General features: G+C 45.3%; 231 protein-coding genes, 2 tRNA genes and 1 riboswitch (1 of these 234 cut by a window edge). Of the genes, 155 read left to right on the top strand and 78 right to left on the bottom strand.

The annotated features are described in order from the left end of the window. Positions 1-540 carry the 3' portion of a DUF2066 domain-containing protein gene (locus B7360_RS05625; RefSeq protein WP_085342903.1) on the top strand. 669 nt of this gene lie to the left of the window's left edge, so 540 of the gene's 1,209 nt are visible here — the last part of the coding sequence; the start codon falls outside the window, past its left edge; its stop codon occupies positions 538-540. A gap of 140 nt (positions 541-680) precedes the next feature. On the opposite strand, the gene B7360_RS05620 is transcribed toward B7360_RS05625, so the two are convergent. The 4 genes from B7360_RS05620 to B7360_RS05605 are packed head-to-tail and all read right to left on the bottom strand — an operon-like array spanning position 681 to position 3,532. Further along, the gene (locus tag B7360_RS05620; protein WP_012841511.1) at positions 681-1,121 is read right to left on the bottom strand and encodes a DUF2069 domain-containing protein; all 441 of its coding nucleotides are present in this window, start codon (positions 1,119-1,121) and stop codon (positions 681-683) included. 22 nt (positions 1,122-1,143) lie between these two features. Further along, positions 1,144-1,713 (bottom strand): NAD(P)H:quinone oxidoreductase, encoded by a 570-nt coding sequence (gene wrbA / locus B7360_RS05615; RefSeq protein ID WP_085342901.1) that lies wholly within the window; start codon positions 1,711-1,713, stop codon positions 1,144-1,146. Continuing rightward, complete coding sequence (gene arsC, locus B7360_RS05610; RefSeq protein ID WP_005380410.1) at positions 1,714-2,064, bottom strand: arsenate reductase (glutaredoxin); 351 nt, start codon at positions 2,062-2,064, stop codon at positions 1,714-1,716. Positions 2,065-2,080: 16 nt separating this feature from the next. Further along, positions 2,081-3,532 (bottom strand): M48 family metallopeptidase, encoded by a 1,452-nt coding sequence (locus B7360_RS05605; protein ID WP_012841513.1) that lies wholly within the window; start codon positions 3,530-3,532, stop codon positions 2,081-2,083. Between the two features lie 257 nt (positions 3,533-3,789). On the opposite strand from B7360_RS05605, the gene B7360_RS05600 reads away from it, so the two are divergent. Together B7360_RS05600 and B7360_RS05595 are read left to right on the top strand one after the other, a co-directional pair. Continuing rightward, positions 3,790-4,026: a sulfurtransferase TusA family protein gene (locus B7360_RS05600; protein WP_085342900.1), complete on the top strand. Its 237-nt coding sequence runs from the start codon at positions 3,790-3,792 to the stop codon at positions 4,024-4,026. A gap of 1 nt (position 4,027) precedes the next feature. Then, entirely contained in the window at positions 4,028-5,101 is a 1,074-nt protein-coding gene (locus tag B7360_RS05595) for an AI-2E family transporter (RefSeq protein ID WP_006741685.1), read from the top strand. A gap of 77 nt (positions 5,102-5,178) precedes the next feature. Here B7360_RS05595 and bcp read toward each other — a convergent pair whose 3' ends face one another. Beyond that, the gene (bcp, locus tag B7360_RS05590; RefSeq protein ID WP_005380418.1) at positions 5,179-5,649 is read right to left on the bottom strand and encodes a thioredoxin-dependent thiol peroxidase; all 471 of its coding nucleotides are present in this window, start codon (positions 5,647-5,649) and stop codon (positions 5,179-5,181) included. A gap of 16 nt (positions 5,650-5,665) precedes the next feature. Next, on the bottom strand, positions 5,666-6,208 hold the full coding sequence (locus B7360_RS05585; protein WP_085342898.1) for a glycine cleavage system protein R: 543 nt from the start codon (positions 6,206-6,208) through the stop codon (positions 5,666-5,668). Between the two features lie 476 nt (positions 6,209-6,684). On the opposite strand from B7360_RS05585, the gene dapA reads away from it, so the two are divergent. Next, positions 6,685-7,563, top strand: a complete 879-nt coding sequence (dapA, locus tag B7360_RS05580) for a 4-hydroxy-tetrahydrodipicolinate synthase (RefSeq protein ID WP_012841516.1) — start codon at positions 6,685-6,687, stop codon at positions 7,561-7,563. A gap of 80 nt (positions 7,564-7,643) precedes the next feature. Next, positions 7,644-8,663, top strand: a complete 1,020-nt coding sequence (gene bamC, locus B7360_RS05575; RefSeq protein ID WP_085342897.1) for an outer membrane protein assembly factor BamC — start codon at positions 7,644-7,646, stop codon at positions 8,661-8,663. Between the two features lie 106 nt (positions 8,664-8,769). Here the strand turns inward: bamC and B7360_RS05570 are convergent, their stop codons facing one another. From B7360_RS05570 to B7360_RS05555, 4 genes are read right to left on the bottom strand one after another with little or no spacing between them, the layout of a single operon-like run. After that, complete coding sequence (locus B7360_RS05570; protein WP_012841517.1) at positions 8,770-8,973, bottom strand: DUF2897 family protein; 204 nt, start codon at positions 8,971-8,973, stop codon at positions 8,770-8,772. After that, complete coding sequence (locus B7360_RS05565) at positions 8,970-9,668, bottom strand: M15 family metallopeptidase (RefSeq protein WP_085342895.1); 699 nt, start codon at positions 9,666-9,668, stop codon at positions 8,970-8,972. Before B7360_RS05565 ends, B7360_RS05570 begins: the two co-directional genes overlap by 4 nt. Before the next feature lie 14 nt (positions 9,669-9,682). Then, positions 9,683-10,819, bottom strand: coding sequence for a succinyl-diaminopimelate desuccinylase (gene dapE / locus B7360_RS05560; RefSeq protein ID WP_085342893.1), 1,137 nt, complete (start codon positions 10,817-10,819; stop codon positions 9,683-9,685). 18 nt (positions 10,820-10,837) lie between these two features. Further along, positions 10,838-11,188, bottom strand: coding sequence for an ArsC family reductase (locus B7360_RS05555; protein ID WP_047008853.1), 351 nt, complete (start codon positions 11,186-11,188; stop codon positions 10,838-10,840). 292 nt (positions 11,189-11,480) lie between these two features. Between B7360_RS05555 and B7360_RS05545 the strand changes: the two genes are divergently transcribed. Then, the gene (locus tag B7360_RS05545; protein WP_005380433.1) at positions 11,481-11,768 is read left to right on the top strand and encodes a helix-turn-helix domain-containing protein; all 288 of its coding nucleotides are present in this window, start codon (positions 11,481-11,483) and stop codon (positions 11,766-11,768) included. Between the two features lie 34 nt (positions 11,769-11,802). Here the strand turns inward: B7360_RS05545 and B7360_RS05540 are convergent, their stop codons facing one another. Further along, positions 11,803-12,135, bottom strand: coding sequence for a DUF4156 domain-containing protein (locus B7360_RS05540; protein ID WP_085342891.1), 333 nt, complete (start codon positions 12,133-12,135; stop codon positions 11,803-11,805). 3 nt (positions 12,136-12,138) lie between these two features. Further along, on the bottom strand, positions 12,139-12,492 hold the full coding sequence (locus B7360_RS05535) for a DUF2956 domain-containing protein (protein ID WP_085342924.1): 354 nt from the start codon (positions 12,490-12,492) through the stop codon (positions 12,139-12,141). 143 nt (positions 12,493-12,635) lie between these two features. On the opposite strand from B7360_RS05535, the gene B7360_RS05530 reads away from it, so the two are divergent. The 49 genes from B7360_RS05530 to B7360_RS05290 all read left to right on the top strand — a co-directional run bounded on the left by B7360_RS05530 (position 12,636) and on the right by B7360_RS05290 (position 60,773). Further along, positions 12,636-13,121, top strand: a complete 486-nt coding sequence (locus B7360_RS05530) for a DUF2919 domain-containing protein (protein WP_012841521.1) — start codon at positions 12,636-12,638, stop codon at positions 13,119-13,121. 45 nt (positions 13,122-13,166) lie between these two features. Further along, a complete protein-coding gene (locus B7360_RS05525) occupies positions 13,167-14,069 on the top strand; it encodes a Dyp-type peroxidase (RefSeq protein ID WP_085342889.1) in 903 nt (300 codons plus the stop codon). 149 nt (positions 14,070-14,218) lie between these two features. After that, positions 14,219-15,352: a flagellin gene (locus B7360_RS05520; protein WP_085342888.1), complete on the top strand. Its 1,134-nt coding sequence runs from the start codon at positions 14,219-14,221 to the stop codon at positions 15,350-15,352. Positions 15,353-15,615: 263 nt separating this feature from the next. Further along, on the top strand, positions 15,616-16,749 hold the full coding sequence (locus tag B7360_RS05515; RefSeq protein ID WP_005393103.1) for a flagellin: 1,134 nt from the start codon (positions 15,616-15,618) through the stop codon (positions 16,747-16,749). Between the two features lie 288 nt (positions 16,750-17,037). Then, positions 17,038-18,168 (top strand): flagellin, encoded by a 1,131-nt coding sequence (locus B7360_RS05510; RefSeq protein ID WP_006741693.1) that lies wholly within the window; start codon positions 17,038-17,040, stop codon positions 18,166-18,168. 92 nt (positions 18,169-18,260) lie between these two features. Next, positions 18,261-18,695: a flagellar protein FlaG gene (gene flaG / locus B7360_RS05505; protein WP_047008849.1), complete on the top strand. Its 435-nt coding sequence runs from the start codon at positions 18,261-18,263 to the stop codon at positions 18,693-18,695. Between the two features lie 21 nt (positions 18,696-18,716). Beyond that, a complete protein-coding gene (gene fliD, locus B7360_RS05500; protein WP_085342887.1) occupies positions 18,717-20,708 on the top strand; it encodes a flagellar filament capping protein FliD in 1,992 nt (663 codons plus the stop codon). Positions 20,709-20,711: 3 nt separating this feature from the next. Then, the gene (locus B7360_RS05495; protein WP_012841523.1) at positions 20,712-21,017 is read left to right on the top strand and encodes a flagellar protein FliT; all 306 of its coding nucleotides are present in this window, start codon (positions 20,712-20,714) and stop codon (positions 21,015-21,017) included. Positions 21,018-21,029: 12 nt separating this feature from the next. Next, positions 21,030-21,440: a flagellar export chaperone FliS gene (gene fliS / locus B7360_RS05490; RefSeq protein ID WP_012841524.1), complete on the top strand. Its 411-nt coding sequence runs from the start codon at positions 21,030-21,032 to the stop codon at positions 21,438-21,440. Positions 21,441-21,729: 289 nt separating this feature from the next. Continuing rightward, entirely contained in the window at positions 21,730-23,196 is a 1,467-nt protein-coding gene (locus tag B7360_RS05485; protein ID WP_006741695.1) for a sigma-54 dependent transcriptional regulator, read from the top strand. A 196-nt stretch (positions 23,197-23,392) separates the two neighbouring features. Then, on the top strand, positions 23,393-24,424 hold the full coding sequence (locus tag B7360_RS05480) for a PAS domain-containing sensor histidine kinase (protein ID WP_046875535.1): 1,032 nt from the start codon (positions 23,393-23,395) through the stop codon (positions 24,422-24,424). A 36-nt stretch (positions 24,425-24,460) separates the two neighbouring features. Further along, positions 24,461-25,870 carry a sigma-54 dependent transcriptional regulator gene (locus B7360_RS05475; RefSeq protein ID WP_085342886.1) on the top strand — a complete coding sequence of 470 codons (1,410 nt, stop codon included), beginning with the start codon at positions 24,461-24,463 and terminating at the stop codon, positions 25,868-25,870. A gap of 122 nt (positions 25,871-25,992) precedes the next feature. Beyond that, positions 25,993-26,304 carry a flagellar hook-basal body complex protein FliE gene (fliE, locus tag B7360_RS05470; protein WP_085342923.1) on the top strand — a complete coding sequence of 104 codons (312 nt, stop codon included), beginning with the start codon at positions 25,993-25,995 and terminating at the stop codon, positions 26,302-26,304. A 14-nt stretch (positions 26,305-26,318) separates the two neighbouring features. Next, on the top strand, positions 26,319-28,061 hold the full coding sequence (fliF, locus tag B7360_RS05465; protein ID WP_006741698.1) for a flagellar basal-body MS-ring/collar protein FliF: 1,743 nt from the start codon (positions 26,319-26,321) through the stop codon (positions 28,059-28,061). Beyond that, complete coding sequence (fliG, locus tag B7360_RS05460; protein WP_012841526.1) at positions 28,054-29,109, top strand: flagellar motor switch protein FliG; 1,056 nt, start codon at positions 28,054-28,056, stop codon at positions 29,107-29,109. The genes fliF and fliG overlap by 8 nt, the downstream gene beginning before the upstream one ends. Before the next feature lie 71 nt (positions 29,110-29,180). Beyond that, complete coding sequence (gene fliH, locus B7360_RS05455) at positions 29,181-29,981, top strand: flagellar assembly protein FliH (RefSeq protein WP_006741700.1); 801 nt, start codon at positions 29,181-29,183, stop codon at positions 29,979-29,981. A gap of 3 nt (positions 29,982-29,984) precedes the next feature. Beyond that, positions 29,985-31,304, top strand: a complete 1,320-nt coding sequence (gene fliI, locus B7360_RS05450) for a flagellar protein export ATPase FliI (protein WP_006741701.1) — start codon at positions 29,985-29,987, stop codon at positions 31,302-31,304. 6 nt (positions 31,305-31,310) lie between these two features. Further along, positions 31,311-31,754 (top strand): flagellar export protein FliJ, encoded by a 444-nt coding sequence (gene fliJ, locus B7360_RS05445; RefSeq protein ID WP_085342885.1) that lies wholly within the window; start codon positions 31,311-31,313, stop codon positions 31,752-31,754. 183 nt (positions 31,755-31,937) lie between these two features. Continuing rightward, positions 31,938-33,809 (top strand): flagellar hook-length control protein FliK, encoded by a 1,872-nt coding sequence (locus B7360_RS05440; protein WP_085342884.1) that lies wholly within the window; start codon positions 31,938-31,940, stop codon positions 33,807-33,809. Positions 33,810-33,894: 85 nt separating this feature from the next. Beyond that, positions 33,895-34,398 carry a flagellar basal body-associated protein FliL gene (fliL, locus tag B7360_RS05435; RefSeq protein ID WP_012841529.1) on the top strand — a complete coding sequence of 168 codons (504 nt, stop codon included), beginning with the start codon at positions 33,895-33,897 and terminating at the stop codon, positions 34,396-34,398. Positions 34,399-34,405: 7 nt separating this feature from the next. Further along, a complete protein-coding gene (fliM, locus tag B7360_RS05430) occupies positions 34,406-35,452 on the top strand; it encodes a flagellar motor switch protein FliM (protein ID WP_006741703.1) in 1,047 nt (348 codons plus the stop codon). Positions 35,453-35,511: 59 nt separating this feature from the next. Further along, the gene (fliN, locus tag B7360_RS05425; RefSeq protein ID WP_012841530.1) at positions 35,512-35,922 is read left to right on the top strand and encodes a flagellar motor switch protein FliN; all 411 of its coding nucleotides are present in this window, start codon (positions 35,512-35,514) and stop codon (positions 35,920-35,922) included. A gap of 1 nt (position 35,923) precedes the next feature. Beyond that, a complete protein-coding gene (gene fliO, locus B7360_RS05420; protein WP_046875540.1) occupies positions 35,924-36,337 on the top strand; it encodes a flagellar biosynthetic protein FliO in 414 nt (137 codons plus the stop codon). Then, positions 36,324-37,193 carry a flagellar type III secretion system pore protein FliP gene (gene fliP / locus B7360_RS05415; RefSeq protein WP_006741704.1) on the top strand — a complete coding sequence of 290 codons (870 nt, stop codon included), beginning with the start codon at positions 36,324-36,326 and terminating at the stop codon, positions 37,191-37,193. Before fliO ends, fliP begins: the two co-directional genes overlap by 14 nt. A 24-nt stretch (positions 37,194-37,217) precedes the next feature. Then, positions 37,218-37,487: a flagellar biosynthesis protein FliQ gene (gene fliQ / locus B7360_RS05410; protein WP_012841532.1), complete on the top strand. Its 270-nt coding sequence runs from the start codon at positions 37,218-37,220 to the stop codon at positions 37,485-37,487. 8 nt (positions 37,488-37,495) lie between these two features. Next, complete coding sequence (gene fliR / locus B7360_RS05405) at positions 37,496-38,278, top strand: flagellar biosynthetic protein FliR (RefSeq protein WP_005384463.1); 783 nt, start codon at positions 37,496-37,498, stop codon at positions 38,276-38,278. A 3-nt stretch (positions 38,279-38,281) separates the two neighbouring features. Next, positions 38,282-39,412 (top strand): flagellar biosynthesis protein FlhB, encoded by a 1,131-nt coding sequence (flhB, locus tag B7360_RS05400; RefSeq protein ID WP_005380490.1) that lies wholly within the window; start codon positions 38,282-38,284, stop codon positions 39,410-39,412. Positions 39,413-39,622: 210 nt separating this feature from the next. After that, a complete protein-coding gene (gene flhA, locus B7360_RS05395) occupies positions 39,623-41,722 on the top strand; it encodes a flagellar biosynthesis protein FlhA (protein WP_053808936.1) in 2,100 nt (699 codons plus the stop codon). A gap of 28 nt (positions 41,723-41,750) precedes the next feature. Continuing rightward, positions 41,751-43,268: a flagellar biosynthesis protein FlhF gene (gene flhF, locus B7360_RS05390; RefSeq protein WP_012841533.1), complete on the top strand. Its 1,518-nt coding sequence runs from the start codon at positions 41,751-41,753 to the stop codon at positions 43,266-43,268. A 14-nt stretch (positions 43,269-43,282) separates the two neighbouring features. After that, positions 43,283-44,170, top strand: coding sequence for a MinD/ParA family protein (locus B7360_RS05385; protein ID WP_085342883.1), 888 nt, complete (start codon positions 43,283-43,285; stop codon positions 44,168-44,170). Further along, positions 44,163-44,897, top strand: a complete 735-nt coding sequence (locus tag B7360_RS05380) for an RNA polymerase sigma factor FliA (protein WP_048625854.1) — start codon at positions 44,163-44,165, stop codon at positions 44,895-44,897. The genes B7360_RS05385 and B7360_RS05380 overlap by 8 nt, the downstream gene beginning before the upstream one ends. Positions 44,898-44,942: 45 nt before the next feature. After that, entirely contained in the window at positions 44,943-45,311 is a 369-nt protein-coding gene (cheY, locus tag B7360_RS05375) for a chemotaxis response regulator CheY (RefSeq protein ID WP_017635949.1), read from the top strand. 120 nt (positions 45,312-45,431) lie between these two features. Continuing rightward, on the top strand, positions 45,432-46,172 hold the full coding sequence (locus B7360_RS05370; protein ID WP_006741709.1) for a protein phosphatase CheZ: 741 nt from the start codon (positions 45,432-45,434) through the stop codon (positions 46,170-46,172). A gap of 9 nt (positions 46,173-46,181) precedes the next feature. Then, positions 46,182-48,422, top strand: coding sequence for a chemotaxis protein CheA (locus tag B7360_RS05365; protein ID WP_085342882.1), 2,241 nt, complete (start codon positions 46,182-46,184; stop codon positions 48,420-48,422). Positions 48,423-48,451: 29 nt separating this feature from the next. Continuing rightward, positions 48,452-49,564 (top strand): chemotaxis response regulator protein-glutamate methylesterase, encoded by a 1,113-nt coding sequence (locus B7360_RS05360; RefSeq protein WP_047008842.1) that lies wholly within the window; start codon positions 48,452-48,454, stop codon positions 49,562-49,564. 8 nt (positions 49,565-49,572) lie between these two features. Further along, positions 49,573-50,352 (top strand): ParA family protein, encoded by a 780-nt coding sequence (locus B7360_RS05355; RefSeq protein ID WP_006741712.1) that lies wholly within the window; start codon positions 49,573-49,575, stop codon positions 50,350-50,352. Beyond that, positions 50,342-51,394, top strand: coding sequence for a chemotaxis protein CheW (locus B7360_RS05350; RefSeq protein WP_085342881.1), 1,053 nt, complete (start codon positions 50,342-50,344; stop codon positions 51,392-51,394). Before B7360_RS05355 ends, B7360_RS05350 begins: the two co-directional genes overlap by 11 nt. Positions 51,395-51,429: 35 nt before the next feature. After that, positions 51,430-51,924 carry a chemotaxis protein CheW gene (locus B7360_RS05345; protein ID WP_005380507.1) on the top strand — a complete coding sequence of 165 codons (495 nt, stop codon included), beginning with the start codon at positions 51,430-51,432 and terminating at the stop codon, positions 51,922-51,924. A gap of 14 nt (positions 51,925-51,938) precedes the next feature. Next, positions 51,939-52,433, top strand: a complete 495-nt coding sequence (locus B7360_RS05340) for a DUF2802 domain-containing protein (RefSeq protein WP_041853027.1) — start codon at positions 51,939-51,941, stop codon at positions 52,431-52,433. A 285-nt stretch (positions 52,434-52,718) separates the two neighbouring features. Beyond that, positions 52,719-53,336, top strand: coding sequence for a cytochrome c biogenesis heme-transporting ATPase CcmA (gene ccmA, locus B7360_RS05335; RefSeq protein ID WP_012841536.1), 618 nt, complete (start codon positions 52,719-52,721; stop codon positions 53,334-53,336). A 1-nt stretch (position 53,337) separates the two neighbouring features. Beyond that, complete coding sequence (gene ccmB / locus B7360_RS05330) at positions 53,338-54,006, top strand: heme exporter protein CcmB (RefSeq protein ID WP_006741714.1); 669 nt, start codon at positions 53,338-53,340, stop codon at positions 54,004-54,006. A 109-nt stretch (positions 54,007-54,115) separates the two neighbouring features. Continuing rightward, entirely contained in the window at positions 54,116-54,859 is a 744-nt protein-coding gene (locus tag B7360_RS05325) for a heme ABC transporter permease (RefSeq protein ID WP_005394301.1), read from the top strand. A gap of 11 nt (positions 54,860-54,870) precedes the next feature. Then, positions 54,871-55,077 (top strand): heme exporter protein CcmD, encoded by a 207-nt coding sequence (gene ccmD, locus B7360_RS05320; RefSeq protein ID WP_005380515.1) that lies wholly within the window; start codon positions 54,871-54,873, stop codon positions 55,075-55,077. After that, a complete protein-coding gene (gene ccmE, locus B7360_RS05315) occupies positions 55,074-55,559 on the top strand; it encodes a cytochrome c maturation protein CcmE (RefSeq protein WP_005380516.1) in 486 nt (161 codons plus the stop codon). Before ccmD ends, ccmE begins: the two co-directional genes overlap by 4 nt. Continuing rightward, complete coding sequence (locus tag B7360_RS05310; RefSeq protein WP_085342880.1) at positions 55,556-57,532, top strand: heme lyase CcmF/NrfE family subunit; 1,977 nt, start codon at positions 55,556-55,558, stop codon at positions 57,530-57,532. The genes ccmE and B7360_RS05310 overlap by 4 nt, the downstream gene beginning before the upstream one ends. A 1-nt stretch (position 57,533) precedes the next feature. Further along, positions 57,534-58,088, top strand: a complete 555-nt coding sequence (locus B7360_RS05305; RefSeq protein ID WP_012841537.1) for a DsbE family thiol:disulfide interchange protein — start codon at positions 57,534-57,536, stop codon at positions 58,086-58,088. Continuing rightward, entirely contained in the window at positions 58,085-58,570 is a 486-nt protein-coding gene (locus tag B7360_RS05300; protein ID WP_085342879.1) for a cytochrome c-type biogenesis protein, read from the top strand. The genes B7360_RS05305 and B7360_RS05300 overlap by 4 nt, the downstream gene beginning before the upstream one ends. Then, positions 58,570-59,784, top strand: coding sequence for a c-type cytochrome biogenesis protein CcmI (gene ccmI, locus B7360_RS05295; protein ID WP_085342878.1), 1,215 nt, complete (start codon positions 58,570-58,572; stop codon positions 59,782-59,784). The genes B7360_RS05300 and ccmI overlap by 1 nt, the downstream gene beginning before the upstream one ends. 215 nt (positions 59,785-59,999) lie before the next feature. Then, a complete protein-coding gene (locus tag B7360_RS05290) occupies positions 60,000-60,773 on the top strand; it encodes a VacJ family lipoprotein (RefSeq protein WP_005394290.1) in 774 nt (257 codons plus the stop codon). 74 nt (positions 60,774-60,847) lie between these two features. Here the strand turns inward: B7360_RS05290 and B7360_RS05285 are convergent, their stop codons facing one another. The 4 genes from B7360_RS05285 to B7360_RS05270 all read right to left on the bottom strand — a co-directional run bounded on the left by B7360_RS05285 (position 60,848) and on the right by B7360_RS05270 (position 65,360). Then, the gene (locus B7360_RS05285; RefSeq protein WP_085342877.1) at positions 60,848-62,176 is read right to left on the bottom strand and encodes an outer membrane protein transport protein; all 1,329 of its coding nucleotides are present in this window, start codon (positions 62,174-62,176) and stop codon (positions 60,848-60,850) included. Between the two features lie 309 nt (positions 62,177-62,485). After that, complete coding sequence (locus tag B7360_RS05280) at positions 62,486-63,763, bottom strand: outer membrane protein transport protein (RefSeq protein ID WP_085342876.1); 1,278 nt, start codon at positions 63,761-63,763, stop codon at positions 62,486-62,488. 297 nt (positions 63,764-64,060) lie between these two features. Next, positions 64,061-64,792: a DUF3379 domain-containing protein gene (locus tag B7360_RS05275; protein ID WP_085342875.1), complete on the bottom strand. Its 732-nt coding sequence runs from the start codon at positions 64,790-64,792 to the stop codon at positions 64,061-64,063. Then, positions 64,785-65,360 (bottom strand): sigma-70 family RNA polymerase sigma factor, encoded by a 576-nt coding sequence (locus tag B7360_RS05270; RefSeq protein WP_029836529.1) that lies wholly within the window; start codon positions 65,358-65,360, stop codon positions 64,785-64,787. Before B7360_RS05270 ends, B7360_RS05275 begins: the two co-directional genes overlap by 8 nt. A 735-nt stretch (positions 65,361-66,095) precedes the next feature. Here B7360_RS05270 and fadI point away from each other — a divergent pair. Beyond that, entirely contained in the window at positions 66,096-67,403 is a 1,308-nt protein-coding gene (gene fadI / locus B7360_RS05265; RefSeq protein ID WP_005394284.1) for an acetyl-CoA C-acyltransferase FadI, read from the top strand. After that, positions 67,403-69,514 carry a fatty acid oxidation complex subunit alpha FadJ gene (gene fadJ / locus B7360_RS05260; RefSeq protein ID WP_085342874.1) on the top strand — a complete coding sequence of 704 codons (2,112 nt, stop codon included), beginning with the start codon at positions 67,403-67,405 and terminating at the stop codon, positions 69,512-69,514. Before fadI ends, fadJ begins: the two co-directional genes overlap by 1 nt. A gap of 62 nt (positions 69,515-69,576) precedes the next feature. Here the strand turns inward: fadJ and B7360_RS05255 are convergent, their stop codons facing one another. After that, on the bottom strand, positions 69,577-69,831 hold the full coding sequence (locus B7360_RS05255; protein ID WP_005397900.1) for a hypothetical protein: 255 nt from the start codon (positions 69,829-69,831) through the stop codon (positions 69,577-69,579). A gap of 168 nt (positions 69,832-69,999) precedes the next feature. After that, complete coding sequence (locus B7360_RS05250) at positions 70,000-72,777, bottom strand: insulinase family protein (protein ID WP_085342873.1); 2,778 nt, start codon at positions 72,775-72,777, stop codon at positions 70,000-70,002. Between the two features lie 375 nt (positions 72,778-73,152). Here B7360_RS05250 and sixA point away from each other — a divergent pair, with 375 nt between their 5' ends. Next, on the top strand, positions 73,153-73,617 hold the full coding sequence (sixA, locus tag B7360_RS05245; protein ID WP_005397904.1) for a phosphohistidine phosphatase SixA: 465 nt from the start codon (positions 73,153-73,155) through the stop codon (positions 73,615-73,617). Positions 73,618-73,714: 97 nt separating this feature from the next. On the opposite strand, the gene smrB is transcribed toward sixA, so the two are convergent. After that, positions 73,715-74,245 carry an endonuclease SmrB gene (smrB, locus tag B7360_RS05240; RefSeq protein WP_012841540.1) on the bottom strand — a complete coding sequence of 177 codons (531 nt, stop codon included), beginning with the start codon at positions 74,243-74,245 and terminating at the stop codon, positions 73,715-73,717. A gap of 63 nt (positions 74,246-74,308) precedes the next feature. Here smrB and prmB point away from each other — a divergent pair, with 63 nt between their 5' ends. Next, positions 74,309-75,241 (top strand): 50S ribosomal protein L3 N(5)-glutamine methyltransferase, encoded by a 933-nt coding sequence (prmB, locus tag B7360_RS05235; protein WP_005380541.1) that lies wholly within the window; start codon positions 74,309-74,311, stop codon positions 75,239-75,241. A gap of 179 nt (positions 75,242-75,420) precedes the next feature. Further along, on the top strand, positions 75,421-76,506 hold the full coding sequence (gene aroC / locus B7360_RS05230) for a chorismate synthase (protein WP_005397911.1): 1,086 nt from the start codon (positions 75,421-75,423) through the stop codon (positions 76,504-76,506). 84 nt (positions 76,507-76,590) lie between these two features. Here the strand turns inward: aroC and B7360_RS05225 are convergent, their stop codons facing one another. Further along, a complete protein-coding gene (locus B7360_RS05225; RefSeq protein WP_005397913.1) occupies positions 76,591-77,214 on the bottom strand; it encodes a trimeric intracellular cation channel family protein in 624 nt (207 codons plus the stop codon). Positions 77,215-77,547: 333 nt separating this feature from the next. Here B7360_RS05225 and B7360_RS05220 point away from each other — a divergent pair, with 333 nt between their 5' ends. The 3 genes from B7360_RS05220 (at position 77,548) to B7360_RS05210 (ending at position 79,037) form a co-directional block, all read left to right on the top strand. Beyond that, entirely contained in the window at positions 77,548-78,078 is a 531-nt protein-coding gene (locus B7360_RS05220) for an elongation factor P hydroxylase (RefSeq protein WP_085342872.1), read from the top strand. A gap of 25 nt (positions 78,079-78,103) precedes the next feature. Continuing rightward, positions 78,104-78,367 carry a YfcL family protein gene (locus B7360_RS05215; RefSeq protein ID WP_005397926.1) on the top strand — a complete coding sequence of 88 codons (264 nt, stop codon included), beginning with the start codon at positions 78,104-78,106 and terminating at the stop codon, positions 78,365-78,367. A gap of 145 nt (positions 78,368-78,512) precedes the next feature. Beyond that, entirely contained in the window at positions 78,513-79,037 is a 525-nt protein-coding gene (locus tag B7360_RS05210) for an NADPH-dependent FMN reductase (protein ID WP_053808780.1), read from the top strand. 76 nt (positions 79,038-79,113) lie between these two features. On the opposite strand, the gene mnmC is transcribed toward B7360_RS05210, so the two are convergent. Then, on the bottom strand, positions 79,114-81,132 hold the full coding sequence (mnmC, locus tag B7360_RS05205) for a bifunctional tRNA (5-methylaminomethyl-2-thiouridine)(34)-methyltransferase MnmD/FAD-dependent 5-carboxymethylaminomethyl-2-thiouridine(34) oxidoreductase MnmC (protein WP_085342871.1): 2,019 nt from the start codon (positions 81,130-81,132) through the stop codon (positions 79,114-79,116). Positions 81,133-81,260: 128 nt separating this feature from the next. Between mnmC and fabB the strand changes: the two genes are divergently transcribed. The 10 genes from fabB (at position 81,261) to purF (ending at position 95,471) form a co-directional block, all read left to right on the top strand. Further along, positions 81,261-82,472, top strand: coding sequence for a beta-ketoacyl-ACP synthase I (fabB, locus tag B7360_RS05200; protein WP_006741726.1), 1,212 nt, complete (start codon positions 81,261-81,263; stop codon positions 82,470-82,472). A gap of 341 nt (positions 82,473-82,813) precedes the next feature. After that, positions 82,814-83,947: a 4-phosphoerythronate dehydrogenase gene (locus tag B7360_RS05190; protein ID WP_085342870.1), complete on the top strand. Its 1,134-nt coding sequence runs from the start codon at positions 82,814-82,816 to the stop codon at positions 83,945-83,947. Then, positions 83,944-84,957 carry an aspartate-semialdehyde dehydrogenase gene (locus B7360_RS05185; RefSeq protein WP_005397941.1) on the top strand — a complete coding sequence of 338 codons (1,014 nt, stop codon included), beginning with the start codon at positions 83,944-83,946 and terminating at the stop codon, positions 84,955-84,957. Before B7360_RS05190 ends, B7360_RS05185 begins: the two co-directional genes overlap by 4 nt. 197 nt (positions 84,958-85,154) lie before the next feature. Then, a complete protein-coding gene (locus B7360_RS05180) occupies positions 85,155-89,393 on the top strand; it encodes a FimV/HubP family polar landmark protein (RefSeq protein WP_085342869.1) in 4,239 nt (1,412 codons plus the stop codon). A gap of 138 nt (positions 89,394-89,531) precedes the next feature. Further along, positions 89,532-90,326, top strand: a complete 795-nt coding sequence (gene truA / locus B7360_RS05175) for a tRNA pseudouridine(38-40) synthase TruA (protein ID WP_005397196.1) — start codon at positions 89,532-89,534, stop codon at positions 90,324-90,326. A gap of 197 nt (positions 90,327-90,523) precedes the next feature. Continuing rightward, on the top strand, positions 90,524-91,450 hold the full coding sequence (accD, locus tag B7360_RS05165) for an acetyl-CoA carboxylase, carboxyltransferase subunit beta (RefSeq protein WP_005397203.1): 927 nt from the start codon (positions 90,524-90,526) through the stop codon (positions 91,448-91,450). Between the two features lie 46 nt (positions 91,451-91,496). Next, the gene (folC, locus tag B7360_RS05160) at positions 91,497-92,759 is read left to right on the top strand and encodes a bifunctional tetrahydrofolate synthase/dihydrofolate synthase (protein ID WP_085342868.1); all 1,263 of its coding nucleotides are present in this window, start codon (positions 91,497-91,499) and stop codon (positions 92,757-92,759) included. A gap of 14 nt (positions 92,760-92,773) precedes the next feature. Then, positions 92,774-93,367 carry an SPOR domain-containing protein gene (locus B7360_RS05155; RefSeq protein WP_085342867.1) on the top strand — a complete coding sequence of 198 codons (594 nt, stop codon included), beginning with the start codon at positions 92,774-92,776 and terminating at the stop codon, positions 93,365-93,367. A gap of 61 nt (positions 93,368-93,428) precedes the next feature. Next, the gene (locus B7360_RS05150) at positions 93,429-93,920 is read left to right on the top strand and encodes a CvpA family protein (RefSeq protein WP_005380590.1); all 492 of its coding nucleotides are present in this window, start codon (positions 93,429-93,431) and stop codon (positions 93,918-93,920) included. A gap of 36 nt (positions 93,921-93,956) precedes the next feature. Then, a complete protein-coding gene (gene purF, locus B7360_RS05145) occupies positions 93,957-95,471 on the top strand; it encodes an amidophosphoribosyltransferase (protein WP_005397209.1) in 1,515 nt (504 codons plus the stop codon). 66 nt (positions 95,472-95,537) lie between these two features. On the opposite strand, the gene B7360_RS05140 is transcribed toward purF, so the two are convergent. After that, positions 95,538-96,413, bottom strand: a complete 876-nt coding sequence (locus B7360_RS05140) for a LysR family transcriptional regulator (RefSeq protein WP_005397211.1) — start codon at positions 96,411-96,413, stop codon at positions 95,538-95,540. Positions 96,414-96,701: 288 nt separating this feature from the next. Between B7360_RS05140 and B7360_RS05135 the strand changes: the two genes are divergently transcribed. From B7360_RS05135 to recR, 7 genes are all read left to right on the top strand, one after another. Beyond that, a complete protein-coding gene (locus B7360_RS05135; protein ID WP_005397213.1) occupies positions 96,702-97,808 on the top strand; it encodes a response regulator in 1,107 nt (368 codons plus the stop codon). Between the two features lie 224 nt (positions 97,809-98,032). After that, on the top strand, positions 98,033-98,164 hold the full coding sequence (locus tag B7360_RS25325; RefSeq protein WP_005380608.1) for a hypothetical protein: 132 nt from the start codon (positions 98,033-98,035) through the stop codon (positions 98,162-98,164). A gap of 33 nt (positions 98,165-98,197) precedes the next feature. Further along, on the top strand, positions 98,198-98,584 hold the full coding sequence (locus tag B7360_RS05130; RefSeq protein WP_371343603.1) for a YbaN family protein: 387 nt from the start codon (positions 98,198-98,200) through the stop codon (positions 98,582-98,584). A gap of 162 nt (positions 98,585-98,746) precedes the next feature. Next, on the top strand, positions 98,747-99,292 hold the full coding sequence (apt, locus tag B7360_RS05125) for an adenine phosphoribosyltransferase (RefSeq protein ID WP_005380615.1): 546 nt from the start codon (positions 98,747-98,749) through the stop codon (positions 99,290-99,292). A gap of 8 nt (positions 99,293-99,300) precedes the next feature. After that, a complete protein-coding gene (dnaX, locus tag B7360_RS05120; protein WP_085342865.1) occupies positions 99,301-101,406 on the top strand; it encodes a DNA polymerase III subunit gamma/tau in 2,106 nt (701 codons plus the stop codon). Between the two features lie 82 nt (positions 101,407-101,488). After that, complete coding sequence (locus B7360_RS05115; protein WP_005380618.1) at positions 101,489-101,818, top strand: YbaB/EbfC family nucleoid-associated protein; 330 nt, start codon at positions 101,489-101,491, stop codon at positions 101,816-101,818. Positions 101,819-101,848: 30 nt separating this feature from the next. After that, complete coding sequence (recR, locus tag B7360_RS05110) at positions 101,849-102,448, top strand: recombination mediator RecR (RefSeq protein WP_031780610.1); 600 nt, start codon at positions 101,849-101,851, stop codon at positions 102,446-102,448. Positions 102,449-102,499: 51 nt separating this feature from the next. Here recR and aqpZ read toward each other — a convergent pair whose 3' ends face one another. Then, positions 102,500-103,198, bottom strand: a complete 699-nt coding sequence (gene aqpZ / locus B7360_RS05105; protein WP_085342864.1) for an aquaporin Z — start codon at positions 103,196-103,198, stop codon at positions 102,500-102,502. Positions 103,199-103,404: 206 nt separating this feature from the next. Beyond that, a complete protein-coding gene (locus B7360_RS05100; RefSeq protein ID WP_048625843.1) occupies positions 103,405-104,664 on the bottom strand; it encodes an amino acid permease in 1,260 nt (419 codons plus the stop codon). Positions 104,665-104,981: 317 nt separating this feature from the next. Here B7360_RS05100 and B7360_RS05095 point away from each other — a divergent pair, with 317 nt between their 5' ends. From B7360_RS05095 to B7360_RS05085, 3 genes are read left to right on the top strand one after another with little or no spacing between them, the layout of a single operon-like run. Then, positions 104,982-105,362 carry a RidA family protein gene (locus B7360_RS05095; protein ID WP_005397224.1) on the top strand — a complete coding sequence of 127 codons (381 nt, stop codon included), beginning with the start codon at positions 104,982-104,984 and terminating at the stop codon, positions 105,360-105,362. Positions 105,363-105,377: 15 nt separating this feature from the next. Further along, positions 105,378-106,655, top strand: coding sequence for a serine dehydratase subunit alpha family protein (locus B7360_RS05090; protein WP_085342863.1), 1,278 nt, complete (start codon positions 105,378-105,380; stop codon positions 106,653-106,655). Between the two features lie 28 nt (positions 106,656-106,683). Continuing rightward, positions 106,684-107,343: a transcriptional regulator gene (locus tag B7360_RS05085; RefSeq protein WP_005397228.1), complete on the top strand. Its 660-nt coding sequence runs from the start codon at positions 106,684-106,686 to the stop codon at positions 107,341-107,343. Positions 107,344-107,361: 18 nt separating this feature from the next. Here the strand turns inward: B7360_RS05085 and B7360_RS05080 are convergent, their stop codons facing one another. Then, positions 107,362-107,610, bottom strand: a complete 249-nt coding sequence (locus tag B7360_RS05080; protein WP_017447809.1) for a YkgJ family cysteine cluster protein — start codon at positions 107,608-107,610, stop codon at positions 107,362-107,364. Between the two features lie 127 nt (positions 107,611-107,737). Then, positions 107,738-107,986, bottom strand: coding sequence for a GlsB/YeaQ/YmgE family stress response membrane protein (locus B7360_RS05075; protein ID WP_005397239.1), 249 nt, complete (start codon positions 107,984-107,986; stop codon positions 107,738-107,740). A gap of 188 nt (positions 107,987-108,174) precedes the next feature. On the opposite strand from B7360_RS05075, the gene B7360_RS05070 reads away from it, so the two are divergent. After that, positions 108,175-108,615: a YcgN family cysteine cluster protein gene (locus B7360_RS05070; protein WP_065645037.1), complete on the top strand. Its 441-nt coding sequence runs from the start codon at positions 108,175-108,177 to the stop codon at positions 108,613-108,615. 271 nt (positions 108,616-108,886) lie between these two features. After that, entirely contained in the window at positions 108,887-110,485 is a 1,599-nt protein-coding gene (locus B7360_RS05065) for a mechanosensitive ion channel domain-containing protein (RefSeq protein WP_371343602.1), read from the top strand. A 69-nt stretch (positions 110,486-110,554) separates the two neighbouring features. Here B7360_RS05065 and B7360_RS05060 read toward each other — a convergent pair whose 3' ends face one another. From B7360_RS05060 to gap, 10 genes are all read right to left on the bottom strand, one after another. Beyond that, on the bottom strand, positions 110,555-110,839 hold the full coding sequence (locus B7360_RS05060; protein WP_065645039.1) for a putative quinol monooxygenase: 285 nt from the start codon (positions 110,837-110,839) through the stop codon (positions 110,555-110,557). Between the two features lie 17 nt (positions 110,840-110,856). Next, positions 110,857-111,252, bottom strand: a complete 396-nt coding sequence (locus tag B7360_RS05055; RefSeq protein WP_054868006.1) for a VOC family protein — start codon at positions 111,250-111,252, stop codon at positions 110,857-110,859. Between the two features lie 151 nt (positions 111,253-111,403). Next, positions 111,404-111,703, bottom strand: coding sequence for a ribbon-helix-helix domain-containing protein (locus tag B7360_RS05050; protein ID WP_031780613.1), 300 nt, complete (start codon positions 111,701-111,703; stop codon positions 111,404-111,406). Positions 111,704-111,839: 136 nt separating this feature from the next. Then, positions 111,840-113,417 carry an alkaline phosphatase gene (locus B7360_RS05045; protein WP_085342861.1) on the bottom strand — a complete coding sequence of 526 codons (1,578 nt, stop codon included), beginning with the start codon at positions 113,415-113,417 and terminating at the stop codon, positions 111,840-111,842. A gap of 397 nt (positions 113,418-113,814) precedes the next feature. Beyond that, positions 113,815-114,174, bottom strand: a complete 360-nt coding sequence (locus tag B7360_RS05040; protein ID WP_046874507.1) for a hypothetical protein — start codon at positions 114,172-114,174, stop codon at positions 113,815-113,817. 251 nt (positions 114,175-114,425) lie between these two features. After that, on the bottom strand, positions 114,426-115,373 hold the full coding sequence (locus B7360_RS05035) for a ChaN family lipoprotein (RefSeq protein WP_085342860.1): 948 nt from the start codon (positions 115,371-115,373) through the stop codon (positions 114,426-114,428). Between the two features lie 97 nt (positions 115,374-115,470). After that, positions 115,471-116,298 carry a 23S rRNA (guanine(745)-N(1))-methyltransferase gene (gene rlmA / locus B7360_RS05030; protein ID WP_074191650.1) on the bottom strand — a complete coding sequence of 276 codons (828 nt, stop codon included), beginning with the start codon at positions 116,296-116,298 and terminating at the stop codon, positions 115,471-115,473. Positions 116,299-116,394: 96 nt separating this feature from the next. Next, complete coding sequence (locus B7360_RS05025; RefSeq protein ID WP_085342859.1) at positions 116,395-118,293, bottom strand: methyl-accepting chemotaxis protein; 1,899 nt, start codon at positions 118,291-118,293, stop codon at positions 116,395-116,397. Positions 118,294-118,492: 199 nt separating this feature from the next. Further along, entirely contained in the window at positions 118,493-119,377 is an 885-nt protein-coding gene (locus B7360_RS05020; RefSeq protein WP_085342858.1) for a D-hexose-6-phosphate mutarotase, read from the bottom strand. A gap of 158 nt (positions 119,378-119,535) precedes the next feature. Then, positions 119,536-120,531 carry a type I glyceraldehyde-3-phosphate dehydrogenase gene (gap, locus tag B7360_RS05015; protein ID WP_012841556.1) on the bottom strand — a complete coding sequence of 332 codons (996 nt, stop codon included), beginning with the start codon at positions 120,529-120,531 and terminating at the stop codon, positions 119,536-119,538. A gap of 337 nt (positions 120,532-120,868) precedes the next feature. Between gap and msrB the strand changes: the two genes are divergently transcribed. Further along, positions 120,869-121,279, top strand: a complete 411-nt coding sequence (gene msrB, locus B7360_RS05010; RefSeq protein ID WP_047010128.1) for a peptide-methionine (R)-S-oxide reductase MsrB — start codon at positions 120,869-120,871, stop codon at positions 121,277-121,279. 114 nt (positions 121,280-121,393) lie between these two features. On the opposite strand, the gene B7360_RS05005 is transcribed toward msrB, so the two are convergent. Beyond that, entirely contained in the window at positions 121,394-122,215 is an 822-nt protein-coding gene (locus B7360_RS05005) for a DUF2989 domain-containing protein (protein ID WP_085342857.1), read from the bottom strand. 101 nt (positions 122,216-122,316) lie between these two features. On the opposite strand from B7360_RS05005, the gene B7360_RS05000 reads away from it, so the two are divergent. Continuing rightward, on the top strand, positions 122,317-122,601 hold the full coding sequence (locus B7360_RS05000; protein WP_005380700.1) for a YeaC family protein: 285 nt from the start codon (positions 122,317-122,319) through the stop codon (positions 122,599-122,601). 105 nt (positions 122,602-122,706) lie between these two features. Here the strand turns inward: B7360_RS05000 and ansA are convergent, their stop codons facing one another. After that, entirely contained in the window at positions 122,707-123,720 is a 1,014-nt protein-coding gene (gene ansA / locus B7360_RS04995; protein ID WP_046874512.1) for an asparaginase, read from the bottom strand. A 164-nt stretch (positions 123,721-123,884) separates the two neighbouring features. Then, positions 123,885-125,735, bottom strand: coding sequence for a signal peptide peptidase SppA (gene sppA / locus B7360_RS04990; RefSeq protein WP_085342856.1), 1,851 nt, complete (start codon positions 125,733-125,735; stop codon positions 123,885-123,887). A 224-nt stretch (positions 125,736-125,959) separates the two neighbouring features. On the opposite strand from sppA, the gene B7360_RS04985 reads away from it, so the two are divergent. Further along, on the top strand, positions 125,960-127,972 hold the full coding sequence (locus B7360_RS04985) for an NADPH-dependent 2,4-dienoyl-CoA reductase (RefSeq protein WP_085342855.1): 2,013 nt from the start codon (positions 125,960-125,962) through the stop codon (positions 127,970-127,972). Between the two features lie 60 nt (positions 127,973-128,032). On the opposite strand, the gene B7360_RS04980 is transcribed toward B7360_RS04985, so the two are convergent. Further along, a complete protein-coding gene (locus tag B7360_RS04980; RefSeq protein ID WP_085342854.1) occupies positions 128,033-129,349 on the bottom strand; it encodes an MFS transporter in 1,317 nt (438 codons plus the stop codon). A 173-nt stretch (positions 129,350-129,522) separates the two neighbouring features. Between B7360_RS04980 and B7360_RS04975 the strand changes: the two genes are divergently transcribed. After that, the gene (locus tag B7360_RS04975; protein ID WP_005396515.1) at positions 129,523-130,071 is read left to right on the top strand and encodes an NAD(P)H nitroreductase; all 549 of its coding nucleotides are present in this window, start codon (positions 129,523-129,525) and stop codon (positions 130,069-130,071) included. A 104-nt stretch (positions 130,072-130,175) separates the two neighbouring features. Further along, positions 130,176-132,143, top strand: coding sequence for a DNA topoisomerase III (locus tag B7360_RS04970; protein ID WP_085342853.1), 1,968 nt, complete (start codon positions 130,176-130,178; stop codon positions 132,141-132,143). Between the two features lie 44 nt (positions 132,144-132,187). On the opposite strand, the gene B7360_RS04965 is transcribed toward B7360_RS04970, so the two are convergent. Together B7360_RS04965 and B7360_RS04960 are read right to left on the bottom strand one after the other, a co-directional pair. After that, positions 132,188-132,394, bottom strand: a complete 207-nt coding sequence (locus B7360_RS04965; protein ID WP_085342852.1) for a hypothetical protein — start codon at positions 132,392-132,394, stop codon at positions 132,188-132,190. A gap of 183 nt (positions 132,395-132,577) precedes the next feature. Next, positions 132,578-133,267, bottom strand: coding sequence for an SDR family oxidoreductase (locus B7360_RS04960; RefSeq protein WP_085342851.1), 690 nt, complete (start codon positions 133,265-133,267; stop codon positions 132,578-132,580). A gap of 270 nt (positions 133,268-133,537) precedes the next feature. On the opposite strand from B7360_RS04960, the gene B7360_RS04955 reads away from it, so the two are divergent. Next, positions 133,538-134,461, top strand: a complete 924-nt coding sequence (locus B7360_RS04955; protein WP_085342850.1) for a histone deacetylase — start codon at positions 133,538-133,540, stop codon at positions 134,459-134,461. Between the two features lie 191 nt (positions 134,462-134,652). Here the strand turns inward: B7360_RS04955 and B7360_RS04950 are convergent. From B7360_RS04950 to B7360_RS04940, 3 genes are all read right to left on the bottom strand, one after another. Beyond that, positions 134,653-134,743: transfer RNA gene (locus tag B7360_RS04950), tRNA-Ser, on the bottom strand. A 154-nt stretch (positions 134,744-134,897) separates the two neighbouring features. Further along, complete coding sequence (locus B7360_RS04945; RefSeq protein ID WP_046874519.1) at positions 134,898-136,706, bottom strand: DUF3413 domain-containing protein; 1,809 nt, start codon at positions 136,704-136,706, stop codon at positions 134,898-134,900. Positions 136,707-136,728: 22 nt separating this feature from the next. Continuing rightward, positions 136,729-136,956 carry a YejL family protein gene (locus B7360_RS04940; protein ID WP_005380722.1) on the bottom strand — a complete coding sequence of 76 codons (228 nt, stop codon included), beginning with the start codon at positions 136,954-136,956 and terminating at the stop codon, positions 136,729-136,731. 85 nt (positions 136,957-137,041) lie between these two features. Here B7360_RS04940 and yejK point away from each other — a divergent pair, with 85 nt between their 5' ends. From yejK to B7360_RS04925, 3 genes are all read left to right on the top strand, one after another. Further along, on the top strand, positions 137,042-138,040 hold the full coding sequence (gene yejK / locus B7360_RS04935; RefSeq protein ID WP_005396521.1) for a nucleoid-associated protein YejK: 999 nt from the start codon (positions 137,042-137,044) through the stop codon (positions 138,038-138,040). 82 nt (positions 138,041-138,122) lie between these two features. Next, a complete protein-coding gene (locus B7360_RS04930; RefSeq protein ID WP_085342849.1) occupies positions 138,123-139,439 on the top strand; it encodes an Hpt domain-containing protein in 1,317 nt (438 codons plus the stop codon). 104 nt (positions 139,440-139,543) lie between these two features. After that, positions 139,544-140,707, top strand: coding sequence for a chemotaxis protein (locus B7360_RS04925; RefSeq protein ID WP_085342848.1), 1,164 nt, complete (start codon positions 139,544-139,546; stop codon positions 140,705-140,707). An 88-nt stretch (positions 140,708-140,795) separates the two neighbouring features. Here the strand turns inward: B7360_RS04925 and nhaC are convergent, their stop codons facing one another. After that, a complete protein-coding gene (gene nhaC / locus B7360_RS04920) occupies positions 140,796-142,229 on the bottom strand; it encodes a Na+/H+ antiporter NhaC (RefSeq protein WP_005396525.1) in 1,434 nt (477 codons plus the stop codon). Between the two features lie 430 nt (positions 142,230-142,659). Here nhaC and asd point away from each other — a divergent pair, with 430 nt between their 5' ends. After that, a complete protein-coding gene (asd, locus tag B7360_RS04915; RefSeq protein ID WP_005396526.1) occupies positions 142,660-143,775 on the top strand; it encodes an aspartate-semialdehyde dehydrogenase in 1,116 nt (371 codons plus the stop codon). A 55-nt stretch (positions 143,776-143,830) separates the two neighbouring features. Here asd and B7360_RS04910 read toward each other — a convergent pair whose 3' ends face one another. Further along, positions 143,831-144,694: an ion transporter gene (locus B7360_RS04910; RefSeq protein WP_101911794.1), complete on the bottom strand. Its 864-nt coding sequence runs from the start codon at positions 144,692-144,694 to the stop codon at positions 143,831-143,833. Positions 144,695-144,729: 35 nt separating this feature from the next. Continuing rightward, on the bottom strand, positions 144,730-145,368 hold the full coding sequence (locus B7360_RS04905) for a YchE family NAAT transporter (RefSeq protein ID WP_005396528.1): 639 nt from the start codon (positions 145,366-145,368) through the stop codon (positions 144,730-144,732). 650 nt (positions 145,369-146,018) lie between these two features. Here B7360_RS04905 and adhE point away from each other — a divergent pair. Next, the gene (gene adhE, locus B7360_RS04900; RefSeq protein WP_046874521.1) at positions 146,019-148,721 is read left to right on the top strand and encodes a bifunctional acetaldehyde-CoA/alcohol dehydrogenase; all 2,703 of its coding nucleotides are present in this window, start codon (positions 146,019-146,021) and stop codon (positions 148,719-148,721) included. 142 nt (positions 148,722-148,863) lie between these two features. Here adhE and B7360_RS04895 read toward each other — a convergent pair whose 3' ends face one another. From B7360_RS04895 to sodB, 3 genes are all read right to left on the bottom strand, one after another. Further along, entirely contained in the window at positions 148,864-149,547 is a 684-nt protein-coding gene (locus B7360_RS04895; RefSeq protein WP_012841565.1) for an SDR family oxidoreductase, read from the bottom strand. 191 nt (positions 149,548-149,738) lie between these two features. Next, positions 149,739-150,242 carry a VC2046/SO_2500 family protein gene (locus B7360_RS04890; protein ID WP_005396531.1) on the bottom strand — a complete coding sequence of 168 codons (504 nt, stop codon included), beginning with the start codon at positions 150,240-150,242 and terminating at the stop codon, positions 149,739-149,741. Between the two features lie 156 nt (positions 150,243-150,398). Then, complete coding sequence (gene sodB / locus B7360_RS04885; RefSeq protein WP_005396533.1) at positions 150,399-150,983, bottom strand: superoxide dismutase [Fe]; 585 nt, start codon at positions 150,981-150,983, stop codon at positions 150,399-150,401. 285 nt (positions 150,984-151,268) lie between these two features. On the opposite strand from sodB, the gene B7360_RS04880 reads away from it, so the two are divergent. Together B7360_RS04880 and B7360_RS04875 are read left to right on the top strand one after the other, a co-directional pair. Beyond that, the gene (locus tag B7360_RS04880; protein WP_017635833.1) at positions 151,269-151,604 is read left to right on the top strand and encodes a Grx4 family monothiol glutaredoxin; all 336 of its coding nucleotides are present in this window, start codon (positions 151,269-151,271) and stop codon (positions 151,602-151,604) included. Positions 151,605-151,996: 392 nt separating this feature from the next. Next, a complete protein-coding gene (locus B7360_RS04875) occupies positions 151,997-153,049 on the top strand; it encodes a hypothetical protein (RefSeq protein WP_085342847.1) in 1,053 nt (350 codons plus the stop codon). 106 nt (positions 153,050-153,155) lie between these two features. Here the strand turns inward: B7360_RS04875 and B7360_RS04870 are convergent, their stop codons facing one another. Then, positions 153,156-154,184, bottom strand: a complete 1,029-nt coding sequence (locus B7360_RS04870) for a tyrosine-type recombinase/integrase (protein ID WP_085342846.1) — start codon at positions 154,182-154,184, stop codon at positions 153,156-153,158. 234 nt (positions 154,185-154,418) lie between these two features. Between B7360_RS04870 and B7360_RS04865 the strand changes: the two genes are divergently transcribed. Then, complete coding sequence (locus B7360_RS04865; protein WP_228010053.1) at positions 154,419-155,261, top strand: hypothetical protein; 843 nt, start codon at positions 154,419-154,421, stop codon at positions 155,259-155,261. 57 nt (positions 155,262-155,318) lie between these two features. On the opposite strand, the gene B7360_RS04860 is transcribed toward B7360_RS04865, so the two are convergent. From B7360_RS04860 to B7360_RS04845, 4 genes are all read right to left on the bottom strand, one after another. Continuing rightward, entirely contained in the window at positions 155,319-156,737 is a 1,419-nt protein-coding gene (locus tag B7360_RS04860; RefSeq protein WP_085342844.1) for a P-loop NTPase fold protein, read from the bottom strand. A 90-nt stretch (positions 156,738-156,827) separates the two neighbouring features. Then, positions 156,828-157,595: a hypothetical protein gene (locus B7360_RS04855; RefSeq protein ID WP_085342843.1), complete on the bottom strand. Its 768-nt coding sequence runs from the start codon at positions 157,593-157,595 to the stop codon at positions 156,828-156,830. Positions 157,596-157,609: 14 nt separating this feature from the next. After that, positions 157,610-159,016, bottom strand: a complete 1,407-nt coding sequence (locus tag B7360_RS04850; protein ID WP_254048116.1) for a DUF4041 domain-containing protein — start codon at positions 159,014-159,016, stop codon at positions 157,610-157,612. A gap of 210 nt (positions 159,017-159,226) precedes the next feature. Then, complete coding sequence (locus B7360_RS04845) at positions 159,227-159,889, bottom strand: helix-turn-helix domain-containing protein (RefSeq protein WP_085342841.1); 663 nt, start codon at positions 159,887-159,889, stop codon at positions 159,227-159,229. 153 nt (positions 159,890-160,042) lie between these two features. Here B7360_RS04845 and B7360_RS04840 point away from each other — a divergent pair, with 153 nt between their 5' ends. The 8 genes from B7360_RS04840 (at position 160,043) to B7360_RS04805 (ending at position 164,872) form a co-directional block, all read left to right on the top strand. Then, complete coding sequence (locus B7360_RS04840) at positions 160,043-160,255, top strand: hypothetical protein (RefSeq protein ID WP_017821157.1); 213 nt, start codon at positions 160,043-160,045, stop codon at positions 160,253-160,255. A 110-nt stretch (positions 160,256-160,365) separates the two neighbouring features. Then, complete coding sequence (locus tag B7360_RS04835; RefSeq protein WP_085342840.1) at positions 160,366-160,905, top strand: phage regulatory CII family protein; 540 nt, start codon at positions 160,366-160,368, stop codon at positions 160,903-160,905. A gap of 9 nt (positions 160,906-160,914) precedes the next feature. After that, the gene (locus tag B7360_RS04830) at positions 160,915-161,250 is read left to right on the top strand and encodes a hypothetical protein (RefSeq protein WP_085342839.1); all 336 of its coding nucleotides are present in this window, start codon (positions 160,915-160,917) and stop codon (positions 161,248-161,250) included. Positions 161,251-161,312: 62 nt separating this feature from the next. After that, the gene (locus B7360_RS04825) at positions 161,313-161,600 is read left to right on the top strand and encodes a hypothetical protein (RefSeq protein ID WP_085342838.1); all 288 of its coding nucleotides are present in this window, start codon (positions 161,313-161,315) and stop codon (positions 161,598-161,600) included. Continuing rightward, positions 161,597-161,818, top strand: a complete 222-nt coding sequence (locus tag B7360_RS04820; RefSeq protein ID WP_216819530.1) for a hypothetical protein — start codon at positions 161,597-161,599, stop codon at positions 161,816-161,818. Before B7360_RS04825 ends, B7360_RS04820 begins: the two co-directional genes overlap by 4 nt. After that, complete coding sequence (locus B7360_RS04815; protein WP_085342837.1) at positions 161,800-162,027, top strand: hypothetical protein; 228 nt, start codon at positions 161,800-161,802, stop codon at positions 162,025-162,027. Before B7360_RS04820 ends, B7360_RS04815 begins: the two co-directional genes overlap by 19 nt. Continuing rightward, the gene (locus B7360_RS04810; protein WP_085342836.1) at positions 162,024-162,284 is read left to right on the top strand and encodes a hypothetical protein; all 261 of its coding nucleotides are present in this window, start codon (positions 162,024-162,026) and stop codon (positions 162,282-162,284) included. The genes B7360_RS04815 and B7360_RS04810 overlap by 4 nt, the downstream gene beginning before the upstream one ends. Positions 162,285-162,304: 20 nt before the next feature. Next, a complete protein-coding gene (locus B7360_RS04805) occupies positions 162,305-164,872 on the top strand; it encodes a replication endonuclease (RefSeq protein WP_173669997.1) in 2,568 nt (855 codons plus the stop codon). 160 nt (positions 164,873-165,032) lie between these two features. On the opposite strand, the gene B7360_RS04800 is transcribed toward B7360_RS04805, so the two are convergent. Both B7360_RS04800 and B7360_RS24980 read right to left on the bottom strand, forming a co-directional pair. Then, positions 165,033-165,611 carry a GNAT family N-acetyltransferase gene (locus B7360_RS04800; RefSeq protein ID WP_085342835.1) on the bottom strand — a complete coding sequence of 193 codons (579 nt, stop codon included), beginning with the start codon at positions 165,609-165,611 and terminating at the stop codon, positions 165,033-165,035. A gap of 20 nt (positions 165,612-165,631) precedes the next feature. Continuing rightward, a complete protein-coding gene (locus B7360_RS24980; RefSeq protein WP_164673214.1) occupies positions 165,632-165,802 on the bottom strand; it encodes a hypothetical protein in 171 nt (56 codons plus the stop codon). A gap of 306 nt (positions 165,803-166,108) precedes the next feature. On the opposite strand from B7360_RS24980, the gene B7360_RS04795 reads away from it, so the two are divergent. Beyond that, positions 166,109-166,336: a hypothetical protein gene (locus B7360_RS04795; protein WP_371343601.1), complete on the top strand. Its 228-nt coding sequence runs from the start codon at positions 166,109-166,111 to the stop codon at positions 166,334-166,336. Between the two features lies 1 nt (position 166,337). Here B7360_RS04795 and B7360_RS04790 read toward each other — a convergent pair whose 3' ends face one another. The 3 genes from B7360_RS04790 to B7360_RS04780 form a co-directional block, all read right to left on the bottom strand. Beyond that, positions 166,338-166,589, bottom strand: a complete 252-nt coding sequence (locus B7360_RS04790; RefSeq protein WP_079765352.1) for an ogr/Delta-like zinc finger family protein — start codon at positions 166,587-166,589, stop codon at positions 166,338-166,340. 78 nt (positions 166,590-166,667) lie between these two features. Then, positions 166,668-167,696: a phage portal protein gene (locus B7360_RS04785; protein WP_085342834.1), complete on the bottom strand. Its 1,029-nt coding sequence runs from the start codon at positions 167,694-167,696 to the stop codon at positions 166,668-166,670. Beyond that, positions 167,693-169,468, bottom strand: a complete 1,776-nt coding sequence (locus B7360_RS04780) for a terminase large subunit domain-containing protein (RefSeq protein WP_085342833.1) — start codon at positions 169,466-169,468, stop codon at positions 167,693-167,695. Before B7360_RS04780 ends, B7360_RS04785 begins: the two co-directional genes overlap by 4 nt. A 166-nt stretch (positions 169,469-169,634) precedes the next feature. On the opposite strand from B7360_RS04780, the gene B7360_RS04775 reads away from it, so the two are divergent. The 24 genes from B7360_RS04775 to B7360_RS04665 all read left to right on the top strand — a co-directional run bounded on the left by B7360_RS04775 (position 169,635) and on the right by B7360_RS04665 (position 187,745). Beyond that, complete coding sequence (locus B7360_RS04775) at positions 169,635-170,492, top strand: GPO family capsid scaffolding protein (protein ID WP_085342916.1); 858 nt, start codon at positions 169,635-169,637, stop codon at positions 170,490-170,492. Continuing rightward, on the top strand, positions 170,492-171,496 hold the full coding sequence (locus tag B7360_RS04770; protein ID WP_085342832.1) for a phage major capsid protein, P2 family: 1,005 nt from the start codon (positions 170,492-170,494) through the stop codon (positions 171,494-171,496). The genes B7360_RS04775 and B7360_RS04770 overlap by 1 nt, the downstream gene beginning before the upstream one ends. A 10-nt stretch (positions 171,497-171,506) precedes the next feature. Beyond that, positions 171,507-172,223 carry a phage terminase small subunit gene (gene gpM, locus B7360_RS04765; protein ID WP_085342831.1) on the top strand — a complete coding sequence of 239 codons (717 nt, stop codon included), beginning with the start codon at positions 171,507-171,509 and terminating at the stop codon, positions 172,221-172,223. Positions 172,224-172,337: 114 nt separating this feature from the next. Beyond that, positions 172,338-172,757 (top strand): head completion/stabilization protein, encoded by a 420-nt coding sequence (locus tag B7360_RS04760; protein ID WP_025517552.1) that lies wholly within the window; start codon positions 172,338-172,340, stop codon positions 172,755-172,757. Continuing rightward, complete coding sequence (locus B7360_RS04755) at positions 172,754-173,245, top strand: phage tail protein (RefSeq protein ID WP_025589358.1); 492 nt, start codon at positions 172,754-172,756, stop codon at positions 173,243-173,245. The genes B7360_RS04760 and B7360_RS04755 overlap by 4 nt, the downstream gene beginning before the upstream one ends. After that, positions 173,229-173,885 carry a virion morphogenesis protein gene (locus tag B7360_RS04750; protein WP_085342830.1) on the top strand — a complete coding sequence of 219 codons (657 nt, stop codon included), beginning with the start codon at positions 173,229-173,231 and terminating at the stop codon, positions 173,883-173,885. The genes B7360_RS04755 and B7360_RS04750 overlap by 17 nt, the downstream gene beginning before the upstream one ends. Before the next feature lie 3 nt (positions 173,886-173,888). Beyond that, positions 173,889-175,019, top strand: a complete 1,131-nt coding sequence (locus tag B7360_RS04745) for a DUF2586 domain-containing protein (RefSeq protein ID WP_085342829.1) — start codon at positions 173,889-173,891, stop codon at positions 175,017-175,019. Between the two features lie 3 nt (positions 175,020-175,022). Next, positions 175,023-175,472, top strand: coding sequence for a phage protein (locus tag B7360_RS04740; RefSeq protein ID WP_025605246.1), 450 nt, complete (start codon positions 175,023-175,025; stop codon positions 175,470-175,472). 12 nt (positions 175,473-175,484) lie between these two features. Beyond that, entirely contained in the window at positions 175,485-175,703 is a 219-nt protein-coding gene (locus B7360_RS04735) for a TraR/DksA C4-type zinc finger protein (protein WP_085342828.1), read from the top strand. After that, positions 175,700-176,197, top strand: a complete 498-nt coding sequence (locus B7360_RS04730) for a hypothetical protein (RefSeq protein ID WP_065302674.1) — start codon at positions 175,700-175,702, stop codon at positions 176,195-176,197. The genes B7360_RS04735 and B7360_RS04730 overlap by 4 nt, the downstream gene beginning before the upstream one ends. Continuing rightward, positions 176,194-176,424, top strand: coding sequence for a hypothetical protein (locus B7360_RS04725; RefSeq protein WP_031856782.1), 231 nt, complete (start codon positions 176,194-176,196; stop codon positions 176,422-176,424). Before B7360_RS04730 ends, B7360_RS04725 begins: the two co-directional genes overlap by 4 nt. Before the next feature lie 2 nt (positions 176,425-176,426). Continuing rightward, positions 176,427-176,711 carry a hypothetical protein gene (locus tag B7360_RS04720; RefSeq protein ID WP_025517570.1) on the top strand — a complete coding sequence of 95 codons (285 nt, stop codon included), beginning with the start codon at positions 176,427-176,429 and terminating at the stop codon, positions 176,709-176,711. Beyond that, positions 176,708-176,971, top strand: a complete 264-nt coding sequence (locus tag B7360_RS04715) for a putative phage tail assembly chaperone (RefSeq protein ID WP_085342827.1) — start codon at positions 176,708-176,710, stop codon at positions 176,969-176,971. The genes B7360_RS04720 and B7360_RS04715 overlap by 4 nt, the downstream gene beginning before the upstream one ends. Before the next feature lie 41 nt (positions 176,972-177,012). After that, positions 177,013-177,153: a hypothetical protein gene (locus tag B7360_RS24975; protein WP_164673212.1), complete on the top strand. Its 141-nt coding sequence runs from the start codon at positions 177,013-177,015 to the stop codon at positions 177,151-177,153. Positions 177,154-177,164: 11 nt separating this feature from the next. After that, positions 177,165-179,051 (top strand): phage tail tape measure protein, encoded by a 1,887-nt coding sequence (locus B7360_RS04710; RefSeq protein ID WP_085342826.1) that lies wholly within the window; start codon positions 177,165-177,167, stop codon positions 179,049-179,051. Continuing rightward, positions 179,051-179,392, top strand: coding sequence for a DUF2590 family protein (locus tag B7360_RS04705; RefSeq protein WP_065302671.1), 342 nt, complete (start codon positions 179,051-179,053; stop codon positions 179,390-179,392). The genes B7360_RS04710 and B7360_RS04705 overlap by 1 nt, the downstream gene beginning before the upstream one ends. After that, the gene (locus B7360_RS04700; RefSeq protein WP_085342825.1) at positions 179,392-180,579 is read left to right on the top strand and encodes a baseplate J/gp47 family protein; all 1,188 of its coding nucleotides are present in this window, start codon (positions 179,392-179,394) and stop codon (positions 180,577-180,579) included. Before B7360_RS04705 ends, B7360_RS04700 begins: the two co-directional genes overlap by 1 nt. Beyond that, positions 180,566-181,168 carry a phage tail protein gene (locus B7360_RS04695; protein ID WP_085342824.1) on the top strand — a complete coding sequence of 201 codons (603 nt, stop codon included), beginning with the start codon at positions 180,566-180,568 and terminating at the stop codon, positions 181,166-181,168. The genes B7360_RS04700 and B7360_RS04695 overlap by 14 nt, the downstream gene beginning before the upstream one ends. A 13-nt stretch (positions 181,169-181,181) precedes the next feature. Further along, a complete protein-coding gene (locus B7360_RS25215; RefSeq protein WP_254048115.1) occupies positions 181,182-184,232 on the top strand; it encodes a phage tail protein in 3,051 nt (1,016 codons plus the stop codon). Positions 184,233-184,246: 14 nt separating this feature from the next. Beyond that, complete coding sequence (locus tag B7360_RS04685; RefSeq protein ID WP_045607489.1) at positions 184,247-184,783, top strand: hypothetical protein; 537 nt, start codon at positions 184,247-184,249, stop codon at positions 184,781-184,783. 9 nt (positions 184,784-184,792) lie between these two features. Continuing rightward, the gene (locus tag B7360_RS04680) at positions 184,793-185,482 is read left to right on the top strand and encodes a hypothetical protein (protein ID WP_085342823.1); all 690 of its coding nucleotides are present in this window, start codon (positions 184,793-184,795) and stop codon (positions 185,480-185,482) included. Continuing rightward, the gene (locus B7360_RS04675) at positions 185,473-186,144 is read left to right on the top strand and encodes a hypothetical protein (RefSeq protein ID WP_085342822.1); all 672 of its coding nucleotides are present in this window, start codon (positions 185,473-185,475) and stop codon (positions 186,142-186,144) included. Before B7360_RS04680 ends, B7360_RS04675 begins: the two co-directional genes overlap by 10 nt. Before the next feature lie 2 nt (positions 186,145-186,146). Beyond that, positions 186,147-186,344 carry a hypothetical protein gene (locus tag B7360_RS04670; RefSeq protein ID WP_085342821.1) on the top strand — a complete coding sequence of 66 codons (198 nt, stop codon included), beginning with the start codon at positions 186,147-186,149 and terminating at the stop codon, positions 186,342-186,344. Positions 186,345-187,115: 771 nt separating this feature from the next. Further along, a complete protein-coding gene (locus tag B7360_RS04665) occupies positions 187,116-187,745 on the top strand; it encodes a DsbA family protein (RefSeq protein WP_085342820.1) in 630 nt (209 codons plus the stop codon). 75 nt (positions 187,746-187,820) lie between these two features. On the opposite strand, the gene B7360_RS04660 is transcribed toward B7360_RS04665, so the two are convergent. Both B7360_RS04660 and rnt read right to left on the bottom strand, forming a co-directional pair. Then, on the bottom strand, positions 187,821-189,146 hold the full coding sequence (locus tag B7360_RS04660) for a Na+/H+ antiporter family protein (protein WP_005396535.1): 1,326 nt from the start codon (positions 189,144-189,146) through the stop codon (positions 187,821-187,823). A gap of 28 nt (positions 189,147-189,174) precedes the next feature. After that, the gene (rnt, locus tag B7360_RS04655) at positions 189,175-189,819 is read right to left on the bottom strand and encodes a ribonuclease T (protein WP_012841569.1); all 645 of its coding nucleotides are present in this window, start codon (positions 189,817-189,819) and stop codon (positions 189,175-189,177) included. A 263-nt stretch (positions 189,820-190,082) separates the two neighbouring features. On the opposite strand from rnt, the gene B7360_RS04650 reads away from it, so the two are divergent. Further along, a complete protein-coding gene (locus B7360_RS04650) occupies positions 190,083-190,964 on the top strand; it encodes an OmpA family protein (protein WP_012841571.1) in 882 nt (293 codons plus the stop codon). Positions 190,965-191,084: 120 nt separating this feature from the next. On the opposite strand, the gene B7360_RS04645 is transcribed toward B7360_RS04650, so the two are convergent. From B7360_RS04645 to B7360_RS04600, 10 genes are all read right to left on the bottom strand, one after another. Further along, on the bottom strand, positions 191,085-191,519 hold the full coding sequence (locus B7360_RS04645; protein ID WP_005384886.1) for a DUF2753 domain-containing protein: 435 nt from the start codon (positions 191,517-191,519) through the stop codon (positions 191,085-191,087). 150 nt (positions 191,520-191,669) lie between these two features. Continuing rightward, entirely contained in the window at positions 191,670-192,086 is a 417-nt protein-coding gene (gene gloA, locus B7360_RS04640) for a lactoylglutathione lyase (RefSeq protein ID WP_005380739.1), read from the bottom strand. A gap of 32 nt (positions 192,087-192,118) precedes the next feature. After that, positions 192,119-192,760 carry an endonuclease III gene (gene nth / locus B7360_RS04635; RefSeq protein ID WP_005396542.1) on the bottom strand — a complete coding sequence of 214 codons (642 nt, stop codon included), beginning with the start codon at positions 192,758-192,760 and terminating at the stop codon, positions 192,119-192,121. A 64-nt stretch (positions 192,761-192,824) separates the two neighbouring features. Continuing rightward, positions 192,825-193,517 carry an electron transport complex subunit E gene (locus B7360_RS04630; protein WP_005396543.1) on the bottom strand — a complete coding sequence of 231 codons (693 nt, stop codon included), beginning with the start codon at positions 193,515-193,517 and terminating at the stop codon, positions 192,825-192,827. Continuing rightward, on the bottom strand, positions 193,517-194,149 hold the full coding sequence (gene rsxG, locus B7360_RS04625; RefSeq protein ID WP_006743364.1) for an electron transport complex subunit RsxG: 633 nt from the start codon (positions 194,147-194,149) through the stop codon (positions 193,517-193,519). The genes B7360_RS04630 and rsxG overlap by 1 nt, the downstream gene beginning before the upstream one ends. A gap of 7 nt (positions 194,150-194,156) precedes the next feature. Then, complete coding sequence (gene rsxD, locus B7360_RS04620) at positions 194,157-195,203, bottom strand: electron transport complex subunit RsxD (RefSeq protein WP_012841573.1); 1,047 nt, start codon at positions 195,201-195,203, stop codon at positions 194,157-194,159. Next, positions 195,203-197,839 carry an electron transport complex subunit RsxC gene (gene rsxC, locus B7360_RS04615; RefSeq protein WP_085342819.1) on the bottom strand — a complete coding sequence of 879 codons (2,637 nt, stop codon included), beginning with the start codon at positions 197,837-197,839 and terminating at the stop codon, positions 195,203-195,205. The genes rsxD and rsxC overlap by 1 nt, the downstream gene beginning before the upstream one ends. A gap of 8 nt (positions 197,840-197,847) precedes the next feature. After that, entirely contained in the window at positions 197,848-198,444 is a 597-nt protein-coding gene (rsxB, locus tag B7360_RS04610; protein WP_012841575.1) for an electron transport complex subunit RsxB, read from the bottom strand. 3 nt (positions 198,445-198,447) lie between these two features. Continuing rightward, a complete protein-coding gene (rsxA, locus tag B7360_RS04605) occupies positions 198,448-199,026 on the bottom strand; it encodes an electron transport complex subunit RsxA (RefSeq protein WP_085342818.1) in 579 nt (192 codons plus the stop codon). 328 nt (positions 199,027-199,354) lie between these two features. Further along, positions 199,355-199,430 (bottom strand) — tRNA-Asn (locus B7360_RS04600). Positions 199,431-199,989: 559 nt separating this feature from the next. Between B7360_RS04600 and uvrB the strand changes: the two genes are divergently transcribed. From uvrB to luxU, 3 genes are all read left to right on the top strand, one after another. Then, positions 199,990-202,020, top strand: coding sequence for an excinuclease ABC subunit UvrB (gene uvrB / locus B7360_RS04590; protein WP_085342817.1), 2,031 nt, complete (start codon positions 199,990-199,992; stop codon positions 202,018-202,020). A 294-nt stretch (positions 202,021-202,314) separates the two neighbouring features. After that, positions 202,315-203,721 (top strand): quorum-sensing sigma-54 dependent transcriptional regulator LuxO, encoded by a 1,407-nt coding sequence (gene luxO / locus B7360_RS04585; protein ID WP_005396653.1) that lies wholly within the window; start codon positions 202,315-202,317, stop codon positions 203,719-203,721. Next, positions 203,718-204,062, top strand: a complete 345-nt coding sequence (gene luxU, locus B7360_RS04580) for a quorum-sensing phosphorelay protein LuxU (protein ID WP_012841577.1) — start codon at positions 203,718-203,720, stop codon at positions 204,060-204,062. Before luxO ends, luxU begins: the two co-directional genes overlap by 4 nt. A gap of 112 nt (positions 204,063-204,174) precedes the next feature. Here luxU and B7360_RS04575 read toward each other — a convergent pair whose 3' ends face one another. Continuing rightward, complete coding sequence (locus B7360_RS04575; protein ID WP_074191595.1) at positions 204,175-205,071, bottom strand: YvcK family protein; 897 nt, start codon at positions 205,069-205,071, stop codon at positions 204,175-204,177. A gap of 175 nt (positions 205,072-205,246) precedes the next feature. Further along, positions 205,247-205,381, top strand: a riboswitch (molybdenum cofactor riboswitch). On the opposite strand from B7360_RS04575, the gene moaA reads away from it, so the two are divergent. The 11 genes from moaA to B7360_RS04520 all read left to right on the top strand — a co-directional run bounded on the left by moaA (position 205,370) and on the right by B7360_RS04520 (position 215,476). Then, a complete protein-coding gene (gene moaA, locus B7360_RS04570; RefSeq protein ID WP_085342816.1) occupies positions 205,370-206,359 on the top strand; it encodes a GTP 3',8-cyclase MoaA in 990 nt (329 codons plus the stop codon). Its footprint overlaps the riboswitch before it by 12 nt. A gap of 105 nt (positions 206,360-206,464) precedes the next feature. Beyond that, the gene (gene moaB, locus B7360_RS04565) at positions 206,465-206,977 is read left to right on the top strand and encodes a molybdenum cofactor biosynthesis protein B (RefSeq protein WP_005396648.1); all 513 of its coding nucleotides are present in this window, start codon (positions 206,465-206,467) and stop codon (positions 206,975-206,977) included. A 26-nt stretch (positions 206,978-207,003) separates the two neighbouring features. Then, positions 207,004-207,483 (top strand): cyclic pyranopterin monophosphate synthase MoaC, encoded by a 480-nt coding sequence (moaC, locus tag B7360_RS04560; RefSeq protein ID WP_085342815.1) that lies wholly within the window; start codon positions 207,004-207,006, stop codon positions 207,481-207,483. Then, positions 207,480-207,737, top strand: coding sequence for a molybdopterin synthase sulfur carrier subunit (gene moaD, locus B7360_RS04555; RefSeq protein ID WP_005396646.1), 258 nt, complete (start codon positions 207,480-207,482; stop codon positions 207,735-207,737). The genes moaC and moaD overlap by 4 nt, the downstream gene beginning before the upstream one ends. 1 nt (position 207,738) lies before the next feature. After that, the gene (gene moaE, locus B7360_RS04550) at positions 207,739-208,194 is read left to right on the top strand and encodes a molybdopterin synthase catalytic subunit MoaE (protein WP_085342814.1); all 456 of its coding nucleotides are present in this window, start codon (positions 207,739-207,741) and stop codon (positions 208,192-208,194) included. A 532-nt stretch (positions 208,195-208,726) separates the two neighbouring features. Next, positions 208,727-210,403: an ABC transporter substrate-binding protein gene (locus B7360_RS04545; RefSeq protein WP_005396644.1), complete on the top strand. Its 1,677-nt coding sequence runs from the start codon at positions 208,727-208,729 to the stop codon at positions 210,401-210,403. A gap of 128 nt (positions 210,404-210,531) precedes the next feature. After that, positions 210,532-211,452, top strand: a complete 921-nt coding sequence (gene oppB / locus B7360_RS04540; protein WP_006742810.1) for an oligopeptide ABC transporter permease OppB — start codon at positions 210,532-210,534, stop codon at positions 211,450-211,452. A 15-nt stretch (positions 211,453-211,467) separates the two neighbouring features. After that, positions 211,468-212,370: an oligopeptide ABC transporter permease OppC gene (gene oppC / locus B7360_RS04535; protein WP_005396642.1), complete on the top strand. Its 903-nt coding sequence runs from the start codon at positions 211,468-211,470 to the stop codon at positions 212,368-212,370. Positions 212,371-212,397: 27 nt separating this feature from the next. After that, positions 212,398-213,369: an ABC transporter ATP-binding protein gene (locus tag B7360_RS04530; RefSeq protein ID WP_005396641.1), complete on the top strand. Its 972-nt coding sequence runs from the start codon at positions 212,398-212,400 to the stop codon at positions 213,367-213,369. Then, positions 213,348-214,361, top strand: a complete 1,014-nt coding sequence (oppF, locus tag B7360_RS04525; protein ID WP_006742812.1) for a murein tripeptide/oligopeptide ABC transporter ATP binding protein OppF — start codon at positions 213,348-213,350, stop codon at positions 214,359-214,361. The genes B7360_RS04530 and oppF overlap by 22 nt, the downstream gene beginning before the upstream one ends. Positions 214,362-214,528: 167 nt before the next feature. Next, the gene (locus B7360_RS04520) at positions 214,529-215,476 is read left to right on the top strand and encodes a glutathione S-transferase family protein (RefSeq protein ID WP_074191594.1); all 948 of its coding nucleotides are present in this window, start codon (positions 214,529-214,531) and stop codon (positions 215,474-215,476) included. Between the two features lie 114 nt (positions 215,477-215,590). Here the strand turns inward: B7360_RS04520 and B7360_RS04515 are convergent, their stop codons facing one another. Beyond that, on the bottom strand, positions 215,591-216,013 hold the full coding sequence (locus B7360_RS04515) for a hypothetical protein (RefSeq protein ID WP_085342813.1): 423 nt from the start codon (positions 216,011-216,013) through the stop codon (positions 215,591-215,593). Between the two features lie 286 nt (positions 216,014-216,299). On the opposite strand from B7360_RS04515, the gene B7360_RS04510 reads away from it, so the two are divergent. Beyond that, positions 216,300-217,577 carry a DUF4010 domain-containing protein gene (locus B7360_RS04510; RefSeq protein ID WP_046874406.1) on the top strand — a complete coding sequence of 426 codons (1,278 nt, stop codon included), beginning with the start codon at positions 216,300-216,302 and terminating at the stop codon, positions 217,575-217,577. A gap of 111 nt (positions 217,578-217,688) precedes the next feature. Here B7360_RS04510 and pta read toward each other — a convergent pair whose 3' ends face one another. Both pta and B7360_RS04500 read right to left on the bottom strand, forming a co-directional pair. Beyond that, the gene (gene pta / locus B7360_RS04505) at positions 217,689-219,833 is read right to left on the bottom strand and encodes a phosphate acetyltransferase (protein ID WP_005396636.1); all 2,145 of its coding nucleotides are present in this window, start codon (positions 219,831-219,833) and stop codon (positions 217,689-217,691) included. A gap of 136 nt (positions 219,834-219,969) precedes the next feature. Continuing rightward, the gene (locus B7360_RS04500) at positions 219,970-221,166 is read right to left on the bottom strand and encodes an acetate kinase (RefSeq protein ID WP_005396635.1); all 1,197 of its coding nucleotides are present in this window, start codon (positions 221,164-221,166) and stop codon (positions 219,970-219,972) included. Positions 221,167-221,512: 346 nt separating this feature from the next. On the opposite strand from B7360_RS04500, the gene yfbV reads away from it, so the two are divergent. The 6 genes from yfbV to B7360_RS04470 all read left to right on the top strand — a co-directional run bounded on the left by yfbV (position 221,513) and on the right by B7360_RS04470 (position 228,766). After that, positions 221,513-221,965, top strand: coding sequence for a terminus macrodomain insulation protein YfbV (gene yfbV, locus B7360_RS04495; RefSeq protein ID WP_005380809.1), 453 nt, complete (start codon positions 221,513-221,515; stop codon positions 221,963-221,965). Between the two features lie 329 nt (positions 221,966-222,294). Further along, positions 222,295-223,260, top strand: a complete 966-nt coding sequence (locus tag B7360_RS04490) for an ABC transporter substrate-binding protein (protein WP_085342812.1) — start codon at positions 222,295-222,297, stop codon at positions 223,258-223,260. 174 nt (positions 223,261-223,434) lie between these two features. Next, positions 223,435-224,370, top strand: coding sequence for an ABC transporter permease (locus B7360_RS04485; protein WP_012841584.1), 936 nt, complete (start codon positions 223,435-223,437; stop codon positions 224,368-224,370). Continuing rightward, positions 224,367-225,161, top strand: a complete 795-nt coding sequence (locus tag B7360_RS04480; protein WP_005396631.1) for an ABC transporter ATP-binding protein — start codon at positions 224,367-224,369, stop codon at positions 225,159-225,161. The genes B7360_RS04485 and B7360_RS04480 overlap by 4 nt, the downstream gene beginning before the upstream one ends. 141 nt (positions 225,162-225,302) lie before the next feature. Then, complete coding sequence (gene malZ / locus B7360_RS04475; protein ID WP_085342811.1) at positions 225,303-227,129, top strand: maltodextrin glucosidase; 1,827 nt, start codon at positions 225,303-225,305, stop codon at positions 227,127-227,129. A gap of 176 nt (positions 227,130-227,305) precedes the next feature. Then, on the top strand, positions 227,306-228,766 hold the full coding sequence (locus B7360_RS04470) for a sensor domain-containing diguanylate cyclase (protein ID WP_085342810.1): 1,461 nt from the start codon (positions 227,306-227,308) through the stop codon (positions 228,764-228,766). 50 nt (positions 228,767-228,816) lie between these two features. On the opposite strand, the gene dusC is transcribed toward B7360_RS04470, so the two are convergent. Then, positions 228,817-229,776: a tRNA dihydrouridine(16) synthase DusC gene (dusC, locus tag B7360_RS04465; protein WP_085342809.1), complete on the bottom strand. Its 960-nt coding sequence runs from the start codon at positions 229,774-229,776 to the stop codon at positions 228,817-228,819. A 170-nt stretch (positions 229,777-229,946) separates the two neighbouring features. Between dusC and B7360_RS04460 the strand changes: the two genes are divergently transcribed. Next, positions 229,947-230,564 carry a YecA family protein gene (locus tag B7360_RS04460; protein ID WP_005396626.1) on the top strand — a complete coding sequence of 206 codons (618 nt, stop codon included), beginning with the start codon at positions 229,947-229,949 and terminating at the stop codon, positions 230,562-230,564. The last annotated feature ends 122 nt before the right edge of the window (positions 230,565-230,686 follow it).

Here is a 230,686-nt window from a genome sequence, read left to right as displayed (position 1 = left end):
CCGCGTAACGGTTCCGCATCAGGCGCCAATGCCATTGCTGAGATGGTTGATGGCATCGCTGACTACTACGCGAGTAAGAGCGCAGTGGTAGTATCTGGAAAATCTTCAAAAGCGTTGGCGGTGAAAGTCCTTAATGTAACGTCTGCCACGGACTTCTTCCGTTTAGAGAATGCGTTAAAACAACTTAATTCGGTTGCGGGTACGGAAATTAAGCGTGTCCAAGGTGATGAGCTGACGCTCAACATCCATCTTTTGGCATCTCAACAAGCTTTTGAGAAAGAAGCTTCTTCTATTTCTCAATTAATGGTTTTTGAAGATCCTTTAGGTGAAGTTGATGCCCCAGCTTTAACTCAAGAAGCAGAGCCAATTGCTCCGATGAATGAAGCTAAAGATACAGCTATGGTAGAAAAAGTGCAGTCTGAAGTGCCTGCGGATATCGCGGCGGAAGCAAAGGACGAAACGCACCCAACTCAGCCGATGATTGTGGAGCCTGCCCGAGAACAGTATGACTTGATCTACGAGTGGCGCTCGGCATCGTAATTGCGTTGATAGCGTTCCAGGCGTCAAGCGCAAGGATCAAACACCAATGTGGTAAGCGTAAAAAAGAGTCGCAATAGCGACTCTTTTTGTTTTCTAAATTCGTATTCGAACCAATGCTCAGTGATTGAATGAGATTGGCGTTATTTATTGAATTTCGCTTTTTCTTCTTTTTCTACTTGAGAGAGGCGCTTCAACTTAAGACCTAGCTCTTTGCCTCTCGCTCTAGCAAACAAAATATTGCCAGCGAAACCGAGTGAAGTCAGGAGCAACTCTACTGCCGCAAGCCAACGTTCTCCACCATCCACATAAAGGATGGTCAGCGCATGCAAGAAATACAGCATAAGAACAAAGTTAGCCCAAGCATGAGTGTAAGGCTTACCAGCCAAAATACCAGGCAACGGAAGTAATAGCGGAATACACCAAGCAATAGCAAGTGTTGTGCTGCTGAGGTGAGGGTGAGGGGACAACGCAAGCTGCCAAATTGCGACCCAGGCTAATAAGGCTAAGTTGCCAAATAAAGCTAGGTAACGATAGGTTTTAGCCTGTGTACCGAGTGGTGTTTGGTCTAAAGAGTCAGACATCGATTAACTATCCTTGATTTTACTAACAGACTTTTAGTTTTAACGCTGCAGTTGCCAGCCTTTTGCCTAATTGTTGTGCCAGACGAATCTCTTCACTGCTGAGGGTTGCCTCATGGCCTACACTGCTGGCGCCATACGGAGTGCCTCCGGACTGCGTAGTGTGTAACTCTGGTTCGGCATAAGGAATGCCCAAAAACATCATCCCGTGATGCAACAAAGGGGTCATCATGCTTTGTAACGTTGTTTCTTGACCACCATGCATCGAAGAGGAAGAGGTAAAGACACAAGCTGGCTTATCGATTAAGTCACCACTGACCCATAAAGATGTAGTCTGATCCCAGAAGTGCTTTAAAGGCGCAGCCATGTTGCCAAACCAGACGGGACTGCCAAACGCTAGACCGTCGCACGTTTTCAGTTCCTCTAGAGTAACAATTGGATCAGAAGGGGAGTGTGAGTGAGGTGACAATTCTTCAACTGTACGCAAAATTGCTTGGCATTGAGGAGTCGATTCGACTCCTCTTGCTATCTGTCTTGCCAGTTGTTTTGTCGAGCCGTGACGGCTGAAATACAAAATAAGGATCTGGCAATCCATTTATAGAATATCCAACACTTGCTCTGGTGGTCGACCAATTTTCGCTTTGCCGTTGGCAACTACCACCGGACGCTCAAATAATTTTGGATTTTTCGCCATTGCTTCGAACAATTGCTCATCGCTAACAGAGTCTTCGCCTAGGCCAAGTTCTTTGTATTCGCTTTCTTTGGTGCGCATCATTTCACGTACAGATGAAAAGCCAAGTTGTGCGTACAGCGCTTTTAGCTCATCTACGTTAAGTGGTGTGTCTAGGTATTTGACGACTTCCGGTGTAACACCATTTTGCTCAAGCAGTTCAAGTGTTTGACGGCTCTTTGAGCAACGAGGGTTGTGATAAATCACGACTGACATGGTTTTCTCCATTTCGTTATTGTAATGCCATGAATCGATCTCTTTGGATCATGAGTTGGTCAATACGGGCATCGTATCGAGCTTGCTCTAAGCTGCCCAACTTGGCCATTTTACTTGCTTCACTATAATATTGAATCGCTTTATTCCAGTTTGCTCGCAACGCCAAAATTTCCGCTCGCGCAGCCAACTCTTCATCACTACGTCCTAGCGCGTGGTAGCTCTTCGATATTAGGTGCCAGCCATTTGTATCTTCAGGATAATCATGAGTGTATCTTTGAAGAACTCGCGTGGCTTGATCGTTTTTATTGTCCTCAAGTAGCGCATTGGCATAGTTAATGGTCAATACTTTATTTTGAGGGTTCCGAGATAACGCTTTACGGAGCATCTCGGTTGCTTTTTCTGGCTGCTTCTTCTCGATATATAAATCCGTCATAGCATCCAGGTAGAACGGGTTACTTGGGTCCTGCTCCAGCAACTTTTTCAAAATAGGTTCCGCTTGAGACAAGCGTTTGCTGTCTAAATGTACGAGTGCTCGCCCATAGTCAAAAGCAGGTGTAATGTCCGCAGAGGCTTTCTTTTGAGTTCGCTCAAACCAGCCTAAAGCAGCTTGTCCGTCAATGCCGGCGTACCGCGCTACAATGCGCGCACGCGCTAGGTGATAGTCTATTGAAGGCACTACTCGCATTGGTGGATAGGTCCTTGCTCGCGCACGGCTATCGGTAATTCGATCTTCAGGTAGTGGGTGAGTCAGTAGCATTGGCGGCGGTTTACTCGCATAACGATATTCATCTGCAAGACGGCCAAAAAAACGTGGCATTGCTTGAACATCAAAACCAGCTTTTGCCAGTGTTGAAATACCAAAGCGATCCGCTTCTTTTTCATTCGCGCGAGTGTAGTTGATTTGGCTTTGCATGTTACCTGCGGTTGCCGCCGTAATTGCAGCCATCCCCGCTTCTGGTGAGGCAATCGAAAGCAGTAATGCGCCAGCGAGTGCAGCTAATGTGGCCGGAGAGCGACGTGCTTGCTCTTCCATGCTGCGCGCAAGGTGGCGTTGTGTGACGTGCGCAATCTCGTGAGCAACAACAGAGGCTAACTCGCTTTCTGAACGTGCATGAAGAAACAACCCAGAGTGCAACGCTACGTAACCACCAAAAAACGCGAACGCGTTAATATTGCGGTCGCGAATCATAAAGAAGTGAAACGGCGTTTTTACATCGTTCGCATTGGCTACTAATCTGTGCCCGAGAGCATCAATATACTCATTGATAACAGGATCATTAACGATAGGTTTACTGGCTCTGAGCATACGCATATAGGCGTCGCCGTAAATCAACTCTTGGTCTATTGAGAGCGTGCCACCAGCAGCCGTACCAATGTCTGGCAAGTCAATGCTATTGGCATAAGTTGTCGGCGAACTGATTGCAGCTGCAAGACATAAGCAAACTAGCGAGCGAGTGCGTTTTAACATACGTTTAAAAGGTTCTCCAAAATACATAAGCATGTGGTTAGAGGCTGAGAACCTCTCAACAGCGCCACATGCGTTTTGGTTATCCGCGAGGATATAAGCTAGCAATAAGACCGGAAATAAATGAATTGGTTTCGTAAATTATTTTATATCCGAGTCATTTCAGCATGTGGTTAAATCATGTCAGAAGTGCTAGCACCAGCTCAAAAAGCCGTTACAATACAACCCTATCATAAGTGCAGAGCAATACAATGGAATCCATGTTACTTGATTTGCGTGAACAACGTTGCCCTATGGCACTGTTACTTGCAAAGCGTCACGCTGCTGAAGTCTTTCAAGGAGAAACGCAGCAGTATCATCAACTTGTTATTCAAGTGGTGGATAACAGCTCTAAACGAGACATTGTGAACTATCTCAGTGCCCAAGGGTACTTAGTGGATTGCCAATCTACATCAGAGCACTACACATTGACTGTATTCAATAAGGAATCCGCATAAGATGTTTGAAATGGTTAGTCGTTGGTATAAACGACGTTTCTCAGACCCTCATGCAGTAAGTCTCGTCGCGATCTTGCTGTTTGGTTTTATCACCATTTACTTCTTTGGGCATTTGATTGCGCCATTGCTTGTCGCGATCGTTTTGGCTTATTTACTTGAATGGCCAGTCGTAAAAATGTGTCGCATGGGCGTGCCGCGCACTTTGTCGGTCATCATCGTGATCTTAATGTTCGTCGGATTGATGTTGATCGCTTTGTTTGGTTTGGTTCCGACGATTTGGACTCAGGTCGGCAATCTAATTAACGATATTCCAAATATGTACAACGGGTTACAAAAGTTTATTGTCACGCTACCAGAACGTCACCCTGAGTTAGCAAACTTAGAAATTGTAGAAACTGTGGTGACAAATGCCAAAAACCAAGCGTTGGGACTTGGTGAGAGTGTAGTAAAAGGCTCACTTGCGTCATTAGTCAGTATTGCGACGCTAGCGGTATACTTGATTTTAGTGCCACTACTTATCTTCTTCTTACTGAAGGACAAAGAAGAGATGCTAAGAATCGCGAGTGGTGTTTTGCCGAAAAACCGTAAATTGGCGAATAAAGTTTGGCATGAAATGAACGAGCAGATCTCCAATTACATTCGCGGTAAAGTGCTCGAGATTTTAATAGTGGGTGGCGTGAGTTACGTGACTTTTGCCATTTTAGATCTTCGCTATTCGGCGCTGCTTGCCGTAGCTGTCGGTCTATCTGTGTTAATTCCTTATATCGGCGCGGCAGCTGTAACTGTGCCTGTCGCCATCGTTGGTCTGTTCCAATGGGGTCTTGCGCCTCCGTTTTATTGGTTGCTGCTTGCCTACGGTATTATCCAAGCGCTGGATGGTAATGTGTTGGTTCCTGTTCTGTTTTCTGAGGCGGTAAATCTACACCCAGTTGCCATCATTGTGGCAGTGTTAGTCTTCGGTGGCTTGTGGGGTTTTTGGGGCGTATTCTTCGCCATTCCGTTGGCGACACTAGTTAAAGCCGTATGGCATGCTTTACCAAGTACGGAAGAAAACGAACCAGTCGAACAAGAGTAGGCGTTACCAAAGTACAATGCTCAAAAGAAAGCCCAGCAGTTTGCTGGGCTTTTTGTTATTTGAAGAACGGATCGCGCTTATGCGTTTTCGTTGAGGTAATTTAATACGACTTCGTGGTGATCTTTGGTTTTGAACTTGTTGAACACGTGTTCGATCACGCCTTCTTCATTGATCAGGAAGCTAATGCGGTGAAGACCATCGTATACTTTACCCATGAATTTCTTTTCGCCCCAAACGCCAAATTGGTCTGCAACGGCATGATCTTCGTCAGAAAGCAGGGTGAAGTTTAAATCATCACGCTCGATGAATTTGCCTAGGCGTTTTACAGGGTCGATGCTTACGCCAAGTACCACCACGTTGTGTGCATCGAGTTCAGCTTTGATGTCACGAAGACCTTTTGCTTGTGTAGTACAACCCGGAGTCATCGCCTTAGGGTAAAAGTAGAAAAGTACTTTCTTGCCTTTAAAGTCTTCAAGAGAAACGGTATTTCCGTCTTGGTCGAGCAAAGAGAAGGCTGGCGCTGGCGAGCCTGCTGTCAGCGTATTCATGGTGATTTCCTTTACTTTATAGTGTGTTTTTAATGAAATTCAGAGAACCTTGTACGTTGAGCGACTGACAAAGTTCATCGAAATCTTCTTGTAATTGCATTAAGTTACAATCCGCACTTACTGATGCGGTAATCGCAATGTGGAATTGGTCGGCATCAAGTTGAATTTTCGACTTACTGATAGTTTGGGCGCTAAGAGAGTCCAAACCAATCTGTTGATCCGCGAAGAACTTAGTAAATTTTTCAGTCAGACCTGGGCGGTCTTCAGACTCAATAAACACTTCCATTGTGTAGCTGTTGTCGAGCAATTCGTGCGCCGCCGTACGCTTCATAATCGTAATCAGATCATGCTCTTGGCCAAGTAGGGGCAATTGCGTCTCTACTCGAGTCACACTGCTGGCGTTCCCAGTTAGGAGCATGATCAGGGTAAATTCACTTCCAAAGATAGCGATACGGCTATCGACTATGTTACAACCGGCTTGAGTAACGAGGTGTACGACTTGGTTACAAATGCCTGGACGGTCCGTTCCAACTGCTGTAAGTACCAGATGTTGCTTCATAAATGAGCTTCTTGTCCTTTCTTCAATAGAGAGATGTTAGCACAGATATTGCGGAGAAATATCGAGTCAGTTCTTTTTTAGTTTACAAAAAAGCAGGTTGGCTCTTGAGGTGAACGATTGGAGGCAAGCAGTAAACGAGGGAGTTGGGGGAATAAAACGTTTGCATGATGTGCTTGCGTGTTGTTTGGTCTTTTTATTCACTCAGGTCTGACTTGGTGAGCACGACCAAAGAGTATATTTTCCTGGCTTGTGCACTTCAGTATTTTCCAAATCACTGATAGATTCTAAAGCCACTCGAAAGCCCAACACGATTATCAATATTGCCGCTAATCAAACCAAATAGAGCAATTAAGTTGCTAGACCTCTAACAACTGATAATTATTCATTCATTTGTACTTTGTAAGCGAGTTTACGCTCTTGTGTTTTTCAATCGCATTACAGTACCATGCAGAAAGAGTTAAATGAGGGAGATAAACATGTTTTCAGGAAGTATCGTAGCGCTGATTACGCCATTCAAAGCAGATGGCGAAGTAGACTTTGACAGTCTGCAAAAGCTAGTAGAGTACCACGTTGAAGCGGGTACAGACGGTATTGTGGCAGTAGGCACAACAGGTGAGTCAGCGACACTGACCATTGAAGAGCATGTAAAGGTCGTTAATAAAACTGTTGAGTTTGCCGACGGTCGCATCCCTGTGATTGCTGGCACGGGTGCAAATGCAACCCACGAGGCAGTAACATTTAGCAAATTACTGGCTGATTCTGGTATTGCTGGCTTCCTGAGTGTGACACCGTATTACAACAAACCAACTCAAGAAGGTTTGTTCTTGCACTACAAGGCAATTGCTGAAGCGAGTGATGTGCCTCTAATTTTATACAACGTACCAGGCCGTACTGCTGTTGATATGCAGCCAGAAACAGTGGCACGCTTGTCAAAGCTTGATAATATCGTGGCTTTAAAAGATGCAACGGGCGATTTGGACCGAATTGCAATTCATCGTGAACTTTGTGGCGAAGATTTTATCTTACTAAGTGGCGATGATGCGACGGGGCTCGATTTTGTGAAACTTGGCGGCAATGGTGTTATCTCGGTAACGAACAATATTGCAGCTAAAGACATGGCAGACATGTTCCATTTGGCAAGTGAAGGTAAGTACGAAGAAGCAGAAGCGATTAACCAACGCTTGATGACTCTACACAAAAACCTTTTCATTGAAGCAAGCCCTATCCCAGTAAAATGGGCAGCGCAAAAGCTTGGTTTAATTGAAGAAGGTGGTTTGCGTCTTCCTTTAACCACACTTTCTGAAAAATCGCAGCCGATCGTTGAACAGGCGTTAACCGACGCCGGTATTTATTAAAATTGAGCTATTAAGATTGAGTTACTAGGATTGAAGTTCATACTGGGGGCCAAAGCGCCCTCGGTGTTTTAGGAGTATAGATGAAGCTTTCAAGCCAGTTAGTGTTAAGTTCATTAGCTGTATTCGTATTGACTGCCTGTTCAGGTGGTGCCAATCAACGTCGTCAAGCAAAAGATGACTTCGAGTATTTGAACTCCCCCAATTTGGGTGAGTGGAATGTCCCACAGGGTGCACAGCCTCAGTTTTACCCTAACTATGAGATCCCTCAGGGTAACTATGCTGGTGGTGTAGGTAAAGATGTCGACATTCGTCCACCTCAACAAGTCCTAGAGCTTATTCCTGGTGCACGTCTGGACCGCAGTAGTGATGGTGAAGTGACACTTTGGCTACTTCGTAAAGATGAACTAGACAAGGTTTGGCAAACCGTACAAAACATGGTTTCTGCCAACGAAATACCAGTTGAAAGCCAAACAGATTCTCGCATCGAGACGGGTTGGGTGACGTGGGATTCGCCAGACGAAGAGCTGGAAATTGGCAGCCGATATGAGATCGTGCGTGCTGAAGCAAATGGTCGACACGGCTTTAAAGTGAGTCTTATTGACTGGCGTGAAGGCAATCAAGTGAAAGAAGTAACGGCGACCAACCGTGAGCGCTACAATGTGTTCATGACGAACTTGGTAACCGCTCGCTACGATCAAGAAGTACGTGAAGAAGCACAACGTAAAGCGCAAGAGTTGGTTAAACAGATCCCAATTACAATGGGTAAAGACCGCAGCGGGCTTCCTGTGATTGTCGCGCGTGCGCAATACAACATGCTTTGGCAACGTCTGCCTAATATTCTACCTAAGATGGGCTTTAAGATTGAAGAGCGTAGCCAGTCTCAGGGCACAATCACTGCGAAATATGCGTCCCCGGATGATGAATTCTGGAACGATATCGGCGTTAAACCAGTGGCGTTAGACGCTGGTAAGTACACATTCTTACTTGGTGATTTAGGCAACCGTACGTCTATCAATATTACGGATTCCTCTGGTAAGCCAGTAGAAGAAGAGTTTTTGAAATCACTAGCGCCTGTATTGGCTGCGACGGTGAAGCAGTAACCAAAGCGAACTTAACGCGATACGTTTACACAATAATTGAAAAGGGACCCAGTGGTCCCTTTTTTGATGCTTATATTTTGCGTGTCGAGATAAAGTAGGTGTGTAACTAACGAGGCTCGTCTTTGTTGCTCTCCTCGTCAGCGGAGCGCTGTTTATCCAACGTGTTCAGCTTATCTAAATCGTTCTTACGGCTTTTATCCATCTGACCAAACTTCATTTTTGCGGTGTATTTGAGTGCGGCAATGTTACCAATGACCACGCTCAGCACTACAATGATAATAACCCAAGGATTGGTGAGTATTTCTATCATAGAGCCTCCGGCGGCGTGATATTGTGAATAAATTTGGCAACGACGTTATCCAAATTATTCAGTATGACGTCAATCCCTGCAATGTTGTCGGTCTGATTTTGCTGAATCAGCTGGTTTCTGAGCACATTAGGCGTCAATTGCGCGAGGCACTGTTGCCCGACAGTGCGGTGGCTGATGTGCCAAGGCTCAATCGAAACGCCACCTAAATCTTGCTGATAAGGGAAGAAGAAGCCGAATCGACCAAGGTTGGCTTTTAACCATTGGTAGAACGCTTGCTGGTGGCCTTCAAGGTACTCCCAAGGCTCCAGCTTGAGTTTGGTGTCAGTAGGCAATAAATTGCGCGCATAGACATCAAAATCGCAACCCCAATGATGACGACTTCCTCCAGGCAGTGCCGACCAGCGCAAAATGGCCATCAACTTCTCTTCGTCATTTAACTCTGCTTTGTTTAAAGGGCGGGAGTTGACGTCGAGAATTGGCAACTCACCAGAAAACTTCCCGTTCCAGATCGCTTTTTGGCGGTTGAAGTCACGAAAACCACTGGCGATTTCCATTTTAAAACCTGCTTCTGTTGCCGCTTCAGTCATCTTTAGCAGATCGTCAGCTACTTCAGGGTGGAGTAGAAACGCTTTTTGACCCACTAAAGTGGATTGCAGATGAGAATCTGTGGTGCCGGTGAGTTGCTCTGGTGTCATGGTGTTCTCGCTGATTACTTCGCTAACAGGTGTTTCAACGTGTTCTCGTACATGTCAGTCAACTTTTCTAGATCGTCCACTTTCACGCATTCGTTCACTTTATGAATCGTAGCATTAACAGGGCCTAACTCTACGACTTGACCTCCCATTCGAGCGATAAAGCGACCATCAGACGTACCGCCAGTTGTAAGTAGTGCTGGCTTCGTATCATTCACTTCGGCAACAGCAGCAACAACTGCATCTAGCAGCGCGCCTGTATCGGTCAGGAATGGGTCGCCGTTGAATGTCCATTTTAGGTCGTAGTCCAGCTCATGCTTGTCTAGTGTTTCGGTAACACGCTGAACAATTGCGTCATTGTTAAGCTCAGTACTAAAACGCAGGTTGAACTGAACATGGAACTCGCCAGGAATGACGTTAGACGCACCAGTGCCAGCCGATACGTTCGGGATCTGGAAGCTGGTTGGTGGGAAATAATCATTTCCTTTGTCCCACTCGGTTGTTGCGAGTTCATGAATGGCGAGTAGAGACTCGTGCACTGGGTTATTGGCTAGGTGAGGATAGGCCACGTGGCCTTGTGTTCCTTTTACCGTTAAATCGCCCGTGATAGAACCGCGACGTCCATTTTTCACCACATCGCCAACTACTTCGGTACTGGATGGTTCCCCGACGATACACATGTCGATATTTTCGCCACGTGCCATCAACGTTTCTACAACACGAACGGTACCATTGATAAATGGTCCTTCTTCATCCGACGTAATTAGAAAGCCGATTGAACCTTTGTGGTCTGGGTTTTCTTCAATGAAGCGTTCGACAGCAACGACCATAGCAGCTAGCGACCCTTTCATGTCCGCTGCACCGCGACCGTGTAGGTAACCATCAATAATAGTTGGTTCAAACGGATGTGTATCCCAGTGCTCCAGTTTGCCAGCAGGTACCACATCGGTGTGGCCTGCGAACGCAAATAGTGGCGCTTCTGAACCTCGGCGAGCCCAGAAGTTCGTGGTGTCTTCAAACACCATTACTTCAATTTCAAACCCGAGTGCTTTTAAGCGCTCGATCATCAAATCCTGACAACCTGCGTCTTCCGGCGTTACAGATTGTCTACTGATCAGATCTTTAGCAAGTGCCAATACTGGACTGTCTGTCATCCTTGAGTATTCCTTTATTTAAGAGTTGAAAATGGTAGCGTATTGATCAGCTTTAAAACCGATATGAAGTTGATCATTCACTTTTAAAATTGGGCGCTTGATCATCGCCGGATTTTCTACCAAAAGAGCGATCGCGTTTTCTTCGTTAAGCGTGTCTTTCTGTTCTTGTGTCAGTTGGCGGTAGGTCGTGCCACGTTTGTTGAGCACCTGTTCCCAACCTAAAGCGCGACAAAATTCGCTTACCATAGCTACATCAACGCCTTGCTTACGGTAGTCATGGAAGTCGTAAGCAATATCCTCAGCTTCTAACCATTTTTTGGCTTTTTTGATCGTATCGCAGTTGGGAATACCAAACATGGTAATCGACATAGTGTTTCCTTTTTTCTTTGTTCTATTTTTCACTGGCGCGGTTAAGACGCACTTAAGTGATTTGGGCTGCTATAGCATCCTATCAAGAAGCAATCAAACTGACAAAATGCGGTGGAAAATATTTTCAGATAGATTGAGATAACTGATGTTACGTAACTTATTTACGATGAATTCACTATAAATCGAATAAAAAATCGTCTAAATCAAATGGAAAAGTCGAGTTATTGATCAAACGCAACATCTCGCTGAGCAAAAACGAAATAATGAATCAGCACAATTTTAGGAGGTGTCAATGGAATTGAGTCCTGTTTTTGCAAGGCGGCTATATTTGGCCTTGTTGGTGGAAAACCTAGAAAGGCCGAATGTGCCAAAGTTGATCGAAAAAACGGGGTGGCCTCGTCGTACAATTCAAGATGTACTCAAGGCGTTACCTGGGATCGGCATTGAACTCATATTCGTTCAAGATGGCCGACGTCATAATGACGGCTATTATCAACTTTCAGATTGGGGACCTTTTGATAGCCAATGGGTTCTAGAGCGGGAGAGAGATATCGCTAGCAGTCTTGGATTTCGTGCATAAGCCAGCAATTGCTGGCTTTTTTCATATTCAGGCGTCATCCATTGCAGCGGTAAGCGGAGCCCAGCACGCTAAATGAGGTGATAAAATCTTGTGGGGAGACCATAAAAACGGTGTCCGCATCGATAGCCGCGGCATTGTTTTTTAAATCATTCATTGCGCCTTGCATCATCGCGTCATTGGTCATGAAAATGTAGTTATACCAATGACCCTCGCTTCCGGTGACTTCGCCTTTGTATTCGCATAGATCAGGGTTGAACTGAGCGTCAATGCGAATATGAACATCTTGGCTTTGAGCATGAGTAAGGTGAGAAGGCATCGTGCAACCAGAGAGAAGTACGACAAAAAGTCCAAGTAACAGGCGTCTCATCAGCTATTTCCCCAATACTATGTAAGCAGCAAAGCCAATCCAGCTCAGAGCGAGCAGTATCCAAGGCAGTTTTCTTGATACATGGTTTGGCGCATCGTCGGTGATGTTGTCTTGTTCGATAGTCTCTTCATGCTGACGTTGTTTTTCACGTTGCTGTTTTTTCTTCGCTTTATCGGCTTGACGATTGCGCTCTTTTTGCTGCTTCTTATATTGAGCGATGCCTTTTTCGATACCTTGAGCGATAAGCTTGGTTTGCTCTTTGGTTTGCCCCGGTTTCTGCGTGGATTTGGCAATTCTCATCGCTTCGGCTTGAGTTTCTTGAGAAGGCGCTGGGGTAGCTGGAGTTCTTTTTTTCATGTTTCTCATCAACGTCATTGTAAATCTTTGTTTAGTTTACCTGTGTAAGATGATGAAATGAACTTTAGTTCTCATCTTTGCTGGCTTGCAACTCTGAAATGATAGGTTAAAGTGGCGTTTTATCACATTAAGAAGAAGATGTTGTGCGCTACTCGTTTGACCAATATGACGCCCATGGATTTTTAAAAGCGCCGATTATTTTATGGTTTGGATGGATGTTTCTTGTGCGTTCATGGGTTGTGTTTGCGATGGCAGGCGTAAGTCGTGATAGTGGCAGTAAGCTACTCGCTATTGTTTACCCAGACTCAAGTACGCTGTATTTGGGTTTGGCTATGGGCATTCCAAGCCTGCTTCTCATGTGGTTGATGGGGCTCCGTCACCCCGATAGAGGATGGGTAAACAGAATTACTCGCTATGGTCGAGAGATCACTTTGATCTTGTGCGGTATCCAACTGGCTCAGACCATGTATCATGTGTATCTGGAACATGGTGTATTCAACTGGGCAAACGCCCTTACCATTACCTTATTAGCTTGGTTTATGATCTATCTTCTAAATGGAAGATGGGTAAAAGACTGTTTTCATGTGCCACAATTGGAGCGCAATGAAGAACAGCCTTCGAAGAATTAAAAACAATAACTTCCCACACCGGGGCAAAGTATAGAGGAAACCTCAATGTCACAAGCTCAAACGGCGATCGTGCCAGAAGCAGGGCCATTTGCACTGTACACTCAACTTAAAGTGAACCAAAACCGTGAAAACGTATTGGATAAGCTGAAAGCACTACCAAAGTTAGTGGAAGAGTTAAATATTACCCAGCCAGGCGCGGCGCTGACCCTTTCTATCGCATTCACAAAATCGTTTTGGCAACACCTCAATGTAGACGCGCCAGAAGAGCTTATTGATTTTACTCAACTTGGCGAAGGAGACATCGTAGCGCCTGCAACGGATGTTGATGTGCTGATTCACTGTCACTCTACTCGTCACGACTTGCACTTTTATGTTCTGCGTAAGTTTCTAGAAGAGACGGCGCAAGATGTCACCATTGTGGACGAAACGTATGGGTACCGTTACCTTGATGCTCGTGATATGACAGACTTTATTGATGGGACAGAAAACCCGAAAGGGGAGGCTCGCGCTGATGTGGCTCTAGTAAAAGAGGGCCCATTTGCTGGAGGTAGTTATGTCATGGCTCAACGCTTTGAACATAACCTTGCCGCTTGGAATCGCTTGAATGTCAAAGCGCAAGAAAAAGTGATTGGTCGTACCAAACCAGACTCTATCGAGCTAGAAGACGTACCGGCAGCATCTCACGTTGGTCGAGTTGATATTAAAGAAGAAGGTAAAGGTCTCAAGATTGTTCGTCATAGCTTGCCATACGGCACTGTGACTGGTGCGCACGGTCTGCTGTTCATCTCTTACTGCAATACCCTTCACAATATCAAAGTGATGCTAGAGAGCATGTACGGTGTAACCGACGGTAAAACAGACCAACTGCTTCGCTTCACTAAAGCGGTAACTGGTGCGTACTTCTTCGCTCCTTCACAAGAAATGCTAGCAGAACTGGCCATTAAGTGATTAATAGTTAAAAGTTTCCAAAGCCCTCCACTCGGAGGGTTTTTTGTTTTCTATTCTCTCATTCCAATCTCTTTTCAAAAAACACTAAATCTTTCTGTTTCTTGGTCGATAAGTATCCAAAGCCTTAATTTATTTGGAGTCTGTGTCTCTTGGCTATCACCGTTAATACCAATGTTGCAGCACTTGTCGCACAACGTCATTTGACCAGTGCAACGGATATGCTGAATCAATCCATGGAGCGTTTGTCTTCAGGGAAGCGTATTAACAGCGCAAAAGATGACGCGGCAGGCCTGCAAATCTCCAATCGTCTGCAATCACAAATGCGTGGTTTGGATGTGGCGGTTCGTAACGCGAATGACGGCATTTCTATCATGCAAACCGCAGAAGGCGCGATGAATGAGGTGACCAACATCATGCAACGTATGCGTGATTTGTCGTTACAGTCAGCCAATGGTTCAAACAGCAAAGCGGAACGCACTGCACTGCAAGAAGAAGTGACGGCACTTAACGATGAGCTAAACCGCATTGCCGAAACGACCTCCTTTGGTGGGCGTAAACTGCTCAATGGCAGCTTTGGTAAGTCGGCATTTCAAATCGGTGCAGCGTCAGGTGAAGCCGTACAGATTGAGTTGAAATCGATGCGCACTGATGGGTTGGAAATGGGCGGCTTTAGTTATGTCGCTCAAGGGCGTGCTGATTCTGATTGGCAGGTAAAAGAGAACGCCAATGATCTGACGATGTCTTTCACCAACCGTTCTGGCGAGACGGAAAAAATCCAAATCAATGCCAAAGCCGGTGATGATATTGAAGAACTCGCGACTTATATCAATGGTCAAACCGACAAAGTGACGGCATCGGTGAATGAAAAAGGTCAGTTACAGATCTTTATGGCAGGAGAAGAAACCGCCGGAACGATTTCATTCTCAGGAGATCTTGCGAGTGAGCTTGGGATGTCGTTGAAAGGTTATGATGCGGTCAATAACCTGAACATCACAACCGTTGGTGGGGCGCAGCAAGCTGTCGCTGTACTAGACACGGCGATGAAATTTGTCGATAGCCAACGTGCGGAGTTAGGCGCGTATCAAAACCGCTTTAATCACGCGATCAATAATCTGGATAACATCCACGAAAACTTAGCCGCTTCCAACAGTCGTATCCAAGACACTGACTACGCGAAAGAAACCACGCAAATGGTGAAGCAGCAGATTTTGCAGCAGGTCAGTACTTCTATTCTTGCGCAAGCAAAACAAGCGCCCAACCTAGCATTAACCTTACTTGGCTAATGATCGAACTCGCTCGAATTTAACGTAAAACCTGCCTGTATCGACAACTCGAAAAGAAGCTTTAGCGAAAATTTGACGTTTTTTTGCTTTTTTATCTGCTTCATCACGATTCCTTCTCCAAATGAACTTTTTCCAAAAAAATCCAAAAAATTCCCTAAAGAAATCAGTTTGAGCGCCGTTAATAAAAGTAACTTTGAGAGAACTACTTGGTTTTCCGAGACGTCGGAAACCGCTATACCGGAAAATCAATTGGAGAAATCACCATGGCAGTGAATGTAAACACTAACGTATCAGCGATGACCGCTCAGCGTTACCTAAACAACGCAAACTCAGCTCAACAAACTTCTATGGAGCGTTTGTCTTCGGGTTTCAAAATCAACAGCGCAAAAGATGACGCTGCGGGTCTGCAAATCTCGAACCGTTTGAACGTACAAAGCCGTGGTTTGGATGTGGCGGTTCGCAACGCGAACGATGGTATCTCAATTGCACAAACCGCTGAAGGTGCAATGAACGAGACCACTAACATTCTTCAACGTATGCGTGATTTGTCTCTACAATCAGCAAACGGCTCAAACTCGAAATCAGAGCGTGTGGCGATTCAAGAAGAAGTGACCGCGCTAAACGACGAACTAAACCGTATCGCAGAAACCACGTCTTTCGGTGGTAACAAGCTACTAAACGGCACACACGGCGCGAAATCGTTCCAAATCGGTGCGGATAATGGTGAAGCCGTGATGCTTGAGCTAAAAGACATGCGTTCAGACAACAAAATGATGGGCGGTGTGAGCTACCAAGCTGAAAGTGGTAAAGGTAAAGATTGGAACGTTGCTGAAGGTAAGAACGACCTAAAAATCAACCTAACGGACAGCTACGGTCAAGAGCAAGAAATCAACATCAGCGCAAAAGCAGGTGACGATATCGAAGAGCTTGCGACTTACATTAACGGTCAAACTGACCTAGTGAAAGCCTCAGTAGACCAAGACGGTAAACTGCAAATCTTTGCTGGTAACAACAAAGTCGAAGGTGAAGTCGAATTTTCAGGCGGCCTATCTGGCGAGCTAGGTTTGGGCGAAGGTAAAAAAGTAACGGTAGATACTATCGACGTAACCTCAGTTGGTGGCGCACAAGAATCTGTTGCTATCATCGATGCGGCACTGAAATACGTAGACAGTCACCGCGCAGAGCTGGGTGCATTCCAGAACCGTTTCAACCATGCAATCAGCAACTTGGACAACATTAACGAGAACGTGAACGCGTCGAAGAGCCGTATCAAAGATACTGACTTCGCGAAAGAAACGACTCAAATGACCAAATCACAAATTCTATCGCAAGCGTCAAGCTCAATCCTTGCGCAAGCGAAACAAGCGCCAAACTCAGCGCTAAGTCTGCTAGGTTAATTTCAAACCTAAGACGAGAACCTCATTGGCTCGTGGTGAGAGATGAGCGAGTAAACCCAGCTTCGGCTGGGTTTTTTTCTGTTTGTTTGGGACTCAGGATTTCTGCGAATCACGACATTAGAGCTTCATCACATTTCAGTAAGCCAAAGAAAATAATCGCAAAAAATTGAAAATTTCTTCTAAAGGATATTCATCGGTCGCCGTTAAAGGGACTGAGAGAAATGAGATGTACCTAAGTGAGGTGAGAGACACGACGGTACATTCACTAAAGCCTTAAGGAGATCAATTATGGCGATTAACGTTAATACTAACGTTTCTGCGATGACTGCACAGCGTTACCTAAACCAGGCAGCTGACGGTCAACAAAAATCAATGGAGCGTTTGTCTTCGGGTTATAAAATCAATAGCGCGAAAGACGATGCTGCAGGTCTACAGATTTCAAACCGCTTGAATGCACAAAGCCGTGGCCTAGACATGGCGGTGAAAAACGCAAACGACGGTATTTCTATTGCACAGGTTGCTGAAGGTGCAATGAATGAATCTACCAACATCCTACAACGTATGCGTGACCTATCGCTTCAATCTGCGAACGGTTCTAACTCAAAAGCAGAACGTGTTGCGATCCAAGAAGAAGTAACAGCGCTAAATGACGAGCTAAACCGTATTGCTGAAACTACCTCTTTCGGTGGTAACAAGTTGCTGAACGGTACATACGGTACGCAATCTTTCCAAATTGGTGCAGACTCAGGTGAAGCAGTTATGCTTTCTATGGGTAGCTTGCGCTCAGACACTTCTGCAATGGGTGGCAAGAGCTACGCAGCAGAAGAGGGTAAAGATGCATCTTGGACTGTTGGTGAGAAAACTGAGTTCAAAATGAGCTACACCAACAAACAAGGTGAAGAGAAAGAGCTATCGATTAGCGCAAAACAAGGCGACGACATTGAGCAGCTAGCAACGTACATCAACGGTCAAAACGATGATGTAAAAGCGTCTGTTGGTGAAGATGGTAAACTACAAGTATTTGCTTCTTCTCAAAAAGTTCAAGGTGATGTTGAGTTCTCTGGCAACCTAGCGGACGAGATCGGCTTTGGCGGCCCGAAAGACGTAACAGTGAAAGACATCGACGTAACAACAGTAGCAGGCTCTCAAGAAGCCGTGGCTGTTATCGACGGTGCGCTTAAGTCAGTAGACAGCCAACGTGCGTCACTTGGTGCTTTCCAAAACCGCTTCAACCACGCAATCAGCAACCTAGACAACATTAACGAGAACGTTAATGCGTCTAACAGCCGTATTAAAGATACTGATTACGCGAAAGAAACCACTGCGATGACTAAGTCGCAAATTCTTCAGCAAGCAAGTACTTCAATCCTGGCTCAAGCGAAGCAGTCTCCATCTGCAGCGCTAAGCTTGTTGGGCTAAGTGGTTGACCCAGCCTGAGGTAAATACCTTAGTGCTGGGGCACCAAAGCGATAGGTTCTATCGTTAGCCCATAAGGTGGAAGGGAGATTGTAATGGATATATCCTCCTACGCATCGAACATCCAGCCTTACGGCACGCCAAGTGGCACAAAGTTTGCAAATAAAAATGGCAATGATATAGGCACGTCTAGCCCAGCAAATTCAAATGGTGAGGTTTCGCCGCAAAAAGCGAAAGACACCGAATACGACTTCTCTGTTCAAGCTGCGATCGAGATGGCGGAAAGCCGTCAAGAGCTGAACAAAGAAGAACGTGAAAAATTGGTCGCGCAAATGAATGAGTTTGTGACGTCCATAAACAAAGGAGTCGCGTTTCGAGTGGATGAGGAATCCGGGAGAGATGTGGTGACGATTTACGAAGCCAAAACGGGCGACGTGATTCGTCAAATTCCTGATGAAGAGATGCTAGTGGTATTGCGTCGCCTAGCTGAGCACACAGCCAACAGCGGGTTGTTGACTGAAAAAGTGTAAGTCGTTTTTAGAGGTGATTTGATGAGTTTAGGCCCTTTGGGGATGTCTGGCGGCATGGATATCAATTCCATGGTCAGCAAAATTGTGGATGCCGAACGCGTACCAAAGCAGCAACGCATTGACAACGAGCGCACGACAATTAATGCCAGTATCAGTGCCTATGGGCGACTCAGAGAATCACTGGATACGATGAAAAATCTCATGGCGAACTTTCGTCAAGAGAAAGCGTTTGCCGTTCGTACTGTTGAAACGACAGACGACAATATCGTATCTGCTACTGCAACTACAGATGCTATCGCTGGCAAATATGCTATCGATGTGTTGCAGCTTGCCCAGAGCCACAAAGTCGCTTCTGACGTACTGCCAGAAGACGCAAAGTTTGGCCCTGGTAAGCTGCAGATTTCGCTTGGTGATGACACCTTCAACGTGAACGTTCGTTCGAGCTCCAAGCTCGCAGATGTCGTACGCGGCATCAACGGCTCAAAAGACAATCCCGGTGTTCGAGCATCTCTCATTAACGACGTTGAAGGACCACGCCTTATCCTTGCCTCAAATCTCTCTGGTAAGGATCATCAAATCAGAGTCAGTGTGGAGGCCGACAAAGGCAACCCTCTAAAGTATTTCGAATATCAAACACTTGAAGACCGTGTTAACGCGCTTGAAGAAGCTCGTTCAGCGGCGGAAGAAGTGTTAGGTCCTCTTCAATTCCCCGAGCAACCAGTAGAACTGGATGCAAACGGCAATCCTCTACCTCCAGAAGAGCAAAAAGCGGCAGAAAATGGACAAGATGATGGCTCCCAAGAGTCAATCTCTGCTGCGGGTGCAGAAGCTGCTAAAGCTGGGCAGGAAGCGATTGATGAAGCCAACCGACGCGCGAGTTTGCGCCCTGAAGACCGAATTCCAGGGTGGACAGAAACTGCGTCAGGCACTTTGCTGGATTCTTATGAAGAACCAGAGCTTGAACTCGACGAGAAAGCAATAGATAAGGCACCAGATGTACCGGGTTGGAGCAATGCGGCATCAGGCACATTAACCGACTCTTACGTTACGACGAAAGAGGCCAAGCAGCTTCTTGAGCAAGAAAAAGCTGAAATTGAGCAAAAAATTGCGAGTGAAAAACAAGCGCTAGACGCAAAAGTTGAACGTGGTGAATTGACCGAAGAGCAAGCGAAACAAATTCATCGCGCTAAGCTGGATCCTCAAGAGCGTGAACGTTTAGAAAAAATTGATGAAGCAGAAGCGAAAATCGCAAAAGCGCAATCTGCTTTTGAAGAATACCTTGGTATGACAGAGGTACAAGCAGGGCAAGATTCAGAAGTTCTGCTTGATGGAGTAGCAAAGCTATCTAGTCACAACAATGTGATTGAAGATGCCATAGAAGGTGTTGATTTAACACTTAAAGGCAAATCAGAACCGAACAAGCCACCTGCTGAAATTGGCGTCGAATACGACCGTCAGAGTGTGCGTAACGACATCGAAAACTTTGTTGCGGCGTACAACTCGTTTTATCAAACGTCTCAAGCGTTGGCGAGTGTGGATCCGGTCACTGGTCAAAAAGGACCGTTGTCGGGTGACAGTACCGTACGCAGCGCAGACTCACGATTAAAATCGGTATTTTCCACTCAAATTGATAAAGCGCCTGAAAACCTAAAGTCATTAACTGAATTTGGCATTACTACCACGCGTCAAGGTACCTTAGAAATCAACTATGACATGTTAGATCGTCAGTTGAACAACAACTTCAACGAGCTAGAAAAGTTCTTCGGTGGCAACACAGGTTTTGCTAAACGAGTCGAAGATGCGATTCATGGTATTACAGGCATTACAGGCAGCATTCGTACTCGAGAAAAAAGTCTCACAGAACAAAATTATCGTTTGAGTGATGATCAAGCGGCATTAGATCGCCGCATGGAAAGCCTAGAAAAACGCACTCACGCGAAGTTTACCGCCATGCAAGATGCGACTGGCAAAATGCAAGGTCAGTTAGGTGCCTTAATGAGTGCGTTGGGTTAATAAATGCAAAAAGAACTCATAGATATTAGTGATATAGATCAACTAATTACGCAAGAATTGGAAAAAGTCGACTTTAGTACTGAAGAAATTCTTCGCTTGGTCGATATCAGGGAACGGTTATTGCAAAACCTGTTACCAATTATTCATCAAAATCCTTTGGTTAAGCAGGATGCAGAGTGGCAAGCGTTGCTTACTCGTACCAAAAGAATTGTCGAGCTGATGCAATCGGAAACGTCAAAGGTCGGAAAAGAACTTCATAAGTTTCGTTATGGCCAGCGTTCGCTTCAGCAGTACAAAAAATTTATTTAAAAGAGGATTACTATGCGCGGTTCTTTGCAAGCATACAAAAAGGTATCAGTCGACAGCCAGCTAAGCGCGGCTTCTCCGCACAAAGTCATTCAAATGCTTATGGCTGGTGCGATTGAGCGCCTTATTCAAGGTAAAGCGGCCATGCAAGCAGGCAATATTCCAGCAAAAGGTGAGCGTTTAGGTAAAGCGCTAGACATCATCATTGCGCTACGTAGCTGTCTATCGATGGATGACGGTGGTGATATTGCTTCAAACTTAGATTCACTCTATGAGTTTATGATCACGCAAATTTCAGCTGCTAACCATCAAAATGATCCTCAACTGATCGACGACGTTATCGACATTATCCGTGAGATCAAATCCGCTTGGGACCAAATCCCTACAGAGTTTCATAATCTTACAGCAGCTGAAGTCGGTATTTAATAACCAAAACAACGCGTTAAGATATTAGAGGAATATATTTGTCAATTGCGCAACGAGTTGTGTAGCAAAGTTTCTATCAAGCTCACACCTCTTTATTGCTTGGTTGCCTTATTTTTATATTCAAATAAAATAGAAGCCATTAGTAGCCCTAATGGCTTTTTTTGTTGCTGATTTTCCTATTTTGTCTATCGTAAATTGAGTGTGGTGGTTCTGCCTTCTTTTAGCACCCAATTGCGCAAATCAAGGTTTGGCCGCAACGCACCTAAAATAAAGGCAATCATTCTTACTTATGCAAGGTTTGGCAAAGCTGCTTGTAATTGATGATGACGCATCAAGTCGTTTAAATTTAAGCAATATATTGGAATTTGTTGGAGAAAATTGCGAAGCGGTCAGTTCTGATCAGCTCAGCGATGTTGATTGGTCTAGCGTATGGTCGTGCTGTATTGTTGGTAACATTCCAGCAGGTCAAGCGGCGAATACGGTTATCTCTCATTTAAACAGCGCCTACCACATCCCACTTTTAGTCATGGGCCGATTTCCGTTGCCCGTGGATGATCTTCCAAATTTTGTAGGTGAGCTAGAACTACCTCTTAATTACCCACAGCTTAGTGAGGCGTTACGCCACTGCAAAGATTTTCTGGGTCGAAAAGGGGTCAATGTCGTTGCCAGTGCACGAAAAAACACGCTTTTTCGCAGCTTAGTTGGTCAAAGCAGAGGTATTCAAGAAGTTCGTCACCTGATCGAGCAAGTCTCAGACACTGAGGCAAACGTGTTGATCTTGGGTGAATCTGGTACCGGTAAAGAAGTCGTTGCGCGTAACATTCACTATCATTCGTCGTACAGCAGTGGTGCCTTTGTGCCCATTAACTGTGGTGCCATTCCACCGGAGCTTCTAGAAAGTGAATTGTTTGGCCACGAAAAAGGCGCGTTTACTGGTGCGTTAACGGCACGTAAAGGTCGATTTGAGCTTGCAGACGGTGGCACGATCTTTCTTGATGAGATTGGCGATATGCCGATGTCGATGCAAGTGAAGCTACTTCGCGTATTACAAGAGCGCTGTTTCGAACGTGTAGGTGGCAATAGCACCATCAAGGTCAATGTTCGAGTTGTCGCGGCCACACACCGTAATCTAGAAAGTATGATTGAAGAAGGCACGTTCCGAGAAGACTTGTTCTATCGTTTGAACGTGTTTCCAATCGAGATGCCTGCGCTGAAAGAGCGCAAACAAGATATTCCATTGCTGCTGCAAGAGTTGATGACGCGTCTGGAGGCGGAGGGTGGCCAGCCTATCTGTTTTACCCCTCGTGCGATCAATTCACTGATGGAGCACAACTGGCCGGGTAACGTGCGTGAGTTAGCCAACCTTGTTGAGCGAATGATCATTCTGTACCCAAATAGCTTGGTCGATGTAAACCACTTACCAACCAAATATCGCTACAGTGATATCCCGGAGTTCCAACCAGAAAGTAATCCGTTTATTTCGGTTGAAGAACAAGAGCGTGATGTGTTCCAAGACATCTTCTCAGAAGACTTTAGTTTTGATGATCAAGACGATCTTGACCACAGCATGAACGCTCCGCAAGCGCTGCCGCCTGAAGGTGTAAATCTGAAAGAGCTGTTGGCTGATTTAGAAGTTAATATGATCAGCCAAGCGTTAGAAGCACAAGGTGGGGTCGTGGCACGAGCCGCTGATATGCTGGGTATGCGACGCACAACGTTGGTGGAAAAAATGCGTAAGTACAACTTACAACGCTAGGTAACGTTGAGATTTAAGACGATATCTAAATCATTTGGGCTATTTAGCATCGTTTTTCTGACACCAAAAACCGTTATCTGAGGGTGTCAACTTATTGTCGATGACTTAACGTCATGATAAATATAAAAAATAGCTTGGTACGCTAATTGCTTACCAAGCTATTTTAGTTTTAGCGGCGATATTTCGACAGGCAGTAATGGATAACAACACCAACCAATCCCATTTAGATTCCGTAGAAAATCAGGTTGAGCGCTATAAGCAGGTGCTTGATGTGATGCCTGCCGGAGTGATTCTGCTCGACACGTACGGCATAGTGCGTGAAGCAAACCCAGAGGCGCACCGAATTCTTGAGATTCCACTGGTTAATGAAAAATGGTTCAACATTATTCAGGCGGTGTTTGATCCTCGTGAGGATGATGGTCACGAAGTTTCCCTGCGGAATGGTCGTAAAGTTCGATTAGCCATTTCGGCTTCTACGACAGGTCAATTGATCCTGATTACCGATTTAACCGAAACTCGCTTACTTCAAGCTCGTGTGAGTGATTTACAACGCTTGTCTTCGTTAGGGCGTATGGTAGCGTCGCTTGCTCATCAGGTAAGAACGCCGCTATCGAGCGCTATGCTATATGCATCCAATTTGGGAGCGCCAAACCTTCCACCAGCGACAAGGGATCGCTTTCAAACCAAATTAATGGATCGACTGCACGATTTGGAAAAGCAGGTTAATGATATGCTGCTTTTTGCTAAAGGTGGTGATAATAAAGTCATTAAGCCATTTACGATTGCTCAGTTGGTGGCGGAATATCAGCCGATGGTCGAAACCGCGCTAAAAAATAATGGTATTGATTACTGCCTAGAAGTGGAAGAAGAACAAACTGAGTTGCTAGGCAATGCGAATGCGATTGCATCCGCGTTGAGCAACCTTGTCATGAATGCGATTCAGATGTCTGGTAAAGAGTCGCAAGTCGATATTTTTTTCCGCCCGGTAAATGGCGAGTTGCGCATTTCAGTGCAAGACAGCGGACCGGGTGTACCTGAAGAACTACAAGCCAAAATTATGGAGCCATTTTTTACCACGCGTTCTCAAGGAACCGGGTTAGGGCTGGCTGTCGTTCAAATGGTTTGCCGTGCCCATGACGGTCGATTGGAACTTATTTCAGAGCAGGGTGATGGAGCCTGCTTTACCATGTGCATTCCGCTAGAGCGAGTGCAACCAGAAGCGCAGTAAGCTGCTTCTGGTAATAACAATTACTGGAGAATCAGAATGGCGCAAAGCAAAGTGCTGATCGTAGAAGACGATGAAGGTCTTCGTGAAGCCCTAGTGGATACTCTGGCTCTGGCAGGGTATGAGTGGTTAGAAGCTGACTGTGCGGAAGACGCACTACTAAAACTCAAATCGAATACTGTCGATATCGTCGTTTCTGACGTGCAAATGGCAGGTATGGGCGGATTGGCTCTGCTCAAAAACATCAAGCAGAATTGGCCTAACTTACCAGTACTGTTAATGACGGCGTACGCCAACATTGAAGATGCCGTGTCGGCAATGAAAGACGGCGCGATTGACTACATGGCGAAACCATTTGCACCAGAAGTATTGCTGAACATGGTCAGTCGATATGCACCGATCAAAAGCGATGACAATGGTGACGCGGTCGTTGCAGATGAAAAAAGTCTGCGCCTACTTGCATTGGCCGATAAAGTGGCACGTACAGATGCGAATGTTATGGTGCTAGGTCCGAGTGGCTCAGGTAAAGAAGTGATGTCGCGTTATATTCACAACGCATCAAACCGTAAAGATGGTCCATTTGTTGCTATCAACTGTGCGGCGATTCCAGACAACATGCTGGAAGCGACACTATTTGGTTATGAGAAAGGCGCGTTCACTGGCGCGGTTCAAGCGTGTCCGGGTAAGTTTGAACAAGCGCAAGGCGGCACAATCTTGCTGGATGAAATCAGCGAAATGGACTTAAACCTGCAAGCGAAACTATTACGTGTTTTGCAAGAGCGTGAAGTGGAGCGCCTTGGCAGTCGTAAGAGCATCAAGCTGGATGTACGCGTGCTTGCGACCAGTAACCGTGATCTCAAGCAGTACGTCTCAGAAGGCAACTTCCGTGAAGATTTATACTACCGCCTGAATGTGTTCCCAATTGCGTGGCCAGCACTGAACGAACGCAAAGGCGATATTGCGCCACTTGCCAAGCATCTTGCTGAGCGTCATTGCAGCAAGATGGGGGTGCCAGTGCCTCAATTTTCAGCCGTTGCGGTAGAAAAACTGCTGCAATACCCTTGGCCAGGTAACGTTCGTGAGCTGGATAACGTGGTGCAACGAGCTCTTATCTTAAGTGAGAATGGTGATATCGACGCTGAGCACATCTTACTAGAAGGGGTGGATTGGCAAGATGCCAACAGCTTGCAGCATGTGGTTCAAAATGCAGAGATGGTTGTACCTAATGTTAAGCCAGTCGCTCAACCTGAGAGTGTGAACCGTCCGGTATCTGGCGGGGAGGGCTTGGGCAGCGAGCTGCGTGACCAAGAATACGCCATTATTTTGGAAACCTTGGTGGAGTGTAACGGCCGACGCAAAGAAATGGCGGAGAAACTGGGCATAAGCCCACGAACCTTGCGCTACAAACTTGCCAAAATGCGTGATGCTGGTATAGATATCCCAAATTAACATGTGCAATCGCCATAAGACAAAAAGTGTAAGCAAACCGCTAACTAATGTCTTATGGCACGTTAATTGCTGTGTTAATAATCAGTTTTGTTAATAGTCAATCTTTTGGCTTAGAGGTGCTAATGAAAGTTGATGGTATTCAGGCAGAAATGCGCGCCATGATGGTAGAAGCAACCAATACTGCTCCTACTGCAAGTGGGGCGAAAGTTGGAGCAGATTTTAATGATCTCCTAACTAAAGCCATCAATAACGTGAACACACTTCAAAAAGCATCCGGTGACTTACAAACCCGTTTTGATCGTGGTGATGCCGATGTTTCCCTTTCTGACGTTATGATTGCTCGTAACAAGTCTAGTGTCGCTTTTGATGCGACGGTTCAAACTCGCAATAAACTCGTTGAGGCGTATAAAGACCTCATGAACATGCCAGTGTAATTTAGGTAATAAGTGTGGCAGACAAGTCTACAGATTTAACCGTCACTGAAGGCGGCTCAGATGGTGCACTGGTAGCAAGTTCCGACGTAGATGTGGAGAGTCAAAATCCAGATCTAGAGGAGCGCAGTGCGTCAAAATTTGATATGGCAGTGGGTGACCTTGATTTACTTCGTCAAGTTGTACTTGTGCTGTCAATCTCCATCTGTGTTGCATTGATCGTGATGCTGTTCTTTTGGGTCAAAGAGCCGGAGATGCGCCCGCTTGGAGCGTATGAGACCGAAGAGTTGATCCCCGTTTTGGATTATCTGGACCAGCAAAAAATCAATTACAAGCTTGATGGTAATACCATTTCTGTTGAATCGAGCGAATACAACTCGATCAAACTTGGCATGGTTCGCTCGGGCGTAAACCAAGCCACAGAGGCGGGCGATGATATTTTGCTGCAAGATATGGGCTTTGGCGTATCACAACGTTTAGAGCAAGAGCGCCTTAAACTCAGTCGAGAACGTCAGTTGGCTCAAGCGATTGAGGAAATGAAGCAAGTTCGTAAAGCGCGAGTCTTATTGGCGCTACCAAAGCACAGTGTTTTTGTGCGTCATAACCAAGAAGCATCAGCGTCCGTATTTTTGACACTGTCGACTGGTACGAACCTCAAACAGCAAGAAGTTGATTCTATCGTCGACATGGTGGCGAGTGCCGTTCCGGGAATGAAAACCTCCCGAATTACCGTCACAGATCAGCATGGCCGTTTGCTCAGTTCAGGCTCTCAAGACCCTGCTTCTGCTGCGCGACGCAAAGAGCAAGAATTAGAGCGTAGCCAGGAACAAGCGCTGCGTGAAAAAATTGATTCAGTGCTATTACCTATTTTAGGTTATGGCAACTACACGGCGCAGGTCGATATCCAAATGGATTTCAGCGCGGTTGAACAAACTCGCAAACGCTTTGATCCCAATACCCCTGCAACCCGCAGTGAGTACGCATTAGAAGATTACAATAACGGCAATATGGTAGCGGGTATTCCGGGGGCGTTAAGTAATCAGCCTCCAGCGGATGCCTCTATTCCGCAAGATGTGGCTCAGATGAAAGACGGTTCTGTCATGGGACAGGGTTCGGTGCGTAAAGAATCCACGCGTAACTTTGAGCTTGATACCACCATCAGCCATGAGCGTAAGCAGACGGGGACGGTTGCTCGTCAGACGGTTTCTGTTGCGATTAAGGACCGTCGTCAGGTCAACCCAGATACGGGAGAAGTGACCTATACCCCGATGTCCGAATCGGAAATTAATGCTATTCGCCAAGTCTTAATTGGTACGGTCGGTTTTGACCAAGGCCGTGGTGATTTGTTGAATGTACTGAGTGTGAAGTTTGCAGAGCCTGAGGCTGAACAGCTGGAAGAACCACCAATTTGGGAGCACCCTAACTTCAGTGACTGGGTTCGTTGGTTCGCAAGTGCATTAGTGATCATCGTTGTTGTGTTGGTTCTGGTTCGCCCAGCAATGAAGAAATTGCTTAACCCTACCAGTGATGACGAAGACGAAATGTACGGACCAGACGGCTTGCCGATTGGTGCAGATGGTGAAACTAGCCTGATTGGCAGCGACATTGAAAGCAGCGAACTGTTTGAGTTTGGTTCAAGTATTGATTTGCCAAACCTTCATAAAGATGAAGATGTATTGAAAGCGGTTCGCGCTCTGGTTGCGAATGAACCTGAACTTGCTGCTCAAGTAGTGAAAAACTGGATGAATGACAATGGCTAACGATATCGTACCTCAAGATGACAACGCCGCGGGAATGCCAGTTGAGCTGGATGTCTCAACCATTACTGGCGAAGAAAAAGCAGCAATTTTGCTACTGAGCCTCAATGAACAAGATGCCGCCGGCATTATTCGTCACCTAGAGCCAAAACAGGTCCAGCGTGTGGGTAGTGCGATGGCTAAGGCGAAAGACCTCAGCCAAGACAAGGTGTCAGCCGTTCACCGTGCGTTTTTGGAGGACATCCAGAAATACACCAACATCGGCATGGGCAGCGAAGACTTCATGCGTAATGCGCTGGTGGCGGCTCTTGGTGAAGACAAGGCCAACAACTTGGTTGACCAGATCCTACTTGGTACGGGTTCAAAAGGCTTGGATTCGCTGAAATGGATGGACCCACGACAAGTGGCGAGCATCATTGTCAACGAACACCCGCAGATCCAAACCATCGTATTGTCTTATTTAGAAGCAGACCAATCCGCGGAGATTTTGTCTCAGTTCCCTGAGCGCGTGCGTTTGGATCTGATGATGCGTATTGCCAACCTTGAAGAAGTTCAGCCATCGGCACTGGCAGAGCTGAACGAAATCATGGAGAAACAGTTCGCGGGTCAAGCGGGTGCACAAGCAGCCAAAATTGGCGGCCTGAAAGCAGCCGCGGAGATCATGAACTATCTAGACAACAACGTCGAAGGTTTGTTGATGGAACAGATTCGCGATCAAGACGAAGACATGGCGACGCAAATTCAAGACTTGATGTTTGTCTTCGAAAACTTAGTTGAAGTGGACGATCAAGGTATTCAGAAATTGTTGCGTGATGTACCACAAGACGTGTTGCAAAAAGCACTTAAAGGTGCCGACGATTCTCTGCGTGAGAAGGTATTTAAGAACATGTCGAAACGAGCGGCTGAGATGATGCGTGATGACATCGAAGCGATGCCGCCAGTTCGCGTGGCGGATGTCGAAGCGGCACAGAAAGAAATCCTGGCGATCGCTCGTCGCATGGCCGATGCAGGCGAACTCATGTTGTCTGGCGGTGCGGACGAGTTCTTATAATCTCTATTGCTCCGCGATTATCCTATTGCGGAGCACCCTCACTTCTTAATCGAATACATAATAGGTAACCCATGGCTGGCGAAAGAAAACGTGGATTTATCCGTCCTGATGAAGATGATTCGATGATCGAACCACAACGTTGGGGGTTGCCTGATTACGGCGAGCCCAAAGCCAAGCAAGCAAAACAAACCGCGTTTAACTATGACCCGGGTTGGGTACCGAATCTTGAAGAGCCGGAAGAAGAGCAAGCACTTGAGCTAACCGAAGAGCAGATAGAGCTGATCAAGCAAGGCGCTTATCAGGAAGGTTTGTATCAAGGTCAAGAAGCCGGCTTTAAGCAAGGTTACGACAAAGGCAAAGAAGAAGGCCTGCAAGCGGGCCATGCTGAAGGGCTGGAGCTTGGAAAAGCCGAAGGCGTGACCGCAGGTCAAGAATATATTCAACAGCAAGTCGAAACCTTTATGAACTTAGCGAACCAGTTTGCTCAGCCGTTAGAGCTAATGAATGCTCAGGTTGAAAAGCAGCTGGTAGACATGGTGCTCTGTTTAGTAAAAGAAGTCGTGCATGTCGAAGTACAAACCAACCCTCAAATTATTTTGGACACGGTTAAGCAGTCGGTTGAAGCGCTGCCAATATCAGGTCATCCCATTACCTTGCACCTGAATCCAGAAGACGTTGCGATTATTCGCTCAGCTTACGGCGAAGAAGACCTTGATTGCCGCAACTGGACGTTGGTTGCTGAGCCATCACTCAATCGAGGCGACGTCCAGATTGAAGCGGGTGAATCAAGCATTAACTACCGTATGGAAGAGCGCGTCAAAAGCGTGTTGCACAGTTTTTGTGGTGCAAACCGTCATCAAGAGGGTGAATAATCCATGCAAGCATTGGCTGACCGTTTAAGAAACTACAAAGTTGAAGGCTTAACGACGCGCCCAGTTGCCTCTGGCAAACTGGTTCGAGTGGTTGGGTTAACGTTGGAAGCGACAGGCTGTCGCGCGCCAATTGGCAGTTTATGCTTAGTGGAAACCATGTCCGGTCAGATGGAAGCCGAGGTCGTCGGTTTTTCAGGTGATAACCTATTTTTGATGCCAAGCGAGCAAATTACGGGCATTTTGCCTGGCGCTAGAGTGACGCCATTAACCAGTGACGCTGGCTTGCCTGTTGGCATGGAGTTGCTTGGTCGAGTGATTGACGGGGTTGGTAATCCGCTTGATGGACTTGGCCCGTTGTATACCGATCATCGCGCCTCTTTTAATGCTGAGCCAATCAACCCGCTGGCTCGAAAGCCAATTTCAGAGCCACTTGATGTGGGCTTGAAAGCGATTAACGGATTATTGACGGTAGGTAAAGGTCAGCGTATCGGTCTGTTTGCCGGCTCTGGTGTGGGTAAATCGGTCACGCTTGGTATGATGACGCGAGGTACAACCGCACAAGTTGTTGTGGTCGGTCTGATAGGTGAGCGTGGACGCGAAGTTAAAGAGTTTATCGAAGAGATTTTAGGTGAGGATGGACGACGTCGCTCTGTCGTGGTGGCTGCGCCTGCCGATGCTTCACCATTGATGCGTTTGAAAGGCTGTCAAACCGCCTTAACCATTGCCGAGTACTTTCGCGATCAAGGTTTGGACGTTCTGTTATTGATGGATTCCTTGACGCGTTTTGCGCAAGCGCAGCGTGAAATCGCCCTTTCTGTTGGTGAGCCGCCTGCGACAAAAGGCTATCCGCCATCTGTGTTCGCCAAGCTACCTGCTTTGGTTGAGCGTGCGGGTAACGGAAGCGCCGAACAAGGCTCAATTACGGCGTTCTTTACCGTGTTGACCGAGGGCGATGATTTACAAGACCCAATTGCGGATGCATCGCGGGCAATTCTTGATGGTCACATTGTGCTGTCCCGTGAAATGGCGGATGCAGGCCATTATCCTGCGATTGACGTCGAAAAGTCGGTTAGCCGTGTTATGCCGCAAATCACCACTGAAGAACATGTTCTGATGTCGAAAGCGGTACGTCAGGTCTTGTCGATTTGCCGCAAGAACCAAGATTTGGTCTCGATTGGGGCGTACAAGCCGGGCACCGATCCTGCTATCGATGGTGCGTTTACATTGAAGCCAAAGTTAGACGAATACTTACAGCAGAGCATGAAAGAATCGGTGCCATACGATATGTGCGTCAACATGCTTAGAAACATTTTGGGCGGGTGATAGCGCATGAACAATGCGATGGAGTTCCTACTTGAGCAGACTAAAGAGCGTGAAGATCAAGCCGTACTTGCGCTGAACAAAGCGCGCTCTGAACTTGAAGATTATTACCGTCAGGTTGAGCAAATCGAAAAGTATCGCCTTGATTATTGCCAACAGCTTATCGACCGTGGGCAGGCTGGCTTAACGGCAAGCGAATATGGGCATTTAAATCGCTTTCTCACTCAGCTAGACGAAACGTTATCTAAGCAGAAACAAGCAGAAAGTCATTTCAAAGAACAGGTAGAAAACTGTCAAGAATACTGGTTAACAGTACGCAAAGAACGCAAATCCTATGAGTGGATGATCGAAAAGCGTGAGAAAGAGAAACAGCTTTCGGAAGCCAAACGAGAACAAAAGCAAATGGACGAGTTTTCAACGTTGCTTTACAGCCGTCGAGCGAAGCCTTTTTAATGTTTAAAAGTTGATGTTGCTTCCACTTATAACGCTCGTTTTGTCACTGCAGCAATGAGCTTGTTATTGGCGTAATTTTTGCAGATATCTTTGTAGATGAGCATCCCAATAACCTAAACTTGCCACCGTGTGCAATTTAGCAGCGGCCTAGCGCTCGAAGCTGCTGATAATGAGAATTTCTATATGAATGTGAATTTGTCCAATGTTTCTGCGACGAGCAAGACGTCAGTGTCTGACTCTGCCGCACAAGCACCTACAGAAAACGCGGAGAACAAGGGATTTTTAGAAACCTTGACGGATGCGTTTTCAGGTTCACAAAAGTCAGAAAAAGTAGCAACGAAATCACTAAACGGTGAAGACCAAAACAGTGCCGAGATTAACAAGCTTTCGTCTGGCGACGCTGATAGCCAAGATACGGTCACAGACGTGGCTCAAGAGAGCAGTAACGACGCCGAAGAGTTTCTGGCGCAAGAAAGCCATCAAGAGCAAAACCGCTCTGGCGACATGCTGACAGAGCATGCGAACACCATTCAAAGTGATGAAGCAAGCCTACTGGAAGCCAAACTAGGCGAGCACTCGCAAAATGATGCTGATGTCACTGAGAAAGTCGGTTCACTCTCGAACGCCCCTTCAGCTGCTAATGGCGCAAAAAGCGCGATGGGTGAAGGACAACAGCTGCTTGGTCGTATTGAACAAGCGAATCAAACCTTGAAAGCGAATAATGCATCCATCGATAGTGGCAAAGTTTTGCCTCAACGAGCGGGTTTAGAGCACTCGTTCAACGGGCAAACAACAGACATTGATGAACTTGCTTTGAATGACATGCCATCAGCTCAATCGCTTGAACAAGTGCAGGCAATGGCTGGGCAAGGCTTAGAGCCAATTTTAGATAAGAATGGTCAACCTATCGATGTCGATAAGCTCTCGTCTGAGTTTGCTACTTGGCAAGGTCTGGCTAAACAAGTCAGTCACCTAACCGAGAAGGGCATGGTCAGTGGTGACGTTGCCAATGAACTATCGCCACTGGAGGTGGGTTTGGATGGCTCTAAAATTGATGCGCTTCAGCGTGTTTCTTTGGATGAACTCGAACTCATAGATACCAAACTGGCGCAGGGAAAACCACTGACTCAGCAAGAAGCTGAGATCATAAAAGGGTTGAAAAAAGGGACGGTCATTGCCGATATTCCAGAGCAAGATCTTGCCCAGTTTGTTGCGCTTCCTACTGACGTTAAACAGGTTCTCGCCGAGCAGCAAGTACAACATCATTTGGCTCGCCAGGCTGCGCCTATGGGGATGTCTCAGCAAGCCCTTAATTTTACGCCTCAATCAGCTCAGCCACAAGCTGTTCAGAGTACAGATAAAGTCGCATTATCTCCGATGCCAGATGCGTTGGCCGCAGCTCATTTGCCGACGGCGCTTCAAGGCGTAAAGGACGGAGAGGTTAACCAGAAAGTTGTGAATGCCGCATTGACTGCTGGTGCACTTAAAGCGACAGCGGATAAGCAAGATAAACCAGAACTTCAACATGGTTTAGCAGGGCAGCTTCAGGCGATGGCGGGTCAACAAGGAACAAACGTGCAGCAACAAGCGCGTATTGATGCCGCGCAGCAAGCTCAGCTTCCGTTGCAACTGACCAAAGAGCTAGCCAATGAGCAAGTGGCGGAAAAAGTGCAAATGATGATGTCGAAGAACCTAAAAAACCTCGATATTCGTCTTGATCCACCAGAATTAGGTCGTATGCAAATTCGTATGACGATGAACAACGATGTAGCTAATGTGCATTTTACGGTGAACAACCCGCAAGCGCGTGACATCATTGAACAGACGCTTCCTCGCTTGAGAGAGATGTTGGCGCAGCAGGGCATGCAATTGGCTGATTCTTCTGTTCAGCAACAAAACAGCGGGCAGCAGCAAGGTAGGTATACTGCTGAGCAACATGGTCAAAGCGCTCAAGGCAGCGGTTTTTCTGGACAATCAGAAGAGAGCTTTGATGCTGACGTCAATCTGGATTTGAATGTGGCTTCAAAGCGTGATGGAATTAGCTTTTACGCATAACAGGCCGTTTAAAGGCAATAATACAAGGTTACCAAACGACTTCCTTAAGCATCTCGGTAACCTAAAAGAACAATAAGAGACAACAATGGCAGAAGAACAGTTACAAGGGGCCGATGCGCCGAAAGGAAAAGGTAAGTTACTTATCATCATAATCGCTGTTGTGGTATTGCTACTTGGCGGTGGTGCAGCAGCATTCTTTCTCATGGGCTCTGATGAACCAGCTCAAGCTGAAGCGTCTCAACAGGTTCAAGCGAAGGCATCAGATGCCTCGCCCATTGCCTACGTGAATCTTCCTCAGGCATTTGTATTTAACGTTACTGGGGACCGTCGCGACAGACTGGTACAAATTAAAGCGCAGTTAATGGTTCGCGGCGCAGAGAATGAAGAGTTGGCGCGGTACCATTCGCCACTGATTGAGAGCTCTTTGTTATCAACGTTTGCTTCGGCGACGGTTGATCAATTGCGTTCTCCAACGGGACGAGTGGAATTGCGCGATCGTGCTTCCGAAGATATCAAAGCAGCGCTAAACGCTGCGGTCGGTAAGCCAGTGATTGAAAAAGTACTGTTTACAGATTTTGTTATTCAATAGGTAAAACGTGACCGATCTATTAAGCCAAGACGAAATTGATGCGCTATTGCACGGGGTTGACGATGTTGATGACGTCGATGAACCGATAGAAAACGACAACGAAGGTGCCGTCAATTTTGATTTCTCGTCGCAAGACAGGATTGTACGTGGTCGAATGCCGACGCTCGAACTTATCAACGAGCGCTTTGCACGACACATGCGTATTAGTCTGTTTAATATGCTGCGTAAAACGGCAGAAGTGTCGATCAATGGCGTGCAGATGATGAAGTTTGGCGAATACCAAAACACATTGTACGTGCCAACCAGTTTGAACATGGTGCGTTTTCGTCCGTTAAAAGGTACAGCGTTGATCACCATGGAGGCTCGCTTAGTCTTTATTCTGGTAGAAAACTTCTTTGGTGGGGATGGTCGATTCCATGCCAAAATCGAAGGGCGCGAATTTACCCCAACGGAACGCCGCATCATTCAGCTGCTGCTGAAGATTGTATTTGAAGACTACAAAGAAGCGTGGTCGCCAGTGATGGGGGTGGAGTTCGAATATCTCGACTCTGAAGTAAACCCAAGTATGGCTAACATTGTCAGCCCGACAGAAGTGATTGTCGTGAGTTCTTTCCACATTGAGGTCGATGGTGGCGGCGGCGATTTTCATGTCGTTATGCCTTACTCCATGGTTGAGCCGATCCGTGAACTGTTGGATGCAGGTGTTCAGTCCGACAAGATGGAGACAGACGTCCGTTGGAGCTCAGCATTACGTGAAGAGATCATGGATTGTCCGGTTAACTTCCGCGTTAACTTGCTTGAAAAAGACATCTCTTTGCGTGACCTCATGGAATTGCAACCGGGTGACATCATCCCGATTGAAATGCCAGAACATGCGACAATGTTTGTGGAAGACCTGCCGACCTATCGCGTAAAAATGGGCCGTTCGGAAGACAAATTAGCGGTGCAAATTTCTGAGGAAATTGAGCGCCCACATGTAGTCAAAACAGATTTAGCTTTCTTAGGTAAAGACATCATGTCTGAGCTTGAGAATGAAGACGATATAGACGATTAAGATACCTTATTGAACAGACATGCTTTGGCATTAAATAAGGCTTAACACAGGATAGAAAAATGGAACCAAGTGACGATCAAAAGCTAGCAGATGAATGGGCAGCCGCTCTTGGCGAAGACCCTTCTGCACCTTCTGTTGACGTAGATGAAGTATTGGCCGCGCCACTGGAAGAGCTAAAAGACACTTCAAGCCCAATTACCGAAGATGAGCGCCGTAAACTCGACACCATCATGGATATTCCGGTGACGATTTCGATGGAAGTCGGTCGTTCACAAATCAGCATTCGGAACTTGTTGCAATTGAACCAAGGATCGGTTGTTGAGTTGGATCGTCTAGCGGGCGAGTCATTGGACGTATTAGTCAACGGTACACTGATTGCGCATGGCGAAGTCGTGGTCGTGAACGATAAGTTTGGTATCCGTTTGACGGATGTGATCAGCCAAACTGAACGAATTAAGAAGCTACGTTAAGATGAGCCGCTCAATCAAAACGCGATTGACGCAAATCACTGGAGCACTGAGCTTAATGCTGAGTGCTCCTTATGCATTTGCTGCCGCACCAAATAATCTGGATCTTGCGACGACACTTGGCTCGCTTGTGCTTGTGATCGGCGTGATTCTTTTGTTGGCTTGGCTACTTAAACGTATGCAAGTGCCGGCGATGGGACAACAAAAAGGCTTGCGTATTGTGAGTCAGTTGCCAGTGGGCACCAAAGAAAGAATCGCCGTAGTTCAAGTGGGTGAAGAGCAGTTTTTGGTTGGAATTACCAGCCAATCAATCCAAACGTTAGCCAAGTTAGATAAGCCACTGAAAGAGGAAGAGTTGGCGACCAATGCTTTTGCGACTCAATTTAGCCAACTGATCAAAAAACATGACAAAGGGTAACCCGATTCGTTTGCTCCTGAGCACGTTGTTGCTTTTCGTCGGCGTGCTGTTTTCTTCATTTTCGTTTGCTGAGGCAGAGGAGTCTGCTCTGCCTGACAACTTGGCTGATGGAAGTAGCGTCACTGTTCAGGCGATGCAAAGTGATACTGGCGCCAGTCGTGCTATGTCCGTTTCTAGTGGTGGTGGCATCCCTGCGTTTACCATGACCACGAACCCAGATGGCAGTGAAGATTACTCGGTTACGCTGCAAATTTTAGCGTTAATGACCATGCTTGGCTTCTTGCCTGCCATGGTGATTCTAATGACGTCGTTTACTCGAATTGTGGTGGTGATGTCGATATTGCGTCAGGCAATGGGTTTGCAACAAACGCCGTCTAATCAGGTCATCATTGGTATCGCGCTGTTTTTGACCTTCTTTGTTATGTCTCCCGTCCTGAACGAAATCAACGATAAAGCCGTTCAGCCTTATTTGAATGAGCAAGTCACTGCGAGAGAAGCGTTTGATGCTGCACAAGCACCAATGAAAGCGTTCATGCTTAAACAGACCCGAATCAAAGATTTGGAGACGTTCGTAACCATGTCAGGAGAGCAAGTTGAGAATCCAGAAGATGTGTCGATGGCGGTGTTGATTCCGGCTTTCATCACCTCGGAGTTAAAAACTGCATTCCAAATTGGTTTTATGCTCTTCTTGCCGTTTTTGATTATTGACCTCGTGGTAGCGTCGGTACTGATGGCAATGGGTATGATGATGTTGTCACCAATGATTGTTTCGTTGCCGTTCAAGTTGATGCTGTTCGTATTGGTCGATGGTTGGAACTTGATACTTTCGACACTCGCGGGCAGTTTTGCCCTTTAGATAAGTGCAGATAGAGGATAAGACATGACACCAGAAATGTTTGTCGAGCTTTTCCGTGAAGCACTTTGGATGGTGCTTATCATGGTCTGCGCCATTATCATCCCAAGTTTGCTTATCGGCCTTATTGTTGCGATTTTCCAAGCTGCGACTTCCATCAACGAACAAACATTGAGCTTCTTGCCGCGTTTGATTGTCACGCTTTTGGCTCTAATGCTATTTGGTCACTGGATGACGCAAATGTTGATGGAATATTTCTATGGCTTGATTGAGCGCTTACCTCAGGTGCTTTATTAGAGGCGCCTATGGAGTACCCCACTAGCGTTGTCTTAGATTGGATCGCAAACTATTTCTGGCCCTACGTTCGTATCTCTTCCATGCTGATGGTGATGACGGTAACTGGGGCTCGATTTGTCTCACCACGAATCCGCCTTTACCTCGGGTTAGCCATTACTTTTGCCGTCATGCCAGCGATCCCTGCAGTGCCTCAAGACATTGAGTTGCTCTCGTTTCGGGGTTTTATGACCATTGCCGAGCAAATGATCATCGGTATTGCGATGGGCATGGTCACTCAATTTATGATTCAAACCTTTGTCTTGTTGGGACAAATATTGGGTATGCAGTCAAGTTTGGGTTTCGCTTCTATGGTTGATCCCGCAAATGGTCAGAACACGCCATTGCTTGGTCAGCTATTCATGTTTTTGACGACAATGTTTTTCCTTGCCACCGATGGGCACTTGAAAATGCTGCAACTGGTCGTGTTCAGCTTTAAAACACTGCCGATTGGCTCCGGCTCGCTCAACGCGGTTGATTTCCGTGAAATGGCAGGCTGGCTTGGTATTATGTTCCAAACGGCACTGAGTATGTCTCTATCTGGCATTATTGCACTACTTACCATTAACTTGTCGTTTGGTGTAATGACCCGTGCCGCACCACAGCTGAATATCTTCTCGCTTGGTTTTGCTTTTGCTTTGATGGTGGGCCTATTACTTTGTTGGTACATATTGGCTGGCCTTTATAGTCATTATGAAATGTTCTGGACAGTGGGTGAGGCGCAGATTTGTCGACTCATTCGCTTGGAGTGCTAAGAATTGGCAGAATCAGACGGTCAGGAACGCACCGAAGAAGCCACGCCCCGACGGTTACAACAAGCCAGAGAAAAGGGGCAGGTTGCTCGGTCTAAAGAACTTGCATCAGCATCTGTACTGATCGTTGGCGCCATTTCACTGATGTGGTTTGGCGAGGCGTTAGCACGCTCACTGTTTTCCATCATGAGCCGTTTATTTGATCTTCAACGAGAAGAGATTTTTGATACGGCAAAACTGTTTGATATCGCTTTGGGCGCGATGAGTGATTTGTTGTTCCCACTATTTTTGGTGCTAGCTACGTTGTTTACTGCCGCCATGATTGGTGCTGCGGGTGTGGGAGGAATCAGTTTTTCTGCTCAAGCGGCTATGCCAAAGCTGTCAAAAATGAATCCGCTTAGCGGTTTAAAGCGGATGGTCGGAATGCAAAGCTGGGTGGAGTTGATCAAATCAATACTCAAAGTGGTTTTGGTTACTGGTGTGGCGATCTATTTGATCCAAGCATCGCAGGCGGATCTGATTCAATTAAGTATGGATGTGTATCCGCAAAACATCTTCCATGCTTTAGATATTCTGCTGAACTTTATCTTGTTGATCAGCTGTTCACTGTTGATCGTGGTTGCCATCGATATTCCATTTCAAATCTGGCAGCACGCCGATCAGTTAAAAATGACCAAGCAAGAAGTCAAAGACGAATACAAAGAGACTGAGGGTAAGCCGGAAGTTAAAGGCCGTATTCGTATGTTGCAAAGGGAAGCGGCTCAACGTCGTATGATGGCAGACGTTCCTCAGGCTGATGTTATTGTTACCAACCCAGAGCACTTTTCGGTTGCGCTTCGTTATAAACAGAAGACAGACCGTGCGCCGGTAGTGATCGCTAAAGGCACCGATCACATGGCAATGAAGATTCGAGAAGTCGCCCGAGAGCATGACATCACAATTGTACCTGCTCCGCCACTTGCTCGTGCGCTGTACCATACTACCGAGCTAGAACAAGAGATCCCCGATGGATTGTTTACTGCGGTGGCTCAGGTTTTGGCATTTGTATTCCAGTTGAAGCAATACCGAAAGCGAGGTGGTCAGCGCCCCAAAATTCAGGATTACGATTTGCCAATCCCGCCAGAACACCGGCACTAATGCTAAAAGAAGCCTAATTCTAAAAAGGCTAATTGAATCAGATATTAAGCTCTACTTGAGTGTTTAGTCATTATTTTGGCGTTAATTATGGTACATAGCTTGCTTAAAACGCCTTAATTATCAACCATACCTAAACTTTTAGGCCAAAGCGGTCGCGTATTAATAGTAAGAGCTAACGTGACGCTTCAATCGATTGAGATCTCTCGTAGTATGAAGTTAAGCCTGCCATTTGCAGATAAATTGCCACGAATCCCTCAGCGTGAAATGCCAGCTATTGGCGCGCCGGTGATGGTTTTGGCCACCTTAGCGATGGTGGTGCTGCCTATTCCAGCCTTTTTGCTGGATATGTTCTTCACCTTTAACATCGCGTTGTCGATGGTGGTGTTGTTAGTGACCGTTTACACACGTCGTCCGTTGGACTTCGCCGCTTTTCCGACGGTACTGCTGATCGCGACTTTGTTGCGTTTGGCGCTGAACGTTGCCTCGACACGTGTCGTCTTACTGCATGGTCATGAAGGCGGCAACGCGGCAGGTAACGTAATTGAAGCGTTTGGTAATGTCGTTATTGGTGGTAACTACGCGGTCGGCTTAGTGGTTTTCCTCATCTTAATGATCATCAACTTTATGGTGGTGACCAAAGGTGCAGGTCGTATCTCTGAGGTAAGTGCTCGCTTCACCCTTGATGCGTTGCCAGGTAAGCAGATGGCGATTGATGCGGACTTAAATGCCGGATTGATAGACCAAGAACAAGCAAGAGTTCGTCGTTTTGAAGTGACCAAAGAGGCGGATTTCTATGGTTCAATGGATGGTGCCTCGAAGTTCGTAAAAGGTGACGCGATTGCCGGTATTTTGATTCTGTTTATCAACATCGTCGGCGGTCTGTCGATCGGTATGGCGCAGTATGGATTGGGTTTCGGTGAGGCAATTGAAATCTATACTTTGCTGACGATTGGTGACGGCCTAGTTGCACAGATTCCATCGCTATTGCTGTCGATTGCAGCGGCGATGATGGTGACGCGTCAAAACACCGATGAAGACATGGGTGAACAGCTGGTCTTCCAGATGTTCGACAACCCAAAAGCACTGATGATTACCGCAGCTATTCTCGGTGTGATGGGCATCGTACCGGGCATGCCACACTTTGCGTTTTTGAGTCTGGCGGTCGCGGCTGGCGCGGCGGCGTATTTCATCGATAAACGCCAAAAGCAGAAAGCGAAAGAACCGGCTTTACCAGCGAAAGCCGACGAAGGTGCAGAGCCTTCATCACAACGCGAACTGTCTTGGGACGACGTCCAGCCAGTCGATATTATTGGCCTAGAAGTGGGTTACCGCTTGATTCCGCTAGTGGACCGAGACCAAGGCGGAGAACTGTTAGAGCGCGTAAAAGGTGTGCGTAAAAAGCTATCGCAAGATTTTGGGTTCTTAATCCCTGCGGTTCACATACGTGACAACCTTGAACTGACGCCAAACAGCTATCGAATCACATTAATGGGGGTTGCGGTGGGCGAAGCTGAGATTCGTCCGGATCAAGAGCTAGCGATTAACCCAGGTCAGGTGTATGGCATGATTGATGGCGAGCCAACCATTGACCCTGCATTTGGACTGGAAGCTGTATGGATTCGCGAAGATCAGCGTGAGCATGCTCAGGCGTTAGGTTATACGGTTGTTGACTCATCGACAGTATTAGCGACGCACCTGAGCCAGTTATTGACTAATAACGCATCGCAGTTGATTGGTCATGAAGAAGTAGAGAATTTATTAGAAATGTTAGGGCGCAGCGCGCCTAAGTTGGTTGAGAACTTTGTTCCTGACCAATTACCATTAGGTGTGGTGGTGAAAGTCCTACAAAACTTGTTAAACGAGGCCATCCCAATCCGCGATATTCGCACGATTGTTCAAACTTTGGCTGAGTACTCAAGTAAGAGTCAAGAAGCTGACATATTGACGGCAGCAGTTCGAATTAGTCTAAAACGTCTAATTGTTCAAGAAATCAATGGTATAGAGCCTGAGCTGCCAGTGATTACTTTGATACCTGAACTGGAACAAATATTGCATCAAACTATGCAAGCATCAGGAGGCGAATCCGCGGGGATTGAACCGGGGCTCGCTGAACGATTGCAGTCTTCACTAAGCCAAGCGACACAGGAACAAGAATTGAAAGGCGAGCCAGCCGTTCTGCTTACTTCCGGTGTATTACGCTCGACGTTGGCGAAATTTGTGAAGAACACAATACCTAATCTCCGGGTACTGTCTTACCAAGAAATCCCGGATGAAAAACAGATCAGAATTGTGCAAGCCGTGGGTAACTGATCTCACGCATCATTAATGGATTCATAGTTTGAAAATAAAGCGATTTTTTGCCAAAGACATGAGAACGGCGCTGCTCCAAGTGAAAGAGGAGTTAGGCGCGGAAGCGGTGATCATGTCAAACAAGAAAGTGGCTGGTGGGGTGGCGATTGTTGCGGCGATAGATAGTGAATCTAACCCGTCTCAAGCAAGCGCAGCGTCACAACAAAATCGCGGTGCTTCTCAATCGAATCGCTATAACGAACATCGTCAAATGTCATCGTCTTCTGCAGATCGTTATCAAGATCGTCATTTAGATGAAGATAAAATTAGCCTGAACAGTAATAACAGTAACAACGAAAAAACAGGCTCGATGACGCAGCGATTCGCTAACATGCTTAAGCAATATAGTGGTGGTGCAGCAGATGCTGACGATCATGTAGCGGAAAATGAAGATTCGCTCTCTGCTTTATTGCAACGCCAGAATAAGCATCGCGACGGCTACAACCAAGAAAAGCCAGCGCCATATCAACCAGATTCACCTTTGGCGAAGTTAATCGCACAAGATAATCGATTTGAGCGTCCAACGCCGAAGTTGGATCCGACACGCTATGATCGCCGCCGTCCAAGTGATGAGCGAGAAGAGTCTGCCGATGAGCTGGAGAGTATGCGCGAAGAGATGACGTCAATTCGTCGTCTTCTAGAGCATCAAGTCTCTGGCTTGATGTGGCAGGAAGTGGAACGTCGTGAGCCGCTCAGAGCAATGCTGATTAAGCGCTTAGAGCGTATGGGCGTTTCTCCGGAGTTAGCAGACCAAATGGCGTGCTATATCCCGGAAGATACAAAACCAGCGCGAGCGTGGAAAGCGTTGTTGTCGCTGGTGGCGGATCAAATCAATATTCCTAAACAGGACATTTTAAAACGTGGTGGTGTGGTCGCACTGTTAGGTCCGACGGGGGTGGGAAAAACAACCACCGTTGCGAAGCTCGCAGCACGTGCCGCCATGGAATACGGTGCCGACAATGTGGCCCTTGTGACAACAGACACATATCGCATAGGTGCACATGAGCAGCTCTCAATTTACGGAAGAATCATGGGTTGTCCCGTAAGAGTTGCTAAAGATTCTAACGAGTTAGCCGATGTTATATATCAGCTAAGAAACAGAAGACTGATTTTGGTCGATACGGCAGGGATGGGGCAACGAGATGTCAGGCTTTCTGAGCAGCTCGATACTCTAATGCAAGAGAGCGGAGAAGTGATTCACAGCTACCTTGTTTTGCCAGCTACCGCACAACGTCGCGTTCTACAAGAAACGCTGGATCACTTCCGACGCATACCACTTTCGGGTTGTATTATGACGAAGCTTGATGAGTCATTAAGTCTAGGCGAATTCATCAGTGTAGTGATTCAAAACGCAATGCCAGTGGCTTACATAGCTAATGGCCAGCGCGTGCCAGAAGACATTGTGATAGCGCAACCAAAATATATGCTTGCGAAAGCAAATGAACTGTTAGAGAAGTCGACAGAGAACGAACCTCACTTTTGGAACAGTGACAGTGAAGGACTCTAAGGCGGCGGACTACTATGACTGAGAATATGATACACGATCAAGCAAGCGGCCTCCGTCGCTTAACACAACCATCGTTGACCAAAGTGATTGCTGTTACTGGCGGCAAAGGTGGTGTGGGGAAATCAAACGTAACACTGGGTCTGGCGATTTGTATGGCTCGCCAAGGCAAGAAAGTGATGGTTCTCGACGCTGATTTAGGTCTGGCCAATGTGGACGTGATGCTCGGAATTCGTGCAAAACGTAATCTAGGACATGTCTTAGCGGGTGAATGTGAGCTAAAAGAAGCGATTGTCGAAGGGCCTTATGGTATAAAGATAATCCCTGCAACTTCTGGCACGCAGAGCATGACTGAGCTTTCTCACGCTCAACATGCTGGACTCATTCGAGCATTTGGTAGTCTTGAAGACGAAATGGACGTCCTGCTGATAGATACCGCCGCAGGCATTTCTGACATGGTAATCAGTTTTTCGCGAGCAGCTCAAGACGTCGTTGTGGTTGTGTGTGATGAACCAACTTCAATCACAGATGCATATGCGTTAATTAAGCTGTTAAGTAAAGAACACCAGGTCCAACGCTTTAAAGTTGTAGCAAATATGGTCAGAAGCTACCGTGAAGGGCGAGAATTGTTTGCAAAGTTGACGCTAGTCACAGAGCGATTCTTGAATGTCAGCCTTGAACTCGTAGCATGTATTCCATTAGATGATAAAGTACGACAGGCTGTAAAAAGACAAAAAATTGTCGTTGATGCGTTCCCTCGCTCACCTGCCGCTTTAGCTATCAGCTCACTAGCAAACAAAGCGTTAACGTGGCCACTACCGAAAACACCAAGTGGACACTTGGAATTTTTTGTGGAAAGGTTGCTAAATCGTACCGAATTCGCAGAGGACCCTTTTGGTGAATAAAGCGATAACCTATGACCAACATGGCAAGTTTAATAGCCAGCAAGCGTTTATAGAGCGCTACTCAGTGTTGGTTAAGCGCATTGCTCACCACCTATTAGGCCGTTTACCGCCGAGTGTTCAGGTAGAGGATTTAATTCAGGCCGGCATGATCGGTCTTATCGAAGCTCAGCAGAATTATGATGGTTCTAAAGGTGCGAGCTTTGAAACTTATGCAGGTATCCGTATTCGCGGTGCAATGTTAGATGACATGCGCAAAGGCGATTGGGTACCGCGTTCTGTTCATAAAAATAATCGAGAGATTAACCAAGCGATTGCGGAGCTGGAAGGCGAATTAAATCGAGATCCTACTGATTCTGAAGTAGCCACGCATCTCGGTATGACACTGGATCAATATCATAGTGCTCTGACCGATATCAACTGCTCAAAATTAGTCGGTATTGAAGATTTAGGCGTTTCTGATGATGTGATTTCACCTGCAGATGAAACTGATGACAGTAACCCATTCAAAGGGGTTGCCGATGAATCATTTCGAAAAGCACTGGTTGAATCAATAAAACAGCTTCCAGAGCGTGAAGCTTTGGTACTTTCGCTTTATTATGATGAAGAACTCAATTTGAAAGAAATTGGCGATGTGTTAGGCGTAAGCGAATCTCGCGTAAGTCAAATACTGAGTCAAGCGATGCAACGTTTGCGCACCAAGCTCAGTGCGTGGACACAAAATGACTAAAAACACTGATTTTACGATTCAGTGGAGGCAATTTTGAATAAAAACATGAAGATCCTTATTGTTGATGATTTCTCAACAATGCGCCGTATTGTTAAAAACCTGCTTCGTGACTTGGGTTTCAATAACACTCAAGAAGCGGACGATGGTTTAACCGCATTACCAATGCTGAAAAAAGGTGACTTCGATTTTGTTGTAACTGACTGGAACATGCCAGGTATGCAAGGCATCGATTTGCTTAAACACATCCGCGCGGATGCAGAACTTAAGCATTTGCCAGTTCTAATGATCACGGCTGAAGCGAAGCGTGAGCAGATCATTGAAGCTGCTCAAGCAGGCGTAAACGGCTACATTGTTAAGCCATTTACTGCTGCAACATTAAAAGAAAAATTAGATAAAATTTTCGAGCGTTTATAACTCTCTCTTTTTCTCTTTGTTATTCGAGTCATTCATACCAATTATTAAATACCTATTAAATGACTCGTTTAGCGTTTTTAAAGTGATAAGAAGAACTAAACGTAAAAGGGTCTATTCAGAATGATCTCACTAGAGCAGGCGAAGTCACTCGTTCAAATGCTAGAAAACGGGGAACAAGACCAAGCCAATATGCTTGTTGCCTCGATCTACGAAGGTGCCGAGAATCCAATGCTGCAAGAAATTGGAGCCTTAACTCGAGACCTTCACGAATCACTCAAGCAGTTCAGTCTCGATCAGCGCATGACCGAAATTGCGAAAGACGAAATCCCTAACGCAAGGGATCGTCTTAATTATGTGATCGAGAAGACAGAGCTAGCAGCCAACAAAACGATGGATGCAGTCGACTGCTGCCTTCCTATCGCTGACAACCTGCATGATTGCCTTCAGAAAGTTCGTCCTCAATGGAATGAACTCATGCACGGGCGCATCGAGTTAAGCGAATTCAAAGCACTTTGTCACCGAATCGACGAGCTATTAGTTCAAGTCGAAGGTGACAGCACTGAGTTGCGTGGTCAATTGACCGAAATTCTCATGGCGCAAGACTTCCAAGACCTAACTGGCCAGATTATTCGCCGCGTAATTACGTTGGTAAATGAAGTAGAAGGCCGCTTAGTGGAAATCCTAACCGTATTCTCTGGAAATAAACCTGAAGAACACATTCAAGTTTTGTCAGAACCGGCAGATAAAAAGAATACACAAACAAGCGAAGCCGAAGGCCCGATTCTTCATCCAGAACTGAGAGAAGATGCGGTTTCATCGCAGGACGAAGTCGATGACTTGTTGTCCAGTCTTGGATTTTAAAGGTAACGTATGAGCTACGATTTAGACGAAGATATTCTTCAGGACTTTCTCATTGAGGCTGGGGAAATTCTCGAACTGCTTTCTGAGCAGTTGGTTGAATTGGAAAATAACCCAGAAGACAAAGACTTACTTAATGCAATTTTCCGCGGGTTTCACACCGTAAAAGGCGGTGCTGGCTTTCTGTCTTTGGCAGAGCTAGTCGATACTTGTCATGGTGCGGAGAACGTGTTCGACGTTTTACGAAACGGCCAACGCACGGTCACGCAAAACTTAATGGATACGATGCTAAAAGCGTTGGATACGGTCAATACCCAGTTCCAAGCCGTTCAAGATCGTGAACCATTGGAAGCTGCGGATCCTGCCCTTCTTGAAGAACTTCATCGTCTATGTAAACCTGAATCAGAAGATGAAGTCGCTGCAACCGTGGTTGAAGAACCAGTGGTTACTCCTGAACCTGTCATTCCTGAGCCTGTTATTGAAGAATCTGCCGCGCCAGCGTCAAGTGTCGGCTCTGTCGATGAAATTACCCAAGACGAATTCGAAAAGCTGCTGGATGAGCTTCATGGTAAAGGCTCTGCTCCAGGCGCTTCAGAACCTGCGACACCAACAACGCCATCAGAGCCCCCTCAATCAAGTGCGCCATCAGTTGAAAGTGGCGATATCACTGACGATGAATTTGAGCGTCTACTTGACGAACTTCACGGCGTTGGCAAAAGTCCATCAGCGGCAGAGGCTGCAGCATCTGCACCAGCAGAACCTCCTAAAGCGGCAGAACCAGCTGCGCCAGTTGCATCGTCAGCAAATCAAGATAGTGACTTAATGACGGACGAAGAGTTCGAAAAGTTACTCGATGAGCTACATGGTGCGGGCAAAGGTCCTACGCTAGAAGAACTGGATATGGCAACGAAGCCGGCATCAGCAAACGTAGAGGAAAGCCCTGCGAAACCTGAGCCTGCGGTTAAGCCAGCACCAGCAGCTCCAACTCCGGCTCCAGCACCAAAACCAAAACCAGAATCTAAACCTGTCGCGGTGAAAGAAGAGGCGAAAGCGCCAGCGGTTAAAAAGCCTCAGGCCGAGGCAACTGTTCGTGTCGATACCTCGACGCTTGATACCATCATGAACATGGTAGGTGAGCTTGTATTGGTCCGAAACCGTCTATTAAGCCTTGGTTTGAACAGCGACAATGAAGAAATGTCCAAAGCGGTCGCCAACCTTGATGTCGTAACGGCGGATCTGCAAGGCGCGGTAATGAAAACGCGTATGCAGCCAATCAAGAAAGTATTTGGCCGTTTCCCACGCGTTGTCCGTGACTTGGCGCGCAATCTAAATAAAGACATCGTGCTGGAAATGCGCGGTGAAGAAACCGATCTCGATAAAAACCTTGTAGAAGCATTGGCCGATCCATTGATTCACTTGGTTCGTAACTCGGTTGACCACGGTATTGAAATGCCAGACGACCGCGCGAAAGCAGGTAAATCACGCACAGGTAAAGTGATTTTGTCTGCATCACAAGAAGGGGATCACATTGAGCTATCCATCGTAGATGATGGCGGCGGTATGGACCCGAACAAACTGCGTGGTATCGCGGTTAAGCGCGGTATGATGGACGAAGATGCGGCGGCCCGTTTAACAGACAAAGAGTGCTTCAACCTTATCTTTGCGCCAGGTTTCTCAAGTAAAGATAAAATTTCTGACATCTCTGGCCGTGGCGTTGGCATGGATGTGGTTAAGACGGCGATCAACACCTTAAATGGTTCAATCGATATCGATTCTGAGCTAGGGAAAGGCACTAAGATCACCATCAAAGTACCACTGACGCTTGCGATCCTACCAACACTGATGGTTGGTGTTGGCGGTCATCCGTTTGCACTGCCACTGGCATCTGTGAGCGAAATTTTCCACTTGGATCTGAGTCGCACAAACGTGGTAGATGGTCAGTTGACGATCATTGTGCGTGAAAAATCTATCCCGCTATTTTACTTACAGAACTGGTTAGCATCCAAATCACAAAACGTCGAAGAGCGTACTGGTCACGGTCATGTGGTTATTGTACAGATCGGTAACCAGCGCGTTGGTTTTGTTGTGGATACGCTTATTGGTCAAGAAGAAGTGGTTATTAAGCCACTCGATAATCTATTGCAAGGCACTCCGGGCATGGCTGGTGCAACAATCACTAGCGATGGCCATATTGCATTAATTCTAGATGTGCCTGATTTACTTAAGCGATATGCTGCGGCTTCACGCCTTTAAGCAAAGCTGACGTTATTAAAAGGAATAAGATGGCGATTAAAGTACTAGTCGTTGATGATTCGAGTTTTTTTCGACGTCGCGTGAGCGAAATCATCAACTCAGAATCGCGCCTAGAAGTGATTGACGTTGCGGTAAATGGCAGAGAGGCGGTTGAGAAAGCCAAATCTCTTAAACCGGACGTCATCACGATGGATATTGAAATGCCAGTGATGGATGGCATTACCGCTGTGCGTGAAATCATGGCAGCGGCTCCAACGCCAATCCTAATGTTTTCGTCCCTGACCCATGACGGGGCGAAAGCCACGCTTGATGCGCTAGATGCGGGCGCATTGGATTTCTTACCGAAAAAGTTTGAAGACATCGCACGTAACCGCGAAGAAGCGGTGTCACTGCTTCAGCAACGTGTTATTCAGATTGCTTCGAAGCGCGCTTTTATGCGTCGACCAATCACTCGCGCTGCTGCGAGTACCAGTGCGGCAGCTCGTCCACTAGGCTCAAGAACGGCTTCGCCAGCGACTCCAGCTCCTGCTCGACCGGCTGCGGCAAAGTTCCGAGCCTCTGGTAAGAAGTATCAACTGACCGCAATTGGCACGTCGACTGGTGGTCCGGTTGCTTTGCAAAAAATTCTGACGCGTTTACCGATGAACTACCCGCATCCGATCGTATTGATCCAACATATGCCGGCAACCTTTACTGCTGCATTTGCCAGCCGTTTGAATACCTTGTGTAAGATTCAAGTGAAAGAAGCCCAAGACGGCGATGTCTTACAGCCTGGTGTGGCATACCTTGCTCCAGGTGGTAAGCAAATGATGGTGGATGGTCGAGCGGGGGCTGCTCGTCTTCGTATCATTGATGGCGGCGACCGCATGAACTACAAACCATGTGTGGATGTGACTTTTGGTTCTGCAGCCAAAGTATACGGTGACAAAGTACTCTCTTTAGTGCTGACTGGCATGGGTGCAGACGGTCGTGAAGGTGCTCGTATGTTGAAGTCTGCAGGCTCAACTATTTGGGCTCAAGATGAAGAAAGTTGTGTTGTTTATGGTATGCCCCAAGCTGTTGCTAAAGCAGGCATTTCTTCAGAAGATTTACCGCTTGACCGCATTGCAGAACGCATGTTGGTGGAAGTTGGCCTAGCGTAGGGTTCATCATGATTGTTTGGAGTGTAGCTAACCAGAAAGGTGGCGTGGGTAAAACCACCTCAACAGTGACATTAGCGGGTTTGCTGAGTCAAAAAGGTCATCGCGTACTGATGGTCGATACTGACCCTCACGCATCACTGACTACCTATCTTGGTTATGATCCTGACGCAGTAACTTCGAGCCTGTTTGATTTATTCCAGTTGAAGACATTCTCTCGTGAAACGGTGAGGCCGTTAATCCTAGAGACAAAACTGGAAGGGATGGATATCATTCCCGCGCATATGTCCCTTGCGACGCTTGATCGTGTCATGGGGAATCGCAGTGGGATGGGGCTGATCTTAAAACGAGCTCTACAAGCGGTCTCACAAGACTATGATTATGTGTTGATTGACTGCCCGCCAATTCTTGGTGTGATGATGGTGAACGCACTGGCCGCCAGTGACCGAATTTTGATTCCCGTTCAAACCGAGTTTTTGGCGATGAAAGGCTTGGAACGCATGATGCGCACGTTAACCATTATGCAAAAGTCTCGTCCGGGTGGTTTCAAAGTGACTATCGTTCCAACGATGTATGACAAGCGCACCAAAGCGTCTTTGCAGACATTGATGCAACTGAAGAAAGATTACCCAAATCAAGTATGGACCTCTGCGGTGCCGATTGATACCAAGTTCCGTGATGCTAGTTTAAAGCATTTGCCAGCATCGCATTTTGCATCTGGTAGTCGTGGTGTGTTTGCGTATAAACAGTTACTGATTTATCTGGAGAGGTTAGCGTTCGATGAGCAGTAACGAAGTGCTTTCCAGTGAACAAGCGCTTGATGACTACTTTAATGCGCTATTGGGTGATGAGGCTGAAGCAACGACTCTTGAGGAAGAGCTTGACTTGCTGGCTCAAGAAATATCATCTGCAGAGCCAGAGCCAGAGCCAGAGCCAGAGCCAGAGCCAGAGCCAGAGCCAGAGCCAGAATTGCAGTTTCAATACTCGGAGCCGGAAACTTACCAGTTTCAAGAAGCGTACCCGCCAGAATTGGAAGCCCCAAATCTGGAAGATGTGCAAAGGTTATTAAGTCAGCTTGAAGCAAGCAACCCTGTAGCCGAGTTAGATATTGATAGTATTCTTGAACAAAATACGATTGATATTGCAGCAGAAATAAAAGCGGCTGAGCCAGACGTACAAACCGTTAGTGAGGCGCCCGAGTTACAAACAGTTGAAGAGATACAAGACTGGGCGATTGATGCGCCAGTTTTTGAGGAAACTCAGCCAGAACTGGTTGAACCTCAATCGGTGATTGAGCATGATGTCAATATAGAATCGAACGTTGATACCGAGCTCGAGACACAAACAGGTTCCGAAATACCAACTGACTGGGAAAGCACGAAGCGAAGTGAAGATTTTCAAGTGCTTTACTTTGATGTGAATGATGTCACGTTTGCCGTACCGCTTGATGAGTTAGGTGGTATTCATCGCATCAGCGAGCTTAACCATTTGATAGGAAAGCCCGCCTGGTATTTGGGGCTACAAACAAATCGTGAGCAACAGTTTGATGTCGTCGATACCGCGAAATGGGTGATGGCAGATAAGCTTCGCGATGACAGTTACAAAGATAATTACCAATACGTTGTCATGCTTGGAGAGAGCATGTGGGGGCTGGCCAGTAACCAACTAATGGGTACGGAAACGCTCAATATCGACAAGGTTCGCTGGCGTGAACAGGCGGGTAAGCGCCCTTGGCTAGCGGGCATGGTAAAAGAAAAAATGTGCGCCTTAATTCATGTCCAGGCGCTCATTGACATGCTAAACGCCGGTTTAGATGTCAAATCACTGAATTAGATTTAAGTCGGGAACGACATTAACGAGGATTAACTATGTCTCAAGCTTTTGAAGTAGAAGTGAAGAAAGATGCATCGAATGACGAAGTTCTTCAGTGGGTGACGTTCCAGCTAGAAGAAGAAACGTACGGCATCAACGTAATGCAAGTTCGTGAAGTACTTCGTTATACTGAAATTGCACCCGTTCCAGGTGCGCCAGATTATGTTCTGGGTATCATCAACCTGCGTGGTAACGTGGTTACTGTTATCGACACGCGTTCGCGTTTCGGCCTGATGGAAGGCGAAGTTACAGATAATACTCGTATTATTGTGATCGAGTCAGAGCGTCAAGTGATTGGTATTTTGGTAGATAGTGTGGCAGAAGTGGTTTACCTACGTTCTTCTGAAATTGACACGACGCCTTCTGTTGGTACTGATGAAAGCGCGAAGTTCATCCAAGGTGTGAGCAACCGTGACGGCAAACTTCTTATCCTTGTGGATTTGAACAAGCTCCTAACGGATGACGAATGGGACGAGATGGCTCACCTATAATGGGCTGAATAATGATGGCTGAAGAGACTCTTTTATCTGTTCCATTCCTTGCGGGTGGCGTCGCTTTTATCGTGTTGGTGTTGGTTGTTTTGCAACTGCGCATTCGCTCGGGGTTGCAAAAGCAAGTAGACCAGCAACGAGCACAGTCTCGACATGTAGATAAAGAAGTACAAAAGTTGAGTAAGCAGTTACTCGAAGTGCGTTCGGTTGTCGTTGGTCTTGGACAAAAAGTAACGGAACAACAAGACATTATTCAGCACCTAAACGAGAGAATTCGTGAACTCGAACACGCTGATACTGATGGTCGCTTGTACAGTCGAGCTTCTAAAATGGTACAGCTTGGTGCAGATATCAATGAGCTCATTGAAGAGTGTGAACTGCCAAAAGCTGAAGCGGAATTGATGCTTTCACTACAGAAAAAACTGGCGGGAAAAGAGAAAATTCCACCACTAAGCGGTCAGCCATCAGATGATGCAGAATACCCGGCGCGTGGACGTCGTCGACGCTAAAGGTTTTAAAGCGATAAAAAGAGGCGATAAGCCTCTTTTTTTGTGCTCGGTTACTAATTATCTTTTGTAATACAGCCCTAGCTTATCTTAAGCTCTCTTCATTCTTAGCTCTCGCTCCCCAAGTTAAAATGAGAGCTTATAACTACTTATAGTTAATTTTATTAAAGTGTGACGATTAATTAACAAAAATACATGAACTTACATACATCCCAGCCCTCTTATCCTGTTTTGTCATAACTAAGCTGTGCTAATATAGCGCTTCGTTCATTTTTTAGTTGAAGCTCTATGTTAGAAGTATCTAACCTGACAGCGATCCGTGATGAGAGGGTCCTGTTTGAAAACCTGCAGTTTGAAATTAAGCCTGGTGAATTGGTCCAGATAGAAGGGCGCAATGGTACTGGCAAAACTACGTTACTACGTATTGTGACAGGTTTAGGTGATAGAGAAGAAGGCATCATTAAGTGGAAAGGAGAAGAGGTTGAAAAATCTCGTGATGTTTTCCATCAAGATCTGCTGTTCTTAGGGCATCAAACTGGAGTGAAACGAGAGCTTACCGCACTAGAAAACTTACGTTTTTACCAATCTATTCAAAATAACCGCTCTTCTGACGAAGAAATCTTCACTGCTTTAACTCAAGTTGGTTTAGCCGGTCGAGAAGATGTGCCTGTAGCACAGCTTTCCGCAGGTCAGCAACGACGAGTGGCATTAGCAAGGTTATGGCTCAGTAAGCAAATTTTATGGATTTTAGATGAACCGTTGACCGCCATCGATAAGCAAGGCGTCAAAGTGCTTGAATCTTTGTTCGCAAGTCACGCTGATAATGGCGGTATTGTCGTGTTGACGACGCATCAAGATATGTTTTCGGACAGCCCGAAACTTAGAAAAATAAAGTTGGGTGATTGATATGATTCCATCTATGACCACCATCATTCGCCGCGAGCTATTGATAGCATTTCGCCGTCAGGCAGACATTCTGAACCCGCTTTGGTTCTTTATTATTGTTATTACTCTGTTTCCTCTTAGTATCGGTCCTGAACCAAATTTGTTAGCACGTATTGCAGCGGGCATTGTTTGGGTTGCCGCATTGCTATCCGCCTTATTATCATTAGAGCGTCTATTTCGTGATGATTTTCAAGACGGTGCATTGGAACAAATGATGCTAATGCCGATTCCATTGCAACTTGTAGTGGTTTCAAAGGTCATAGCACATTGGTTGTTAACAGGGTTACCTCTGATCCTAATTAGCCCATTATTGGCGGTTTTACTTTCGCTTGATTTCAATACTTGGTTATCTGTTGTACTAACCTTGATGATCGGTACACCGACACTAAGTTTTATTGGAGCTATTGGCGTGGCTTTGACGGTTGGGTTGCAAAAGGGTGGCGTTCTTTTGAGTTTGCTTATTCTTCCGCTCTACATCCCAATTTTGATTTTCGCAACATCAGCAATTGATGCCGCCGCGCTTGGTATGGCGTATAACGGTCAACTAGCAATTTTAGGTGCGATGCTAATGGGAGCAATGACGTTAACGCCTTTTGCCATTAGTGCCGCATTGAGAGTTAGTGTTAACTAACTCAATAAAGTGCCAATGAAGCGGCGCTTGATCAAAGAATTATTATTAAAGCACTGCTACGGTCTCAACCCTTTAGACAGTGTCCCTGAAGTAAGAGTGAGAACAAAACATGTGGAAATGGCTACATCCTTATGCCAAGCCAGAAACCGCTTACCGTTTGAGTGGTAAGTTTCTGCCTTGGTTTTCTGTATTGGCCCTCGTATGCTTATCGGTTGGTACGGTTTGGGGGCTTGCATTTGCGCCTTCAGATTACCAACAAGGTGACAGTTTCCGAATCATCTACATTCATGTCCCATCAGCTATTTGGTCTATGGGCGTTTATATGTCGATGGCGATTGCGGCATTTATTGGCTTAGTATGGCAAGTACGTCTATCTGATATGGCGGCGCTTGCGATGGCGCCGATTGGTGCGGTATTTACCTTCATTGCTCTACTTACTGGTGCCGTTTGGGGTAAGCCAATGTGGGGCACTTGGTGGGTATGGGACGCCCGTCTTACTTCAGAATTGATTCTTCTATTTCTCTACCTTGGTGTTATTGCGCTTTATCACGCGTTTGACGATCAGAAAACAGCCGCAAAAGCGGCGGGTATTTTAGCGATCGTAGGCGTCGTGAACCTACCTATCATTCACTTTTCCGTAGAATGGTGGAACACGCTTCACCAAGGCGCGACGATCACGAAATTTGAACAACCTTCTATTTCATCCGACATGCTTTGGCCGTTATTGCTAAACATCTTTGGCTTTGCGTTCTTCTTTGGTGCAGTGACGATGGTACGTTTTCGTAACGAAATCATCAGTAAAGAAAGTCACCGCCCTTGGGTGCGCAAACTCGCAACAGAACAAACTCAGTGAGGTAATTGATTATGCATTTTGAATCTCTGAGCGACTTTTTTGCCATGGGTGGCTACGCATCATACGTATGGAGTGCGTTTGGTATTACTTTCTTATCCATGCTGATTCTTCTGATCACTAGCCTTCGCCGCGGTGATGCATTATTGAAAGAAGTGAAAGCAAAAATTGACCGTCAAGCTCGTATCGACGCAGCGAAGAACATGGAGAACACCTTATGAACCCGAGACGTAAAAAGAGGCTAGGTATCGTACTAGCGATCTTTATCGGTATTAGTGCCACCATTGGTTTGATACTTTATGCGCTTAACCAAAATATGGACCTTTTCTACACTCCAACGGAATTGGTTAATGGTAAGCCAGATGGCACCAAGCCAGAAGTAGGCCAGCGTCTACGTATCGGTGGTATGGTGGTTGTGGGCTCGGTTCGTCGAGATCCTAATTCTTTGAAAGTGAGTTTTGACCTGCACGATGTCGGTCCGAAAGTGACGATTACTTATGACGGTATTCTTCCTGACTTGTTCCGTGAAGGGCAGGGTATTGTGGCTCAAGGTGTACTGAAAGATGCCACTACGGTTGAGGCATTTGAGGTCCTAGCGAAGCACGATGAAGAATACATGCCACCAGAAATTGCAGAAGCGATGAAGAAAACGCATGAACCGCTTCAATACAGCACCGAACAGAAACAAGGAAGCGGCCAATGATTGCTGAAATCGGTCACTTTGCTCTCATTCTTTCGCTTGCAATGGCTGTGCTGCTGAGCGTATTGCCATTGTGGGGAGCATCGAATAATAACACCATGCTCATGAACACAGCGCGACCGCTATCTTGGTCTATGTTCCTGATGCTGTTGTTCTCTTTCGCCATTTTATGTTGGGGATTTTATACCAACGACTTCACGTTACAGTATGTAGCGAGCAACTCGAATAGTCAGCTTCCTTGGTACTACCGTTTAACCGCAGTATGGGGTGCACACGAAGGTTCACTGTTGCTATGGGTTTTAATCCAAGCTGCTTGGACTGTCGCTGTAGCGACATTCAGTCGTGGTATGCCGCAAGAGTCGGTTGCACGTGTACTTGCCGTAATGGGCATGATCTCAGTGGGTTTCCTACTGTTTATCATCTTAACGTCAAACCCATTCTTACGTACGTTGCCTTTCTTCCCGGTTGACGGGCGTGACTTGAACCCTCTGCTTCAAGACCCTGGTTTGATTGTTCACCCGCCAATGCTTTACATGGGCTACGTTGGTTTCTCGGTTGCCTTCTCCTTTGCGATCGCATCCCTAATGACCGGACGCCTTGATACGGCTTGGGCCCGTTGGTCTCGTCCTTGGACAACCGCTGCATGGGTATTTTTAACACTCGGTATCGCACTAGGCTCTTGGTGGGCTTACTACGAACTTGGCTGGGGTGGCTGGTGGTTCTGGGATCCAGTAGAAAACGCATCATTCATGCCTTGGTTAGCGGGTACCGCATTAATGCACTCTCTTGCAGTGACAGAAAAACGCGGCACATTTAAAGCGTGGACGGTACTATTGGCAATCTCTGCATTTTCGTTGAGTTTGTTGGGCACATTCTTAGTCCGTTCCGGTATTTTAGTATCGGTGCACGCGTTCGCGTCTGACCCGTCACGCGGTATGTTTATTCTAGGCTTCCTCGTTTTCGTTATCGGCGGCTCTTTATTGCTGTTTGCCGTGAAAGGGGCGGCAGTGCGTGTACGAGGTAACTTCGACTTAGTCTCTCGTGAAAACGCGCTCTTAGCCAACAACGTATTACTTATCGCAGCACTTGTTGTGGTGTTAGTGGGGACACTGTTGCCGCTCGTACACAAGCAGCTTGGTTTGGGTTCGGTTTCTATCGGTGCGCCATTCTTCGACATGCTGTTTGCTTGGTTGATGATGCCATTTGCTTTCCTACTTGGTATTGGTCCACTTATCCGTTGGAAGCGAGACAATTTATCTAAACTTGTGAAACCAATGCTCATTTCAGGTGTGCTTGCTTTCGCCTTGGCTGCGGTATGCGTGTTCCTGTTTGCCGACTTCTTCTCAACCATGGCTTACATTGGCTGGGTAATGGCGATTTGGATTATTGCAATGCATGGCTTTGAACTATATGAGCGTGCAACGCACCGTCATAGCTTTAGTGAAGGCGTTCGCAAGCTGCAGCGTAGCCACTGGGCGATGATGTTGGGTCATGTTGGTCTGGCGGTATCTGTTATCGGTATTGCGATGGTACAGAACTACAGCATCGAGCGTGATGTACGTTTAGCACCTGGCGAACATTTCCAAATTCAAGGTTATGATTTCTACTTCTCAGGCCTGCGTGATAAAGATGGTCCAAACTACGATGGCTACATTGCGGATTTTGAGATCACACATGATGGCAAATACGTGAATACGCTTCACGCTGAGAAGCGCTTCTACCGTACAGCTAAGTCTATGATGACCGAAGCTGCTATTGACCGTGGCATTAGTCGTGACTTATACATTGCAATGGGTGAACGTTTAGACGACAACCGATCTTGGGCTGTTCGTATTTACTATAAACCGTTCGTTCGTTGGATTTGGGCTGGCTCTTTGATTATGGCATTAGGCGGCGCACTAGCGATTTCTGATAAACGCTACCGCTTCCGTAAATCTTCAAAGAAAAACGCGAAGCCAAAAGAGCAGGAGGCATAACATGAATAAGAAAATCTTATTTATTCCGCTCGTCGCTTTCATGATTTTGGCGGGCATTTTCGCAACCCAGTTAATGCGCAACCAAGAGGGCGATGATCCAACGAAATTGGAGTCGGTTTTGGTTGGTAAGCCAGTTCCTGAGTTTCACTTAGAAGACTTAGCTGAACCTGGAAAACAATACGACCAGTCAATTTTTAAAGGTGAGCCGTTGCTCTTGAACGTTTGGGCAACGTGGTGTCCAACGTGTTATGCAGAGCATAAATACCTAAACGAATTGGCGGGTAAGGGCGTTAAGATCATCGGTATGAATTACAAAGATGATCGTAACAAAGCGGTAGGCTGGTTGAATGATCTCGGCAACCCTTACTTAATTAGCCTATTTGATGGTAGCGGTATGCTTGGTCTTGACCTTGGCGTTTATGGTGCACCAGAAACATTCATTATTGATGCAAATGGTGTGATTCGTTATCGCCATGTGGGGGATGTAAACCCACGTAATTGGTCAGAAACACTGGAGCCGCTTTACAACAAATTGGTTGAGGAGGCGAAGCAATGAGAAAGCTGATCCTTGCAGTCTTTGCTGCCATGACATTATCTCTTGCTGCTCACGCTGCCATTGAGGTGTACGAGTTTGATAACTTGGAACAAGAACAGCAGTTCAAAGAGTTAAGCCATACGCTCCGTTGCCCTAAATGTCAGAACAACACGATCTCGGATTCTAACGCTGAACTTGCTCAAGACTTACGCCATAAGGTGTACGAAATGACCAAAGAAGGTAAGTCCAAAGATGAGATTGTTGATTACATGATCGCCCGATACGGTAACTTCGTGACTTACAACCCACCATTTACGGTTGCGACTGCGATCTTGTGGCTAGGGCCACTCGCTGTGGTACTGGGTGGTTTTGGTTTGATTGTACTGCGTAGCCGTAAATCTAAAGTTAAGGCAAAAGCGAGCATTGACGAGCAATGGGATGAGCAAAAAGAGGCTCGTTTAAAAGCATTGCTTGAAGAAGAGAACAACGGAGATAAGAAGTAATGACACTATTTTGGATTTCCACCGTTGCTCTTACGCTTATTGCTTGTGCGCTGGTGGCTTTGCCGCTGCTTAAACAAAAAGCGAACAATGATGATGTGTTACGCGATGAGCTCAACAAGGCATTTTATAAAGACCGACTATCTGAGCTTGCAGAAGAAACTGACGAAGGCCTGGTTGAAAGCGAAGACGAACTGATTTCTGATCTAAAGCAATCACTGCTTGACGATATCCCTGGTGATAAAGCGCAAAAAGAAACCAAGGTTTCCCCAATCGCGGTTTTAGTTCCATCGGTAATTCTGACGGTGGCGTTGAGCTATGGCTTGTATTACAAATTTGGCGCGTCAGACGATATTGTTCAATGGCAAGAAGTGTCTGCAAATCTACCTGAGTTATCGAAAAAGCTGATGTCGGCTTCTTCTGAGCCGTTGAGTGACGATGAAATGGCGGATTTGACCCTTGCCCTTCGAACTCGCTTACATTACCAGCCGGAAGACTCGACAGGTTGGTTATTGCTAGGTCGTATTGCGTTAGCAAATCGTGATGTCACGACTGCTATCGATGCGATGGAAAAGTCATATCGCCTAGAGCCCAAAGATCCTGATGTGATGTTGGGTTATGCACAAGCTCTGATGCTGTCTCAAGAGGAAATGGATCAAGCGACGGCTCGCTCATTACTCGGCAAGCTGATGCAGCAAGACTATGTCGATCTGCGTGTGTTTTCTTTGTTAGCGTTCGATGCGTTTGAGCGTCAAGACTTCCCGGCAGCGATCAAGTACTGGGGAATCATGCAGCAAATGATTGGTCCAGAAGATAGCCGCTACGAGATGTTGTCACGCAGTATTGAGAGCGCTCGTAAGCAAATGGGCGAAGCGGTTTCACCGGATAAGAGTGTCGCTGTGACAATTAATGTGGCACCAAATGCTCAGTTGAATCCAAACGCAGTTCTGATTGTGTCGGTACATCGTGCAGATGGCTCACCAATGCCTGTTGCTGCAGCTCGCTATCCGCTGGGTACTTTCCCTCGTACAGTCGTATTAGATGATGGTAATGCCATGATGCAAGGGCAAAAACTATCTTCACTCGACAAGTTAATCGTCCGTGTGCGTGTGGACTCTGACGGTAACGTAGCAACGCGTGATCAAGATTGGCACGGAGAAAGTGACGTCGTTGAATTTGGCGCACCAGTAGAAGTGACCATTGATCAGCAGTATTAATTGTTAACATCTGTCTCTGAAACATGACAACGAGGTAGAGTCAGTTGCCTTTAGTGGTATGACTCTAAACGATCGAGTAGAATACCGAAGGCCAGCGACTGCTGGCCTTTATTTATTCCCATATCTGAGTCATCTTTACTACGTATACTGCTCAACATACGTACAACTGTTCATTGGGTGACTTAGGTACATTAATAGTCGTTATGGAAAATAAAATGTATAACAAGGGTAAATCTACCTTCTTGTTACTGCTTGCAGTTGGACTGGTTGGCTGTTCAAGTGCGCCTGATGAAGCAGTAACGGGACAAGAAACAAATCAAACGACTTCTGATGTGTATGACCCGTTGGAAGGCTTTAACCGAACCATGTGGGAAATCAACTACGAATATTTAGATCCGTATTTGGTTCGTCCTGTATCACTTGCGTATGTGGAATACACGCCAGTTCCTATTCGTTCCGGTATCGCTAACTTCTTGTCGAACTTAGATGAGCCAGCCAGCATGGTTAATAACTTAGTCATGGGTAACGGCACGAAAGCCGTGGACCACTTTAACCGTTTTTGGATTAACTCGACGTTTGGTATTTTCGGTTTATTCGATATTGCAAGTGCCGCGGGTATTACGAAATACGACGAGAAAGCGTTCAGTGATGCAGTAGGCCACTATGGTGTTGGAAATGGCCCTTACTTCATGATTCCAGGTTATGGCCCGTATACCTTACGTGAAGTGACAGATACCGTAGATAGTACGTATTTACCCCTCTCTTACCTCAACTTCTGGGCGAGTTTGGGTAAGTGGGCGTTTGAAGGCATGGAGAAGCGTGCTTTATTAGTACCGCAAGAAGCACAGTTAGACTCGTCGCCGGATCCATATATTCTTACTCGCGATGTTTATATTCAGCGTCAAAACTTTAAAGCAGAAGTTGAAACGGTGGAAGAAGTTAACATCGAAGAAGAAGAGTATTTAGACGAATACCTAGAAGACTTTTAAGCGCTGTTCTTTAAAATATACAAATAAAAAAGGCTTAGCTGATGCTAAGCCTTTTTTGTATTTTTGCTGCTTGGTTAGAAACGGTAGTTTGCTTGAACACCGATTAGCCAAACATTACCCGTAGTTTCGCCTACGAATTGGCCGCCGACTTGTTCTGCAGCGTCGTCTGACTTGTAACCACGAGACTCAACGATTGGTGCGTCTTTCGCGAAAATATAGGTGAAGCCAGCGTCTAGGCTGAAGTCTTTCGTCCAATCGTACGTTGCGCCAATACTTAGCCAAGTACGGTCAGTTTCTGGAATAGTGATCGTACGGTTTTTGTCGCTTACCGCTGAAGTATCGTACGCAATACCAGTACGTAGCGCTAGCTTAGGATCAAGCTGGTAAGTAGCACCAACAGCAAAGCGGTAGTTATCTTCCCAGTTTTCTACTTTAACCATATGCGTGCCAGCGGTATCTAGACGTGCTTCCAATTTCTCGAAAGAGCTCCAATCCGTCCAGTTAAAGCTTGCGTGTAACGCAAGTTGGTCTGTTACTTGGTGGAAACTTGCCAGCTCAGCTGTTGCAGGCAGGTTTAGGTACATATAGCCGTTGTCACGTAGCTGTGGAAGCTCAGAAGTACCGAAGCCAAAACCTAGACCTTCAGCATGGCCTTCAAGCTTCAGTTCAACTTCAGATTTGTACGCGAAGCCGATACGGTTATTTTCATTGATCTGCCATGCAGTACCAACTTGCCAGCCCCAAGCGGTATCGTCACCTTCCATGTATTTTAGAGCGGTACCTTGAGGAACACTGATAGGATCGCCAGTTAAAGGGTGCTGTCCTACAACGTTATTCTTAGGTGCTGCTGCGCCAAAGCTGCCTTCGCCGATGATGTAACGGATACCACCACCAACGCTGATTGATTCATTGACTTTGTAAGCTGCGTTTAAGTTCGCTTCCATTGTCGTTACGCTTGCTTCGTTACCGAAGTGTGATGCACCAAAGCCTTTACCTAAATCGGTTTCCATGCCGTAGTTGGTGCCAAATGCCAAACCAATCGCGAATTTCTCATTGTATTGGTGTGATAGGTAGAAGTTTGGAATGATTGCATCATGTGCGAAATCATCTGAAGATGCAGAAGAAGTACTACCGTGGAAGTTTACATCACCTTCAATATCAATATTTGGGTTCACATAGATTGCACCAACGGACACTTGAGTGCCTTCCAAATAAGTTAGCATTGCTGGGTTACGCCATTGTGCACTTGCGTTGTCAGCCATTGCTGCTTCACCAGCATATGCTCGACCTAGGCCTGTTGCAGAATATTCAGCAAGTTGGAAACCTGCTGCGTTAGCCATGCCCGTTGTGCCAAGTAGGCTTAATGCCACTGCTGTTGATAGAAGAGTCTTGTTGGTTTTCATTCGAATGTTCGCTGATTTGTTTATAACGTGGGACGAAAGTTTAAAGGTAGAGTTTTTACTTTAGAAATGAAAATCCAGCACAAGCAGTCATTTGGAATATTATGCTTTCAAGTGTTGTTTGGGTGGTTTAATAATCTAACTGTGAAGGGCTTGTAAATGGAATTCAGCGAACAGCTGTGCGTCCTAATTGTGAGATTTAGATACACGTGTTCACTCAAATTGAGTGAGCAATAAATTGTAGATATGAAAAAAGGCTGGAAATCCAGCCTTTTATATAAAGTATTTTTCTACTAACTAACAGCGAAGCGCTTAGAAGCTACGGCTGTATTGTAAGCCGAATAGAATCGCATCAGCGCGTGTTGTTGCTGACAAGCTCGAGATATTTTGAGGGCTTTGAGCGTCACCTGGGTTGTACATTGGGTTTGGTGTTGATTCATTTACCTCAACATCTTTACCCATTAGGTACGTAAAGCCAAAGTCGACATTTGATTTACTATCAATGTGATAAGTAAAGCCGGTAGAGAACCATTGGCGATCCGAGTCAGGAACGGAAACAGACGTTAAGTCAGCTTGGGCGCTCGTGTCGTACATGTAACCAGCACGAAGTGTCCAGTTATTACTTAGGTAATATGTACCACCAATCGAGTAGTGCCAACCATCTTGCCACTGGTACTGTTTATCGTACGATGAGCCAAGAGGAGAGCCTTTTAAGTTAGAGAATTCGATTTGATCGAAAGTTTCCCAGCCAATGTATTGGATGCTGTAGTGTACAGCAAACTTAGTGTCTTGGATTTTGTGGAAGCCGGAGAATTCGGCCATATCTGGTAAAGGTAGTGTGATTTTTTGACCTTTATCGTCTTTTGCTTCCATTTCTGGGCTATGGCGGTATGCAAGACCAAATCGATTGTTTTCATCTAGCTCGTATACAGTACCAACATTGAAACCTACAGCCCAACCATCAGCTTCGTCTACATCGACAAGTGTGCCTATTGCAGCATGTTCACGCTTCATTGTACCTTGGCCGTAGATTAAATCTAAACCAGCACCAAAGCTCCATTGTTCATTGAGACGGTAAGAACCTGCAAGGCCAAAGTTTACGCTCTTAACATCAGTTAAGCCGCCATATTCTTTTGCCGCAAAGCTATTGTCGAATTCTGTCTTAGTACCGAAATTAGAGTATGCGTTTACGCCCCATGCAAACTTGTCATTTACAGGAACGATTAGATGAATGTTCGGTGCAATAGAAGTATCGCCAGCGTCGTCATAGTTTGAGTCGACAGGCTTGAATAGTGTTGGTGCTACTTGGCACGTTGAACCACAATATTTCGCATCTTTCACTTCAATCATTGAAGTAATGCTTTCGAAACCTAGCGAAAGTTCCATTTTATCAAATAGAGCCATTGCTGCTGGGTTACGAGCCATTACCGCGGCGTTATCTGCGATTACTGCATCACCAGCAAATGCACGGCCGATGCCAGTTGCTGATTGAGCGTTGATTTGGAAACCCGCTGCCATCGATTGACCTGAGGCAAAAGCTACCGTTACTGCTAGGAGAGTCTTTTTAAACAGACGCGTGTTCTGAGTCATTTGTTTTTCCTTATTAGATTCGTCTCTTTGGACGATAAATTGAGCTTTTGCTCAGTGGCGCAGATAGTAGTATCAATAGTTGCTTGGACAAATCCGACCATTGGATAAAATTGAATAAAAATTGCAGAAATGATGTCTAAAAGACGGGAAATTGCACTTAAAATGCATAATTTAGAGTTTAAGCTCTAAATGCTATAGCGATGGTGAATGTTTTGTGTTCTATTTATACAAAAATGCCGCTAAATAAGATCATTTAGCGGCATTTAACCTTTTGAATGCTGGAAATCGTCGAAGTTATTACATCGGTTTAATCATTGATGCAAGAGTTGTAGCGATAGCATCAATATTTTCACCTTCTTCTCCGACTAAAATCAGGCTTGAACTCCCGACGGGCTGAACGATACCGGTCATGCCATCCTTATTAAAGTCGGTACTTTGTTTGCTCGGAATACCAGTAATAAATAACGTTACTTTACCTTTTGGACCTTGGAATACCATATGCACCGCATTGGATTCACCAAAACCGCAGTGGTTTAGGTAGTAAACGTGATATGGAAAGTTTTCACTAAACTGGTAATGAAATGGCGACATTTTCGCATTAATTTGCGAGCTCGGTACATCCTCATCAAGATGACGAACAAAAGGTTCTTCATGAATAACGTGTTTCATCGCGGTATCAGCTAAACTGGCTTGTGCTGGAGAAACCAAAACATTTCCCCAGTTTACTTGACCAACTAATAATCCTGCGGTGAACGCAATAGAAGCGGCAAGTGCCATTGCTTTGCGAACAAAGTTTGGTTTGACGACCTTCTCTTCATCAAGTGCACTCGACGTCTGACTAAATAAAATCTTATCAGCGAGATCTTCAGGTACATCCACATTCATGGCTTGTTTAATTTTTACGTCGAGATCCAAAACGTCATCAACAAACTTATTGTTGGCGTCGCTACCAGCTAAAGCTTGCAGAATCTCTTCATCCTTTTGTTTTGGATCCGACAAAATACGACGACGAAATTCTAAATCATCCATTCTTTTGTCCTCTCTTAGTATCTTGAGAATCCAACATCTCTTTGAGTTGATTACGAGCGCGAAATAATCGAGTCATCACTGTATTTTTATTTAAATCAAGAATGTCGCCAATCTCTTCTCCGCTGAAACCACCGACAACTTGGAGAAATAAAGGTTCGCGGTATTCAACATCGAGTTTCATGATCTGCGCTTGCAGCCATTCTTGCTGATGATGTGGGTCATCGCTGACTTTAGCATCATTGCCGTAATCATCGATATCAACTAAATCAAATTGTTTACGTTCGAAGCGGCGCGCATTTTCTCGTCTCAATATGGTGATGAGCCAAGACTTGGCTGCTTTTTCATCCTGGAGACTATCGAGTGACTTCCAAGCTCTAAGGCAGGTTTCCTGAACTAGATCTTCCGCTATCGCTTTATCTTTGCACAACCAGTATGCGTAGCGATATAAGTCACGATGGTACCCTCGGACGAGCGCTTCGTATTTTCTTTGCTTGTCCATATCAGAGTTGACCGGACTGTTGGAATTTTTCTTTCCAAACATTTTTAATATGGCCACAGGAGCCTCCATCCTCGCTCTGTGAGTTTCTTATTTGTTCTGAGCATGACTTTACTTTTCAATAGCCTCGCGGTTTCGGTTGAGCGTGTGTCGTAGATAACTTCTGACACAATAAGCTATGTGGTTACTTAAAAGTGTATACGCAAATGCCAAATATCATCGAACATGAATTGGTAAAGATTGTTAACAATATCATCATTAGTAATCAATGGTTTGGATAAGTTCATTCGATGGGACATAAAATTCGATGGGACATAAAAAGAGATTGCTAGCGGTGAATTTTTGAATAGGTTTGCATCGCTGAGCCTTTTAGATGTGCTTAAAGCTCGTAAAATCACTATAAAATTGATCTATTTCAAAATATCAAGCAGTGAAGGGGTTATAGTACATCTTGTCATCTCGTTAGTCATTGCGACTAACATGTTGAGCAAGATGACACTTCCTTTTGAAGGCTGACTTTACTTTCTCCTAATCAGGAAACTGATTAATTTTCAATTGGCGTAAGTTAATTGTTTTATAGATATTCCGACCACACAGTTATGTGTGGTTTTTTTTTGCTTCGATTTTACCTTCCATATACCTCTTACCGTTTTAACTCTCTATAGTTAATCATTATTAATCGCATAAGAATCAAAGAAGTAGAGTAATTGATCTACTTGCTTCACGTTTATTTAAACGCACGTTTGATAAATTTAACAAATTCATTACAATGCATCAGGTCAGACCTCTTGTATTTAAGGAGAAACAATGGGCAAGCAGGAAGTAAAAACACGCAATGGTGAGCGTGTCGCTATTGTCGCGGGGCTTCGAACTCCCTTTGCTCGTCAAAGCACGGAATTTAGCCAAGTGCCAGCGGTCGATTTAGGGAAAATGGTAGTAAGCGAAATGCTTGCTCGAACAGATATTGATCCGAAGTTAATCGAACAAGTGGTATTTGGACAAGTAGTACAAATGCCTGAAGCGCCAAACATCGCACGAGAAATCGTGTTAGGCACCGGTATGAACATTCATACTGATGCTTACAGTGTGACTCGTGCGTGTGCAACGAGTTTTCAAGCGGCGGTCAATGTCGCAGAAAGCATCATGGCGGGAACCATCGATATCGGTATTGCTGGTGGTGCAGACTCTTCTTCCGTCCTGCCTATTGGCGTATCTAAGAAACTGGCCGCTAATCTGCTTGCTCTAAGTAAGACAAAAACAATGGGTCAGAAGCTTAGCATCCTCAAAAACTTGAGCTTTAAAGACCTTATGCCAGTGCCTCCTGCAGTAGCCGAGTACTCGACGGGCTTGTCGATGGGACAAACTGCGGAGCAAATGGCAAAGACGCATGGTATTTCTCGTGCAGAGCAGGATGCGCTTGCACATCGCTCTCATACGCTGGCTTCCCAAGCTTGGAAAGAAGGTAAGATCCAAGGTGAAGTGATGACGGCTTTTCCCGAACCATACAAAAAATGGATTTCGGAAGACAACAATGTCCGTCACGACTCAACCGTAGAAGGGTACGCGAAACTTCGACCTGCCTTTGATCGCCAGTATGGCAGTGTTACGGCAGCTAACAGTACGCCACTGACTGATGGTGGTGCGGCAGTGATGTTGATGCGCGAAGGTAAAGCGAAAGAGCTTGGCATGGAGATTCTTGGCTACATCCGCGGCTACGCATTTTCAGCGATTGGTGTGGAAAAGGACATGCTGATGGGACCGACTTATGCCACTGCGAAAGTGCTAGAAAATACAGGCTTGGAACTGTCTGATCTGACGTTGATCGACATGCACGAAGCGTTTGCTGCGCAAGCATTGGCGAATGTGAAGATGTTTGCTTCAGATAAGTTTGCTCAAGAAAATCTAGGTCGTTCGAAAGCGATCGGTGAAATCGACATGGATAAGTTTAACGTGCTTGGTGGCTCAATCGCTTACGGTCACCCATTCGCGGCGACAGGTGCACGAATGATGACGCAAACCCTACGTGAACTGAAACGCCGTGGTGGCGGTATTGCATTGAATACCGCATGTGCAGCTGGCGGTCTTGGCGCAGCAATGATTCTGGAGGTTGAGTAATGAGCGAGCAAAAAGCATTTAGTCTAAAAGTTGATGAGCAGAACATTGCTTGGTTAGCGATTGACGTACCTAATGAAAAAATGAATACGCTACAGGCGGCTTTTGCTGATGAAATGAAAGAAATCTTTGCTCAGCTAAAAGACGCCAGTGGCATCAAAGGGATGATCATTCATTCCCTAAAACCGGACAACTTTGTCGCGGGGGCCGATGTTCGCATGCTAGAAGCGTGCACGACCGCAAGTGAAGCAGAAGCATTAGCGAGGCAAGGTCAAGAGCTATTCCAGCAGCTATCGGACTTACCATATCCTGTGGTTGCCGCTATTCACGGTCCATGTTTGGGCGGTGGTTTAGAGCTTGCTCTTGCATGTGATTATCGTGTTTGTACGGATTCAGATAAAACGCGTTTAGGTCTGCCAGAAGTACAACTTGGTTTATTGCCTGGTTCTGGTGGTACTCAGCGTCTGCCACGTTTGATTGGCCTGTTACCTTCACTGGACTTGATCCTGACGGGTAAACAGCTTCGCGCAAAGAAAGCTAAAAAGCTGGGTGTGGTTGACGCCTGTGTCCCTGACACCATTTTGCTCGACGTAGCAAAACAGTTTATCGACAAAGGTAAAAACAAGGGTACGAAAAAGCTATCGACGAAAGAAAAAGTGATGTCGGGTAGTGGGTTAGGGCGCAAGTTTGTGTTTGAACAGGCAGCGAAGAAAACCAATCAGAAAACCCGTGGTAACTATCCTGCAACGGTCGCGATTTTAGACGTTATTCAGCATGGTTTAGAGAAAGGTTTCGCCCAAGGACAAGAGCTTGAAGCGAAACGCTTCGGTGAGCTTGTGATGAGCTCTGAATCAAAAGCGCTCCGTTCTATCTTCTTTGCGACAACTGAAATGAAGAAAGAAAATGGTACGGATGCGAAACCCGCGCCAGTTCATAAAGTTGGCGTGCTTGGCGGTGGCTTGATGGGCGCAGGAATCAGCCATGTGTCTGTTGCAAAAGCGAAGGTGCCTGTCCGCATCAAAGACGTCAGCAACGATGGCGTTCTAAACGCACTCAACTATAACTACAAGTTATTCGAGAAACAGCGTAAACGTCGCATTCTATCAAAAGCCGATCTGCAAGCGAAAATGTTGCAACTGTCTGGCGGTGTCGACTTTACCAGCTTTAATCATATTGATGTCGTAATTGAAGCCGTTTTTGAAGACTTAGATCTTAAACAAAAAATGGTGGCGGATATTGAAGCGAATGCCAAGCCGGAAACCATCTTTGCGACTAATACTTCTTCGTTACCAATCCACAAAATTGCAGAAAAAGCGGAGCGTCCAGAAAACGTAGTGGGTTTGCATTACTTCAGCCCGGTAGAAAAAATGCCGTTGGTGGAAGTGATTCCGCATGAAACGACATCAGATGAAACCATTTCAACAGTCGTTGCACTTGCTAAAAAGCAAGGTAAAACCCCGATCGTAGTGAAAGACAAAGCGGGCTTTTACGTGAACCGCATTCTTGCGCCATACATGAACGAAGCGGCGCATATTCTGCTGGCTAACGAACCGATCGAAAAGATTGATACGGCGTTGCTTGATTTTGGTTTCCCTGTCGGCCCGATTACCTTACTGGATGAAGTCGGTGTCGACATTGGCGCGAAGATCATGCCGATTCTAGTCAACGAGTTAGGTGAGCGATTCAAAGGCCCTGACGTGTTCGATATCTTATTGAATGACGGTCGCAAAGGACGTAAGAGCGGGAAAGGTTTCTACACTTACAAAGGTAAGAAGAAAGAAGTCGATAAATCTATCTACAAGCTGCTTAAGCTCGATCCTCAATCTAAGCTGAGCGATAACGATATTGCGTTGCGCTGTGTACTACCAATGCTGAATGAAGCGGTACGTTGTTTGGATGACGGCATCATTCGCTCGCCACGTGATGGTGATATTGGTGCAATATTTGGCATTGGTTTCCCTCCATTCTTGGGCGGTCCATTCCGTTATATGGATCAGTTTGGCATTAAAGAACTGGTTGAGAAAATGAATGAGTTTGCATCGAAGTATGGCGATCGTTACGCACCGTGTGATGGTTTGCTTACTCGAGCTGGAGAAGGAACCACATTCTATTAAACGTTGCTTCGGTAAAGAAAAAGGCTTGCCAGTGGCAAGCCTTTTTCATAAATAAGAAACAGTTACTTCTTCTTGTCTTTCTTATCTTTATTGTGGCCTTTACCTGGGTTGTCGTCCCCGTGAACGCTGCTGTTGCCTTTGTTGTCTTTATCTTTCCACTGTTTTGAAGAGCAATCATCTGATTTGATAGAAACATTGTCTCCGCTTAGGCGGACACAGTCGTTACTTAGCTCAAAGCCATCACCTTTCACCGAGATTTCAGCGTGTGCAGATGCCAGTGGCAGTAAAATAGCCGCAAGTAGTAGTGCTTTTTTCATGATTACCTCATTAATTTATTTTTAGTGTGGTAATTAGAGCATAAGCCGCAATGGCGTAATTTCAATTTTCTGCCAATTATGGTGTCGATTAGTAAGTATATACCCACAACCTCATTGGTTTGTAGGTATATACTTACTAATCGATAATTTTATTACTGCGCAATTAGATCATCCTAAGCCGCAATCTTTTGGCCTAAGTTGGAACTCTTCAATCGATCCAATTTCTTGCCCTAAGTGGATGCGCGGAGCGTCCGAATGCGATTGCCCTTGAGAGTGCATGACCAATCGGTTTGCCGTGCGAGGTTTCAACTCATTAACGACAAAGCGAATCATGTCTGCTCGGGTCAATTTCTTCAGTTCAGCAAGTACCTTGTCACGTTGGTTAAACTCGGTGTCTTTGTTTCCTATTGCAACCCAAAGACGTTGAGCACGACCTCGCAGTGTGGTGTCCGGCGTCGCTATTTGATTCCACAAGCCGCGCTTACTGCTATGCCACTGGTAATCGTTCAGTTCTAACAGCACCATATAAAAGGCATTTAAGAACTCATCGATTGAGGTAACCAGCTCGGCAGGCGCAGCATTGGGTGACTGCACATAAAGCACAATACCTGGATGACGATTAAGTGGCATATTGCCAGTGCCCACCATGTAACCTAATTGCTGTTTTGTGCGGATCTCGTGGAAAAATGTTGCCGACATGAGATGGTTCGCCAATGAGTATAGAGCAATGCTACGAGGCTCAATATCCTCACACTGGTGATAAATAACGACCGCCGAATCTTGCTGGTTACAATGTACTTCACGTTGAAAACTGCCGTTTTTTCCCAGCATGATGAGTGGGCGGAGCGCCTCTTCATAACGCTGCTCTTTTACTCTTAGGGCATCCTTTAAGGTTGTCGCCATGTCATGCGCTTGTTGACGCTGCCAATCTCCGTAAACAAACATTTCAACGTGCAGCTCTGCAAGAATTGATTCTACGAATACCGAGAGTTCATCGACTTCGATTTCTTCTAGCGCTTCGACTAAGGTTGCGAAAGGCGGGTTATTGGGTTGAAGTAGCCCTGTAAGTGCGTTAAACAGCTGCGAAATAGGACGATCTTGTGAAGCATTTCTCCAGTTACGTAACAGTTGCTGCTTGATGGTTTCAAAGCGTGCAGGGCTGAAATCTCGAGAAGCAAAACGGTGCAGGATCATTTCCAACAATTGAGGCAGTTTTTGGCTGAACCCTGAGAGGGTTAAGGTCACGCCACCTTGGTGAGCGTACATGTTGTAACCCATCCCTGCGATTTCAGCTTGATAGGTTTCTTTTGCTAGTGAGTCGAGGAACATCTCGACACATAGGCGAGTTTTGACAATGTTCTTCGGTGATGCAACAGCATGAGAGCTGTCGATAGCGACATATACAACACCTTTTGGCACGCGAAATTCATCATCTTGTAAATGCCAAAGTCGGAAGCCTTCGAGATCTTCAATTAACTCTGGTAGTGAACCACCATTTTCGAACGGCATGGGATCGAGATCGTAGCAAATATAAGGGTTCTTTTCTGGTAAGACGAACTGCCAGCTTGGATCGATTTGTTGATAGAAGCGGCGTTGTTCATCACTAAAAGGCGTGACGGAATACGGAGTAAAGTACCATTCGGCAGTACGGTTGTATTCCAGTCCTTTTGCAATCAGGGTTACGCGGACATTATCGATGGTTAAGTATTGCAGCAACGAACGCTGCAGTTGTTCATCATAGCCCGCCATTTTGTAGTCGCCATAAATGGTATCGTCTGGCTGATAATGCTGCATATTGATAACAAGATGGCTAACCAAATCCATTGGTCGAGATGGTTCCTGGAAACGAAACGCCGACTCAAGCACCGCTTGTTTTTCGAGATAGCGCCATTCATCTAGGCCGTCTTGTTTGATCATCGAGAGGTATTGAAAAACCGCTTGGATGATGTCGTCAACGTGGTTGAGACCCTGTGGGGTGAGTGTGCAGCTAACCGTAAAATCTCGATAGTTGCTACCACTTGCGCCGCCTCCCGCAGAAAGCGACGTAATCCAGCCCTCATTTTTTAGCTGGAGCATTAAGCTGCCTTCGCCTTCATAGCCGAGTAAATGCGCGAAGTAAGAGAGCGGTTTAACGCCGTAGTGATTATCCATTCCTGGCATTGGGAAGGTGAGAATGAGTTTTCGAAATTCTTTGATTGGTTCAACTTGAACTAAAATCCCGGTACTTTCTTTGGTGCTAATGGGGACATCAATCGATTTTCCACGAAGGTGGTGATTTGGGATATTGGCAAACATGGCTTCTACCCACGCTTGCTGAGCATCGAGCGACTGCGGCCCAAAGAGCGTCAACGTCATGAGATCGGCAGAGTATTGAGAGTGGTGAAACTCGACAATTTCGTCGCGGATGGATTTACCATCTCGGTCACCTAATGTATCTAGGTTGCCGACTGAGAACTTAGAGAAAGGGTGATCTGGATTGATGACTTCTTTATTGACTTGATACAGGCGGCGAGAATCGTCATTAAGTTTGAGTTTGTATTCGGAGTCGACAGCCTGGCGTTCTTTGTCTAAAGCTTCTTCGTTAAACAATGGTGCGGTAAAGAATTGGCTAAATCGATCTAAGGCATTTTCAAAGGCATTCGGAGTAACATCAAAAAAGAAACAAGTGTGCTCAGTACCCGTCCAAGCGTTATTTGTTCCTCCATGCTGGCTAATATAGCTTTGAAACTCGCCCACTTTAGGGTATTTTTCCGTACCCAAAAAAAGCATATGTTCTAAATAGTGTGCCAGACCTTGGCGATCGTTTGGGTCGTCGAAGTGTCCAACGTTCACTGCTAGAGCAGCTGCTGACTGTTGAGCTGTCTCGGAATGAATCAGCAGTACACGCAGATCATTGCTCAAGGTAATGTAGCGGTATTGATTTGAATCGTTAGGACTTAGATGCACGATGCGTCTCCAGATTTCGCATTACAGTAATTATGAGCCCCTAGCTAGGGGGCGCAAAGTTTGCGTTTCGACAAATACTGCTTGCCGTATTTTTGTTATTCGTAGACTTCTGCACAGGCCCATCGCGTTTGCGTATGGGGAAGAACTGTTTGAATGAATGCTCTGAACTCATAGCACAGTTAAATACTGTGATGAACTGAGTACATTCTTTTTAATAGATTGTTAAGAAAGTCGCTATCTTTAGCAAGCGAATTGGTATAATGAACAGATAATTATATCAGTATTTTTGTTTCGTCATTATTAAAGTTAGCCCCGTCTATCTAATAAAGATAGCAGTCAACCTTTTGGTAGCGTTAGCTATCCCTAGGAAATAACATGAAAATATTCATCATGCGTCACGGCGAAGCCGAGCATTTTGCAGATTCAGACGCAGCACGACAATTGACCCCAAGAGGCAGAGTCGAATCAGAAGCGGTTGCGAGAGCCTGTAAAGAACAAGGTTTTGCGCAATTCGATAAAGTGTTGGTGAGTCCGTACATTAGAGCTCAACAAACTTGGCAAGAGATCAGCGAGTATTTTGCTGCAAAAAGCATCGAAACTTGTGAAGATATTACACCTTACGGCCAATCTGAGCATGTATTTGATTTTGCAAGTGCATTGATTGAAGTGGAAAAACTAGACTCGCTTCTGCTTGTCTCTCACTTGCCTTTGGTTGGTTATCTCACTTCAGAGTTTGTAAAAGACATGGCACCACCGATGTTTCCTACATCAGGTCTAGTGTGTATTGAATACGATCTACAAACGCAAAACGGCGAAGTGCTGTGGCATATTACGCCATAAGCGTCGAAACCAAATAAGCATTTAAACATTAGATATAGAATGAATAAAGGCAGGAAATTTCCTGCCTTTTTGTTTAATTGCTTCTACAGTGAGCTAGTTACTTTTCTGGAATCGAGAGCAAAACTAACAACGCACCATCACCGCCGAATTCTAGTGGCGCTTGGTGGAAAGCCATTACGTCTGGGTGTTGTGCTAACCAAAGTGGCGCTTTCTGTTTCAGGATGTGTTTACCAATGCCATGTTGCACACACGCACAGTGAATCTCGTTTTTGACGCAGTAGGCGATCATCGCACCAAGTTCGCGTTTAGCTTCTTGTTGTGTCATGCCGTGCATATCGAGGAATACGTCCGGTACATACACGCCGCGACGTAGACGTTTAACTTCATAAGTGGAGACGTCGTCACGAGCATAACGAGTTGGGCCTTCTTCATTTAAGAGAGGGACAAACTCGTCGGAGAAGTAAAACTCAGAATCACTCGCTTCACGGTTGGAGCGCTTGATTTCTTTTTGCTTAGTATTTTTTTTTGGTTGCTGGATTATGGTATCCTGTCGCAACTTTTTTACGCCCTGTACTGCTTCCTGAAACAAGGCGAAATCGTCATCGTGTTCGGTGTCTTTTTTGCTCATTAGGTAAACAATTTCATTAATAAACTTTTATTGGCAGTATTGTAGCGCTTTTCGGAGGCAATTTTGGATAAGATTTTTGTAGAAGAAGCGGTATCGGAGCTGCATACCCTTCAAGATATGATTCGTTGGACGGTAAGCCGCTTTAACGCAGCGAACCTGTTTTACGGTCATGGTACTGATAATGCGTGGGATGAAGCGGTTCAGCTTATCCTGCCAACCTTATACTTGCCGATTGATGTGCCTCCGCACGTATTAAACTCTCGCCTAACGACCAGCGAGCGTCTGCGTATTGTTGAGCGTGTAGTAAAACGTATCAATGAACGTACACCAACTGCATACCTAACCAACAAAGCTTGGTTCTGCGGTCTTGAGTTCTTCGTTGACGAGCGTGTACTCGTGCCACGTTCTCCAATTGGTGAGTTGATTCAAGCTGAATTCCAACCTTGGTTGGTGGAAGAGCCTACGCGCATCATGGACCTATGTACGGGTTCTGGTTGTATCGCGATTGCTTGTGCGCACGCTTTTCCTGAAGCTGAAGTGGATGCGATCGACATCTCTACAGATGCTCTACAAGTGGCTGAGCAAAACGTACAAGATCATGGTATGGAGCAGCAAGTGTTCCCAATTCGCTCTGACTTGTTCCGCGACTTACCAAAAGAGAAGTACAACTTGATCGTGTCTAACCCACCATATGTGGATGAAGAAGACATGAACAGCCTGCCAGACGAGTTCACACACGAACCTGAGCTTGGTTTAGCAGCCGGTACGGATGGCCTAAAACTTGTGCGTCGTATTCTTGCAAACGCACCAGACTACCTAACAGATAACGGCATTCTTATCTGTGAAGTTGGCAACTCAATGATTCATATGATGGAACAGTACCCAGAGATTCCGTTCACTTGGATTGAGTTTGAGAACGGCGGTCACGGCGTATTCATGCTAACGCGTGACCAGCTGGTTGAGTGTGCAGAAGAGTTTAAACTGTACAAAGACTAATAGGGTCTTGCACTAAATGTCAAAACACCGAGCTTTATGCTCGGTGTTTTTTTATGCATACCTCGCCGATATTAACTCTTTACATCAAAACGTAATAAAGCCACTATGAATCCACGAAGAATTGGAAAGCAGTTGCGCTCTGGTTTGAGAGGGCGTAGCGATAAAAACTTGAGGAAGTAATGGCAGGAAACAGTATCGGACAACATTTCCGAGTGACGACATTCGGGGAAAGTCACGGTATCGCACTGGGATGTATCGTAGACGGATGTCCTCCGGGGTTAGAAATTACAGAAGCAGATCTGCAAATCGATCTCGACCGCCGTCGTCCAGGCACATCACGTTACACCACACAACGTCGTGAACCGGATGAAGTTAAAATTCTTTCTGGTGTTTTTGAAGGCAAAACCACAGGCACATCGATCGGTTTGCTAATTGAAAACACCGATCAGCGCTCAAAAGATTACTCGGACATCAAAGATAAATTCCGTCCGGGTCATGCTGATTATACTTACCACCAAAAGTATGGCATCCGTGACTATCGAGGCGGCGGCCGTTCGTCTGCTCGTGAAACCGCAATGCGTGTGGCGGCGGGTGCAATCGCGAAGAAATACTTGAAAGATGAGTTTGGTGTTGAGATTCGCGCGTATTTATCACAAATGGGTGATGTTTCTATCGACAAGGTAGATTGGAACGAAATCGAAAACAACGCGTTCTTTTGCCCAGATGTGGACAAAGTAGAAGCGTTTGACCAACTTATCCGTGACCTGAAAAAAGAAGGCGACTCAATTGGCGCGAAAATTCAGGTTGTGGCAACTAACGTGCCTGTTGGTCTTGGTGAACCTGTATTTGACCGTCTGGATGCCGACATTGCGCACGCGCTAATGAGCATTAATGCGGTGAAAGGCGTTGAGATTGGTGATGGCTTTGATGTGGTAAACCAAAAAGGCAGTCAACACCGTGATACGCTTGCTCCTGAAGGTTTTGGCAGTAATCACGCGGGCGGTATTCTTGGCGGTATCTCAACTGGTCAAGACATTGTGGCTAACATTGCGCTTAAGCCAACATCAAGCATCACAGTTCCGGGTGAGACCATCACAAAAGAAGGTGAGCCAACTCAGTTGATCACCAAAGGCCGTCATGATCCTTGTGTGGGTATTCGTGCCGTACCAATAGCTGAAGCGATGCTAGCGATTGTGGTGATGGATCATTTGCTGCGTCATCGTGGTCAGAACCATGGCGTAACAACTGAAACACCGAAGATTTAAGCTTAAAAATAAGCTTGATAAAGAGACAAAAGGCTGCTCAATGGGCAGCCTTTTTAATGTGTTTTCATTACGCGTTTAGATAAGTTAATGGAGTGAGCCTTCCGTTTCCAAATTGAAAGAAGGGAGACGCCACTTAAAACGTACCGCAGCCATACGCAGCATATAACCGGTGATCAGCGTAATGATAGTGGCTGTTACATCGGGAATATTAAATTCTAATAGCGCTAAGTACATTCCTGATGCGATAAGAGCGACAGAAGCGTAAAGTTCTTCATGCAGTACCAACGGTGTTTGGCGACAGATTAAGTCGCGGAGTAGACCACCGAATACACCCGTTACTAGCGCTGAAACCATACAAATTCCAGGGTGTAAGCCCATGCCCATCGCAATCTTAGTTCCGATGATGCTGAACACGATCAAACCTAACGCATCAAGGCGGATGAATAGACCTTTTAGCTTAATCACCCATTTAGCTAAGCCTGTGGTAAGTACACCCGCAACACACGTGATTGCTAGGAACTCTGGGTTTTTTACCCAACCAAGAGGGTAGTGCCCCAGTAAAATGTCACGTACGGTGCCACCACCAATGGCCGTTGCACTGGCCACCAACATAACACCAAACCAGTCCATTTTTCTTCTACCAGCACTCAACGCACCTGTCATGGCTTCAGCCGTGATACCAATGATATACAACACACTTAGCAACATAGGGAGACACTCAACGTAAAAAGTTACTACGTTCTACATGAATCATCGTAGGCGCAGCAACAATACTTACAAAAGGTTTTATCATTCTTAAAAAGTGATTAAAACCAGCAACATGCCTGTAATCAAACCGCTTAAAAAACAGCAGTTTGAGCAGCATCAAAATAAGGCGAGAGTGTAGTAGCAAATGAGTACGCTGACGAATGAGAAATTATATGGAGAAAGCGATGTTCAGATAAATTCAACTAATAACCAAAACTGTGGGAGCATCTTTACCTAATAGATAAAAACAGCGACAATACCCAGCGCATGTCAAACTGAAGTACAAACTCGACGATGACCCACGAATACCAAGACCTTATTACCATTTTTAATGACACCTTTTTAGACCAATTTAATACGAAATTGGAGTTAGGTGGTGATGAGCCTATTTATCTTCCTGCTGATGATGAACATCCTCATCATCGGATTATTTTTGCTCGGGGTTTTTATGCCTCCGCATTACACGAAATCTCGCATTGGTGTGTGGCAGGGCCAGAGCGTCGTTTGCTGGAAGATTTTGGCTATTGGTATGAACCCGATGGGCGCACGGCAGAAGTTCAAGCGGAGTTTGAGAAAGTTGAAGTGCGTCCGCAAGCTTATGAATGGATTCTGGCACAAAGTGCTGGCTTCCCTTTTACGGTGAGTTGTGACAATCTACACGGCGATTTTGAACCAGATAGGCTCGGCTTTATGCAGAAAGTGCATAAAGAAGTGTTGGATATTTTGGAAGCTGGCTTGCCTTTGCGAGTGAGAATGCTTTCGGATGCTCTGCGTGCGTTTTACCAAACCAAGCCGCTGGAAGCGTCAGACTTTTGTGTTAAATAACCTCAAATAACCTCAGAGATACACCATGATTATTGAATTTGAAGAAAAACTACTGGAACTGATTGATGCTCGAATTGAAACAGCATCTGACGATGAATTGTTTGCTGGTGGTTATCTACGTGGTCACATCTCTTTGTCTGCGGCATCTTGTGAAGAAGAAGGCATTAGCGATATTACTGAACTGAAGTCACGCATTGAGAGCAGTTTGGAAGACGCTCGTACCGAATTAAGCCCAGCTGATCGCGCGATCGTCAGTGATTTGTGGCAAGAACTGCAGGCTCAGGCTTAATCTCCGAACGTCGTTCTCCGTTTATTAGTCCAATTCATTTACTACTTCGAAAAATTCGAACCTCTCCATAAAATTTTTGTGGTTGTAGCGAAACTGTTCAACTTTTATTCTGGTTAGCATGAAACGTGAACAAAGGATTACAACCATGAAAATTGTCGCATTTGGTGCTTCTACCAGCTCTACCTCAATCAATAAACTACTTGCTACTTACGCAGCAAACCAAGTCGAAGACGCTCAAGTGAACGTTTTAGACTTAAACAATTATCAAGTACCGATGTTTAGCGAAGACAAAGAGAAAGAAATTGGTCAAGCTGAAGGTGCTGTCGCATTTTTACGTGATTTGGCTGAGGCTGACGCTATTGTTGTTTCCTTCGCAGAGCATAACGGCTCATACCCAGCAGCGTATAAAAACCTGTTTGATTGGGCGACGCGCATTGAGCGCAACGTATTTCAAAACAAGCCGGTCGTTTACTTAGCAACTTCTCCTGGCCCGGGTGGCGCACAGAGCGTTCTTGCGGCGGCAACAGGTTCCGCGCAATTTTTCGGAGCAGATGTGAAAGCATCGCTATCTGTGCCGAGCTTCTACGAGAACTTTGATGTGGAGTCTGGTGAGGCGGTAAATCCGGAAGTAGCAGAGCAAGTGAAACAGGCAATTGCACAGCTGAAGTAATTTCAACACGAGTGACTTAATGAGTTAGCGATTCCCGACACATACCTGCGTCGGGAATGTAAACGAGAGAATACTCTTACAGCTCAGTAATGGCTTTGCCTTTTCTTAGTTTACGAACCCACATTCGACTTGGATGAAGTTCGGTCAATACATCAACAGGTAATGGCAGCGGGTCTCCACAGATTTGCGAGGCCAACACTTCAGCTAACAATGGTGCAGAGCTCAGCCCACGAGATCCTAAACCTAAGAAGCAGAATAAGTTAGTGAACTGATGAACGGTTTCTACCTCTTCTGCTTTTTGATTTTGTAAGTTGGCGTATTGCGTTTTTATCGTCTCAAAGTCACCCACATTTCCGACAAATGGTAAGTGATCTCGGCTCACGCAGCGAATACCTTGGCGAGATCGATTGCCCCTGATATCTACCTCTTTTGGCCATTCTTGGTTCGGTACGCACTTAACTAACTTTTCTGCGTTATCCTTCTGAGCGTTTTCATCAAATTCGTAGTCTAGGTGACTGCGATCGTAGCTCGCGCCTATGCACAGGTGCTGATTGTTTGGGTTAACAGGCGTCATGTAGCCGTCGTAACACAATACCGTTTTCAATTGACTCAGCGTTTCGGTTGCCGGAGCATGACTGACTTGCCCTTTCACCTGTCCCATCGGCAGGGAAGCGGTTTGGCTCAATGTCTGGAACTCATGACCATTCGCAATCACAACGGTTGAGTGCTCAAATGTTTGACCATTGACCGTTAGTGTCCAAAGCTGATGCTCTTCATCCCAGTTTAATGCTTCAACGTGATGTTCAAACTTCGTTGAGAGTAACGATGTCTGTTTTAATTGTTTGATTAACCCACGCGTTAGCTCGGCAGGGCACAACCACCCTCCCATTGGGTAGTGCACAGACGACATATCGATAGGTAATCCGATAGTATTCGCAGTTTCCTCGGCGGACAGTTTTTGAATCAATTCAGAAGGAAAATTACCCGCAAGCATCTTTTCCAGCTTATCAGCAGATTTTTCATCCCACATTAGCTGAGTTACACCACACCAATCGTGAGCGAATGTAACCGACTCCGCAGCTTGTTCAATAAATTGTCTTGCAAACAAAAATGCAGGTGCAAACACACGCGAAACACCAGTATGAGGACCGTTCAACAATGGATACACGGCCCCTTGACGATTACCCGACGCTCCTTCGGCTGGTTGAGTGTCTTTGCAGTAAAGCGTGACGTTTTGGCCACGACGAACCAACGTTTTCGCTAACGCCGCGCTGGCAATACCGCCTCCGATTATGGCAATCGAATCAAGATTGCTGGACGCCGTGCGATTGAACCACGGAAGATAGTTCGACTGCTTTTCGCGTTGTTCCATCGAACCTGCGATCATTTCACGCTTGGTGCCAAAGCCTTTGACTTTTTTCATTGCAAAGCCTGCTTCGTTCAATCCTCGACGCACAAAGCCCGCTGCGGTAAAAGTGGCAACTGTACAGTCTTGCTTGGCTAACTTAGCCATGTTGTTGAACAGATTTTGGTTCCACATCTCTGGGTTTTTGCTTGGCGCGAATCCATCTAAGAACCAAGCGTCAATCAGTCCTTGTTCGCCATAAGGCACTTGCGGCATGCAGTCTTTGATGTCACCAAACCAAAGGTCGAGTGTGATTGCGCCGTCTTCTAAAATAATGCGATGACATTCCGGCACGGCGGCAGGGTAGTGCTTTTGTAACTTTTCCGCGTACTCAGCTAGCTCAGGCCAAGCTTCATGCGCCTTCTTTAAATCCGCTTGGCTTAGCGGATATTTTTCAAAGCTAATAAAATGCAGCTCTTTCAATGTTGCGTCTGGATGCTGGCGACGAAACTCACTAAACCACTGGCATACTGCTAAGAAGTTTAATCCCGTGCCAAATCCTGTTTCACCAATGACAAAACGTCTTTGGTCAAATTCCTGCCATCTTTCTGGGAGATGATTTTGTTTTAAGAAAACGTAGCGTGTCTCTTCAAGACCGTTTACGTTAGAGAAGTAAACATCATCAAATTGGTCTGAAACCGGAGTACCAGCTTCGTTCCAACCAAGTTCTGCGTTTTTTATTGAAGTCATAATGGTGCAAATTTGTGATTTGGCGCGGTAAGAATGGGGCGATTGTACGAATTTATGGGAAAGCTGACCACTTTTGTTGACTATCTTAGTTATCATCTAGCGGATTTTTGAATTATAGGAATGTCATAATGAAACGAGTCGTAATCACCGGTATGGGTATTGTTTCAAGTATCGGTAACAACGTCGAAGAAGTTCTAGCGTCTCTTAAAGCGGGCAAATCTGGCATCACTGCATCTGAGCAGTTCAAAGAACACGGTCTTCGTTCGCAAGTATGGGGTGACCTAAAAATCAACCCGGCGGAACACATCGACCGTAAGCAAATGCGCTTTATGGGTGATGCGGCTGCTTATGCATACCTATCAATGGAGCAGGCAATCGCAGACGCTGGTCTTACAGAGGATCAGGTTTCAAACGATCGTACCGGTATCGTTGCGGGTTCTGGCGGTGCTTCTGCATATAACCAAACGGTAGCGACAGACACGATGCGCGCAAAAGGTGTAAAACGAGTTGGCCCTTACATGGTTCCTCGTACTATGTCTTCTACGGTTTCCGCTTGTCTTGCTACGCCATTTAAGATTCGTGGTGTGAACTACTCAATGAGCTCTGCATGTGCTACTTCTGCACACTGTATCGGTCACGCGATGGAGCTTATTCAACTTGGTAAACAAGACATTGTTTTTGCTGGTGGCGGTGAAGAGCTTGATTGGTCTCAAACCATGATGTTTGACGCCATGGGTGCGCTGTCAACGAAATACAACGACACTCCAGACAAAGCATCTCGTACGTATGATGCGGACCGTGATGGTTTCGTTATCTCTGGTGGTGGCGGCATGCTGGTTATCGAAGAACTTGAGCACGCTCTAGCACGTGGCGCGAAAATCTACGGTGAGATCGTAGGTTACGGTGCGACTTCAGATGGCTATGACATGGTAGCACCATCAGGTGAAGGCGCGATCCGTTGTATGAAGATGGCGATGCAAGACGTTGACGGTGTGGATTACATCAACACGCACGGCACGTCGACACCAGTTGGTGACGTGAAAGAGCTTGGTGCGATCCAACAATTGTTTGGTGAGAACAGCCCAGCAATCTCTGCAACAAAAGCAATGACTGGTCACGCACTAGGCGCCGCTGGTGTGCACGAAGCGATTTACTCTACACTTATGCTAGACAAAAACTTCATTGCTCCAAGCATCAATATTGAAAACTTGGACGAAGCAGCTCAAGGTCTGGACATCGTGACAGAAGCACGTGATGCAGAGTTAACAACCGTAATGTCAAACAGCTTTGGCTTTGGCGGCACAAACGCAACTTTGGTTATTAAAAAGTACCAAGGTTAACTGAATTTGTTGGCGCGCCACGTGAGTGAGAACAGCGTCAACAATCCAGTTTCCAGAGCTTGATCAGTCACACTGATCGAACAGACGCAGACTCTATCCCATGGAGAGCGGGATAGGATCCTTTTGTTCTGGAACTTTGCCCGGCTATTTAGCCGGGCTTTTTCTTTTCTCAATTTCTGCTTTTTACGTTGCTTCCCGTTAAACGATTTCTTTGGAACTAATCTCCTTGAGGTTTATTAGGGTTATTTCTTGAGATTTTTCGGGAAAAGGGCACAATCGCTTTAGTTTCGCATCTTGCGAATAAACGAACTCATACAAATGGATGTTAAAACGCTGGCGCTATGAAAATTATTGTTGATGAAAATATGCCGTACGCTGAAGAGCTATTCAGCCAACTCGGTAACGTAATTCTAAAACCAGGTCGTACACTGACGGCTGATGATTTAGTGGATGTTGATGCCCTAATGATTCGCTCGGTAACTAAAGTGAATGCCGATCTGATCAGCAAAGCAAACAAGCTAAAGTTTGTTGGTACGGCAACAGCAGGTATGGATCATGTTGACCAAGCACTTTTAAAAGAGAAAGGTATATTCTTCACCGCTGCGCCGGGTTGTAACAAAGTGGGTGTGGCGGAGTATGCGTTCAGCGTAATGATGGTGCTCGCTCAGCAACAAGGCTTCTCAGTATTTGACAAGACGGTAGGTATTATTGGTGCAGGCCAAGTAGGTAGCTACCTAGAGAAATGTTTGAAAGGCATGGGGATTAAAGTTCTCATCAATGACCCATTCAAACAAGAGGCTGGTGATCCTCGTAGCTTTACTCCGTTGACAGAACTGATTGAAAGCTCAGACATCATTACACTACATACGCCAATCACCAAAGATGGCCCATATCCAACTCATCATTTAATTGATGAAACGGTTTTAAACTCGCTTCGTGGTGATCAGATTTTGATTAACGCCGCGCGAGGTCCAATCGTTGATAACGAGGCATTGAAGCAACGTCTTTTGAAAAACGACGGTTTTACCGCAGCGCTTGACGTATTTGAATTTGAACCAGAGGTTGATATGGAGCTTCTGCCTCTGCTAGCATTCGCAACCCCTCACGTTGCAGGCTACGGCTTGGAAGGGAAAGCTCGCGGTACGACGATGATTTTCAACAGCTACTGTGAGTTCTTAAATAACGAATTACGTGCGCATGCCAGCGATTTACTGCCAACCGCGCCTGTTCCTACTATGGTATTAGACAGAGCTTGGGATGAAGCAACACTGCATAACATCACGCAGTTAATCTATGATGTGCGTAGAGATGACGCTCTTTTCCGTCGTGAGATCAGTAAGCCAGGTGCTTTTGACCTGATGCGTAAAAACTACTGGGATCGCCGTGAATACAGCGCTGTCACGCTAGTGGGTAACAAAACATGTAACCTTGCTCCATTAGCAGAACTAGGTTTTCAGATTGAGGTAAGTCAATGAGCCAGCAATATAATGTTGCCATTTTAGGTGCGACCGGTGCGGTCGGTGAAACAATTTTAGAAGTGCTTCAAGAACGTAAATTCCCAGTGGGTGACATTCACTTATTGGCAAGTGAGCGTAGCGAAGGCAAGACTTATCGCTTTAATGGCAAAACGGTTCGTGTACAGAACGTTGAAGAGTTTGATTGGTCTCAAGCTCATATTGCGTTGTTCTCTGCTGGTGGTGAGCTATCTGAAAAATGGGCGCCAATCGCGGCAGATGAAGGTGTTATCGTTATCGACAACACTTCACACTTCCGTTACGAGTACGACATTCCTCTTGTTGTGCCAGAAGTAAACCCAGAAGCGATTGCAGAGTTTCGTAACCGTAACATTATTGCTAACCCAAACTGTTCGACCATTCAAATGCTGGTGGCACTAAAACCAATTCACGATGCAGTGGGTATTGAGCGTATTAACGTATCTACATACCAATCCGTATCTGGTGCGGGTAAAGCGGGCATTGACGAACTAGCAGGTCAAACGGCTAAGCTTCTAAACGGTCTGCCTGCGGATAAGAAGCAATTCTCTCAACAGATTGCGTTTAACTGTATTCCGCAAATCGATCAGATGATGGAAAATGGCTACACCAAAGAAGAAATGAAAATGGTGTGGGAAACACAGAAGATCTTTAACGATCCATCAATCACAGTAAACCCAACGTGTGTGCGTGTGCCGGTATTCTATGGTCATGCTGAAGCGCTTCACATTGAGACTCGCTCTCCAATCGATGCACAAGAAGTCGTTAACTTGCTTGAGCAAACTGACGGTATCGAAGTCTTCCACGGTGATGACTTCCCGACACAAGTGCGTGATGCGGGTGGTAAAGATCATGTTATGGTTGGTCGTATCCGCAACGATATCAGCCACCACAGTGGTGTAAACTTGTGGGTTGTGGCGGATAACGTGCGTAAAGGCGCAGCAACTAACGCGGTACAAATCGCTGAAGTCCTGATCCGCGATTACTACTAAGTCACTTACTGTTCATTTCAAAGCCTCGCATTATGCGAGGCTTTTTTGTACGAACGGAACAAAATAGTGTGAGATTAGTACGAATATGGCGAGAGCCACACATTTTTTATTCTCAACGCTATAGTTTTGCATGTGATATCCGATATATTTAACCGATCACCATTTCAAATTGTATTTAGCACAAAACTGAGCCTTCTATGCGTCAAAATTATAAGCGTTTGTTAGCAGCCCTTGTGTTGATGAGCGCGACTCAGACATCATCAGTGGTTCAAGCCGAAGGAATTCGTCTTGTTGGACCGTCTGGTGAAGTGCAATCATCTCCGAGCTATGCTGAAGATATTGAGCGAGCATTACCTGCTCCTCCTGCAAATACTCAGCCGTCACGTTTCTTTGGTCCGACTGGTGAAAATCAAACACTATGGTCGATCGCTTCAGAATTACGACCTTCACGCGGTGTTACCGTTCAACAAACGCTTCTTGCCATTTATCGAATTAACCCTCAAGCGTTTGAGAACCAAAACATTCATGAGTTGATCCCAGGGAGTCGACTACGAGTACCGTCTCTAGAGCAAGTGCAAAGCGCGACTACAGAGCAAGCTGTTGCGATTATGAAGGCGCACGAGGCTAAGTTAAAACAGCCGAAGCCGACAAATAGAGCCACGCCAGCGCAACGCGTCACCGAGCAACCAAAGCCACAAATAAAAGTAGAACCCAAGCCTGTTGCTCCTAAGCCAGAAACTACTGTAGCTGCGGAACCAAAACCGGTTCAAAAAACAATACCAGTTATTCCTGCGCCACCTGTGAACACCTCTCCGCAGGGTGAAAAGCAGGTCAGTGCGTTAAAAGACAAACTTCAAGGCTCACAAAGTGAATTAGAGTCATTGGAAGAGAAGAACCATCGTCTTCGCTTAATGTTGTCAGAAGTGCAAAGCGAAGTTGAAACCTTGAAAAATGAGCTGAATGACGAAGAACGCATTCGCTCGGAAGTCGAGAAACTGCTTGCTGAAGAGCGCCAGCGCCTTGCTGAGCAACAACGCATGCAGCCAAGTACGATTGACAAGATTTTGTCTAATGGTTGGCTTGTCGGCTTAGCGGCGCTTATTCCAGGTGCATTGCTGGCACTGTTGGTTGTGATGTTGCTTGGTCGCCGTTCTAAAAACAAAGAGGAAGAGCCTGCTGAGCAATCGCCGCAGGAAACCGATCCATTAGCTGCGCCAATTGGTTTAGCGGCGACGGACGAGCTGGATGAAGAACTCACACTTGATGATGAGTTGTTCGCAGATGAAGATATAAATACTCAGGCTACACAAGAAGAGAAGCCAGACTTAGAAGAAGACGTCTTTGCCAACCTTGACGATGAAGAACTTGATTTCAATCTAGAAGGGGACGATGACCCATTTGCGGGTATCGGTGATGACGGCGACCTGGATGTTGGTCTGGATGAGTTTGAGTCATCAAACAATGGTATCCAAGTTAACGGCGAAGAAAAAGCGCTTGGTTTAGAAGAGATGGAGCGAGCCTTAGATGAGGTTGCTCCAGAACTAGAAGTGCTCGATGACGATGAGGCTGGCTTCGATCTTTCAGATGATACGAACGAGAAAGCAGACTCGCTTTCAGACGACGCGTTTGCGGAACTACTTGCAGCAGATGAGCCGTCAGAAGAGTTACCAAGTGACACTGTCGATCAGGATATGCTTGATGACTTGTTTGCGGAACTTGGCAATGACGACTTCGACCTAGATACCGATGAACCTGAACTAAAACAGCCCGTATCGGATGATGATTTCAGCGCAGGAGAGGCATCTGATGACGATATCGATAAGCTATTAGCTCAATACGAGCAGCCTGTTACTGAGCCGACAGAAGTTGAAGGTGACGCCAGCGAAGACGCCGTTCTAGATGAAAACAGTACGGACTTACTCGATGAACTGATCGATTTTGACGAAGATGAAACAGACGACGAGTTTGACCCACTGAATGAGCTAGAAGCACTCTCTGGTTTTGAAGGTGATGACTCGATTGAAGAGTTAGATGCAGATAGCACAGATTTACTGGATGAACTCATTGATGACGTCACACCAGAACTTGATGAAGAGACAGGAACTGAGACTGAGTTAGACCCGTTTGATGATCTGATTCGAGAGGACGAAAGCCCTGCACAGACTAAATCGGAAGAGGAAGAGTTACTCGCTTCTCTTGGTTTTGGCGAACCAGACGGCGACGAAAAACCATCTTCAATAGCCGAGTCAGAGCTCGATCATGAAGAGCCGGGAATTGAGCCTGGTTTGGACATCGACGCTTTATTAAGTGACAGTCAACCAGATCCGCAACAAACAGCGCCAGAGCAACCATTAACCGAGCCAGAAACTGATTCAGAGCCATTTAGCAGCGATGAGTTTCTGGGTGATTTAGAGGACCTCTCACCAGAGAACGATCCTTTAATGAGCGAGCTAGACGACTTGTTTGAGTCAGACAGTGAAGAGCTTCAGCCTACAGAGCAAGAAAAAGCGGACTTTTCTGCTGAACTGGATGCACTATTTGATACTGAAGGTGATTTAGCGCAACAACAAGTTGAAGAGCCGCAAGCTGAGATAGAGGAATCTTCGCCACAACAAGAAGAGGCTGCCAATTCTAAGTCAACGCAAGATGCATCAGTAGAGCCTGATGCTAAAGTGCCGCCTCAAGTTGAGACAGTAGAAGACGCTCCAGCGTTCACTCCGACACCAAATACAGTAGAAAATGAATTTGGTGTTCCACAAGAAGAAGATTGGCTACTGGATGAGCCTGAACTAGAAAGTGAAACTCAACCAGAACAAGAACAAAACTCGGGTAACAAAAGTGAGCCAGAAAGTTCAGAACTAGCATCAGAAACTGATTCGGCCACCAATGCCGAAGAAGAGTTCGATTTTGATGAACTTGATCTACCAGAGTTCAGTGAAGAAGACGCACTGGCGTCCATGGCCGACGAACCTGCGTTTGATGAACCAGAGCCTGTCGAACCTGAGCGCTCTGAAACTGAGTCGGCTACTGAAGCAGAAGAAGATGAACTCAATTTTGATGAACTCGATCTACCAGAGTTCAGCGAAGAAGATGCATTGGCGTCTATGGTCGACGAACCTGCGTTTGATGACCCAGAGTCTGTCGAGCCTGAGCGCTCTGAAGTTGAGTCGGCGACTGAAGCAGAAGAAGAACTCAATTTTGATGAACTCGAACTACCAGAGTTCAGTGAAGAAGATGCACTGGCATCCATGGCGGACGAACCTGCGTTTGATGACCCAGAGTCTATCGAGCCTGAGCGCTCTGAAGCTGATTCGGCCACTGAAGCAGAAGAAGAGTTCGATTTCGATGAACTCGAACTGCCAGAGTTTAGTGAAGAGGATGCATTGGCGTCCATGGCAGGCGAACCTACGTTAGATGAACCAGAATCTATCGAGCCTGAGCGCTCTGAAGCTGAGTCGGCGACTGAAGCAGAAGAAGAGTTCGATTTTGATGAACTCGAACTGCCAGAATTCAGTGAAGAAGATGCATTGGCGTCTATGGAAGAAGAGCCAGAATTACCGAGTTCTGAAATCGCAGATATAGAACCAATCTCCGGTGAGGATGAAGAGCTAAGTTTTGACGACCAAGACCTTCCTGAGTTTAATGAGGAAGATGTTCTCGCATCAATGAATGAGAGTGCGCCAGAGACTCCTAATGTTGAAACTGAGACATCGAGACCAACTCTTCAAGCCGATAACGATCATGATGCTTTGTTTGAAGTCTTTGCGCAGCAAAACGGTTTTGATACTGAACCAGAAGTGCAGCCAACGGCGACAGAGGGTGAGCCGCTAAGTGACTTAGATGATGAATCTTCAATGGCTAACCTTCTTGCTGAAGACGCAAGTTCAGAGGTGTTTGAAGGTCAGTTAGACAGTGATACCATCGCAAGCGCAGGTATGGATTTTGAAACCATGCTTGATGTTGGAGATGATTGGGATGGCTTTAAACCCGCTGCCGATAGCGTAAGTTCTACGGAAGATGTGCCTGAGGACCAGCGTGATGTTTGGAATTCGAGTGACGCACTAAGTCAGCCAGAGATCGCGCAAGAAAACTGGGCAGAGCAAAGCGACTTGGATGACTTTGACCCGAAGAAAAATCAATTTATGACGATTGATGAATTGATGGCTCAGGTCGATAAAGAAGGTGGTGAGTTCGAAGAGGAAGATCTGAAGCTTGATGTCGGATTGAACGAGTTTCCAGATGTTATCGGTGAGATTGGCGATGTTGACGTAGATAGCAACGCTGAAGCTGCTGGAAAACTGGACCTTGCTAAAATCTATCTCGAGATGAACGATTCTCAAGGGGCGATAAAGCTACTAGAAGAGGCGATTGTTTACGGTGAAGATGATATTCGCCGCGAAGCAAAGAGCCTGATTGATGCCATTAATGGCCGATAAATCGAAAAGGGTAGCGTTGGCTACCCTTTTTGTGTCTCGCTAGTATGATGCTACCTCTACGTCATCCTTGTTGAAACTGGCAACTTGAGGTGACTTGAGTATATACTTCCCGCCCCATTTTAGAGTTCGAAGGTTAAGATGAGAATCGCATTAGGTATCGAGTACAACGGTACAAACTACTTTGGTTGGCAGCGCCAAAGAGAAGTGAAAAGTGTCCAAGAAGAGCTAGAGAAAGCATTGTCCGTTATTGCTAATCACCCAGTTGAAGTGCAGTGTGCTGGTCGGACAGACGCTGGCGTGCATGGCACAGGACAAGTTGTGCACTTTGATACCAACGTTACTCGAAAAATGGTAGCTTGGACCATGGGCGCAAACGCGAACATGCCGAGTGATATAGCGGTTCGTTGGGCTAAGGAAGTCCCAGATGATTTCCATGCACGATTCTCAGCGACAGCGCGCCGTTATCGTTACATTATTTTCAATCATGCTTTACGACCTGGCATCTTAAACTCTGGTGTGAGCCACTATCATGGTGAGCTCGACGAGAAAAAAATGCATGAGGCAGGGCAGTATCTGCTTGGTGAAAATGATTTTACGTCGTTTCGTGCGGCGCATTGTCAGTCTCGTAGCCCATTTCGAAACTTGATGCATCTGAACGTTACGCGCCATGGGAACTATGTGGTTATTGATATTAAAGCCAATGCGTTCGTGCATCATATGGTTCGTAACATCACGGGTAGCTTGATAAAGGTTGGACGTGGTGAAGAGAGTCCTGAATGGATCAAATGGTTGCTAGAGGCTAAAGATCGCAAACTAGCGGGTGCGACAGCGAAAGCGGAAGGTCTGTACCTGGTAGATGTAGACTATCCAGAAGAATTTGGGTTACCTGAAGTGCCGATCGGTCCACTGTTTTTGCCAGATAATTTGAACTAATTTTACAAACTTATTTCAAAATATCGGTAGTGTTTACATTGAATGTGAGCGGAAAACATACGCTATTTATGATATCAAAAATAGGTACAACCAGTTTTTTATCTACAGTAGCTGCAAGATATGGTTTAATCCGTCGGTATTATGTCGAATTTATATCTTTCGCAATGAAGCGGAAGAGTTGAGAGAAAAGGTCTTCCATGAGTTGGCTTGAAAAGATTTTAGAGAAAAGCAACCTAGTAAGTTCACGCAAAGCTTCTATCCCAGAAGGTGTGTGGACTAAATGTACCTCTTGTGAACAGGTTTTATACCATGCTGAACTAGAGCGTAACCTAGAAGTTTGTCCAAAGTGTAACCATCACATGCGCATGAAAGCGCGTCGTCGTTTGGAAACGTTTTTAGATGAAGGCAATCGAGTTGAATTAGGTACCGAACTTGAGCCACAGGATAAACTGAAATTTAAAGATTCTAAGCGATACAAAGAGCGTATCTCTGCAGCACAAAAAAACAGCGGAGAGAAAGATGCGCTAGTTGTGATGCAAGGTGAACTGCTTGGTCTACCCCTTGTGGCGTGTGCGTTTGAATTCTCCTTTATGGGTGGTTCAATGGGTTCAGTTGTTGGTGCTCGCTTCGTAAAAGCGGTGGATGCAGCAATTGAAAACAATTGTGCACTTGTTTGTTTCTCAGCAAGTGGTGGCGCTCGTATGCAAGAGGCATTGATGTCTCTTATGCAAATGGCAAAAACCAGTGCTGCGCTTGAGCGTCTATCAGAAAAAGGTCTGCCGTTTATTTCGGTTCTAACTGACCCTACAATGGGTGGTGTATCAGCAAGTTTGGCTATGTTGGGTGATATCAACATCGGTGAACCTAAGGCGCTGATTGGCTTTGCTGGTCGTCGTGTTATCGAGCAAACAGTACGTGAAGATCTTCCTGAAGGTTTCCAGCGTAGTGAGTTCCTGCTTGATCACGGTGCGATTGATATGATCGTTGACCGTCGTGAAATGCGTCAGCGTGTGGGTGGTCTAATCGCTAAGATGACTAACCACAAGTCTCCTTTGGTGGTTTCGGTTAACGAATCTCCAAATGAAGAACCATATTCTGTACCAGAAGCGGACGAAAAAGGGTAAAGTATCAACTAACATAAAAACCAAAGAATTTAATGGTTAAAGTTAGATGACCCAAAACCCAATTCCTCAAGCCACATCTTCATTAGAGATGTGGCTTGATTATTTAGCAAATATTCATTCCTCAGCAATTGATCTAGGCTTAGACCGTGTCCAAGCGGTAGCAAACAAAGCCAATCTTACCAAACCAGCTCCAACCGTAATCACCGTTGCCGGCACCAATGGCAAAGGCTCAACGTGTGCGTTAATGGAAGCCATTTTACTCGATGCTGGCTATTCAGTCGGTGTTTACAGCTCTCCGCACCTGATTCGTTACAACGAGCGTGTACGCATTAATGGCGTCGACGTTGTAGATGCAAAGCACTGTGAAGCATTCGACTATGTAGAAAAGCAGCGTGGTGATATCAGCCTTAGCCTCTTTGAATTCGGTACGCTTGCAGCGCTACGTATTTTCCAAGTAGAGAAAGTTGACGTTGTGCTGCTTGAAGTAGGACTTGGCGGCCGTCTAGATGCCACCAACGTTGTTGACCATGATGTTTCTGTTATTACGAGCTTAGCGATCGACCATGTGGATTGGCTTGGTGATGACATCAATGTCATTGGTTTTGAAAAGGCAGGCATTTACCGTTCAGGGAAGCCAGCAATTTGTGGTCAACCAACGCCACCGGCGACCGTGGCGGCTCATGCTGACGATATTGGCTCAGAGTTCTTCCAAGTTGGTATTCAGTATGATTACCAACTAACTAATAATGGTTGGAAGTGGAGCAGTGGTGCATTTACGTTAGAGGATTTACCTGTTCCATCGTTACCGCTACAAAATGCGGCAACAGCATTGATGGCGTTAGGAGCATCGGAATTGCAAATCACTGACATAAACATTGTCAATGGCTTGAATAATGCTCGCCTGGCAGGGCGCATGCAGATATTGCATCTCGAGCCAGAGATAATCCTTGATGTCGCGCACAACCCGCACTCTGCTGAGTATTTGGTAGAGAAAGTGAAGCACCAATATTTGGGTAAGAATATCCATATTGTGGTCGCGATGCTGCATGACAAAGACATTAAAGCAACCATTGAAGCGCTAACTCCAATTGCAACACAATGGTATCCAGCGTCGCTAACCGGACCGAGAGCGGCGACTGCTAGAGAGTTGTGCCAATACTTACCTGATGGGCAAGTTCATTTTGAAAACCCTGTTGACGCCTTTGAGAATGCAAGAAGCCACGCAAAGCAAGAAGACGTCATTCTGGTGGTTGGTTCATTCCATACTGTCGGAGAGGTATTGGAACATTGGCAATCAAAGAATAAATAAGCAAAGGTATTTTGATGGCAAGTAAATTCCAAAGTCGTTTAGTCGGCACCATCATTCTAGTCGCAGTCGGAGTGATTGTTCTTCCCGATGTGCTAGATGGTAAGAAACTGCACTACAAAGAAGAATTTGCCAGTATTCCTATCAAACCTGAACTTGATAGTGATGTGGAAAACTTCGAAATATTAGAGCCAGTGGAAGACGACATAGCGTTACCGGACTCTCCAGTTGAAGCGGTGGTGCAGGAACAAGAGGACGCCCAAGTAGCTGCTTCTGAGCCCGACCCAACGCCGACGCCTAAACCAGAGGCCATCAAACAGCCAGAGCAAGTTGAGGTGGCCACTCGTCCTGTGCAAGAAAAAAATCAATATGAAGATTCTGCTTGGATCATTCAGTTGATGGCGCTTAAGAATCACGAAAATGCGGTCGCGCTTGTCGCTGATTTGCAAAAGCGTGGCTATCAAGCTCATACAAAGAAAGAAAACGAGTTTACGAGAGTGATTGTTGGTCCTGATGTGTCAAAAAGTAAACTTGAACGACAAGTCAAGGAATTACAAAAAATTACAGGCTCAAAAGGTCAATTGCTTAAATTTAAGCCATTAAATCCATAAGAAAACGTTTGCGTCAGCATTTTTTCTGTTAAAATGCGCGCCAACTTAAGATGAAGAAAACATGAATTGGATAGATTTTATCATTTTAGGTGTGATCGGATTTTCAGCTCTGATCAGTTTAGTTCGCGGTTTTGCTAAAGAAGCTTTGTCTTTGGTGATTTGGTTTGGAGCGTTTTTTATCTCCAGCAACTACTACGCCAAATTGGCGGTGTACTTCACCAACATCGAAGATGACATGTTTCGTAACGGAGCGGCGATTGCGGCTTTATTTGTCGCGACCTTGGTAGTTGGTGCAGTGGTGAATTACGTCATTGGTCAACTGGTACAAAAAACAGGGCTATCAGGTACGGACCGAATTCTTGGGATTGTATTTGGTGGTCTACGCGGAGTCTTAATTGTTTCTGCGGTGCTGTTTTTTATGGATGCGTTTACTGCATTCCCAAGCTCGGATTGGTGGAAAGATTCACAGTTGATCCCTGAGTTCAGCCGTATCATCGCCCCATTCTTCGAGCATTTACAAGCAACATCAAGTTTTCTGTCTGGCACTATCTAGTAGTGCCAGCTACTGTCGCAAATCGAGGATTAGGACATGTGTGGTATTGTTGGAATCGTGGGCACAACGCCTGTAAACCAGTCTATTTATGACGCGTTAACGGTGTTACAGCATCGTGGCCAAGATGCCGCTGGTATTTGTACCATAGAAAGCAATCGTTTTCGTCTGCGCAAGGCGAACGGTTTAGTCAAGGATGTATTTGAAGCAAGACATATGCAGCGCCTGCAAGGCGAGGTCGGAATTGGTCATGTTCGTTACCCAACAGCAGGCAGTTCAAGCGCTTCAGAAGCTCAACCTTTCTACGTAAACTCTCCTTTCGGTATTACACTTGCCCACAATGGCAACTTGACCAACGCTAACGAAGTTCGTCAAAAGCTGTTTGAAAAAGATCGCCGTCATATCAATACCACTTCAGACTCCGAAGTATTACTAAATGTACTCGCACACGAAATTGACTCAGTAAAAGGAAATGTCACGACAGAAGACGTATTCCGCGCAGTCACCAATGTGCATCGCACAATTCGTGGTGCTTACGCTGTGACTGCCATGATCATTGGTCATGGTATGATTGCGTTTCGTGACCCACACGGTATTCGCCCTCTATGTTTAGGTAAGCGTGAAGTTAATGGCAGAGCGGAGTACATGGTTGCGTCTGAATCGGTAGCATTGGATGCCGTCGGTTTTGATTTTGTTCGTGATGTTGCACCTGGTGAGGCGATCTACGCAACGTTTGACGGTGAACTGTACACGAAGCAGTGTGCAGACAATCCTAAGCTGAACCCTTGTATTTTTGAGTTCGTGTATTTTGCTCGTCCAGACTCGTTCATCGATAAAATTTCGGTATACAGTGCTCGCGTTGAAATGGGTAAAAAGTTAGGCGAACGTATTCGTGAAGACTACGCAAATCTTGATATTGATGTCGTTATTCCTATCCCTGAAACATCGTGCGACATCGCACTTCAAATCGCTCAAGCGATCGATATCCCTTACCGCCAAGGCTTCGTGAAAAACCGTTACGTGGGGCGTACGTTTATCATGCCTGGTCAGCAACAACGTAAGAAATCTGTACGTCGCAAGTTGAATGCAATTCGTTCGGAGTTCAAAGATAAGAATGTGTTGCTGGTGGATGACTCTATCGTTCGTGGTACTACGTCAGAACAAATCATCGAAATGGCACGTGATTCTGGTGCGAAGAAAGTGTACATGGTATCAGCAGCACCAGAAGTTCGATTCCCGAACGTGTACGGCATTGATATGCCAAGTGCTACCGAGCTTATTGCTCATGGCCGTGACAACGATACAATTTGTAAGCAGATTGGTGCTGATGCATTGATTTATCAACGTCTAGAAGACTTGGTTGAGGCAGTCGGTCTTGGAAACCAAGATATTACTCAGTTCGATACATCCGTGTTTAACGGCGAATACGTAACGGGTGATATTGACCAACAATACCTAGACTTCTTAGATGGTCTTCGTAACGATGATGCGAAAACACAACTTGAAATCCAACAGGATTTAGCAAACCTAGAGCTGCATAACGAAGGCGCATAATAGGCGTTTTCTTGAGGCGTAAAAAAACCAGAGCTCCGGCTCTGGTTTTTTGTATTCGCTATCGAATTAGTGAATGTTGTAAGCGATCACAAAGTCGATAAAGAGACGAACTTTCTCTGGCAGGTGATCTTTGTGGTTGTAAAGCATATAAATGTCGCGCGGGTTTGCACTCCAATCTGGCAGTATGCGTACCAAATCGCCGCTTTCGATGTATTCTTTGATCATGACATCTGGCATTAGCGTGATGCCTAAACCTTCGGAACAAGCACTGCGTACTACATTTAGTGCATTCGCCTGAAAGCGACCACGATCAACGTTTACGACAGACTCGCCTTTGCTATTAATTAAGGTCCACTTGATAAGAGGGTAGCCTTTTAGCAATGAATGGTTAGAGAGCTCTTCTGCGTGGTTTGGTGCCGGATTCGAGGCAAGGTAGTCAGGACTTGCGACAAGAATATCCTTCACTTCGCCAATCTTGCGTGCGATCAGGCTAGAATCACGTTGGGGCCCCACTCGAAAAATGACATCCCATTCAGTAGGGTCAAGCTTGTCTGCATTATTTTCTGTCGTTAGTTCGATATTGATGTCCGGATACTGCTTCATAAAGCTGTTGAACATCGGCATCATCATGCGCTTAGTTAAGTTATAAGGCGCCGATATCTTAATCTTGCCTGATGCTCCTCGGCAGTCGTCAGTGATTTCCTCTGCTGCCGTGGTTAGCCTTTGTAGCAAAGGGGAGCACTCATGGTAAAAACGTTCCCCGGCTTCTGTAAGCGAGAGTTTGCGAGCGTGACGGTTCAATAGTCGAAGATTGACAGAGTCTTCTAGCGCTTGAATGCGTCGGGTGATGGTCGCAACCGGGATCATGGTTTTTCGCGAAGTTGCGGTGTAGCTCCCATTTTCGACAACCAGTCGAAACAGGTTTAAGTCATCTAATTTCATATTTCCAGACACATTAAATTACCGATTACGGCTAATTTATAATTAACTTTGTGATCAAAGCTTGCTTTAAGTCAACATGTTGCATCATTTGAACACAGCAACCCTGTTTGAGTAAATACTGTTATACCCCGTAATATTTGTATAAACGCCGTTTTCAAGCTACGTTTTATAACAAGGTGGAACGGCCTCAAGTCTTGCTGCGCAACGTTTCGCCGGATGTAAACACAACAAAAATAATGACTTAATAATAAATCTGTTTTTTGACTTAGCTTTGTGAGGTGTAAAGGTATGTTTAAGACTCACAGTCAAACGGCAATGGTCTCGGCACAGGAAGTGGTTAATCAAAAACTAATTATGTTGGTGGATGATGATCCAATATTTCGTAAAGTAACCAATGCTTATTTAGAAAGTCAGGGTTTTAAAGTAGTAGAAGCTGAAAACGGCCTAGAGGCGCTTCAACAACTCAGGGAATGCCAACCCGATCTTATCTTGTGTGATTTATCGATGCCGGTATTAGATGGCATTGAATTCGTCGAAGAAGTCAGTCTTGAATATCCATACTTGCCGCTTATCGTGGTATCCGGCACGGATGAAATGTCCGATGTCGCGAAAGCGTTGCGATTTGGTATTAAAGATTTTCTTCCTAAACCGATAGGTAATTATGAGCACCTATCTCAGGCGATAGACAATACGCTCGAAGATACCGATAGCCATTTCTCAGAACAGCGAGACTTTTCAAGTCAGTGGTTCCGAGTCGATGACGGTGGCGAAATCCCAGATGAGCAAGAGCTTCACTGGCATCTAGAGTATTTGCAGCAGAACCCGAGTGCTGCAAGAGATTTACTGCATGCTCTATTGCCAGAGAAAGATGCTTCTCAAGGTGATTGGCGCTGCTCATACCGTTTATTGCAATCGACGGACGTTATGCCACTGGTGTTCGATTATCGTTGGTTAATGAATGGGCAATTTGCGTTCTATCTCGTTGACTCTGCTTCCCAGAGTAATGATGGTGTCGCGACGACATTGCTTGTTAGGGCTTTGTTTGACGATTACCTGCGTAATTTGAAGAGTTTCAGTGCTGATCTGAAGGATATGGTAGGGATCATTGAAAAAGGAATCGAGTGTTCAGAGTGCGCTGGTGCGGTTAATGCTGTATTTGGTGTCGCTGATCTGGCTTCGTCCTCCGTTTCTATCCTGCCTGCGGGTTTAGATAGCCATTGGTCTGACGGAAATACTAATCAACATATCGCGGCAGGTAACTGTTTAGGGGCAGGAAGTATGAAAAACTTCATAACCCGAGATTTACCGCTAGGTGTTGCTGGTCAGCTATCCATTGGTTGTTTAGGTTCTTCAAGTTTTAGCTTAAATATTGCCCGGAAATCACGACTGGTATAATTCTGACTTCATAACACAATAAGCAGCGTCTTGGCGCTGCTTATTGTCTTTTTAGAACCACAAAAAACAACAAATGCTCGAACAATAACCTTACTTTTTGCTGGTGTTTAGATTTGGCTGTTTAAGGTATAGTCAACGCCTAAAACAATAATGACCCATTTGTGCAACGATAATTTAACGCTGTGCCATGGGAGAAGCAAAGTCAACTAGTGAGAAGATACATCATGGCAGACAAAGATTTTAAAGAGCCTTATAATATTTTTTACTTTTTAGGTTTCATTGCAGTACTTTTAATTCCAACACTACCTGCAACGCTAACCTGGCTTCGTGTAATGAATGGTTACGCAGGCTTTTAATCTAGCTATTTTGTACCGGAGTTCACCATTCGTATTAAGCGTTACTTTTTCAATACCGTTGGTGGACTCTGTATTGTGCTCGGCATTGCCGGCATAGCCCTTCCGCTTTTACCCACCACTCCTTTCATTCTACTTGCTAGTGCATGTTTTATGCGTGGTAGCCCCGCATTTCATCATTGGCTACATAACCACAAAACGTTTGGACCGATTCTCGATAACTGGCATAAGCACCGGGCTGTTACTTCAAAAGTAAAACAGCGTGGCGTCATTTTTATTGCACTTAGTTTCATGGTTTCAATCGTTGTTGTTCCCCTTGTTTGGGTGAAAATTGGTCTTTTAGTGATGCTAATCGTTTTACTCGGCTGGTTTATGCGTCTGCCTGTGATTGAGTTGGTTGCTGACAGAGAAGAAAATCACTAAGATTGTAGAGAATAGTGTGCCCGCTCTTCGAGTGGGCGTTTGTATTTTCAGCGCCTGTGACTCTTACGAAAATAAGCACATAGTGGTGAAAACCTATTGTTCGTTGCCCTCGTGATACTGCGATTAGAGAGGGCGATGAGCCAATCTAAGTAAATCGGTATTATGACTACAGAAACAATTTCACTGATCAAATCTAGCATCAAAAGCATCCAAGACTACCCAAAGCCAGGCATTCTATTTCGTGATGTGACGAGCCTTCTTGAAGACGCAAAAGCATACCAAGCGACGATCAACTTACTTGTTGAACGTTACAAAGATATGGGCTTTACCAAGGTTGTGGGTACGGAAGCTCGTGGCTTTTTATTTGGTGCGCCTTTAGCGCTTGAGCTAGGTGTTGGTTTTGTACCAGTGCGTAAACCAGGCAAGCTACCACGTCCTACTGTTGCTCAATCTTATGAGCTTGAATACGGCGTTGATACACTGGAAATCCATACAGATGCCATCGTTGAAGGCGACAAAGTACTGGTTGTCGACGATTTATTGGCAACGGGCGGTACTATTGAAGCGACGACTAAGCTGATTCGCCAACTGGGCGGTGAAGTTGAGCACGCTGCGTTCGTTATCAACCTACCAGAAATCGGTGGTGATAAACGTTTAGAAGCACTAGGTCTAAACGTATACAGCATTTGCGATTTTGAAGGACATTAATACATTCAATGAGTTATTTAGCTTTAGCGCGAAAATGGCGTCCTAATCAGTTTGACCAAGTTGTCGGACAAAAACATGTCCTGACGGCGTTGGAAAACGCACTGGCGCAAAACCGTTTACACCATGCTTATCTGTTCAGCGGGACTCGTGGTGTGGGTAAAACGAGTATCGGTAGGTTGTTTGCCAAAGGCTTGAACTGCGAAACCGGTATTACCGCGACACCTTGTGGTAAGTGCGATACTTGTCGTGAAATTGATGAAGGTCGCTTTGTCGATCTTCTTGAAATCGATGCGGCATCACGTACTAAAGTTGAAGACACTCGCGAACTGTTAGACAACGTTCAATACAAACCTGCTCGTGGACGGTTTAAAGTGTACCTCATCGATGAGGTACACATGCTATCGCGTCACTCTTTCAATGCGTTGTTGAAAACCCTGGAAGAGCCGCCAGAGTATGTGAAGTTCTTACTCGCGACAACCGATCCACAAAAGCTGCCAGTTACTATATTGTCGCGTTGTCTACAGTTCCATCTCAAACCGATCAGCGTTGATGATATTCATCAGCAACTCGACTACATTTTGGGTCAAGAGCAAGTATCGGCAGAACCAAAAGCACTGGGTATGATTTCACATGCTGCAGATGGCAGTATGCGTGATGCTCTCAGCTTGACCGATCAAGCAATTGCTTTAGGTAACGGTGCGGTGCAAACTGATATTGTCAGCCACATGTTGGGGGCGATTGATACCGACCAAGCGATTCACTTGCTGGAGTCAATCAGCAGCAAGCAACCTCAACAAGCCATGGATAAAATCCAGCAATTAGCAGCAAATGGTGTTGAGTGGGATGGTTTGTTGCAGCAAGTCGCAACACAGCTTCATCGAATTGCGATGTATCAAGCGCTGCCAGCGTCGCTAGACCGAGCGCTGCCAGATGCAGAAAAAATCGAATTGTTGAGTAAAGCACTAAGCCCGCAAGATGTGCAGCTTTACTATCAAATTGCATTGAAAGGTCGTGAAGATTTGACCCTCTCTCCAAATGGGCGAGTCGGTCTGGAAATGATTGTGCTGCGTATGATGGCGTTCCGCCCATCAAATAACAGTGGGGCAAATGTTGTTTCCAGTAACTGCGAACCAGCTTCAGCCCCAGTTCAAAGTGCCAGTCAACCAAAGACTGCACCAGCTCAGACAGTAGCTGCTCCCCGAGCTCAGCAGCCGAGTCCAGCGCAAAGCACACCACAAGTGGCGCCTCAACCTTCATCCAATTCGCAACCTGAGTATCACGCGAGTGGATATGAGACGGTTCCGCCACAGTATGATATGGCGCCGCCGATGAGCGAAAACCCAGCGCCGCAGCATGAAACGCCACCTCAACAAGTGCAAGAGAGCGTTTCAACACCGGCGCGCGGCGGTCTAAGCGGTTTACGTCACCAATTACGTTCTCAGCGTCAAGGCCTACAACAGAACACTCCTCAAAATGGTGGCTCAAAAAAGTCTAAAGCGGCATCTGCACAACCAGAATCGGTTATCGACCGAGTAGCGCAATTGCATGGCAATTCCGCGCAGGTGTCGCCAAACTCAGCTCCGAAGTCGACGGAGCCACAAGTTGAGGAAGCGTATCGCTGGCGTCCAAGTAAGCCTGTTGAGACAAAAGTGAATACAAAACTGACACCTACGCAGCTCAAGCAGGCACTTGAGCATGAGAAAACGCCTGAAATGGCACAAAAGCTCATCGATGAATCGTTAGAACATAATGAATGGGCGAAGCTAATCAGTTTAATGGAGATCCCTAAGCTGGTAGAGCAACTTGCGCTAAACTCTCATTATAGTAAGGAAGGAACAACCGTTTCGTTACTATTGAGAAGCAGCCAAGCTCATTTGAATACTGATAGAGCTCAAGCCGAATTGCTTAAAGCACTTAATACCGTGTTAGGTGAAGAGTGCCACATGAGCATCGAAATAGGGGAGAGTGGAGAAACACCACTTGAACTGAGAGATAGGCTCTACCAAGAGAAATTACAGCAAGCGCTGAACAGTTTAGAAAACGATCCAAATGTTCAATTTATTGAACGTCGTTTTGCTGCAGAGCTTGATAAAGATAGTGTGCGCCCTATCTAATAATCGAATGGAATGGGGTTGAAAACCCAAAGGTATAACCCCATTAATTGATGCAACACCTCATTAAACCAGAGAGATAAACATGTTTGGTAAAGGCGGTATGGGCAACCTAATGAAGCAAGCCCAGCAAATGCAAGATCGCATGCAAAAGCTTCAAGAAGAAATCGCGAATATGGAAGTAACTGGCGAGTCTGGTGCTGGCCTAGTTAAAGTTACTATCACTGGTAGTCACAGCGTACGTCGTGTTGACATCGATGAAAGTTTGATGGAAGACGACAAAGAAATGCTTGAAGATTTGATCGCTGCGGCGTTCAACGATGCGGCCCGTCGTGTTGAAGAAACTCAAAAAGAGAAAATGGCTTCTGTAACTGGCGGTATGCAACTACCACCAGGTATGAAAATGCCATTCTAATCTGCTGATATTTAATTAAGCGGACTTTTAATGCGTACCAGTCATATGCTGGAGCAATTGATGGAGGCCTTACGTTGTCTACCTGGGGTTGGTCCCAAGTCGGCGCAGCGTATGGCCTTTCATTTGTTACAGCGCGATAGAAAAGGCGGTTTGCAACTTGCAGATGCGCTTAGCCAGGCAATGACAGAAATCGGTCATTGTACTGAGTGTCGAACCTTCACCGAAGAAGAAGTCTGTCATATTTGTACTAACCCAAAACGCCAAGAAAATGGTCAAATTTGTGTGGTAGAAAGCCCGGCAGACATTGCTGCAGTCGAAGCAACGGGCCAGTATTCTGGTCGATACTTTGTTCTTATGGGACATTTGTCACCACTAGACGGTATTGGTCCAAGTGATATTGGATTGGATGTGCTGGATTACCGCTTACGTCGCGGTGATATAGCCGAAGTGATTTTGGCAACAAACCCGACGGTTGAAGGCGAAGCCACTGCACATTACATCGCAGAGCTATGTAAAGAACACCAAGTTGATGCCAGCCGCATCGCGCATGGTGTGCCTGTCGGTGGAGAACTTGAGCTTGTTGATGGCACGACGTTGTCACACTCGCTGTTAGGTCGACACAGAATTTAATAAAAAGCCGCTGAATTCAGCGGCTTTTTTGATCTTGTGAGTTGGGAACGATTAATCGTTCGATTCTTTACCAAGAAGGTTTTTGTAGATGACTGCACCAAGTACACCACCCAAAATAGGCGCAACCCAGAACAGCCATAATTGAGAAACTGCCCAGTCACCCACATACATTGCGACTGCTGTACTACTAGCCGGGTTTACTGAGGTATTTGTGACAGGAATGCTGATCAGGTGAATAAGAGTCAGACACAAACCAATCGCAATAGGTGCAAAACCTTGAGGTGCACGTTTGTCTGTCGCCCCCATGATTACGATAAGGAACATCATCGTCATTACAACTTCAGAAACTAGCGCAGCAAGCATGGAGTACTGACCCGGCGAGTGTTCACCATAACCATTGGCGGCAAAGCCAGAACCCACAACATCGAATCCAGCTTGTCCTGTCGCGATGACATAAAGAATGCCACCAGCGATCAGCCCGCCGAGCACTTGTGCGATGATGTAAGGCGCAACGTCTTTTGTCTCAAAACGACCGCCAGCCCAAAGACCAACCGTCACTGCCGGGTTCAAGTGACAACCTGAAATATGACCGATTGCAAATGCCATGGTTAAAACGGTTAAACCAAAGGCCAGAGCAACGCCCAGCAGACCAATACCCACGTCTGGGAAACCTGCAGCCAACACTGCGCTACCGCAACCGCCTAATACTAGCCAGAACGTACCAAAAGCCTCTGCTAAATACTTGTTCATGTTATTTCCTAATTTCTACTTAAATGACCCGCTGAACATAGTCGAGAATTGTCAATTAAGTGTGAGGGAGGTCTCGTAAAGACTGCAAATAGGACGGTATGTGGCAAGAGTTCTCAAGGATGAGAGAAAAGCAAGGAGAGGAGAGGTTGAATCTTAAGGTTGCCTTGGCCATCACTACCTGAGTAACAGCCAAGGCAAAGTAGGTTTTAGCTAAATGCGACGAAAGGTGATACGCACAACAAAATACCAGTCGCAATAATCAAGTAAAGCGACGCGCCTTTGTATTTGTGTAAAGAAGGCACTTGGTAGACAAGGTAAGCTGGAATCAAACAGCCAATCAAACCAAAGATAGGGCTACATACTGATGTAAAGCTCAGAACTGGTAGATTCAATACAATTGCACCCCACGCCATGAGAATCGCAAAGAGAATGATTCCCTTGGTGACCAAGTCTTTGTTGATTTTCTCTTCAGGCATGACCTTTTTTAGAGCCAGCATCGCTAGACCTTGGCAAGAATCGCGGAAACCTAAGTACACGCCAAAAAACGCAGTCATTACTGAGAAAATATTCAGCATCAAACTCATTAGTTTTAGCGTCGTGCCGTCCATACCTTGCGCAACCATCGCAAGAGCAGAGATGTTCTCTTCTGCTGCTTTAACCGCTTGTTCATGTGACATCGCAAGCGTAAAGGAAATCGCGTAGAAGAAGACGGTCACAAACAAGATACCGAAAGCAATTTTCATTGCGCGCATGGCTTTAAAGCGAGCAACCTCAATCGATTTTTCTTTTGAGCGGTACGAGATCACCATTGGGCTCAAGCTTTGAATGAAGAGAATAGACGTTAGAGTAAACGGCAGTAGCTCAATTGCATCTTTCAAACCAGCGCCTGTTTCTGGAATTGCACCGACATTCGCTACATCCCATTTTTCGATCATCATGACGCCAAGTAATGCAACGGTACAAAGTTTAATTAGTACAAGACCAGTACTGACCTTAAACAAAATCTTTTCACCACGAGATGCAATAGCGACCAGCGCGCACACTAAAGCCAGACCATATAGCGGGTTTTCAGACAATAAACCTTCCGTGATGCCAAAACTATGTAGGAAAGATGCCGAGTCATTGTTGATAGCTGTTGAGTAAACAAAGACCCAAATCACCAACATGATGAAGTAGAGCACACCTAATAACGCCCCCCATTTGTTACCAAGGTAACCGGAAATGACGCCAGCGTAATCTTGGCACTTTGGTGAACTTGAGAGAGTGTTGATGAAAAGGCGTTGGAACAAGTACATCGCTGGGTAGCCGATCACGGCAGAGGCCAAGAATACCCAAAGGCCCAGTACGCCTACTTTTACTGGTAAAAAGACAATACCGGCACCGATTGCCATGCCGATACTCATGATCACCCATCCCCAGTCTGTGCTATCAAACTTGATCGCGGCTTTCCACTCGTCTAGGGCCATGCCTGCTTTTACGTGCGGTGGCTCTTTACCGATAGGTAAGGTTTGTGTAGGTGCTGTCACGCTCATTTTATTGTTTCTCTTGTTAGTATGAATTTTTCTCAAATTTAATTGAGAAAATGTATATCACCAATTTTTTTGTGGAAAATTCAGATAAATTTGAGATCCTGGCGAGGAAGTTCAAATAAATTGGAGTTTTTAACGAGTTTTGTGATCTGATCTAGTTGTTTGATTCATATTTAATTGAAAAAATAACGCTAATACGGAAGTTGAATTAGAAACTTCTTAATAAAAAATAAAATTTATGTGAGGATTTAAAAATGAAAAAATTGATTTCATCTGAACACGCGCCTGCTGCTATCGGACCTTATTCACATGGCACTAGCTATGGCGATTTGATTTTTACTTCTGGCCAATTACCCGTTGATAAGGCAACAGGAAAAGTCGTTGAAGGCGGCATCAGTGCACAAAGTCATCAATCTCTTACTAACTTGAAGCACGTTTTAGAGGCTGGTGGTGGCAGTATCGATACTGTTTTAAAAACAACGTGTTACCTATCGAATATTAATGACTTTGCCGAGTTTAACAAGGTCTACGCAGAGTTTTTCCAACAAGATTGTCCGGCACGCAGTTGCTTCGCAGTGAAAGATTTGCCTCTTGGCGTGTTAATTGAAGTCGAAGCGATTGCTCATAAAAAGTAATACGGAGAACAGAGCATGAACCAGCAATGGACACAATATATCCAAATCATTAAGCAAGTTGTGAAACCTGCATTAGGATGTACAGAACCCATTGCTGCTGCGTACGCGGCAGCAGTTGCTAGAAAAGAGTTAGGCACATCCGATATTGATGCGATAGAGGTGCGTGTTTCAGACAACCTATTTAAAAACTCGATGGGTGTTTTCGTACCCGGAACGGGCAAGATAGGCCTCAAAATTGCCGCCTCAGTTGGTGCATTAGCCGGTGACCCAACAGCAGAACTGGAAGTGTTGGCTCGGATTAATGAGCAGGATGTCGCTGCTGCGCAACAATTGATAGATGAAGAGCGGGTAACTGTAGCGCGCATGGATACGCAAGAATTCATTTATTGCAGCGTAACGCTCACCTCTGGTGACGATGTTGTTTCGGTCACGATCAGTGGCGGTCACACCAACATTCTCCAAATCATGCGTAATGGCGACTTGATTTTTGATGCACCACCACAGCAACGCGTTGCAACCGCTTCCGTTTGTGAAGGTGTGGATATTTCGATCAAACAAATCTATGAGTTTGCCACTCAAGCGCCTTTTGAAGAGATCAAATTCATTCTCCAAGCAGCAGAGCTTAATACCTTGTTGGCTCAAGAGGGGATCGACCGAGGTTACGGCCTAGAAATTGGACGCACGCTAAAAGGCAACATCGAGCAAGGCTTATTAGGCAATGACTTAATGAGTCGCATACAAATGATGACATCCGCGGCGTCTGATGCTCGCATGGGAGGGGCGACGTTGCCAGCCATGAGCAATTTCGGCAGTGGGAACCAAGGTATTGCCGCTACAATGCCAGTTGTAGTTGCGGCAGAAGTATTCCAAAACGACGAAGAACAGTTGGCTCGTGCGTTGATCATGAGCCATTTAGGGGCTATTTACATCAAATCTTATTACCCACCGTTATCCGCATTTTGTGGTAACACTGTTACCAGTGCGGCAGCTTCTATGGCGCTGGTGTATTTAGCTGGTGGTACATTCGAGCAATCATGCTACGCCATTCAAAACGTCATCAGCGACAGTTCAGGCATGGTGTGCGATGGTGCGAAGTCCTCTTGTGCGATGAAAGTGTGTACTTCGTCGACAACGGCGGTGCGCTCATATTTGATGGCGATGGGTAACCACAGTGTTAAGAATCAAGGTATAGTAGGCGAAGAAGTTGAGCAAACGATAAGAAATGTTGGCTCAATGGTTCGTTTCGGTATGCCGTATACTGACAAATCTATTATCGATATTATGTCGGCCTAACCTCCAGTTTTTGCTAAGGGAAGTAACATTGCTACTAAAGAAACTCACCAAGAGTGATCTCGATATTTTGAACTCTATGAAAAACGTCGTGGATGGCATTGCACGTATGTATGGTGAACACACTGAAGTGGTTCTCCACAGCTTAGATGCCGAAGCGCCGGAAATCATCAAAATCGCAAATGGGCACGTGACGGAACGCAGTGAAGGTGCCCCAATTACCAACTTAGCGAGAATGAAGTTAAGAGAGGGCAAGGACGTTTCTGATTCGTACCTGACGAAAACGTCGAACGGAAAGACCTTGCACTCCATTACGACAATTGTCAGAAATCCAAAAAACAAACCGATTGGTTTGCTGTGTATCAACGTGGATATGGATGCACCGATGCAGGCATTTTTAAAGGCAATGCTGCCTCAGCAACACACCGAGTGTTGTGTTGGTGGTGCTCGCTCACCAGAAACGTTTGCGCGTAATATTGATGAAACCATCATCAGTACGATAGAAACCGTGCAAACAGAAGTGTGGGAAAATGAAGCCATTGCGCCTTCTAAACGCAACCGTGAACTGGTGACGCGACTGCATGGCCTAGGCATTTTTAAATACAAAGACGCTGTTTTAATGGTTGCAAACCATCTTGGTATATCGCGCGATACCATCTACTTGTATTTGCGAGAGCTTGGGAACGACTAAACGGGTGCTCTGAATAGATTAAGTAAGTTGCTCTAGCTCAGTGATGTTGTCGAGCGCTTCTTGGTTGGTTTTGCCACACACAACCGGACACGGCTTAAAATCGTGACAAACTTTAGGGCGCTCAGGCTTACCAAACAGCTTACACAAATTGTCATCGTTGAGTTGCACGCAACGAACACCTGCTGGTTTGCCCATGGGCATTCCAGGTATCGGTGAAGAGATACTTGGCGCAATACAGCAAGCTCCGCACCCTAATCGACAATCCATAATGTAAACCTCTTAAAAATTGAGGGGGCAATTATGGTCATTTTGACGTGGATTGGAAGAGTCGCTTAAGAAAAAATAAAAAGGAGCACCCAATAGAGTGCTCCTTTTTGCTTTTAAACCGTTGTGATCATCTCAAGAAGCGGTTGTAAACAAACAGCAGAATAAATGCGCCTAGCGTTGCGGTGATTATGCTACCGATATTTACGCCAGTTGCCCCGCCGAAACCCAGAATACCGCCAAGAAAGCCGCCGACAAACGCCCCAGCAATACCGAGTAGCATTGTCGCAATCCAGCCACCCCCATCTTTTCCTGGCATGAGCCATTTTGCGAGTGCACCGGCGATTAAGCCCAAAATAATCCAAGAAATAATACCCATGAAAACTCCTTAATGCCTTCTTGATCAATTGAGTAATGGAAACTCGTTTAAGGATAGAACAGTAAAGCGAAAGTAGTTGAATATCTCTACTGTTATGTGTGAATGATTCGAGATCTTCTCAAAACTTGAACTTTTGCGTCGAGAGGGGTATAAATCGCCCCCTAAATTCCCTTGGTGAGACCTGAAGTATGAGCACTCCATTTTGGCAAAGTAAATCGTTAGAGCAGATGACAGAAGAGGAATGGGAATCTCTCTGTGATGGTTGTGGTAAATGTTGCCTGCATAAGCTAATGGACGAAGATACCGACGAAATCTATTACACCAATGTGGCCTGTAGCTGGCTAAATAGCAAAACGTGTTCTTGTAAGGATTACCCAAATCGTTTTACTTCGGGTGAAGAGTGCACCAAGCTGACGCGCGAAGACATCGACGATTTTACTTGGCTGCCGCATACGTGCGCTTACCGCCTGTTGGCTGAAAAGCAGCCTTTACCAGAATGGCATCCGTTGATTACGGGCTCGAAATCTGCGATGCACGCGGCGGGCGAAAGTGTCCGCAATAAAGTGGTATACGAGATTGATGTGGTGGATTGGGAAGACCACATTCTGAATCACCCCAATCGCCAGTAGTTAAATGTACACAAGCCTTTCATCTAATAATGAAAGGCTTGTTTGTTATTGGGTTTCTCAACTTTGACGCCCAACTAACGAAATGCTGCTCAGTTTATTATTTAGTGTTGTAAACTTAGGTATATAATTTCAAGGCTTTACACTTCCATTCTTGGTCGTTTTGATCAGAACTGTTCCCTAAGAGGTAAACATGACGTTTCATTTCCCCCAGAAAATACGCCTGACATCTTGGGTGGCATTATTCGCGCTCATCCTCGGTATGATGGCGCCGATGGTCATCAATGCGAAAGATATTCAGGATACGCCAGAGCCCTCTGCTGCCGAAACTTCTATTGATAACTTGAATCGAGAAATTGTGGATTTATCCCAAGGTCTCTCGCAAGCGAGTGGTGATGAGCGCGACGCGCTTCAACTGCAGCTGTTCCAAAAAAATGAAGAGTTAAGAAGTCAGTTAGCATCAGCGATTGAACGTGAAACTATCCCTCGCGACAAATTGATCTCCTTGGTTAAAAAGCAGGAAAAATACTCTGAGGACGCCACAAACTATCTGTCGGAAAAAATAAAGAAAGTCGTTGAAGATTTAAATAAAGCCAAGGATGAAGAGAAACTTGCTCTTGTTAATGATTACCGAGAGTTACAGCATTACCTCGATGTCAGCTTCGATTCAAGTTGGCAAAACCTTGCTTGGCTGAAAGAGTTAGGGGCTCAAAATGAGCGCGCAGAAGCGGAACTAAAGGATAAAGTTGATAAACGCATGCGTTTGCTGTCTGCCTCAATTGAGTACTTGAGTCAGCAAAGTGAGATCATCGGCTCTCAACTTTCGTCAAGCCCTGAATCGGAAAAAGCGTCACTGCAGCTAAGTCAGCTTATTACTAAGCAAAGACTGAATATTGCGACGGAAAGCCTACGCAGTTTAATTTCGATTGGCGATAAAGTCGGTTTAGAAACGTCCGAATATAAACGCCAAATTTTCGAAGTGACAGGGAATATCACCCACGATTTACTGAATACCAAAGTAGTGTGGTCAATACTGAGCCATTGGTCCAACTCGGCACTAGACTGGTTTGCCGAAAATGCGCCACAGCACATTTTCCAGTTGTTTGTATTTGCGCTGATTTTATTGATAGCTCGTGGGCTTGCGAAGTTAACGCGCAAAGTGGTCAGCAAGGCGGTTTCTTCGAAAAACTTAAAACTCTCACACTTGATGCAGGACTTCTTTATCTCAATGTCCGGCAAATTCGTGTGGGTGATTGGTATCATGGTGGGCCTATCTCAGCTCGGATTGAACCTAGCACCGATCCTAACCGGTTTTGGTATTGCTGGTGTGATTATCGGCTTCGCCTTACAAGACACCTTGTCCAACTTCGCGGCGGGTATGATGTTGCTTATTTACCGCCCATTTGATGTTGGTGACTTTGTGTATGCTGGTGGCGTGGATGGTAAGGTAAGCCATATGAGCTTGGTGAACACCACAATCCGTACGTTTGATAACCAAATTATTATTGTACCTAACAGTAAAATTTGGGGAGATGTCATTAAGAACGTCACACACGAGCGCATTCGCCGTGTGGATATGGTGTTTGGCATTGGCTATGCGGATGACTTGCTGAAAGCCGAGTCAGTGCTGTCTGATATCATTACTTCTCACCCTGCAGTACTTCGTACACCAGAGCCGATGATCAAAGTGCATACGTTAAACACATCATCTGTAGACTTTATTGTTCGTCCTTGGGTAAAAACTGATGATTATTGGGACGTGTATTGGGATGTAACAAAAGAAGTGAAACTGCGCTTTGACCGAGAAGGCATTTCGATTCCTTTCCCACAACAAGATGTGCATTTGCACATGGTAGAGAAGCAAGACGCGTAATCACAGCCACAACAGTACGAAAAGGCACTCTAGTAAAGAGTGCCTTTTTATTTGCATTAAGCGGTGTTTTTACAGTTCGTTAAAGAACGCCAATTTCGGTTCGCATTCTAACAAGTTGTCGATTTGGCTAATCAAAAGAGAAAAGTGTTCTGTTTTACCATGAAGATCGAACGCTTGTTGGTCTTTAAATTGCTCTTGAAAAACGAAGTGGCACGCATTGTCTTTATCTTGGAATAACTGATAACGAACACAACCTTCCTCATTGCGAGTGGGTTCAAGTGCTCGGGTGAGCACTGCTTTCAGTTCTTGTTCTTTTCCTGGTTGTGCGTGAAAGGTAGCAGTCAAGTGAATCATGATGTTTACTCTTTTTGTTATAGGTAACGCCCTTGGCGTTGTAAGAACTCAATTTTGTAACCATCAGGATCAGTCACAAAAAAGAACGTTGCCAAATGCTTTTGTTGGTGATCAAAAGCTTTGATGTCACCCGCTTCAATACCGAGAGATTTAATGCGTTTGTGAGTTTGTTCGATGTCCTCTACGCTGACAGCAAGGTGACCGTAGCCTGAGCCGTGAGTGTAAGGCTCAGTTTGATCGTGATTGTGTGTTAGCTCTAATTCAAAGCCAGTTTCTTCGTTGGCTAGATAGGTCAGAGAAAAACCATCAAAGATGTATTGGTCTTTGATTTCTAGCTCAAGTACGTCGCGGTAAAATTGTAGAGAACGGTCCAGATCGCAGACTCGGATCATGGTGTGAATCATTTTTGTCATGGGTACTCCTTGATAGTCCGCATAGGTTAGCGAGTTCAAAAGGAGTCTGGGTAGTACTCTAGTACGACAAATTAGAACATGCTCAATGGCTTACAACTCTGTTGCATAGCCTATGAGGGTTATTGGTAGGTTGGTCAGAGGTTGGTTGTTATTAAGTGTTTAGTTGTGTCAGTGCTTGACGAATCGTCTCTTTAGGCTGGCGAGCGTAAGTGAGACAGGCGCAGCGGAGTAGGGAGGCAAAGTTGTTTACTTCACCATTGTATTCGAGTGCTTCTTGATAGACCGTACTAATAAACTTAGGAACAGTCATGTTTTGAGCGTTAGCAATTTCCTCAAGAATCGTCCAAAAGCTTGCTTCAAGTTTTACACTTGTGGCGTGACCATCAATACGGATAGAGCGGGTGATGAACTGGTAGTTGTCTTGGGGCTGCTTAGCAAATATTTCGCACATTTTCTTCATTCATATAATCAAAGACCTATAATTATTGAGGTTTATTGTTTAAAACGTCAACTATTTTCATGCATAAAAAAACGCTCCCTTACGAGAGCGTTTGAACATCACGAGTCGTGAAGTAAGTGCAAGCCGATTATTTGATTTGTTGCTTTAAGTACTCACCTAACTGAGAGTGGTGCATGATTTTTGATACCGGAAGGATAGTTTCTGCCGGCCCCCAAGCAAATACGTTGACTGGGGTATGCGTATGAGTACCCGTTCCCCATACTGTGTTTTGCTTTGTTGCATGCTCACGAGCTAGCAAGTTGCCACGGTCGTTGTAAGGAAAGAACGCATCAAAGTCATTGATTGTAGGAACGTTCTCTTCGCTTAAATATTTGTGTCCAGCGAGTCGGTATGGATTTGGTTTACTTGCTAATACGCGTTCTGCTTGCTCAGGCGTAATCGAAAAATCGCTATTTGCGTTCACGATTTCCGCAAACTTCTCTGGTGTTTGAGCTTTCTTATCAAGCGCTTGGAATTCGCTGATCATACCGTAGTAGCTTTTCTTTTGGTTGTATAAACCATCAAGGATCTCGAACTGACCAAAGTTGAAGTTTGGCGCGTAATCTTGATTTTTGAATGCTTCGCCGTCGCGTTTTTGCGGTTTAGGCAAGTTTGCTGATGAGTAACTAAAGCCGAAAGAACCAGTCTCGTGATCTGCGGTAACAATGATCAGTGTGTCATCACGGCCTTTTGCCCACTCATAAACCGAGTCTACCGCTTCGTCGAACTTAAGCATTTCATGCAGCATCGTACCCGCATCGTTACTGTGGCCAGCCCAGTCAATTTGACCGCCTTCAACCATCAAGAAAAAGCCGTCTTTGTCTTTTGAAAGGATGTCGATTGCTTTGGTGGTCATTTCTTTCAGCGATGGCTGCGTACGTTTTGGATCGTTTTTGCTTTGACTGTAGGCAATACCATCGTTCATGCCCGAGTAAGCAAAAAGTCCAAGTAATTTGTCACCTTTAGCTTGTGTGAGCATATCGCGGCTGAAAGCCAGGTTGTAACCTTGGTCTTGCGCCTCAGTAAGCAAGTTGCGCTCATCTTTACGTTTCGACTTTAGGTAGACATTACCTTCAGTGAGCTTTTCAAGTTGCTCGTATGTCTCTCCCTTGTCGTTTGTCGACTTTGGAATCCAATGACGAAGTCCGCCAGACATCATCACGTCAACGCCAGTTTCTAGCATGTCCGCCGCAATACTGTTTTCTAGAGAACGGTGTGGTTGATGAGCGGCAAATGCGGCTGGCGTTGCATGAGTCATACGTGTATCAGAGACGAGACCCGTAGCCTTACCTTTGCTTTTGGCTTTTTCCAAAATGGTTTCAACGTGGTTGCCTTGGCTATCAATGCCAATGACTTCAGAAGCGGTAGGTATTCCTGTTGCTAGCATCGTTGCGGAGCACGCAGAGTCGACGACAATCGCGTCTTCTGGATTAGTCAGTGAAGAGCCAATGACACCTTCTTGAGCGAGTTTATACAAAGCGGTAGTTTCGCCTTTGTAAATCGAGTTAGGTGCGTGTTTGGCGTAGGTCTCTAGTAGACCAACTTGTTGAGGCCCCATGCCATCGCCGATCATCAGAATAACGTTTTTGATTTCGGCCGAGAGTGCATTAAAAGAGAGGGTTGATGCTGCCACTGCGGTAACGATTGGAGATACTAAGCGCTTCATTATATTTTCCTTGTTTATTGAAAGCGCTGGCATTAAAACAATGATTTATGACGATTTTGTGTCGGTAATAAAAGTTTAACTAAATTGTCGTCTTTGCTTGGGTTTGTAGAAAAAGTGAATCAACCTCTAACGTTTGTGAATTTAGAAAGAAGAAAGCCCACAAACGTGGGCTTGGATTACGCTTAGGAGTTGAAAGCATGGACTAAAGTTATCCATTCAGTGCCTTCACAAGAAACCTAGTTTAGGGAGCAATAAACGAGTATGCGTTCTAAGGTCATAAGAGCGGTCGAATTGAGGAGTATATAACCTACGTTTACGACATATCGTTCTTTGACGTATCAAATTATGGGCTGCAGTTAGTGATTTATTCAAATAGGATTTATTGTCGTAACGATTATTAGACCAACGCTAATATGATGCCACCGACAGTGAGGGCCGCAGAAAGGTATTGACCCGCAGAATATGAGCCATCCTCTTCTTTCTCGATTTTATCAGGGTGATCCATGCCAAGCGCACCATGCGTGAAAGATTCGACCTTTTCACCAACAGATTTATCTTCTGCTTCTATTTTCTTGCTGTCGTGCTCGATTTGCTGCAGAGCGGCAAGGAGCGCTTTGCCCTCCGTAGACAGTGTCACCTTATTGTGTTCGACTTTTAGCGGCGAAGCGTTGCCTTCCTCTTGTGCAATACTTGTTTGCTTAGAGGCGACAGATTGTTTGGCATAGCTATTAACAGAAGTGCTTCCTACTGGATTCATCGAATACTCCTTGGAACATCGACACTCGTTCACTGAGTGCGGGTAAAAAGCAGTTATATTACTATCGGCGGCAAAGTCTATTTCTGAAGCTATTTGGATAAAAACAGGTCTGCTTTTGCCGCTTCTGGTTTCTATTCGTGATCATTAGCAAAAAATAGACCAGCAGTAAGCAGACCGTTGTCACTCTATGAACTCGGAGCAGTGTGATGATGCAACGCAACGACAAGGTAGTAACTTAAATTGGAGACCAGCTACTTACATTGAAGATCGCTATTGCGCTTAGTGAGGTGTTGATATGCCGCCATGCGGTGAGCATCTTGTACATACCGTACTGGTGGTGCAAGAACCTCTAACTGATAATCAGTATGATCAGCAAGCACATTATCTGTTGGGCTAATTACAACCACTTTTAAGCTCGGGTTGCGGCTTAAGATTGATGCTGCCGTACCCAACCCTTGCTCGGTGTGAAACTTGCCCGCAACATGGACAACCTGAGCGCCTGGGTTGTCGTCTAGGTAGCTAACGATAGATTCCGCCATAGTTTCATCCCAAGTAACTTGAGCTGCAAACTGTTTTTCCGTCTGCTCTGGCTTACCGTGATGCATGGATGCCATGAACTTTTCTTTGTACGGACTACTACCAGTGTTGATGGCTTGTGCAATGAACATCCGCTGATCATCATCGAGCTTGTTAATGTAATCTAGCCCTTGTCGACCAATACATCGGACAATGCCCTTTGGTGCATTCGCTGCAATCACCGGGAGATTTTTCTGCTTAGCAAACTCAACGAGAGGGCGATAGTCGCTCTCATAATTGGGCCAAGCATTGGCTTGTTTCATCAAGTACTGTTCACCGATTTCCCCACGCAGGTAAGCGTCAACAACAGGTTGTTTGTCGCGGGTAAATTGTTCCATTGATAACGCGAGTGGGCGGCCATAAGATGAAAGTTGTTTGAGCATATCGGTTTGAAAGCGATGAACGCCAGCATGTGTGTGCCATTCACCAATAAGAATGACATCTGCTTGTTGCAGCTCTTTTGGTAGTTCGCTTAGAGCGATGTGCTCGCCAGAAGGGGTGTAAAGTTGGTAGTCGTAAAAAGTAGTGACTTCCGCAGAGGTAGGGTGAGAGTTGGTTGATGGAACAGAAGAACAACCAGTAAGTAAGCCAGCAAAGAGCAAGCTTAAAATAGAAAAGCGCATTGAAAAGCCTCCAAAAATGTCCGGATGATATTAATGGAGGCTGAGCAATGAATCAATATAAATGATAACTATTTGCGTTTATTGGCTGCCACTATTATTACTGAGTGGACTTTTTGCGATATACGCGCAGCATAAAATCAGCCTCACACTGATAGAGTGTAGCGGACTTCAACTCTTCACGAAGTGCATCGGTTGCTTTCCATGCGAATGGCGTCATTTGCAATAAATCGAATGCGGCCCCGTTCTTCAAATTCATAACATAGTTAAGATGTTGTTGATGCTCTAATTCATATCCTTCAATGTGTTCTGGCTCTTCACTGTGAAGACGAACATCTTGATAAATGCGTTCACGTAGTTGGTATAAGTGACGGCTTGCAGGTGTCACCGTGATGACCACACCGTTCTCTTTTACAACGCGCTGAAGCTCTTCTGCCTTGCAAGGGGCATAAATGCGCAAAATAGCATCTAAGGATTCATTCGCGAAAGGAAGCCGATGGCTAGAAGCGACGCTAAAGTGACACTGTGTGTAGCGCTTCGCCGCATAACGAATCGCAACTTTTGAAATGTCCAATCCATATATCGTCGCATCGTCCGTTTGCGTTTGTATCGTTTTCTGCACTTGATCCGTGTAGTAACCCTCGCCGCAACCAATATCTAATAATTGATGATCGGTTCCCTCTGTGTATTTCGCACACAGCTGCGCAACCTCTTGGCGCATTGGGTTGTAGTAATTCCCCTCAAGGAATCGACGACGAGCTTGCATCATCTCTTTATTGTCACCAGGATCTTTAGAACGTTTGTGGTGCGCTGGCATCAAGTTAACGTAGCCTTCTTTTGCTAAGTCAAACTGATGATTGTTTTCGCACTTAAACGTTTTTTCATTTAACGCTAGAGCTTGGTGGCATAAAGGGCATTGATAGTTCATGACGATCTCGAACAGAAAGTAGGGCGGCAAATTCTATCAAAAAGCGTGGTCTCAAGTGAAACAAAAAGAGCCGATGGAATCGGCTCATATTCAGTATTAGTGGAAGAAGTCGACTTGCTCTTTCAAGTTCCGAGCTTGTTGTTGCAGTTCAATGGCACTTTGCGAGGTTTTCGCGCTGGTGTCGCGGCTTTCTCGGTTTAGTTCACTGATAGAATGGGCATTTGCAGCAATTTCTTGGGATACTTGCGCTTGCTCTTCTGAGGTCGCAGCAATGGCGTCGGCTTGAGACGCTATCGACTGGACTTGTACTGCGATAGCTTCTAATGCTGTACCCGCGTCTTGTGCTTTGTCTAAGACCTGATTGGCACTGCGTTGGCTGTCGGTCATCATATTAACTGCATTATGAGTAGAGCCTTTTAGCTTCTCAATAATTTCAACTACATCCTGAACTGAGCTTTGTGTACGGTGCGCAAGTGTACGCACTTCATCTGCTACAACTGCGAAGCCACGACCTTGCTCACCTGCTCGTGCGGCTTCAATGGCTGCATTCAACGCAAGTAGGTTGGTTTGCTCTGCAATCTCATCAATCATCTTCGTGACGGTTTGAATACTCTCACTATCGCGATTGACTTGCTCGATAGCCGCTGCTGATTGATCCAACTGATCGTTAAGTTGAGCAACATCGATACATACGCCTTCTACAATCGAGAGACCAGATTGACTATCGGTATTCGCTGAGCGTACGTTTTCCGCAATGCTCTCTACTAAGTCGCTTGTGGAACGGATCTTACCAACAAGTTCATTGAGTTGACTTGCCATACTGGCGACACCCGTATTCAGGTTCGTAATTTCATTTTTTGATGCCTTACGAGACGATGGGACGTTCAAGCTGACCTCGCCGCCCGCCAAGCGAGTCATATAGGAGTTTAGAACGGTCAGAGGTTGTAAGCTGCGATTCAAGAAAAGTGTCAGTACAACAAAAGTAATGATTGCCGCTACCGAAGAAATGATGGCGATAAGTTTGAGTAGTGTATCACTGCCTTTGGTCACTTCTTTGATGAACGTACCACCCAGTAGCTTCCAGTTCCAGCCTGGTACTTCGGTAAACACTAAGTACTTTTCGCCGACTGTTGAGCCGAATTGGTAAGGGTAGAGAATTAATCCGCTCTTTTGTTCAAAAATTTTATGGAAAGGCTTATTACCCTCGTAGTCACGAACTTCTGTGATTGAAGGGTCGGTTGCACTTTTGGTCGGATGGAGTAGGTACTTACCAAGATTGTTGTCGTCGTTGTCGACAATGATGGTATAGCCAGTATCGCCCCATTTAATCTCCTCTAGCGCATCGAATAGCGTTTGTGTTGCTTGATCTACGGGCAAACCAATAAACGATAACCCTGCAACTTTTCCTGTAGCATCTTTAATTGGAGAGTAATAGGTAATGTAGCGTTCGCCGTACAACTTTATTTGAGCGTAATATGGCTGACCAGCTTTTAGTTGCTGATAACCTGGGTGGTCGAGACCTAGTGTGGTTCCCACTGCTCGTTGACCTTGTGGATCTTTTAGTGAGGTAGATACACGGATAAAGTCATCTCCCAAAGGCGCGAATAAAGTCGCGATAGCACCGGTATCACGTGTGAAGCTATCGACCAGCTTTGTGTCGTTAATTAAGCTTTCACTGTATTGAGTGATGTTTGGTATTTCATGCCCCATGAAATCAACCGTATAGTTTTCGACATAAACACCGGCAAGGTAGCCATTACGAAAAGTGGACTCGAGCACTTTAGCGGTATGCAGATAAGCATCGAATTGGCCAGCAATGGTTTTAGCCATCGACTCTACTTTAGATTGGTGCTCTTTAAGGGTGCTTTCCAATAGAACATCGGAAGCGTTACGGTAAACAAGCGCAGCAATACTGCTGAAAGCAATAAATAGACACAAAGTGATAACCAGCTTTAACTGGAATCCGACACTTTGATTTCGGTATCTCTCTAACATAGATCAGTTCCTGATATTTTTATTATTTATGAGTTTTGTATCGGCATGCTATCGGTTTATATGATCGAATTTTTTGATATTTATTAATGAAATAGTCAAAAGTGACTGATAACCAATAAGTTAGTTGAGAGAGGACCATCTAGGTGGGGCTTTTATTACAAAAAAGGTCGGGTATTCCCGACCTTTGATCTGGTTATAACTACTGCACTGAAATTACAGTGACAAGTTCATGAGTCTCACCTGGCTGGAGCGTTTTACCTTGCTCGATACTTGGAGCGTGAACAGTAGATTCAACACACAGCATGGTTTGGTAACCATCGTCAGCCATATCAGCCATACCTTGTGCACCTTCTGCCCAAGGGTTCCAAAGTACCGCGGAGTTATGACCATGGTTTTCCACGCTTAATGTACGATTCAGTTCCGGATCTTTTACCAAAATTTTCGCTTCTGGTTGCGTGTAAACGCGATCAATGGTGTCTGTGAGTTGCAGAACATCACCATCTTGGCATACCGCATCAGCTTTCAAGCTATCAATGTACTCGGCACCCATGCCTGTCGTTTGTGCTTGCTTAATGTCTCCAACGTTTAGGTAAGTATGTAACGCGCCAGAGAAGGTCCAAGCTTCGTTATCGATGTTCATGACTTTGAGTGTCACTTTTAGCTCATCGCCAACTTCAACCACTAAACGAGCGTCAAACATATGTGGCCAAATATCGTGGATTTCTTCTGTCGGGAACAGAGCAAGTTCAACAATCACGCCGTTATCGTTCTCGCGATGTTCAACCAGCTCCCATTCAGCAGTACGTGCGAAACCATGAGCCGGTGCTGCAATACGCCCAAACCATGGCCAGCAAACGGGAATGCCGCCTCGCAGAGCTTTTTTCCCGTCGAAAATTGCCTTCTCGCTCATCCAAATCAAATCTTCATGACCAGCAGGAGTGAACGAAACAACGTGACCACCATGTAAGGAGATGCCTGCTGTCGCTTTCTCATGAATAACACGTACTACTTTGACCTGATCAATTTCAACGACAGTAACGTTATCAGATAACACGGTTAGAGCTGGGAGAGTTTTTAAATCCATGTGCTGTTTCCTATCATTGGGGAAAGTAGGGTTTCGACATCCGTCGCAAATACAATGCAACAGCGCCGAGGTATTCTCTCAAATTCCAGATACAAAAAAGGCGACTCTAGAGCCGCCTTTTCTTTAACGAAGTTATTCGCTAATTGCTAACTATCTAATTACTTAGAGATGTGAGCGATTAGGTCTAGAACTTTGTTTGAGTAACCGATTTCGTTGTCGTACCAAGATACAACTTTAACGAAGTTATCAGTTAGAGCGATACCAGCTTTAGCATCGAATACAGAAGTTTGAACTTCACCGATGAAGTCTTGAGATACTACTGCATCTTCAGTGTAACCTAGAACACCTTTTAGCTCGCCTTCAGAAGCTTCTTTCATTGCTGCACAGATAGCTTCGTAAGATGCGCCTTCTTTTAGGTTAACTGTTAGGTCAACTACAGAAACGTTAGCTGTTGGTACGCGGAAAGCCATACCAGTTAGTTTGCCGTTTAGTTCTGGAAGAACAACGCCTACAGCTTTAGCAGCACCAGTTGAAGATGGGATGATGTTTTGAGAAGCACCACGACCACCGCGCCAGTCTTTAGCAGAAGGACCGTCTACAGTTTTTTGAGTTGCTGTAGTAGCGTGAACTGTAGTCATAAGACCAGATTCGATACCGAACTTGTCGTTAAGAACTTTAGCGATAGGCGCTAGACAGTTAGTAGTACAAGAAGCGTTAGAAACGATGTCTTGACCAGCGTAAGTAGCGTGGTTAACGCCCATTACGAACATTGGAGTAGCGTCTTTTGAAGGACCAGTTAGAACAACTTTCTTCGCGCCAGCTTCGATGTGCTTACGTGCAGTCTCGTCAGTTAGGAAAAGACCAGTTGCTTCTGCAACAACGTCAACACCGATTTCGTCCCATTTAAGGTCCGCTGGGTTGCGCTCTGCAGTAACACGTACAGTTTTACCGTTAACGATTAGGTTACCGCCTTCAACTTCAACAGTACCGTTGAAACGGCCGTGAGTTGAGTCGTACTTAAGCATGTATGCCATGTAATCTACGTCGATAAGGTCGTTGATACCTACAACTTCGATGTCAGCACGCTCTTGCGCTGCACGGAATACGAAACGACCGATACGGCCAAAACCGTTAATACCTACTTTGATAGTCATTATAGTTGCTCCACAACTTAATTTCTGATTAAAGATAACTGGTAGTAAAATTACAGAATCCAGTAAACATCTGCAAGTGATAATCGGACTTAACTTGTTTAAAGTCAAAAAAAAGCGACGCTTTTTTTAACAATTCTTCGCAAATGTTCGTTTTTTAAACTTTTAACTGATTCTTCTGTAGTCCAGTTGGCGTAATATAACTGGTGAGATAAGTGCTCTTATCAAATTAATTACGCATGGTGTCCTGGTGAGAAAGTATGTGCTACAACTGTTAAGAGAAGCAAGTTTTTTGCTAAAAAAGTCAATACCAAAAACAGTAAAGAAGGAGCAGAAAGTCGTGGAACAAAACGGGAAAAAAGTGGCGAAGTCAGATGAGCAGTGGCGTGAGCAACTTTCTGAAGAAGAGTTTCGTGTCTGCCGAGAGCAAGGTACAGAACCGCCTTTCAGCGGTAAACTACTGCATAATAAAGAGACGGGTGTTTATGCTTGTACCTGTTGCAATGCCCCTCTCTTTGTCTCTGATAACAAGTATGACTCTGGCTGTGGTTGGCCAAGTTTTGATGCGCCCATCAATGATCAAGCGGTGCGCTATTTAGAAGATCTGAGTCACGGAATGGTACGTACAGAGATTCGTTGTGCCGCATGTGATAGCCATCTAGGACACGTTTTTGAAGATGGCCCACAGACCACGGGTGAGCGTTTTTGTGTTAATTCAGTGTCGTTAATTTTCAACAAATCAGAACAATAACGACAAAATTGTGCTCGATAGTGTTTTATCCTTTCAATACGATTTGTTGTAAGTAGAAAATAGAGTGTAGTTTGCCCAAAGAAAAACTCCCGCCAATTGCGGGAGTTTTTTCGTTTATATCTCTTTGGGTATCATTGCTGGAGAGTAGTTCCCTCTCTCTATGGCTTTTGCCACCGATTCAGCTAATTCATCTAGCTGCTGATATTGCTCTGCATGACTAAAATTAAACATACGCTTGAGCTGCTTTTCATCAGCAAGCGGGACGTCGAATCTTTTCGCAACCATTGCCCACAGATATGCGCGCTCTTTTTCTCCAAGCCCTTGATGAATGCTTGCCATTGATTTGAGAATGATCGGATTAAGGTTGTCTTCATCGGATAAAGACAACGCTTTATTCAGCAGTATCAACGTTTTCTTGGCATCTCGATTAGTATAGAAAGTAGCTAATGCATATTGCATCTCAGCAGTATTTAACTTGGGTGAGCCTTCCATTTGTAAAAATGCGCGACGAGCTTGGATGTCACCCGTTTGAGACCACAAAAAATACAAAGTAGCCGGGTCTTCTGAGCCTTTTAACTCGTTTACGATGCGTTCTAGCTCATCAATACTGTGTACCAAAGCGTTAAAACGCTGTCTCTTGAGAGCACTTTGATCAATAGGTGTGATCTGAGAGGCGAGTTCTAAGCATTTTCTATATTCAGCGACCAGACCGTATTCGATGATTTGGTTGGCTTCTGATGGTTTTTTCAATTGCTCAAACCGATGCCATACTAAGTTTGTTCTGGGAACTCGACATTGCCCGTCATCCATATTGAGCTGTCTACAGCGCAGCTCTGGTGTTTTTTGGCACAACTCTTCGGTTGTCACGTTACCTTCGAAACAGCCCGTTAGTGCGAGACTTGTGAGGCTGAGAAGTAACCAGTGTGTTCTTTTCATGGCTTTGCTTGTGATCCGTTACACCAATTCATTTTCGTATTCTTGACTCAGTTTTTTAACCCGTTATGTTCTGTAAATAGAATGTAATAAGAAGGTACATTATGGACGCAGAACAACTATTACAAGCGATGACTCCAGAAGTTTATGATCGCTTAGTCTATGCAGTAGAAACGGGAAGATGGCCTGAGGGTACAACACTTTCTAAAGAGCAGCGAGATTCGTGTATGCAAGCTGTGATGTTGTATCAATCAAAACATAATACTGATGCGCAGCACATGACGGTTGCGGCAGGTGGTGAAATCAGCTTTAAATCGAAGCAAGAACTTAAAAAACAATTTAGCGGAGAAGAGAGCGACATTGTTCGTGTCAATCCGAACATTGATTAAGTGAACCTTTGATTTTTATAGGGTTCCCTTTAACGCTACTACTTTGACTTTAAAAGAAAAAAGCCCAATCTCTATTGGGCTTTTTAGATCGTAGTAAGCTTGAATTTACAGGCTCATCTCACCACGCAGTACTTGCTGCATTCTCTCTTTCACTTCTTCGTAAGAAAGGTTTTGGCTTAGAAGGTAATGCAGTTTTGCTAGTGCCGCTTCTGGCGTCATGTCAAAGCCGCTGATAACTCCAGAGTCTGCCAGTGCACAACCCGTGGCGTAGCCGCCCATATTCACTTTGCCTGCCAAACATTGAGTTAGGTTCACGACAATAACGCCGCGCTCAGAGGCCTCTTTAAGGTGACCCAGTAGCTCAGGGTTTTGAGGCGCGTTGCCCACACCAAAAGTCAACAGAATCATCGCATTTACAGGCTGACGAAGCGTATTACGAATAACTTCATGTGATATACCAGGATACATAGTGATCACGCCGATTGGCTGTGGTGTAATGTTGTGAACCTTAAATTCACCTTCTGGTTGTGCACCAACGGTTACGCTGTTACTTACTTGAATATTGATCCCAGCTTCCAGTAGTGGAGGAAGGTTTGGTGAAGTAAAGGCATTAAAACCGTCAGCATGAGATTTTGTGCTGCGGTTACCACGCATCAACTGATTATTGAAGAACAAAGTCACTTCGTTAATCGGGTAGTTTGCGGCAATATGCAGAGCATTCAATAGGTTTGCTTGACCGTCAGAACGCAGCTCCGCAAGAGGGATCTGTGAACCCGTAACAATCACTGGCTTGCCAAGGTTTTCAAGCATGAAAGACAATGCAGATGCTGTGTATGCCATGGTGTCAGTACCATGTAGGATGACGAAACCATCGTATTTGTCATAGTTGTCACGAATATCATCCGCAATCTGCTGCCAGTCGGCAGGCGTCATATCTGATGAGTCAATCAGAGGATCGTATTCGTGGATAGTGTAATCCGGCATTTCAGGACGGTGAAACTCTGGCATGCTTGCTAGTTGCTTTTCCATAAAGCCAGCAACAGGCACATAGCCGTGATCCGATTTTTGCATTCCGATGGTGCCACCGGTGTAAGCGATGTAGATGTGTTTTCTAGTCATCGTTTTTTCTTTCATGTAGGGGAACAGAGGCGGGGATTATATACCTAAATAACCTTGAGATGCGAGGCTATGCGCACAGCATCAGAAAGTCATCTGAGGAGATGTTGAGCGTAATAAAAAGGGCACCTCAAGTAGAGATACCCTTTGTAATATTAGTGAAAAAGCTACTGCACTTGGCAGTTCAAACAAAATGCGTATTGACCTTTAGGATCGTTAAAGCTTTGTAGCAAGCTTGCGTCTTGTTCGAACTGTTGAGCTACGGGTTGAAGACTTTTTGGTAGCAAGCTGGTTGCATCAATACCTAGAGAGACTTTCACCTGTTTCATGAACTCTTGTAAAAATAGTTCAGTGGGAGAAAGCGGTTCTTCTACCCAGTAAATGCCGTAATCGGTCACATTCGCCAGTTTTGCCGCTAGTTCTACGGCATCATCAAAGTCACCCATCTGGTCGACAAGACCAAAGGATAGTGCGTCTTGGCCAGTCCAAACTCGACCTTGAGCAACTTTGTCAACTTCCTCTAGAGACATATCGCGATTCTCGCCAACTAGAGAAATAAAGCGCTTGTAACCGTGCTCGATACCTAATTGGAATACTTGAGACGCGCCGTCAGAAAGGCCAGTGGTAATGCCGTCACCAGAGAACGGCGATGTGCCAACGCCATCAGTATTAATGCCTAACTTACTAAAGCCTTTTTCAAACGTGGTGATGACACTAAAAATACCAATGGAACCCGTCAGTGTTGTTGGCTGAGCAACGATCTTGTCTGCGCTCATTGAAATCCAATAACCACCAGAAGCGGCTAAACTCGACATGGATACAACAACTGGCTTGCCTGCTTGTTTCAGTGCTTCTACTTCGTTGCGAATCACTTCAGAGGCAAAGGCACTCCCCCCAGGGCTATCTACTCGCAACACGACCGCTTTCACCTTTTCATCATTGCGTGCTTGACGCAGCAAGCTTGCGACCGTGTCACCACCAACAGTTCCGCGAGGTTGTTGACCGTCCATAATCGCGCCACTGGCTAGAACAACGGCGATGTCGTGCTGAGGTAGTGTGTAATCGGGACGAATCGTTGCAAGGTAGTCGTAGTAACCAATCGCGTTGTAGCTGTCTTTGCCGTCACTACCAAACTGTTTTGCAAATAGAGTGCGAATGTCTTGACGTGTCGCGAGTTCATCCACTAGCCCCAGTTTGACTGCGAGCTGAGCAATATCGCCATTTACAGACTTCATCTCGTTAATCAGCTCATCCATGGTTGGATTAAGCACTTTCGCATCAATGTTTCGGTTTGTTGTTACGTCATCAACAAAAGCACTCCACAATTGAGTAACCCAGCGTGTTGCAGACTCTTTCGCGGCATCGGACATGTCATCACGAATAAAAGGTTCGATAGCGGATTTATAAGTACCTACGCGAAAAACATGAGTAGAAACATCAAGCTTTTCCAATAACGTTTTGTAGTACATTGAATAGGCACTGTAACCTTTAATCAATACGCCGCCATCAGGTGCCAGGTAAACTTTATCAGCGTAACTTGCCAAGTAATATTGGCTTTGGTTGTAAAAATCACCTACGGCGTAAACGGGTTTACCTGACGCTTTAAATTCGTTCAACGCTTTCGCGATGTAACGTAATTTCGTGAGATTTGTTTCTGGCATGTCTCGCAGTGCTAGCACTAATCCAGACACTTTAGGATCGTCTTTCGCGTAGCGAATAGTATCAACGATATCGAAAAGGACGTTTTCTTTCGGTAACTCATTGCCCAAAAGGGAACCAGCAAAAGAGTCCATTGGATTTACATAGCGTCTTTGTTCGACAATCGGACCTGAAAGGTTCATCACCAATGCCGACTCTTTTTCGACGACGGGTTGACCGTCTCCGGTATAAGTAAAAGCAAAGTAGAAAACGGCAATCATCAGCAAGAAGATCAGGTTTGCCAGTGCAAGTCTGATAAAGGTGATGCTCTTCCATATCCCTTTAAATATCAAACCAATAAATTTGAAGAGTTTTTTCATCTTGTCTCCATAACGAGATAGTTACGCCGAGTCTAACAAAGTATGGGTTCTTATCTCTAAGATCTCAAAAGATAACATTTTTTTAGCTTATCACGACCACTCAACAATTGGCATATTTTCACGCGAGATTGATCGGTGTTACAAAAATGTAAACGCTTGTTTGATTTTTTGGTTGAGCGGGCTTAATCTGGTCAGACCATGATAATAACAATGGATGTTAAGTGATGTCTGCCATGTACCCAAACCTATTAAAGCCACTGGATCTCGGTTTTACACAATTACGAAACCGAGTCCTGATGGGATCAATGCACACGGGCTTAGAAGAGCACAAAGAAGGATTACAGAAGCTCGCCGCTTTCTATGAAGAACGCGTGAAAGGCGGTGTTGGATTGATTGTAACCGGAGGTTTTTCTCCGAACTTACGCGGTCGTTTGCACCCGTTGAGTGCTGAGTTCAGCAAGCCAAAGCATGCTAAGGCCCACAAAGTTGTGACAGAAGCGGTGCACAAGCACGGTGGCAAAATTGCCCTACAAATTCTCCATGCTGGGCGTTATGCCATGCATCCATTCTCGCAAAGTGCGTCTGGCATTAAAGCGCCAATTGCAAAGTTTGCTCCGAGTGAAATGAGCGACCGCCAGATTAAGAAAACCATTGATGCCTTTGCGAATAGCGCTGAGTTAGCCCAGCTTGCTGGTTATGATGGCGTCGAGTTAATGGGCTCGGAAGGTTACCTGATAAACCAATTCTTATGTAAGCGCACGAACATGCGTTACGACGAATGGGGTGGCAGTTACAAAAAACGTATGCGTTTTCCGCTAGAAATTGTCAAAGCGGTTCGTAAGGCGGTGGGTGACAAGTTCATCATCATTTTCCGTCTCTCTATGCTGGATCTTGTCGAGCAGGGCAGCACATTTGAAGACGTTATCGAATTGGCGAAAGCGCTTGAAGAGGCTGGCGTCACGATTATCAATACGGGTATCGGTTGGCACGAGGCTCGAGTTCCTACCATTGCGACTCAAGTACCACGCGGTGCGTTTACGTGGGTTACGGAAAAAGTTAAGCCTCACGTTTCGGTTCCTATCATCACTTGTAACCGAATAAATACGCCAGACGAAGCAGAACGTATTCTATCTTCTGGGCATGCCGATATGGTTTCGATGGCGCGCCCATTCTTGGCTGATCCTTACTTTGTTGCTAAAGCCGAACAGGAAAAAGCGCAGCTTATCAATACGTGTATTGGCTGTAATCAGGCGTGTCTAGATAACGTGTTTAAAGGTAAGCGCGCCAGTTGCTTAGTGAACCCACTTGCGTGCTATGAAACCGAAATTGTTGTTGAACCAGCCTTTAAGAAGAAAAACATTGCCGTTGTCGGAGCAGGTCCGGCGGGCTTGGCTTGTGCGACTACACTGGCTGAACGTGGCCACAAGGTTGATTTGTTCGAAAAGAACGACCGCATCGGCGGTCAGTTCCGTCTTGCGATGCAGATCCCTGGTAAGGAGGAGTTTCGAGAGACGATACGATATTTCGCTAACCGTATTGATGAAACAGGCGTGAATCTGCACTTATCGACGGAAGCAAACTATGACTTACTCACAGAATACGATGAGATAGTGATGGCATCGGGTGTTGAGCCACGTAAAGTCAATATTGATGGAATTGATAACCCAGAGAAAGTCGTCGACTATCAAACTCTCATTCGAGACAAAACGCCAGTCGGTGAGAAAGTGGCTATCGTTGGTGCTGGTGGTATTGGCGTAGATGTCGCGACCATGCTCACAGAGCCAGTTGGACAAACGTTGGATGACTGGCTGCATGAATGGGGAATCGACAAAGAGATGTCTCAACCGGGTGGTTTATACCCTTACCCTGATGCGGTCAGCGATAAAGAAGTCTGGGTACTTCAGCGTCGTAAAGGTCGTGTAGGTAAAGGTCCGGGTAAAACAACAGGTTGGATACATAAACGTACCCTTGAAAAACGGGGCGTACATTTAGTCGGTGGCGTGTCTTACGATAAAATTGATGATCAAGGTTTGCACATTCATGTAGACGGAAGCGCGCAGTTACTTAATGCAGACAAAGTTATCATTTGTGCGGGGCAAGAGTCTGTACGTCCATTTGAAGATAAATGGTCTGAACTTGGAGAGAAGATTCATATCATTGGCGGAGCTGATCATGCAGGTGAACTTGATGCTGTGCGTGCGATTCGTCAAGGTGTTAAATTGGCGGTAAAACTCTAGCTTTTTAATGTGTGTTTACCATGAAAGCTGCGCTTTGAGCGCAGCTTTTTTTGTATAGAGCTAGTCACTGATATCTGGCAGTTGTTTGGCCATTACTACGCCAGCAAGAGTAATAAAAGAGAACACTAACACCACAGCTGAAAGGCTCAAAAAGTTCGACATAACACCAAGAGAACTCATTAGAAGCAGCATTATCCCAACCACCGTGTTACTCACGGCTACATAGCTTGTCCGTTTGTCACCTTCCGCGATATCAACTAAGTAGGTTTTTCGTCCGACTCGTATTCCGTCGTGGGCAATACACACACAAAAGTAGAGCAGAGGAATCACGAATAGGAAGCTTTGGCTAGCGGTGACCCACGTATCGTAAACAAATAAAACAACACCAAGTAGCGCGCTCATCGTTGCGCCTATGACCATCACACTGCGGCTAGATCGATCGGACATTCTTCCCCAGAAAGGACCTGATACAAAGGAGGCCAAGCCACTCGCAAACATAAAGAGAGCTAGCACCCAGAGCTGTCCACCGAGAGATTGCTGTGCCAGCACAACGTAGTACGGTGCACTCAGCGCAGAACATAAAAATAGTGTCCGCGTGATAACGAATCGACGAAAGGTCAGGTCTGTTTTAAGTAACGCGAGTTGTTTAAATGCCTCAAGAACGCCATTTCGACCACCGTCTACCTCACCTGCATACTCATTAATTTGTGCATAAACTAATGCCGCAATAAGCCATATGGCGCCCGCTAAGCCTAAACTCAGACTGTAAAAGTGCTCCGTCGGCTCTACGTCCCATAGCCAGGCTAGTGCCAGAAGGCTAGCGAAAAGCAACGTAACAAGGCCAGCAGCGCTTGAAGACCAGCCGTTGACTTGACCTCGTTGGTTTTTAGGGATGGTTTTGCCCAATACATCTTTTGATGCGACGGAATTTAAACCGCGTGAGAGGCTGAAGATCACAAGACATGCAATTACACCATAACCCGCAGCAGCTCCTGTCAGAGTTAATGCGACCACTCCGATTGCAAATATGGAAAGAGCCTGCAAGATGCTGCCAATTACCCAGACCCATTTTCTTACTGGGAGGCGACGAATATAGTGCGCAATACTAAGTTGTGGGATAAGGGAGCCTGACTCACGAATAGGAACGAGCCAACCAATTAAGTAAACCGGTGCCCCGAGGCTTTGTAGTATCCACGGCAACGTGACTTTAGGGTTGATTAACGCATCGCCGACCTTCGTTAAAAACTGAGCAAGAATGATTTTAAGAAAGTTGCCGGGAACTTGATGACAAGCTGATTCAGGAATCGCCTTACAGGCACGGGCATCTTCGTCATTAACGATCTTTTCGTAAATGCTGTTTTGTTTGTCCTTGTTCATCAACCTGCCTATGTTCAACTTATTCATTTCGCGAATAAATTAACATTAAATCCAGTTTGATGTTAAGTGAAGCACGTTATCAAGCCCACAGAAAACCGGTTGTTATTCGTAGGAACAGATTGTGCTAAAGTGGCGTAAACAAAATAACAACGATATTCGATAAGGATTCTTTCATGGACGCTCTCGATCTTTTGCTCAATCGCCGATCTATCGCGAAGTTATCTGCGCCTGCACCAGAAGGTAAAGCGCTTGAGAACATCATTCGTGCAGGCCTTCGTGCGCCTGACCATGCGGGATTAACCCCTTGGCGTTTCGTTATCGCACAGGGCGATGGTTTGAAAAAACTGTCAGATATCTTGGTAAAAGCGGCAGAAGCTGAAAATAGTGATGAAGCGGTGGTCGAAAAGGTGAAAAATGCGCCATTTCGTGCGCCAATGGTGATCACGGTGATTGCTAAAGTAACGGAACATGAGAAAGTGCCTGCACTAGAGCAACACTTATCTGCGGGATGTGCCGTACAATCCATGCAGATGGCAGCGGTAGCGCAAGGCTTTCAAGGATTTTGGCGCTCAGGTAAGTGGATGTTCCATCCAGAAGTTCATCAAGCGTTTGGTTTAGAAGGTGACGATGAGATTGTTGGTTTCTTGTACCTAGGTACGCCTGGTTGCACACCGATGAAAGTTCCTGAGCGTGACCTTTCTCAGTTTGTTGAATTTCTATAACTGAAAACTTAAACAAATTTGACTGTTTATTTATACAGTTTTTCTTGATTTATTAGGGCTACATTCGTTAATGTGGCCCTAATTATATTTATTTCCAAAACGTTATGTCTCGTCTGTTTATTGCTGAAAAACCAAGCTTAGGCCGTGCGATTGCCGCAGCACTGCCAAACCCTCAAAAGAAAGATCAAGGATTCATCCGCTGTGGGAACGGGGATATCGTTACTTGGTGTATCGGCCATTTGCTCGAACAAGTCGAACCTGACGCTTACGATGAGCGTTATAAAAAGTGGAATATGGCAGATTTACCAATTGTTCCGCAGCAATGGCAGCTCAGACCGAGGAAAAGCGCAAGTAAGCAATTAACAGTGATTCGCAAATTGCTCAAAGAAGCTAACGAAGTCATTCATGCAGGAGACCCTGACCGCGAGGGTCAGCTGTTAGTTGATGAAGTTCTCGACTATTGCAAGTTATCTAAAACCAAGAAGGAATCCACACAGCGTTTGCTGATTTCCGACTTGAACTTACCTGCGGTTAAACGTGCACTCAGTTCTATGCGCAGTAATCGAGAGTTTATCCCACTTTCAGTTTCTGCATTGGCTCGCTCTCGGGCTGATTGGCTGTATGGTATGAACATGTCTCGTGCTTATACCTTGCTTGGTCAAAAAGCAGGGTATCAAGGTGTTCTCTCGGTAGGGCGAGTGCAAACGCCAGTTCTTGGCTTAGTGGTGCGTCGTGATGAGGAAATCGAAAACTTTGTCCCGAAGGACTATTTTACCCTACATGCTCTGATTCCGTATCAAGATGCCAATGGTACTTTTGATATTCGTGCTCGTTGGAAGCCAAGTGAGGCATGCAAGCCTTGGCAGGATGAAGAAGGGCGAGTGTTAAACCGTAAGTTAGTGGAAAACGTTGCAAACCGCATTGCAAATCAACCCGCGAAAGTGACGGAGTCGGAACAAAAGCAAACCAAGCAATCCGCACCACTACCTTATTCATTATCTGCTTTACAGATCGATGCAGCGAAGCGCTATGGTATGAGTGCGCAACAAGTACTAGATACTTGTCAGGCATTGTATGAAAAGCACAAGCTGATCACTTATCCACGTTCAGATTGTCGCTATTTACCGATGGAACACTACTCACAAGCAGGGACGGTGACAACAGCTATTGCGAATAACGCAAAAGAGCTGCAAGGTGCCGTTCAGGGAGCAGACTTAACATTAAAGTCCAAAGCTTGGAATGATAAAAAAGTGGATGCGCACCATGCGATTATCCCTACACCAAAACAAGCTAATGTGAATTCGCTTTCGGGTAATGAGATGAAAGTGTATCAATTGATTGCGCGCCAGTATCTCATGCAGTTTTATCCGGCGGCAGTTTACGCAGAAGCGAAATTGGTTTTCGATATCGCTGGTGGTACGTTTATCGCGAAAGGTCGTCAGTTAGTTTCGCCGGGTTGGAAAGCGCTAATGGGCAAAACTGACAAGGAAGATGAAGGTATTGATGCCGTGCCACCGTTACCAGAAGGCACCGTGTTAACTTGTCGTGAAGGGGAAATAAAAGACCGAAAAACCGAGCCACCAAAGCACTTTACCGAAGCATCGCTGTTGCAAGCGATGACCGGGATCGCCCGTTACGTTGCGGATAAAGAACTGAAAAAAATCCTTCGTGATACTGATGGGCTAGGTACGGAAGCGACTCGCGCTGGTATTTTGGACACGCTGTTCAAACGCCAACTGCTCACGCGTCAAGGTAAATCAATTCTCAGCTCTCCTGCGGGAAGAGGTCTCATTCATGCCTTGCCAGAAGATTCAACGTACCCAGATATGACGGCTCATTGGGAGCACCAGTTACAAGGTATGGCAGAGAGAAATCAGGCATATCAGCCGTTTATGCAAGCACTAGAGCAACGCATTGATGGCTTGATGGCACAAGTAAAAGCAGGGCCGATCCCTGATTCATTGCGTCATCTACCCAAGGTGGAACGTCCTGCGTTTAAACGTAAAAAGCGTAGTTATTCAAAGAGTGGTAGTGCGACTAAATCCCGTGCAACCAAAGGTAAGCGGGCATAGGACAAGCGCGGCGTAATTAAACACCGCGCATGCTTGAAAATAGATTACTCGAACAGGTCGCCGTGGTTTTGGATCGCGCCTCTTACTTCACCTTGAGTTAACACGCGTTTGTCCAGTACCTCTTTCACCTGGTCGCCCAAGTCAACTAATGTATCTCGATTCGCTTGAGTTTGGCGTTTACCAGCACTTCTCAAGCAGTAGTTTAGCTCGTGCTCTTCGCTAAAATTAACCAAATCCCTATCTGCTGCCATCGTGCCTTCTCCTTAATTGTTCTACTTTTTCATAAGTCTGGATTGGATATAGATAAATTCAAGTTAGATTGCGCGAATTATGCTGGTAGATCGCCGATGAACATTATGTTTGCCAACCAAGTCACGATTATGAAGCCTAGCTTAGGTGTTATTTGGTTTATTGATGGTTGTTTCTTAACGCCGCTACCAAGGTAGCTCAGTACCATCGTAGTTAATAAATCGACCTGAAAGTTGCGGTGTACTCAGCTCTATCACGTTCGCTAGGCCCTGCGCGGAGGCTTGCGTATCTATCAATGCATTTGGCCCGCCCATTGCCGTTTTTACCCAACCAGGATGAAGCGCTAAAACGGTAAATCCTTCAGGTGTTAAATCATTACTCAAGCTTTTAACAACCGAGTTTAGCGCCGCTTTCGATGAACGATAAATATAACCGCCACCGGACGTATTTTCCGTCATGCTCCCCACTTTTGATGAGATACAAGCAATCTTTTTCATCTTGCCTTGTTGTAAACGTGGGTAACAGTGCTCAACCAGTTTTAACGGTGCAATGGTGTTCACTTCGAAGACTTTACGCCATTCTTCTACGTCAGTGTTTCCAAAACCATATCCCCTGGGGCCATAATATCCTGCATTGTTAATGAGTAAGTCGATGGCCGGGAGTTTATCGGCAAGCTTAGCGACTTGTTCGTAGTGAGTGACATCCAGTTCGTGCAAAACTAGATTGCTGTAATGTGAGGCTAGAGTTTGTAGTTCAGAACTGTTCTCTAAGGAACGGCTAGTAGCGTGTACTTGATGGCCTTGCTTCAGGTACAGCTCAGTTAAGCTAAGGCCAATGCCGCGATTTGCTCCGGTAATAAAGACGGTTTGACTCATACAAACACCTATTTTTTTTGATTCCATTTGAAAGTCATTGTGTTAGCTAAGAGCAATAAAATCAACCAGCCACCACGCACCAACAACGAGAGATGAAAATAGGGACAGAGCACAAAGAGAGCCAAACAGTGCGCCGAGAATAGCAAAGAAAGTAGAATTCATATGTATATTAAATTTAATTGATATTGAAAATCATTATCAATTAAATTGCGTTTTATTCAACCCTTGAAGTTGATACTATTTCGCTACGATTGTTATTAAGAATTTCTCATGCTGCCATTTATCTACCACCCGATTTATTCTCAACTTGAGTTGCCAGAGGGGCATCGTTACCCAATTATGAAGTACCAGTACCTCTATGAATCGCTATTGGTACACATGGAGAAAGATAACTGGAAAGAACACGTGCAGTTTTTCCAGCCAGAAGCATTAACTGTTGAGGAAGTAAAACGTGTTCATGACCAGGAATACGTCGACTTGCTAGTGAATGGAAATATGCCAGCTGCGAAAATGCGCCGAATAGGTTTTCCTTGGAGTGAGTCTCTCATTACCAGAACGCTAACTTCAGCAGCGGGCACGGCTTTGACCGCAAATAAAGCACTTGAGTATGGTGTTGCCATTCATTTGAGTGGCGGGTATCACCACGCACACAAAGAGTTTGGCAGTGGTTTTTGTTTATTTAATGACTTAGTGATCGCGGCCAGGCAAGCGCTCGAAGTCGAACATGTCGATAAAGTATTGATCATTGATAGTGATGTTCACCATGGGGATGGAACAGCAACTTTGTGTCACGATGAGCCAGATATCATCACGCTTTCTTTCCACTGTGACAAAAACTTCCCGGCTAGAAAGCCTCAGTCTGATCTAGATGTGCCTTTGGTGCGAGGAACAGGTGATGAGGACTTTTTAATAGCGTTTAAGGAAGTGGTCGATATGGCGCTTAATCTTCATCGTCCTGATTTGGTTATCTACGATGCTGGTGTTGATATACATCAAGACGATGAGCTTGGATATTTTGATGTGTCGACGCAAGGGATTTTAGAGCGTGATAGATTTTTAATGCAAACAATGAAATCGCGAGGTATCCCTGTCGCAGCTGTCGTCGGAGGTGGATATCGAACGAATCATTCAGACCTCGTCCCAATCCATTTACAGCTCATTAATGCCGCTAAAGAAGTTTTTGTTGGTAAGTAAATACAACTAGACGTGAGTATCAACCTGATTCATAACGGGACACTGGAACGAAAAGGGCGCTAATTTTCTAATGGGTTCTTTCTGAATGTGGCGATTGCTTGGCTTGTATTCAAGGAGGGATTTGTACAAATCTTTTCAAATCTGGATATACGAAAAAGCCCGCTAATTTCTTAGCGGGCTTTTTCTAAATGTGGCGGAGAGATAGGGATTTGAACCCTAGATACGCTATTAACGTATGCCGGTTTTCAAGACCGGTGCTTTCAACCACTCAGCCATCTCTCCGTTGTTGAGGCGCATAATATAAGGCTTTGAAAATGTTGTAAACCCCTAGTTGAACTGATTGGATGTTTACTGCGCAAATTTGTGGTTTGTGTTGTTTAAATAAACAAAAACTCCCCAAAAAGGGGAGTTTGAATAGTATATGGATTGCTAGGTATTAATCGTTTTTAGAATAAAAACGCTGTAACTCAGTTAAACCTTGCATCAAAACTGGCAACTTCGGTGCATCATCTCGAAGTCGTTTGTAATTTTTGTCATACAACTTGTAGTTGCCAAACTTATCGATCACTGTGGTTTGTGAGCTAGTAATTAAGGCAAGCTCACGAGTGTCACCCGCTAGAATCCAACGGCGACGACTTTCGTCAAATAGGTTACGACCACTACTGTAATCATATGGGTTGGAAGATACACCGAGCATATCCTGCAACAACGTGACCGAAAGGTCCAAGTGGCTTGTGCTGTGATTAAATTCACCAGCCAACATTCCTGGCCATTGGATGACCATAGGAACTTGTAACTGATAACGGCTGTAGTTGCTGTTTGCGCCCCAGCTGTTCGTATTGGTTTCGTTAAACTCACTACCGTGATTAGAAGTGATAATCACGATGGTGTTTGTTAATAGTCCATTTTTTTCAAGCTCATCAATAATACTAGCGACGGTTTTATCCGCTGATTTCACCGCATATTCATAAGCTTTTTTGAAGCGATCACTTGCGGACATTTCTTCGTCATTATTTGAAGGGATCGATTCAAAATTATCAACGGTGGTGACTTCGATGTAACTAAACCATGGTTGACTCGCTTTCTCTGTTAACCATGTATTCCAGTTCGCGATAGATTGCTTATCGGTATGAGCTTGTGTGCCATCGAGGTCTTCCGCTAGTTTTAAGTCGCGGAAAATAATCTCTGAGTAGAGATCATCTTCAAACCCGCTGCCACTGAATAGGCCGAAGTTGTAACCCTGATCTTTCAGTACATCGAGTAACACTGGCGAAGCACCTTGCGCCTTGATGCTTGAGGCGTAACTGGTTGGTAAGCCGTAGAACAAACCAAAAGCCCCGTAAGTATCATTACTTGAACTGTAATGATTACGGAAGTTCTGATTGTTTTCGGCAAACTCATAGAGGTTAGGCATCTCTTCTGGATTCAGCGCGTCTGCACGCAGGTTATTTACGCTGATCATCAACACGTTGAGCTTATTGACTCGACGGTTAAACTCTAGCTTTTCTAGAGGGTAATTGACTAACTCTACGTTGCCTTCATTTTCCGCTAAGCGTTTTAGGTATTCCTCACGGTCAAGTAGACCATGTTTTTCCATAAAGCTCTTCGCCGTCATCGGATAAGACAATGGGAAGTTTGAACGCTGACTGGTAATTGGATTGTAGAAGTATGCATCTGCCCAAATATAAACCAAATGGCTGGTCATAAAGCTGAGGAAAAATACAGCTGCTAGAGGACGTCCTACGTGCTTATGAGATAGTTTGCGCTGTTTTCGCCATACCCATTCGGATAGAGCGAGCTGAATAAGGAAGATCAGCGGCATTACAACAAACAGATGTTGTAGATCAGTGCTGAGTGCACTTTTATCTTCGCTGAATAGTAACTCCCAAACGACAGGAGTTAAGTGCAAATTGATCGACTGATACGCTTGGGTATCAATCAATAATATGGTTTGCCCAACGGTCGCGAAAATCACTGCCACCAAACGGAACAATTTCCGCGATGGCAGGATAAACGTTAACGGGAATAGAACGAGCAAGTAAAGCGCGAAAACTAGAAAGCCAAAGTGACCAACCCAAGAAACCGCCAGATAAAACTGACCAAGTAACGTCTCGGGCCAAGGAGACTGAACAATGTAGCGTGTGCCTATCAACATCGATGCAACGATATTGAAGAATGCAAACCAGTGACCCCAACCAACCAGTCGAGATACACGTTCGCCGTATGAGTTTCCGCTGTCTACCATGTATGTGTTCTATTGTCCGTTATTAGTGTGTTTTTGGTGTTTCTAAAGAAGACATCAGCGCCTGAGCAAATTTTTCAGCAATCGCTTTACGTTGTGAAGCAGCAACACGTTGATTTAAGACATTGGTTGCGATATTTCCGGCAATCATTAGCGTCAACTCAGGAGAAGCAGCGTGTTTTTCAAGAACTGTTGCTACTTCAGCAAGAATTTTCTCTACTTGCTCGTCAGTATATTTAGATGTAATCGGCATAAAGACTCTAATAATGATAGTAAAAGCGGCTTATGATAACCTACAATGCCCATCAACTAAAACCTTGTAGCAAGATAAAATCACTATGAGCCTTCATCTTTCAAACGTTATTCTGCATCAACTGTGCAAAAACGATCAGGACGAGCTAGTTGTAAACTTTCGTCCAGCATCATTAGAGAACGATGCATCTACTGAAAACTTAGTCGCTGAGCTTCACCGAGTATTCCATTCTAAAGCTGGTAAAGGTTTTGGCTCTTTCCAGTCAGACAGCGAATTTCAATTTTGGCTTCAAGAAATGCGCAAAGGAGAGCGAGATTTTTACGACTTCTCACAAATTAGTGCAAATCGCTTGAAAGAAGAGTTGATTAAGTACCCATTTGCGGATGAAGGTATTTTGGTTTTCGCTGAGTATCAGAGTTTAGCAACGGACTACTTGTTCATCGGTATCTTACCAATGAACCAAAGTTTAAAAGTGACCGAAGGTTTGGACATCAGTGCGACGGATTACCTAGATATCACCAAAATGGATATTGCGGCACGCATTGACTTGTCGAGCTACGACACTGACAAGGAATCTAATCGTTACTTGCAATACATCAAGGGACGCGTCGGCCGTAAAGTAGCGGATTTCTTCCTAGATTTCCTGCAAGCGGACATTGGCTTAGATACTAAACAACAAAACTTAGTGTTAATGCAGGCGGTGGATGATTTTTGTGCTGATTCGAAGCTAGAAAAGCAAGAAGTGAACGAGTATAAAAAGCAAGTTTACGACTACTGTAATGAGCAAATTAAATCTGGTGATGAGGTTCAAATCTCAGAGCTTTCTGGAGAGCTTCCTCCAAGCCAAGATGGCACAAGCTTTATGGATTTTACCAAAGAGCAAGGGTACGAGCTTGAAGAATCTTTCCCTGGTGACCGTGCGACGGTTCGCAAACTGACTAAATTTGTTGGTGCTGGCGGTGGCTTGAATATTAGCTTTGATAGCCTATTGCTTGGCGAGCGTATTTTTTATGACCCAGAGACGGATACCTTAACGATTAAAGGTACGCCACCAAATCTAAAAGATCAGTTGAGTCGCAACTAAAACCGTATCGTCAAATTAAGAGAGCCAATGGCTCTCTTTTTTTATGTGAATAAGAAACATCCATAGTATATGCTTGTAATTAATGGAGATATGCGAGGGGCGAGTGTTGCTGAAGCTAAAAGAAGGAATGAGGCGGTTTGTTTGGTTCTGGTTCGTTTTATGGTGTGTTTTAGCGCTAGGGATTTGGTTGCAAGCCAAACAAACGATTCAAACCATTTCAACAGTGAATGAGCTAGGAAGCAAAGTCGAAGAAGTCAGACATTTTTTTAACTTCGATCTGCCTTATCGTGTTAAGCACGTCGACCAAGTTTCACTAAAACTTCAGTTAGCCTATGCAGTTCGCTTACAGCTTGAAAGTGAGTTTTCCGAAGGAAAAATCACACCAGATATTACTCAATTGCTTTATGCGACCGATCGATTTTTAGAAAGTGCTCGAGCCTTTGTAGGAAGTGACAGTGAGCTAGTCTCATTAGCCGAGCAGTTGCGAAGGAGCCGTGCCCGAGCTGAAAACTCTGAGCAAATTCAATCAATGTACTATCGCTTAGGCGCACTTGTTTTGGAGTCTATTTTTAGTGACTCAGCAACGAATAGCGATACTTATCGTGATTTAGACCGACTTTTTATCGAGTCGGACACGCTTTCTCCTCAAGAGCGAAGTGCTTTTCAGCGTCAACTTGCCCAGACTTCAAGCGCGCTATCTGCCAAGGCGCAAGGCAGCTATCTAGTTAATCAACTGCTTAATCCTGATTTCCCGAACCAGTTAACTTCGATAAATGACCAGTTGGAACAAAAGTTGATGACCTTTGTTACTTGGTTGTCAGTAATCAGTGGTTTATTTCTTTCTCTTATTTCATGGGGGCTTTTCTCCCAAAGAACCGTTCAGCCGCTAATACCATCAAGAGCAGAGGATAAAGAGTCTGAGCAAGTTGGTGGGTCTTACGTTGTTTTCTCTGCTCAGTCCGAAATCTCTCAAAGCAGCCAAGTTAACGAACAGAGCCCTAATGAGCCGAACACATCGCAAGTGGAAGTCGTGGAACGTGAGCCGTATATAGATATCAATAAGATGCTGGACTCGCTATCGGGAGATGAAAGCGCGGTGCGAATGTTACTTGAAGTCTTTATTCAGGATCACTCTGGCGATGGTTCAGAAATGTATCGGCTATTAGAAGAGGATAAAGAGCAAGCGCAAAGAGCGGCTCATAGTCTTAAAGGGGTCTCGGGAAGTTTAGGGGCAATGCCATTGCACTGCATTTCGGGTGATATTGAACTGTTGATTAAACAAGGGCAAAAAGTGCCGGAAGAGAAACTGACACGTTTAGATGATGTCCTAAAGCAAACCATACTTTTCGCTAACCACGTTCTCAATAGTGAAAAGATACAAGAAGCGCTAACAGATTGATATTGCTCTGACTTACAATCATCAGAGTTGGGGTATTAAAGGCCCGAACTATATGACTTAGTTCGCTTTATTCCTGTTCCATACAATTTGTTAAAGGTACTTTCATGTCCGTTCGTCGATTGTCTTCAATGATGTTGATAGGGTTGGTTGTGATGCTTTCAGGGTGCTCCCTGTTAGAAGTGAAAATCGAGAGTCAAACCGTCCCTCTTACCAAACAAGAGCTTAAGATGCGTCTCCTGACTCGTGAGTATGCGCAACAGTTTTTTGCTCAGGTAGAGCAAGCTGCTGATGCATTGCACGATCAATATGAGCCGCATGATAAAGTCCATCAATCTTATATTTTGCTTTGGAAGATAAATGCTGAAGAAGGTCTTCAAGCAGCAGCATACCAAGTCTCGCCAATGGCAGCACTGATTGATACTTGGACTTTTACGCTACAGATGGATCAATTCTTTACGACTGGCCTTGGTCATGAACTGTTTGCGACAGATGAGGCAAAGTTAGTTTCTGCTCACTTAGCGAAAGAGGTGGATAAACTGGCTCAATCTCTGTTGAAACAAGAGGCGTACATCAAGACACAAGCGTTTGTTGCAGAGTTCGTTAAGCAACATCCATTCGCGGACTTAAGTATGATCAGGACGCCAGCTTACCGTGGGTGGTTAGATGCGAATCAAATTAGCGAGGAAGAGGCAGTGACTACGCTAGGTACAATGCCAGAAGCATTAGGTGATGTCTCGGATCGTCTAAGCCTTGTATCAGAACAGACCCCAAAAATTATGACTTGGAAGGCGCAGTTATTAGCATTAAATAGCTCTGCTAGCATCGAAAAAGTTAATGCTGCGCTAAATAGCTTACAAGTTACGGCAGATTCGATGAAGGACTTTATTGATAACAATCCAGAGTACATGCGCTATTTGGCAGAGCAAATGGCGGTAGAGTTACAACCTTTGGTTGACGATATTGACCAAAAAACGCAAGCGCGTTTATCTCAATTGGGTGAGGAGCGCCAAGCTTTAGAGTTGATGGTAGCCAGAGAGCGCCAAGAGATCGCGCAGATCATTACCCATGAGCGTGAGAAATTTGCTCAAGATATGGATCGAGTCTCTCAGGAAGTGGTCAGTTTAGCGATGACTAAGCTGATTGAGCTCGTTAAAAGTACCATTATCTACTTCATCTTGTTCATTGCCGTTATATTCTTTGCACCACTTGGCTTGGGCTATTGGTTTGGTAAGCGTGCAGCAGTGAAAGCGCAAGTCAAACAAAGTTAACGTTTGGTTGAGATATAAAAAAGAGCGCTCATGCGCTCTTTTTCTTTGTCTCTCACTCGGAAGAGAGATTCTTCCTATCTATGCGAACTCAAGCGGTTTGCTGCTTCAGTTCACCTTCTGCTTGTTCAACTGCTTCCGCCGTTGGTTCGCATTTATCAACAAACCAACCCATGTAGGAACTGATGATGGTCACAATGATACATACAAAACTTAGCCACATGAACGGTGCATAAGACAGTGTCGCAACACCCAGAATACTTGCCATGTAGATACCGTTGTCACTCCATGGAACCATACCAGATGTTAATGTGCCGCCGAACTCTGCGTTACGAGACAAGTTCTTACGTTTGTAGCCTAGGCGATCGTAGTTCTTCGCACAGATTTTAGGTGTCAGGATAAGTGAAACGTACATCGCTGAACCAAATACGTTCCCCATAAAGGCTGTACCGATTGTACTTGTTGCCAGTGAACCTGCACTTTGAACGCGTTTTTCAAACAGCTTAGCGATAGTTTCTAACACACCCACTTTATCTAGTAGACCACCAAAACCAAGGCCGAATACGATAACTGCTACCGAGCCAAGCATTGAAGACATGCCGCCACGGTTAAGAATGGAGTCAATGAAATCTACGCCTGAAGAAATCGCAAACGGAGCCCAAGCGGTGTTGAACGCGGTTAGGAAGTCCACATCTTGAATCATTACTGCCCAAATAATACCGAGCAGAGAACCAAAACTGATCACTGGGAATGAAGGCATACGCATTGCTAGAAGTGACAATACGATGATCACAGGAACAAATGAGTAAGGGGTGATGTAGAATTGCTGCTCCATCGCTTTAATTACAGAGTCTACCTGGCTCATGTCAACTTGACCTGCGTAGTGGAAACCAAATGCAGTAAACATAATGCCTGTAATAATGTAGCTAATGAGTGCGATCGGCAGCATGCCTTTAATATGTTCCATCACTTCAACGTTAGACATAGATGAAGCAAGGATGACGGAGTCCGATAGAGGCGACATTTTGTCACCGAAGTAACAACCTGAAAGCACTGCGCCAGCTGTAATTGGTGCAGGAACGCCAAGGCCTTGGCCAATACCCATCATCGCAATACCAGCAGTACCAGCAGCGCCCCAAGAGGTGCCAGTCGCTAGCGCAGTCAATGAACAGATGATCATGGTAGCGAGCAAAAAGATAGAAGGGTGAATTGCTTTAAGGCCATAGTAAATAATGGTTGGAACAATACCACCAGAGATCCACGTACCAACAAGCGCGCCAACGGCAAGAAGAATTAAGACGGCTCCAAGTCCATTGGAAATGCCATTTAGTGCAGCTTTTTCCAGATCTTTGTACTGATGACCAAGCTTAATGCCTAATATCATGATAATGAACCAACCGATGTACAGCGCTAGCTGGATCGGTAGGTCTAGCTTGGCAGTGAACGAAAATGCCAGCAGTAGAAATAAACCGAGCGAGATAAATACCTGTATCAAGCTTGGTAGGCGTGGTGTAACTTGCTTCATATGTGCCTCTGTCAATCTTGGAGCAATAGAGGAAGGCGCTCCTTGTTGTAATCGCGCATAACATACATTAACAAAAATTATATTTCGAATATTTGGTGTTTTATCTTGATGTTCGTCGGCAAAAACGTTTGCTTGTGAAATTAACTGTTAGTTTGTTTTAACTTTTTTGGTTTTAAATGTTGTGTAATGTGAAATTATTGTGCTTCATGTGTTATTTTATCACTGAGTGGTAAGACCAATTTGGAGTAACAGGGCTTTCCCTACTTGAAAAATGGCCGAAATCGCAAACCAAACACTAAAAAATCTCGTTTAACACGAATTTTCATAGGAAAAGGTTAAAAAATAGGCTTATTTACAAAATAGGGGTTGAGATTTTGATGCGAAAAATTAACTATGGGGTAGGTTTTTTAATACATGGAGAGTTAATACGATGAGAGTTGGTTTAGTTGGTTGGCGCGGTATGGTTGGTTCAGTCCTTATGCAGCGTATGGTTGAAGAGAAAGACTTCGACCTAATCGAACCAGTATTCTACAGTACTTCTCAAGTTGGTATTCCTGCTCCTAACTTAGGAAAAGACGCAGGCTTACTGCAAGACGCGTATGATATTGAAAGCTTAAAACAGCTTGATGCGGTAATTACATGTCAAGGTGGTAGCTACACAGAAAAAGTTTACCCAGCACTTCGACAAGCCGGTTGGAAAGGCTACTGGATTGACGCAGCATCTACGTTGCGTATGGCGGAAGATTCCATCATCACGCTTGATCCTGTGAACTTAAAGCAAATCCAACAAGGCATCCACGGTGGCACGAACACATTTGTTGGTGGTAACTGTACGGTTAGTTTAATGCTAATGGGTCTAGGTGGCTTATTCGAGAAAGGCCTTGTTGAGTGGACAAGCGCAATGACGTACCAAGCCGCTTCTGGTGCTGGCGCGCAAAACATGCGTGAACTGATCTCGCAAATGGGCGTTATCAATGACTCTGTAAGTTCCGAACTTGCAAACCCATCAAGCTCTATCCTAGATATTGATAAAAAAGTTGCAGACACAATGCGCAGCGGTTCTTTCCCTACCGATAAATTCGGTGTACCACTAGCTGGCTCGCTTATTCCGTGGATCGATGTGAAACGTGATAACGGTCAGAGTAAAGAAGAGTGGAAAGCGGGCGCAGAGGCAAACAAAATTTTGGGCTCACAAAGCTCGCCTGTACCAATTGATGGTACTTGTGTCCGTATTGGTGCGATGCGTTGTCACTCTCAAGCACTCACTATCAAGCTTAAGCAAAATGTCCCAATGGACGAAATCGAAGAAATCATCGCCACTCATAACGACTGGGTTAAAGTGATTCCTAACGATCGTGACATTACTGCGCAAGAACTTACACCTGCAAAAGTAACAGGCACTATGTCCGTACCAGTAGGTCGTCTACGTAAGATGGCAATGGGTGATGACTTCCTAAATGCTTTCACTGTTGGTGACCAACTACTTTGGGGCGCAGCAGAACCATTGCGTCGTACGTTACGCATTATTCTTTCTGAGAAAGCATAATCACATCAACCTTTGTTTGATGACAAAATAAAAGAGCTCCCTAGGGAGCTCTTTTTTATGCTTCGTCTTCTCCACGAACAACGCGTTTGTCAGGATCGGCCAGTTCACTACCACAGTGTTTACAGTAAGTCGCATCAGAGTCGTGCCCGGCGTGAGAACAGTTCGGACACTTCACTAATACTTTGTGCGATTGCATTTCTTGGTGAAGCTCTGCTGTGAAAATACCAGTAGGGACCGCCAAAATTGAATAACCCAACAACATGGTGAGTGAGGCAAGCCCTTTTCCGAGGTCCGTTTGAGGTACCAAGTCACCATATCCAACCGTTGTGATGGTCACAATAGCCCAATAAATACTTTTCGGAATGCTAGTAAATCCGTTTTCAGGCCCCTCAATGACAAAAATCAACGACCCAAAGATCGTGACCATAATGGCGACAGAGCTAAAGAAGATAAAAATCTTTCTGCGCGCCATCAGTAGAGAGCGTAAGAGGATGTTGGATTCTTGAAGATAGCGGACCAACTTGAGTATGCGGAATATTCGCATGACTCGCAGTGCTCTTATTACGCCCATAAAGGAGGCTGAAGGGAAAAACAGTGCTAAGTAAGTAGGTAAAATCGCGAGTAAATCAACGATGCCATAAAAGCTTTTCGCATAGGCGGCTGGTTTTGGAGAGCAATAAAGCCGGAGAAAATATTCAATAGTGAATAAACCGGTAAAAGTGTACTCCAAGTATTTCAGCTCTTTTGCCCACTCGGCGCGCACGGATGGTATTGAGTCTAATACCAGTACGATTAGAGAACTGATAATCGCGATAATGAGTGCAATATCGAAGGTTCGACCAGCTTTGGTATGAGTACCAAAAATGGTGACATAAAGAGTATGTTTGAGAGAGTCAGTCGTCATGACAAAGCGATCCATTGTTGAATCGCTCTATCATACAATTTTATAGAAACTCAGGCTAATCCTGGAAATAAGTTGCGTAAACCATTGGCGATAAACTCAATACCCAATGCGCCTAATATCAAACCCATGATACGGGTAATGACGTTAATGCCAGTTTGGCCCAAAAATCGCACGATCAGTGGGGCAGAGCGGAACAACAGCCACGAGCATAGACAGAACAAGCCAATTGTAATGCTGATGCCTACCGTATCAAACATGCTTGGGTAGCGTGCACCGTAAACAATAGTCGAACTGATTGCACCTGGCCCTGCCATTAGCGGCATCGCAAGAGGAACAACACCAATCTGCTCGCGACTCACGTATTCTGATTTTTCCTGTTTGTTTTGTTTATCTTCCCCCAGTTTACCGCTCATCATCGAGAACGCGATGCTAAGCAGCAGTAGCCCACCTGCAACACGAAACGAATCCAGAGAAATGCTGAACATATCTAATAGTAACTGGCCAGCAAAGAGCGAAATGATCAGGATGATCGCAACAGCCACGTTCGCTGTGGTTGCCGTATTGCGCTTTTCGTCTGGTGTCATATGTCCGGTTAGTGACACAAACACAGGCATGATACCAACAGGGTTTACTGCGGCGACCAAACCAAGAAAAAACTGCAAGAAGATAGCAAGTTCAAAAGTTTGCATGTTGCGTACTCATTAAAGTTCACATTGGTGAAAAGGCGAAGGGGTAATTTGGGCGTAATGTAAGGCAAAAGTTGGGTTGGAAGAAATGAAAAAAACTAACGCATTTCCTACTGTTTTAGTGAGAAAAACTAATTCTTTAATAAACTGTATCTAATCTGGGAAAGAATTGTTGCGTATAAAGTTGCTGTCAAAGCGTGCTGTTTTACATAAACGTTAACATTCGCACACTTTTGATAAAAACTAAGGTGGTTTGTAGAGAGATGTATTCGGTTCGATATACTCTCAGTAGCACAAGGAATTGGGCCTACATGTAATTTTGTTGGCTAAAAATGAAACTTTTTTACAGGTTGTTGTAGTTTCTTTTATTTATTTGTCTATTTGCTTCTTTTTTGTTCAATAAAAATTGAAGGTTAATTTATTTGTTTATCAGTGGGTTATGTCGTTTTGGTGTGATGGGGCACCACTTTGGTGGTATTTAGGTCGTGAGAACTGATCCAAGTCAATTTTTTTCACACTCTGAAATATTATACTCAGTCCTGAAAGCAATTTACTAAGACGTTTGTTTTCTAAGTGACTGATAAACAGTAAAAACGATAAGTAATAGCCTTAGTAAAAAGTTTTTAATATTTGTTAATTTTAGGAGATTCCCTATGCCTGTAACTAATATGGCTGAACTAGATGCAATGGTCGCTCGCGTTAAGAAAGCGCAAGAAGAGTTCGCTACTTACTCTCAAGAGCAAGTAGACAAAATCTTCCGTGCAGCGTCTCTTGCAGCTAACCAAGCCCGTATCCCGCTAGCTCAACAAGCGGTTGAAGAATCTGGTATGGGTATTGTTGAAGATAAAGTAATCAAGAACCACTTCGCTTCTGAGTTTATCTACAACAAATACAAAGACGAACAAACGTGTGGCATCCTAGAAGAGGATGACAACCTAGGTACTATGACTATCGCTGAACCTGTAGGTATCATCTGCGGTATCGTACCAACGACTAACCCTACATCTACAGCGATCTTCAAATCTCTAATCTCTCTGAAGACTCGTAACGGTATCATCTTCTCACCACACCCACGTGCGAAAAACTCGACTAACGACGCAGCGAAACTGGTTCTAGACGCAGCAGTAGCAGCGGGTGCACCAAAAGACATCATCGGTTGGATCGACCAACCTTCTGTTGAGCTTTCTAACGCTCTTATGAAACACGATGATATTGCTCTTATCCTTGCAACTGGTGGCCCAGGCATGGTTAAAGCAGCTTACTCTTCTGGTAAACCAGCAATCGGTGTAGGTGCAGGTAACGTTCCTGTTGTTATCGACGAAACTGCTGACATCAAACGTGCAGTGGCTTCTATCCTGATGTCTAAGACTTTCGACAACGGCGTAGTATGTGCTTCTGAGCAGGCTGCAATCGTCGTTGACGAAGTGTACGACGAAGTAAAAGAGCGTTTTGCTTCTCACAAAGCTTACGTACTAAGCAAAGCAGAAGCAGAAAAAGTTCGTAAAGTTCTTCTTATCGATGGCGCGCTAAACGCGAAAATCGTAGGTCAGCCAGCAGCGGCAATCGCTGAAATGGCAGGCGTTAAAGTTCCAGCAGATACTAAAGTTCTTGTTGGTGAAGGTCTGGGTAAAGTTTCTTACGATGACGCATTTGCTCACGAGAAACTATCTCCAACTCTAGGTCTATTCCGTGCTGACAACTTCGAAGACGCGGTTGCTCAAGCGGTAACTATGGTTGAGATCGGTGGTATCGGCCACACATCTGGTCTTTACACTAACCAAGATACTAACGCTGACCGTATCCGTTACTTCGGTGACAAGATGAAGACAGCTCGTATCCTAATCAACATCCCGACTACTCACGGTGGTATCGGTGACTTGTACAACTTCAACGTTGCGCCTTCTCTAACTCTAGGTTGTGGTTCATGGGGTGGTAACTCTATCTCTGAGAACGTAGGTCCTAAACACCTAATCAACAAGAAAACTGTAGCGAAGCGAGCTGAAAACATGTTGTGGCATAAACTACCTAAGTCAATCTACTTCCGTCGTGGTAGCCTTCCAATTGCTCTAGGCGACCTAGAAGGTAAGAAACGCGCATTCTTAGTAACTGACCGTTTCCTATTCAACAACGGTTACGCAGATGACGTAGTAAGCCTACTTAAAGCTCAAGGCATGGAAGTTCAAACATTCTTCGATGTTGAAGCTGACCCAACGCTTTCTGTTGTAGAGAAAGGTGCGGCTCAAATGGCTAGCTACCAACCAGATGTTATCCTAGCGTTAGGTGGTGGTTCACCAATGGATGCTGCGAAGATCATGTGGGTAATGTATGAGCACCCAGAAACTCACTTCGAAGAACTAGCAATGCGCTTTATGGACATCCGTAAACGTATTTACAAGTTCCCTAAAATGGGTCAAAAAGCTGAGCTTGTATGTATCACTACAACTTCAGGTACTGGTTCAGAAGTTACACCATTTGCGGTTGTTACTGACGACAAGACTGGCGCTAAATACCCACTAGCTGACTACGAAATCACGCCAAACATGGCTATCGTTGATGCTAACCTAGTGATGAACATGCCTAAGTCTCTAACAGCATTTGGTGGTTACGATGCAGTAACTCACGCTCTAGAAGCTTACGTATCTGTTCTTGCGAACGAATACTCTGACGGTCAGGCTCTACAAGCACTTAAGATGCTAAAAGAATACCTACCTTCAAGCTACGCGAACGGCGCTAACGACCCAATCGCTCGTGAGAAAGTACACAACGCAGCAACTATCGCTGGTGTGGCATTTGCTAACGCATTCCTAGGTGTTTGTCACTCAATGGCGCACAAACTAGGTGCTGAGTTCCACATTCCACATGGCCTAGCAAACGCATTACTTATCTCTAACGTTGTACGTTACAACGCGAACGATAACCCAACTAAACAAACAGCGTTCTCTCAATACGACCGCCCACAAGCACGTCGTCGTTACGCTGAAGTTGCTGACCACTTAGGTCTAAGCCAAGCTGGTGACCGTACTGCTCAGAAAATTGAACGTTTACTAGCATGGTTGGATGAGCTAAAAGTGAACCTAGACATCCCAATGTCTATCCAAGCGGCAGGCGTAGCTGAAGCAGACTTTATCGCGAAACTTGATGAGCTAGCAGTTGAAGCGTTCGATGACCAATGTACTGGTGCGAACCCTCGCTACCCACTAATTAGCGAACTTAAAGATGTGTTAATGGCTTCTTACTACGGTAAAGCATTCGTTGAAGGTGAAACTTTCGAAGGTACAACAGTTATCAAGAAGAAAGCAGACCAAGAAGCAGCGAAAGCGGCGCCTAAAGCAAAGAAAGAAAAAGCTGACGCGTAATTAAGAGTCGTGTGAGTAAGGTTTTCGCTAGCACGAAACCTTAACCGGGAAAAAGTAAAAGCCCCAGTCATTTGACTGGGGCTTTTTTTGTTGAAAGAGTTGAGTAATAGCGAGCCGTTTACGCAACAAACACGTTGTCCATTCATACTTCTGTAGCAACCACTCTGCCACTAAAATACTCATTTGATACGATATATGCGGTATTGCGAACCAATTCATCTTGGATCTCGGCCCAGTGTCTTTCGTTAAGTTCTTCTCTTGTATGGTTTACCGAAGGAATGACGCCACCAACCCGAATATTAAATGGAGTGAGCTCTTTTGCCCAACTGTGAGTAAAACCTGACACCAAAGCAGCCATGCTTTCGACTCCCGTTAAATCTTCATGGCTGTCATGGGAAATGACGTTAACAATTACCCCTTTCTTATTTCTAGCGCGAAATCGTTCGGCTCCCACCTGGCCATAGGTGTAGAGGAAACGTGCTGCAGAAGACAAGTGATCAATGTAAGTACTCATAGGTTCGGGAGCCATCAAGCCTGGCATGGGAGAGCTCGTCCAGCAATTGACTATCACGTCTGGTGTCGCACGCAGCTGCGATTCTATCTGATCAAACAGTAAGTTAATGGACGTTGTGTTATCACTGCACACATTCATCGCATAGACTTTATCTGTGAAGGCACTAATCTGCTCATAGCTCGATTTTAGAGCGCTAGAGTTTTGGTCACAAAGAATCAACGTCGCTCCAAGGTGAGCAAAGTGACTAGCACAAGTCCTTCCTATAACAGAACCTGCAGACGTGACGAGAATAATTGATTCTTTAATATCCATAACACCTTCACTGTATCCCTGTGTGAAAAAAATACACCAGTGGTTTGTGCTATTAGCATGGTTGAAATTAGAAAGGCTCAGTGTGAAAGACTTCAAACTAACGCTTTTGGATGAGGACTATTGTGCGGTAATTTGTAAGGCGTCACATTTCTGACTGTGGATACTGCAAGCTGTTGGTTGAACAATGATCTCTATACTTGCAGTTGAATTTGATACTGACGTTGAGCCGTCACTAGTTGATTGTATAGCCCTGCATCTGGGATGAGGTTTTTGTTGCGCTCGCCCAATTTACGTCGCTCATGACCGGATAGGTTGTGATAAACGTCTTCAGGAAGATTAAACGTATCTTCCGGCAAGTAGGTCAGGGCGTCTGGTTTCAAGTAGTGACTCAGTTTCGCTGAGGGTAGACCTGCACCGTGGAATTGTTTTGCTTGTTGTGCTGCTAGCTCATAGCTGCTGCTATCAGAACGAAGAGCTTGAGGCGTTGACAATTCAAGTTGTTGGCGGAGTATATCATCGCTAGTGGCTACTTCTTTGATTTCCTCTACAGGTACAACGTCGCGTACATCGTTAGAAAACATCGACAAAATCAGTGCAAAATCGGCACGACGTCCTTCGTGGACTGCATGGTTGATACCATTGCCGAACTGAAGTTCGTTAATAATTGCCGCTTTGTCTAAAGTATGAATTTGCATGATGTTCCTCGCTCGATGCCATTTTAACGGCGTGTCTGAGAAGAACTTTAGGAAAAAGAAGAGATTAAATTGGAGTTTTAAGCGAAAAATAAAAAGCTCGCTGGTTCAGCGAGCTTTTAAAATAAGACTAAATTGAACTTAGGGGGGGAAGTAAAATTACTTCGCTAGGTTCTCAGCTACGAAGTCCCAGTTTACAAGTGCCCAGAAGCCGTTCATGTAGTCAGGACGTACGTTGCGGTAATCAATGTAGTATGCGTGTTCCCACAGGTCAACAGTTAGAAGTGGTGTTGTACCTTCTTCTGTTAGAGGAGTAGCAGCGTTAGAAGTGTTAACGATCTCTAGAGAGCCGTCAGCTTTCTTAACAAGCCAAGTCCATGAAGAACCGAAGTTGTTGATTGCTGAATCAGTAAACTTCGCTTTGAATTCTTCGAAAGAACCGAATGCTGCGTTGATTGCGTCAGCAACTGCGCCAGTTGGTTCGCCGCCCGCGTTTGGAGCAAGACAGTGCCAGTAGAACGTGTGGTTCCAGATTTGCGCTGCGTTGTTGAATACGCCACCAGTAGAAGTCTTGATGATCTCTTCTAGAGTTTTGCCTTCGAACTCAGTGCCAGGGATAAGACCATTTAGCTTAACAACGTATGTGTTGTGGTGCTTACCGTGGTGGTAGTCTAGAGTCTCTGCTGAGATGTGTGGTTCTAGTGCGTCTTTCGCGTAAGGAAGAGCTGGTAGTTCAAATGCCATTACTCGATTCTCCATTGATTTGAAAGGATGACCTTTCGATTGCTTCCAGTGTTTTTTTATAGCTATGTAGCCTTTAAGGCTGACTTGCTAAGTATTTTAGCAAGTTTTTACTTTATTAAAACCCCGATATGAAAATATTTTAAGGGGTTAGCGGCTGTGAAGTGCTGAATTGTTCGCCATCAAGCAACCTGAATTTAAGCCTTATTAATTATATGGTTTTTATTCTGTCGTTATTGAGTAGAATGTGGCAAATAAACAAAGTTCAAACCCATGAATGAGGAAGCGATGGAAACTATCGACAAAATCAAACAGCAGATCTCTGAAAACTCAATCCTGCTGTACATGAAAGGATCACCGAAACTGCCAAGCTGTGGTTTCTCTTCTCAAGCGTCACAGGCTCTAATGGCATGTGGTGAGAAGTTCGCTTACGTAGACATTCTGCAAAACCCAGATATCCGTGCTGAGCTACCAAAGTACGCACAATGGCCAACATTCCCTCAACTATGGGTTGAAGGCGAGCTTATCGGCGGTTGCGACATCATTCTAGAAATGTTCCAAAAAGGTGAACTTCAGCCTCTAATCAAAGAAGCTGCAGCGCGCGCTGAAGATCAAGCTGAGTAATTCGTAAATACTCACATTTAGCGATAGAATACGAAGGAGCCGTACTGGCTCCTTTTTCTTTTTAGGTTAGTGGAATGAACATAAAGCTTTATTATATTCCACAAGCTTCCGAAACCCCTCCGACCCTTGCTATTCCTTGTTATATAAAGACTTAAACAATCACTTTAATCTGGTGGTAGTGTATAAATAACGATAAAAGCTGACCTCTGTCGCCACTTTGTCGCCAATATTTGTTGTCTTATTGTATCTCGCTATAGAATCTTTTGGCAGTACGGCTTATTAGGGAAGCTAACAAAATGGAACACTCGAAGAGTATGATAAGTTGGCAATTTATTAACGACTTCAGCAAAGAAGCTTAATATACTAATCTGTGTGCTTATAAAGGAGTCAGTATGAGTTCACCAATTTTGGAATTAATACCTGCTATTCATGCAACCATCATAGGTGTAATAGCAGCTTTTTTTTCTGCATTTGCAGTCTTTGCTTTCCAGAAAGTTCAAGAGTCCAAAGATAAAGTGGATAAGATACTTAAAGATACAGAGTTATTTGACACACCAAATAACTTTGTTGGTGGTTCAAGCTTTAACTTATTGACGCAAGATGGCCTTCTTGACTGGGATAAATGCAGAACCCGAATTCTTCGAGAGGCCAAAAGTATGTACTCTGAATTAGACAGTAAAGCTAAATACAACATAGATTTAGGCTACCGTAGTAATCCGTCAGAAGAAGAAATAAGTACTATGGCAAAAGACTTGATGTTAATGCTTCACTATGTTTTTACTACTTACCCATTCAACGGTCAATCAATTATTAGCACCGGAGATATCACTGAAAAGATAATAGAGCAGAAAAAGAGACCGTTCGATATAGAACGACTCAATGAATTACAAAGTAGAATATCTTATTTATCTTGGATATGGAGGTATGGGCACTTGTCCATCATTGAAATTATGAAAAGATACACCGCGATTCAGGAGTCAAAGGACCGCCAACAACGCGATGAAGAATACAAACAGATGGTAGATTCTTTGCCTGATGATTCACCAGAGCAGTACCTTGATAAGGTGGCAAAACGTATTAATGGACACCCTAATAATATCAATTATGTACAACTAGTGACAGATTACTTTGAAAAGGTACTCCAATACGAGCAACGTGTTATACCAGTTATTAGTGAGGCATTGTTAGAATACACACGCTATAACGAGAGGTTTAAAGTTAAGCGCTGGAGCTTGAAAATGCTTGAGCTTGTCGGTTTTACCCTTGCAATAGGTGTTTGCTTACCAATCACTACATTAGAAATTCTGGGTGGTTCAAAGGACTTAGATTGGAATGGATTTTGGATTAGTTGGTTCGAGCTATTCGTCCTGTCTTTATCTATGAGTCCTTACTTCTACAGTTGTTGGTACTTTTATAAAAAATTGAAGGGTCTTTCATTTCAGTAGAATATAATCAGAGCCAAACTGACTTTCTTCTTTAGGAAAATTTTTTGTAGAATTAGTTCGCTGCTCTAATTTAAGAAAATAGTTAAACTTGCCAATTTTTATAGGCTTACCGCTCTATATTTAGAGCCGTAAGCGGATTAAATCTCACCGCATCACTCAAATGGTTTGGTGAAAAGTGCGCATAAATCATCGTGTGGTCGATATGCTGATGTCCGAGGATTTCCTTCAGTACAAGAATGTTGCCGCCGTTGGTCATGAAGTGGCTTGCAAAGGTATGACGTAAGACGTGAGTCGCTTGACCTTCCGGTAAATGGGGAAGGGCTTTAGTTAGCCATTTGTATGCTACGCCGTAACCGCAAGTGAAAAGACGATCATTGGTTGGCTTATGGATTTGGTTATACAACTCTTCAGAAATCGGTACCGTTCTATTTCGTTTGCCTTTGGTATTGTTGTAGGTAATGCGGTATTTCGTCAAGTTAGAGCCTTTCAGATAAATTGCTTCCCTGATACGCGCACCAGTCGCCAGGCAAACCTTATATATCTTCGTTAGCTCATCGCCAATCGGGCTTTGTTGAGCAACTTCAAACAAGTGACGAATTTCCTGTTCGGTCAGGAACGCAAGTTCGGACTCAGGCTTTTTGATTGCCTCAATACCATCAACCGGATTAGGCAGTTTCCACTCTCCAAGCTTTATCAACTTATTGAACAACGCTTTGAGCAGCCCAAAATCCACATTATTCGAAGCAATGGAAAGTTCTTTGTGTTGTTGGCCACGACCTTTGTTAGAACGGCTAGAACGGTAAGTCGCGAGTTGTTTGGAATTAAGTTGTGAAGCGATAGGGTTACCTAAGTCTAAAACCATGCTTTCTAAACGCAGGCGTGTATGATCACCGGACTTGAGATTCTTACCATGCAGCTTAAACCATAGTTCGACTAAATCAGATAATCGACGGTGATCAGGTTTAGAACCCAACCACGGCTTGTCATCCACCTCTTTCATTAGATGCAACTCAAAAGAGGTAGCTTCGCCTTTGGTGGCGAAGCGCTTACGGACGCGTTTACCAGCTCGACCTTGTGGATAGCATTCACAAAGCCAAGGTTTTTTGCTGCTGTCTTTGAGATTTCGGATTGTCATAATGAGATAAATTTAACTGTTTTTATATACAGTATTTCTGTGTGGTAGTTTTTGCAATGTTTAAGTTGAGAATGAACGAACAAGAATGAGTATGCTCTATATCGCAAAGAGAAGACTACGGTTTGACCGATACACAAATTGCTGATAAATCGGGATTAGTACGGTAGTTTATGTGTTGAGGTGAGTATGCTTGTTTGTACCTACAGGGAAGATGGGTCGGATTGTACAACGGAAATGTATGAGGACGATCCGGGTAAATTTCGAGGATTAATTGACTGCAAAGTTTGTGGAGAAAAAGCTTGGTTTGTTAAGGGGTATAAGACAGCAAAAATCGACCGTATGGCATGTTTTGGTGCTCGTCATAAACCTGATTGCGATGCTTCGACGGTATTGATGAAACCTGATGGGGAAGATGAATCAGCGGGAGAAGGAGATTTATCTGCTGATATTCGTGTAGATCTAGATAAAGTCAACAATAACTCATTGTACGTGTCTCAAGACAATGGCAAGCACGGTGAAGAGGAATCAACACGAGTAACGGCAAGGCCCGCATCTGGTGTTGGGTCTGGCTCAGGTTTCCCACTAAATAAATCTTTGAGAGCGCTGTTAACAAACTTATGTCGCAACCCCAATTATGCGGATAAGGGACAGACGATTAACATTGTGACTGACGGCGGAAGAGAAATTATTAAAGGTCAACTTGCAGACTTCTTAGTTCCCATATCAGAAGCAAGTGACAAGCACACAGGAAAAGAATACATATTCTGGGGCCCAATAAACAACTTGAACGTAGATAGTAATGGAGTTCTTTGGCTGAATTATGGCGACTATAGGACTGAGCCTAGCATAAAGTTGCGACCAGAGTTAAAAGAGCAGATCCTTAGGAATTTTAAAATTAAAGAGGTCAGTGATCTTGATGGCTCAGACGTGATCGTCGTTGGTCATGTTGGCATATCTCCCAATAACAAAGCCATCATCTCTACAGGTTTTACCAAGTATCTATCCTTCCGTAAAATGAATGTGGTAGCTGAAGATGAGGCCGCAAAAGAAGAGCATAGCAATTCAGGCGCTTCTTAGATCGAAGTATCTCTCCATTCTGAATAAATGAGCCCCTCGTTAATGGGGTTTTTGTTTTTACTCAAAATGCCCAGCCAAATTTAGTATTTTACTGTAACCTTCTTTATTTGCGGGAGTTCCCATTGGGTTGAGGCGGTATGCATCACAAACGATGTAAATACCGTTGTTTTGGTTGTGAGACGGTAAAGTAGAAAGGTTGTCTATACTTAACGTATCTGCGTTCTGGTTTAGAGATAGCAACATGTATCGTAACGCATTTTCAAATTGTATTATTAACGTTGTATTGATTTTCAAAGGTTTAACATTATTATTTTTTGGTAACAGATAGTCTTTATCCTCAGCATTATTTTGATTTTCATGTCGATAAGGTAAAACGGCACTTTTTATAAACTTGTTGAAGCTTTGCGGATGCAGTCTCTTTAGAACAGAGAGTAAAACCAATGGGATGATTTTAAAGCTTTTGTTTCCGGTTGATTTTGCTACCTCTATATCTTGTATCACTTTGTCGATTTCACGAAGTGAAGTCATATTGTGCCACTCGAATATCCCCACGAGGAAATCAAGTAAGAAAGGTGCATCAAATTCAAAGTCAGACTCGACTATTGGTGATAGTCGAGAGACCAAGTATTCTGTCATGCTTGGAGCCGGTAACGTTACGGTCTTATGAAAAAATCGGCTTAGATATGAGTACGCATCGAAGCCTTCACCGTAAACTGCCTTGACAGAATGCTGGAGCTGTTCGGTATCTGTCGCGATGACAAATACGAAATGTTTAGTATTAAAGAAATGCTTAACACTCTCGATTATCTCGATGGCATAGCTTGGCCTACAGCGGTCGAGTTCGTCTATCAAAACGTACACAGGGTATTGCTTGGGATTGTCCGCTTGTTGATTAGCAATTATGACCGCATCCGCAAGATCAACAAGTACATTTTGAAAATCACTGATTCCTTTAACTTTTTGGCGTTGCTCTACGATCTCTTTTAATACGTCTTTGAGTGCATTACCGGCTTCGCCTTCATCTATCTCTATTCCAAACTCCGATTCCGCTGTTTCAAATATTGATTCGTCTTCAGGTGCGCCAGTTTTGTGCTTCAAATATCCTACTAATAATGAAGGAAGAGATTTTCGAATAAAGTAACTGCCTTTGGCGAGTAGAGATTCAATAAGTTCTTTATTTTCGCTAATCGGGCTGGTTAACTGAGCGTGAAAGCAGTCGATCAAAGCCAACATAGCATCTTTGGAAAAGTCCGAACGCCAGGCATCAAAGTAAATGGTTGGGTGACCTTTGGAAAGTTCGTTGTACCAGCATTGTAAGAAAGTTGTTTTACCAGCTCCCCATTCAGCATTAAGGTTAATCACATAACCTTCTTCAGCTTTGGTGTTCAGGAAAGCAGTAAGGTGGTTTGCAAACGGCTTTCTATCAATCAGCTCATAATTTTCGAATGTTTCTTCTTTAGGTACAACGGTGCTCATAGAGTCTCCCGATTAATTTGATTCTTATAAACCCTACGGCAAATAAGGATCGGTCAGAAAATCACAACGCATTTTTAAAAAGGCTCGTCGCTAAGTAAAGCTTGCTTTGATTACCCAAGCGAAAAACAGAGAAGTGTTTAATATCAATGGTATACAAAGGTCAAATATTTCTTTTTGGCTTAGTAATGTTCCGAGGAATGGTTTGATTCGTATACACACAAGTTTCAAGTTGTAAGTTTTACTTCTGATAAAAGTGGAACGGTATTCTTCGTGATGATCTTCATCTATAAATAGATCCAACCCCCACTTCTGTCGTATTTCTTCATGATTAAAGCAAGCTTCACTTACATCCCAGCCGGGATCGGAAGAAGCTAATATTTCCTCAAATTGATAGTCTTTATTGAACTTAAAAGTGAAGTAAAATACATTATTTTGAACTTCTTCACCTGTTTTAGGATCTTGCTCCGGTATATAGCCTAAAATACTAATCTCGTTATTCTTAGAGTTCTTTCTTTCCACTAAATAAGGAGCGCCTTGAAGGAGTATTGCCTCGGATATAAATTTCTTACCTGTTGGTCCTCGTAAACTTTCGTACAAAGCTTGAAAAAACTCTTTTCTAATAAGAATTGCATTGTGTAAAGAGTAGCGATACATCGCATAAAAACTCAAAGCCCAATATAGATAAACCAAATACTCAGGATGTTTAAAGTTTACGGTAGGAAACCAAGGTATAGCTATTTTTGCGTTAGTTAGTTCTACGCCTATTACCAAGTGTATTGCTCCAATACAAAATATCACCATCAGACCTTTTGCTGACTCGGTAAATGATGGATCTGTAACCTTATCTATTGGGTTCATGGTCACCTCTTAGTTTATGCGACGGCTTCCGCTAGCTGCTCTTTAGCGATAGCAAGGCTTTCTCGGTACTCTGCCGCTTCTGCTTTTAGAGTCCAATGAACGTCTGTAACACCATTTTGTTCTACCGCTTGTTTGATTTCCGCAACCGATGTTCTAAAGAACTCTTTGCGTGGGTTAACTTTGTTCACAGAGTCCAAATCAAATCTTCTGTGAAGTTCTTTTTCTAGAGCTGGGGCGTCTTCACTGTAAATCATAGCGTGGACATCGAATGAGAAAGGAACTGAGGCATCTCCTAGCTCTTTGACTCGATCCATTGGCTCTAATCTTCGAGTCATACCAATTTTAAAGACTTCTTCACCAAAGCTGCCGATGTTACTAATAACGTAAACATGGCCTCTGCGAGTTTGTTGAGCCATAGAAAGGGCGCGTTGGCCTTTCTCTTCTGCTTCTTTAAGTTTGTCCTCGAGTTCAGCAAGCTGTGATTCGTATTGAGCTCTTTGCTCATCATTCGCGGCGGCAAGTTCAGCTCGAGCTTTCTCAAGCGCTTTTTGAAGCATACGTTCTTCTTTCTCTGCTTCTTTACGCGCTTTTTCCATTTCTCTAATAGCTCGTTCTTCTTCTCGAATTTGCGCTTTGATTTCGGCTTGTTCTTCTCTTTCGATTTTCTTGAGTTCAAAAGTGGCTACTGCCCATTTAAGTTCATTGAGTCTTGCATCTAGGTACTCAGGATTGATGCGTGCATTTCTGAAAGGGGCGCCATTGTGATTAACGAGAGCAAAAGCGTCGATGATTTCTTGTTTAATTTTCCCGTAATTATCATGTTTAACTTTCGCTAGTGCGCTGTCTACTTTTCCGTTAAATGCATCGACAGCAAAATGAATGGCATAGGTTTTGCGGTGAATTTCTGCATAATCACAGGCGCCAGCATAACCATCCTTAACCATATCTCGAACTCTCTTCCTTGCTGCTTTGAGTTCTTCACCTGCTTCTTTATGACCAAACTCATCAGCTAAATCGTCTAACACAGAGTGGTTAGGGATAATGTAGTCATCCTTGTAGCCTTCAATGGTGTTTCGCATCGCACGAATAGCTTTATCATACGAGTCTGCTTTCGCTTTAGCTTCGTATGCATCGCCTGCAATTTCCTTCGCTTGAGCCTCAGCAAAGCTAATAACTTTCTCAGCTTCGACTCTAGCCTCACTCTTAATTACTTCGGCTTTTTCTTTCGAATCTTTCAATCGTTGAGTCGCTTCTGACCTGATAGACTTCGCTTCCTGGCGAATTTCGTCCGCGTTTGCTTCGGCTTCAGCTAGCAACTTTAAAGATTGATCTCGTTTAGATGCTGCATCTTCTTCTGCTTCATCGAGTAATTTGGCTGCATGACCTTCTATATCTATGATCGGCCCATACTTAGTTTTCAAGTCTCTTCGCTCTTCTTCGAGGCGGGCAACTTTGCCATATGCATATTCGAGTTGCCTATTTGTATCGGCAAGCTTCTCTTCGAAAGCTAACCTAGCCTTCCTACTCCGTCTCATGTTAAAGATGAGTAAAAGTAGAGGTAGAATGACAAGAGAGAGGATTATTAAGATTCCTTCATCCATAAGTTTTACTCCTAGACAACCAGTTAATAATTATTCTTTTCTTAATGTCACCGCCACGCGGCCAATTACTTTTATATCTTCTTCTGATACTTCGACCGTCGCGTTGCCAAACACGACTGCTAGTTTGTTTGGTAATCGTTGAATGTGGTTGATGGACAGACGCCCATTCATATCAATCAAATACTCGCCACTCACTGCATCGTTCTGTTTTTTATCTACCAGAAAGCGACCATCGTTCGTCTCGATTTCAATGGTGTTACTAGCTTCTAAATCCCAAGAGTTAAACATGCGTTGTGCATATGGGATTTCTCCAGTTGACAAAAGTTGACCGTTCGTGAGGCAGAAGCTTTTTATCGCTACGACGGTTAGCTGAGGGTTCTGTAACTCTGGACTAGATGAAGTCACCTCAGCTTCAGGCGCTTTTTGCTTACCCCAAAAAGAATGGTGTAGTTCGGTCTCAGGGTAGTCGTTGGGAAGAATCAGCTCTTTAACTGGGATGCCTGTACGTAAATGAGTTCTAACAACAAGCTCGTGTGAGTTTCTGTTGTGTGAGTTCCAAGTACTAAAAGTGGTTTTAGGTACACCATATATCTGCGCCAGTTCTCCAAGAGAATTTACACCATTGATTTCTTTTAGTTTGTCAGTGAATGCCTCGCCTTTGATGTAATCAAAAATAGCCAATTCTGCACTCATAATCGTTCACCATTATGTGATTGATTTCAATTTTGTACGAAAATGCGTTGACCGTACGAAAAATCGGATCAATACTAAACTTGTTTTCGGAAGTCACGCCGACCAAAGCAAGAGACAACCGATAAAGATAGATATAAACACAAGGATATCACCATGTTAACGTACAAGATACCTCCACTAAGTCCATATGTGACTTACGAAGAATACTCTCGCCTTACTGGTTTACCAATGGGCACCATCAAGCAATACGTGACTGAAGGTCGCGTGATCATCAAGCCCAAAGACAAACGCCGCGATAAGCCATTGATTAACATGGTTGCTATGCACGAAATGGCGGCACGTGAAGCCATTGCGGCGCTGGGTTAAGTCATGGGCTTTTCCTCTCTTATTCCAACCCAAATGCACTACCCAATGTGGCTAAATGCGTTTGCGTTGGTTGTCATTCTCGTACTGCCTTTCATGTAAGAGTGTGGATCATGGACGCAAACATCGCTATGTGCGGATTCCGCGAACGCAAACAGCAATCTTTTAACGCTGCATGCTGCGACTTCGCCATCAATCACAATATGGAAAAGCTGGCTCCACGCATCGGCCTAACTGGGAGAATGCTGCGTAACAAGCTAAACCCAGAACAGCCTCACAAACTAGATCCAGTGGATTTGGCATTGCTGAGTAAAGAATCCGGCGATTACACCATTGTGAACACACTCTTTGCTGACCTTGGTGTCGTGACGGTTCAGTTACCTCAAGACGGGGAAGAGAAGAACCTGCTGGAGCGCACGTTACTTAACAACCAATATTCAGGTGAGCTGTCTAGCGATGCAATACACATGTGCAGCGCAGACCGTTTACCTCGCAGTCAAAAGCGCAAAACCATTGCCAAGGTTCAAGCGGCCATCGGCAACTTGGTTTTGTTCGTCAACGATTTAGAAAACCGCACCACCGGCTTTCAGCCACTCATGCAAATGGGCTCAGACTTCCTAGCCAACGGTGCGCCACTTCCAGGCTTAGCCTAAGGAGAACCAATGAGTCAGCTAGCTATTCAACAAGAACAACAAAAGCAAGTACCCAACGCCAGCGAGAGCATTGCCGCTTGTAAAGCCTTGTTCAATGGTTCCGCTACACGCGGCAAGTTGAAAAAATTGTGGGACGCTATGCCACCACGTTTTCGCGGTATGGTTTTAGTCGCCGGTGATCTGAAAGCATCGGAGCATGTGCGAGAGTTTGAAAGCTTTAATGATTTGGAGCTTCAAAAAATCCGTAATGGCATGCAACAGATTAAAGAAATCGCGACGTTGTTCGATCGCAATCTTGGTGACGTTCGACGACTCAAGCATTACCAATTCAGTAGTACGCATTAATTCTCCATGTCTTTGCCCCTATAACAGTGGGCTTTGTTCGTCTTAGCGTAGGAGCATAAAAGATGAATCTAAATGAAGTTGCAAACAAACTCGCTATCCAAACAACCATTAATAGCCTGCTCGCTTTGGCGTTGGATAGCTCTGATGTCATCAGTATTCGTATCGAGTACTCATCAAAAATGAGTCTTCTGAACGTGATTGTGTTTGATGAAAACACGACGAACCACGCCCATAACGTTGTGTTGATTGATAAGGAACGTGCGCTAGAAGAACTACTGAACATTGAAGACGACCTGATTGAGCGCATTGCTGTTCGCCGTGATCAAATTGAAGCGGAGGATGCAGCATGAGTACCAACGTAAATGAGGCTAAGCAGCTAATTGAAATGCTGAAAGACCGCTTAGAGGAGTGTTGTGACTGCATCGAAGCTGGCTATGAAATTACGCGTTCTGCCGGATACACAACTACGGATGCGGAGCTGACGGTCGAAGGCGGGCGCTCTTTCATTGAAGAAGCGACTTGTTATTTACAAGAACTGGAGCGTGAGTCATGCAATACGCCGCAATAATGCTTTGCCCAGGTGGCGGAATCATCCGCCATGAGGATACCCAAGAAGTTGCCAATGTGATGGTTGGCGACTTCGACTCACTAGACCAAGCGATAGAACAGGCATGTTTATCCCTTAACTGTACTCATCTAACCAAAGGTGTGTTGAGTAAGGGGGAAGGAAAGGGCGGATATATGTTGGTGACGACTCAAGAATTGGAGACGGTATGAGAGAGTTAACTCAAAAACAGCAATATCAGCGCGAATACTACCAAAAAAACAAGGGCAAGATTTGCGCGAAAAAGTGTAGTCAATACAAGCCAAAAGCTAAGTGTAAGGCGAGGAGATCATCACCCCAAAACATTACAGCACCAGCCAGGGCTAGTTCTCCAGTTAAAGAAGTTAACAAGATGGCCAAGAAAACTAGACACAAAATCGAAGACATTTTGCTGGCGAGAGAGCTTGGCGTTTCTATTGATGAACTTTGATTTGGTGGATAAAAGCAATCGTGTCGAACTATCTAACCGAAACTGCCGAAATCGATTTATACGAGTTTCCATGGCAAGCCCCTTTGACTGAAGTTGAAGCGGGCTGCTTTGGTTCGCGTCGATATAACACAATTATTGAGCCTGATGATCTGAGTGTTCTGGAACGTAAGTTATTTGAAGCAAACCCAGATGATTTTGAGTGGACAAAAGGCAAAATCAAAGACCTGCCAGATTACCTAACTAAGTACTTTGTGACTCGCTACATTTCAGTTTTCGAAAAGAAAGGTCGCAGAGAAGCAAACATCTTTTTGCGTGAACGAATGGGGCCAGCTGCTGATCGCGCCGTTATGGTTTTACGCAAGTACAAAAAGCTACCAACAACTCACAAGGTTTCTTTGCTCAGTGAAGAATTAGATAACACTGACCAAAGCGACTTTACGCCTGCACACCCAGAGATGGCAAAACCTCAACTTCGCTTTGATTTCGACAATGCGGAGAAAAAACGCAAGCCAGTGAAAAGCCGTATCTTGGCCGAGTTGGAACTGGACGAACTCAAAGAAGTGGCGTTCAAGATTGGCAAAATCATGAATGCTCGTTTCCAAATCATCTCTTCTAAGTTGGCAAGCGTTACCGAAACTGATTTGGAAAAGGACGATACGTTCTGTCCTGTCGTTGAAGGCTACCATCAGTTAGCTGCTTTCACTTCTTGGTTTGGCATCAAGCCACCGTGTAAGTACAAGAAGCAAAATGAGCTTTCAGCACTACAAGACATTTCTCGCATGATTAGCGAAAAGTGGTGGCTTGGTCGTTTGGTTAAAGCTCGCAAAATTATGCGTGAGCACCTAGCCATTGCAATGGGGCAAGTATCTTCAAAAGCTTCTGCTTATGCGTCTTGGGATTGCGTTCGTGAACACCAGGAGCAACAAAAGCGCAACTGGGAATACATCAAGCAGTGTGAACTCTTTGACGAAGAAACCGAAGAGAAAGCAGACCTAGCCGAAATGGTTCTGAAAAGCGTTTCTAATCCTGCGATTCGCCGTCATGAGTTGATGGTGCGTTGTCGTGGTTGTGAAGACATTGGCAATGAACTTGGTTTGCAAGGCTTGTTCCTTACTTTGACCACGCCGTCGAAATACCACAACTCCTACAAGAAAGGCGGTTTCATTGAGCATTGGAATGGTGCGAGCCCTCGCGAGGCGCAAGCGTACTTAAACAATGCTTGGCAGCGTATCCGCGCTAAGTTAGGCCGTGAAGAGATTCGTTGGTTTGGTGTACGGGTTGCTGAGCCTCATCATGACGGCACACCACACTGGCATTTGCTGATCTGGGTAAAACCGGAAGAAGTGGCGCAAGTGCGTGACATCTTTATTTCATACGCTACCCAAGAAGACCGCGCAGAACTGCACCCGCAATACGAAAAGGAAAAGCAAAAGCCATTTCGTAAGTGCGCTTATGTTGGCCCTATGGATTACCGCCCACGTTGTGATTTTGGCTATATCGACCCAGAGAAAGGCACAGCAACGGGCTACATCGCGAAATACATTTCCAAGAACATCGACGGCTTTGCTATGGACGATGAAGTTTCTGACGAAACAGGCAAATCAGTCAAAGACATGGCGAAGAACGTCAGCGCATGGAAAAGCCGCTGGGCGATTCGCCAGTTTCAATTCTTCGGTGGTGCGCCGGTTACGACTTACCGTGAGCTTCGTCGATTCGCAAGCCAAAACAAAAAAGCCTTTATGGAATATGTTTTCATGCAAGAACGCGCTGACCTGTTGGATATGTACCACATGCTGCACCGTCATGTTGTTGGCCCGGTAAAACCTGATCGTTTGCTAACCAACAAAGAGTTGGTGGAAGTGATCGGTAAAAACTACCAGGCACGAATCCAATCTGATGAGGCTTGCATCGTAGACACGATGAAAGCCGCAGACCATGGCAACTGGCAAGGTTACATCATGGGGCAGGGTGGACCATTCGTTAAACGCGAAGATTTGCTGATCACCAACTCATATCAAGTACTTCCTTTCGCCTCACCTCACGGTGAAGACGTGCGCAAGGTGGAAGGTTTCCAAACACCAGAAGCAGTCGTGAAAACTCGTACTAAGGTCTGGACGATTCAGAAGAAATCAAAGGTTATCGAAGAAGCTGAAGCGATCACCCAAGGGAGCGCAGCGACCGCTATTGGAGCCTCTGGCTCCTCTCGGAGTTCTGTCAATAACTGTACGGAGCATCGCGAGGTACAGGTCAGCGATCAGCTAACCAAAATTTTAGACCCAGTGAATAGTAGGGCGAATAATCCGCCGAATATTGATGAAACGGCACTGGCCGCGTTACTAAAAGGTAGCAGTTTACGCATTGATGATGAGACTAGTATCCAAATCCGCGTAGCGGAGGTCGATGAGTACGGCAACGTTCGTCCAGCTCAGTTGGTTGAAGTTACCCGCACACCTGCAGAAAACAATAGTTGGATGAATTTTGAAGGTTGGGACCAGGCATTAGCCCAACCCGAAGAGAAAACTAAAGAGTACCAACAGCCCGACCTTTCGTTCTTCCCAGAGATGGAAGATGACTGGCCGTTGTTTTAGATTTGCAAATTTAATGGTGTATTAAATTTGCAAATCTAGAAGATGTTAAACGTCGGTATTTCTATTTTTTCGAGGGCTATTATGACGATGAGCGCGTATATCTTCTAAAGTGCGGAACGCAAGTTGACGTTCAGAGTCGGAAAGTATTATTCGTTTTTGATCACGCTTCTTCATGCACAGTTACCCTTTGATTAAACAAGTCTATAAACATTATAGGGTTTTCGCGTTTGTTGTTCTCGTCTGTATCTAGGAAAGTAAAGCCTTCTCGTTCATAAAAGTCTACAGCGGTGGGTTTAGCATCGGTTATAACAAAGCGGCAACCAACGGTGGGGTATATGTCTTCAATTGCGATATCTAAAGCAAGCTGTATTAGTGTTTTTCCAAGTTTATTACCTTGGTATCTTGAATCGACAGCTAAGCGGGCAATCTTCACCGCTGGTAAGTAGTCGTAGCGGTTTGCATAAGGACAATCTTCAACCACATAGCCATTTGTTACATCTAACTCGCTGCATGTAAGAGTTAGATACGCAATTACTTTGCCTTGGTCTTTGTCTTTGGGTTGTGTATTATCGAGTTCGATACAGACATAAGTTTGTGCAATCATTGCTTGTTGAAAATCACATGCTTGATTACGTAAAAATGCTTTTAAAGGTTGTAAGTCTTGGCGACCAGTTTTGAAAGGGTTTACTTTGTCAGTAGGGGATATAGGACGAATGATATAATCAACACCGAATTCCATGTTGTTATTGGACTCCGGTGTTAATTTGTTTTAGCTTGCCATGCTCTCATTGCCGCACGTAGTTTGCGACCTTCAGCAATATTTTTCTGTGCTTTTGGATTTGGCTTATCTTCGTTCATGTGTACGATGAAGCGAGCTGCATCTTTACCGCTTAGCTCTGTGCGACCAAAGGCACTGCTTTTAATAGCCATATTGTACCTCTCATTACAGCAACTGCTGTGTTGATATGCAGTAAAGTAAAATTACTTTACACGTGTCAAGTGTCTAATATTTTACCTCTCCCGTCAAATAATACGCGATGTCATTACACCAAATATCGTTAGCTATCAGACTTGGTAAGCCTTATTCAGTCTGACCAAATGTGGGGGTTAGTACTATCAACACAAGATTTTATTTTGAAGAAAAAGTTTGAAATGAGTGAATCATGTCTAAAAACCACTGTAGAAACCTGTATGGATATACAGTATATTTCATTGGTGATTAGTAAGGGTGTTGATATGTCGGATAAAAATCAAAACGATATCATGTTGTCTGCTTTAGAGATCGTCATTGATGGTGTAGCAAATAGTGAGGCGACAGAGCGAACTCGAGCGGCAGGTGCATACATAGCAGGCTTAATACTGGCGGATGCGAAAGGGCAGTTGGACTCTGAAAAACAAAAAGCCATCTTGAGTATTATCGAGATGGCTTGCGAAACGGAGAGTACTGCTTTTATATCGAAGTAATTTACAACATAGATAGTTGGTGTTTGAGTTGTTGCCGTGCCTCTGGCGGCAACGCCTTACACAAGTTGAATGCCAGTTGGCTTGTCGTTTTTGCAGATGGGCTCAACGTATGGCTGTAAGACAAATTCATCACAAATGTATGTCCACATTCTGGGTCACTGCAGCTGCAATACAAATCTGAATGACTGTTGGTTAAGCGGTTGGATTTTTGGATACGGCTTTTGCTTCCACACTCCGGGCACAACACTCTCATATAAAACACCTAGCTTATTGACTGACTTAATAATCATACGTCAAAAGGCTGTGTTTTTATACAGTTTTGGAGGGGTGGTTAGGCAGTATCTCCATGTATTAAATTGAAATTAAGGCGCAAGTGTTTAGGCACCTCTGGGTCTGAGTTCACCTCATCCATAATCAGCTCACACACCGGGATGATCTCATCCTTGGCATATTCACTGCCTACTTTCACAGGGTCGGGTGAAATTGAACCGCTTGAGGGAATAATGCCCCCTTTACCTGCTGGGAAGCGGTGGCCGACAAGAATGTCCTGCGCCGTAATATTTTTAATGCGCTCAAACTCATCTTTGGTGGCGATATCACCAACCGGAATCAGCTGAATCCCTTTCTCTTTGCCGTTCGGAATATTCACAAACATACTGCGGAAGTTACCCACGCCTTTAGAGCTGGCGATCTTCTGCTTCAACATCTCTTCATCTTCTTCACTAAGGTTTGGGTCGGTGGCGTAGAAGATAAAGCCCATGTGTGCGCCGTTCTTATAGTAGCGACGGCGGAACAAAGTCGCGTCTTTATTCAGCAAGCTGCTCTGAATGCTGCCCAAGTAATCCGCCAAACCGTAGATTTGTTGCTGCGGGTCATACTGAGGCAAGAAAATAACATCTTCCTTTTTATATTCGCGTTGCTGGTTGTCGCGTTCCAGAATGACGAAATTGCCGTTTTTGCGTCTGCGAAGGTACATGCCAGGTAATGGATGCAAGCGAACAACACGTTTGAAACCATCGCGGATTTTAAGAAAGGCAGCATCGCCAAAGGTGAAGTAATCACGGCAAAAAGCTTGAATATGTCGGCGGCGGGTCGCGCCTCCATTTAGGAAGCGTCCGGCTACGTAGTTTGCCCGAGCAATCAACAATGATCCATGATAGGCGTTGGCACGAGCAATATCTGCTAAGCCGCTGCGTGAAATCGGTGGTTCCCAATAGTTATCGGCATCGTTGTAGAACAAATCTGAATAGGTGGTCATCCAACTGTTTGAGTCGATGGACTCTGGTGAGGAGTCGATGTGATAGACCGACTCTGGCGCGTGTTCTTCTTGTTTGACTAAAGTGTTCATTTGCTCGGTCATGCTGCAGTGGCCCAGGTTGATTTAGTTGGTGTTGAGTGATCTAACGGTTCGTTAATGATGGCGTGAGAGATTGCCCAGAATGCATCGGCGTGTCCGGTCGTTTCGCTGCGTTCTGCTTTAAAGGTCATGGCGTTACCGCTGGCCGTTGGGACGCGCTTAATCGCCATAAACGCCATGGCAATGTCTTTGTGCTGCGCATCGAACTGCAGGCGTTTGGCTTCTACGACGTCAATCATCTTCATTACCAAGCGGTTCTTATTTTCGTTGCTGTAGTGGATGGCGTGAGCTTCACGTGGGTATTTCTTAGAAATTAAGTCCCAAACACCGCCGCCAATACCAGTGGTGTCGACTCCGATGTAAGTCACTTTGTAGCGCTGAAAGACTTTCTCTATTTCTGAAACGTGATATTGGAAGTTAAGCCCTTTCCAATAGTGTTTTTCTAATACACGGAAACGTTCACCCGCGACTACAGGCGGTGCGACAACCACCAAACAGGCATTGTCACGGGTTCGGCTTGGGTCGTAACCTAACCAAACTTCCCGATTGGCAAAAGGACGTTTGTTATTTGGCTTGAAGTCCTGCCAGTGGGCGGCATCCACCATGCCTTTTTCGAGGTCAGAGAATTTGAAGACAGACAGCGAACCGTCGACAAACACACACATAAACAGGTTTTTGAAGTCATCATCACTGTATTCTTCGCGCAGTTCTTCAATGTCAAACAGGTCACAACCACCGTTTGCCGCATCTTCAATGGTGACAGCATAACGCCACTGTTTGTCGGGGCAGAGTCGCCCGCCGTCTCGGAATTCATCAAAGGTCGGGAATTCGACGTGGGCGCGTGAGTCTTTACCTTTCCGCCACTGGTCACCAGTCCAGAACGGATAAGCCTGGTGCATCTTAGACGATGGCGTAGAAAAGTAGGTTTTGCGCCACTTCTTATGCGTTGCCATTGCCGAAGCAAGTTTGTTCAGCTCATCGAACTTAGGTATCCAGAAATATTCATCGACATAAACGTGGCCGTGATAACTCTGTGCTGTTTTGCTGTTGGTGGACAAAAAGCGCAGTTCGGCACCGTTGGAGAGAATAATAGGGTTGCCGGTTAACTCAATGTCTAAGAACTCTTTACCAATCGCAATGATGTAGCTGCGGAAAACTTCAGCCTGTGCGCGTGATGCAGAAAGAAAAATTTGGTTGTCACCAGTCAGAATCGCATCTTCTAAGGCTTCACCACTGAAATAGTAGGTAGCGCCTATCTGGCGAGACTTCAGAATATTACGAATACGCTGTTTGATGTTGTTACGCATCGTGTGCTGGTATTTGAACAGAGATTCGTGCCAGCCTTTAAAGTCATCTTCTGTCAGGTGCTCAATGCTGTTTTTCTTACGGTTTTTTTTACGGTTGCCATTACTGCTGCTTTGTTTTGATGAGTCACCATCACTCTTTGGTGAACTGCCTTGCGAAAGGTGCCGCTCTACTTTGGCTTTTGCATCAGCGTGAGCTTTTAACAGCTTAACGTGGTGATCGATAAGCTTGTCCATTTCCTTGAGCTGCTGATCGGTTTTCTCATCCTTATCTATCAACACCGCCAAACGACGATTAATCATTTCCTCAACAGAAAGTTCATTAAGCAACAAAGCCCAGCCGAATTTCTCCGCCCAGGTATAAATGATGCGCTCACTATTAAGGTTCAGTTGCGCTGCAATTTCTTTCGGAGGAACACCGCGTAAATAAAGCTTTTTCGCGGCTTCTCTTATTTCATCTGAATATGCCATAGCTGCATCATACGCGCCGAAAACTTGCAGATGACCTAGATAAATTCCTGAAAATTCTAGTTTTGGCAAAATCCGAATTGGTAGGAATTGAAGTGGCTGAAAGCCGTTATTCAAAGGCGTATTGTTTGCTCACACCGATATGTGAATGACAAGTTTGAGTACCAAAATGCCAAAGATTAGTGACTGGAAAATCATTGCTACTGAGGGGCCAACCGTAGACGGGCGCAAAATTACCCGTGATTGGATTGAGCAAATGGCGGCAAGCTATGACCCAAAAGAGTACACCGCACTAATCTGGCCAGAACACCGTCGATTTTATGGTTACGGTGAAAACTGGGGCAATGTTGTTGAGCTTAAAGCGGAAGAGGAAGGCGGCAAATTACGTCTGTTCGCGAAGCTGGAGCCAAACGAATACTTGCTGGAAGCTAACCGCAAAAAGCAAAAGCTGTTTACATCCATCGAACCAAATCCCGATTACAAGGGCGAAGGGCGTTGCTATTTAATGGGCCTAGCTGCGACTGACTCCCCAGCCTCCACAGGTACCTCGCTCCTTCAATTCTCTCGCAAATCAGGTGAAACCACCGAATTAGAGTGCAGCGCATTGGAAGAAGTCGATTTTTCTGAGTGTTTCACGCGCAAAGACCGCTTTTTCGCGGCATTCAATGAATTTTTCTCTTCTGGCGATGAAGGGCCAGAAACTCCATCAAAAGTAGAGGACACCGACGTGACCGAAGAGCAACTTAAAGCAGCACTGCAAGAGCAGTTTTCTGCATTCAAAGGCGAGTTCAAGCAAGAACTGAAAGAAGAGTTCAACTTGCAAGACGAAACAGAAACGCCAGAGCCAGAAGAGAAGGGAACAAGCGTTGCTCTGTTCTCTGCCACTCTGGACGAAAAACTAAAACCGTTAATCGAGAAAGTGAACGGTCTCGAAAACCAATTCGCTGAACTTTCAAAAGAAGTTCCGGGTCAAGAACCAGATGGTTCTGGTGCTGACGATAAATTCTCAGCTAAGGAGATGTTTTAATGCTGAACGCAATTTCAACTCAATACCTGCAAGAGTTCTCTTCAACAATGTTGACAAGTGCAGGCGCGTCAGCAGGTCAAACCATGTTTAACCTTACGCCGCCAATGGAAACTAAGCTGCGTCAGGCAATTATGCAGTCAGATGCCTTCTTGGGCATGATCGCGATGCTGCCTGTACAGCAAATCAAAGGTCAGGTTGTTGATGTTGGTAACGATGGTCTATCAACAGGCCGCGGCAACAATGAGCGCTTTAGCGTAGAAGTAGGCCAAAGTGGTAACACCTACGAGTTGGTTAAAACTGATTCTGGTGCGCACATTCTTTGGGAAACCATGACGCAATGGGCGAACTCAGGCTCTAAAAATGAGTGGTTGAAGATGATGCAAAATGCCATCTCGCGCCGTTTTGCTCTCGATATTCTACGTGTTGGTTTCAACGGTACATCGGCTGCAACGGTAACAGACCCAGTCGCAAATCCACTTGGTCAGGATGTCAACAAAGGTTGGCTGACTATCGCGAAAGAGAAGAAAGCGAGCCAAGTCCTTGCTTCTGCCCAACTCGACTCATCAGGTGCAACCGCGGATTCTTACAAAAACCTAGATTCGTTGGTTCAAGACCTGATCAATACCACGATTGCGCCAGAGCATCGTCAAGACCCTGATCTTGTGGTTCTCGTCGGTTCAAATCTGGTCGCAGCAGAGCAGCACCGTTTACTGGAAGCGGCAAACACGCCTACCGAGCACAAAGCTGCTCAACAACTGGCAAAAACCATTGCAGGTAAGAAAGCCTATCAAGCGCCGTTCTTCCCAGCCGATCAGGTTTGGGTAACCAATACCAAAAACCTGCAAGTACTCACGCAGGAAGGCACGCAGTGGCGTAAGCAAAAGAACGATGAAGACACGCTTCGCTTCAAGCAAAACCACATCCGTATGGAAGGTTATGCAATCGGCAACCTGAACAAGTTCGCTGCTATCGAGTCTGTCACCGTTGTTGAGCCTGTAGCTTAAGGAGTAATGCATGGTTAGCCCATTAGCAAAACAGCGCCGAAAGCTCATTGAACAGCAAGCTAACCAGTTTGTACCGGAAGTCATTTCCGATGCAGGTACCGACAGCCTGCACATCAAGCTGATTGAGTTTGAAGAAGACCGCAAGTATTTGCGCTCATTTAACGCCATCGCTGATCGAATTAAGCACAAGCGTGAAGTGCTGGTACCGAAATACAAGCCGTATGTTCAGGCTTATTTAGAAAGTGGCGAAGCGTTCGAAAACCCAATTTTTACCAACATGGTGGTTTGGCTATTCGACATTAAAGAGCTGGATGCCGCGATTGAGTGGTGCATGAAAGCCATTGAGCTAGATTTGCCTACGCCAGAAAACTTCCGCCGTGACTGGCCGACGTTCTGTGCTGACGAAGTGTTGGCATGGGCGGAGAAAGAATCTGAACGTGGTCATTCCATTGAGCCTTACTTCTCCCTGGTGTTCGATAAGGTCGAGAAAGAGTGGCGCTTGCACGAGAAGGTTCACGCTAAGTGGTACAAGTTCGCGGGTTTATACCTGATCCGAAATGAAGAAGGCCAGCCGCAAGCCACAGCGGTTGGCAACGTAGAAACATTAGAAAAAGCATTGGCTCTGCTTCAACACGCGCACGATAAGAACAGCAAAGTGGGGGTGGGTACCCAAATCAAGAAGATTGAAGCCCGTATTCGCGCCATTAACGAAGGCAAGAATCTGTAAAGACTCCTACGCCACCGCGCCTCGGCTGGTGAGGTAAGAGAAGCTAACCGGCTAACTCGATACCGTCGACCCAGTGGCTAGAGGCGCCCTAATTTAACTAATCAAGGGACCGTTATGAGCTTTGGCGGAAATGTTAACAGCGCAGTCGATATCGCTATACCAGGTGAAGGATGGCCGGACTTATCCACGGCTGAATTTCGCAGTTTACGCCGTGTTCCCCATACGTTTGATAACGACTCTTTGAACTACGCGGTGACCATTGCCGCGCTGAATATTCAAGAACGATTAGAAAGCCTGATTGTCGGTGGCGAAAAACCAGTGCTGAGCAATCCGAAAATCATGCTCTACAAACGTGCGGTTTATGGTCGGGCTCACGCCGAGCTGCTGAAAGAGTTTGCGACCCAAGACCGCCGAAAAGAAGGTGAAAGCGTGGCAACGGATGAACCGGAACAAGAGGCACGTTTTCTCGCCCAGAGTAACAAAGATGTGCGCGCACTCCTTGGTCGCAGTGCGAATGGGATTGACTCGATATGAGCGAAACCACTTACAACAAAACCAAGCTTGAGCACCTGACGGATTACATCGTCAGTCACCTGAACTCCAATGTGCTCGATAACAAAATCGATGCCTGGCAGGAAAACGGCTCCATTGTGCCAAACGGTGAAGACAGGGGGAACGGCGGTTATATCGCGTGTTACTGGAAGTACAACGCAGTGGTCAGTATTGAAGAGTTTCCACACCGACTTTTGGACCCTCGCTGCTTACTTGCTTTGGTTGCCTGTTGGCTGAGCGATTACGACACCACGCGTAATGAAGATGAGTTAGGTGACCCAGACCTTTCGGTTGATGTGATCAGCAGTGAAGTAGCCGATGTTGCCATTGAACTGGAAATGATGGAGCCGATTGAGCTGATCCCTGACCCTGCGGGAATGATCACTTGGCGAGGGGAAACCTACCGAGTACAGGCCGTTGAAATCTACACCGCAGAAGAAGCGGAGTTGGTGAATGAAGCCACAAATTAAGGTCAATGAGCGCGATGTGCTCAACATGCAGGAAAAGCTGGCCATGCTGGCTCTGCCACCTAAAAAGCGAGTCTGGATACTGAAAACCCTTGGCCGTTGGGAAACGACCAATACCAGAAAGCGCATTCGCTCCCAAAAAGACGTTAACGGACGCGCTCTGCAACCAAAGAAAGGAAAGAAGAAAGGCAAGGTTTTAAAGCGGATGGCAAAGGGCTTAACGCCTTATGTGAGAAACGCTAACCAGCTTGATTTGACTTGGAGTAACAAGTTAACCGCAAAAATCGCAGCAAGGCACCACCTTGGTCAAAAGCAAAAAATGACCAAGCGCCAAATGCAAAAGCGATGGGGTAAACCAGATTACTCAGCACCTTGTACCAAAGGGCAAGCGAGAAAGCTAAGAGAACTGGGTTACACGGTACCGAGAAAAAGCGGTAAAGGACGAAAGAAACCCAGTTTACGTGAGTTGATGGCAACCATCACCCACGGACAAGCAGGACAGCTTATTCGAGAACTCTCTAATCAGCCAAATATCACCAGTTGGGATATTCCATTAGCAGAGCGTCAGATTCTCGGTAGTAAAGAACGTGAAGTGAACCGCCAGCTCATCAAGATATTTGAGCAGGCAAAACAGAGGAAATAACCAATGGCAACCGGAAAGGTAGAGGTTAACAATCTCAATTTGGCACAAGGCGGTATCCCTGAGATAGAACGTCACGTGCTTTTCATCGGGCGTACTGACAAGGCAGAACTGCAAGGCAAAGTGACCCGCATTAATAACATGACCAACCTTGACGAAGTTGTTGCCGATGATGCGCTTGGTCTGAACGTGAAAGCCGCCCAACTTAACGGCAAACAAAACTGGACGGGTGCGATTGTCGGCTTAGGTGCAGACGATACGTGGCAAGACGCTGTTGATCTGGCGAACCGGACTGACTCATTCGAAGGCATTGCCATTTGTGACCCAGTCACGGTCAAAACTCAGTTTGATGACATGCAGTCGAAAGCAACCGAGCTGACCAGCAAACTTGGTCGTTGGGTGTTCTTCCTCGCCGCTTGTGCGGGCATTGATTCAACCTCTGATACAGGCCAAACGTGGGCAGAGTACGAAACCGCCATGCTTGACCTGGTGAAAGATGTTTCTGCAAACCTCGTGACGCCCGTTCCTCAGCTTAACGGCAATAACGTGGGTGTACTGGCTGGTCGTTTATGTGATCGAAACGTCACGGTAGCAGACAGCCCAATGCGTGTCGCAACAGGCTCAGTATTGAGCTTGGGTGACATGCCAACGGACAGCGCAGGCAAAGCATTAGAGATGAGCACCATCGCAACGCTAGCCGACGCACGTTACTCACTGCCGCAATGGTACGCCGATTTAGAAGGGGTGTACTGGTCGGACGCAACCACATTGGAAGCCAAAGGCGGTGATTATCAGTACCTCGAATACGTTCGCCCGGTGCACAAGCTTAACCGCCGTGTGCGTATCAAAGCGATTCGACGTATTGCCGACCGCATTCTTAACTCAACGCCTGCAAGCATTGAGCTGAACCGCACTTACTTTCGCAAAGATATGCGTGATATGTCGAAAACGACAGAAGTTGGCGGCATTACCTTCCCTGGTGAAATCATGCCGCCAGAAGATGGTGACGTCACCATTCAGTGGGTAACCAAAACCAAAGTGTCGATAGGTTTGATGGTTCGTCCTCATAACTGCCCGAAACACATCGTGGTCAACATCGCGCTTGATCTTACTAACCCTGCAGATTTGGAGGCGTAATCCATGAGAATTTCTGGCAAGAACATGCATTTCTCTTTGGGTGACTACAAGCTCAAAGCACAAAAAGTCTCGTTATCCATCACCGATAATTCCGCCGTCAATAAAACCTCTGGTGTGCCAGATGGTTACGTCGACGGAGATGTTGAGGCTAGCGGTGAGATGGAGCTGACCACGCAGCAATTTAACCTACTAAGCAAAGCAGCGAAACAAGCCGGCTCTTGGCGAGGAATGCCTGATTTTGACGCGTTGTTCTACGGCAAGATTGATAAAGATGAGCTCAAAATTGAAGCCTTCGGATGTCGTATCAAAATCTCTGACCTACTTGATGCCGATTCGAATGGCGGTAGTGCATTAGTTCACAAGCTGCCATTCGAGGTGACAAGCCCAGACTTTGTCAGCATCAACGGTGTGCCGTACCTACGTCCGGATGAAACCGAAGACTTGGTTCAATAACAAGGAGGCATGATGGCAGATGTTATCGACCATGCCTGCGGTATTGAAACCCAATTCACAGAAGTGGCGCTTGCCAACCAACTGGCAAGGGCTAAGCAAATTGAAAAACGGGAAAGCGCACATGAATGCGGCGAATGTGGCGACCCAATCCCAGAAAAACGCCGCCAAAAAGTACCAGGTTGCATCTACTGCACCCAGTGTCAAAGCGAATTGGAGCGAATGACCCGATGAATTTAGCAAAGCTCTTTGTTGAGAAAATCATGAAGCCAGTCCTTGACCACTTAGACATGGCATCCGGTGGTAAAGGCACAATGAACACTCAAGCGGCCATTAATCTGATCCTGATGATTATTGCCCATGAGTCTGGAAAGTTTACTTACTCAAAACAAGTGCGTGGTCCTGCATTGGGCTTTACCCAAATGGAGCCAGCCACCTTCAACTGGCTTGTCGAGTGGTTAGGTAACAGCCGCCCTCACTTGTTGGATGCATTGTCGATGTTTTGCCCCGTTGAGCACTTAGACCCTCGTTACATGGTGATTTCACCCGAGTTCGCAGTGGCAACCGCACGACTCAATTTAATTCGGTTCCCGGAAGCCTTGCCTGAAGCCGATGACCTAGAAGGCTTGGCTCGGTACGCGAAGAAGTACTGGAACACGAGCGCAGGGAAAGCAACCGCAGAAGATTACCTGCAAGCATATCAATCGCTAATCGGAGAAGCAGCATGAGTTTCATAACTGGAATCGTTGGTAAGACATTGTTGGAAGTACTGAAAGGTCTGTTCTTTCAAATCAGTTGGTCAATCATCCTTGAACGCTTCGCCACACGTCTTGTGGTATGGGGCTTGGAAACCTTGAAAGGCCTGAGCACAAACGATGTTCTGCAAGAAACCGTGGATGACATCATCAACGCTTTACAAGGCAAACGCTTGAAAGAAGTGCCACTGAAGGAATAGCGATGGATTCATCATGGATATCGGCGATTGTGGCAACGATAGCGCTGCTTATCGCCATCATCAATGTGGTTTTCGGCAGAACGGATAAAGGGCAGAACACCGCCCGAGATCATGATCGTCGTATCCATGCCAATGAGCTAGCCACTGAGCGACTGCGTGGTGATGTCGCTGAAAAGTACGCCACCAAGCACGAACTACGGGAAGCCGTAGATGATTTGAAAGATTCAATTAACGGACGGTTCGACCGTTTGGAAACCAAGCTAGATAAAGAGAGAGATGTAGCATGAGCAAGCAAATTGTATTAACGGTCGGTGATGCAGATATCACGTTCGTCCCAACAGAAGCGGATTACAACGACTACATGAACGCGTTGGCACAGGGGGAAATCGTGAACTCTGCGCATAACTTTCTGATGAACACCGTTACAGAGGAAAGCAAAGAAATATTCCGTGAGCTGACGAACGAGAACCCAGGTGCAGCGATTCAGGTTGTGGGTGAAGTTCTCAAGGAATACACGCCGAAGCTGCAAATCAAAGTAAAAAAATAGATGCCCTTGTTCGGGCTATGGACTCCAACGAGCTCGAACAAATGCTTACCTGGCGCCGTAAGTGGTTGCCGGGTGAGACAGACAGCGAAGAGAACCTTGCAAGGGCAATTTGGTTAGAGCGTCAGTATTGGGAAAACATGCAAGCTGCCACCGCCAATGGGGTTGCCAGGGCGTTTAGCTGATAAGGAACACGATGTTACCAGAAGCACTCAGATTTCAAGTTGGATTGATTGACCAGATTTCTAAACCTCTGGGCAATATTCAACGCAATTTGCATGATGTCACCAATACCTACCGTCAGGGTACTCATACCATGATGGCTGGCGCGGCAGGCATGGTGGGTGCTGGCTTTGCATTGCAACAAGCCTTGATGCCAGCAATTGAGATGGACAGGGCATTAGGTGAAGTGAAATCACTTGGTGTTGCCGATGACCAACTAAAAACCCTTACCCAAACCGCAATGAAGTTTTCGGTTGAATATGGTAAGTCGGCCACTGAATTTGTGGCGGCTTCGTATGATATCAAATCTGCTATGGGAGATATGACAGGTGATGAACTGGCGGGTGTCACAAGAAGCTCGGCTATTTTAGCCGCTGCGACTAAAGCAGATACCGCCACCATTACCAACTACATGGGCACCATGTACTCGGTTTTTAAAGACCAAGCCGATCGGATTGGTAAAGACAACTGGGCTGAACAAGTTGCAGGTATGACCGCAAAATCTGTCGAGAGGTTCAAAACCACGGGTCAAGGCATGTCGGATGCGTTTAAAGGTGTTGGCGCATTAGGTAAAACTCACGGCGTAGCCATTCAAGAGCAAATGGCCGTGCTTGGCCTACTACAAGGCTCTATGACTGGTAGTGAAGCGGGGACTCGTTACAAAGCTTTTATGAACGGTGTTGTCAAAGCACAAGACAAGCTTGGTATGTCGTTTACCGACAGCAACGGAAAAATGCTGCCCATGTTCGACATTATGTCGAAACTACGCAACCAATTCGGTGATTTAGATTCACTGGAAATTGATCAGATTAAGCAAGCTTTCGGCTCGGATGAAGCCGTGCTGCTTATCACCGACTTGATAGGCAAAACGAATGAGCTGCAATCCAGTGTCAAAGACCTAAATGATGCTAGTAACTTAAATACGGCAATTAACATGGCCGGAGCGATGACCGACCAATGGGAACGACTCGAACAAGGCGTGTTTGCAGTTCGCACTGCTTTTGGTGCCGCGTTGTTGCCTTCTCTCTTGCCTGTGATTTCAAGCTTGGCTGATGGTGCGATAGAAATCATCGAATGGACAGAGATGTTCCCGAACCTGACCAAGTACATTGGTTTTGCTGCCATGGCGATTTTAGGTGCAGCAGCAGCAGGTGGTGTTTTTACCTTAATGATGGGTGTCGGTAAACAAGTCATGGCGACTTATATGCTCACCATGAAGATGTTTACAGGGGTGAACTTTTTACTAACCAAAGGAATGGCAGCGCTTCGCGTTGCAATGCTAGCGGTAAACATCGCAATGATGGCGAACCCAATAGGATTCATTACTGGTGCTGTCGTTGCCGCAATCGCCGCAGTGGGTGCGCTGATCTTCTACTGGGATGATCTGAAAGCCTCGTTGGGTGACACAACCTGGTTCCAAGTACTAGAAGGGGCAATCACTTTAATCACACTTCCATTCAGAGCCATGTTTGAGTTCATCAAGGCAGGTTGGCAATGGGTCATGAGCGGCTTTACCGACACTAGTGGATTTGCCTTTATCGGTGATATGGCCAACTCAATTAAGGACGTTTTTTCCGGAGTGTTCAATTGGATTTCTCAGAGCCTAGCGGGAATTTGGGACTCAGTGAAAGGACTCATTGATTGGATACCAGGTTTGGGCGGTGATGATGAAGCGACTCAAGTGAAATCGAAGTCCGTTCAAAGCGCTACGCCTCGTGCACAAATTCAACCTGGGGGCGCAGCCAAGAACATTGCCAGCTATCAAACCAGTTCGACGAACTACGGTGGTGTGGCGATTTATCCAACCTACATGAACAGCCCGCAAGACATGGCGAGTGAAATAGAAATGGCGGCAGGCTAATGGCGGATTACAAATACCAAGACATTTTGATTGAGAACGGGGATGTGGTGCTCGATGCAGGCCGCAACCCAATCTTGATTCAAGACCGAGCGGTTATTGCCCAAGACATCAAACACGCCATCATCGAGAGTAACTTAGCGGTGGATTTAATCGCTGAGCGAAGCCCATCCAAGAAAGCCGATATCCGCACCAAGCTGGAATTGCTGGTTGAAGAAGATGTTCGATTGGTACCGGGTACCGTGCGTTTGGATGAACCGACTGAGGGCACGATTTACGTGTTTGCCGACACCATGGACTTTGGCGAGTTGAAATTAGAGATAGTGAATAACGGAGAGCGTTAATGACTGATATTCCAAAACCGGATTATTCCGAACTGGTGAAGCAATCCGGTATCCCAACCGATGAAGCAGGGTGGAAGAAAGTACTCAAAGAGGAGATGGATAAAGAAGGTTCCATCATCTCAAACGACTCGCCGTTTTCTCCATTTTGGCGACTCATTGAAGCCACCGTAGTGAAAGTCACGATGTGGCTCATCAATACCTTATTGGTTGGCTATGTCTTGCCGAATATGTTTGTTGCGACCGCTGTAGACCAATGGCTCGACTTGTTGGCGTGGCAATGCAAACTCACCCGAAAAGGGGCAACCAAAGCCAAAGGAATGATCGCTTTTCAACGTTCTGCGGTTAAAGGCCCTGCGTTGGTGATCCCCAAAGATACGTGGGTACAGACCGAACCGATTAACGGCACGATTTACCGGGTGAAGGTGCTTGCTGATACCACGATGCCTGAGAACGACACCATGGTGATGGCAGAAGTCGAGGCAGAGAACGAGGGCGCGGCTTACAACCTAGGTGAAGGGTATTACCACATTTTACCAACAGCCATTCCGGGCATTGGCGCAGTGACCAACCCTGCTGAATGGTTGAATGAAGCTGGGGCAGACAAAGAGAGTAATGACGAACTCCGCCTACGTATTCGTAACCAATGGAGCGCAGTAGCAAGATGGCACATTGACGCAGCTTACCGTTCACTGCTCACCAGTCGCGCAGGTATCAATGACGATAATGTCTATTTTGAGCACAACGCTCCGCGTGGTCCAGGTACCGCCAACGCGTTCATCCTTTTAGATACGGGGGAACCATCGGCAGAAATGTTGGCGGATTTGAATGAGTACATCCGTGTCGAAGGTCAGCACGGACATGGTGATGACCTGCAAGTCCTCGCCATGCCAGAAACAACCCACGATATTGTCTGCCGGGTTTGGCCACTTCGTTCATTAACGATGGAAGACCGAGATGCGTTGAAAATGAAAGTGGAGCAGTTTATTAGTGCGGCTTTCCGTGAGAACACCGATTACTCGCCAACAGTTACTAGTCCGGTGCTTCGATTCAGTTTCTCAAGATTAGGGCAAGAGCTGCATGAGCAGTTTTCGGAGATTGAATCGCTCGAATTCGATAATGCCGACATCATCAATAACTTGACGGTACCGCGCATTAATTCTCTGGGGGTGACCGTTGAAAATTCCTGAGATTAATCTGCGTTACTGGATGGGACGTGGCGAACTGGCTAAGTTCGCCCGAGCCATGCGTAACTACTGGGAACATGTGAGGTCGGCATTCGAAATGCCATTGCAGCAGCATGACCCACTTACTGCACCAATAGCACTGGTGAATATCCTTGCCTGGCAACGCGATATAGAACGCCTAGGCCAAGAGCCGGAAGCGTTATTTCGAACCCGTGTGGCTCACGCTTATGGCTTCGCACGTGACGCGGGCACGATAGCAGGCTGGGAAGATATGTTTGCCAAGTTGGGTTATCCGCACATTGGACAAGATGAGCGTTTGGCTAATGTGGATTGGGATGTGATCAGCGTAAAAATCCGCGACGGTGACCTAACCAATGTCCCTAAGTTGTTAGATACCGTCATTAGACAGTACGGGCGCACTTGCCGCCGATATCAATACACCAGTTATGTTGAAATGCCGTTGGCCGCTCGAAGCAAGAACGTCGAAGCGCAATACACCACGTCTCACGTTAAGACCAGGCTCAACGTTGGCATGCTTCCAAGTGTGCTGAACGTCGACTGCGAATATTACCAAGCCACAGTGAAGGGTTAAGGAATTACTAAACATGGCAAATACCACTGACAAGTCAATTTTAACTGCCGCAGGTAAAGCACTGTTGGCACAGCTCAACGCTGAAGAAAAGCCGCTTATCATCGACAAAATGATATTTGCGAATATTCCCAACCGCCCAGATCTCCCACAGCCAGATGATGTGGTACCAACTGACGACATTGTTCATCAAGAGCAGGTTGAGCAACGCGGCCGACTTTCTGCTGACTCGGTGATTTACAGCACCACCTTGACCAGCGATGTTGGTCCGTTTGAGTTCAACTGGACAGGCGCATACTGCTCTGAATATGGCGTATTAGTCACGATTGACCATCACGCGCTAACACCAAAGACGGCAGATGAACCAGGTGTTGCGGGTAATACCTTGGTGCGTTCGGTCGTACTTGAATACAAAGACATCGCGGAAATCACCAACATCACGGTGGATGCATCCAGCTGGCAATACAACGCCACTGATCGAATGAAGAAGATGGACAGTGATGTGGCGCAATCCATCATCGACCAGAACGGCAAAGACTGGTTTATCGAAGATGGTTTCTTGGTGACGCCATCAGGCAGTGCATACAACATCAAAGCGGGTGCCGGTTATGTATCAGGTAACCGAGTGAGCATGGAATTTGACCGAAGTATTCAGGTACCCAATAAGCCCTCGTTCATCTACATCGATGCGCACCGCGAAGGTACACCAACAGGTGAGCAGGTGACTCTGTTTGATTTCGTTATCACGGCCGAAGAGAAAGACGATTACATCGATTCATCGACTGGTAAAGATATCTCGCATTTCGTGTGCAAAATTGCCAAGGTGCTGGCTGATGGAACAGTGAGTGATTTGCGAGGCATTGGTGGCACGAAAATGATGACAATGTCATTACCAACTTTTACGTCATTCACTGATAGAAGCTTGGACTGTGAACATGTCATCACCAGAGGCTACTATTCGCCAGGCGATAAAGGTTCAGCAGAATTTACATTTACAGGGAACGTTAAGCTTGAAGAAGCGGGTAAGTCGCATCTCGACATTGGGTTAGTCTACGATTCGAAGGGTAGGGAGTTTGAAATTGTCAGCAGCCCTTTGAATTATCGCCAGTTTGGTGCGGTATTAGACGGTCAAACTTCGGTAATGCAGCAAATTAAAGACTGTCATGATTGCGCGAATCTAAAGCTGGTTCCAGTTCAGAATGAAGATGGGAAAGCACTGATTGATGATAGCCACTTAGTGGTTATTAACACGAATGTGGATTGGGGAATGACAGAATTCATCATTGATTCAAGTGTTGGTAACCCGGCGACTTGGAGCATGCCCGTCCTATTTCGAGCGGAAGGAAACCCGCTGGAAACCTTCCTTTTGCCGCTGAATAAAAGTGAGTTCTACGAATCGTCAAGTTGGTTGCCATCACTGGCGACTCTTCATAACGCGTTTATATTCATTGATTCTGATACGCCTCATATCAAGCGTTACCCATCATCCTCTACGTTTGAAAATAAACGAGAGCCAAACCGAGTGGGTAAAAACGGTGAGTTGAATAAGCCTTTACGATTTGATTACACGCAATCTGAATCACTGACCGTTCAGTATCGTAATATGGAGCAGTGCTACATTACCATTAAGGGAGGGTTCCTCGACCAAAATGGCAGTCCTAGCCATATCTTCTTAGAAATAGCGCGCAACAATACGATTTGGCACCTAGTTGGTTTCAAAGATAAAACCAATTCAGACCAAAAAAATATCCGTGCTCCAATGAGCTATTCAATGTGTGCTGACGTTCGTCTCATCGACGTTAACGCAGAAGCACCGACTCGTTTGGATGGGACAGACGGCACTTACGGCCTTTCCGGAACGGGCGTCGTGGACTTATATCTGGAAAACCTGAACGCCTATTGTGGTTATGGTTTCGCGGGTATGAACCTCGTCAATGGGGTGACGTTGAAGAGCTGTAAAATCAATCGATTTGATGGGCACTTCGGTCTTTGGGATCTCTTAGCAGAAGACACCCATTTTAAAGAATGGGGGATATTGGTTGGTTCTGGAGGCGGTTACCTCAAGCTAAAGAACTGCTCTAAGTTCTTTGGAAAGTCGACCAAGCTTAATTCTAAAGATTACGGTTTTAGTGATGTAGTTCAGTTGCGCCCTGACTATGCAAGTGAATGGCGAGGTACCATAGAAATTGATGGTCTGAGAATGATTGTGGATGCCAGCATGTCGCGTGATATTGGATTGCAGATAGTTAAGTTCCATTGTGATGGCGACTATGGAGCAAGCCATATCGTCGAGTGGGCAAGAAATATCATCATCAAAGACGTGGTGATTGAAGCTCCGGACTCTCATCTCACTTATCAGGCGTTTGGTGTTGTTTGTGTGGATTTCTCAAACAATGCCATTACTACAGGGACTCGACTTCCTGCGCGAGTCATTATCGACAACGTCAACTACTCAAAAGAAAACCCTAATGCCTACATATCTGCCGTGAACGGGCCTAAGGATTTGTATGTCAAGATGAATGCTGAAGCGGGCGATGCTGCGGATGGGGCGCACAATGCGGTTTGGTCTGTTTCTCGAATTTTTAACGCGAACCGTAATCCAAGGTATAACGAGGGTAATTCTCCTGGTGCAGAAACGCTGATTCAATATGCTCCAAATACCAATGAGAGAAATACTGGTGCGGATAGAATCAAGCTCCGTATTTTGATTAGCCAGTGCACCATGTTTGATGTTGAAATTACGGTATCCCATTACTTGGAAGTTCACGGTGGTTCATGTGTGGCTTATGATCAATATTCCGGCTCATTTGCTTCAGACGGTATCGCTTGGTTTCACAATTGCCAAATCATGCCATTACCCGTTGATAGTACCGGAAAGCCAGAGTTTGGTCCGCACCATCTCCGGGGGTGTAGCATTTTAAAAACGGATGCAGGATACACCGCGAGTTATTTACGCAGCTCTCAAGGAGTGCTAGTTGAAAAAGATGTGGTGATTACAGGTAGTGTTACGCCTTCCATGATGTTTAATGGGTATCTTTCAGATAGCCGTTTTGAGCCAGTTACCTAGGAAGTCAACTTACTATGCTAACCCTCAACGGCACTCAAATCTCACTCAAGAACCTGCGCATTAGCGTTCGCCAACAGCTCGCCGGACAAGATATGTCCGGCCAGTCCTCGTCGACTGACCAAGCTGAAACGGGCAACAAAGGCAAAGTGTTGTCCGTAAGTGGCGTGATCCCATTCAACAAGAGTGAAACCCTAAGCAACCTGTTCACCATGGCAGGCGGGCAAGATAACAGTGCCCGCCAGATTTACCGCATCAGCAACAACACCGCCGCGGCACTCAAGATTCGCCAGGTGAAGTTCCAAGGGACGATTCGAGCCGATGAGCAAGAGAGCAACCGACAATGGAACGTGGCTTTTGAGTTAGTCGAGCACTTGTCTGTCCCTGAGCGTGTTGAACAGCGTCAGGAAGATAAGCCTGCAACACAGCAGCAGGTGCAAGGGGTAACCACTCCGGTTGAAACGGGTCAAAGTGAAGACGTTCCGCCGGATACCAGTGTCGAACTCACAGGCATCATGAAGTTTCTCAAATCACTAGACGAAATATTGTCTTAGGGGGAGGTTATGGAACCAAACCACAAGTTCGTGTGTCGAGCCTATCTTGGTAGTCAAAAGGTTAAAGCAAAGAACCATCGCATTCTCTTTGATGTGAATACACCTGGTCGCTGCTCGATTTCCGTAGAAGGTACTCCGAAGGTTAATACCATTATTGCGGTGGACATCGGGTGGGGTGACAGCATCTCGCGGGTATTTCTTGGTTACATCGAACGGGTTCAAGCATCAGAAAAAGGGTGGTCAGAATTGTTTTGCCGCGAGTTGGCGGCATTGTTGTTTAAGCCGCTCGATATCACGCTTCGCCACCCAACGTTAATGCAATTACTCAGCGATGTGACCAACAAAACTGGACTGCAGTTTGTGGTACCAGAAGCGGCCTACAGCAAAACATCAATCCCTTGCTTTTACAGTGATGGTAATGGCTATCGAGTGATGGACGAGCTGTCTCAAGCCTTCGGTATTGAAGACCTGTTTTGGCAACAGCAGGGTAACGGCCAAATCTATGTGGGCACTTGGAAAGACTCTTACTGGGCAGATAAGCCGGTGACTATTCCTGATAGCCTAATGACGGGGCACATGACGGCCAAGTCCGTGAAAATACCCGCGAGCCCTAAGTTAAGACCAGGTGCGATTGTAAATGGCCTGCGCTTGGTGGGCGTTGATTTCCAAGGAACAGAGGTGAAGCTGACATGGACGTAAATGCAATTAAGCGGATCATCTTTCGACTGTTTCCAGAACTGACCGGACGCTGGCATTTGCCACGATGGGGTAAGGTGGTTGCGCTACCTGAGCTGCCTGAAGAGGGCGACATGTCTGATCGCTTTTACCCGCATTATGCGGTGGACGTTCAGCTGCTTGATGAAAAGGGCGTGGAGTTCAAAGACAAATCACCACTTCAGGCGGTACCACTTCCAATACCAGGTGTGGGTGAATACGCCGGTAGACTGGAGCCACCGGCAATCGGAAGCATTGTAGAAATAGGCTTTATGTTCGGCCAGCCGGATAAGCCTTTTATTCGTTGTGTTCTGCCATTGGGATTCAAGTTACCCGCGATTAAGCAAGGCGAAAGCCGATATCAACAACGCCAAGGTGTTTACCAACTGGTCGACGAAGAAGGTAACTTTGAAAGCAAGACAGACAAAGACAACATCACCGAATGTTTAAATCAACGCATCAAAGTGTTGGAAGACAAAATAGAAGAAATCACAAACAATAAAACCACGACTGCCAAGAAAATCATAGAAGTGGCTGATCTCATCACCATGAATGGCGGTAAAGGTGTTGTGCAAGGTGACTGTATTTGTGCTTACACAGGCAAGCCTCACTCTGATATGTCATCGACAGTTAAGGCAGGTAAATAAACATGGCAATGAGTAAAGCATCTCTCAAAGAAAAGTTAGAAAGCGAACTCCAGGCACAAGGGTTCGTTCTAACAGGTGAATTCGCCATGGCAGGAAAGATGGCAGAAGCGATCGCCAATGCTGTTTATGACGAAATCACACAAAATGCCAAGGCAAACATATCGAGTGGCAGTTCTGCCGGAGAGCATCCAATAATCTAGAAACCGATTCTAGCCATACCATGCGCCCACCAAGGGCGCATTTCTTTTATCTGGACCATCTTGCCTTAACTCCGCGCACGATGCGGCTAAACCACGGGCAGGAAAGAACTGTGACGTAAAGCAGCCTCTGGGTGACGGAATCCGCACTCCTCCTCCCCACCTGCGCGCTTTTCGATCTGGTTTTTTCGCAATTCTCAAATGTCGAAATTCAGCTGCTTACGTAACACGGTAGATATCAAGCGAAGCCTTAGCCATAGCGGGGTTCGAGAATCCCCAAGACCTCTAAGAATCGCTTCTAGAGCCATTTTAGAAATGTCAAAAGTTGAAAAGAATTTCAGGAAATTGCAATTTTAATGATCTGGAAAGATCAGGTGGCGATTGGTAAGTGTTTGAAAATAATGGAGTGAGTGTGTTTTTCGTCATAAATGAAGACGATCAAAAGAAGAAAGAGACGATCAATTGTGAAGCTTACGAAGCCTTGTATAGACAGGCTTGAAGGTGAATTGCCAAGATAAATAAGTTTTTCAATTTATGAGACTGTATAATTACTCTGAGATTTTGAAATGACTTTGAAGTTAACGGTAAGAAATCGCTGTTTTCGTGGGGAGTGCATGAGAAGAGCCAAAGCCTGCTTCTTTGCCGGGTTTGCCGGACAGCTCGTTAACTTCGAAGTCTAAACCAAGCAATTAGATTTAAATGTGTCGCCACTTCATCGCCACTTAATGTTTTTGTTTGATTTAACTAAATGATTTTAAAGGTTTAATTATTAAAGTGGATATAAAGCTTTACTACGTGCATGACCCAATGTGCAGTTGGTGTTGGGGTTACAAACCGACGCTTGATAAATTGAAGCAGCAACTGCCAGGCGTTATTCAGTTTGAGTATGTGGTGGTGGGTCTTGCGCCAGATACTAGTTTGCCGATGCCACCAGAGATGCAACAAAAACTCGAAGGTATTTGGAAGCAGATTGAGCATCAGTTGGGCACCAAGTTTAACTACGATTTCTGGAAGCTTTGTACGCCAGTAAGAAGCACTTACCAATCTTGTCGCGCAGTTATCGCTGCGGGCTTTCAAGATTCTTATGAGCAGATGCTAGAAGCGATTCAACATGCGTATTATTTACGTGCGATGCCTCCTCATGAAGAAGCGACTCACTTGCAGCTAGCTAAAGAAATTGGTTTGAATGTTCAGCAGTTCAAGAACGATATGGACGGCTCTTTCTTAGAAGGTGTGTTCCAAGATCAACTGAGTCTTGCAAAGAGCCTAGGCGTGGATTCTTACCCTAGCTTGGTTCTTCAAATTAACGACGCTTATTTCCCGATTGCCGTGGATTATCTGTCAACAGAGCCTACCTTGAAACTGATACGTGAGCGTATTATTGACAATATGCCAGCGCAATAATCGCGATTTCAAATAACAAAAAGCCGCTCAATGAGCGGCTTTTTCGTAACTAAGAATATCCATCAAACAACGGTACTAAAGCACCATTGCAGCAATCCAACCAAAGATGATCAGTGGAATGTTGTAGTGGATAAAGGTTGGAACAACCGTTTCCCAAATGTGCTCATGCTGGCCGTCGGCATTTAGACCAGATGTAGGGCCTAATGTAGAGTCAGAAGCAGGAGAGCCTGCATCACCCAAAGCGGCAGCAGTACCAACTAGCGCGATTGTTGCCATTGGCGAAAAACCAAATGCCAACGCGAGTGGAACGTAGATTGTCGCCAAGATTGGAATGGTTGAAAACGATGAACCGATACCCATTGTTACCAACAGACCAACAATTAGCATTAATAGCGCAGCAAGCGGCTTATTATCACCAATGCTGGTAGAGAGAGACTGTACTAATGTCTCAACGCCACCTGTTTGCTTCATTACCGCAGCAAAACCTGCGGCAGCGATCATGATGAAACCAATCATAGCCATCATATGCACGCCTTTTGTGAAGACATCGTGCGTTTCTTTCCAGGCAATCACACCGCCAAAAGTAAACACCATAAAGCCAGCTAGAGCACCAATAATCATTGAGCCGGTGTAAAGTTGAACACCCAATGCGGCGACAATACCAAGAGCGGCCACCAAGATGTGCTTTTTATTGATAGCATGATCTGTCTCGTGAACGACAGTCAACTCCGTTTCTTCGTAGATGCGTGGTTTACGGTAGCTAACAAAGATTGCCAGCAATAGACCAAACAACATACCAGCACCTGGCAGTAACATTGCAGTTGGAACTTGGCTTGCAACCACGTTTTCCAAACCGTTGTCATGTAGATTCTTTAATAGAATGTTATTTAAGAAAATACCGCCGAAACCAACAGGTAAGATCATGTAAGGTGTGATCAAACCAAAGGTAAGAACACACGCGACCAAACGTCGATCGAGCTTAAGTTTCGCAAATACGCCCAAAAGAGGTGGAATCAAAATTGGAATAAAGGCGATATGGACCGGAATTACGTTCTGAGATGACATAGTGACAAGAACGAGCGCGACTAACACCGCGTACTTTAACCCGGTAGTTGACGCCGAGTTTTCTTTACCATTTAAGCGCTTGATAACACTTTTAGCCAGTAGGTCCGTGATGCCAGATTTAGAGATAGCAACGGCGAAAGTGCCTAACATTGCGTAGCTCAGAGCGATAGTCGCACCGCCACCTAAACCACTTTCGAACGCGGCAACTGTGTCTCCAAGGCTCATGCCTGCGACAAGGCCACCAACGATGGCACTAAACGTGAGGGCAACCACCACGTTTACGCGCATCAATGCTAACACGAGCATGACGCACACTGATATAACGACAGGATTCATACTTTTCCTAATATGTTGTGTTTACTTATTATTCTTCATCAACAAGCGGCCAACCGCCGAGGGCCTTCCATTTGTTGACAATACCGCAGAATAATTCTGCTGTTTTTTGTGTATCGTAAAGCGCTGAGTGTGCTTCACGATTATCGAATTCCATCCCGGCCGTTTTGCATGCTTTCGCGAGAACCGTTTGACCATAAGCAAGGCCACTCAATGTTGCCGTGTCAAAAGTAGCAAAGGGATGAAAAGGGACTCTTTTTAGTTTACAGCGCTCATTGGCTGCATTTACAAAACCTAAGTCGAATGCTGCGTTATGGGCAACCATAATTGCGCGCGAGCAATCTGCGGCTTTTTGTTCTTTGCGAATAAGTTTATAAATCTCTTTTAACGCTTCTTGCTCAGAAACTGCACCACGAAGAGGGCTATATGGGTCACGAATACCATTGAATTCTAGCGCTTCTTTTTCTAAGTTAGCGCCCTCAAATGGCTCAACATGAAAATGAATGGTGGAGGCCGGATGCAACACGCCATCTTCGTCCATTTTTAACGTAACGGCGCAAATTTCTAAAAGTGCATCAGTTTGAGCATTGAAACCTGCGGTCTCAACGTCTACTACCACAGGGAAATAACCACGAAAGCGTTTTTTCAAGGTCAGAGCTTCATTTTCTATTGTCATGTCGGCTTATTTTTGTGTGACGAAGGCTGCATTATTGCAGATTATACCGACGAGAAAAACCGCAATTTAGGAGAAAAACGGAATTCTATTTTGCATCTCATCAATACGCTCGATCGCATTTCGGGTGATTGAGTTACCATGATTAACGTTAATCGTAATATCACGATATTTCGCACGTTGGCGAGGTTTTTGCATGCCAGGTGAAGTGGTTTTATTGATTCAAATTGACGGCAACAGACTGCCGTTTAAGAGACAGTACTTAGATGAAGAAATGGCTGATTACCAGTGGCGTTGTATTTTCGTTGTTTAGCACAAGCAGTTTTGCTGTGATGGGCAAACGTTATGTTGCCACTCCACAGCAATCTCAATGGGAAATGGTGGTCAACACACCGTTAGAATGCCAACTTGTTCACCCTATTCCAAGTTTTGGAGATGCGGTATTTTCATCTCGTGCGAATAAAAAAATCAATTTAGACTTTGAGTTAAAAATGCGTCGTCCGATGGGAGAAACACGTAACGTCAGTCTCATCTCTATGCCGCCACCTTGGCGACCAGGTGAACACGCCGATCGAATTACAAACCTAAAGTTTTTTAAACAGTTTGATGGTTATGTCGGAGGGCAAACAGCATGGGGCATTTTGTCTGAGCTGGAAAAAGGGCGTTATCCGACCTTTAGTTATCAGGATTGGCAGAGCCGAGATCAGAGGATTGAAGTCGCATTGTCATCCGTGCTGTTTCAAAATAAGTACAACGCGTTTAGCGACTGTATTTCCAATTTATTGAAATACAGTTTTGAAGACATTGCCTTTACGATTTTGCACTACGAAAGACAAGGCGATCAGTTAACCAAGGCTTCCAAAAAGCGTTTATCACAAATTGCAGATTATATCCGACATAATCAAGATATCGATCTCGTGCTGGTGGCGACGTACACCGATTCAACCGATGGCAAAAGTGCGAGCCAAAGTTTGTCTGAGCGACGTGCAGAGTCACTTCGTGATTATTTTCAGTCTCTAGGGCTACCGGAAGATCGAATTCAAGTGCAAGGGTACGGCAAGCGTCGTCCTATTGCAGATAATGGCTCGCCAATAGGAAAAGACAAAAACCGCCGAGTCGTAATATCTCTAGGGCGAACCCAAGTCTAATGCATATAAAAACGCCGAAGCTCAAAGCTTCGGCGTTTTTGATTTACTGACGTTGTTAATAATATTTTAATGGGATTTTGCCAAGTACCTTTCGGTGATTCCGGCTGTATAATTTGGATGTTAGTTTAAGCGGAATTTGGCAATGACTTCGCAATTGGTTGCGGTATCTATTTTTTCAACCTGTTTGGCAATAGCCGGATTAGGATGACGTTTCATGAAGTCTATTAATGCTTTAGTGCAACATCCTATTGAGTCGATAAAGCTTGCACATTCTTTATTTGGGCATTGTGGGATGAGTGTTAAGACTTTCTCTGAAGCCAGCTGAAGGTATTTGAGTTCATAGTCAGTGTCTCCGGCCCAACGCCAGAACTGAGCTAAGTTATGACAAGAAATCACAGAAATTAATAATCGCTCGTCTGCTTCAATTTCCACACATTCGCTAATATCTTCACTCAGGCTTAGGGCTTGCTGGTAATGAAGAATGCTGCGAACAGGGTCATCTAGTTGAAGTGCCGTATCGGCTAGAAGTGTGTGTTTTTCCCATTCACTGATCATTATCGTAATCCCGCATCTCGAAGTTGCGAACAAAACTAAACGATAATTATTATCAAGTAAAGTGTTTTGTTTATAAAAGGACAGGCAGATCGCAGACCTGCCTGTAATCGATGTTCAACTTGCAGTACAAGTGATTATTAGAAGTGCCGCTTAGCCTTCAAGACCAGCTGAAGCTTGCTTGTTTTGGATAAGCTCAATCATATAACCATCTGGGTCTTTTACGAATGCAATGTGCGTGCTTCCGCCTTTTACTGGACCTGGTTCACGCGTCACATTACCGCCCGCCGCTTTGATAGCGTCGCAAGTTGTGTAGATATCATCAACACCAATGGCGATATGACCAAAAGCAGTACCTAGGTCATATTCAGTTTTACCCCAGTTGTAAGTTAGCTCGATCACAGCACCTTGGGATTCGTCACCGTAGCCAAGAAACGCCAGTGTGTATTCGTACTCTTTATTCTCGTTCGTACGAAGCAACTGCATGCCCATAACTTCAGTGTAAAACTTGATGGATTTGTCTAGATCACCTACGCGAAGCATAGTGTGGAGAATTCGACCATTTGACATTTTTTGCTCCTAGCTTTGATTTTCAAATAGCGTTAGCTATCTGGATATACTTTCTCTTTATATTCGCACAAATCTTCAATAATGCAGCTACCGCAGCGAGGCTTTCTCGCCAAGCACGTGTAGCGGCCATGAAGAATGAGCCAGTGGTGCACATCGAGTTTGAACTCTTTTGGCACAACTTTTAATAGCTTTTGCTCGACATCATCAACCGTTTTGCCCATTGCAAACTTAGTACGATTCGACACGCGATAAATGTGCGTATCGACGGCAATGGTTGGCCAACCAAAAGCGGTGTTGAGCACGACGTTTGCGGTCTTGCGACCTACGCCTGGTAGCGCTTCTAACGCTGCACGATCTTCAGGAACTTCACCATTGTGTTTTTCCAACAAGATCTTACAAGTCTTGATAGTGTTTTCTGCTTTTGAGTTAAATAAACCGATGGTCTTTATGTATTCTTTTAAGCCATCAACTCCCAAATCGAGAATACTTTTCGGTGTATTAGCGACAGGGAAAAGCTTGTCGGTGGCTTTATTGACACTTACATCGGTTGCTTGCGCTGATAGTAATACCGCGATTAGCAGTTCAAAAGGGGAGCTCCAGTTAAGCTCAGTTTGAGGATTCGGATTGTTTTCTCGTAATCGCTCAAGAATTTCGATTCTTTTTATTTTGTTCATTGCTGACTTCCAATACCGTCTCTGCGGTTTATGAAAAAGGCTCCTATGACAGAGCCTTATTTTGTTATGCGTTGGTGACGCGAGCACGTTCTATGGTTGGTTTTTCTTCTTTTGGTTGACGTGCCTGGACTGAATTATCTATGACATTTTTAAGCGCTATCAACAGACCAACACCGATAAATGCACCGGGTGGAAGAAGCGCTAGCAGAAAGCTGTTGTCAAATTGGAAAACTTGAATGCGGAGAGCGGATGCCCAGTCTCCTAATAGCAGATCTGCCCCGTCGAATAGTGTGCCATTACCAATTAACTCACGCATGGCACCTAGCACGACCAAAACGCTTGTCATACCAAGCCCCATCCATAAACCGTCTAATGCTGCAGGCGCAACATCATTTTTTGAAGCATATGCTTCAGCTCGACCAATAATGATGCAGTTGGTTACAATCAGAGGAATAAAGATACCAAGAGATAGGTATAAACCATACGCATAGGCATTCATCAATAACTGAACACAGGTAACGAGAGAGGCAATGATCATCACGAACACAGGAATGCGGATCTCTTTTGGTACGTAATTACGAATAAGAGAAACCGTGACGTTGGAGCCGACCAGCACTAATAAGGTTGCAATACCAAGACCTAAGGCATTGGTTATCGTGGAAGAAACCGCTAGTAGTGGACACAGACCCAGCAGCTGTACGAGAGCAGGGTTATTGCTCCACATACCGTTTTTCATCAGCAATTTATTTTCACTCATTACTGCTCTCCTTCACAGCCCAAAGGCTGGCTAAGAATGTCTTCACGAGATTGGTTTACGTAGTTAACGGTATTTCGCACCACTTTTACGACGGCTCTAGGCGTGATCGTTGCACCAGTAAATTGATCGAAATCACCACCATCTTTACGAACTTTCCATGAGTTCCAGTTACTTTCCGTGACTTGTTTGCCCGTAAAGCTCAGGATCCAGTCGGTGACACGAAGATCAATTTTGTCGCCCAGGCCAGGGGTTTCTTGATGGCTTAAGACGCGTGTCCCCAAAATATTGCCCTGATTGTCAATCCCAGTAATAACTTTTATCTCACCATTGTAGCCATCTGGCGCGATGGATTCTATTGCGATTGCTGTCGGTTCACCATTCTTTGTGGCGAGGTAGGCTGGCATCGCACGCAATGTCCCCAGTTCTGGTGACGTGACCATAGTGCAGGCTTGCGTGAGTGCGTTGTCATGCATGTTTTCTGGAATGACTTGATTCAAAACAGAAAGCAATTGTTGTTGTTCTTGTATCTTGATTTGGTCTTTTGTTAGGTACTGAGTAAAGGCGACTAATCCGGTTGTTGCACAGGCAAAGATCGCAAGTGTCAGACCATTTTTTCTAATAGCGGTTAACATGTTTACCTCAGTGACCGTAAGTTCTAGGTTTGGTGTAGTAATCGATCAGTGGCACACACATATTTGCAAGTAACACTGCGAATGCAACACCATCAGGGAAGCCGCCCCAACTGCGAATGATAAAGACCAAAGCACCAATAAGCGCGCCAAAGATCAAACGTCCTTTAACGGTGGTAGACGCCGACACGGGATCGGTTGCAATAAAGAATGCGCCAAGCATGGTTGCACCTGATAACAAGTGGAAGATTGGCGACGCAGTTTCCCCTGGGGTCAGCAAGCTGAACACGAGGCTAAATAGCGTCAGGCTCGCTAGGAAGCCTACGGGGATATACCATTGGATGATACGTTTTTTGATCATCACTAAACCACCAAGTAAGTAGGCAAGATTTACCCATTGCCAACCAATGCCAGCTAATCCATCGAATATTGGCTGCGACAGTACTTCGCTTGGGGTTGCACCTGTATGAATGCCGGTCTTAAATGCATCAAGTGGCGTCGCCATTGTCACACCGTCAACCCCCGTTCGAACTTGCTGAAGCGATAAGCCGTCGTAATCATAGCCCGTAAAAATTAAAGAGAGTGTATCTGCAAAATTTACGTGATCAGGTATGAGTGACGTCGGGGCACTCCAACTCGTCATTTGCACTGGGAATGAGATCAACAAAACCACATAAGCGACCATGGCAGGATTGAATAAGTTTTGACCAAGGCCACCATATAGGTGTTTAGCGATTACGATCGCGAAAATAAGTCCGATCACCATAATCCACCACGGAGACCATGGTGGGATAGCCACGGCTAATAACCAAGCGGTAACGATCGCACTGTTATCACGTAGTGCTCGCATCGGCGAACGTTTACGGAAGACCATAACTAAGGCTTCAAGTGATACAGCGACTGCGATGGCAAAAATCAGCTGAATAAGCGTTCCCCACCCAAAGAAGTAGGTCTGAGCCGCTAAACCTGGGAGAGCACAAAGTGCCACCCATTTCATTAAGTCAGGTGTACTACGACGGCTGTGGGTATGCGGTGAACTGGCAATAAAAAACGACACTACTCGTTCTCCTCAGTATTATTTTTATTAGCTTCTTGCTGCGCTTTGCGAGCCTTCGCGCGCGCAATAGCAGCAGCGACAGCCGCTTTTTTCGGATCTTCAGTTTGTTCAGCAGGCGTTTCAGCTTCTAACGTTTCGGCTGGTTCTTCTTGCTTAGCTTTACGCGCTTTGGCACGCGCAATAGCCGCAGCGACAGCCGCTTTTTTCGGATCTTCAGCTTGTTCAGCAGGCGTTTCAGCTTCTACCGTTTCGGCTGGTTCTTCTTGCTTAGCTTTACGCGCTTTGGCACGCGCAATGGCAGCAGCAACCGCGGCTTTCTTCGGATCTTCAGTTTGTTCATCAGGCGTTTCAGCTTCTACCGTTTCGGCTGGTTCTTCTTGCTTAGCTTTACGCGCTTTGGCTCGCGCAATGGCAGCAGCAACCGCGGCTTTTTTCGGATCTTCAGCTTGCTCAGCAGGTGCTTCAGCTTTTTCCGCTTCAGTTGAGTCTGCTTGTTTCGCTTTACGAGCCTTAGCGCGTGCAATGGCAGCAGCAACTGCGGCTTTTTTCGGATCGTCGGTTTGCTCAGCAGGTGCTTCAGCTTCTTCCGCTTCAGTTGAGTCTGCTTGCTTCGCTTTACGCGCTTTGGCACGTGCAATCGCAGCAGCCACGGCGGCTTTTTTCGGATCGTCGGTTTGTTCGGCAGGTGATTCAGCTTCTTCCGCTTCAGTTGAGTCTGCTTGTTTCGCTTTACGTGCTTTGGCACGTGCAATGGCAGCAGCAACGGCGGCTTTCTTCGGATCGTCGGTTTTCTCAGCAGATGCTTGAGCTTCTATTGTTTCGGTTGATTCTTCTTGTTGAGCTTTTTTCGCTTTAGCTCGGGCGATGGCTGCTGCAACTGCCGATTTCTTATCATCAGCGTTGTTGTCTGGCGTTTCGCCTTGCTCTTTTTGTGCTTTACGTTCGCGGGCTAGACGTTTGCGTTCTTCGCGCAGTTTTGCCATTTCTGAGTTATCAGGTTCACTAGAGCCTGCTTTAGCGGCTGCGGCCTGTTTTGCCTTCGCTTTGGCAATGGCTGCAGCGACGGCAGGTTTAACGGCTGGCTCTGCTTTTTCTGTTGTTTCTGTCTTCTGAGCTTTCACTCGTGCGATCGCTGCTGCAATCGCATCATCACCACCAGAAGATTTCATGTCTTTACGGCGCTGATCGGCTGCTTTCTTAAAGCGATTTTCACGTTCTGCTTTTTCGCGTTCCATACGCGCTTTCTTCTCTTCAAAACGCAGCTTCGCTCGCTCCGCAGCTTCCGCTTCTTGTGTTCTGGTGCGAATTTCCGCTTTTGCTTGGCGGTAATACTGTACGAGAGGAATTTCACTTGGACACACAAACGCACAAGCACCGCACTCGATACAATCCTTTAAGTTTAGTTCTTCGAGTTTGTCATACTCTTCAGCTTTTGCATGCCATTGCAGTTGCTGAGGTAGCAGTGAAGCAGGGCAAGCTTCAGCACATTGGCTACAGCGAATACATTCCATCTCATGTTGGTGCGGAGAGATCTCACGACGAGTCGGAGCAAGGATACAGTTTGCTGTCTTGGTAATCGGCACTTGAGAGTGGGGAAGGGTGAAGCCCATCATTGGTCCACCCATGATTAAACGTTGTAACTTCTTATCGGCTTTATAGCCAAACTCATCCAATAACGCCTGTACTGGTGTACCTAATAATGCCCAAACATTGCGTGGTTGTTTGAATGTTTTACCGGTGAGAGTCACCACGCGTTTTATCATCGGTTCACCATCGATGATTGCGCGTTTGATTGAGTAAAGAGAACCGACATTTTGAACCAAAATACCAATATCGGCTGGGATTGCGCCGCTTGGTACTTCTTTATTGGTCAAAATTTTGATCAGCTGTTTTTCACCACCAGAAGGGTATTTAGTCGGGATAACGCGAATGACGATATCTTTGTTTAGAGCCGCAGCTTCTAACGCTTTGATTGCCTCTGGTTTGTTATCTTCAATACCAATAATCGTGAGCTTTGGTGTCAGGATATGTTCGACAATCTCGATACCTTGGATGAGCTCTTCGGCATGCTCTTGCATGAGCTTGTCATCTGATGTGATGTATGGCTCACACTCAGCTGCGTTGACGATAAGAATCTCTGTGCGAGCAAAACCTGATTGGATTTTTTTTGCGGTAGGGAAACCTGCGCCACCCATACCTGAAATGCCTGCGAGACGAATAATATCGATCAGTGCGTCAGGTGTTTCTTGTTTGTAATCCGCGACGGGTTTTCTGTCACACCATGTATCGTTACCATCAGGTGTAATGACCGCACAGAGTTCACTCAGACCTGAAGGGTGAGCAACGGTTCTAGGCTCAATTGCGGTGATCGTACCCGATGTAGGAGCATGCACTGGAACGGTAAAACCAGTTTCGGATTGCGTTAATGGCTGACCTTTTAATACGTGGTCACCTTCGGCAACCAATAAGTTACCAGCCTTACCAATGTGCTGTTTTAGCGGTAATACAATTTCTGATGGGATAGCCGCGTGAACGAGCTCAGTTTTGTTGGACTGCTTTTTGTTTTCTGCCGGATGCACACCACCAGGGAAATCCCAAAGCGAGCCTGTACGAATTTGTTCAATCAAAGACAACATGCGAAACCTTACTTAATTGAATCTTTCACGTTCGCTGCATCGTCGGCAGCATCCGTAATGTTGAGTACTGGAATGGAGTTAAGTTGCCACTTCCAGCTTTCCGTGGTGGTTGCCACAGGAATCATTTCAATACAATCAGTTGGACATGGTGCAACACATAAGTCACACCCCGTACATTCGTCTTTAATTACGGTATGAACCGCTTTGGTTCCGCCTACAATTGCATCCACTGGACACGCTTGAATACACTTAGTACAGCCAATGCACATATCTTCATGGATAAACGCAACGGTTGGAATTTTGTTGTCGAGATCGTGCGCAGATTCTTCTGGCTCAACACCCATTAAGTCGGCGAGCTTTTCGATTGTTGCCTGACCGCCAGGTGGACATTTGTTGATGTGGTCGCCATTTGCAATCGCTTCAGCATAAGGGCGGCAACCAGGATAGCCACATTGACCGCATTGAGTTTGAGGTAAGATTGCGTCGATTTGATCCACAATTGGGTCTGCCTCGACTTTGAAGCGAATAGAAGCAAAACCAAGTATCGCGCCGAAAATCGCAGCAAGAACCGCTAACGCGATGATCGCAATTAAAATCGTACTCATTGTTTACTTCACCAAACCTGTAAAGCCCATAAAGGCTAGTGACATTAAACCCGCTGTAATCATTGCAATCGATGCACCTTTAAAAGGCACTGGTACGTCGGCGGCAGCTATGCGCTCACGCATGGATGCAAAAAGTATCAACACCAATGAGAAACCAACAGCGGCGCCGAAGCCGTAGATAATCGATTCGATAAAGTTATGGTTCTCATTAATATTAAGAAGCGCGACGCCTAATACCGCGCAGTTTGTAGTGATCAGCGGTAAGAAAATACCAAGCAAGCGATAAAGTGTTGGACTTGTTTTGTGCACAATCATTTCGGTGAACTGCACCACAACGGCTATCACCAAAATAAAACTCATGGTTCGAAGGTACTCAATACCCAGTGGACGAAGAATGTAGCTTTCCACTAAATACGCACACACTGACGCGAGCGTTAGCACAAAAGTTGTCGCTAAGCCCATACCTATTGCTGTTTCCAGTTTTTTGGACACACCCATAAAAGGACAGAGGCCCAAAAACTTCACCAGTACAAAGTTGTTCACCAGCACAGTGCCGACCAACAACAAAACATATTCGGTCATAGTTATTACGTTCTTAAAATCCGATCTTGATATTATCGTGTTTTGTGACACCAATAACAACCAGTGAACGATGTGGTTTTACATACACGATGGAAAAATAGTCGTCTATGTGAGGTATTTTGATGAATCAATAAGAAATTGAACAGCTTGCTGAATGGATTTTACAAAGACGCTTGTGCTGTCTTTCCTCAAAGAATCTTTTGCTCAGAAGGCGGGAATGACATTTAGCGAGTAATTTTAAGTCGTCACTTGAGATATTGATGGTGAAAGAAGTTTTTTATTTCAAAACGAAAAAAGCCGTGTCTTGCGACACGACTTTTCTGGAATTTGGCTCCTCCTGCTGGGCTCGAACCAGCGACCTGCGGATTAACAGTCCGTCGCTCTACCAACTGAGCTAAGGAGGAATTGCTTTGCTTGAAAGCGGAACGAATCTTACCGAGCAGCCAAACTACTGTCAACAGTAAAAAAATACATTTTTAGCAAAAAATATTGGGGGAAGGGCTTTACTTTTCTGTACTGCTTGTCAGTAAAGGGGTGAGGTTACTTATCCACTAATTTTGTGGATAACTATGTTGATGAGATCTGAGTAAAGATCTTTTATATGCAACCTGGTTTTTATTTAGTGAATTTTTAATCAGAGTTATACAGAGAATATGCAATTAAAACATAGATTTATTGATGTTAAGCAAAATGTATTCAAGGTGGATAAAAATCTAGCTTTTGGGGATAAAGAGTGTTTAGGCCAATTTTTGGGGAAAAGTTGTGGAAATTGCAATGTGAAGAATGGGTGTGGCTCTTCAGCTAGGGCGAAGTACTATATCAGAGTCGGTTTTGTATGGCTACAGCATTCTAGACAAACAAGAAAATTTATTAACAATGGTGGGTAAATTTTCGATAGACGTAGATTTCATTGGCTAAGGTGTATATATATACAGCCAAAGCGCAGTAAAGTTGAGGAAGGGTATGAGTAAAGTCTATGAATTGGTCTCCGATTATCAGCCATCGGGTGACCAGCCGGGAGCGATCAAGCAGCTGCTTGAGGGGCTCGATGCTGGACTGGCACATCAAACACTATTGGGGGTAACGGGATCGGGTAAAACGTTCACACTAGCGAATGTTATCGCTCAAGCCCAGCGACCTGCAATATTACTTGCGCCAAACAAAACGCTCGCAGCGCAATTATATGGCGAGATGAAATCATTCTTTCCCAATAATGCGGTGGAGTACTTTGTTTCCTACTACGATTACTACCAGCCTGAAGCTTATGTCCCGACGACGGATACTTTCATTGAAAAAGACGCATCGGTTAACGCTCACATAGAGCAAATGCGCCTTTCCGCAACGAAAGCACTATTGGAACGTAAAGACGCGATTATCGTTGCGTCTGTTTCTGCTATCTATGGTTTGGGTGACCCAGAATCTTACTTGCAAATGATGTTGCATTTACGTCGTGGTGACGTGATTGATCAACGGGACATGCTACGACGTTTGGCAGAGCTACAATATTCGAGAAATGACGTGGCATTTGAGCGAGGACAGTTTCGGGTTCGTGGCGAAGTGATTGATATCTTTCCAGCGGAATCTGACCAAGACGCAGTTCGTGTCGAAATGTTTGATGATGAAATTGACTGCATCAGTGTTTTTGATCCATTGACTGGTGTGGTGAAACAGCGAGATTTACCACGCTACACTATTTACCCTAAGACGCACTACGTGACACCAAGAGATCGCATTCTTGAAGCGATCGAAAATATTAAGGTTGAATTAGAAGTACGCAAAAAACAGCTTCTAGACAACAACAAGCTACTGGAAGAACAGCGTATTAGCCAGCGGACTCAATTCGATATCGAGATGATGAATGAGTTAGGTTTTTGCTCAGGTATCGAAAACTATTCTCGCTATCTCAGCGGACGCTCGGAAGGCGAGCCGCCACCGACATTGTTTGATTACTTGCCTCATGACGGTTTGTTGATCATCGATGAATCCCACGTGACGGTGCCGCAGATTGGTGCCATGTATAAAGGTGACCGCTCTCGTAAAGAAACGCTGGTAGAGTTTGGTTTTCGCTTACCTTCTGCGTTAGATAATCGTCCCCTCAAGTTTGAAGAGTTTGAAGCGTTAGCACCGCAGACGATTTTTGTCTCTGCGACGCCAGGAAATTATGAACTAGAAAAATCTTCAGGCGATGTGGCGGATCAAGTTGTTCGTCCAACAGGCTTGCTTGACCCAGAATTGGAAGTTCGCCCAGTAGCGACCCAAGTAGACGACTTGTTGTCTGAAATTCGTCTCCGTTCTGCTAAAGATGAGCGAGTTCTAGTGACAACATTGACCAAACGGATGGCCGAAGATCTCACTGAGTACTTGCACGAACATGATGTTAGGGTACGTTACTTACACTCAGATATTGATACCGTAGAACGTGTGGAGATCATCCGCGATCTTCGTCTTGGCGAGTTTGACGTGCTGGTGGGAATTAACTTGCTACGAGAAGGCTTGGACATGCCTGAAGTTTCGCTGGTTGCAATATTGGATGCAGATAAAGAGGGCTTCTTGCGCTCCGAGCGTTCACTGATTCAGACCATTGGTCGTGCTGCGCGAAATCTTGAAGGTAAGGCGATCTTGTATGCTGACCGAATCACCAACTCCATGAAAAAGGCGATGGATGAAACCAACCGCCGCCGCGAGAAGCAGAAAGCGTACAACGAAGAAATAGGTATTTCGCCGCAAGCGCTCAAACGAAATATCAAAGATATTATGGAATTGGGCGATATTACCAAGTCTAAACGTCAGCGTAATACTAAACAGGTACCGTTGTCGAAAGTGGCGGAGCCTTCGCAAACATACGAGGTCATGTCTCCTCAGCAGTTGGAAAAAGAAATCAGTCGACTTGAGGCGGCAATGTATCAGCACGCGCAAGATTTAGAGTTTGAATTGGCGGCGCAAAAGCGTGACGAGATTGAAAAACTAAGAGCGCAGTTCATCGCAAATAGTTAAAAATAAGCTTAATGATCTAGCTTAGCCAAGTGTTTTAGATTGCTTGCAAAAAAAAGAAGCCAATAGGCAGTCGGGTCTATTGGCTTGTTTTGTGAACATCACGTTCACTAACAACGTCAGTTGGCTAGGTGACCCGAGGGGTCACTAAACTATCAGCATGGTTTATGCCATTTTTTAAATAATTGATATTATTTTTGAATCCTTTCTTTTACCCATAATTTAGCTAATGTTATTTGCAAAATGCAAAGCGTAATGCGATTATTGTTTAAAACACAACAAAATATTAGCTAGGTTATGCAACAAAAATCTGAAGGTCCTAAATCTCGTTACCTTTTAATGGTTGAGGATACCGCATCTGTTGCGGCACTGTACCGCTCATACCTGACACCACTTGGTATAGATATCAATATTGTCGGTACAGGTAGGGATGCCATTGAAAGTCTCAACCATAGAATTCCAGATCTTATTCTGCTCGATCTTCGTCTGCCAGATATGACGGGGATGGACGTTTTACACGCTGTTAAAAAGAGTCATCCAGACGTACCTATTATTTTTATGACCGCTCACGGTTCTATCGATACCGCGGTAGAAGCAATGCGTCATGGCTCTCAAGACTTTTTGATCAAACCGTGTGAAGCTGACCGCTTACGTGTCACGGTTAACAATGCGATTCGTAAAGCGACTAAGTTAAAAAACGAGGCTGATAACCCGGGTAATCAAAGTTATCAAGGCTTTATTGGCAGCAGCCAAACTATGCAACAGGTCTACCGTACGATTGATTCAGCAGCGAGCAGTAAAGCGAGCATCTTCATCACTGGTGAAAGTGGTACGGGTAAAGAGGTATGCGCCGAGGCAATCCATGCGGCAAGCAAGCGTGGTGACAAGCCTTTTATTGCGATTAACTGTGCTGCAATTCCAAAAGATTTGATTGAGAGTGAACTGTTTGGTCACGTGAAAGGTGCTTTTACCGGCGCCGCAAATGATCGTCAGGGTGCAGCGGAATTAGCGGATGGTGGCACACTTTTCCTTGATGAACTGTGTGAGATGGACTTAGATTTGCAAACCAAATTGCTACGATTTATTCAAACCGGCACGTTCCAAAAAGTGGGCTCTTCAAAAATGAAGAGCGTGGATGTTCGCTTTGTTTGTGCAACTAACCGTGACCCATGGAAAGAGGTACAAGAAGGTCGATTCCGTGAAGATTTGTACTATCGTTTGTATGTCATTCCTTTGCATTTGCCACCTTTACGTGAACGAGGTGAAGATGTCATTGAAATTGCATACTCACTGTTAGGCTATATGTCGCACGAAGAAGGAAAAAGCTTCGTGCGTTTTGCGCCTGATGTAATCGATCGATTTAATAGCTATGAGTGGCCAGGCAACGTTCGTCAGTTACAAAACGTGCTGCGCAATATCGTTGTTCTAAACAACGGTAAAGAAATCACGTTGGATATGTTACCGCCACCGCTGAATCAACCGCTTGACCGTCCGTCTTCTGTGGCGAAATTCATTGAGCCGAAAGTGATGACTGCGTCTGAGATTATGCCGTTGTGGATGACAGAAAAAATGGCGATAGAGCAAGCGATTGAAGCGTGTGATGGCAATATCCCCCGAGCGGCGGGATACCTTGATGTCAGTCCGTCGACGATTTACCGCAAGTTACAGGCTTGGAATGGCAAGGAAGAGCGGCAAAAAGTATGAGTGTGAATGTATTAAATCAGCAAAAAATCGATGAACTGTCGATGGAGATTGGCAGTGATAATGTTCCTGTTTTACTCGATATTTTCTTAGGGGAGATGGATACCTACATAGAGAATTTATCTCAGTTTCAAGGGACAGAGAGATTGCGTTACCTCAAAGAAATCAGTCACGCGTTAAAAAGCAGTGCAGCGAGCTTTGGAGCAGACCGTCTTTGTCAATTGGCGATGTCGATAGATAAAAAAGCCAAAGCAGGTGAGTTAGCTGAAGAGTCAGACGAGTTAAAAACGATGTTCGATCTTTTGCACGAAACACGCGACGCTTATCGTGATTGGCAGCAGTAATGCATTGTTCTGATGAGGCTCTTACACAAAACCCTTCACGTACGTGAAGGGTTTTTTCATTGTTGACAGCGAGTAAACTTGAAGCTATCCCCTAGCTTTAGAGGGCGTTTTTTTAAATCGAAAGCCTTAGCTGGCTTTCAATAGCGAGCTTGAGTTTATCTCGGTCGTGACGCCAATCTCGGTTCGACGAAGCTAACGATTCCGTCACTACATTCCACTGGCTCAAGACTTCTTGCTCGGTTTCCTCTGCTAGAACCACGTCTATCTTCCTACCTTGGCAGGCACGCTCACACCATTCTAATTTTTGTGCCATGGTCATTCGTCCGGCTGGGCCGTACTCCGGGCTCAAGTTGGCAACGAAAATGACTTTTGCTTTCTCATTGGCGGCAATGGCTTTGCCGAGCTCAGGCAACAGCAAAGGAGGCATGATGCTGGTTAAAAAGCTGCCAGGACCAAGAATAATAGCGTCTGCTTCTGCCAGTGCAGTCACTGCTTCTTTAGTTGCAGGAACTTCTGGTGATAGATCGAGACGGCGTAAATCGGTGTTCATCTCGTCTACATTCGTTTCTCCCGTGACCCACTTCCCATCCACAGATAACGCGGAAAGATCGGAAGGGTGTTCAGACATAGGAAGAATGTTAACGTCGACTTTTAACATGTTTCGAATCAGATTGATGGCATCTAACGGTCTGACCGATAAGTTATCGAGCGCCGTAAGCATCAAGTTACCGAGGTTATGACCATCAAGCTCGCCAGTACCTTTGAAGCGATATTCAAACATCATTGAACTGATCGACGGCTCTGTGATCAGCTGATTAATGCAGTTCCGTGTGTCGCCCCAGGCGATTCCACCTTGGCAGTGACGAATTCTTCCTGTTGAGCCACCATTGTCTGTTGTGGCGACAATGCCAGTTGCATTGCCGCCAAAATCCCGTAGTGCGGCCAACATTCGACCTAAGCCATGACCACCGCCAACAGCGACCACTTTTTTATCCGTGTAGATATTCATTACGTTCTTCTAATAATCTTGTAAAAAACGGCTACAATTTATCTCAAGGAGTGCTTGAAAGGTACTCACTTAGCGGTAAATTGTGTCTCTAGAGAGTTTTTTATCACTCAAGTCTGGATTCCAGTACAAATATTAAGTATTTTACACCGCAAAGCTATCAGAGGTTTCATATCTCTGGTTGCCATAACTCCGAGCTCACTATTGCTAAGTCCGAGGATAAGCGTTTTGAGCCAGTGGCGTACTGTCACAAGGGCATGATTGGAAATGGCCATGCCTCCCGTGTTTGGAAAGGTGTTCCGTGGCGCAACAATTCGAAGACAAATTTCATCGTAAGTTCTATTACTTGCGTCTGTCTGTGACCGACGTATGTAATTTCAAATGTACCTATTGCCTTCCTGATGGCTATAAGCCTTCGGGCAATAAAAACTCGTCTTTTTTATCTCTTCCTGAAATCAAACGGGTCGTAAAAGCGTTTGCTGATTGTGGCACGTCAAAAGTGCGCATTACTGGCGGTGAACCAAGTTTACGCAAAGATTTTACCGACATTATCCACTCAGTGGCGACGACGCCTGGTATCCAAAAAGTTGCAACGACGACCAATGGTTACCGCATGGCGAAGCAAGTCGCAGACTGGCGTGAAGCGGGCTTAACTCACATCAACGTTAGCGTGGACAGCCTTGATCCGCGCATGTTCCATCAAATCACGGGTGAAAATAAGTTCACTGAGGTGATGAATGGTATCGAGCGTGCGTTTGAAGTTGGTTATGAGCAAGTCAAAGTTAATGTGGTTTTGATGAAAGATCTTAACCATCAAGAACTGCCAGCGTTTCTCAACTGGATAAAAGATCGTCCAATCCAACTGCGCTTCATCGAATTGATGCAAACGGGTGAGATGGATGATTTATTCAATAAGCATCATGTGTCAGGCGTAGCAATTCGTAACCAGTTGATTGCAAACGGTTGGCTGCTTAAAGTGCGCTCTCATAATGACGGCCCCGCGCAAGTGTTTGTTCATCCAGATTACAAGGGTGAAATTGGCCTGATCATGCCTTATGAAAAAGACTTTTGTGAGAGCTGCAACCGACTACGCGTCTCTGCGATGGGTAAGCTGCATCTGTGTTTGTTTGGAGATCACGGTGTAGAACTGCGTGATCTACTGGAATGTGATGAGCAAGAAAGTGAGCTTATTGAACGCATCCAAGCGCAGTTACAAACTAAGTCGGTGAGCCACTTCTTGCACGATGGTAATACGGGTATGACGCCACATCTGGCGTCTATCGGCGGCTAAATCAACTCAAATTTTGTAGGGAAAGCTTATTTATAGGCTAGCTTTCCCTCGCTTTTCTAGAATCGATACCAAACGTATCAAAGTTAAAAGAGAATAGGTGAACACATGGGTCACGCTGAAAGCAAATTTCAACCTGCAAATATTGCCGTTCTAACGGTATCTGACACTCGTACCGAAGAAAACGATACCTCTGGTCGCTACCTTGTTGAACACGCTCAAGAAGCGGGTCACAATGTTGTCGATAAGCAAATTGTTATTGATGACATGTACAAAATTCGCGCAATTGTTTCTCAGTGGATTGCGGACGACAATGTTCAAGCGATCATGATTACTGGTGGTACAGGGTTCACGTCACGTGACAGCACGCCAGAAGCGCTGAAGCCTCTGTTTGATAAAGAAGTAGAAGGTTTTGGTGAGTTATTCCGCATGGTGTCTTACGAAGAAATTGGTACGTCAACGATCCAATCGCGTGCAATTGCAGGTTTTGCTAACCATACAGTTATCTTCGCAATGCCTGGTTCAACAGGCGCGTGCCGCACTGGCTGGACGAAGATCATCAAGCAGCAGTTAGATGCAAGCCATCGCCCTTGTAACTTCATGCCGCACCTATCTGTATAACCTTTCCTAAAAGCGAAGGAAAAACAATGACTCAATTTACCCATATCAACGCGTCTGGCGAAGCTAACATGGTCGACGTGTCTGCAAAAGCTGAAACGGTTCGTGAAGCACGTGCAGAAGCATTTATTCACATGGCCCCAGAAACCTTGCAACTGATTGTTTCCGGGCAGCATCATAAAGGTGATGTGTTCGCGACGGCTCGAATTGCTGGTATCCAAGCTGCAAAGAAAACGTGGGATTTGATTCCACTTTGTCATCCTCTGTTGCTTTCTAAAGTCGAAGTTCAGTTGGAAGCTATTGAGTCAGAAAACAAAGTTCGTATTGAATCTGTTTGTAAGCTTGCAGGTAAAACGGGCGTAGAAATGGAAGCGCTCACGGCGGCTTCTGTTGCTGCACTGACGATTTACGATATGTGTAAAGCGGTGCAAAAAGACATGGTTATCGGTCAAGTTCGTCTCCTAGAAAAGACGGGTGGAAAATCTGGACACTTCAAGGTGGAATCATGATTAAAGTACTTTTTTTTGCTCAAACTCGTGAGCTGATTGGTATCGACAGTGTCGAATTAGATGATCAATTTGAAACGGTTGAAGCGATTCGCGCACATCTCGTGGAAGAGGGCGCTGATAAAAATGGCAAGTGGGATTTGGCTTTAGAGCCAGGAAAGCTACTTGCTGCTGTTAATCAATCTATTGTCCCACTTGATACCGAAGTAAAAGCGGGGGATGAAGTTGCATTTTTCCCACCGGTAACCGGAGGTTAAGATGGACCCTCGCGTCTCTGTACAAGTTGAAGACTTTTCCGTTGATCACGAATATCAACGTTTATCCGAAGGTAAGGCTGCTGGTGCTGTCGTAACATTCATTGGTAAAGTTCGAGATATGAACCTTGGCGATAATGTTGTTGGTTTGCACTTGGAACACTACCCAGGCATGACTGAGAAGAGCTTGAGCGACATTTGCGATCAAGCTGAATCACGTTGGCCATTATTGGGCGTACGCGTGATTCATCGCGTTGGTGACATGGATAGCGGTGATCAAATCGTCTTTGTTGGTGTTTCAAGTGCACACCGTGGAGCAGCATTTGATGCTTGCGAGTTCATTATGGACTACTTGAAAACCAAAGCACCATTTTGGAAGAAAGAACGCACGACGAGTGAAGATCGTTGGATTGAGTCGCGCGATACTGATCACCAAGCTGCACTGCGTTGGGAAAAATAGAGCCCACTCCTCATTCTAGTGAAAAAAGCTAAGTGTCAATGGCACTTAGCTTTTTTTGTACTTATCTTCATAATTCTGCTCATTTGACTTCAACACAACCCGTGCTCGCTCTGGTGATATTCTTCACAATAAAAGTTTTTAGCCCAATATATAAACAATTATTTGTTAGACTTCATTTGTCATAAATGTTAAATAATATGTAAATGTCTAGCATAAGATGCTATCAAATGGTTTAAATGTAGATTAATCGAAAGTTTTGTCTGTGGAATGTCGCTTCTGGTCTCCATTTGGCTGGTGAATACTTTTTGATTAGAGTTTACTGCTAGATATGTGTGGTTTAGTCAGGATTATTGGTTTTTTTGCTACATTTTTATGGCAAATTACTTCAATGATTGCTAATGTGTGCCGCAGTCTTTGTAAGGTTTTAGGCTTTTGTGCTCAGAAAATGCACTAAAAAAATCTAAAACTCTGTCCGTTCCAGGCCCTTACAAAGAAGTCATGGATGCTAACGAAAAAATTTGGAGTTTTACGCATGTATAAGAATAAAATCACGCGCGCTTTATTTATTGGTGCTGGTCTTTCTCTCGCTTTAGCTGGTTGTGGCGAAAAGCCTGCAGAGAAACAAGCTGCAGAGCCTGCTCCGGCTCCAGCCCCTGAAGCTAAATCTGATTCTAAAGAGCCAAAACTTGCTGCTGTTCAAGAATTGGTGCGTGGTAACGGTACAGAAGTTGCGACAATAGACCCTCATAAATCTCAAGGTGTTCCAGAATCCCACGTGATTCGCGATCTTCTTGAAGGCCTAGTAAACCAAGATGCGGACGGTAACACTATCCCTGGTGTTGCAGAATCTTGGGAAACTGAAGACAACAAAACATACACTTTCCACCTACGTGAAGACGCAAAATGGTCTAACGGTGATCCTGTTACTGCAGGTGATTTTGTATACAGCTTCCAACGCGCAGTCGACCCAGCAACCGCTTCTCCATACGCTTGGTACATGGAATACACCAAGATGAAGAACGCAAAAGACATTGTTGCGGGTAAAAAAGACAAGAGTGAGTTGGGTGTTAAAGCGGTTGACGACCACACGTTAGTGGTTGAGCTAGACACTGCTGTACCATACTTTGTGATGATGATGGGCCACACAACAGTGAAGCCTGTTCACCAAGCAACCGTTGAAAAGTTCGGAGATCAATGGACGAAGCCTGAGAACTTTGTAGGTAACGGTGCTTATGTTGTTGACAACTGGGTTGTAAACGAGCGTTTAGTTCTAAAACGTAACGAACAATACTGGGACAACGAAAACACGACGCTTGATCAAGTTACTTTCCTACCAATCGAAAACCAAGTAGCGGAAATGAACCGCTTCCTAGCAGGTGAAATCGACTTCACGAATGAACTGCCTACAGAGCACTTCAAGCGTTTGAAGCAAGAGCATCCAGAAGACGTGTCTGTATCGGGTAACTTATGTACTTACTACTACATCTTCAACACGAAGAAAAAGCCGTTTGATGATGTTCGCGTACGTAAAGCGATTTCTTATGCGATTGACCGTAATATCGTGACTGATGCGATCCTAGCACAAGGTCAAAAGCCAGCTTATTTCCTAACGCCTGAAATCACGGCGGGTTTCAACCCAGAAATCCCTGCATACGGCAAAATGACGCAAGAAGAGCGTAATGCTGAAGCGGCACGTCTACTGGAAGAGGCGGGCTACGGTGCAGACAACCCTCTTGAATTTAACCTTCTATACAACACGTCAGAGAACCACAAGAAACTTGCGGTTGCACTGGGTTCAATGTGGAAGAAGACGCTTGGTCTAGACGTTACGCTAGAAAACCAAGAGTGGAAAACTTACCTATCTACCAAAGATTCTGGCAACTTTGAGGTTGCTCGTGCAGGTTGGTGTGGCGACTACAACGAAGCTTCATCTTTCCTAACGCTGATGATGAGTAATAACACTACTGGTGGTATTCACTACGACAGCAAAGAGTACGATGCAATCATGAACAAAGCATTTGCTTCAACTTCTGACGAAGAGCGTCAAGCGCTTTACCTAGAAGCTGAGAAGTTGATGGCAAAAGATATGCCAATCGCACCTATCTACCAGTACGTGAAATCACGTCTACTATCACCGAAAGTTGGTGGCTTCCCAGTCAATAACGCGGAAGACAAGATTTACTCTAAAGATCTCTACATCACAGAGTAATTCGTAACTCGATAGAACTATAAAAATGAGGCTCTACATGTGACAAATTGCATGTAGCGCCTATCTTTAGTCCAAAAGAATTGGACGACTTCTTTAATTTAACTGTCACAGACTGAAAGAGTGAGTTTATGCTTAAATTCATCGCAAAAAGGATATTTGAGGCGATCCCAACAATGTTGGTTTTGATCACCGTATCTTTCTTTCTTATGCGCTTTGCACCGGGAAACCCTTTTTCGACAGAGCGTCCATTGCCACCCGAAGTTATGGCAAATATCGAAGCTAAATATGGCTTGGATAAACCTGTATTTGAACAATACACCACGTATTTGACCAATGTTATCCAAGGGGATTTCGGGCCGTCATTTAAATACCTTGATTACTCGGTTAACGAGCTGATCGCGGTAGCCTTACCGGTTTCGGCTAAAGTGGGCTTCATCGCCTTTATCTTTACCCTGATTATGGGGGTTACCGTCGGTACCATTGCTGCGCTCAAGCAGAATACTTGGATTGATTACACCATCATGTCGACAGCGATGCTCGGCGTGGTAATGCCTTCTTTTGTATTGGCACCTGCTCTTATCTATCTGTTCTCGCTTCACTGGAATATCTTCCCTGCGGGCGGTTGGCAAGATGGTAGCTGGCAGTATTTAGTGCTTCCTGTCATTGGTATGTCACTACTCTATGTTGCAACCTTCGCTCGTATTACGCGTGGTTCGATGATCGAGACACTGAACAGTAACTTTATTCGTACGGCTCGTGCTAAAGGTCTAAGCTACCGTTACATCATCATCAAGCACGCTCTTAAGCCGGCACTTCTCCCTGTTGTTTCTTACATGGGCCCTGCTTTCGTAGGTATCATCACTGGTTCTGTTGTTATCGAAACCATTTTTGGTCTACCAGGTATTGGTAAGCTATTCGTTAACGCTGCGTTTAACCGTGACTACTCGCTAGTAATGGGTGTAACCATCCTGATTGGTTTCCTATTCATTTTATTCAACGCGATTGTAGATATTCTACTTGCAATGATTGACCCGAAAATTCGCTACTAACAGGGACGTTTGGTTATGTTAACGAAAAAAGAAAACCTAGAAGCGATTGAGAAGTTCTCCGAAAACTTGGAGATTGAAGGTCGCAGTCTTTGGCAAGATGCTCGTATCCGTTTTATGCGCAACAAAGCAGCAATGGTGAGCTTATTCCTTCTTGTTCTAATGACGTTGGCGGTGATTATTCTGCCAATGATCGCACCGCACACCTTTGATGATACTGACTGGTACGCGATGCACGTTGCACCGAATGCTGACCATTGGTTTGGTACCGACAGCTTAGGTCGTGACTTATATGTGCGTACGCTAATTGGGGGGCGTATTTCGTTGATGGTGGGTGTTATGGGCGCATTTGTAGCGGTACTGATTGGTACGCTCTACGGCGCAGCATCTGGTTTCATCGGCGGTAAAGTTGACCGCGTGATGATGCGTATTCTAGAAATTTTATACGCGGTACCGTTTATGTTCCTGGTAATCGTACTGGTAACATTCTTCGGTCGTAACATCATGCTGATCTTCGTTGCGATTGGTGCTATCGCATGGCTAGATATGGCGCGTATCGTACGTGGTCAGACACTCAGCTTACGTAGCAAAGAGTTCATTGAAGCTGCACATGTGTGTGGTGTTAGCAACTGGAAAATTATCACTCGTCATATCGTGCCGAACGTACTGGGCATCGTAGCGGTTTACTCTACTCTGCTTATCCCGAGCATGATCCTGACGGAGTCATTCCTATCATTCCTTGGTCTTGGTGTTCAGGAACCGATGACAAGTTGGGGCGCGCTTCTACAAGAAGGTGCACAGACAATGGAAGTGGCAATCTGGCAGCTGGCATTCCCAGCCGTGTTCATGGTTGTGACGCTATTCTGCTTCAACTACGTTGGTGACGGCCTGCGCGATGCGCTGGATCCAAAAGACAGATAATTAAAAGATAAGATTAAGGAAGCAATGATGAGCTTATTAGATGTCAAAGATCTGCGCGTCGAATTCACCACGCAAGATGGTATCGTAACCGCAGTAAACGATTTGAACTTCTCTCTCAACCAAGGCGAAACCTTAGGTATCGTTGGAGAATCGGGATCAGGTAAATCTCAAACCGTATTCGCAATCATGGGCCTGTTGGCTAAGAACGGTATTATTTCTGGTAGCGCAAAGTTTGAAGGCAAAGAAATCCTAAACTTACCAGAAAAAGAACTGAACAAAGTTCGCGCTGAACAGATCGCAATGATCTTCCAAGACCCAATGACATCACTGAACCCTTACATGAAGGTAAGTGACCAGTTGATGGAAGTGCTTATGCTGCATAAAGGCATGGGCAAAGCGGAAGCATTTGAAGAATCAGTACGCATGCTGGAAGCGGTGAAAATCCCTGAAGCGCGTAAGCGTATCACGATGTACCCGCATGAGTTTTCAGGCGGTATGCGTCAACGTGTAATGATCGCGATGGCGTTGTTATGTCGTCCTAAACTGCTTATTGCCGATGAGCCAACAACAGCACTTGATGTGACGGTTCAAGCACAGATCATGGACCTGCTTAATGAGCTTAAAGACGAGTTCAACACGGCGATCATCATGATCACGCACGACCTTGGTGTTGTTGCAGGTTCGTGTGACAAAGTGCTGGTGATGTATGCAGGTCGTACGATGGAGTACGGCAACGTAAACGAAATCTTCTATAATCCAAGCCACCCTTATGCAGAGGGTCTGTTGAAAGCGATCCCTCGCCTTGATACGGAAGGTGAAATTCTGCCAACCATTCCTGGTAATCCACCAAACTTGCTTCGTCTACCACCGGGCTGCCCTTATCAAGAGCGTTGTCACCGAGTGATGGATCGTTGTAAGCGTGAAGCGCCAATTCTGACTCCATTTGGTGATGGCCGTCAGCGCGCATGTTTTTCTGAATGGGAGGCTTGGAACAAATGAACGCAGTAGATAAAAAGCTAATTCTGGACATTTCAGAGCTGAAAGTTCACTTCAGCATTGCGTCAAAATCGGCATGGCCTTGGTCAAAGCCTTCAAGCCTAAAAGCGGTTGATGGGGTGAACGTTCGACTATACGAAGGGGAAACGCTTGGTGTAGTAGGTGAGTCAGGTTGTGGTAAATCGACGTTTGCGCGCGCCATCATCGGTCTTGTTGAAGCGACGGATGGAGAAGTAGTTTGGTTGGGTCAAGATCTAACTAAGATGAAAGACGTCCAACGTCGTGAAACGCGTAAAGAAATCCAAATGATTTTCCAAGATCCTTTGGCTTCTCTTAACCCACGTATGACGGTTGGCGACATTATTGCTGAGCCTCTTGAAACGTTCTACCCAGAACTGTCTAAGCAGGAAGTGAAAGACCGCGTTAAAGAGATGATGGCGAAAGTTGGCCTATTACCTAACGTTATTAACCGTTACCCACACGAGTTCTCAGGTGGTCAGTGTCAGCGTATCGGGATTGCGCGTGCGCTTATCCTTAAGCCTAAGATGATCATTTGTGACGAGCCAGTATCGGCGCTTGATGTATCTATTCAAGCTCAGGTTGTTAACCTGCTTAAAGAGATTCAAAAAGAACTAGGCCTTTCTCTGGTATTCATTGCGCATGATTTGTCAGTGGTTAAACACATCTCAGACCGTGTTTTGGTCATGTACTTGGGTAATGCTGTCGAGCTCGGTGAGGCGGAGGCGCTGTTTGCTGATCCTAAGCACCCATATACACGCGCATTGATGTCAGCGGTTCCGATTCCGGACCCGAACATTGAACGCAGTAAGAAAATCCAAATGCTGGAAGGCGACCTTCCTTCGCCGATCAGCCCACCATCGGGTTGTGTGTTCCGCACTCGTTGCCCACAAGCAACCGAAGAGTGTGCGAAGACGAAGCCAACGATTCAAGGTAACGACGTTCACGCGGTATCTTGTTTGCACGTTAGTGTATAAATTCAGCCTGTGACGGGCTTAAGCGCGACACCTTCATCGGGTCGCGCTTTTTTTATGCATCTGATTTATACATTCGAATTTCTTGAACATGATGTCCTAAGTTCAGTGATTTTCTGTTTGATAGGAAACGCTAATATAGACATAAACAGAATGAGAGGAGCGCAATCATGGGTAAGTTGGTCGAAGGTGTTTGGCATGACGTCTGGTATGACACAAAATCAAATGGTGGCAAATTTGTGCGTGAAGATGCCGGATTCCGTAACTGGGTTAAAAACGAACCTGATGCGGAGTTTAAACCAGAGTCTGGTCGATACCATTTGTATGTCTCTCTTGCTTGTCCTTGGGCACACCGAACGCTCATCTTCCGCAAGCTGAAAGGCTTAGAACCCCATATTGATGTCACGGTTGTTTGCCCTGATATGTTAAGCCAAGGCTGGCAAATGGGGCTTCCTGAGCCACTATTTGGTCACACTCGTATGCACCAAATCTACACGCAGGCCAAACCAGATTACACAGGCCGTGTAACTGTGCCTGTGCTTTGGGATAAAAAGACCAATACGATCGTGTCGAATGAGTCGTCAGAAATTATTCGTATGTTTAACTCGGAGTTCAATGAGTTAACAGGAAACCACGATGACTATTATCCAGAACAGTTAAAGCATGTTATTGACGAGTGGAACGATTTTGTTTATCCAAACGTCAACAATGGAGTGTATCGCTGTGGTTTTGCGACCACGCAAGAGGCATATGAAGAAGCATTCGATTCTTTATTCGCTGCGCTAGATAAAATCGATTCGCACCTAGCGACGCATCGTTATTTAGCGGGGAATACTATTACTGAGGCTGATTGGCGTTTGTTTACGACTCTGATCCGTTTCGATGTCGTGTATGTGGGTCACTTCAAATGTAACAAGCAGCGCATCGCAGACTACGAAAATATTCAAGGATACTTAAAAGAGTTGTATCAAGTCGAAGGCGTCGAAGAAACCACGGATTTCTACCATATTAAACGTCACTATTATTTCAGCCACACTGGTATTAACCCGACGCAAGTCGTACCCAAAGGGCCTGATTTAGACTTAAACTCTCCTCATGGAAGAGAAATAATTAGCTAGTTTGCTGCCTCTATCAGAAATGAAAAAGTACTTAACGGTTAGCAATGTCGTTAAGTACTTTTATGCCAACTAAATACTAGGAGTAGGAGAGTGACTTTTAAGTGTGCGCTCGTCTTACTTAGCGCGCACGACGTCCATCACTAATTTTCCGTCGACTTTTACAGGGCCATCTTCTTTGGCTCCGAGTGTATATTCAAATACGCCAGTCTTCATTCCCCCTTTTTCTCCGTGGACCATTAGCATCAGCATGTCGCCAGACTCAACCGGTTCCATCAAAATTGCATTCACGTTCTCATTCTGTCCCATCTTTAGTGGGGCATAGCCGATAACAGGGCCAGGCTTCATTGATTCGTCTGTTCGGTGGACGACCATCCATCCGTTGTCGTCAGCATGAACCATTTTTGCGGTTACTGTTCCTCCGGTCATATCTTGATCAACGCCTTTAATGCTTGGGGCAGAAAAGCTGAATGAAGAAAAACTGAACAGAAATGCAGCTAAACCAAGCTTTAGCAGTGAGTTGTTGATGGAGTTGTTCATATGTATTCCTTACTTATGTGTGAGTTTGCTTAATAGCAGTCCATCTTCGTTACGTAGTTCTAGTAAGAAAGTTCAGTTGAAATGTAAATAATGCTGATAAATTGAACAGGGAGGCTCGCTTCGTTCTATTACGTTTTGGTGGCAGGTAAAAGAATAATGAAATTATAAGACGCAATGGTAAGCCGGGAACCGGGGCCATTTTCTGATTATCCTCTCATCGTCACAGCTTCTTACCCATATTCAAATAAACTAATGATATAACAACCGCTTTTTAACGGGGTGATGCATGGATATCAATGAGTTTGTCAGTGGCGAGCATCTAATTTGGAATCTGCTTATTGCTCTATTACTGGGGGCAATTGTTGGCACCCAACGTGGCTGGGTGATGCGCAATAGCGTAGAAGGCAGTCGTGTAGCAGGCATTCGTACTTTTTCTTTAGTCGGTTTACTCGGTGGTTTAGTTGGCATTCTCGCCAACATCTATACACCTTTACTCATTGGTTTTGCGCTTATCGCTTTAGTCATCCTCACTTGCATCGCTTTTGTTATACAGCAGAAAAAGAGCGGAGATGTGAGCATCACTGGCGTGGTTAGTATCATGGTGGTGTTTGTTCTGGGTAACCTTGCCGTGTCGGGTGAGGCTGTTTTAGCTGCAGCAGCGGCCGTCATAACCGCTGTGGTGCTCGATAACAAAAGAGAGCTACATCAAGCACTACAAAAACTGCAAGAGTATGAGTTAGACGCAGCACTGCGTTTATTACTTATCTCGATAGTCATGTTACCACTGTTACCAAATCAATCTTACGGCCCTTGGAATGCACTTAACCCGTATGAGATTTGGTGGATGGTTGTGCTGATCGCTAGTATCTCTTTTGTCGGTTATTTTGCGATAAAGATCGGCGGGGCGAAGCGAGGTATTTTGTTTACGTCTGTATTTGCGGGGCTTAGCTCTTCGACAGCATTAACATTGCAGTTTTCCCATCTTTCTCGTGAGCAAGCGAGCATCAGCCCGTTACTCGCTAGTGGTATTCTTTTGAGCTGCGGAACCATGTTCCCTCGTTTACTTATCGTACTGTCCGTTATCAATCCACAATTAGTGAAACTGCTTTGGCCAATTGTGATGGCGATGATGGTTGCGCTGTACATTCCGGCATGGTGGATTTGGCGCAGAAGTGAAGTTGAGCAGATTGAGCAATCAAATAAGCAAACGAACCCTCTTGCTTTGCAGTCGGCACTGTTCTTTGGCCTCGTGTTGGCGGTGATTATGCTGCTTGCTCATGCTTTGTCTGACTGGTTCGGCAACGCGGGTGTGTTGATCCTTTCTGCTTTATCAGGGATTACTGACGTTGATGCGATCTCGTTAACCCTCGGGCGTCAAAGTACGCAAACATTGAGCGTGACCACTGCTGCGTTAGGCATTTTGATTGCCGCTTCGGTTAATACCATTGTGAAAATGGGGATGGTCATCGCGATAGGGGATAAGAAGCTTTGGCGCCGAATCGCACCAGTGATGACAGGTTGTGTTGTGGTTGGGGCTGGGGTATTTATGGCGCTGTATTCGTAAGAGCGTATTAGTGCTATTGCTCATAGCCTCTTTGCTGTGTGGCCAACAATAGAAAAAGCCCTCGACGAATCGAGGGCTTTGGATAGTTGTCCAACTAGATGTCAGAAGCGATTATTTAGCTTCTTGGTCTGCTTGGATTGCTGTTAGAGCGATTGTGTACACGATATCGTCTACTAGCGCGCCACGAGACAAGTCGTTTACAGGCTTGCGCATACCTTGCAGCATTGGACCGATAGAAACTAGGTCAGCTGAACGTTGTACCGCTTTGTAAGTCGTGTTACCCGTGTTTAGGTCTGGGAATACGAATACTGTCGCTTTACCTGCTACTGGAGAGTTAGGCGCTTTAGACGCTGCCACGTTTTCCATGATAGCTGCGTCGTACTGTAGAGGACCGTCGATCACTAGATCAGGACGCTTCTCTTTCGCGATGCGAGTTGCCTCACGTACTTTATCAACGTCTGCACCCTTACCAGATTCACCAGTAGAGTAAGAGATCATAGCAACGCGAGGGTCGATACCGAATGCTGCTGCAGAGTCAGCAGATTGGATAGCGATTTCAGCAAGCTGTTCAGCGGTTGGATCTGGGTTGATCGCACAGTCACCGTAAACCAGTACTTGATCAGGCAGAAGCATGAAGAATACTGAAGATACGATAGACGCATTTGGTGCAGTCTTGATGATTTGGAACGGAGGAACGATAGTGTTCGCCGTAGTATGAACAGCACCAGAAACTAGGCCGTCAACTTCGTCGTTCTCAAGCATCATTGTGCCTAGGAATACTGAATCTTGTAGCTTCTCACGAGCCACAACTTCAGTCATGCCTTTCGCACCGCGCAGCTCAACTAGACGAGCAACGTAGTTTTCACGAACAGCATCGGCATCGATGATGGTTACGCCAGTACCTAGCTCAACGCCTTGTTGAGCTGCTACGCGACGGATTTCATCTGGGTTACCTAGAAGCACACAGTCTGCAATGCCGCGTTCAGCACAGATTGCTGCCGCTTTAACAGTACGTGGTTCGTCACCTTCTGGAAGAACGATACGCTTGCCTGCTTTACGAGCAAGTTCAGTTAGCTGGTAACGGAACGCTGGTGGGCTTAGACGGCGAGACTTCTGAGTGCCTTCAGTCATTGACTCGATCCAGTTACCGTCGATGTGACCAGCAACGTGCTCGTTGATGAACTCGATACGCTCTTTATCGTCTGCAGGTACTTCGATGCTGAAGCTCTGTAGGTTTAGAGATGTCTGCCAAGTGTTACCTTGTGCTTTGAAGATAGGTAGACCAGTGTCGAACGCTGGTTTACATAGACCTTCGATTTCGCGAGGGATGTCGTAACCGCCAGTTAGCAGTACAGCACCAATATCCACACCGTTCATTGCAGCAAGAGAAGCAGCAACGATAACATCAGGACGGTCTGCAGAAGTAACAAGTAGAGAGCCAGGTTTGAAATGCTCAATCATGTTTGGCAGAGAACGTGCACAGAAAGTGATGCTCTTGATGCGACGAGTGTTGATGTCACCTTCGTTGATGATATCTGCTTTCAGGTGCTTAGCCATGTCGATTGCACGAGTCGCAATCAGATCAATGCTCCATGGCACGCAACCTAGTACACGAATTGGAGAAGTGTTGAAGATTTCCATCACTTTCAATTCGTTTTGTTTCGCGCTATCTGCATCGTCAAAGATTTCAGATAGGTCAGGGCGAGTACGGCCAGCTTCGTCAACAGGAGCGTTTAGCTTGTTGATGATAACGCCAGAGATGTTTTTGTTCTTAGTGCCGCCGAAGTTAGAACATGCTACTTCGATACGCTCTTTCAGTTGCGCTGGGTTATCAGTACCTGGAGTCGCAACTAGCACGATTTCTGCACCAAGTGTTGCCGCGATTTCCGCGTTTACTTGGTTTGCAAATGGGTGCTTACGAGTAGGTACAAGACCTTCGATTAGCGTAACGTCTGCGTCTTTGTTGATTTGGTTGTAACGTTCAACAACGGTTTCTAGCAGCTCGTCCATGTTGTCGTTACCGATTAGGCTTTCAGCAACAGACATCGCCATTGGCTCACCGATCTTCATATCGCTGTTGTGGCCAACGATAGTTGAAGTCAGATCTGGCTGATCACCACCTGAACGTGGCTGACAGATTGGCTTGTAGAAAGAAACTTTAACGCCTTTACGCTCCATAGCGCGAAGAACACCCATGCTAACGCTTGTTAGGCCAACGCCTGCGCTAGTAGGGATAAGCATAATAGTACGAGACATTCGTAGAGTACCTTTAGCTATTTGGGGGATAAAAGCTCAACTCTTATTCCATGAAGCTCGAAGAATAGGAGTTGAGCCCCTAAGAAATTCGTTTGAATGAAAATCTGGCTAGCCGAGTGGCTAGCCAGTAATTCAATTAAAGACCTGTCAGGCGTGCAGTGTCTTCAGCGATGACTAGCTCTTCGTTAGTAGAGATAACCATTGCAGGGATACGGCTGTTTTCAGTCGTGATAACGCCTTCGCCGCCGAAGCGAGCTTTAAGGTTAGCTTCGCTATCTACTTCGATACCGAAGATGCCAAGACGGTTTAGAACCATTTCACGGATAGGGCCAGAGTTCTCGCCGATACCGCCAGTGAAAGTGATTGCGTCTAGACGACCGTCCATTGAAGCAGTGTAGCCAGCTACGTACTTAGCTAGACGGTGGCAGAACACGTCCATTGCGCGTGTTGCTTCTTCTTTCTCACCGTAGTTGTCTTCAACGAAACGACAATCAGAAGTCACTTCAGTTAGACCTTGAAGACCAGACTCTTTAGTTAGCATCGTGTTGATTTGATCAACAGAGTAACCTAGAGCGTCGTGTAGGTGGAAGATGATCGCAGGGTCGATGTCGCCACAGCGAGTACCCATTACTAGACCTTCAAGTGGAGTAAGACCCATAGAAGTGTCTACAGATTGACCGTTCTTGATCGCACATACAGATGCGCCGTTACCTAGGTGACAGTTGATGATGTTTACTTCTTCAACTGGTTTGTTTAGTAGGCCAGCAACTTCACGAGTGATGAACAAGTGAGAAGTACCGTGCATGCCGTAACGACGGATACCGTGTTCTTTGTATAGGTTGTATGGAAGAGCGTATAGGTAAGACTCTTCAGGCATAGTTTGGTGGAACGCAGTGTCAAATACAGCAACGTTTTTCAGCTCTGGGAAGTTTTTCTTAGCCGCTTCGATACCGATGATGTGAGCAGGGTTGTGAAGAGGTGCAAATGTTGCAGCGTCTTGAATACCTTTTAGAACTTCATCAGTGATTAGTGCAGATTGAGTGAACTGCTCGCCGCCGTGAACGATACGGTGACCGATTGCGCCTAGGTTAGCTTTAAGCTCTGGCTTAGAAGCAAGAATAGTTTCTACCATAAACGCTAGTGCTTCTTCGTGAGCTGCACCATTGCCTAGTTGAGCTTCGTGCTTGCCATCAAGTTTCCACTTGATGCGAGCTTCAGGAAGGTGAAGACACTCAGCAAGACCTGATAAGTGCTCGTCGCCGTTCTCGGCATCAACAACGGCAAATTTAAGAGAAGAACTACCGCAGTTTAAAACTAAAACTAGCTTAGACATGTATGACTACCTGTTATTCGTCTGATAAAAAATCAGTTAAAGAATGAAAAATTAATCACAAGAATAGCCGATACCCAGAAGGCTGCGTACTAATCCTGGTCAAAAATTGTTCTAATTCCATATAAAGAAATAGTGATGAACCCATCCATCACTATGATGCGATCCGTGCAGATAGATATCTCGGAGTTGCTTAAATTGTAAATAACAGCAACAATGAGATTGAGGGTCTGCAAAGGATAGCGATAATAAGCAATGATAACAAAAAAAATTTGAAAGAATATTAACTTTCATCAATTTTTTGTACCTTCAGTTGAAATGTTCAACTATTTTTTAGTGAGAGAGCGGTATGAGTAATAAAGTCGGATTGATCCATAGCCTGAAAGATGGCCAGAATTACATGGAGATCTGGCCGGTTCGTAAAGAGCTAAGTGCCATATTTCCGGAACAGCGTATCATTAAGGCGACTCGCTTTGGCATTAAAGTCATGCCAGCCGTTGCTGCGATCAGCGTACTCACTCAAATGGCATTCAATAATTACCACGCGTTACCTCAATCCATTGTTGTTGCCTTGTTTGCGATTAGCTTGCCACTTCAAGGCATTTGGTGGCTTGGTGCTCGATCCAACACGAAATTGCCGCCTTCTCTGGCGTCTTGGTATCGGGAGCTACATCAAAAGATTGTGGAAACAGGTTTTGCACTAGAGCCTGTTAAAGCTCGCCCTCGTTATAAAGAGCTTGCGATAATACTGAATCGAGCGTTTCGTCAGCTTGATAAGTCCTCACTAGAGCGTTGGTTCTAATTTAAATTGTTTGAAATGGAGTGTGCACTAGCCGCTCCATTTTTGATCCTGCCTCTATTACCTACTTTGACGGTCGTTGATGAAGCGAGCGAAGCTTTGTTTACCAAAGATTCTTTCCGGATGAAGAAGTCCCCCGATCACAAATGTTGCTTTAGTGTTAAATCTTTCTTTTCTTTACTAAGACTTAGTAGTAATAATAAAAACAAGATGCGCAAGAAGTGCACAGTTATACGAACACAACATTACCCCCTTCAAACATTTGAATTCACGAGTCGATATTCATGTTGAATGCTCGCGAAACAAGGACGAAGTCACATCAAGGAGTTATGATGAAAACGAAACGTTTATTAGCCACTGCCGTTCTATCTGCTACTGCTATTTTCTCTTCTGCCAATGTACTGGCCGCCACTGCAACCGTTGCAGTTTCACAAATTGTCGAACACCCCGCGTTAGACGCGACGCGTCAAGGATTGCTTGATGGTTTAAAAGCGAAAGGCTACGAAGAAGGCAAAAATCTAGAATTTGATTATAAGACCGCACAGGGTAACCCTGCGATTGCAGTGCAAATTGCCCGTCAGTACGTCGGCGAAAATCCTGATGTGTTAGTGGGTATCGCGACGCCTTCGGCACAAGCCTTGGTGTCGGCTACTCGCTCTATTCCTGTTGTCTTTACTGCGGTAACAGATCCGGTTGGTGCGAAATTGGTTAAGTCGATGGAACAACCAGGCAAAAACGTAACTGGCCTGTCTGATCTTTCACCCGTTGCTCAGCATGTCGATCTCATCCAAGAAATTCTTCCTCAGGTGAAAAGCATCGGGGTTGTATTTAATCCCGGTGAAGCTAATGCCGTGACTTTAGTTGAATTACTAAAAGAAAGCGCAAAAGCAAAAGGCATACAAGTGGTTGAAGCGACCGCACTAAAAAGTGCTGATGTTCAGTCTGCGACTCAAGCGATTGCAGCGAAATCAGACATTCTTTACGCCCCAACAGACAATACAGTTGCAAGTGCGATTGAAGGGATGATTGTGGCAGCGAATCAAGCGAAGAAACCTGTCTTTGGTGGCGCTACGTCGTATGTCGAAAAGGGTGCAATTGCAGGCTTAGGTTTTGACTACTACCAGGTTGGTGTACAAACCGCGGATTACGTGGCGGCGATTCTTGATGGTCAAGAACCAGGCAAGCTGGATGTAAAAGTCGCGACGGGCTCTGACCTTGTAATTAATGAAAGCGCAACATCTAAGCTCGGTATCAAGCTGCCAAGTTCTGTGGTTGAACGTGCGACAAGCATGCAATAAGTAACGCTTTTTGGGGTTAAGCCTGTCACGTTGGTTGGTAGAGGCTTGCCCCAAAATTGATACTCGCCGGACTTCTCGTGTAGAGAATTCTGCTAGAGAAGAATGGGAGTATACGTTAGAAGTCTTAAGTTCAGGTTGGTATTCGTCAGCCTGAACATGCAGAAAGGAGCAGTTATGTCTGCATTTGCTTTTTTTGGCGCACTCGAAATTGGCTTAATTTATGGCCTAGTTGCCTTGGGTGTGTATCTTACGTTTCGTGTTCTCGATTTCCCCGATTTGAGTGTGGATGGCAGCTTTCCAATGGGAGCTGCGGTGGCTGCAACGGCGATTGTCGCAGGTATTAATCCTTGGCTTGCGACAATAATGGCGATGATAGCCGGTAGTATGACGGGGTGGGTAACCGCTTTTTTGGCTGTTCGATGTGGTATTTTGCACCTGTTAGCTTCCATTCTTACCATGATCGCGGCATTTTCAATCAATATTCGTATTATGGGCAAACCTAATATGGCGTTGCTTGGAGAGGATACGATTCTCACTCCGTTTGAAGCATTGGGCGATGCGATGTTTATTCGCCCTCTGGTTGTTGGGGTCTTAGTTCTTCTGTCCGCTTTCTTTGTCATTCGCCTGCTGAACAGCGACTTTGGTCTTGGTTTACGAGCCACGGGCGTTAATGCGCGTATGGTTTCTGCGCAAGGGGCGAGCACTGGTTTTTATACCTACTTTGGCTTGGCTTTATCCAACGGGTTTGTCGGATTCGCAGGCGCGTTGTTTGCACAAACGAACAGCTTTGCAGATGTGACCTCTGGCGTGGGCACCATTGTGGTTGGTTTGGCTGCTGTGATTTTGGGCCAGACCCTTATTCCCGGGCGAAAAATTTGGGTTGCGGTATTTGCTGTCATCATCGGTTCGGTACTTTATCGTCTTGCAGTCGCTTTCGCTTTGAGCTCTGGCATGTTTGGTTTACAAGCATCAGACCTCAACCTTGTCACCGCAGTATTGGTGGCTGTCGCGCTTATTGCTCCAAAATTAAAACAGAGCATGAGAGCGAAACAACGCGTTACCGATGCTAAACAAGCGGCATCAAAAAATGGTTCGGGGGAGGCGTTATGATTGAACTTAATAACATTCAGGTCACGTTCAACCCAGGGACGATTTTAGAAAATCGTGCATTGAAAGGCGTCTCTTTAGAGGTTCCAGAGCATCAATTTCTTACCGTGATTGGTTCTAATGGCGCAGGAAAATCGACGTTGCTTGGTGCGGTGACAGGTGAGACGCCGATGATAGGTGGTCAGGTGATCATTGATGGCAAAGACGTCACCAAGCAGACGGTAGCCCAGCGTGCGACGCAATGCGCACGAGTGTTTCAAGATCCATTGGCCGGAACCTGTGGAGAGCTAACGATAGAAGAGAACATGGCTTTAGCGTACATGCGTGGTAAAAAACGCAGTTGGGGTTTGGCGCTTTCAGCTAAACGTCGCAAGCTGTTCCAAGAGCGAATTAGCATCCTAGGGCTTGGCTTAGAAGATCGTCTGGGCGATAGCATTGGCTTACTGTCCGGTGGACAACGACAAGCCGTTAGCCTTGTGATGGCGACGTTATCGGAGAGTAAGTTGTTACTGCTTGATGAACACACGGCTGCGCTTGATCCTCGTATGGCGGCGTTTGTTATCGACTTAACTAAACGTATTGTCGATGAGTTCGATTTAACCGTGATGATGGTGACGCATTCGATGAAAGACGCATTAGCATGTGGCGATAGGACCGTAATGCTTCACCAAGGTGAAATTGTGCTTGATGTGGCTGGAGAGCAGCGCGCTAACATGCAAGTACCAGACTTGTTGGATATGTTCTCCAAAGTGCGTGGTGAAGAGCTGGCAGATGACAGTCTCTTGTTGAACTAAGCGGTATCCGACAAGTCACTACGCCTACTAAGTGTGATCCTCCTTGGGAAAATTGGCTGATATGTCAACTCGCAAGGAGGATTTCTTGTCTCTAATTCTTCAATAACATAGTGGCATATCCGATGACGAGGAGTGCCCATAATGAACCTGCCATTTATTTTTCATAGTCAAACTATTGATGGTTTAGCTTTTAATCAAGAGCAAGTCACAGTCAGACTGAAAACCGAGACATTGGATTTTGATTCCGTATATGTGCGTCTTGAGCCGGACAATGAAGAATGTCTGGTCGACATGACTCAAGTAGGAACTGCTGGGGAATTGTTACTATGGGAAGCATCGTTCCGCCCAAATCGAGATCGAGATGTAACACATTATGTGTTTAAGCTTCTCAAAGATGGACAACAATACTGGCTCGATGCACGAGGCGTACAAAAGCGTATTCCACCCAAAGAGTTCCACTTTAAGTTGAATGTAAACCATCAACCACCAAGCTGGGTCCAGGAGCAAGTGTTCTATCAAATCTTTCCTGACCGTTTTTCTGCTAGTAAAAGTGAATCTGACATTCGTAAAGCTTATGCTCAGCATGATTCAGAAGCGATCATTAAATCGTGGGGAGAAGCGGTAGGCTCTCACCAAAATACCGGGGCACGTGAATTCTTTGGCGGCGACCTCAAAGGTGTAGAGCAGAGGTTGGATTACCTTGAGCAGCTCGGCGTAACAGCGCTTTACTTCAATCCGATTTTTTCTTCACCAAGTAACCACAAATACGACACTACTGATTACTTTACTGTTGATCCTATGCTCGGCACTAATGCTCAGTTTGCGGAACTGTGTGAGAAGATTCGTGGTAAGAATATGAAGATTGTCTTAGACGCGGTGTTTAACCACACGTCAGTGCATCATCCTTGGTTTGATATCCAACAAAAAGGAGAAGGGGCGTATGGCAATCCGCAGTCAAAGTTCCGCGATTACTACTTTTTCGAAGGCGAAACCAACCACTACATTGGTTGGAAAGGCATTGGTAACTTACCGGTTCTGAACTTTGAAAATGAACATGTGCGCGACTATATCTACCAAAGTGAAGAGTCTGTCATCAAGTATTGGCTGAAGCCACCGTACTTGGTTGATGGCTGGCGATTTGATGTTATCCATATGCTTGGCGAAGGAGAGGGAGCGAAAAACAATGCTCATTATGTTGAAGCGTTTCGCCATGCGACGAAGTCAGTCAATCCGAATGCCTATGTGCTAGGTGAGCACTTTTTTGAAGCAACACAGTGGCTGCAAGGTGACCAAGAAGATGGGGCGATGAACTACTACGGTTTTGCTCATCCAGTTCGAGCTTTTATCGCGCAGCAAGATATTATGTATGAACCAATCAACATTGATGGTTTGGAGTTTAAAGCATGGTTGGACGAAGCCAGAGCAAAAATTCCATTTTCGAATCAGCTATCGCAGCTAAATCAACTCGATAGTCATGATACTGCTCGTTTTATCACACTGGTTGATGGTGATAAGCGTAAAATGAACATCGCACTTGCTCTGCTCATGACATACGTCGGTACACCTTGTATTTACTATGGGAGTGAAGTCGGACTAGAGGGAGGGCTGGACCCGGATAATCGTCGCTGTTTCCCTTGGAATGAAATCGAAAACTCAGCATGGCTGTCGATTTACAAGCAATGGATTTCGATACGTAAACAGTACAAGTCTTTACAGTCTGGTAGTATTCAATGGCTGCATTGCGATACCAACGTGCTGGCTTATGCGCGCGTACTTGGAAGTGAAGCGATCGTTGTTGTGATGAATCTAAGTGGCGATGAGTGTTCAATTGACTTGCCTCTGTGGCAACTTGGTTTGGAGGCTACCCATCTTTCGCCACTACTGGATGGACGCGAACTTATTGATTATAAGGGTCATCTTTCTGTCAATATACCTGCACAGAGCTTCAAATTGTGGCAACTGAAGTGACACTACATTCTATATTGATTAAACTTCTTTAATATATAAACAGTCTCCTACAATGCGTACACATTTGTTGGTTATCTGATTATCTGGCGATGCGGACTACGCATTGCCAGTTGATAAGACAGCGTAATCCCATTGTTTGATAAGAGACGATCTACCTTTCACATACATGGTACTCAATGGTTAACCAAAGGCGATTTAGTCTCTCATTTGTCATCTTTTTTCCCCTCGCATTATTTGTAGTGGTTTTGCTTGTTACGACAAAAAACTACTACGATGCGGTCAATCGCTATATTGATTCTGAGTATGCACGTATTGATCGTGCCATGTCCCGTGGTATTAAAGTCCTCACCGCCTTAGATTATAGTTTTACTAACTATACGAATTACGCTAACCCATTGTCTGAAGAGCACAATTCTTTAGTCAAAAAGGGGCTTTGTTATATTTGGCCGATAGACGTCTTGTTGCTAGAGAGTGTCTACAGTGAGGGGTTACCTGCGGTTGATCTTGATTACATGATTGTGGGCGATGAAAGCTTATGTCAGCAAGGTTCAACGATTAACCAACTAGCTGAACAAAAGGCGGGTTTTGCACCGTCATTGTCTTTTCTGCACGATATTGAATCCCATATCGTTGGTATTCATTACATCGATAAGCGTGGTTACGTCATTTCGTCTCCTGACACGTACGCGAAAAACTTCACTAGAGAGCTTTGGTCAACGCTAAAAGCGCGCCCATTTTGGCAAAAAACCGCACAAGATAAAGTGAACATCACCTTGGCCGGACCTGGGCCGATGTTGGATTCGATGGAAGGTCAAATCATTAGTATGACGGTGCCTGTTTACGAAAAAGGGAGGCATCAAGGTGTGCTGTCCATTGATTTTGATGTCAATGCGTTGATGGCTTCGTCACTAGGTCTTGTTGGTAAGTTTCATTTGGTTTCCAATTTACAATCCATTCCTTCAAACAGTACACGTATCAAACCAGTCGAGTTAGAGCGATTGAGTGCGAATCACAGCATGTATTACGAGTACAACCTTTGGGATGAAGCTAAGAACCTAGCGGTGTTTGAAAAATACAGCCTTATTGTTGCGATCTCTATTTACGTTTTGAGCACAGTCGTATTGTTCTATGTGAATATGCATAGTGAGCGACGTTATTTTAAAGATCTCGCCGCCAGAGATCCGATGACGAGCTTGTTGAACCGTCGAGGAATGCAAACCGTGTGGCGCAATAAGATGACGAAAAAACAGGTTGCATTAGCAGTGTTCGATATTGATAACTTCAAGAAGATCAATGATACCTATGGTCATGATGTCGGCGATTCTGCGATTCAGCTAGTTGCAAAATGTATACGTGAAAATATTCGCCACACAGATGTCGCCTCAAGATTTGGTGGCGAAGAGTTCGTGTTGGCGATTTACGACGAAGACTCGGAAGGCATTAAGCTAATTTTAGAGCGGGTAAAAAAAGCCATAGACGAACGCTCGACACGCGTGACTAAAGAAGGTTTTACGATCTCTGGCGGTGTGGTGTTCAGTAAAGAGAACCGAGTGGAAAGCTTTGATGAGTTATTTAAAGCGGCAGATGAAAAGTTATATCAAGCCAAGAGTACAGGCAAAAATAAGATTTGCTACTAAGATCTAAGCGCTTAAAGGGCGAGCAGTTCGCCCTTTGCAATGCTCAGGTTTTATGCAACCTGAGAATTTAACTCATCACGATAACGTTGAATATGCTCAACAATCGGCGCGGCTTTGTTAAACGTTCGGATTTCTCTGAATAGATCTTTTGCTTCAGGATAGGCCTGACGTAAGTAAGAGAACCATTGTTTTACGCGGTTTGGATAGTACAAGCCTTTGTCGCCTTTCATCTCAAACTTGGAGTAGTAGATCAGTAGCTCAACCACCTCGGGCCATGACATTGGCTGGTGGTTGTGTTTTACCATGTTGCCCAAGTTAGGGATATTGAAAGCGCCGCGGCACACCATCAAAGAGTCAACGCCAGTCGTTTCAATGCAACGTTGACCGTCCTGGTAATTCCAAATTTCGCCATTCGCAATAAGCGGAATATCAAAACGTTCGCGAATTTGGTTGATGTAATCCCATTTTATCTCAGAAGCTTTGTAACCACCTTGTTTAGTACGTGCGTGTACTGTTAATTCATTTGCGCCAGCAGACTGAATGGCATCGACAATTTCAAAACAATCTTCAGGGTTTTCCCAGCCAAGACGAATTTTTGCAGTTACGGGGATTGCCTTTGGAACGGCTTCTCGACAAGCTTTTACCACACGGTGAATTAGCTCAGGATGCTGAAGTAGAGCAGCACCGCCCTTACTTTTATTGACCATTTTGGCTGGGCAACCAAAATTTATGTCGATGCCTCTGGCGCCTAGGCTCGCCGCTTTAATTGCGTTCTCAGCCATCCAGTTTGGTTCTTGTCCTAATAATTGCACATGTACTGGCACACCTGATGCGGTTTGAGAACCTTGCAACAGCTCCGGGCATAAACGGTGAAATACATGATCGGGCAATAACTGGTCGATGACTCGAACAAATTCCGTAACACATAGGTCATAGTCGTTTATCTCGGTCAGGATCTGGCGCATCAAATGGTCTAAAACGCCTTCCATTGGGCCTAGTACAACTCGCATAGTTTGCCTAATACAGTTTGATGATAAAAAGGAGGGCGATTGTAGCGATGTAAGCTAAGTTTGTCATTAAAAGACTCAAAGCACTCAATACAGTCAAACTCGCAACTCCCGGTTACGTGCTTTTATGCTCTGAGGTATAATGCCGCCAAATTTATGGGAAACCAGATGTCATGCAATACACATTGATTGAGAAAGGCGAAATTCACATCGATGAATCTTGCCTATTTATCGAAGGCGCAGTGCTCGCTGCTAACCTGACGACAAAACCACTCGCTCCTGAAAAGTGGTTAGAGCCGCTATTAGGTGAAGGATTCAAAGCGATTCAACCGGCAGTAGAAGAGCAAATTCACAAGCAGCACAACCGAATTCAACGAAACGAATATTCCGTGCTAGAGCTAACAGGCAAAGAACCTGAACAACTTGCTGATTTTGCCGAAGGCTTTATGTCTGTTTGGCCAATGATTGAAGAACAATGGCAAGACGTTGAGCTCAATGATGGATTGCAACGTATGCTACAAGCATTACTGACCACTTTGATGCTGGCTATCGATGAGTCGGCAACGCAGCAACAGATGCGCGACGCCGGTATTGAAACGCCTCCAGCTCTTGCAGACTTGGTCGACCAGCTTGATTTGATGGTTGGTGAAGTGGCGTTAGGAGCGGATGAGTTGATGGTAGGCAATAAGGCTCAAAGCCTAAACCCATTCAAAGGTATCGGGCGCAATGATCCTTGTCCTTGTGAGAGCGGCAAAAAGTTCAAGCAGTGTTGTGGTCAATCACGTGGTTGAGTTAAATAGCCGCGATGTTTACTCAGTAAAAAGCCGACCAGATGGAGTATACAGTAAAAACCATGTCTATTTGCGCGTGAGTGAGTGGAAACCCTTTACTGGCAATACTTCTTGTTGATATG

Origin of the sequence: Vibrio sp. ArtGut-C1, assembly GCF_002105475.1 — a bacterium.
GTDB lineage: Bacteria > Pseudomonadota > Gammaproteobacteria > Enterobacterales > Vibrionaceae > Vibrio > Vibrio diabolicus.
The sequence above is the reverse complement of the archived record's forward strand: the minus strand, read 5'-3'. Positions and strand labels throughout refer to the sequence as shown.

Bases quoted from the DNA above. Each gene is read 5' to 3' on its own strand.
- B7360_RS05620 (WP_012841511.1), bottom strand. From the start codon at position 1,121: ATGTCTGACTCTTTAGACCAAACACCACTCGGTACACAGGCTAAAACC.
- wrbA (WP_085342901.1), bottom strand. From the start codon at position 1,713: ATGGATTGCCAGATCCTTATTTTGTATTTCAGCCGTCACGGCTCGACA.
- arsC (WP_005380410.1), bottom strand. From the start codon at position 2,064: ATGTCAGTCGTGATTTATCACAACCCTCGTTGCTCAAAGAGCCGTCAA.
- B7360_RS05605 (WP_012841513.1), bottom strand. From the start codon at position 3,532: ATGTTAAAACGCACTCGCTCGCTAGTTTGCTTATGTCTTGCAGCTGCA.
- B7360_RS05600 (WP_085342900.1), top strand. From the start codon at position 3,790: ATGTTACTTGATTTGCGTGAACAACGTTGCCCTATGGCACTGTTACTT.
- B7360_RS05595 (WP_006741685.1), top strand. From the start codon at position 4,028: ATGTTTGAAATGGTTAGTCGTTGGTATAAACGACGTTTCTCAGACCCT.
- bcp (WP_005380418.1), bottom strand. From the start codon at position 5,649: ATGAATACGCTGACAGCAGGCTCGCCAGCGCCAGCCTTCTCTTTGCTC.
- B7360_RS05585 (WP_085342898.1), bottom strand. From the start codon at position 6,208: ATGAAGCAACATCTGGTACTTACAGCAGTTGGAACGGACCGTCCAGGC.
- dapA (WP_012841516.1), top strand. From the start codon at position 6,685: ATGTTTTCAGGAAGTATCGTAGCGCTGATTACGCCATTCAAAGCAGAT.
- bamC (WP_085342897.1), top strand. From the start codon at position 7,644: ATGAAGCTTTCAAGCCAGTTAGTGTTAAGTTCATTAGCTGTATTCGTA.
- B7360_RS05570 (WP_012841517.1), bottom strand. From the start codon at position 8,973: ATGATAGAAATACTCACCAATCCTTGGGTTATTATCATTGTAGTGCTG.
- B7360_RS05565 (WP_085342895.1), bottom strand. From the start codon at position 9,668: ATGACACCAGAGCAACTCACCGGCACCACAGATTCTCATCTGCAATCC.
- dapE (WP_085342893.1), bottom strand. From the start codon at position 10,819: ATGACAGACAGTCCAGTATTGGCACTTGCTAAAGATCTGATCAGTAGA.
- B7360_RS05555 (WP_047008853.1), bottom strand. From the start codon at position 11,188: ATGTCGATTACCATGTTTGGTATTCCCAACTGCGATACGATCAAAAAA.
- B7360_RS05545 (WP_005380433.1), top strand. From the start codon at position 11,481: ATGGAATTGAGTCCTGTTTTTGCAAGGCGGCTATATTTGGCCTTGTTG.
- B7360_RS05540 (WP_085342891.1), bottom strand. From the start codon at position 12,135: ATGAGACGCCTGTTACTTGGACTTTTTGTCGTACTTCTCTCTGGTTGC.
- B7360_RS05535 (WP_085342924.1), bottom strand. From the start codon at position 12,492: ATGAAAAAAAGAACTCCAGCTACCCCAGCGCCTTCTCAAGAAACTCAA.
- B7360_RS05525 (WP_085342889.1), top strand. From the start codon at position 13,167: ATGTCACAAGCTCAAACGGCGATCGTGCCAGAAGCAGGGCCATTTGCA.
- B7360_RS05515 (WP_005393103.1), top strand. From the start codon at position 15,616: ATGGCAGTGAATGTAAACACTAACGTATCAGCGATGACCGCTCAGCGT.
- B7360_RS05510 (WP_006741693.1), top strand. From the start codon at position 17,038: ATGGCGATTAACGTTAATACTAACGTTTCTGCGATGACTGCACAGCGT.
- flaG (WP_047008849.1), top strand. From the start codon at position 18,261: ATGGATATATCCTCCTACGCATCGAACATCCAGCCTTACGGCACGCCA.
- fliD (WP_085342887.1), top strand. From the start codon at position 18,717: ATGAGTTTAGGCCCTTTGGGGATGTCTGGCGGCATGGATATCAATTCC.
- B7360_RS05495 (WP_012841523.1), top strand. From the start codon at position 20,712: ATGCAAAAAGAACTCATAGATATTAGTGATATAGATCAACTAATTACG.
- fliS (WP_012841524.1), top strand. From the start codon at position 21,030: ATGCGCGGTTCTTTGCAAGCATACAAAAAGGTATCAGTCGACAGCCAG.
- B7360_RS05485 (WP_006741695.1), top strand. From the start codon at position 21,730: ATGCAAGGTTTGGCAAAGCTGCTTGTAATTGATGATGACGCATCAAGT.
- B7360_RS05480 (WP_046875535.1), top strand. From the start codon at position 23,393: ATGGATAACAACACCAACCAATCCCATTTAGATTCCGTAGAAAATCAG.
- B7360_RS05475 (WP_085342886.1), top strand. From the start codon at position 24,461: ATGGCGCAAAGCAAAGTGCTGATCGTAGAAGACGATGAAGGTCTTCGT.
- fliE (WP_085342923.1), top strand. From the start codon at position 25,993: ATGAAAGTTGATGGTATTCAGGCAGAAATGCGCGCCATGATGGTAGAA.
- fliG (WP_012841526.1), top strand. From the start codon at position 28,054: ATGGCTAACGATATCGTACCTCAAGATGACAACGCCGCGGGAATGCCA.
- fliH (WP_006741700.1), top strand. From the start codon at position 29,181: ATGGCTGGCGAAAGAAAACGTGGATTTATCCGTCCTGATGAAGATGAT.
- fliI (WP_006741701.1), top strand. From the start codon at position 29,985: ATGCAAGCATTGGCTGACCGTTTAAGAAACTACAAAGTTGAAGGCTTA.
- fliJ (WP_085342885.1), top strand. From the start codon at position 31,311: ATGAACAATGCGATGGAGTTCCTACTTGAGCAGACTAAAGAGCGTGAA.
- B7360_RS05440 (WP_085342884.1), top strand. From the start codon at position 31,938: ATGAATGTGAATTTGTCCAATGTTTCTGCGACGAGCAAGACGTCAGTG.
- fliL (WP_012841529.1), top strand. From the start codon at position 33,895: ATGGCAGAAGAACAGTTACAAGGGGCCGATGCGCCGAAAGGAAAAGGT.
- fliN (WP_012841530.1), top strand. From the start codon at position 35,512: ATGGAACCAAGTGACGATCAAAAGCTAGCAGATGAATGGGCAGCCGCT.
- fliO (WP_046875540.1), top strand. From the start codon at position 35,924: ATGAGCCGCTCAATCAAAACGCGATTGACGCAAATCACTGGAGCACTG.
- fliP (WP_006741704.1), top strand. From the start codon at position 36,324: ATGACAAAGGGTAACCCGATTCGTTTGCTCCTGAGCACGTTGTTGCTT.
- fliQ (WP_012841532.1), top strand. From the start codon at position 37,218: ATGACACCAGAAATGTTTGTCGAGCTTTTCCGTGAAGCACTTTGGATG.
- fliR (WP_005384463.1), top strand. From the start codon at position 37,496: ATGGAGTACCCCACTAGCGTTGTCTTAGATTGGATCGCAAACTATTTC.
- flhA (WP_053808936.1), top strand. From the start codon at position 39,623: ATGAAGTTAAGCCTGCCATTTGCAGATAAATTGCCACGAATCCCTCAG.
- B7360_RS05385 (WP_085342883.1), top strand. From the start codon at position 43,283: ATGACTGAGAATATGATACACGATCAAGCAAGCGGCCTCCGTCGCTTA.
- cheY (WP_017635949.1), top strand. From the start codon at position 44,943: ATGAAGATCCTTATTGTTGATGATTTCTCAACAATGCGCCGTATTGTT.
- B7360_RS05370 (WP_006741709.1), top strand. From the start codon at position 45,432: ATGATCTCACTAGAGCAGGCGAAGTCACTCGTTCAAATGCTAGAAAAC.
- B7360_RS05365 (WP_085342882.1), top strand. From the start codon at position 46,182: ATGAGCTACGATTTAGACGAAGATATTCTTCAGGACTTTCTCATTGAG.
- B7360_RS05360 (WP_047008842.1), top strand. From the start codon at position 48,452: ATGGCGATTAAAGTACTAGTCGTTGATGATTCGAGTTTTTTTCGACGT.
- B7360_RS05355 (WP_006741712.1), top strand. From the start codon at position 49,573: ATGATTGTTTGGAGTGTAGCTAACCAGAAAGGTGGCGTGGGTAAAACC.
- B7360_RS05350 (WP_085342881.1), top strand. From the start codon at position 50,342: ATGAGCAGTAACGAAGTGCTTTCCAGTGAACAAGCGCTTGATGACTAC.
- B7360_RS05345 (WP_005380507.1), top strand. From the start codon at position 51,430: ATGTCTCAAGCTTTTGAAGTAGAAGTGAAGAAAGATGCATCGAATGAC.
- B7360_RS05340 (WP_041853027.1), top strand. From the start codon at position 51,939: ATGGCTGAAGAGACTCTTTTATCTGTTCCATTCCTTGCGGGTGGCGTC.
- ccmA (WP_012841536.1), top strand. From the start codon at position 52,719: ATGTTAGAAGTATCTAACCTGACAGCGATCCGTGATGAGAGGGTCCTG.
- ccmB (WP_006741714.1), top strand. From the start codon at position 53,338: ATGATTCCATCTATGACCACCATCATTCGCCGCGAGCTATTGATAGCA.
- B7360_RS05325 (WP_005394301.1), top strand. From the start codon at position 54,116: ATGTGGAAATGGCTACATCCTTATGCCAAGCCAGAAACCGCTTACCGT.
- ccmD (WP_005380515.1), top strand. From the start codon at position 54,871: ATGCATTTTGAATCTCTGAGCGACTTTTTTGCCATGGGTGGCTACGCA.
- ccmE (WP_005380516.1), top strand. From the start codon at position 55,074: ATGAACCCGAGACGTAAAAAGAGGCTAGGTATCGTACTAGCGATCTTT.
- B7360_RS05310 (WP_085342880.1), top strand. From the start codon at position 55,556: ATGATTGCTGAAATCGGTCACTTTGCTCTCATTCTTTCGCTTGCAATG.
- B7360_RS05305 (WP_012841537.1), top strand. From the start codon at position 57,534: ATGAATAAGAAAATCTTATTTATTCCGCTCGTCGCTTTCATGATTTTG.
- B7360_RS05300 (WP_085342879.1), top strand. From the start codon at position 58,085: ATGAGAAAGCTGATCCTTGCAGTCTTTGCTGCCATGACATTATCTCTT.
- ccmI (WP_085342878.1), top strand. From the start codon at position 58,570: ATGACACTATTTTGGATTTCCACCGTTGCTCTTACGCTTATTGCTTGT.
- B7360_RS05290 (WP_005394290.1), top strand. From the start codon at position 60,000: ATGTATAACAAGGGTAAATCTACCTTCTTGTTACTGCTTGCAGTTGGA.
- B7360_RS05285 (WP_085342877.1), bottom strand. From the start codon at position 62,176: ATGAAAACCAACAAGACTCTTCTATCAACAGCAGTGGCATTAAGCCTA.
- B7360_RS05280 (WP_085342876.1), bottom strand. From the start codon at position 63,763: ATGACTCAGAACACGCGTCTGTTTAAAAAGACTCTCCTAGCAGTAACG.
- B7360_RS05275 (WP_085342875.1), bottom strand. From the start codon at position 64,792: ATGGATGATTTAGAATTTCGTCGTCGTATTTTGTCGGATCCAAAACAA.
- B7360_RS05270 (WP_029836529.1), bottom strand. From the start codon at position 65,360: ATGGAGGCTCCTGTGGCCATATTAAAAATGTTTGGAAAGAAAAATTCC.
- fadI (WP_005394284.1), top strand. From the start codon at position 66,096: ATGGGCAAGCAGGAAGTAAAAACACGCAATGGTGAGCGTGTCGCTATT.
- fadJ (WP_085342874.1), top strand. From the start codon at position 67,403: ATGAGCGAGCAAAAAGCATTTAGTCTAAAAGTTGATGAGCAGAACATT.
- B7360_RS05255 (WP_005397900.1), bottom strand. From the start codon at position 69,831: ATGAAAAAAGCACTACTACTTGCGGCTATTTTACTGCCACTGGCATCT.
- sixA (WP_005397904.1), top strand. From the start codon at position 73,153: ATGAAAATATTCATCATGCGTCACGGCGAAGCCGAGCATTTTGCAGAT.
- smrB (WP_012841540.1), bottom strand. From the start codon at position 74,245: ATGAGCAAAAAAGACACCGAACACGATGACGATTTCGCCTTGTTTCAG.
- aroC (WP_005397911.1), top strand. From the start codon at position 75,421: ATGGCAGGAAACAGTATCGGACAACATTTCCGAGTGACGACATTCGGG.
- B7360_RS05225 (WP_005397913.1), bottom strand. From the start codon at position 77,214: ATGTTGCTAAGTGTGTTGTATATCATTGGTATCACGGCTGAAGCCATG.
- B7360_RS05220 (WP_085342872.1), top strand. From the start codon at position 77,548: ATGACCCACGAATACCAAGACCTTATTACCATTTTTAATGACACCTTT.
- B7360_RS05215 (WP_005397926.1), top strand. From the start codon at position 78,104: ATGATTATTGAATTTGAAGAAAAACTACTGGAACTGATTGATGCTCGA.
- B7360_RS05210 (WP_053808780.1), top strand. From the start codon at position 78,513: ATGAAAATTGTCGCATTTGGTGCTTCTACCAGCTCTACCTCAATCAAT.
- mnmC (WP_085342871.1), bottom strand. From the start codon at position 81,132: ATGACTTCAATAAAAAACGCAGAACTTGGTTGGAACGAAGCTGGTACT.
- fabB (WP_006741726.1), top strand. From the start codon at position 81,261: ATGAAACGAGTCGTAATCACCGGTATGGGTATTGTTTCAAGTATCGGT.
- B7360_RS05190 (WP_085342870.1), top strand. From the start codon at position 82,814: ATGAAAATTATTGTTGATGAAAATATGCCGTACGCTGAAGAGCTATTC.
- B7360_RS05185 (WP_005397941.1), top strand. From the start codon at position 83,944: ATGAGCCAGCAATATAATGTTGCCATTTTAGGTGCGACCGGTGCGGTC.
- B7360_RS05180 (WP_085342869.1), top strand. From the start codon at position 85,155: ATGCGTCAAAATTATAAGCGTTTGTTAGCAGCCCTTGTGTTGATGAGC.
- truA (WP_005397196.1), top strand. From the start codon at position 89,532: ATGAGAATCGCATTAGGTATCGAGTACAACGGTACAAACTACTTTGGT.
- accD (WP_005397203.1), top strand. From the start codon at position 90,524: ATGAGTTGGCTTGAAAAGATTTTAGAGAAAAGCAACCTAGTAAGTTCA.
- folC (WP_085342868.1), top strand. From the start codon at position 91,497: ATGACCCAAAACCCAATTCCTCAAGCCACATCTTCATTAGAGATGTGG.
- B7360_RS05155 (WP_085342867.1), top strand. From the start codon at position 92,774: ATGGCAAGTAAATTCCAAAGTCGTTTAGTCGGCACCATCATTCTAGTC.
- B7360_RS05150 (WP_005380590.1), top strand. From the start codon at position 93,429: ATGAATTGGATAGATTTTATCATTTTAGGTGTGATCGGATTTTCAGCT.
- purF (WP_005397209.1), top strand. From the start codon at position 93,957: ATGTGTGGTATTGTTGGAATCGTGGGCACAACGCCTGTAAACCAGTCT.
- B7360_RS05140 (WP_005397211.1), bottom strand. From the start codon at position 96,413: ATGAAATTAGATGACTTAAACCTGTTTCGACTGGTTGTCGAAAATGGG.
- B7360_RS05135 (WP_005397213.1), top strand. From the start codon at position 96,702: ATGTTTAAGACTCACAGTCAAACGGCAATGGTCTCGGCACAGGAAGTG.
- B7360_RS25325 (WP_005380608.1), top strand. From the start codon at position 98,033: ATGGCAGACAAAGATTTTAAAGAGCCTTATAATATTTTTTACTTTTTA.
- apt (WP_005380615.1), top strand. From the start codon at position 98,747: ATGACTACAGAAACAATTTCACTGATCAAATCTAGCATCAAAAGCATC.
- dnaX (WP_085342865.1), top strand. From the start codon at position 99,301: ATGAGTTATTTAGCTTTAGCGCGAAAATGGCGTCCTAATCAGTTTGAC.
- B7360_RS05115 (WP_005380618.1), top strand. From the start codon at position 101,489: ATGTTTGGTAAAGGCGGTATGGGCAACCTAATGAAGCAAGCCCAGCAA.
- recR (WP_031780610.1), top strand. From the start codon at position 101,849: ATGCGTACCAGTCATATGCTGGAGCAATTGATGGAGGCCTTACGTTGT.
- aqpZ (WP_085342864.1), bottom strand. From the start codon at position 103,198: ATGAACAAGTATTTAGCAGAGGCTTTTGGTACGTTCTGGCTAGTATTA.
- B7360_RS05100 (WP_048625843.1), bottom strand. From the start codon at position 104,664: ATGGCCCTAGACGAGTGGAAAGCCGCGATCAAGTTTGATAGCACAGAC.
- B7360_RS05095 (WP_005397224.1), top strand. From the start codon at position 104,982: ATGAAAAAATTGATTTCATCTGAACACGCGCCTGCTGCTATCGGACCT.
- B7360_RS05090 (WP_085342863.1), top strand. From the start codon at position 105,378: ATGAACCAGCAATGGACACAATATATCCAAATCATTAAGCAAGTTGTG.
- B7360_RS05080 (WP_017447809.1), bottom strand. From the start codon at position 107,610: ATGGATTGTCGATTAGGGTGCGGAGCTTGCTGTATTGCGCCAAGTATC.
- B7360_RS05075 (WP_005397239.1), bottom strand. From the start codon at position 107,986: ATGGGTATTATTTCTTGGATTATTTTGGGCTTAATCGCCGGTGCACTC.
- B7360_RS05070 (WP_065645037.1), top strand. From the start codon at position 108,175: ATGAGCACTCCATTTTGGCAAAGTAAATCGTTAGAGCAGATGACAGAA.
- B7360_RS05065 (WP_371343602.1), top strand. From the start codon at position 108,887: ATGGTCATCAATGCGAAAGATATTCAGGATACGCCAGAGCCCTCTGCT.
- B7360_RS05060 (WP_065645039.1), bottom strand. From the start codon at position 110,839: ATGATTCACTTGACTGCTACCTTTCACGCACAACCAGGAAAAGAACAA.
- B7360_RS05055 (WP_054868006.1), bottom strand. From the start codon at position 111,252: ATGACAAAAATGATTCACACCATGATCCGAGTCTGCGATCTGGACCGT.
- B7360_RS05050 (WP_031780613.1), bottom strand. From the start codon at position 111,703: ATGTGCGAAATATTTGCTAAGCAGCCCCAAGACAACTACCAGTTCATC.
- B7360_RS05045 (WP_085342861.1), bottom strand. From the start codon at position 113,417: ATGAAGCGCTTAGTATCTCCAATCGTTACCGCAGTGGCAGCATCAACC.
- B7360_RS05040 (WP_046874507.1), bottom strand. From the start codon at position 114,174: ATGAATCCAGTAGGAAGCACTTCTGTTAATAGCTATGCCAAACAATCT.
- B7360_RS05035 (WP_085342860.1), bottom strand. From the start codon at position 115,373: ATGCGCTTTTCTATTTTAAGCTTGCTCTTTGCTGGCTTACTTACTGGT.
- rlmA (WP_074191650.1), bottom strand. From the start codon at position 116,298: ATGAACTATCAATGCCCTTTATGCCACCAAGCTCTAGCGTTAAATGAA.
- B7360_RS05025 (WP_085342859.1), bottom strand. From the start codon at position 118,293: ATGTTAGAGAGATACCGAAATCAAAGTGTCGGATTCCAGTTAAAGCTG.
- B7360_RS05020 (WP_085342858.1), bottom strand. From the start codon at position 119,377: ATGGATTTAAAAACTCTCCCAGCTCTAACCGTGTTATCTGATAACGTT.
- gap (WP_012841556.1), bottom strand. From the start codon at position 120,531: ATGACTATCAAAGTAGGTATTAACGGTTTTGGCCGTATCGGTCGTTTC.
- B7360_RS05005 (WP_085342857.1), bottom strand. From the start codon at position 122,215: ATGAAAAGAACACACTGGTTACTTCTCAGCCTCACAAGTCTCGCACTA.
- B7360_RS05000 (WP_005380700.1), top strand. From the start codon at position 122,317: ATGGACGCAGAACAACTATTACAAGCGATGACTCCAGAAGTTTATGAT.
- ansA (WP_046874512.1), bottom strand. From the start codon at position 123,720: ATGACTAGAAAACACATCTACATCGCTTACACCGGTGGCACCATCGGA.
- sppA (WP_085342856.1), bottom strand. From the start codon at position 125,735: ATGAAAAAACTCTTCAAATTTATTGGTTTGATATTTAAAGGGATATGG.
- B7360_RS04985 (WP_085342855.1), top strand. From the start codon at position 125,960: ATGTCTGCCATGTACCCAAACCTATTAAAGCCACTGGATCTCGGTTTT.
- B7360_RS04980 (WP_085342854.1), bottom strand. From the start codon at position 129,349: ATGAACAAGGACAAACAAAACAGCATTTACGAAAAGATCGTTAATGAC.
- B7360_RS04975 (WP_005396515.1), top strand. From the start codon at position 129,523: ATGGACGCTCTCGATCTTTTGCTCAATCGCCGATCTATCGCGAAGTTA.
- B7360_RS04970 (WP_085342853.1), top strand. From the start codon at position 130,176: ATGTCTCGTCTGTTTATTGCTGAAAAACCAAGCTTAGGCCGTGCGATT.
- B7360_RS04965 (WP_085342852.1), bottom strand. From the start codon at position 132,394: ATGGCAGCAGATAGGGATTTGGTTAATTTTAGCGAAGAGCACGAGCTA.
- B7360_RS04960 (WP_085342851.1), bottom strand. From the start codon at position 133,267: ATGAGTCAAACCGTCTTTATTACCGGAGCAAATCGCGGCATTGGCCTT.
- B7360_RS04955 (WP_085342850.1), top strand. From the start codon at position 133,538: ATGCTGCCATTTATCTACCACCCGATTTATTCTCAACTTGAGTTGCCA.
- B7360_RS04945 (WP_046874519.1), bottom strand. From the start codon at position 136,706: ATGGTAGACAGCGGAAACTCATACGGCGAACGTGTATCTCGACTGGTT.
- B7360_RS04940 (WP_005380722.1), bottom strand. From the start codon at position 136,956: ATGCCGATTACATCTAAATATACTGACGAGCAAGTAGAGAAAATTCTT.
- yejK (WP_005396521.1), top strand. From the start codon at position 137,042: ATGAGCCTTCATCTTTCAAACGTTATTCTGCATCAACTGTGCAAAAAC.
- B7360_RS04930 (WP_085342849.1), top strand. From the start codon at position 138,123: ATGGAGATATGCGAGGGGCGAGTGTTGCTGAAGCTAAAAGAAGGAATG.
- B7360_RS04925 (WP_085342848.1), top strand. From the start codon at position 139,544: ATGTCCGTTCGTCGATTGTCTTCAATGATGTTGATAGGGTTGGTTGTG.
- nhaC (WP_005396525.1), bottom strand. From the start codon at position 142,229: ATGAAGCAAGTTACACCACGCCTACCAAGCTTGATACAGGTATTTATC.
- asd (WP_005396526.1), top strand. From the start codon at position 142,660: ATGAGAGTTGGTTTAGTTGGTTGGCGCGGTATGGTTGGTTCAGTCCTT.
- B7360_RS04910 (WP_101911794.1), bottom strand. From the start codon at position 144,694: ATGGATCGCTTTGTCATGACGACTGACTCTCTCAAACATACTCTTTAT.
- B7360_RS04905 (WP_005396528.1), bottom strand. From the start codon at position 145,368: ATGCAAACTTTTGAACTTGCTATCTTCTTGCAGTTTTTTCTTGGTTTG.
- adhE (WP_046874521.1), top strand. From the start codon at position 146,019: ATGCCTGTAACTAATATGGCTGAACTAGATGCAATGGTCGCTCGCGTT.
- B7360_RS04895 (WP_012841565.1), bottom strand. From the start codon at position 149,547: ATGGATATTAAAGAATCAATTATTCTCGTCACGTCTGCAGGTTCTGTT.
- B7360_RS04890 (WP_005396531.1), bottom strand. From the start codon at position 150,242: ATGCAAATTCATACTTTAGACAAAGCGGCAATTATTAACGAACTTCAG.
- sodB (WP_005396533.1), bottom strand. From the start codon at position 150,983: ATGGCATTTGAACTACCAGCTCTTCCTTACGCGAAAGACGCACTAGAA.
- B7360_RS04880 (WP_017635833.1), top strand. From the start codon at position 151,269: ATGGAAACTATCGACAAAATCAAACAGCAGATCTCTGAAAACTCAATC.
- B7360_RS04875 (WP_085342847.1), top strand. From the start codon at position 151,997: ATGAGTTCACCAATTTTGGAATTAATACCTGCTATTCATGCAACCATC.
- B7360_RS04870 (WP_085342846.1), bottom strand. From the start codon at position 154,184: ATGACAATCCGAAATCTCAAAGACAGCAGCAAAAAACCTTGGCTTTGT.
- B7360_RS04865 (WP_228010053.1), top strand. From the start codon at position 154,419: ATGTATGAGGACGATCCGGGTAAATTTCGAGGATTAATTGACTGCAAA.
- B7360_RS04860 (WP_085342844.1), bottom strand. From the start codon at position 156,737: ATGAGCACCGTTGTACCTAAAGAAGAAACATTCGAAAATTATGAGCTG.
- B7360_RS04855 (WP_085342843.1), bottom strand. From the start codon at position 157,595: ATGAACCCAATAGATAAGGTTACAGATCCATCATTTACCGAGTCAGCA.
- B7360_RS04845 (WP_085342841.1), bottom strand. From the start codon at position 159,889: ATGAGTGCAGAATTGGCTATTTTTGATTACATCAAAGGCGAGGCATTC.
- B7360_RS04840 (WP_017821157.1), top strand. From the start codon at position 160,043: ATGTTAACGTACAAGATACCTCCACTAAGTCCATATGTGACTTACGAA.
- B7360_RS04835 (WP_085342840.1), top strand. From the start codon at position 160,366: ATGGACGCAAACATCGCTATGTGCGGATTCCGCGAACGCAAACAGCAA.
- B7360_RS04830 (WP_085342839.1), top strand. From the start codon at position 160,915: ATGAGTCAGCTAGCTATTCAACAAGAACAACAAAAGCAAGTACCCAAC.
- B7360_RS04825 (WP_085342838.1), top strand. From the start codon at position 161,313: ATGAATCTAAATGAAGTTGCAAACAAACTCGCTATCCAAACAACCATT.
- B7360_RS04820 (WP_216819530.1), top strand. From the start codon at position 161,597: ATGAGTACCAACGTAAATGAGGCTAAGCAGCTAATTGAAATGCTGAAA.
- B7360_RS04815 (WP_085342837.1), top strand. From the start codon at position 161,800: ATGCAATACGCCGCAATAATGCTTTGCCCAGGTGGCGGAATCATCCGC.
- B7360_RS04810 (WP_085342836.1), top strand. From the start codon at position 162,024: ATGAGAGAGTTAACTCAAAAACAGCAATATCAGCGCGAATACTACCAA.
- B7360_RS04800 (WP_085342835.1), bottom strand. From the start codon at position 165,611: ATGGAATTCGGTGTTGATTATATCATTCGTCCTATATCCCCTACTGAC.
- B7360_RS24980 (WP_164673214.1), bottom strand. From the start codon at position 165,802: ATGGCTATTAAAAGCAGTGCCTTTGGTCGCACAGAGCTAAGCGGTAAA.
- B7360_RS04795 (WP_371343601.1), top strand. From the start codon at position 166,109: ATGTCGGATAAAAATCAAAACGATATCATGTTGTCTGCTTTAGAGATC.
- B7360_RS04790 (WP_079765352.1), bottom strand. From the start codon at position 166,589: ATGAGAGTGTTGTGCCCGGAGTGTGGAAGCAAAAGCCGTATCCAAAAA.
- B7360_RS04785 (WP_085342834.1), bottom strand. From the start codon at position 167,696: ATGACCGAGCAAATGAACACTTTAGTCAAACAAGAAGAACACGCGCCA.
- B7360_RS04780 (WP_085342833.1), bottom strand. From the start codon at position 169,468: ATGGCATATTCAGATGAAATAAGAGAAGCCGCGAAAAAGCTTTATTTA.
- B7360_RS04775 (WP_085342916.1), top strand. From the start codon at position 169,635: ATGCCAAAGATTAGTGACTGGAAAATCATTGCTACTGAGGGGCCAACC.
- B7360_RS04770 (WP_085342832.1), top strand. From the start codon at position 170,492: ATGCTGAACGCAATTTCAACTCAATACCTGCAAGAGTTCTCTTCAACA.
- gpM (WP_085342831.1), top strand. From the start codon at position 171,507: ATGGTTAGCCCATTAGCAAAACAGCGCCGAAAGCTCATTGAACAGCAA.
- B7360_RS04760 (WP_025517552.1), top strand. From the start codon at position 172,338: ATGAGCTTTGGCGGAAATGTTAACAGCGCAGTCGATATCGCTATACCA.
- B7360_RS04755 (WP_025589358.1), top strand. From the start codon at position 172,754: ATGAGCGAAACCACTTACAACAAAACCAAGCTTGAGCACCTGACGGAT.
- B7360_RS04750 (WP_085342830.1), top strand. From the start codon at position 173,229: ATGAAGCCACAAATTAAGGTCAATGAGCGCGATGTGCTCAACATGCAG.
- B7360_RS04745 (WP_085342829.1), top strand. From the start codon at position 173,889: ATGGCAACCGGAAAGGTAGAGGTTAACAATCTCAATTTGGCACAAGGC.
- B7360_RS04740 (WP_025605246.1), top strand. From the start codon at position 175,023: ATGAGAATTTCTGGCAAGAACATGCATTTCTCTTTGGGTGACTACAAG.
- B7360_RS04735 (WP_085342828.1), top strand. From the start codon at position 175,485: ATGGCAGATGTTATCGACCATGCCTGCGGTATTGAAACCCAATTCACA.
- B7360_RS04730 (WP_065302674.1), top strand. From the start codon at position 175,700: ATGAATTTAGCAAAGCTCTTTGTTGAGAAAATCATGAAGCCAGTCCTT.
- B7360_RS04725 (WP_031856782.1), top strand. From the start codon at position 176,194: ATGAGTTTCATAACTGGAATCGTTGGTAAGACATTGTTGGAAGTACTG.
- B7360_RS04720 (WP_025517570.1), top strand. From the start codon at position 176,427: ATGGATTCATCATGGATATCGGCGATTGTGGCAACGATAGCGCTGCTT.
- B7360_RS04715 (WP_085342827.1), top strand. From the start codon at position 176,708: ATGAGCAAGCAAATTGTATTAACGGTCGGTGATGCAGATATCACGTTC.
- B7360_RS24975 (WP_164673212.1), top strand. From the start codon at position 177,013: ATGCTTACCTGGCGCCGTAAGTGGTTGCCGGGTGAGACAGACAGCGAA.
- B7360_RS04710 (WP_085342826.1), top strand. From the start codon at position 177,165: ATGTTACCAGAAGCACTCAGATTTCAAGTTGGATTGATTGACCAGATT.
- B7360_RS04705 (WP_065302671.1), top strand. From the start codon at position 179,051: ATGGCGGATTACAAATACCAAGACATTTTGATTGAGAACGGGGATGTG.
- B7360_RS04700 (WP_085342825.1), top strand. From the start codon at position 179,392: ATGACTGATATTCCAAAACCGGATTATTCCGAACTGGTGAAGCAATCC.
- B7360_RS25215 (WP_254048115.1), top strand. From the start codon at position 181,182: ATGGCAAATACCACTGACAAGTCAATTTTAACTGCCGCAGGTAAAGCA.
- B7360_RS04685 (WP_045607489.1), top strand. From the start codon at position 184,247: ATGCTAACCCTCAACGGCACTCAAATCTCACTCAAGAACCTGCGCATT.
- B7360_RS04680 (WP_085342823.1), top strand. From the start codon at position 184,793: ATGGAACCAAACCACAAGTTCGTGTGTCGAGCCTATCTTGGTAGTCAA.
- B7360_RS04675 (WP_085342822.1), top strand. From the start codon at position 185,473: ATGGACGTAAATGCAATTAAGCGGATCATCTTTCGACTGTTTCCAGAA.
- B7360_RS04670 (WP_085342821.1), top strand. From the start codon at position 186,147: ATGGCAATGAGTAAAGCATCTCTCAAAGAAAAGTTAGAAAGCGAACTC.
- B7360_RS04660 (WP_005396535.1), bottom strand. From the start codon at position 189,146: ATGAATCCTGTCGTTATATCAGTGTGCGTCATGCTCGTGTTAGCATTG.
- rnt (WP_012841569.1), bottom strand. From the start codon at position 189,819: ATGACAATAGAAAATGAAGCTCTGACCTTGAAAAAACGCTTTCGTGGT.
- B7360_RS04650 (WP_012841571.1), top strand. From the start codon at position 190,083: ATGAAGAAATGGCTGATTACCAGTGGCGTTGTATTTTCGTTGTTTAGC.
- B7360_RS04645 (WP_005384886.1), bottom strand. From the start codon at position 191,519: ATGATCAGTGAATGGGAAAAACACACACTTCTAGCCGATACGGCACTT.
- gloA (WP_005380739.1), bottom strand. From the start codon at position 192,086: ATGTCAAATGGTCGAATTCTCCACACTATGCTTCGCGTAGGTGATCTA.
- nth (WP_005396542.1), bottom strand. From the start codon at position 192,760: ATGAACAAAATAAAAAGAATCGAAATTCTTGAGCGATTACGAGAAAAC.
- B7360_RS04630 (WP_005396543.1), bottom strand. From the start codon at position 193,517: ATGAGTGAAAATAAATTGCTGATGAAAAACGGTATGTGGAGCAATAAC.
- rsxG (WP_006743364.1), bottom strand. From the start codon at position 194,149: ATGTTAACCGCTATTAGAAAAAATGGTCTGACACTTGCGATCTTTGCC.
- rsxC (WP_085342819.1), bottom strand. From the start codon at position 197,839: ATGTTGTCTTTGATTGAACAAATTCGTACAGGCTCGCTTTGGGATTTC.
- rsxB (WP_012841575.1), bottom strand. From the start codon at position 198,444: ATGAGTACGATTTTAATTGCGATCATCGCGTTAGCGGTTCTTGCTGCG.
- rsxA (WP_085342818.1), bottom strand. From the start codon at position 199,026: ATGACCGAATATGTTTTGTTGTTGGTCGGCACTGTGCTGGTGAACAAC.
- uvrB (WP_085342817.1), top strand. From the start codon at position 199,990: ATGAGTAAAGTCTATGAATTGGTCTCCGATTATCAGCCATCGGGTGAC.
- luxO (WP_005396653.1), top strand. From the start codon at position 202,315: ATGCAACAAAAATCTGAAGGTCCTAAATCTCGTTACCTTTTAATGGTT.
- luxU (WP_012841577.1), top strand. From the start codon at position 203,718: ATGAGTGTGAATGTATTAAATCAGCAAAAAATCGATGAACTGTCGATG.
- B7360_RS04575 (WP_074191595.1), bottom strand. From the start codon at position 205,071: ATGAATATCTACACGGATAAAAAAGTGGTCGCTGTTGGCGGTGGTCAT.
- moaB (WP_005396648.1), top strand. From the start codon at position 206,465: ATGGGTCACGCTGAAAGCAAATTTCAACCTGCAAATATTGCCGTTCTA.
- moaC (WP_085342815.1), top strand. From the start codon at position 207,004: ATGACTCAATTTACCCATATCAACGCGTCTGGCGAAGCTAACATGGTC.
- moaD (WP_005396646.1), top strand. From the start codon at position 207,480: ATGATTAAAGTACTTTTTTTTGCTCAAACTCGTGAGCTGATTGGTATC.
- moaE (WP_085342814.1), top strand. From the start codon at position 207,739: ATGGACCCTCGCGTCTCTGTACAAGTTGAAGACTTTTCCGTTGATCAC.
- B7360_RS04545 (WP_005396644.1), top strand. From the start codon at position 208,727: ATGTATAAGAATAAAATCACGCGCGCTTTATTTATTGGTGCTGGTCTT.
- oppB (WP_006742810.1), top strand. From the start codon at position 210,532: ATGCTTAAATTCATCGCAAAAAGGATATTTGAGGCGATCCCAACAATG.
- oppC (WP_005396642.1), top strand. From the start codon at position 211,468: ATGTTAACGAAAAAAGAAAACCTAGAAGCGATTGAGAAGTTCTCCGAA.
- B7360_RS04530 (WP_005396641.1), top strand. From the start codon at position 212,398: ATGAGCTTATTAGATGTCAAAGATCTGCGCGTCGAATTCACCACGCAA.
- oppF (WP_006742812.1), top strand. From the start codon at position 213,348: ATGGGAGGCTTGGAACAAATGAACGCAGTAGATAAAAAGCTAATTCTG.
- B7360_RS04520 (WP_074191594.1), top strand. From the start codon at position 214,529: ATGGGTAAGTTGGTCGAAGGTGTTTGGCATGACGTCTGGTATGACACA.
- B7360_RS04515 (WP_085342813.1), bottom strand. From the start codon at position 216,013: ATGAACAACTCCATCAACAACTCACTGCTAAAGCTTGGTTTAGCTGCA.
- B7360_RS04510 (WP_046874406.1), top strand. From the start codon at position 216,300: ATGGATATCAATGAGTTTGTCAGTGGCGAGCATCTAATTTGGAATCTG.
- pta (WP_005396636.1), bottom strand. From the start codon at position 219,833: ATGTCTCGTACTATTATGCTTATCCCTACTAGCGCAGGCGTTGGCCTA.
- B7360_RS04500 (WP_005396635.1), bottom strand. From the start codon at position 221,166: ATGTCTAAGCTAGTTTTAGTTTTAAACTGCGGTAGTTCTTCTCTTAAA.
- yfbV (WP_005380809.1), top strand. From the start codon at position 221,513: ATGAGTAATAAAGTCGGATTGATCCATAGCCTGAAAGATGGCCAGAAT.
- B7360_RS04490 (WP_085342812.1), top strand. From the start codon at position 222,295: ATGAAAACGAAACGTTTATTAGCCACTGCCGTTCTATCTGCTACTGCT.
- B7360_RS04485 (WP_012841584.1), top strand. From the start codon at position 223,435: ATGTCTGCATTTGCTTTTTTTGGCGCACTCGAAATTGGCTTAATTTAT.
- B7360_RS04480 (WP_005396631.1), top strand. From the start codon at position 224,367: ATGATTGAACTTAATAACATTCAGGTCACGTTCAACCCAGGGACGATT.
- malZ (WP_085342811.1), top strand. From the start codon at position 225,303: ATGAACCTGCCATTTATTTTTCATAGTCAAACTATTGATGGTTTAGCT.
- B7360_RS04470 (WP_085342810.1), top strand. From the start codon at position 227,306: ATGGTTAACCAAAGGCGATTTAGTCTCTCATTTGTCATCTTTTTTCCC.
- dusC (WP_085342809.1), bottom strand. From the start codon at position 229,776: ATGCGAGTTGTACTAGGCCCAATGGAAGGCGTTTTAGACCATTTGATG.
- B7360_RS04460 (WP_005396626.1), top strand. From the start codon at position 229,947: ATGCAATACACATTGATTGAGAAAGGCGAAATTCACATCGATGAATCT.